This is a genomic window from Cronobacter sp. 153480017-3, assembly GCF_053627815.1.
Genome location: NZ_JBSEYN010000002.1, coordinates 55,141 through 285,826, shown reverse-complemented (window position 1 = coordinate 285,826; position 230,686 = coordinate 55,141). Strand labels below are relative to the sequence as shown.

General features: G+C 57.7%; 206 protein-coding genes, 12 tRNA genes, 2 pseudogenes and 1 riboswitch (2 of these 221 running past the window's edge). Of the genes and pseudogenes, 111 read left to right on the top strand and 109 right to left on the bottom strand.

Features of this window, described 5'->3' with window-relative positions; all coding sequences use genetic code 11:
- The 5 genes from ACUW6V_RS05840 to mntR all read right to left on the bottom strand — a co-directional run.
- Positions 1-844, bottom strand: partial view of an efflux transporter outer membrane subunit gene (locus tag ACUW6V_RS05840; RefSeq protein WP_063264866.1) — the 5' portion only. It extends 698 nt beyond the left edge of the window; 844 of the gene's 1,542 nt are visible here — the first part of the coding sequence; its start codon is at positions 842-844; its stop codon lies beyond the left edge, outside the window.
- A gap of 1 nt (position 845) precedes the next feature.
- A complete protein-coding gene (locus tag ACUW6V_RS05835; RefSeq protein ID WP_054624837.1) occupies positions 846-2,417 on the bottom strand; it encodes a DHA2 family efflux MFS transporter permease subunit in 1,572 nt (523 codons plus the stop codon).
- The gene (locus ACUW6V_RS05830; RefSeq protein WP_104672459.1) at positions 2,414-3,571 is read right to left on the bottom strand and encodes an HlyD family secretion protein; all 1,158 of its coding nucleotides are present in this window, start codon (positions 3,569-3,571) and stop codon (positions 2,414-2,416) included. The genes ACUW6V_RS05835 and ACUW6V_RS05830 overlap by 4 nt, the downstream gene beginning before the upstream one ends.
- A 100-nt stretch (positions 3,572-3,671) precedes the next feature.
- Positions 3,672-4,790, bottom strand: coding sequence for an anion transporter (locus tag ACUW6V_RS05825; RefSeq protein WP_454038118.1), 1,119 nt, complete (start codon positions 4,788-4,790; stop codon positions 3,672-3,674).
- A 2-nt stretch (positions 4,791-4,792) separates the two neighbouring features.
- Entirely contained in the window at positions 4,793-5,260 is a 468-nt protein-coding gene (gene mntR, locus ACUW6V_RS05820; RefSeq protein WP_004388452.1) for a manganese-binding transcriptional regulator MntR, read from the bottom strand.
- A gap of 183 nt (positions 5,261-5,443) precedes the next feature.
- On the opposite strand from mntR, the gene mntS reads away from it, so the two are divergent.
- Positions 5,444-5,578, top strand: coding sequence for a manganase accumulation protein MntS (mntS, locus tag ACUW6V_RS05815; RefSeq protein WP_097649007.1), 135 nt, complete (start codon positions 5,444-5,446; stop codon positions 5,576-5,578).
- Between the two features lie 292 nt (positions 5,579-5,870).
- The gene (locus tag ACUW6V_RS05810) at positions 5,871-7,454 is read left to right on the top strand and encodes a phosphoethanolamine transferase (RefSeq protein WP_454038117.1); all 1,584 of its coding nucleotides are present in this window, start codon (positions 5,871-5,873) and stop codon (positions 7,452-7,454) included.
- Between the two features lie 79 nt (positions 7,455-7,533).
- Here the strand turns inward: ACUW6V_RS05810 and ompX are convergent, their stop codons facing one another.
- The gene (gene ompX, locus ACUW6V_RS05805; protein WP_004388453.1) at positions 7,534-8,046 is read right to left on the bottom strand and encodes an outer membrane protein OmpX; all 513 of its coding nucleotides are present in this window, start codon (positions 8,044-8,046) and stop codon (positions 7,534-7,536) included.
- A gap of 349 nt (positions 8,047-8,395) precedes the next feature.
- Here ompX and rhtA point away from each other — a divergent pair, with 349 nt between their 5' ends.
- The 6 genes from rhtA to ybiO all read left to right on the top strand — a co-directional run bounded on the left by rhtA (position 8,396) and on the right by ybiO (position 15,489).
- Positions 8,396-9,283, top strand: coding sequence for a threonine/homoserine exporter RhtA (gene rhtA, locus ACUW6V_RS05800; RefSeq protein WP_004388454.1), 888 nt, complete (start codon positions 8,396-8,398; stop codon positions 9,281-9,283).
- Positions 9,284-9,598: 315 nt separating this feature from the next.
- Positions 9,599-10,102: a DNA starvation/stationary phase protection protein Dps gene (gene dps / locus ACUW6V_RS05795; RefSeq protein WP_007768605.1), complete on the top strand. Its 504-nt coding sequence runs from the start codon at positions 9,599-9,601 to the stop codon at positions 10,100-10,102.
- A gap of 375 nt (positions 10,103-10,477) precedes the next feature.
- Positions 10,478-11,221: a glutamine ABC transporter substrate-binding protein GlnH gene (gene glnH / locus ACUW6V_RS05790; protein ID WP_007782268.1), complete on the top strand. Its 744-nt coding sequence runs from the start codon at positions 10,478-10,480 to the stop codon at positions 11,219-11,221.
- 83 nt (positions 11,222-11,304) lie between these two features.
- A complete protein-coding gene (glnP, locus tag ACUW6V_RS05785; protein WP_004388457.1) occupies positions 11,305-11,964 on the top strand; it encodes a glutamine ABC transporter permease GlnP in 660 nt (219 codons plus the stop codon).
- Positions 11,961-12,683 (top strand): glutamine ABC transporter ATP-binding protein GlnQ, encoded by a 723-nt coding sequence (glnQ, locus tag ACUW6V_RS05780; protein WP_004388458.1) that lies wholly within the window; start codon positions 11,961-11,963, stop codon positions 12,681-12,683. Before glnP ends, glnQ begins: the two co-directional genes overlap by 4 nt.
- A 547-nt stretch (positions 12,684-13,230) precedes the next feature.
- On the top strand, positions 13,231-15,489 hold the full coding sequence (ybiO, locus tag ACUW6V_RS05775) for a mechanosensitive channel protein (protein ID WP_142970124.1): 2,259 nt from the start codon (positions 13,231-13,233) through the stop codon (positions 15,487-15,489).
- Here the strand turns inward: ybiO and rlmF are convergent, their stop codons facing one another.
- A complete protein-coding gene (rlmF, locus tag ACUW6V_RS05770; protein WP_142970123.1) occupies positions 15,490-16,419 on the bottom strand; it encodes a 23S rRNA (adenine(1618)-N(6))-methyltransferase RlmF in 930 nt (309 codons plus the stop codon). It abuts the gene before it with no gap.
- Between the two features lie 111 nt (positions 16,420-16,530).
- Here rlmF and ACUW6V_RS05765 point away from each other — a divergent pair, with 111 nt between their 5' ends.
- From ACUW6V_RS05765 to ybiJ, 3 genes are all read left to right on the top strand, one after another.
- Positions 16,531-17,148 (top strand): flavin reductase family protein, encoded by a 618-nt coding sequence (locus ACUW6V_RS05765; protein WP_454038116.1) that lies wholly within the window; start codon positions 16,531-16,533, stop codon positions 17,146-17,148.
- A 92-nt stretch (positions 17,149-17,240) separates the two neighbouring features.
- Positions 17,241-17,507 (top strand): DksA/TraR family C4-type zinc finger protein, encoded by a 267-nt coding sequence (locus tag ACUW6V_RS05760; protein ID WP_004385894.1) that lies wholly within the window; start codon positions 17,241-17,243, stop codon positions 17,505-17,507.
- A gap of 259 nt (positions 17,508-17,766) precedes the next feature.
- Positions 17,767-18,027, top strand: a complete 261-nt coding sequence (gene ybiJ / locus ACUW6V_RS05755) for a DUF1471 family protein YbiJ (protein WP_004385895.1) — start codon at positions 17,767-17,769, stop codon at positions 18,025-18,027.
- A gap of 88 nt (positions 18,028-18,115) precedes the next feature.
- Here ybiJ and ybiB read toward each other — a convergent pair whose 3' ends face one another.
- The gene (gene ybiB / locus ACUW6V_RS05750; RefSeq protein ID WP_454038115.1) at positions 18,116-19,084 is read right to left on the bottom strand and encodes a DNA-binding protein YbiB; all 969 of its coding nucleotides are present in this window, start codon (positions 19,082-19,084) and stop codon (positions 18,116-18,118) included.
- Positions 19,085-19,413: 329 nt separating this feature from the next.
- On the opposite strand from ybiB, the gene ACUW6V_RS05745 reads away from it, so the two are divergent.
- The 5 genes from ACUW6V_RS05745 (at position 19,414) to ACUW6V_RS05725 (ending at position 24,800) form a co-directional block, all read left to right on the top strand.
- A complete protein-coding gene (locus ACUW6V_RS05745) occupies positions 19,414-19,950 on the top strand; it encodes a fimbrial protein (RefSeq protein ID WP_007848514.1) in 537 nt (178 codons plus the stop codon).
- A 66-nt stretch (positions 19,951-20,016) separates the two neighbouring features.
- Positions 20,017-20,688: a fimbrial biogenesis chaperone gene (locus tag ACUW6V_RS05740; RefSeq protein WP_012125284.1), complete on the top strand. Its 672-nt coding sequence runs from the start codon at positions 20,017-20,019 to the stop codon at positions 20,686-20,688.
- Positions 20,689-20,729: 41 nt separating this feature from the next.
- Entirely contained in the window at positions 20,730-23,282 is a 2,553-nt protein-coding gene (locus ACUW6V_RS05735; protein ID WP_454038114.1) for a fimbria/pilus outer membrane usher protein, read from the top strand.
- 23 nt (positions 23,283-23,305) lie between these two features.
- Positions 23,306-24,280, top strand: a complete 975-nt coding sequence (locus ACUW6V_RS05730) for a fimbrial protein (protein WP_097564667.1) — start codon at positions 23,306-23,308, stop codon at positions 24,278-24,280.
- Between the two features lie 10 nt (positions 24,281-24,290).
- Positions 24,291-24,800 carry a fimbrial protein gene (locus tag ACUW6V_RS05725; RefSeq protein ID WP_004385900.1) on the top strand — a complete coding sequence of 170 codons (510 nt, stop codon included), beginning with the start codon at positions 24,291-24,293 and terminating at the stop codon, positions 24,798-24,800.
- On the opposite strand, the gene dinG is transcribed toward ACUW6V_RS05725, so the two are convergent.
- The gene (dinG, locus tag ACUW6V_RS05720) at positions 24,791-26,971 is read right to left on the bottom strand and encodes an ATP-dependent DNA helicase DinG (protein WP_007902022.1); all 2,181 of its coding nucleotides are present in this window, start codon (positions 26,969-26,971) and stop codon (positions 24,791-24,793) included. The two genes, ACUW6V_RS05725 and dinG, sit on opposite strands and share 10 nt — an antisense overlap.
- 292 nt (positions 26,972-27,263) lie before the next feature.
- Here dinG and licT point away from each other — a divergent pair, with 292 nt between their 5' ends.
- The 4 genes from licT (at position 27,264) to ACUW6V_RS05700 (ending at position 32,958) form a co-directional block, all read left to right on the top strand.
- Positions 27,264-28,109, top strand: coding sequence for a BglG family transcription antiterminator LicT (gene licT, locus ACUW6V_RS05715; RefSeq protein WP_007902020.1), 846 nt, complete (start codon positions 27,264-27,266; stop codon positions 28,107-28,109).
- A 107-nt stretch (positions 28,110-28,216) separates the two neighbouring features.
- The gene (locus tag ACUW6V_RS05710; RefSeq protein WP_080817887.1) at positions 28,217-30,073 is read left to right on the top strand and encodes a beta-glucoside-specific PTS transporter subunit IIABC; all 1,857 of its coding nucleotides are present in this window, start codon (positions 28,217-28,219) and stop codon (positions 30,071-30,073) included.
- Positions 30,074-30,084: 11 nt separating this feature from the next.
- Positions 30,085-31,557: a glycoside hydrolase family 1 protein gene (locus ACUW6V_RS05705; protein WP_142970119.1), complete on the top strand. Its 1,473-nt coding sequence runs from the start codon at positions 30,085-30,087 to the stop codon at positions 31,555-31,557.
- A 9-nt stretch (positions 31,558-31,566) separates the two neighbouring features.
- Complete coding sequence (locus ACUW6V_RS05700; RefSeq protein WP_097582044.1) at positions 31,567-32,958, top strand: glycoside hydrolase family 1 protein; 1,392 nt, start codon at positions 31,567-31,569, stop codon at positions 32,956-32,958.
- 421 nt (positions 32,959-33,379) lie between these two features.
- Here the strand turns inward: ACUW6V_RS05700 and rhlE are convergent, their stop codons facing one another.
- Positions 33,380-34,804, bottom strand: a complete 1,425-nt coding sequence (gene rhlE, locus ACUW6V_RS05695; RefSeq protein WP_097649000.1) for an ATP-dependent RNA helicase RhlE — start codon at positions 34,802-34,804, stop codon at positions 33,380-33,382.
- Between the two features lie 225 nt (positions 34,805-35,029).
- On the opposite strand from rhlE, the gene cecR reads away from it, so the two are divergent.
- From cecR to ACUW6V_RS05670, 5 genes are read left to right on the top strand one after another with little or no spacing between them, the layout of a single operon-like run.
- Positions 35,030-35,728 (top strand): transcriptional regulator CecR, encoded by a 699-nt coding sequence (gene cecR / locus ACUW6V_RS05690; protein WP_004387027.1) that lies wholly within the window; start codon positions 35,030-35,032, stop codon positions 35,726-35,728.
- Complete coding sequence (hlyD, locus tag ACUW6V_RS05685; protein WP_454038113.1) at positions 35,721-36,722, top strand: secretion protein HlyD; 1,002 nt, start codon at positions 35,721-35,723, stop codon at positions 36,720-36,722. Before cecR ends, hlyD begins: the two co-directional genes overlap by 8 nt.
- The gene (locus ACUW6V_RS05680) at positions 36,709-38,439 is read left to right on the top strand and encodes an ATP-binding cassette domain-containing protein (protein ID WP_454038112.1); all 1,731 of its coding nucleotides are present in this window, start codon (positions 36,709-36,711) and stop codon (positions 38,437-38,439) included. The genes hlyD and ACUW6V_RS05680 overlap by 14 nt, the downstream gene beginning before the upstream one ends.
- Complete coding sequence (locus tag ACUW6V_RS05675) at positions 38,436-39,557, top strand: ABC transporter permease (RefSeq protein WP_454038111.1); 1,122 nt, start codon at positions 38,436-38,438, stop codon at positions 39,555-39,557. The genes ACUW6V_RS05680 and ACUW6V_RS05675 overlap by 4 nt, the downstream gene beginning before the upstream one ends.
- Before the next feature lie 9 nt (positions 39,558-39,566).
- On the top strand, positions 39,567-40,673 hold the full coding sequence (locus tag ACUW6V_RS05670; RefSeq protein ID WP_104658670.1) for an ABC transporter permease: 1,107 nt from the start codon (positions 39,567-39,569) through the stop codon (positions 40,671-40,673).
- On the opposite strand, the gene ACUW6V_RS05665 is transcribed toward ACUW6V_RS05670, so the two are convergent.
- On the bottom strand, positions 40,635-41,051 hold the full coding sequence (locus tag ACUW6V_RS05665) for a YbhQ family protein (protein ID WP_109995630.1): 417 nt from the start codon (positions 41,049-41,051) through the stop codon (positions 40,635-40,637). The two genes, ACUW6V_RS05670 and ACUW6V_RS05665, sit on opposite strands and share 39 nt — an antisense overlap.
- 135 nt (positions 41,052-41,186) lie before the next feature.
- Between ACUW6V_RS05665 and ACUW6V_RS05660 the strand changes: the two genes are divergently transcribed.
- The 3 genes from ACUW6V_RS05660 to ACUW6V_RS05650 are packed head-to-tail and all read left to right on the top strand — an operon-like array spanning position 41,187 to position 44,214.
- Positions 41,187-41,948, top strand: a complete 762-nt coding sequence (locus tag ACUW6V_RS05660) for an endonuclease/exonuclease/phosphatase family protein (RefSeq protein WP_032990111.1) — start codon at positions 41,187-41,189, stop codon at positions 41,946-41,948.
- A complete protein-coding gene (clsB, locus tag ACUW6V_RS05655; protein ID WP_029038903.1) occupies positions 41,945-43,186 on the top strand; it encodes a cardiolipin synthase ClsB in 1,242 nt (413 codons plus the stop codon). Before ACUW6V_RS05660 ends, clsB begins: the two co-directional genes overlap by 4 nt.
- On the top strand, positions 43,186-44,214 hold the full coding sequence (locus tag ACUW6V_RS05650; protein WP_097648996.1) for a lysylphosphatidylglycerol synthase transmembrane domain-containing protein: 1,029 nt from the start codon (positions 43,186-43,188) through the stop codon (positions 44,212-44,214). Before clsB ends, ACUW6V_RS05650 begins: the two co-directional genes overlap by 1 nt.
- A 213-nt stretch (positions 44,215-44,427) precedes the next feature.
- On the opposite strand, the gene ACUW6V_RS05645 is transcribed toward ACUW6V_RS05650, so the two are convergent.
- The 6 genes from ACUW6V_RS05645 to moaA all read right to left on the bottom strand — a co-directional run bounded on the left by ACUW6V_RS05645 (position 44,428) and on the right by moaA (position 47,934).
- Entirely contained in the window at positions 44,428-45,135 is a 708-nt protein-coding gene (locus ACUW6V_RS05645) for a Bax inhibitor-1/YccA family protein (protein ID WP_004387501.1), read from the bottom strand.
- Between the two features lie 94 nt (positions 45,136-45,229).
- Positions 45,230-45,682 (bottom strand): molybdopterin synthase catalytic subunit MoaE, encoded by a 453-nt coding sequence (gene moaE, locus ACUW6V_RS05640; RefSeq protein ID WP_007896449.1) that lies wholly within the window; start codon positions 45,680-45,682, stop codon positions 45,230-45,232.
- Between the two features lies 1 nt (position 45,683).
- Positions 45,684-45,929: a molybdopterin synthase sulfur carrier subunit gene (moaD, locus tag ACUW6V_RS05635; RefSeq protein WP_004387503.1), complete on the bottom strand. Its 246-nt coding sequence runs from the start codon at positions 45,927-45,929 to the stop codon at positions 45,684-45,686.
- Positions 45,922-46,407 (bottom strand): cyclic pyranopterin monophosphate synthase MoaC, encoded by a 486-nt coding sequence (moaC, locus tag ACUW6V_RS05630; RefSeq protein WP_454038110.1) that lies wholly within the window; start codon positions 46,405-46,407, stop codon positions 45,922-45,924. Before moaC ends, moaD begins: the two co-directional genes overlap by 8 nt.
- A 3-nt stretch (positions 46,408-46,410) precedes the next feature.
- Positions 46,411-46,923 (bottom strand): molybdenum cofactor biosynthesis protein B, encoded by a 513-nt coding sequence (gene moaB / locus ACUW6V_RS05625; protein ID WP_004387505.1) that lies wholly within the window; start codon positions 46,921-46,923, stop codon positions 46,411-46,413.
- 21 nt (positions 46,924-46,944) lie between these two features.
- Positions 46,945-47,934 (bottom strand): GTP 3',8-cyclase MoaA, encoded by a 990-nt coding sequence (moaA, locus tag ACUW6V_RS05620; RefSeq protein ID WP_454038109.1) that lies wholly within the window; start codon positions 47,932-47,934, stop codon positions 46,945-46,947.
- Positions 47,922-48,058: riboswitch (molybdenum cofactor riboswitch) on the bottom strand. Its footprint overlaps the gene before it by 13 nt.
- Positions 48,059-48,279: 221 nt before the next feature.
- Here moaA and yvcK point away from each other — a divergent pair.
- Complete coding sequence (gene yvcK, locus ACUW6V_RS05615) at positions 48,280-49,188, top strand: uridine diphosphate-N-acetylglucosamine-binding protein YvcK (protein ID WP_454038108.1); 909 nt, start codon at positions 48,280-48,282, stop codon at positions 49,186-49,188.
- 140 nt (positions 49,189-49,328) lie between these two features.
- On the opposite strand, the gene uvrB is transcribed toward yvcK, so the two are convergent.
- Positions 49,329-51,350 (bottom strand): excinuclease ABC subunit UvrB, encoded by a 2,022-nt coding sequence (uvrB, locus tag ACUW6V_RS05610; RefSeq protein WP_004386467.1) that lies wholly within the window; start codon positions 51,348-51,350, stop codon positions 49,329-49,331.
- Positions 51,351-52,240: 890 nt separating this feature from the next.
- Between uvrB and ACUW6V_RS05605 the strand changes: the two genes are divergently transcribed.
- Positions 52,241-52,948 carry an ABC transporter ATP-binding protein gene (locus ACUW6V_RS05605; protein WP_076728860.1) on the top strand — a complete coding sequence of 236 codons (708 nt, stop codon included), beginning with the start codon at positions 52,241-52,243 and terminating at the stop codon, positions 52,946-52,948.
- On the opposite strand, the gene bioD is transcribed toward ACUW6V_RS05605, so the two are convergent.
- From bioD to bioB, 4 genes are read right to left on the bottom strand one after another with little or no spacing between them, the layout of a single operon-like run.
- Complete coding sequence (gene bioD / locus ACUW6V_RS05600; protein WP_105578232.1) at positions 52,945-53,628, bottom strand: dethiobiotin synthase; 684 nt, start codon at positions 53,626-53,628, stop codon at positions 52,945-52,947. The genes ACUW6V_RS05605 and bioD overlap by 4 nt on opposite strands.
- Positions 53,621-54,379: a malonyl-ACP O-methyltransferase BioC gene (gene bioC / locus ACUW6V_RS05595; RefSeq protein WP_454038107.1), complete on the bottom strand. Its 759-nt coding sequence runs from the start codon at positions 54,377-54,379 to the stop codon at positions 53,621-53,623. The genes bioD and bioC overlap by 8 nt, the downstream gene beginning before the upstream one ends.
- On the bottom strand, positions 54,363-55,514 hold the full coding sequence (gene bioF / locus ACUW6V_RS05590) for an 8-amino-7-oxononanoate synthase (protein ID WP_454038106.1): 1,152 nt from the start codon (positions 55,512-55,514) through the stop codon (positions 54,363-54,365). The genes bioC and bioF overlap by 17 nt, the downstream gene beginning before the upstream one ends.
- Entirely contained in the window at positions 55,511-56,551 is a 1,041-nt protein-coding gene (bioB, locus tag ACUW6V_RS05585; protein ID WP_004385710.1) for a biotin synthase BioB, read from the bottom strand. Before bioB ends, bioF begins: the two co-directional genes overlap by 4 nt.
- Positions 56,552-56,632: 81 nt before the next feature.
- Between bioB and bioA the strand changes: the two genes are divergently transcribed.
- The 4 genes from bioA to ACUW6V_RS05565 all read left to right on the top strand — a co-directional run bounded on the left by bioA (position 56,633) and on the right by ACUW6V_RS05565 (position 60,583).
- Positions 56,633-57,925 carry an adenosylmethionine--8-amino-7-oxononanoate transaminase gene (gene bioA, locus ACUW6V_RS05580; protein WP_454038105.1) on the top strand — a complete coding sequence of 431 codons (1,293 nt, stop codon included), beginning with the start codon at positions 56,633-56,635 and terminating at the stop codon, positions 57,923-57,925.
- 67 nt (positions 57,926-57,992) lie between these two features.
- Positions 57,993-58,673, top strand: coding sequence for a type 1 glutamine amidotransferase domain-containing protein (locus ACUW6V_RS05575; RefSeq protein WP_454038104.1), 681 nt, complete (start codon positions 57,993-57,995; stop codon positions 58,671-58,673).
- Between the two features lie 13 nt (positions 58,674-58,686).
- Positions 58,687-59,163: a kinase inhibitor gene (locus ACUW6V_RS05570; RefSeq protein WP_007896459.1), complete on the top strand. Its 477-nt coding sequence runs from the start codon at positions 58,687-58,689 to the stop codon at positions 59,161-59,163.
- Between the two features lie 112 nt (positions 59,164-59,275).
- The gene (locus ACUW6V_RS05565; RefSeq protein ID WP_109995619.1) at positions 59,276-60,583 is read left to right on the top strand and encodes a putative acyl-CoA thioester hydrolase; all 1,308 of its coding nucleotides are present in this window, start codon (positions 59,276-59,278) and stop codon (positions 60,581-60,583) included.
- A gap of 185 nt (positions 60,584-60,768) precedes the next feature.
- Here the strand turns inward: ACUW6V_RS05565 and pgl are convergent, their stop codons facing one another.
- Positions 60,769-61,770 (bottom strand): 6-phosphogluconolactonase, encoded by a 1,002-nt coding sequence (gene pgl / locus ACUW6V_RS05560; protein ID WP_076736504.1) that lies wholly within the window; start codon positions 61,768-61,770, stop codon positions 60,769-60,771.
- A gap of 151 nt (positions 61,771-61,921) precedes the next feature.
- Between pgl and ACUW6V_RS05555 the strand changes: the two genes are divergently transcribed.
- On the top strand, positions 61,922-62,740 hold the full coding sequence (locus ACUW6V_RS05555; protein ID WP_105546708.1) for a pyridoxal phosphatase: 819 nt from the start codon (positions 61,922-61,924) through the stop codon (positions 62,738-62,740).
- On the opposite strand, the gene modC is transcribed toward ACUW6V_RS05555, so the two are convergent.
- The 4 genes from modC to ACUW6V_RS05535 form a co-directional block, all read right to left on the bottom strand.
- Entirely contained in the window at positions 62,737-63,795 is a 1,059-nt protein-coding gene (gene modC / locus ACUW6V_RS05550; RefSeq protein ID WP_004386736.1) for a molybdenum ABC transporter ATP-binding protein ModC, read from the bottom strand. The genes ACUW6V_RS05555 and modC overlap by 4 nt on opposite strands.
- Entirely contained in the window at positions 63,795-64,487 is a 693-nt protein-coding gene (modB, locus tag ACUW6V_RS05545) for a molybdate ABC transporter permease subunit (protein WP_088275422.1), read from the bottom strand. The genes modC and modB overlap by 1 nt, the downstream gene beginning before the upstream one ends.
- Complete coding sequence (modA, locus tag ACUW6V_RS05540) at positions 64,484-65,260, bottom strand: molybdate ABC transporter substrate-binding protein (RefSeq protein ID WP_454038103.1); 777 nt, start codon at positions 65,258-65,260, stop codon at positions 64,484-64,486. The genes modB and modA overlap by 4 nt, the downstream gene beginning before the upstream one ends.
- A 143-nt stretch (positions 65,261-65,403) precedes the next feature.
- Entirely contained in the window at positions 65,404-65,553 is a 150-nt protein-coding gene (locus tag ACUW6V_RS05535) for an AcrZ family multidrug efflux pump-associated protein (protein WP_454038102.1), read from the bottom strand.
- A 128-nt stretch (positions 65,554-65,681) separates the two neighbouring features.
- Between ACUW6V_RS05535 and modE the strand changes: the two genes are divergently transcribed.
- From modE to gpmA, 7 genes are all read left to right on the top strand, one after another.
- The gene (gene modE, locus ACUW6V_RS05530) at positions 65,682-66,473 is read left to right on the top strand and encodes a molybdenum-dependent transcriptional regulator (protein WP_454038101.1); all 792 of its coding nucleotides are present in this window, start codon (positions 65,682-65,684) and stop codon (positions 66,471-66,473) included.
- A gap of 71 nt (positions 66,474-66,544) precedes the next feature.
- Positions 66,545-68,017: a molybdate ABC transporter ATP-binding protein ModF gene (gene modF, locus ACUW6V_RS05525; protein ID WP_454038100.1), complete on the top strand. Its 1,473-nt coding sequence runs from the start codon at positions 66,545-66,547 to the stop codon at positions 68,015-68,017.
- A gap of 224 nt (positions 68,018-68,241) precedes the next feature.
- The gene (gene galE, locus ACUW6V_RS05520; protein WP_004386741.1) at positions 68,242-69,258 is read left to right on the top strand and encodes a UDP-glucose 4-epimerase GalE; all 1,017 of its coding nucleotides are present in this window, start codon (positions 68,242-68,244) and stop codon (positions 69,256-69,258) included.
- A 10-nt stretch (positions 69,259-69,268) separates the two neighbouring features.
- Entirely contained in the window at positions 69,269-70,315 is a 1,047-nt protein-coding gene (galT, locus tag ACUW6V_RS05515; protein ID WP_105545705.1) for a galactose-1-phosphate uridylyltransferase, read from the top strand.
- A 2-nt stretch (positions 70,316-70,317) separates the two neighbouring features.
- A complete protein-coding gene (gene galK / locus ACUW6V_RS05510) occupies positions 70,318-71,466 on the top strand; it encodes a galactokinase (RefSeq protein WP_007888540.1) in 1,149 nt (382 codons plus the stop codon).
- Positions 71,460-72,500, top strand: a complete 1,041-nt coding sequence (gene galM / locus ACUW6V_RS05505) for a galactose-1-epimerase (RefSeq protein WP_105571751.1) — start codon at positions 71,460-71,462, stop codon at positions 72,498-72,500. The genes galK and galM overlap by 7 nt, the downstream gene beginning before the upstream one ends.
- Before the next feature lie 207 nt (positions 72,501-72,707).
- The gene (gpmA, locus tag ACUW6V_RS05500) at positions 72,708-73,460 is read left to right on the top strand and encodes a 2,3-diphosphoglycerate-dependent phosphoglycerate mutase (RefSeq protein ID WP_004386744.1); all 753 of its coding nucleotides are present in this window, start codon (positions 72,708-72,710) and stop codon (positions 73,458-73,460) included.
- 213 nt (positions 73,461-73,673) lie between these two features.
- On the opposite strand, the gene aroG is transcribed toward gpmA, so the two are convergent.
- Positions 73,674-74,726 carry a 3-deoxy-7-phosphoheptulonate synthase AroG gene (aroG, locus tag ACUW6V_RS05495; protein ID WP_454038099.1) on the bottom strand — a complete coding sequence of 351 codons (1,053 nt, stop codon included), beginning with the start codon at positions 74,724-74,726 and terminating at the stop codon, positions 73,674-73,676.
- 324 nt (positions 74,727-75,050) lie between these two features.
- Between aroG and ACUW6V_RS05490 the strand changes: the two genes are divergently transcribed.
- Together ACUW6V_RS05490 and zitB are read left to right on the top strand one after the other, a co-directional pair.
- Entirely contained in the window at positions 75,051-75,443 is a 393-nt protein-coding gene (locus ACUW6V_RS05490) for a protein YbgS (protein ID WP_014729294.1), read from the top strand.
- Between the two features lie 127 nt (positions 75,444-75,570).
- The gene (gene zitB, locus ACUW6V_RS05485) at positions 75,571-76,533 is read left to right on the top strand and encodes a CDF family zinc transporter ZitB (RefSeq protein ID WP_012125322.1); all 963 of its coding nucleotides are present in this window, start codon (positions 75,571-75,573) and stop codon (positions 76,531-76,533) included.
- Here zitB and pnuC read toward each other — a convergent pair.
- The 20 genes from pnuC to ACUW6V_RS05385 all read right to left on the bottom strand — a co-directional run bounded on the left by pnuC (position 76,530) and on the right by ACUW6V_RS05385 (position 92,574).
- A complete protein-coding gene (gene pnuC, locus ACUW6V_RS05480) occupies positions 76,530-77,249 on the bottom strand; it encodes a nicotinamide riboside transporter PnuC (RefSeq protein WP_454038098.1) in 720 nt (239 codons plus the stop codon). The two genes, zitB and pnuC, sit on opposite strands and share 4 nt — an antisense overlap.
- Before the next feature lie 21 nt (positions 77,250-77,270).
- Positions 77,271-78,332: a quinolinate synthase NadA gene (gene nadA / locus ACUW6V_RS05475; RefSeq protein ID WP_004386749.1), complete on the bottom strand. Its 1,062-nt coding sequence runs from the start codon at positions 78,330-78,332 to the stop codon at positions 77,271-77,273.
- A gap of 421 nt (positions 78,333-78,753) precedes the next feature.
- Positions 78,754-78,829 (bottom strand) — tRNA-Lys (locus ACUW6V_RS05470).
- Between the two features lie 96 nt (positions 78,830-78,925).
- A tRNA-Lys gene (locus ACUW6V_RS05465) sits at positions 78,926-79,001 on the bottom strand.
- A 78-nt stretch (positions 79,002-79,079) separates the two neighbouring features.
- Positions 79,080-79,155 (bottom strand) — tRNA-Lys (locus tag ACUW6V_RS05460).
- A 3-nt stretch (positions 79,156-79,158) separates the two neighbouring features.
- Positions 79,159-79,234 (bottom strand) — tRNA-Val (locus ACUW6V_RS05455).
- Between the two features lie 107 nt (positions 79,235-79,341).
- A tRNA-Lys gene (locus ACUW6V_RS05450) sits at positions 79,342-79,417 on the bottom strand.
- Between the two features lie 164 nt (positions 79,418-79,581).
- Entirely contained in the window at positions 79,582-80,379 is a 798-nt protein-coding gene (gene cpoB, locus ACUW6V_RS05445) for a cell division protein CpoB (RefSeq protein ID WP_014729296.1), read from the bottom strand.
- Positions 80,380-80,388: 9 nt separating this feature from the next.
- Positions 80,389-80,907: a peptidoglycan-associated lipoprotein Pal gene (pal, locus tag ACUW6V_RS05440; protein WP_004386751.1), complete on the bottom strand. Its 519-nt coding sequence runs from the start codon at positions 80,905-80,907 to the stop codon at positions 80,389-80,391.
- 34 nt (positions 80,908-80,941) lie between these two features.
- Positions 80,942-82,234: a Tol-Pal system beta propeller repeat protein TolB gene (gene tolB, locus ACUW6V_RS05435; RefSeq protein WP_004386752.1), complete on the bottom strand. Its 1,293-nt coding sequence runs from the start codon at positions 82,232-82,234 to the stop codon at positions 80,942-80,944.
- A gap of 123 nt (positions 82,235-82,357) precedes the next feature.
- Positions 82,358-83,626 (bottom strand): cell envelope integrity protein TolA, encoded by a 1,269-nt coding sequence (gene tolA, locus ACUW6V_RS05430; RefSeq protein WP_032990131.1) that lies wholly within the window; start codon positions 83,624-83,626, stop codon positions 82,358-82,360.
- A gap of 39 nt (positions 83,627-83,665) precedes the next feature.
- Positions 83,666-84,094, bottom strand: coding sequence for a colicin uptake protein TolR (tolR, locus tag ACUW6V_RS05425; RefSeq protein ID WP_004387901.1), 429 nt, complete (start codon positions 84,092-84,094; stop codon positions 83,666-83,668).
- Between the two features lie 3 nt (positions 84,095-84,097).
- Positions 84,098-84,796, bottom strand: a complete 699-nt coding sequence (gene tolQ / locus ACUW6V_RS05420) for a Tol-Pal system protein TolQ (protein WP_004387902.1) — start codon at positions 84,794-84,796, stop codon at positions 84,098-84,100.
- Positions 84,793-85,197 (bottom strand): tol-pal system-associated acyl-CoA thioesterase, encoded by a 405-nt coding sequence (gene ybgC, locus ACUW6V_RS05415; protein ID WP_004387903.1) that lies wholly within the window; start codon positions 85,195-85,197, stop codon positions 84,793-84,795. The genes tolQ and ybgC overlap by 4 nt, the downstream gene beginning before the upstream one ends.
- Positions 85,198-85,330: 133 nt before the next feature.
- Positions 85,331-85,624: a cyd operon protein YbgE gene (gene ybgE / locus ACUW6V_RS05410; protein WP_004387904.1), complete on the bottom strand. Its 294-nt coding sequence runs from the start codon at positions 85,622-85,624 to the stop codon at positions 85,331-85,333.
- Positions 85,624-85,737: a cytochrome bd-I oxidase subunit CydX gene (cydX, locus tag ACUW6V_RS05405; protein ID WP_004387905.1), complete on the bottom strand. Its 114-nt coding sequence runs from the start codon at positions 85,735-85,737 to the stop codon at positions 85,624-85,626. The genes ybgE and cydX overlap by 1 nt, the downstream gene beginning before the upstream one ends.
- Before the next feature lie 13 nt (positions 85,738-85,750).
- Positions 85,751-86,890: a cytochrome d ubiquinol oxidase subunit II gene (cydB, locus tag ACUW6V_RS05400; RefSeq protein WP_007848415.1), complete on the bottom strand. Its 1,140-nt coding sequence runs from the start codon at positions 86,888-86,890 to the stop codon at positions 85,751-85,753.
- Positions 86,891-86,905: 15 nt separating this feature from the next.
- A complete protein-coding gene (gene cydA, locus ACUW6V_RS05395; RefSeq protein ID WP_004387907.1) occupies positions 86,906-88,474 on the bottom strand; it encodes a cytochrome ubiquinol oxidase subunit I in 1,569 nt (522 codons plus the stop codon).
- Positions 88,475-89,157: 683 nt separating this feature from the next.
- A complete protein-coding gene (mngB, locus tag ACUW6V_RS05390; protein WP_454038097.1) occupies positions 89,158-91,800 on the bottom strand; it encodes a mannosylglycerate hydrolase in 2,643 nt (880 codons plus the stop codon).
- A gap of 24 nt (positions 91,801-91,824) precedes the next feature.
- Positions 91,825-92,574, bottom strand: coding sequence for a fructose PTS transporter subunit IIA (locus ACUW6V_RS05385; protein WP_454038215.1), 750 nt, complete (start codon positions 92,572-92,574; stop codon positions 91,825-91,827).
- Positions 92,575-92,755: 181 nt separating this feature from the next.
- Here ACUW6V_RS05385 and ACUW6V_RS05380 point away from each other — a divergent pair, with 181 nt between their 5' ends.
- Complete coding sequence (locus tag ACUW6V_RS05380; RefSeq protein WP_007865755.1) at positions 92,756-93,472, top strand: GntR family transcriptional regulator; 717 nt, start codon at positions 92,756-92,758, stop codon at positions 93,470-93,472.
- An 81-nt stretch (positions 93,473-93,553) separates the two neighbouring features.
- Here ACUW6V_RS05380 and sucD read toward each other — a convergent pair whose 3' ends face one another.
- The 8 genes and pseudogenes from sucD to sdhC all read right to left on the bottom strand — a co-directional run bounded on the left by sucD (position 93,554) and on the right by sdhC (position 103,358).
- Positions 93,554-94,423: a succinate--CoA ligase subunit alpha gene (gene sucD / locus ACUW6V_RS05375; RefSeq protein ID WP_004385340.1), complete on the bottom strand. Its 870-nt coding sequence runs from the start codon at positions 94,421-94,423 to the stop codon at positions 93,554-93,556.
- Entirely contained in the window at positions 94,423-95,589 is a 1,167-nt protein-coding gene (sucC, locus tag ACUW6V_RS05370) for an ADP-forming succinate--CoA ligase subunit beta (protein ID WP_454038096.1), read from the bottom strand. Before sucC ends, sucD begins: the two co-directional genes overlap by 1 nt.
- Positions 95,590-95,699: 110 nt before the next feature.
- Positions 95,700-96,923, bottom strand: a complete 1,224-nt coding sequence (gene odhB, locus ACUW6V_RS05365) for a 2-oxoglutarate dehydrogenase complex dihydrolipoyllysine-residue succinyltransferase (RefSeq protein WP_015386882.1) — start codon at positions 96,921-96,923, stop codon at positions 95,700-95,702.
- Positions 96,924-96,937: 14 nt separating this feature from the next.
- A complete protein-coding gene (sucA, locus tag ACUW6V_RS05360; protein ID WP_007848384.1) occupies positions 96,938-99,745 on the bottom strand; it encodes a 2-oxoglutarate dehydrogenase E1 component in 2,808 nt (935 codons plus the stop codon).
- 369 nt (positions 99,746-100,114) lie between these two features.
- A complete protein-coding gene (locus ACUW6V_RS05355) occupies positions 100,115-100,831 on the bottom strand; it encodes a succinate dehydrogenase iron-sulfur subunit (RefSeq protein ID WP_004387831.1) in 717 nt (238 codons plus the stop codon).
- Positions 100,832-100,846: 15 nt separating this feature from the next.
- Positions 100,847-102,613 (bottom strand): succinate dehydrogenase flavoprotein subunit, encoded by a 1,767-nt coding sequence (sdhA, locus tag ACUW6V_RS05350; protein WP_007781922.1) that lies wholly within the window; start codon positions 102,611-102,613, stop codon positions 100,847-100,849.
- On the bottom strand, positions 102,614-102,961 hold the full coding sequence (sdhD, locus tag ACUW6V_RS05345; RefSeq protein WP_012125336.1) for a succinate dehydrogenase membrane anchor subunit: 348 nt from the start codon (positions 102,959-102,961) through the stop codon (positions 102,614-102,616).
- Positions 102,955-103,358, bottom strand: a pseudogene (sdhC, locus tag ACUW6V_RS05340) (succinate dehydrogenase cytochrome b556 subunit). The gene sdhD and the pseudogene sdhC overlap by 7 nt, the downstream one beginning before the upstream one ends.
- Positions 103,359-103,675: 317 nt before the next feature.
- On the opposite strand from sdhC, the gene ACUW6V_RS05335 reads away from it, so the two are divergent.
- Together ACUW6V_RS05335 and ACUW6V_RS05330 are read left to right on the top strand one after the other, a co-directional pair.
- The gene (locus ACUW6V_RS05335; RefSeq protein ID WP_419715445.1) at positions 103,676-103,765 is read left to right on the top strand and encodes a hypothetical protein; all 90 of its coding nucleotides are present in this window, start codon (positions 103,676-103,678) and stop codon (positions 103,763-103,765) included.
- A gap of 232 nt (positions 103,766-103,997) precedes the next feature.
- Positions 103,998-105,284 (top strand): citrate synthase, encoded by a 1,287-nt coding sequence (locus tag ACUW6V_RS05330; protein WP_004387835.1) that lies wholly within the window; start codon positions 103,998-104,000, stop codon positions 105,282-105,284.
- 115 nt (positions 105,285-105,399) lie between these two features.
- Here the strand turns inward: ACUW6V_RS05330 and nei are convergent, their stop codons facing one another.
- The 4 genes from nei to ACUW6V_RS05310 all read right to left on the bottom strand — a co-directional run bounded on the left by nei (position 105,400) and on the right by ACUW6V_RS05310 (position 109,017).
- Positions 105,400-106,191, bottom strand: coding sequence for an endonuclease VIII (nei, locus tag ACUW6V_RS05325; RefSeq protein ID WP_097570222.1), 792 nt, complete (start codon positions 106,189-106,191; stop codon positions 105,400-105,402).
- Between the two features lie 105 nt (positions 106,192-106,296).
- Positions 106,297-107,292, bottom strand: coding sequence for a DUF2891 domain-containing protein (locus ACUW6V_RS05320; protein WP_097570221.1), 996 nt, complete (start codon positions 107,290-107,292; stop codon positions 106,297-106,299).
- A gap of 19 nt (positions 107,293-107,311) precedes the next feature.
- The gene (locus tag ACUW6V_RS05315) at positions 107,312-108,298 is read right to left on the bottom strand and encodes a DUF979 domain-containing protein (RefSeq protein WP_454038095.1); all 987 of its coding nucleotides are present in this window, start codon (positions 108,296-108,298) and stop codon (positions 107,312-107,314) included.
- Complete coding sequence (locus ACUW6V_RS05310) at positions 108,295-109,017, bottom strand: DUF969 domain-containing protein (protein WP_004386657.1); 723 nt, start codon at positions 109,015-109,017, stop codon at positions 108,295-108,297. Before ACUW6V_RS05310 ends, ACUW6V_RS05315 begins: the two co-directional genes overlap by 4 nt.
- Before the next feature lie 244 nt (positions 109,018-109,261).
- Between ACUW6V_RS05310 and ACUW6V_RS05305 the strand changes: the two genes are divergently transcribed.
- A complete protein-coding gene (locus tag ACUW6V_RS05305) occupies positions 109,262-109,810 on the top strand; it encodes a winged helix DNA-binding protein (RefSeq protein WP_004386658.1) in 549 nt (182 codons plus the stop codon).
- 1 nt (position 109,811) lies between these two features.
- On the opposite strand, the gene pxpA is transcribed toward ACUW6V_RS05305, so the two are convergent.
- The 7 genes from pxpA to ACUW6V_RS05270 form a co-directional block, all read right to left on the bottom strand.
- Positions 109,812-110,546, bottom strand: a complete 735-nt coding sequence (gene pxpA, locus ACUW6V_RS05300) for a 5-oxoprolinase subunit PxpA (protein WP_097641218.1) — start codon at positions 110,544-110,546, stop codon at positions 109,812-109,814.
- Entirely contained in the window at positions 110,536-111,468 is a 933-nt protein-coding gene (gene pxpC, locus ACUW6V_RS05295) for a 5-oxoprolinase subunit PxpC (protein WP_085661620.1), read from the bottom strand. Before pxpC ends, pxpA begins: the two co-directional genes overlap by 11 nt.
- Positions 111,462-112,118, bottom strand: a complete 657-nt coding sequence (gene pxpB / locus ACUW6V_RS05290) for a 5-oxoprolinase subunit PxpB (protein WP_007900468.1) — start codon at positions 112,116-112,118, stop codon at positions 111,462-111,464. Before pxpB ends, pxpC begins: the two co-directional genes overlap by 7 nt.
- 20 nt (positions 112,119-112,138) lie before the next feature.
- Positions 112,139-112,882 carry a type 2 GTP cyclohydrolase I gene (locus tag ACUW6V_RS05285; protein ID WP_454038094.1) on the bottom strand — a complete coding sequence of 248 codons (744 nt, stop codon included), beginning with the start codon at positions 112,880-112,882 and terminating at the stop codon, positions 112,139-112,141.
- A 10-nt stretch (positions 112,883-112,892) separates the two neighbouring features.
- Complete coding sequence (phrB, locus tag ACUW6V_RS05280) at positions 112,893-114,314, bottom strand: deoxyribodipyrimidine photo-lyase (RefSeq protein ID WP_454038093.1); 1,422 nt, start codon at positions 114,312-114,314, stop codon at positions 112,893-112,895.
- A 12-nt stretch (positions 114,315-114,326) separates the two neighbouring features.
- Entirely contained in the window at positions 114,327-115,280 is a 954-nt protein-coding gene (locus ACUW6V_RS05275) for a YbgA family protein (RefSeq protein ID WP_161582548.1), read from the bottom strand.
- 149 nt (positions 115,281-115,429) lie between these two features.
- Positions 115,430-115,636, bottom strand: a complete 207-nt coding sequence (locus ACUW6V_RS05270) for a YbfA family protein (RefSeq protein ID WP_004387164.1) — start codon at positions 115,634-115,636, stop codon at positions 115,430-115,432.
- Positions 115,637-115,951: 315 nt separating this feature from the next.
- Here ACUW6V_RS05270 and kdpF point away from each other — a divergent pair, with 315 nt between their 5' ends.
- The 9 genes from kdpF to potE all read left to right on the top strand — a co-directional run bounded on the left by kdpF (position 115,952) and on the right by potE (position 127,947).
- Complete coding sequence (gene kdpF, locus ACUW6V_RS05265) at positions 115,952-116,041, top strand: K(+)-transporting ATPase subunit F (RefSeq protein ID WP_015386886.1); 90 nt, start codon at positions 115,952-115,954, stop codon at positions 116,039-116,041.
- A complete protein-coding gene (gene kdpA, locus ACUW6V_RS05260; protein ID WP_171964073.1) occupies positions 116,041-117,723 on the top strand; it encodes a potassium-transporting ATPase subunit KdpA in 1,683 nt (560 codons plus the stop codon). The genes kdpF and kdpA overlap by 1 nt, the downstream gene beginning before the upstream one ends.
- Before the next feature lie 20 nt (positions 117,724-117,743).
- Positions 117,744-119,792 carry a potassium-transporting ATPase subunit KdpB gene (kdpB, locus tag ACUW6V_RS05255; protein WP_004387166.1) on the top strand — a complete coding sequence of 683 codons (2,049 nt, stop codon included), beginning with the start codon at positions 117,744-117,746 and terminating at the stop codon, positions 119,790-119,792.
- Between the two features lie 11 nt (positions 119,793-119,803).
- Positions 119,804-120,376: a potassium-transporting ATPase subunit KdpC gene (kdpC, locus tag ACUW6V_RS05250; protein WP_454038092.1), complete on the top strand. Its 573-nt coding sequence runs from the start codon at positions 119,804-119,806 to the stop codon at positions 120,374-120,376.
- Positions 120,377-120,385: 9 nt separating this feature from the next.
- Complete coding sequence (gene kdpD / locus ACUW6V_RS05245) at positions 120,386-123,070, top strand: two-component system sensor histidine kinase KdpD (protein ID WP_097570216.1); 2,685 nt, start codon at positions 120,386-120,388, stop codon at positions 123,068-123,070.
- Complete coding sequence (gene kdpE, locus ACUW6V_RS05240; protein ID WP_004387168.1) at positions 123,067-123,744, top strand: two-component system response regulator KdpE; 678 nt, start codon at positions 123,067-123,069, stop codon at positions 123,742-123,744. Before kdpD ends, kdpE begins: the two co-directional genes overlap by 4 nt.
- Before the next feature lie 322 nt (positions 123,745-124,066).
- Positions 124,067-124,171: a leader peptide SpeFL gene (gene speFL, locus ACUW6V_RS05235; protein ID WP_015386889.1), complete on the top strand. Its 105-nt coding sequence runs from the start codon at positions 124,067-124,069 to the stop codon at positions 124,169-124,171.
- Positions 124,172-124,438: 267 nt separating this feature from the next.
- Entirely contained in the window at positions 124,439-126,634 is a 2,196-nt protein-coding gene (gene speF, locus ACUW6V_RS05230) for an ornithine decarboxylase SpeF (RefSeq protein ID WP_454038091.1), read from the top strand.
- Entirely contained in the window at positions 126,634-127,947 is a 1,314-nt protein-coding gene (potE, locus tag ACUW6V_RS05225; protein WP_097570214.1) for a putrescine-ornithine antiporter, read from the top strand. Before speF ends, potE begins: the two co-directional genes overlap by 1 nt.
- Positions 127,948-128,022: 75 nt before the next feature.
- Here potE and pgm read toward each other — a convergent pair whose 3' ends face one another.
- Entirely contained in the window at positions 128,023-129,663 is a 1,641-nt protein-coding gene (gene pgm, locus ACUW6V_RS05220; RefSeq protein ID WP_004387171.1) for a phosphoglucomutase (alpha-D-glucose-1,6-bisphosphate-dependent), read from the bottom strand.
- A gap of 24 nt (positions 129,664-129,687) precedes the next feature.
- Positions 129,688-130,239, bottom strand: coding sequence for a replication initiation negative regulator SeqA (gene seqA, locus ACUW6V_RS05215; protein ID WP_054625008.1), 552 nt, complete (start codon positions 130,237-130,239; stop codon positions 129,688-129,690).
- A gap of 183 nt (positions 130,240-130,422) precedes the next feature.
- Between seqA and ybfF the strand changes: the two genes are divergently transcribed.
- The 5 genes from ybfF to ACUW6V_RS05190 all read left to right on the top strand — a co-directional run bounded on the left by ybfF (position 130,423) and on the right by ACUW6V_RS05190 (position 133,969).
- Positions 130,423-131,190 (top strand): esterase, encoded by a 768-nt coding sequence (gene ybfF, locus ACUW6V_RS05210; protein WP_454038090.1) that lies wholly within the window; start codon positions 130,423-130,425, stop codon positions 131,188-131,190.
- Between the two features lie 128 nt (positions 131,191-131,318).
- Positions 131,319-131,600 carry a LexA regulated protein gene (ybfE, locus tag ACUW6V_RS05205; RefSeq protein WP_004387174.1) on the top strand — a complete coding sequence of 94 codons (282 nt, stop codon included), beginning with the start codon at positions 131,319-131,321 and terminating at the stop codon, positions 131,598-131,600.
- 161 nt (positions 131,601-131,761) lie between these two features.
- The gene (gene fldA, locus ACUW6V_RS05200; RefSeq protein ID WP_004387175.1) at positions 131,762-132,292 is read left to right on the top strand and encodes a flavodoxin FldA; all 531 of its coding nucleotides are present in this window, start codon (positions 131,762-131,764) and stop codon (positions 132,290-132,292) included.
- A gap of 290 nt (positions 132,293-132,582) precedes the next feature.
- Positions 132,583-133,035, top strand: a complete 453-nt coding sequence (gene fur, locus ACUW6V_RS05195; protein ID WP_004387176.1) for a ferric iron uptake transcriptional regulator — start codon at positions 132,583-132,585, stop codon at positions 133,033-133,035.
- Positions 133,036-133,357: 322 nt separating this feature from the next.
- A complete protein-coding gene (locus ACUW6V_RS05190; RefSeq protein ID WP_007865711.1) occupies positions 133,358-133,969 on the top strand; it encodes a helix-turn-helix domain-containing protein in 612 nt (203 codons plus the stop codon).
- 52 nt (positions 133,970-134,021) lie between these two features.
- Here the strand turns inward: ACUW6V_RS05190 and ACUW6V_RS05185 are convergent, their stop codons facing one another.
- The 5 genes from ACUW6V_RS05185 to nagE form a co-directional block, all read right to left on the bottom strand.
- Positions 134,022-136,673: a beta-N-acetylhexosaminidase gene (locus ACUW6V_RS05185; protein WP_454038089.1), complete on the bottom strand. Its 2,652-nt coding sequence runs from the start codon at positions 136,671-136,673 to the stop codon at positions 134,022-134,024.
- Between the two features lie 56 nt (positions 136,674-136,729).
- A complete protein-coding gene (gene chiP / locus ACUW6V_RS05180; protein WP_007900502.1) occupies positions 136,730-138,124 on the bottom strand; it encodes a chitoporin ChiP in 1,395 nt (464 codons plus the stop codon).
- Positions 138,125-138,566: 442 nt separating this feature from the next.
- Entirely contained in the window at positions 138,567-140,234 is a 1,668-nt protein-coding gene (glnS, locus tag ACUW6V_RS05175) for a glutamine--tRNA ligase (protein ID WP_105578543.1), read from the bottom strand.
- Between the two features lie 106 nt (positions 140,235-140,340).
- Positions 140,341-140,757: a lipoprotein gene (locus tag ACUW6V_RS05170; RefSeq protein ID WP_012125360.1), complete on the bottom strand. Its 417-nt coding sequence runs from the start codon at positions 140,755-140,757 to the stop codon at positions 140,341-140,343.
- A 129-nt stretch (positions 140,758-140,886) separates the two neighbouring features.
- Positions 140,887-142,911: an N-acetylglucosamine-specific PTS transporter subunit IIBC gene (gene nagE, locus ACUW6V_RS05165; RefSeq protein WP_171964068.1), complete on the bottom strand. Its 2,025-nt coding sequence runs from the start codon at positions 142,909-142,911 to the stop codon at positions 140,887-140,889.
- Positions 142,912-143,228: 317 nt separating this feature from the next.
- On the opposite strand from nagE, the gene nagB reads away from it, so the two are divergent.
- The 12 genes from nagB to ACUW6V_RS05105 all read left to right on the top strand — a co-directional run bounded on the left by nagB (position 143,229) and on the right by ACUW6V_RS05105 (position 150,241).
- Complete coding sequence (gene nagB / locus ACUW6V_RS05160; RefSeq protein ID WP_007670385.1) at positions 143,229-144,029, top strand: glucosamine-6-phosphate deaminase; 801 nt, start codon at positions 143,229-143,231, stop codon at positions 144,027-144,029.
- A 21-nt stretch (positions 144,030-144,050) separates the two neighbouring features.
- Positions 144,051-145,199, top strand: coding sequence for an N-acetylglucosamine-6-phosphate deacetylase (gene nagA, locus ACUW6V_RS05155; protein WP_104671635.1), 1,149 nt, complete (start codon positions 144,051-144,053; stop codon positions 145,197-145,199).
- A gap of 8 nt (positions 145,200-145,207) precedes the next feature.
- Positions 145,208-146,428, top strand: coding sequence for a DNA-binding transcriptional regulator NagC (gene nagC / locus ACUW6V_RS05150; protein WP_097582132.1), 1,221 nt, complete (start codon positions 145,208-145,210; stop codon positions 146,426-146,428).
- Positions 146,429-146,490: 62 nt separating this feature from the next.
- Positions 146,491-147,243 carry an HAD-IIA family hydrolase gene (locus ACUW6V_RS05145; protein WP_004387185.1) on the top strand — a complete coding sequence of 251 codons (753 nt, stop codon included), beginning with the start codon at positions 146,491-146,493 and terminating at the stop codon, positions 147,241-147,243.
- Between the two features lie 298 nt (positions 147,244-147,541).
- On the top strand, positions 147,542-149,206 hold the full coding sequence (gene asnB, locus ACUW6V_RS05140; RefSeq protein WP_080320547.1) for an asparagine synthase B: 1,665 nt from the start codon (positions 147,542-147,544) through the stop codon (positions 149,204-149,206).
- A gap of 247 nt (positions 149,207-149,453) precedes the next feature.
- Positions 149,454-149,530 (top strand) — tRNA-Met (locus ACUW6V_RS05135).
- Between the two features lie 8 nt (positions 149,531-149,538).
- Positions 149,539-149,623, top strand: a tRNA-Leu gene (locus ACUW6V_RS05130).
- Between the two features lie 22 nt (positions 149,624-149,645).
- Positions 149,646-149,720 (top strand) — tRNA-Gln (locus ACUW6V_RS05125).
- A 36-nt stretch (positions 149,721-149,756) separates the two neighbouring features.
- Positions 149,757-149,831 (top strand) — tRNA-Gln (locus tag ACUW6V_RS05120).
- Positions 149,832-149,861: 30 nt separating this feature from the next.
- A tRNA-Met gene (locus ACUW6V_RS05115) sits at positions 149,862-149,938 on the top strand.
- A gap of 62 nt (positions 149,939-150,000) precedes the next feature.
- Positions 150,001-150,075 (top strand) — tRNA-Gln (locus tag ACUW6V_RS05110).
- Between the two features lie 91 nt (positions 150,076-150,166).
- Positions 150,167-150,241: transfer RNA gene (locus ACUW6V_RS05105), tRNA-Gln, on the top strand.
- A 224-nt stretch (positions 150,242-150,465) separates the two neighbouring features.
- Here the strand turns inward: ACUW6V_RS05105 and ubiF are convergent.
- Positions 150,466-151,641: a 3-demethoxyubiquinol 3-hydroxylase gene (ubiF, locus tag ACUW6V_RS05100; protein ID WP_454038088.1), complete on the bottom strand. Its 1,176-nt coding sequence runs from the start codon at positions 151,639-151,641 to the stop codon at positions 150,466-150,468.
- 145 nt (positions 151,642-151,786) lie between these two features.
- Between ubiF and miaB the strand changes: the two genes are divergently transcribed.
- The 9 genes from miaB to ACUW6V_RS05055 all read left to right on the top strand — a co-directional run bounded on the left by miaB (position 151,787) and on the right by ACUW6V_RS05055 (position 161,034).
- Entirely contained in the window at positions 151,787-153,211 is a 1,425-nt protein-coding gene (miaB, locus tag ACUW6V_RS05095; RefSeq protein WP_004387188.1) for a tRNA (N6-isopentenyl adenosine(37)-C2)-methylthiotransferase MiaB, read from the top strand.
- Between the two features lie 204 nt (positions 153,212-153,415).
- The gene (locus ACUW6V_RS05090; protein ID WP_004387189.1) at positions 153,416-154,477 is read left to right on the top strand and encodes a PhoH family protein; all 1,062 of its coding nucleotides are present in this window, start codon (positions 153,416-153,418) and stop codon (positions 154,475-154,477) included.
- Positions 154,474-154,941 (top strand): rRNA maturation RNase YbeY, encoded by a 468-nt coding sequence (gene ybeY, locus ACUW6V_RS05085; RefSeq protein ID WP_007900519.1) that lies wholly within the window; start codon positions 154,474-154,476, stop codon positions 154,939-154,941. Before ACUW6V_RS05090 ends, ybeY begins: the two co-directional genes overlap by 4 nt.
- A 102-nt stretch (positions 154,942-155,043) precedes the next feature.
- Entirely contained in the window at positions 155,044-155,919 is an 876-nt protein-coding gene (corC, locus tag ACUW6V_RS05080; RefSeq protein ID WP_004387191.1) for a CNNM family magnesium/cobalt transport protein CorC, read from the top strand.
- Between the two features lie 4 nt (positions 155,920-155,923).
- Positions 155,924-157,465, top strand: a complete 1,542-nt coding sequence (gene lnt, locus ACUW6V_RS05075) for an apolipoprotein N-acyltransferase (RefSeq protein ID WP_012125365.1) — start codon at positions 155,924-155,926, stop codon at positions 157,463-157,465.
- Between the two features lie 361 nt (positions 157,466-157,826).
- Positions 157,827-158,732: an amino acid ABC transporter substrate-binding protein gene (locus ACUW6V_RS05070; protein WP_004387194.1), complete on the top strand. Its 906-nt coding sequence runs from the start codon at positions 157,827-157,829 to the stop codon at positions 158,730-158,732.
- 162 nt (positions 158,733-158,894) lie between these two features.
- Positions 158,895-159,635, top strand: coding sequence for an amino acid ABC transporter permease (locus ACUW6V_RS05065; protein ID WP_007781806.1), 741 nt, complete (start codon positions 158,895-158,897; stop codon positions 159,633-159,635).
- The gene (gene gltK, locus ACUW6V_RS05060) at positions 159,635-160,309 is read left to right on the top strand and encodes a glutamate/aspartate ABC transporter permease GltK (protein WP_004387196.1); all 675 of its coding nucleotides are present in this window, start codon (positions 159,635-159,637) and stop codon (positions 160,307-160,309) included. Before ACUW6V_RS05065 ends, gltK begins: the two co-directional genes overlap by 1 nt.
- Positions 160,309-161,034 (top strand): amino acid ABC transporter ATP-binding protein, encoded by a 726-nt coding sequence (locus ACUW6V_RS05055; protein WP_454038087.1) that lies wholly within the window; start codon positions 160,309-160,311, stop codon positions 161,032-161,034. Before gltK ends, ACUW6V_RS05055 begins: the two co-directional genes overlap by 1 nt.
- A 44-nt stretch (positions 161,035-161,078) precedes the next feature.
- On the opposite strand, the gene ACUW6V_RS05050 is transcribed toward ACUW6V_RS05055, so the two are convergent.
- A complete protein-coding gene (locus ACUW6V_RS05050) occupies positions 161,079-161,561 on the bottom strand; it encodes a zinc ribbon-containing protein (RefSeq protein WP_004387200.1) in 483 nt (160 codons plus the stop codon).
- Between the two features lie 227 nt (positions 161,562-161,788).
- Between ACUW6V_RS05050 and leuS the strand changes: the two genes are divergently transcribed.
- The 14 genes from leuS (at position 161,789) to lipA (ending at position 176,910) form a co-directional block, all read left to right on the top strand.
- Positions 161,789-164,371 (top strand): leucine--tRNA ligase, encoded by a 2,583-nt coding sequence (gene leuS / locus ACUW6V_RS05045; RefSeq protein WP_007848251.1) that lies wholly within the window; start codon positions 161,789-161,791, stop codon positions 164,369-164,371.
- 14 nt (positions 164,372-164,385) lie between these two features.
- Positions 164,386-164,982: an LPS assembly lipoprotein LptE gene (lptE, locus tag ACUW6V_RS05040; protein ID WP_004387201.1), complete on the top strand. Its 597-nt coding sequence runs from the start codon at positions 164,386-164,388 to the stop codon at positions 164,980-164,982.
- A complete protein-coding gene (gene holA / locus ACUW6V_RS05035) occupies positions 164,982-166,013 on the top strand; it encodes a DNA polymerase III subunit delta (RefSeq protein WP_007900527.1) in 1,032 nt (343 codons plus the stop codon). The genes lptE and holA overlap by 1 nt, the downstream gene beginning before the upstream one ends.
- Positions 166,006-166,665, top strand: a complete 660-nt coding sequence (gene nadD / locus ACUW6V_RS05030; protein WP_454038086.1) for a nicotinate-nucleotide adenylyltransferase — start codon at positions 166,006-166,008, stop codon at positions 166,663-166,665. Before holA ends, nadD begins: the two co-directional genes overlap by 8 nt.
- A gap of 303 nt (positions 166,666-166,968) precedes the next feature.
- Complete coding sequence (rsfS, locus tag ACUW6V_RS05025) at positions 166,969-167,286, top strand: ribosome silencing factor (protein ID WP_004387204.1); 318 nt, start codon at positions 166,969-166,971, stop codon at positions 167,284-167,286.
- 3 nt (positions 167,287-167,289) lie between these two features.
- Positions 167,290-167,757 (top strand): 23S rRNA (pseudouridine(1915)-N(3))-methyltransferase RlmH, encoded by a 468-nt coding sequence (gene rlmH, locus ACUW6V_RS05020; RefSeq protein WP_012125372.1) that lies wholly within the window; start codon positions 167,290-167,292, stop codon positions 167,755-167,757.
- 25 nt (positions 167,758-167,782) lie between these two features.
- Complete coding sequence (gene mrdA / locus ACUW6V_RS05015) at positions 167,783-169,684, top strand: peptidoglycan DD-transpeptidase MrdA (RefSeq protein ID WP_004387206.1); 1,902 nt, start codon at positions 167,783-167,785, stop codon at positions 169,682-169,684.
- 1 nt (position 169,685) lies between these two features.
- Positions 169,686-170,798 (top strand): peptidoglycan glycosyltransferase MrdB, encoded by a 1,113-nt coding sequence (mrdB, locus tag ACUW6V_RS05010; protein WP_007848231.1) that lies wholly within the window; start codon positions 169,686-169,688, stop codon positions 170,796-170,798.
- Between the two features lie 10 nt (positions 170,799-170,808).
- Entirely contained in the window at positions 170,809-171,990 is a 1,182-nt protein-coding gene (rlpA, locus tag ACUW6V_RS05005; RefSeq protein WP_032990159.1) for an endolytic peptidoglycan transglycosylase RlpA, read from the top strand.
- A gap of 144 nt (positions 171,991-172,134) precedes the next feature.
- Positions 172,135-173,349, top strand: coding sequence for a D-alanyl-D-alanine carboxypeptidase DacA (gene dacA, locus ACUW6V_RS05000; protein ID WP_004387209.1), 1,215 nt, complete (start codon positions 172,135-172,137; stop codon positions 173,347-173,349).
- 105 nt (positions 173,350-173,454) lie between these two features.
- Positions 173,455-173,718: a DUF493 family protein YbeD gene (gene ybeD / locus ACUW6V_RS04995; protein WP_004387210.1), complete on the top strand. Its 264-nt coding sequence runs from the start codon at positions 173,455-173,457 to the stop codon at positions 173,716-173,718.
- Between the two features lie 78 nt (positions 173,719-173,796).
- Positions 173,797-174,438, top strand: a complete 642-nt coding sequence (gene lipB, locus ACUW6V_RS04990; protein ID WP_454038085.1) for a lipoyl(octanoyl) transferase LipB — start codon at positions 173,797-173,799, stop codon at positions 174,436-174,438.
- 320 nt (positions 174,439-174,758) lie between these two features.
- Positions 174,759-175,754: a YbeF family transcriptional regulator gene (locus ACUW6V_RS04985; RefSeq protein WP_007848219.1), complete on the top strand. Its 996-nt coding sequence runs from the start codon at positions 174,759-174,761 to the stop codon at positions 175,752-175,754.
- Between the two features lie 190 nt (positions 175,755-175,944).
- The gene (gene lipA / locus ACUW6V_RS04980) at positions 175,945-176,910 is read left to right on the top strand and encodes a lipoyl synthase (protein ID WP_004387213.1); all 966 of its coding nucleotides are present in this window, start codon (positions 175,945-175,947) and stop codon (positions 176,908-176,910) included.
- Between the two features lie 89 nt (positions 176,911-176,999).
- Here the strand turns inward: lipA and tatE are convergent, their stop codons facing one another.
- Positions 177,000-177,203: a twin-arginine translocase subunit TatE gene (gene tatE / locus ACUW6V_RS04975; RefSeq protein WP_007865585.1), complete on the bottom strand. Its 204-nt coding sequence runs from the start codon at positions 177,201-177,203 to the stop codon at positions 177,000-177,002.
- 126 nt (positions 177,204-177,329) lie between these two features.
- Positions 177,330-178,118: a deaminated glutathione amidase gene (locus tag ACUW6V_RS04970; protein ID WP_105578532.1), complete on the bottom strand. Its 789-nt coding sequence runs from the start codon at positions 178,116-178,118 to the stop codon at positions 177,330-177,332.
- Between the two features lie 82 nt (positions 178,119-178,200).
- Here ACUW6V_RS04970 and crcB point away from each other — a divergent pair, with 82 nt between their 5' ends.
- Positions 178,201-178,584 (top strand): fluoride efflux transporter CrcB, encoded by a 384-nt coding sequence (gene crcB / locus ACUW6V_RS04965; RefSeq protein ID WP_454038084.1) that lies wholly within the window; start codon positions 178,201-178,203, stop codon positions 178,582-178,584.
- A 229-nt stretch (positions 178,585-178,813) separates the two neighbouring features.
- On the opposite strand, the gene cspE is transcribed toward crcB, so the two are convergent.
- Both cspE and pagP read right to left on the bottom strand, forming a co-directional pair.
- Positions 178,814-179,023, bottom strand: a complete 210-nt coding sequence (cspE, locus tag ACUW6V_RS04960) for a transcription antiterminator/RNA stability regulator CspE (protein WP_002439184.1) — start codon at positions 179,021-179,023, stop codon at positions 178,814-178,816.
- Positions 179,024-179,213: 190 nt separating this feature from the next.
- Positions 179,214-179,792 carry a lipid IV(A) palmitoyltransferase PagP gene (gene pagP, locus ACUW6V_RS04955; RefSeq protein ID WP_004387216.1) on the bottom strand — a complete coding sequence of 193 codons (579 nt, stop codon included), beginning with the start codon at positions 179,790-179,792 and terminating at the stop codon, positions 179,214-179,216.
- A gap of 459 nt (positions 179,793-180,251) precedes the next feature.
- Between pagP and dcuC the strand changes: the two genes are divergently transcribed.
- Together dcuC and rna are read left to right on the top strand one after the other, a co-directional pair.
- A complete protein-coding gene (dcuC, locus tag ACUW6V_RS04950; protein ID WP_029039176.1) occupies positions 180,252-181,613 on the top strand; it encodes an anaerobic C4-dicarboxylate transporter DcuC in 1,362 nt (453 codons plus the stop codon).
- Between the two features lie 107 nt (positions 181,614-181,720).
- Positions 181,721-182,527 (top strand): ribonuclease I, encoded by an 807-nt coding sequence (rna, locus tag ACUW6V_RS04945; RefSeq protein WP_007897571.1) that lies wholly within the window; start codon positions 181,721-181,723, stop codon positions 182,525-182,527.
- An 18-nt stretch (positions 182,528-182,545) separates the two neighbouring features.
- On the opposite strand, the gene ACUW6V_RS04940 is transcribed toward rna, so the two are convergent.
- The 7 genes from ACUW6V_RS04940 to ACUW6V_RS04910 all read right to left on the bottom strand — a co-directional run bounded on the left by ACUW6V_RS04940 (position 182,546) and on the right by ACUW6V_RS04910 (position 190,654).
- Positions 182,546-182,830 carry a hypothetical protein gene (locus ACUW6V_RS04940; RefSeq protein ID WP_012125380.1) on the bottom strand — a complete coding sequence of 95 codons (285 nt, stop codon included), beginning with the start codon at positions 182,828-182,830 and terminating at the stop codon, positions 182,546-182,548.
- A gap of 82 nt (positions 182,831-182,912) precedes the next feature.
- Positions 182,913-184,589, bottom strand: a complete 1,677-nt coding sequence (locus tag ACUW6V_RS04935) for an alpha-glucosidase (protein ID WP_014729338.1) — start codon at positions 184,587-184,589, stop codon at positions 182,913-182,915.
- Positions 184,589-186,244 (bottom strand): glycoside hydrolase family 13 protein, encoded by a 1,656-nt coding sequence (locus ACUW6V_RS04930; protein WP_454038083.1) that lies wholly within the window; start codon positions 186,242-186,244, stop codon positions 184,589-184,591. Before ACUW6V_RS04930 ends, ACUW6V_RS04935 begins: the two co-directional genes overlap by 1 nt.
- A gap of 9 nt (positions 186,245-186,253) precedes the next feature.
- Positions 186,254-187,369: an ABC transporter ATP-binding protein gene (locus ACUW6V_RS04925; protein WP_105578530.1), complete on the bottom strand. Its 1,116-nt coding sequence runs from the start codon at positions 187,367-187,369 to the stop codon at positions 186,254-186,256.
- A 3-nt stretch (positions 187,370-187,372) separates the two neighbouring features.
- Entirely contained in the window at positions 187,373-188,218 is an 846-nt protein-coding gene (locus ACUW6V_RS04920; protein ID WP_007865552.1) for a carbohydrate ABC transporter permease, read from the bottom strand.
- Positions 188,218-189,171 (bottom strand): carbohydrate ABC transporter permease, encoded by a 954-nt coding sequence (locus ACUW6V_RS04915; protein WP_007897563.1) that lies wholly within the window; start codon positions 189,169-189,171, stop codon positions 188,218-188,220. The genes ACUW6V_RS04920 and ACUW6V_RS04915 overlap by 1 nt, the downstream gene beginning before the upstream one ends.
- Before the next feature lie 217 nt (positions 189,172-189,388).
- Positions 189,389-190,654 carry an ABC transporter substrate-binding protein gene (locus tag ACUW6V_RS04910; protein ID WP_007865550.1) on the bottom strand — a complete coding sequence of 422 codons (1,266 nt, stop codon included), beginning with the start codon at positions 190,652-190,654 and terminating at the stop codon, positions 189,389-189,391.
- Between the two features lie 398 nt (positions 190,655-191,052).
- On the opposite strand from ACUW6V_RS04910, the gene ACUW6V_RS04905 reads away from it, so the two are divergent.
- Positions 191,053-192,429: a GntP family permease gene (locus ACUW6V_RS04905; RefSeq protein ID WP_004387227.1), complete on the top strand. Its 1,377-nt coding sequence runs from the start codon at positions 191,053-191,055 to the stop codon at positions 192,427-192,429.
- Positions 192,430-192,580: 151 nt separating this feature from the next.
- On the top strand, positions 192,581-192,991 hold the full coding sequence (gene rnk, locus ACUW6V_RS04900) for a nucleoside diphosphate kinase regulator (RefSeq protein WP_004387228.1): 411 nt from the start codon (positions 192,581-192,583) through the stop codon (positions 192,989-192,991).
- A gap of 67 nt (positions 192,992-193,058) precedes the next feature.
- Here rnk and ACUW6V_RS04895 read toward each other — a convergent pair whose 3' ends face one another.
- Positions 193,059-194,300 (bottom strand): zinc-dependent alcohol dehydrogenase, encoded by a 1,242-nt coding sequence (locus tag ACUW6V_RS04895; protein ID WP_007897560.1) that lies wholly within the window; start codon positions 194,298-194,300, stop codon positions 193,059-193,061.
- A 242-nt stretch (positions 194,301-194,542) separates the two neighbouring features.
- On the opposite strand from ACUW6V_RS04895, the gene uspG reads away from it, so the two are divergent.
- Entirely contained in the window at positions 194,543-194,971 is a 429-nt protein-coding gene (uspG, locus tag ACUW6V_RS04890; RefSeq protein ID WP_004387229.1) for a universal stress protein UspG, read from the top strand.
- Positions 194,972-195,192: 221 nt separating this feature from the next.
- On the opposite strand, the gene ahpF is transcribed toward uspG, so the two are convergent.
- Positions 195,193-196,758 (bottom strand): alkyl hydroperoxide reductase subunit F, encoded by a 1,566-nt coding sequence (gene ahpF, locus ACUW6V_RS04885; RefSeq protein ID WP_004388194.1) that lies wholly within the window; start codon positions 196,756-196,758, stop codon positions 195,193-195,195.
- A 256-nt stretch (positions 196,759-197,014) separates the two neighbouring features.
- On the bottom strand, positions 197,015-197,578 hold the full coding sequence (ahpC, locus tag ACUW6V_RS04880) for an alkyl hydroperoxide reductase subunit C (RefSeq protein ID WP_004388195.1): 564 nt from the start codon (positions 197,576-197,578) through the stop codon (positions 197,015-197,017).
- A 491-nt stretch (positions 197,579-198,069) separates the two neighbouring features.
- Between ahpC and citR the strand changes: the two genes are divergently transcribed.
- Entirely contained in the window at positions 198,070-199,032 is a 963-nt protein-coding gene (gene citR / locus ACUW6V_RS04875; protein ID WP_004388196.1) for a DNA-binding transcriptional repressor CitR, read from the top strand.
- Here citR and ACUW6V_RS04870 read toward each other — a convergent pair.
- The gene (locus ACUW6V_RS04870) at positions 199,027-200,187 is read right to left on the bottom strand and encodes a pyridoxal phosphate-dependent aminotransferase (protein WP_454038082.1); all 1,161 of its coding nucleotides are present in this window, start codon (positions 200,185-200,187) and stop codon (positions 199,027-199,029) included. The two genes, citR and ACUW6V_RS04870, sit on opposite strands and share 6 nt — an antisense overlap.
- 136 nt (positions 200,188-200,323) lie before the next feature.
- Between ACUW6V_RS04870 and ACUW6V_RS04865 the strand changes: the two genes are divergently transcribed.
- The 3 genes from ACUW6V_RS04865 to ACUW6V_RS04855 are packed head-to-tail and all read left to right on the top strand — an operon-like array spanning position 200,324 to position 202,163.
- A complete protein-coding gene (locus tag ACUW6V_RS04865) occupies positions 200,324-200,938 on the top strand; it encodes a methylthioribulose 1-phosphate dehydratase (RefSeq protein WP_105545676.1) in 615 nt (204 codons plus the stop codon).
- Positions 200,935-201,624: an acireductone synthase gene (gene mtnC, locus ACUW6V_RS04860; RefSeq protein WP_004388199.1), complete on the top strand. Its 690-nt coding sequence runs from the start codon at positions 200,935-200,937 to the stop codon at positions 201,622-201,624. The genes ACUW6V_RS04865 and mtnC overlap by 4 nt, the downstream gene beginning before the upstream one ends.
- Positions 201,621-202,163 (top strand): 1,2-dihydroxy-3-keto-5-methylthiopentene dioxygenase, encoded by a 543-nt coding sequence (locus ACUW6V_RS04855; RefSeq protein ID WP_007706649.1) that lies wholly within the window; start codon positions 201,621-201,623, stop codon positions 202,161-202,163. Before mtnC ends, ACUW6V_RS04855 begins: the two co-directional genes overlap by 4 nt.
- A gap of 226 nt (positions 202,164-202,389) precedes the next feature.
- Here ACUW6V_RS04855 and ACUW6V_RS04850 read toward each other — a convergent pair whose 3' ends face one another.
- From ACUW6V_RS04850 to fes, 3 genes are read right to left on the bottom strand one after another with little or no spacing between them, the layout of a single operon-like run.
- On the bottom strand, positions 202,390-206,271 hold the full coding sequence (locus tag ACUW6V_RS04850) for an amino acid adenylation domain-containing protein (protein WP_454038214.1): 3,882 nt from the start codon (positions 206,269-206,271) through the stop codon (positions 202,390-202,392).
- 31 nt (positions 206,272-206,302) lie between these two features.
- A complete protein-coding gene (locus tag ACUW6V_RS04845) occupies positions 206,303-206,518 on the bottom strand; it encodes an MbtH family protein (protein ID WP_104671620.1) in 216 nt (71 codons plus the stop codon).
- Positions 206,519-206,521: 3 nt separating this feature from the next.
- Positions 206,522-207,766, bottom strand: coding sequence for an enterochelin esterase (gene fes / locus ACUW6V_RS04840; RefSeq protein WP_454038081.1), 1,245 nt, complete (start codon positions 207,764-207,766; stop codon positions 206,522-206,524).
- Between the two features lie 280 nt (positions 207,767-208,046).
- On the opposite strand from fes, the gene ACUW6V_RS04835 reads away from it, so the two are divergent.
- Both ACUW6V_RS04835 and entD read left to right on the top strand, forming a co-directional pair.
- A complete protein-coding gene (locus ACUW6V_RS04835; RefSeq protein WP_454038080.1) occupies positions 208,047-210,320 on the top strand; it encodes a TonB-dependent siderophore receptor in 2,274 nt (757 codons plus the stop codon).
- A 38-nt stretch (positions 210,321-210,358) separates the two neighbouring features.
- Entirely contained in the window at positions 210,359-211,027 is a 669-nt protein-coding gene (gene entD, locus ACUW6V_RS04830) for an enterobactin synthase subunit EntD (RefSeq protein WP_454038079.1), read from the top strand.
- Here the strand turns inward: entD and ACUW6V_RS04825 are convergent.
- Positions 210,996-211,709, bottom strand: a complete 714-nt coding sequence (locus tag ACUW6V_RS04825; protein ID WP_105572999.1) for a GNAT family N-acetyltransferase — start codon at positions 211,707-211,709, stop codon at positions 210,996-210,998. The genes entD and ACUW6V_RS04825 overlap by 32 nt on opposite strands.
- A 182-nt stretch (positions 211,710-211,891) precedes the next feature.
- Here ACUW6V_RS04825 and ACUW6V_RS04820 point away from each other — a divergent pair, with 182 nt between their 5' ends.
- Together ACUW6V_RS04820 and ACUW6V_RS04815 are read left to right on the top strand one after the other, a co-directional pair.
- Positions 211,892-213,007, top strand: a complete 1,116-nt coding sequence (locus ACUW6V_RS04820; RefSeq protein WP_004385544.1) for a YbdK family carboxylate-amine ligase — start codon at positions 211,892-211,894, stop codon at positions 213,005-213,007.
- A 264-nt stretch (positions 213,008-213,271) separates the two neighbouring features.
- Complete coding sequence (locus ACUW6V_RS04815; protein ID WP_032990175.1) at positions 213,272-215,179, top strand: methyl-accepting chemotaxis protein; 1,908 nt, start codon at positions 213,272-213,274, stop codon at positions 215,177-215,179.
- Between the two features lie 477 nt (positions 215,180-215,656).
- Here ACUW6V_RS04815 and ACUW6V_RS04810 read toward each other — a convergent pair whose 3' ends face one another.
- From ACUW6V_RS04810 to tssB, 14 genes and pseudogenes are all read right to left on the bottom strand, one after another.
- Positions 215,657-216,139 carry a type VI secretion system baseplate subunit TssE gene (locus ACUW6V_RS04810; protein WP_454038078.1) on the bottom strand — a complete coding sequence of 161 codons (483 nt, stop codon included), beginning with the start codon at positions 216,137-216,139 and terminating at the stop codon, positions 215,657-215,659.
- A gap of 9 nt (positions 216,140-216,148) precedes the next feature.
- Entirely contained in the window at positions 216,149-216,946 is a 798-nt protein-coding gene (locus tag ACUW6V_RS04805) for a type VI secretion system accessory protein TagJ (RefSeq protein WP_075199897.1), read from the bottom strand.
- 17 nt (positions 216,947-216,963) lie between these two features.
- The gene (locus tag ACUW6V_RS04800) at positions 216,964-217,752 is read right to left on the bottom strand and encodes a TagK domain-containing protein (RefSeq protein WP_076728455.1); all 789 of its coding nucleotides are present in this window, start codon (positions 217,750-217,752) and stop codon (positions 216,964-216,966) included.
- Between the two features lie 5 nt (positions 217,753-217,757).
- Positions 217,758-218,018: a PAAR domain-containing protein gene (locus tag ACUW6V_RS04795; protein WP_012125401.1), complete on the bottom strand. Its 261-nt coding sequence runs from the start codon at positions 218,016-218,018 to the stop codon at positions 217,758-217,760.
- Positions 218,019-218,073: 55 nt separating this feature from the next.
- Positions 218,074-220,389 carry a type VI secretion system Vgr family protein gene (locus ACUW6V_RS04790; protein ID WP_454038077.1) on the bottom strand — a complete coding sequence of 772 codons (2,316 nt, stop codon included), beginning with the start codon at positions 220,387-220,389 and terminating at the stop codon, positions 218,074-218,076.
- 39 nt (positions 220,390-220,428) lie between these two features.
- Positions 220,429-221,085, bottom strand: coding sequence for a hypothetical protein (locus ACUW6V_RS04785; RefSeq protein WP_236907257.1), 657 nt, complete (start codon positions 221,083-221,085; stop codon positions 220,429-220,431).
- A gap of 12 nt (positions 221,086-221,097) precedes the next feature.
- Positions 221,098-221,940: a type VI secretion IcmF C-terminal domain-containing protein gene (locus tag ACUW6V_RS04780; protein WP_454038213.1), complete on the bottom strand. Its 843-nt coding sequence runs from the start codon at positions 221,938-221,940 to the stop codon at positions 221,098-221,100.
- Between the two features lie 282 nt (positions 221,941-222,222).
- A pseudogene (gene tssM / locus ACUW6V_RS04775) lies at positions 222,223-224,811 on the bottom strand (type VI secretion system membrane subunit TssM); the annotation flags it as partial.
- A gap of 83 nt (positions 224,812-224,894) precedes the next feature.
- The gene (gene tssL, locus ACUW6V_RS04770) at positions 224,895-226,238 is read right to left on the bottom strand and encodes a type VI secretion system protein TssL, long form (RefSeq protein WP_454038076.1); all 1,344 of its coding nucleotides are present in this window, start codon (positions 226,236-226,238) and stop codon (positions 224,895-224,897) included.
- Positions 226,238-227,584, bottom strand: coding sequence for a type VI secretion system baseplate subunit TssK (gene tssK / locus ACUW6V_RS04765; protein ID WP_454038075.1), 1,347 nt, complete (start codon positions 227,582-227,584; stop codon positions 226,238-226,240). The genes tssL and tssK overlap by 1 nt, the downstream gene beginning before the upstream one ends.
- Complete coding sequence (gene tssJ, locus ACUW6V_RS04760) at positions 227,571-228,149, bottom strand: type VI secretion system lipoprotein TssJ (RefSeq protein WP_253907021.1); 579 nt, start codon at positions 228,147-228,149, stop codon at positions 227,571-227,573. Before tssJ ends, tssK begins: the two co-directional genes overlap by 14 nt.
- Before the next feature lie 134 nt (positions 228,150-228,283).
- Positions 228,284-228,769, bottom strand: coding sequence for an Hcp family type VI secretion system effector (locus ACUW6V_RS04755; RefSeq protein WP_007791657.1), 486 nt, complete (start codon positions 228,767-228,769; stop codon positions 228,284-228,286).
- A 158-nt stretch (positions 228,770-228,927) separates the two neighbouring features.
- Positions 228,928-230,424, bottom strand: coding sequence for a type VI secretion system contractile sheath large subunit (gene tssC / locus ACUW6V_RS04750; RefSeq protein ID WP_069682551.1), 1,497 nt, complete (start codon positions 230,422-230,424; stop codon positions 228,928-228,930).
- Positions 230,425-230,446: 22 nt separating this feature from the next.
- A protein-coding gene (tssB, locus tag ACUW6V_RS04745; protein WP_007848138.1) for a type VI secretion system contractile sheath small subunit crosses the window boundary here: on the bottom strand, positions 230,447-230,686 show its 3' end. The gene runs 291 nt beyond the window's last position; the window shows 240 of its 531 coding nt (coding positions 292-531); its start codon lies off the right edge, out of view; it ends in the stop codon at positions 230,447-230,449.

Sequence of the window (230,686 nt, the reverse complement as noted above, 5' to 3'; positions counted from 1 at the left end):
GTTTGCCAAGCAGCACCGCCAGCCCGTTCATCGCCTGACGCTCCTGCGCCTGATACTGCGGCAGTTGCGCCTGGAGCGAACCAAGCTGGGCGCGGGCGTTTTCCACATCCAGCTGCGGCGACAGCCCGCTTTGTTGGCGGCTTTCGGTCAGCTCCAGCGTCTGCTGCGCTGAGGCGATCTGCTGATTCATGGTGGCGAGAATGCTCTGCGCGCCGCGCAGTTGCAGCCAGGCGCGCGCCACTTCGGCTTCCAGCGAAACCAGCGCGTCGTTGCGCTGCTCAATCGCCGCCTTCTGCTGCGCGTCTGCGGCCTCTACCTGACGGCGCACTTTGCCCCACAGGTCAATTTCCCACTGCGCGTCAAAGCTACCCTGATAGAGGTTAATCGGCTGCGTCAGCGGCCCGAGCGCGGAACTGATTTGCGGATCGACCGCATCAAGCTGGCCATAGACGTCATGCGATTTCAGCTCGCCTTCCAGACCAAGCTGCTGGCGCGTGGCGCGCACGTTGCCGTTGACCGCCGGGAAAAACGCGCCGCCCGCCTGGTTTATCTGTTCACGGGCCCCGGCGATACGCAGCACCGTTTGCTGTAGCGATAAATTACCGGCGATGGCGCGCTCAATCAGGCTGTCGAGCTGCGGCGATTTAAACGTGCGCCACCAGCGCGGGTCCGGCGCGGTGCTGCGCGCCTTTGAGGCCACATCCGGCGCGTTCTGCCGGGCGGTTTCGCCGAAAGCGCCTGGCGTTACGGGCTCCGGCCGTTGGTAATCAGGGCCAACCGCGCAGCCTGCCAGCAGCAGCGCCAGCGCCGTCAGTGATAAGGGGAAGGTCACTCTCCCGGACATATTAATGTGCTCCTGCGGAGCCTTCGCTCTTGATGGGCGAAAGCAATAAACAAAACGGAATCAACAGGATCGCCACCACGCTCAGCATGGTGAACACGTCGACATACGCGAGAATGCGCGACTGGGCAATCATGGTTTTATAAAGCTGCCCGGTGGCGATGCCGGTCGGGTCGCCCAGTTGTGCGGTGAAATTGCGCACCGCCTCGGCGCCGCTGCGTATCGCCTGCTGGAACTGTTCGTCAAAAGGCGTCATGTGCGCGCTCAGATGGGCGCTCTGCACCTGCGAACGTTCGGTAATCGCGGCGGTGGAGAGCGAAATCCCTATCGAGCCTGCGACGTTTCGGAACATCGTAAACAGCGCCGCCGCGTCGGCGTTAAGCTTCTGTGGAATGGTGATAAACGCAATCGTGGTAAGCGGCACAAACAAAAAGCCTAGCCCGATCGACTGCGCGCTGCGCATCAGCATCAGCGTTTCGAAATCGACGTTCGGCACCAGATTGCGTGACCAGAAAAATGACACGCCAAGGCACAGGAAGCCGAACGCGATTATCCAGCGGGTCTGCACCAGCGGCATCAGCTTCAGCACAATCGGGATGGTAAAGACAATCAGCACCGCGCCGGGCGAGAGTATCAGCCCCGACCAGGTGGCGGTGTAGCCGAGATCCTGCTGCGCCAGCTGCGGAATAACCACCGAGCTGCCGTAGAGGATCAGCGCCATGCCCGCCATCAGCACGCTGGAAACGGCGAAGTTTTTATCCCGCACGCAGTGCAGATCCACCACCGGACGGCGGGTATAGATGAGCCAGTAAATCGCGCCGACAATCCCGATAAGCGTCAGCACCGCGAAGGTGCGGATAAAATCGGACGCGAACCAGTCTTCGTCTTCGCCGCGATCGAGCATCACCTGCAGGCAGCCGAGGCCCAGCGCAATCAGCCCGATGCCCGTCCAGTCGACGGGGATTTTCTCTTCAGACTTTTTCTCCCACGGCGGATCTTCCAGCAATTGATAGACCGCCAGCACGCAGACGATGCCGACCGGGATATTGATGAAAAAGACCCAGCGCCAGGAGTAGTTATCGGTTATCCAGCCGCCGAGCGTCGGGCCGAGAACAGGCGCGACGATAATCGCAATGGAAGAAAGCCCGAACGCCTTACCGCGATCTTCCGGCTTGAAGTAATCGAGCAGCACCGACTGCTGCGTCGGCTGGAGGCCGCCGCCGAAAAAGCCCTGCAAAATACGAAACAGAATAATTTGCCAGAGCTCAGTGGCGATGCCGCACAGAAACGAGCAGACGGTAAACATCACAATGCAAATCAGGAAAAACTGTTTGCGCCCGAACAGCCGGCTGAAAAACGCCGACAGCGGCAGCACGATGCCATTCGCCACCAGATACGAGGTCAGGACCCACGTCGATTCGGAATAGCTCGACGACAGCGACCCGGCGATATGCGGCAGCGCCACGTTAACGATAGTGGTGTCGAGAATTTCCATGAACACCGCGATCGTCACGACAATCGCGACGGACCAGGGGTTGCTGGCCGGACGCCAGCCGCTGTGGGCCTGCTCGCTCATTCCACCGTCACCTCAGGCTCGACGGACAGCCCCAGCGGCAGCGGCTGGTTCCAGTTCTCAAGTCCTTTGTCGATAACGATTTTCACCGGCACGCGCTGAACGATTTTCACAAAGTTGCCGGTGGCGTTTTCCGCCGGGAACGCCGAGAAGCGCGAGCCGCTGCCCTGCTGAATGCTCTCGACATGGCCCTCAAGTTCCAGGTCGGGGAACGCATCTACGGAGATCTCGACTTTATTACCCGGCCGCATCCGCTCAAGCTGCGACTCTTTAAAGTTCGCCACCACCCAGATATCCGGCGAGACAATCGAAAAGAGCGCGCTGCCTGCCTGCACCAGCGTACCATTCTGGACATTACGCTTCGTGACATAGCCGTCGAACGGCGCGCGCACTTCGGTATAAGAGAGATTCAGCTCGGCCGTTTGCAACTGCGCCCGGGCCTGTTCCACCTGGCTCTGGCGCGCTTCGACATTGGTTTCCTGCTGACGAATTTGCAGTTGCACCTGCTCGGCCACTTCCAGCTGCGCCTGCGCGTTAGCAAGGCCCGCTTCGGCGCTGCGCAGTTGGGCGTTGGCAGCGTCGATGTTTTGTTTCGAAGTGGCGCGCGGGTCAACACCGCGCTGGCGCTGATATTCGGCGCGGGCGTTGGCAAGCTCCGCCTGGGCGCGCAGCACCTGCGCTTTGGCCTGATCGCGCTGGGCCGGGTACTGCACTTTGGCGAGCGCCAGTTGCGCCTGCGCCTGATGGAGCTGCGACTCGGCAAGCGACAGCTGCGCCTGTGCCTGATCGCGCTGTGCGGTGGCGTCGCGCGGGTCGATGACCACCAGCAGATCGCCTTTTTTCACCCGCTGGTTATCTTTCACGCGCAGTTCCGTGACATACCCCGCCACTTTCGGCGCGACGGTCACGGCATCGCCTTCGATAAAGGCATCGTCGGTGGTTTCAAGGTTTCGGGTCATAAACCACCAGATGATAGCCCCGATAACCATAATGACAACAACAATACCGAGAATAATCAGCGGCTTTTTACCGGGGCGCTTGCGGTTTTCACCGTCGCCTTTCCCCTTGTCCTTACCGCCATCCTCAGTTTTGCTGTTATCGTCTTGTTGATCCTGACGTTTCTCTTCGTCAGCGTTGTTATTGTGATTTTCCGCCATAGTTCAGCAACAGTCCTGTAAGTTAACACCATCACAAAATACCGTTTACTAAACTTAGGAGCAGTCTATACATTTGCCAGGAAAAACTGACAAATTAGCATTATCTGAGAAACAGTCCCCACAGCAGTGCATACCCCACCAGCGCCGACCACAGTAAGAGCGGCAGCGAGTAGAGATGAAAGCGCCACCAGATGCGGCGGTCAGCCGCCATACGCAGCGCAATCAGGTTCGCGAGCGAGCCTGGCAGGAGCCCGAATCCACCGACGTTGACCGCCCAGGCGAGCAGCGTCGTCGGCGGTACATAGTTGAGCAGCAAAATGGTCGCGGGCACGTTGCTGATAAACTGCGACAGGCCGATGCCCAGCGCATACAGGCCTGCGGGCGGCAGTTGCGAAACATGATGCAAACTGGACGTAAGCGCAGGCAGTTTGGTCAGCAGATGCACATCGATAAACATCGCCACGAAGACCAGCAGCAGGCTCCAGTCAATGCTGATAAGCACCCGGCGCGCCACCAGCAGGAACCCCACCGCCACCAGCGCCAGCCCCCACAGGGCGATATTCAGCTCCAGCGCGGTTAAAAACACGATGTAGAACGCAAGGCAGCTCCAGACCAGGCGCGGCTGCCACTCGTGCTGTTTATCGTGCGACTGATAATGCAGCGCCTTACCCGGAAAGCAAAACCAGCAGAGCAGCAGCAGGCTCGCCATCAGCGCCAGCGCAAGCGGCGCCATGTGCAGAATAAATTCACCAAACGCGAGGCCGGAGCGGCCCCATAAGAGAATATTTTGCGGGTTGCCGATGGGCGTCAGCAGCGAACCGGCATTCACGGCCAGCGCTTCAAAAATAATGAGGCGGTTAACCGGAATGGCGCAGAGTTTTTTCAGCGTCAGCGTCAGCGGCACCACGATAAACAGCGCCACGTCATTAGTTAAAAAAGTGGAGAGCAGTGCGGCGGCGCAGACCAGAAAGAGCGCCAGGCTGCGCTCTGTCGAAAAGCGCCGCACCAGACGGCGGCCCAGCACGTCGAAATAGCCGCTCAGTTCAACGCCTTTGGTCAGCATCATCAGCCCGGCAAGGGTAATGATGGTGCGCCAGTCGACGGCCTGCGGCCACTCGCGCGGCGCGAAAGGCACAAAAAGGGAGAGGATCACGCCGGTAATTAATAAAAGCTGGAAAAACCGGTCATGCAGAAAAGAACGCGCGAGGCGAAGTAACATGATTATTCGAACCCGTTTTGCTGGCTGAAACGACGAAAGACCTCAAGCGTCTCTTCGCTGACATGGTGCTCCATTCCTTCGGCGTCGCGACGTGCAGTATCCGGGTTAACGCCGAGTGCCAGCAGGAAGTTCTCGACGATTTGATGTCGTTCACGGCTCTGCTGCGCCAGCGTTTCGCCTTCCGGCGTCAGAAACACGCCGCGCCACGGGATCTGCTCAATCAGCCCTACAGAGGCAAGACGCTTGAGCATTTTCGCAACGGTCGGTTGCGAAACACCAAGACGCGCCGCCATATCTACCTGACGCGCTTCGCCCACCTCCCGAATGAGATCGGAAATCAGCTCGACGTAATCGTCGATAAGTTCGCGGCGGTGGGCTTCACGTACCTGGCGAAAGCCTTCCACATGTTCTTCGACATTGACCAGCTGCGTCACTTTCATGCTGCTCTGCTTACCTGCCCGACGGCTCATTGATACTTCCTCATTACAGTGGCGCGATACGGTTAACGCTGTTTGCGGGCCATTGTAAACCACAGATTCACGAGCACAAAAAATTAACGCGTTAGCCATAGCTATATAACATAGCCTGTGCTATATCTGTATGTAATGCGAACAGTCGTGATGTTTACTGACTGTGAGACGCGGAGGTGTGGTATGAACGAATTAATGAGGTGTCTGAACGTGTTTACTCACTCCCCCTTTCAGGTGCGGCTGCGGCTGCTGAATATGCTGTGCGATATGTTTAATCCCAAACCCCAGCCAGGGCAGGATGATACCGGGCAACAATAACCCGCTCCCCTTTCCCACGCGCTTGCCATTTTTTTGTCATTTTTTTGCGTTATCCTGAGCCCTGGCGCTCCTCACGTTGGCTTTAACCTCTCTTTTGGCGAAATTTGCAGCCTTTCTCGCAAACTAGTTGGTTTCCCCCCGTTGCTATTCTTTTCGTGCGGCTCTATCTTCTTGCAGCCCTGCTCTTACGACGATACCGAATGCGGATCTCCCTCCCTTCTGGTCCAGCACTCTGACGGGCGAATACCCTTGACGCCAGGGTTTACGCATGGCGTTTCGTTGAATCCGTACTATGAATCTAACGCTAAAAAATACTCTTGCTGCGCGCGGCATCGCTCTCGATCCGTGGATTGGCTTCTATTTTCTGCAATCGTTATTAATTAATTTCGCTCTGGGTTATGAATTCAGCCTGCTGTACGCCATCGCGTTTTGCTGCGTGCTGCTGCTGCTGTGGAAAACCGCGCCACGCGCGCAGAAAGGCCTTTTAGCCGTCTGCTCTCTGGTGGCCGGGCTCTATTTCCCTTTCGGGCAGACCTACGGCGCGCCGAACTTCAATACGCTGCTGGCCCTGCACGCCACGAATATGGAAGAGTCGACGGAGCTGTTGACGATTTTCCCGTGGTACAGCTATCTGGTGTCGCTGTTTATTTTTACGCTCGGCATAATCGCGGTGCGCCGCACGCCGCAGGCACCCTCGCGCTGGCAGCCGTTCGACAGTCTCTGCCTTGCGGTCAGCGTGGTGAGTTTTTTCGTTACGCCAGTGCAAAACCAGCTTTACGGCGGCGTTTTCGCGCTGAAAGACAGCGGCTATCCGGTGTTTCGCTTTGTGAAAGATGTGGTGGTCAATAACCGCGAAGTGCTGGAGGAGCAGCAACGCATGGAGGCCCTCTCCAGAATGAAAGACTCCTGGAATGTGCTGGCGGTCGCACCGAAATATCACACCTATGTGGTGGTGATAGGCGAGAGCGTGCGACGCGACGCGGTAGGCGCCTTTGGCGGCCAGTGGGATAACAGCCCGTTTGCAAGCCACGTCAATGGCTACCTTTTTACCGATTACATCGCCGCCAGCGGGTCAACGCAGAAATCACTGGGGCTGACGCTTAACCGCGTCGTCGATAATAAACCGCAGTATCAGGATAACTTCGTCACGCTCGCTAACCGCGCCGGTTTTCAGACCTGGTGGTTCTCCAACCAGGGGCAGATTGGCGAATATGACACCGCCATCGCCAGCATCGCTAAGCGCGCCGATGAAGTGCATTTCTTAAAAAGCGGCGATTTCGAGGCGGATAAAAACACGCGCGATGAAGCGCTGCTGAAGATGACGGCTCAGGTGCTGGCAACGCAACGCCCGCAGCCCCAGCTTATCGTGCTGCACCTGATGGGCTCACACCCACAGGCCTGCGACCGCACCCAGGGCAAATATGACGAGTTTGTGCAGTCGAAAGAGACCTCCTGCTATCTTTACAGCATTCGCCAGACCGACGATCTGTTAAGCCAGCTTTACCAGCAGTTGCAAAACAGCGGGCAGAGCTTCTCAATGGTCTACTTTTCCGATCACGGGCTTGCCATCAAAGAGCGCGGCAAGGCGGTGCAGTACCTGGCGCATGACGATAAATTTCAGCAGAATTTCCAGGTGCCGTTTATGGTGTTGTCGAGCGATGACAAAGCCCACCGCATTATCAAAGCGCGGCGTTCAGCCAATGATTTCCTGAGCTTTTTTGTTCAGTGGACGGGAATCAAAGTGAAAGAGATTGCGCCGAAATATAAATTTATTTCCGGGCAAAAGGCGGGGCCGGTGTTTGTCACTAATTTTAAACTTAACAAGGTGAGCTATGATCACCTCGGTACGGATCTGTTTGACGCGCGTCCCCGTTAATACGGCAAATGCGATGCGCTGCATGATGCGCAGATAAAAAAAATCCGCCCGTGGGCGGATTTTTTCATCACCGAAGTGATTAGAAGCGGTAACCCACGCCTGCGATCCAGGTGCCGATGTCGGTGTTACGCACACGGCTCTGCTCGTAGGAGAAGTCCAGAGCTACGTCCTGAACCGGGTTGAACTGCAGACCTGCGCCATAGGAGAAGCCGTAGTCGCTGGTGTCTGCTTTATCAGTGCCGTTGGTAGCCTGTGCTTTATCGTAACCAACACCCACTACGCCGTAGATGCTTGCCCAGTCATTGATACGGTAAGCCGGACCCGCGGTGATGCCGTAGTACTGGTTTTTACCATATACGCCATCTTCAGTGCGGTCTTTTTCGGTGTAGGTGAAAGAACCGATCACGCCCAGCGGGTTGCTGTCGTCGAACTCATAACGGTATTTCAGGTTGAAACCGTTCATTTTGTTCATCACGCCCTGAGCGTCGCTCTGCGCGTAGCCACCGGTAACGGTAGCGGTGCCAGCAACAGCAGAACCTGCGGAAACGGCCAGAACACAAGCCAGTGCTGAAAGACATGCAATTTTTTTCATAACCACCTCAAATGTGCTTCAAGTAAGTCCTAAGATTTAAATATATCAAAACCCAGCAGGAAACTCTTTGTTGTTCGCGTTGTCTAATGCGCTCTTTCCTGTAACAGAACGTTTCCGCCCGCGTCTATCCTGCTAAAAACACTGGATTTTACCAGGCGGGAATCATTATCGTCTCAGGTTACGCACGACTGCATCCGGATTATTCCTAAACGCGACTGCGCATTTTTTGCGCTGACGGAAGTATGATACCGGTTATTTCGGGTGCGTTTATCAATGATTGCTCAACCACCAGAGAGTTAAATACAGTAAGCTATCGCATTTACTTATCTTTAACTTTTACAGGTGCAGGATGCCAACGTTACCCCGTAAAACGCCTCTCTGGCTGCCCGTTATTGTGCTCATCGTTGCGATGGCGTCGATTCAGAGCGGCGCTTCGCTTGCCAAATCGCTGTTCCCGGTAGTGGGCGCGCCTGGCGTCACCGCGCTGCGTCTGGCGCTCGGCACGCTGATTCTGGCCGTGGTGTTTAAACCCTGGCGGTTGCGCTTTACCCGCAGCCAGCGTATGCCGCTGCTGGTCTATGGTCTGGCGCTGGGCGCAATGAACTATCTCTTTTATCTGTCGATTCGTACCGTACCGCTGGGTATCGCCGTCGCGCTGGAGTTTACCGGCCCGCTGGCGGTGGCGCTGTTTGGCTCACGCCGTCCGGTGGATTTTCTGTGGGTAGCGCTTGCGGTGCTTGGGCTGTGGTTCCTGTTGCCGCTCGGACAGGACGTCACGCATGTCGATCCGCTCGGCGCCGCCTGTGCGCTGGGCGCGGGCGTATGCTGGGCCATCTATATTATCGCCGGGCAGAAAGCGGGCGCAGAGCACGGCCCGGCGACTGTCGCCCTCGGGTCGCTTATTGCCGCTATCGTTTTCGTGCCCATCGGCGCGGCGGCGGCGGGCGAGGCGCTCTGGCACTGGTCAGTGCTGCCCGCCGGTATTGGAATCGCCATTCTTTCTACCGCGCTACCCTACTCGCTGGAGATGACGGCGCTGACGCGTTTGCCCACGCGAACATTCGGTACGCTAATGAGTATGGAACCGGCACTGGCAGCCTTTACCGGCATGATTTTTCTGGGCGAGACGCTGACACTGGTGCAATGGCTGGCGCTGCTGTCGATTATTATCGCTTCTGTCGGTTCGACGCTGACGCTCAGACGTGAAACGCAGATAAAAAGCCTCGACATTGATTAAAAAAAATAATTATTTCCCGGCACGGTTGATGCTGTGCCGGAATAACCATTTATGACAGTTTTAAGATATTTCCGCGTTGCGATGCCTTCTCTTTTAAAATATCTACGCGCGCGCTTCGTCATTAATCACGCCCTGATTTTAGCGCTATAAAAATACTTACAAAATTACACAACCATATGTTCCTTAAGCAAAAATAAAGCAAACACACCCTTGCTATTTATTTGATAGGTACAGCCTCGCCAGCAAAACCAAAACACGGTGCTATACTTAATTCCGTAATTTCCTGGGACACAATCATCAAGAGGATATGAAATTATGGGTACCGCTAAACTGGTTAAAACAAAGGCTTCCGATCTGCTCTACACGCGTAACGATGTAGCTGACAGCGACAAAAAGGCCACCATCGAGCTGTTAAACCGCCAGGTGGTTAATTTCATTGACTTGTCGCTGATTACTAAACAGGCACACTGGAATATGCGCGGCGCTAACTTCATTGGCGTGCATGAAATGCTGGACGGCTTCCGTACCGCGCTGACCGGTCATATGGATACCATCGCTGAACGTGCTGTACAGCTGGGCGGCGTGGCGCTGGGCACCACACAGGTGATCAACAGCAAAACTCCGCTGAAAAGCTACCCGCTGGACATCCACAGCGTTCAGGATCACCTGAAAGAGCTGGCGGATCGTTACGCTATCGTCGCCAACGATGTGCGTAAAGCCATCAGCGAAGCGCAGGATGAAGACACGGCTGATATCTTTACCGCCGCGTCCCGCGACCTGGATAAATTCCTGTGGTTTATCGAATCGAACATCGAATAATTCGATAACCGACCAGACGCTTTACTTATCACGCCCTCTCCCTTGCGGAGGGGGTTTTGCACTATAAAGGGGCATGCTTTTGCCCGCTCCCACCGCAAACGTTATCTATTTGTAATAATCCCCTCACACAATCGTTAACCAGAGATTGTTTTATCACCGCTTTTCAGGCTAAAAAGGCTATCCACCCGATGGCTCGCCCTGACGCACTATTTTGGTGCGCCATTGTGGTGCATGACTGTTGAAAAAGCGCGCAATTTGTGCAAAAGGACTTTTTTCTTGCCTTTCAAAACAGCGGCTTGTAAAACTGGCATGATTTTTTCATGCAGCGCTATGTTCTTATCGGGGATCGCCCCGCGGATAAATAAAGGAAATGCTATGAAGTCTGTTTTTAAAGTTTCCCTGGCAGCCCTGACTCTGGCCTTTGCGGTCTCTTCTCAGGCGGCGGATAAGCTGGTTGTAGCAACCGACACCGCGTTTGTTCCCTTCGAATTTAAACAAGGCGATAAGTATGTCGGCTTTGATGTCGACCTGTGGGCCGCTATCGCTAAAGAGCTTAAGCTCGACTACACCTTAAAACCGATGGATTTCAGCGGCATCATTCCTGCGCTGCAAACCAAAAACGTTGACCTGGCGCTGGCCGGCATCACCATTACCGACGAACGTAAAAAAGCGATCGACTTCTCCGACGGCTACTACAACAGCGGCCTGCTGGTGATGGTAAAAGCAAATAACAACGACGTGAAAAGCGTGAAAGATCTCGACGGTAAAGTCGTTGCTGTGAAGAGCGGCACCGGCTCGGTGGATTACGCGAAAGCGAACATCAAAACGAAAGATCTGCGTCAGTTCCCGAACATCGACAACGCGTACATGGAGCTTGGCACCAACCGTGCTGACGCCGTGCTGCACGACACGCCAAACATCCTTTACTTCATCAAAACCGCAGGCAACGGCCAGTTCAAAGCGGTAGGTGATTCTCTGGCGGGCCAACAGTATGGCATCGCGTTCCCGAAAGGCAGCGACGAGCTGCGCACCAAAGTCAACGGCGCGCTGAAAACCCTGAAAGAGAACGGCACCTATAACGAAATCTACAAAAAATGGTTCGGCACTGAGCCAAAATAATAATTCTTATTAAGCAGTTATCATCAGTCAGGGGCGGCCTTCGCCCCTGCTATTTTTGAACCACGGTAACACAGGAAATCATCATGCAGTTTGACTGGAGCGCCATCTGGCCTGCCATTCCCCTCTTGCTTGAAGGCGCCAAAATGACCTTATGGATTTCGGTCCTCGGTCTGGTGGGCGGTCTGATAATCGGTCTGGTGGCCGGTTTCGCCCGCTCGTTTGGCGGCTGGATTGCAAATCATATCGCACTGGTCTTTATTGAAATCATCCGCGGCACCCCGATTGTGGTGCAGGTGATGTTTATCTACTTCGCCCTGCCGATGGCGTTTAACGACCTGCGTATCGACCCGTTCACCGCGGCAGTGGTCACTATCATGATCAACTCCGGCGCGTATATCGCGGAGATCACCCGCGGCGCGGTGCTTTCTATTCATAAAGGCTTTCGCGAAGCGGGCCTGGCGCTGGGGCTGTCGAAGCGCGAAACCATTCGTCACGTGATCCTGCCGCTGGCGCTGCGCCGTATGCTGCCGCCGCTTGGCAACCAGTGGATCATCAGCATTAAAGACACCTCGCTGTTTATCGTTATCGGCGTCGCCGAGCTGACCCGTCAGGGCCAGGAGATCATCGCGGGCAACTTCCGTGCGCTTGAGATCTGGAGCGCCGTTGCGGTGATTTACCTGATCATTACCCTCGTTCTGAGCTTTGTTCTGCGTCGTCTGGAAAGAAGGATGAAAATCCTGTGATTGAATTTAAAAATGTCTCCAAGCACTTTGGTCAAACCCAGGTGCTGCACAATATCGATTTAAAAATTAACCAGGGTGAAGTGGTGGTGATTATCGGGCCGTCCGGCTCCGGCAAATCCACGCTGCTGCGCTGCATTAACAAGCTCGAAGAGATTACCAGCGGCGATCTGATTGTCGATGGCCTGAAAGTCAACGACCCGAAAGTCGACGAGCGCCTGATTCGCCAGGAAGCGGGCATGGTGTTCCAGCAGTTCTACCTGTTCCCGCACCTGACGGCGCTGGAGAATGTGATGTTCGGGCCAATTCGCGTGCGCGGCGCCAGCAAAGCGGAAGCCGAGAAGCTGGCGAAAGAGCTGCTCGCGAAAGTGGGCCTTGCCGAGCGCGGTCACCATTATCCGTCCGAGCTCTCCGGCGGCCAGCAGCAGCGTGTGGCGATCGCCCGCGCGCTGGCAGTGAAGCCGAAGATGATGCTGTTTGATGAGCCGACCTCCGCGCTCGACCCGGAACTGCGCCACGAAGTGCTGAAAGTGATGCAGGATCTCGCCGAAGAAGGCATGACGATGGTGATCGTGACTCACGAAATCGGCTTTGCCGAGAAAGTGGCCTCGCGTCTGATCTTTATCGATAAAGGCCGCATCGCCGAGGACGGCAACCCGCAGGCGCTTATCGAGAACCCGCCAAGCCCGCGCCTGCAGGAGTTTTTGCAGCACGTGTCGTAAGGTTTTCATCATGACGAACCCTCTCCCCGGAGAGGGTTTTTTTATGGGCTTGCGGTGGGTATGGCGCTTTTAAGGCGGGTGCGCAAGCTTACCCGCCCTACATTGCTGTCCTGAGTTCTTTGTAGGGTGGGTAAGCGTGAGCGCATCCATCTTCGCCGCCCGGCGGGTGCGCAAGCTTACCCGCCCTACATTGCTGCCCTGAGTTCTTTGTAGGGTGGGTAAGCGCAAGCGCACCCACCTTTATCGCCACGGCGGGTGCGCAAGCTTACCCGCCCTACCTCGCTGCCCTGAGTTCTTTGTAGGGTGGGTAAGCGCAAGCGCACCCACCTTCATCGCCTCGGCGGGTGCGCAAGCCTACCCGCCCTACCTTGCTCCAGGCTGATTTGTCTGTTGTAAGGTGGGTAAGCGCAGCGCACCCACCTTTATCGTCAGTCGCTGTATCCAACGGTTACATTAAACCCGCTGCGGAATACTCCTCTTTTCCGGGCTTCGCTTATCCGGGCACTATACTTACCTCTTTGTGTCACTTTCTCAGCCGGAGGAGAGCGTGCCGTGGATTTTGCTGCTGCTTGTCAGCCTGTTTAGCGTCTCAGCCAACGCCGTAAGCCTGCCCGCCGCGGTGGTCGGCGCGTCGACCACCCAGAAAAGCGAGACGCCGCCCGCCGAGCCCGATGCCGATAAAAAGAAAGCCGCTTACGCGGCGCTCGCGGACGTGCTGGAAAACGAGGCCTCCCGCAAAGCGCTTATCGAGCAGCTGCGCCAGGCGGCGGCGACGCCCGCCGATCAGCCGACGCCGGTCATCAAGCCGCCGGTGAATAATGAAGAAGATAAAACGGTACTGGAGAACGTCACCGAGGTCACCCGCCACTACGGCGGCGAGTTTGCCGGACGCTTTGCACAGCTCCATCGCAATATCACTAATGCGCCGCATAAACCTTTCAACGAAAAAACGTTCTTCAACGCGCTGAGCCATTTCAGCCTGCTCGCGGTCTCGGTCTTCCTCTTTTATTTTGCAGTGCGCGCCTGCGCTATTCCGCTGTATCGCAAAATGGGCCAGTGGGGACGGCGTAAAAACATCCACCGGGCGAGCTGGGTTCAGCTGCCGCTGATGATTATCCTCGCGTTTCTTATCGACCTCGCGCTGCTGGCGCTGACGCTGTTCGTCGGCCAGCTCGCCATTGAGATGATGAACGCAGGCAGCCGCACTATCGCCCGCCAGCAAGGGCTGTTCCTCAACGCTTTCGCGCTTATTGAGTTCTTCAAAGCGATTTTGCGCCTGATGTTCTCCCCGCGTTTTCCGTCGCTGCGCCCGTTTGTCATCAGCGACGCCAGCGCGCGTTACTGGCACCTGCGCCTGAGCGGGCTGAGCAGTCTCATTGGCTACGGCCTGCTGGTAGCCGTGCCGATTATCTCAGCACAGGTTAACGTGCAGGTTGGCGCGCTGGCGAATGTCATCATCATGCTGACGATGACCGCCTGGGCGCTTTATCTTATCTTCCATAACAAGCGCGCCATTACCGCCGGGCTGACGCGCCTCGCGGACCGCTCGCTCGCGTTTTTCAGCCTGTTTATCCGCGCGTTCGCGCTCATCTGGCACTGGCTCGCCAGCGCCTATTTCATCGTGCTGTTTTTCTTTTCCCTCTTCGATCCGGGCAACAGCCTGAAAACGATGATGGGCGCGTCGCTGAAAACGCTGGCGATTGTGAGCGTCGCGGCGTTTATCTGCGGCGTATTCACCCGCTGGCTCAGCAAAACCATCACGCTCTCGCCGCCGGTGCAGCGCAACTATCCGGAGCTGCAAAAGCGCCTGAACGGCTGGCTGTCGGTTTCGCTGAAGCTCGCGCGCTTTCTTACCGTCTGCGTGGCGGTGATGCTGCTGCTGAACGCCTGGGGACTGTTTGATTTCTGGACGTGGCTCACCGTCGGCGCGGGCGAGAAAGCCGTCGATATTTTAATTCGCATCTCGCTGATAGTGTTCTTCTCCGCCGTCGGCTGGACGCTGCTGGCGAGCCTGATCGAGAGCCGCCTCGCCTCCGATATCCACGGCCGCCCGATGCCGAGCGCCCGCACCCGCACGCTGCTGACGCTGTTTCGCAACGCCCTCGCCGTAATTATCAGCACCATTACCATCATGATTGTGCTCTCGGAGATTGGCGTGAACATCGCCCCGCTGCTGGCGGGCGCAGGCGCGCTGGGTCTCGCCGTGTCGTTCGGCTCCCAGACGCTGGTGAAAGATATTATTACCGGCATCTTTATTCAGTTTGAAAATGGGATGAACACCGGCGATCTGGTGACGATCGGCCCGCTTACGGGAACGGTTGAGCGTATGTCGATCCGCTCGGTGGGCGTGCGCCAGGATACCGGCGCGTACCACATTATTCCGTGGTCATCGATCACCACTTTCGCGAATTTCGTGCGCGGTATCGGCTCGTTTGTAGCGAACTATGATGTCGACAGGTTTGAAGAGACCGAGAAAGCCAACCGCGCTCTGCGCGCCGCGGTGGATGAACTGATGGAGCAGGAAGATATCCGCATGCTGGTGATAGGCGAGCCAAACGTGGTAGGCATTGTGGGGCTGACCAATACGGCCTTTACGATCCGCGTGACTTTCACCACCCAGCCGCTTAAGCAGTGGACGGTGCGCTTCGCGCTCGACGGGATGGTGAAAAAACACTTCGATCTGGCAGGCATTCGCCCGCCGGTACAGATGGTGCAGGTAATGCAACCAATGCCCGATGCCGCGGCGGCGGCCGAAGCACAGGCCGCGGCAGGCGGCGCACTGCCGCCCGCCAACCCGACCGTCTGATTACCGCAAGCGGTTTTGTGCCCAGCGTTCGCGCTGGGCCGTATCGAGAAAGCTCCAGGCGATAAAGCGGCTCTGCTTCTGCCCCTGCGCCATCTCCTTTTTAACCACTTTTACCGCGCCCGCCTGCTCCAGCGCGCGGTAGAGCAGCGGCAGGTTATCGCCTTTCGATACCAGCGTGGTAAACCACAGCACCTGACGGGCGAACAGCTTGCTCTCCGCTATCATCTGCGTGATAAACCCGACCTCGCCGCCCTCGCACCACAGCTCCTGCTGCTGGCCGCCGAAGTTAAGCCCGCTGTCAGCGGCAAGCCCCAGGTTGCGGCGCTTGCGCGCGTTGCCCGCTTCTGCCGCGTCGGCGGAGTCATGGAACGGCGGGTTGCACAGCGTGGCGTCGTAACTCTCATTCTTGTGAATAATGCCGTTGAAAATCGCGCCGGGGGTTTTCTGGCGGCGCAGGCGGATCGCGCGGTTGAGCCCCGGATTGGCATCGATAATCGCGCTCGCGCTACGGATCGCCTCATCGCTGGTGTCGGTGCCGGTAAAACGCCAGCCATATTCATGCTGGCCGATCAACGGATAAATGCAGTTGGCACCAACGCCGATATCCAGCACGCTCGCCTGCGCGGGCAGTGCGCCGCCATTGCCTTCGGCAAGCAGATCGGCGAGATGATGAATATAATCCGCGCGGCCAGGGACTGGCGGGCAGAGGAATCCTTCAGGAATATCCCACTCCCGCACGCCGTAAAAGTGCGCCAGCAGCGCCTGATTAAGGGTTTTCACCGCCTGCGGATCGGCGAAATCAATTGTCGGCTCGCCTGCGGGCGACGGGCGGACAAAAGCGCCAAGCGCCGGACAGCTCTCTGTCAGCGCGTCAAAATCATAGCGGCTGTGGTGGCGGTTACGTGGGTGCAGGCCCGGTTTGCGGTTCATCGGCTTCCTCCTGTGTGGGCGCGTACAATACCCGCTGACCCGCCCCTGGTAAATAAGCGCGGCAAAATTTAGCGGGGCGGCTATGATAGTTTTTTTGCCCAGGGAAATGCTATGAGCTACTACTACGAACCGGCACGCGGCCACGGTTTGCCGCACGATCCGCTGAACGCCATCATCGGCCCGCGCCCGATTGGCTGGATAGCCTCACAGGATGCCGCAGGCCACCGTAACCTCGCGCCCTACAGCTTCTTCAACTGCTTTAACTATCGCCCGCCGATTATTGGCTTCTCCAGCAACGGCTGGAAAGACAGCGTGAAAAATATCGCTGAAACCAAAGAGTTCGTCTGGAATCTCGCGACGCGCGACCTGGCCGTGGCGATGAACGAAACCTCCGCCTCGCTGCCCCACGGTGAAGACGAGTTCGTGCGGGCGGGCCTGACCGCCGCGCCCTCGCGTCTGGTACGCGCCCCGCGCGTCGCTGAAAGCCAGGTGAATTTTGAGTGCCGCTTAAGCCAGTGCATTCAGCTCACTTCCGCGAGCGGCGAGCCCATCGATACCTGGCTTGTGCTGGGCGAAGTGGTGGCGGTGCATATCGCCGACACGCTGCTTGAAGACGGCATCTACCAGACCTCCAAAGCGCAGCCGATCCTGCGCGCGGGCGGCCCGAGCGCCTATTACGGTATCGATGACGCCCAGCGCTTCGATCTGATTCGCCCCGACGCCCGTTAACGCCGCCAGTGCCCGCCACGGCGGGCTCTTCCCGGCAGAGCACCCCCATTTTTGCTATAATAACTACTGTGTTTAACCACAGAGGAGGTCTTATGGCTTCAGGTTGGGCAAATGACGGCGCGGTGCAGGATCAAATCGACAGCACCGTGGAAGATGCCGTGGCGCGCGCGCGACGCGACCTGCCACGCGGCGAAAGCCTTGAATTTTGTGAGATGTGCGACGAGCCCATCCCCGAGGCGCGCCGCAAGGCGATTCCGGGTGTGCGTCTGTGCGTGAATTGTCAGCAAAAAGAGGATGAACACCGCCAGCGTTACTCCCTCTATAACCGCCGCGGCTCAAAAGACAGCCAGCTCCGCTAGGCCTTTCGGCGGTCCACATACACTCTTTTACCGTTTCGATGTGTCCATTTGTGCCCTCAAGCAGCGGGACGGTAAGAGCGTGTAAAGAAGCGTGGGAGAGGTGGAATATTTCCAACTCATTCAACTGGTTATATTACATTCAAATTTTTAGAATAAGCCTGTCAATTCTCTTCGGTTTTATATTCTGCTCATGAATGTGACAATCATCACATCAACGGAACAACCCGTTATTTACAGAATAAACTGCGAGAGAACCCCTATGAAAGCCATCAAATATGTTGTTGCTGCCCTGACCCTTTCCGCCTTTACCTTTGCGGCTGGCGCTGCTGAGCAGGTGAGCCCCGCTCAGGCGCAGAACCTGAACAAAATCGGCGTCGTATCCGCTCAGGGCGCACGCACGCTGGATGAACTGAACGATACGCTGGCGGCGAAGGCCGAAGCGGCGGGTGCGAAGGCCTACAGCATCACCTCTGCCCGTACCAACGATCTGGCGAGCGGCACCGCAGTTATCTACAACTGATTGCTACGCGCTGACCGATACCTTCATTACCCTTAATTGACCCTTTGTTACCCTTTTTGCCCGCGGCGGATGCTGCGGGTTTTTTTTATCAAAAGGTCTGTGCGATACGCGCCAGCGCCGACGGGATATCCTGCGCCTCACCGCTTGCCACCAGCACGCACGCCATCTGCGTTTTTAATGATTCCGGCACCGGCTCAAGCCCGGATAAGCAGCGCTCGGTCCAGCGGGCGGTCACTTCGGGGTCTTTCGCCTCTGGCAGCGCTATAGGGCTTGTTGCCGCCTCACTCTGGCGCTCCAGCAGAATACGCATCGCCTGATTCTCAATCAGCGCTATCTGCGGGCAGCGCTGCGGGTTGGCGTACACTTCGCCTTCGGTGCCGTGCATCAGCAGGCCGCGTCCGCCGATATCGATAAAAAACTGCCCGACTTTATTCACATATTCCGGGTGCGAGACGCTGGACAGACGCAGCGCGCCAGATTCGCCAAACGGCGTAGCGAGTTTCGCCAGCGTATGGGCGCTGTTGCGCACCCCAAGTCGCCAGCGCATCGCCAGCTGTTTTTCAAGCGGCGGGCAGAGCGCGCCAACCGGGATATAGACCGGGTCGCGCCCGTCCAGTTTCGCCTGCGCCTGGCCTGCATGCAGCGTCGGCGAAATGCCCATCAGCGTAAAAATCGTCTCTGTCAGCACGCGCGTCGGATCGTCGCTCACGCCATGTACAACAACCGGAAAGCCGAGACCGCTCAATAATAGCGCCAGCAGCGGCGTCAGGTTGGCCTGCTTACGCGCACCGTTATAGCTTGGGATAACCACAGGCAGCGGTTTTGCCACCGGCGGTGTCAGACGCAGCGTATGTTGCTGCATCGCATCGTAAAAGCCGCGCATCTCCTGTTCACCCTCGCCTTTAATACGCAGCGCAATGAGGATGGCACCCATCTCCAGATCCGGCACATCGCCATCCAGCATATGGTTGTAGAGCGCTCTGGCCGTTTCATGGTCCAGAGAGCGGGCGTGATTTTTGCCCCGGCCTATCTCTTTAACGATCGCACGATAATCCATCTTATCCTCCCGACAGGTGCTCTTAATCATAGCTCCGGTCAATCATACTCTGTGATGCGTTGCCGCGTGCTTACCGCCGACGACGCGCCGCCTTAGCGCACAATACAAGTTAAGCGTCTGATATGACAAGCGTCTGGCGCAATCATCGGGTCGTCAGACGCCTCTGCCGATAAGATAAATCCGCCCGAATTCAAATTGTATTTTTTTACTAAAAGAATCGTTAAGTGTTCATAACTGGAGCATTTACCTCACAGGAAGCATATTTTTCATCGAAATTATTCTCGTCTTAATTATTTAAGACTTTGTTCTCTCCTGATTCAGGATCCATGATGAAAAAGATATTGCTTATGACCACGATGGCCGCGCTGGCCTGCTCCTCCTCGCTCACATGGGCCGCCACAACCGGTGAAGGCCAGGTGAATTTTACCGGCGAAATCCTTGATGCCGCCTGTGAAGTCGTCAACAGCCAGAGTAGTCCGCTGGCCGTTGATTTGGGGAAAATCTCGAAAACGGCCTTTACCGGCATCGGCTCCACGACCAACATCACCAGTTTTGTCTTGCAGTTAAAAAACTGTCCGGAAACCGTGACCAAAGCCTCTATCAAATTCGGTGGCACCGCAGACACCGATAATGTCGATGTCCTGGCCCTGACGGGTGGCACGGGAGCCGCCAGCGGGGTCGGTATTCAACTGGTGGATGCCGACGGCACGCCGCTGAATCTCTATACCGCATCGGCCGATTACGCGCTGGAGACAGGAACCGCCACCAATAATCTGGAATTCGGCGCCCGTTATATTCAGACAGGCGCAACCGTTACAGCAGGGGTCGCCAATGGCTCCTCTACGTTTACAGTGACCTATAACTGATTCCCGATGGGCTATTTGCTACTTCTGTCGTGGCGAATAGCCCATATTTAAAGAGACGATATTATTATGCGTAAATTACTCGTTATTTCAGCTTTACTCATGGCGACAACAGCGGCACAGGCAGGCGTCATTATTGGCGGTACCCGTGTTATTTATCCTGGCGATAAAAAAGAAGCGTCTGTTCCCGTGACCAATAATGACGATATCAACTATCTTATTCAGTCCTGGGTTGATACCGATGCGCCCGGCGCGGCTAAAGCACCATTTATGGTGACTCCGCCCCTTTTTCGTATTAATGCACATCAGGATAATACACTACGCGTGGTACGCACTGGTGGCGATTTGCCAAAAGATCGTGAATCTCTCTACTGGTTAAATATTAAATCTATTCCTTCCTCAGTTAAAAAAGCAGGCGTTAATGATTTACAAATCGCCGTCAGAACACGCATTAAATTAATGTATCGCCCGGCATTGGTCACCGGCAGACCTGACGATGTCGCAGGCATGCTGAAATGGCATACCGAAGGAAACATGCTGGTGGTTGAAAACCCAACGCCGTTTTATATGAATTTTAACAGCGTCAAGGTTAACGGAAAAGAAGTTGAAAAAGTCAATATCGCGGCCCCGAAAAGCGAAAGCCGCTTTCAGCTTGCGAATATGACAAATGTTCACGCTGTCTCCTGGACAATAATTAATGATTTCGGTGCCATTTCGAAAAGCTGGTCTCAAAACTTCTGAAAATAATCTACGCCCGTTAATTTTATAATACGGTAATCATCATGTCCTTTAATAAAGCCAGACGGCCAAATGTATTTCGCGCTCGTCACTTAGCGCTGGCAATAGCCTGTCTGTGTGCAGGCCTGCCGCTGGTGCAAGCGAGGGCAGATGATTATTTCAACCCGGCATTGCTGGATATTGATAATCCTTCGCAGGGTAAAACCGATTTAACGCTTTATGAAAAAGGTCCAGGTGCGGCACCGGGGAAATACCGTGTCGATGTTTATATTAATAATGAACGCATCGATACCCGGGAGATAGAATTTACGCTTAAAACCGCGTCCGATGGTAGCAGCACGCTGCAACCCTGCTTCACTCTCGAAGACTTGAAAAGCCTGGGAGTGAAGACTGACGAGTTTGATGCGTTAGACGCAGATGCGAAATGCGTTGACCTTTCGGCCATCCCCTCTGCCAGCGCGCGTTTTGATGTTGGCCGCCAGCAACTCCAGCTTAGCATTGCGCAAAGCGCGCTGGGCCAGGTGCCGCAGGGGTATATACCGCCTGAGGAATTTAACGAAGGCATTAACGCGCTGTTGTTTAACTACAGCGTGAACGGCTCGCGCCAGAAAACGCTGACGCCGGATTCGCAGGACAGCCGCAATCTCTACGCCAACCTGCGTCCGGGCATTAATCTCGGCCCCTGGCGGCTGCGCAACTACTCTACCTGGAGCCGCAACGAAGACCACTCGGGCACTCAGGAGAAGTTCTCCAGCGTCTATACCTACGCAGAGCGCGACATTGTTGCTCTGAAAAGCGAGCTTACCCTGGGCCAGAGCAGCTCACCTGCGGATATCTTCGACAGCATTCCTTTTACCGGTGCGCAGCTTGCCTCTGACGACGACATGCTGCCTGACAGCCTGCGCGGTTACGCCCCTGTGGTACATGGCATCGCACGCAGTAACGCCCAGGTGATTATTCGCCAGAACGGGTATCTCATCTCCCAGACTAACGTCGCGCCTGGCGCATTTGAAATTAACGATCTCTACCCGAGCGGTAGCAGTGGCGATCTCAACGTAACGGTGAAAGAGAGCGACGGCAGCGAACAGCATTTTGTCGTGCCTTATGCTTCTGTTCCGGTTCTGCAACGCGAAGGACGGCTGAAATATAGCCTTACCGGCGGGCGCTACCGTTCGTATGACGAAAGCGTTTTACCCACTGCGTTTATGCAAGGCACGGCCGTTTATGGCCTGCCACACGGGTTTACGCTTTACGGCGGCATTCAGGCAAGCCAACCCTACCATTCGCTGGCGCTGGGCGTCGGAGAAAACGTGGGGGATTTTGGCGCGTTCTCGCTGGATGTCACTGAAGCGAAAGCCACCTTATCGTCAGGTGAGACACAGAAAGGCCGTTCGTGGCGTGCCCGCTACAGCAAGGATATCGCGCTGACGGGTGCCACGCTCTCGGTGGCGGGTTACCGCTTTAGCAGCGAGAACTATTACGCCATGCAGGATGTTTTTGACACGATGCGCCGCGATAACCAGTGGGCAGACACGCTGCATCGCCGTAGCCGTGAAGAGCTAACGCTTGAGCAGCCGCTGGGCGACGCGCTGGGTTCGCTGAACGCCAGCCTGATTCAGGAAAATTACTGGAACAGCAGCAAAACGATGTCTTCACTCAGCGTCGGTTACAACAATAGCTGGCACGATATCAGTTACGGGCTTAATTACAGCCTGAACCGTAATACCAGTGAAAATGGCTACGGCGAACCGGAGCATGAAAAGGACAGCGTCTTTTCTCTCACCCTCTCCATTCCGCTTGAACGCTGGTTGCCCAATACCTGGGCAAGCTACAACCAAAGCCACAGCAAGCAGGGCACCACGCAGAATATCGGCCTTAACGGAACGGCGCTTTCGGATAACAACCTCAACTGGAATATCCAGCAGAGCCAGGACAGTCAAGGCCAGACGCGTAACACCTCACTTAATGCCGATTACAAAGGCGCTTACGGCGAACTGAGCGCGGGTTACGGCCAGGATTTCAGCCAGCGGCAAATCCATTACGGCATTCAGGGCGGGCTTATCGCCCACGCTAACGGCATCACACTTGGCCAGCCGATGGGTGAAACGGTGGCGCTGGTCGAAGCGCCGGGCGCAAATGATACCGCTATTCACAACCAGACCGGCGTCAGAACCGATGGTCGTGGATACACCATTTTGCCGTTTATCAGTCCCTACCGGCGCAATACCGTCGCGCTGGATACCGAAACGCTGCCCGCCGACGCTGATGTGACGCAGGCGGTACAGACCGTAACGCCCACGCGCGGCGCGGTAGTACGGGCCCGTTTCGATACCCGAACCGGCGCGCGCGTACTGATGACGCTGCATCTGGCTGATGGTCGCCCGGTGCCGTTTGGCGCGACCGCAACCGCGGATGATACCGCAGAAGAATTTATCGTCGGCGAAGATGGCCAGGTTTATCTGACCGGTCTTCAGCCGAAAGGCACGCTGCAGGTGAGCTGGGGCGCTAACGCCAGCCAGCGCTGCACCGCCGCATGGCGTCTCCCCACCGGGAATGGCGACAGCCAGTTTATTAACCTCTCCGCGCAATGCCTTTAACGCGCGTTACCAGGACATTTGTTATGCGATTCATCAAATTATTAAGCGCGCTGCTGGTACTTGCCGGTAGCCTGTTCTTTATGCCTCATGCGAAGGCGTCCTGTACGGCCCCCATGATGCCGTATACGGTTTCAGTCGCGTATGTCGCCGTTTCCAGTACGTTACCGGTCGGCGCAACCATACCAGGCACTGACGAGCTCGTGAGTATTCACGGGTCCTGCAACGGCTATTCAGGCCAGCCGATCATCGCCTGCTACTATGGCAGCGGCAACGAAGTGTCCGGAATGCCGGGCGTTTACGAAACAGGCGTGGAAGGTATCGGCATTTCGCTGATGAATGATAAAGGCCAGCGCATCATCGGCGGCGGGGTCGGTTGCGACACGCGTAATACACCGCTGGGCTATGTCTCCACCGATGGCAACAATACGTTCGACTTCACCGTGACGCTTGCGCTCGTCAAAACGTCGACAACGATCTATAGCGGGTCGCTTGAACAGGCGCAAACGGTATTCGGCGTAGGGGTTTACAACCAGACCGGGATTGGCGCACCCAATACCATCGCTTACGCAGGCGACATAACCTATAAAACCGTCACCTGTTCCGTCGATCGTAACAATCTCAGCGTCACTCTCGGCAACGTGCCGGCCAGCGTGTTTACAGGCGTGGGCAGCAGCTCGGGCTGGAGCAGCTTTGAGGTCAACGCCACCTGCAACGATCCGGTACAAGTTGGAGTGAAAGTCTCCAGCGCCAATGGCTACGCATCCACCGAGCCATCCGTGATTAATCTCACTTCCGAACCCGGCGTCGCCAGCGGCATAGGCGTTCAGATGACGCTTTTTGGGCAAAACATCGATTTTGACCATTACACCTTTGTTGCCTCATTGAGGCCGAACTCAACGCTCAATATCCCGTTTGCTGTTCAGTACTATCAAACTGCCGACACCGTGACGCCGGGCGTTGCAAACGCCGTCGCGACCATTACCGTGTCTTACCGGTAGGAGCCCCGTGATGAAAAAGTTACTGCTGCTGATAATGTTTGCGCTTGGCGCACACCGGGCACTGGCCGACGATATCAACCTGCAGGTTAACGGGGCGATTATTGCCAGTGCCTGCGATGTGGAAAGTGCCAGCAAAAACAAAACGGTCGATATGGGGATCGCGACTGCTGACGCGTTTTCACAACCCTCTACTTATGGCCCCTGGGTACCGTTTGAACTAAGCGTGATGAACTGCCCCGTGGCCACCACGGCCGTTGATGCGACATTTTCCGGCGAACTGGATCCGACTAACAGTACGGCTTACAGGAGCACCGGAACCGGCAAAGGGCTGGCATTACAACTGGTTGACGGTAAAAACAATATGTACATGTTACCCGGTGGCGATAAATACACCGAAACGGTGGACGAGGCCACGCACAGCGCCACGTTTCAGCTGCGCGCACGCTATGTCCGTACCACAGAGCCGCTGGTACCCGGCACGTTTGAAAGCGCCGTACAGGTGACGTTTACTTACCGGTAAGCGTTGCGTCGACGGGCGGGCGCGCCCTTGCGGCCCGTTGCCGGACGTTTTGCAGGCGCCTTTTTGATTAACGCCTCTGGCGCTTCGGGCTGTTCAATCGCAAACACCGGCAGCGCGTCCAGCAGCCGCTTGCCGTAGGATTTAGTGAGCAGGCGGCGGTCATAAATCACCACTTCGCCCCAGCAGCTATGGCTGCGGATAAGCCGCCCCACCTGCTGTATGAGGTTGAACGACGCCGCGGGCAGGCTTTGCACTTCAAACGGATAGCGGTTGAGGCTTTTCAGCCATTCGCCCTCTGTGACCACCACCGGGCTGTCCACCGGCGGAAAGGCGATTTTATGAATGTGCACCTGGCTTAGCAGCTCGCCTTTGAGATCAAGCCCCTCGGCAAACGACTGCAACCCCACCAGCACGCTCGCCTCGCCCTGCTCGATTTTTTTGCGGTGTAGCTCGACAAGCCGGTAGCGCGGCTGATCGCCCTGCACCAGCAGGCCGAGGCGCAGGTCAGGCACAAAGGACAAAAAGGTCTGCATCGCGCGGTTACTGGCGAACAGCACCAGCATCCCTTTGTGCTCGCCCTTTTTATATTCCGCGCGGAAATAGGCCGCCATCTCGGCGAGGTGCGCCTCTTCATGCTCCATCAGCGGCTCATGGCGCAGGCGCGGGATCACAAGTTTGCCCTGCTCAATATGATTAAACGGCGAATCAAGCGTCACGAAGCGGTCGCCTGCTTTATCGCGCAGGCCGCTCATCTCCTGCAGCCGCGCGAAGCTGTTCAGCGATCGCAGCGTGGCGGAGGTCACCACCACGTGCGGCACCTGCCGCCAGATGAGTTTTTCCAGTTGATCGCTGACGCGAATGCCCACGCAGTGGAAGAAAATATGCGGCTGCCCTTCGCGGGTTTCGCGCGTCACCCATTTCGAGACCGGCGCGCCGGAGGCGTGCGCCAGCGAGGCGAGCCGCCAGAGCTTGCTTTGCGCTTCAAAGTGGCCGAGCGCGCGGTTCATCTGCAACAGCACCCGGTGCAGGCGCACAATGTCGTGGCTGCCGGTTTTTTCGCTGAGATCGTTTAAGAACAGTTCCGCCAGCCCGCGCAGGTTTTCGGTGAGCTTCGCCAGCCGCTCGCAGATTTCCATCACCTCCTGCGGCAGTTCGCCCATTGGGAAGCGAAACTCGCTCTCCTCGCCCGGCGGCAGCAGCAGCCCGACGATACGGTTCATGCTGGCGACCAGCTCGTAGACTTCTTCGCAGTGATTGTTAAGCCGCTCCGGCGTGGAGAGCGGCGGCACAGTTTTGGGCCGGAATTGCTCAAGGCAGGTGGCGACAAGCTTACAAAAGAGATCGAGCTGCAACCGCGTCCAGGGCGCGCTGATGTCGGCGCTCATCTCCAGCGCGTCGCGGGCGACGTCCGGCAGATGGTGGCCTTCATCAAGCACCAGCAGCAGATGTTTTGGCTCCGGCAGAACGGATTCGCTCTCCAGCGCCGCCATCACCAGCGCATGGTTGGCGACCACCACTTCCGCCTCCTGAATCTCACGGCGCGCCACAAAGAACGGGCATTCACGGTAGTAATGGCAGTTGCGGTTCAGGCAGCTCGCTTTATCGGTGCTGAGCCGCGACCAGAGGTTATCGTCAATCGCCTGGTCGGTGTGATCGCGAAGGCCATCCCACTTGTAGCTGTCGAGATCGGCTTTGAGCTTCGCGCAGCGCTGCTGCTCCTCTTTGCTGTTGGGCGTCAGCTCATCGTCAAGAAACGCCAGCAGATCGCCCTGCGAGGCGCTGTCGGTGGAGAGCGCCGCGAGGTTGCGCGGGCAGACGTAACGCCCGCGCCCGAAGGCGGCGGTGAAGCGCAGTTCAGGGATGATTTTGCGCAGCAACGGCAGATCTTTACTGAAGATCTGATCCTGCAACGCCACGTTGGCGGTGCTAACCACCAGCGTTTTTTGCTCTTCGCGGGCGATGGCGATACCGGGGATCAGATACGAGAGCGTTTTGCCAACGCCGGTCGGTGCCTCGATAGCCAGATGCCGCCCTTCATCGCCGCCGAGGGTTTTCGCCACTTCCGCAATCATCTGCCGCTGCGGGGCGCGGGGAATGAAGTCCGGAATTTGCTGCTGAAGCGCCTTATACCAGGCGGCGATTTGCGATTTCTGCGCGGCGGTTAATGCCATCTGAAGCCCTGAAATACTGTATAAACAGCCACTATTGTGGCACTTTTCCACCGCCAGCTGAACCTTTTTTTACCCGCGCGGCAGGAGCCGATTCGCAAGACAGATCACAAATTATCGTCACGCTAATCATAAATCGCGGGTCATTCATTGACCGAATACCAGGCGGGTGTTAGGTTTTTTAACATTGCATTGTGCTTGTTACCGTTCGGCGGGCAAAACCTGAATGCAGCCCCGGGAAATTCCCTGGCGTCTGTATTTATGTTTTGCCCGTTTTTGCTTTCAGGAGTCGGCGATGATCATTAAGCAAATCCTTAATAATAATGTCGTCAGCGCCGTCGACGAACGCGGCCAGGAAGTGATTGTCACCGGCCGTGGGCTCGGTTTTAACGCCCGCGTGGGCGAAACGGTCAATAGTAGTCACATTGAGAAAACGTTTCGTCTGCATGACGATACCGTCTCGGCGCGCTTTAAAGTTTTGCTGGATGAAATACCGGTAGAAATCGTTCAGCTCACTGATGATATTGTCGCACTGGCGCGCCAGACGCCCGGCATCAAATTAAGCGAAGGCATTTATGTCACGCTCGCCGATCATCTTTTTTACGCCATTGAGCGCCGCCAGAAAGGCATTGAAATCGCCAACCCGTTACAGTGGGAAGTGCGACATTTTTATCAGGAAGAATACGCCATCGGGCGTCAGGCGCTGGCGCTGATTGCCGCGCGCACCGGCGTGCTGATGCCGGACAGCGAGGCGTGCAGCATCGCGCTGCATATTGTGAACGCCGGGCTTAACGATCCGAAAGGCAAAATCAACGACATTACCCGGCTGATTTATCAGATCCAGAATATTGTAAAATACTGGTTCGCCGTCGGCCCCGATGAACAGTCGCTTAATTACCAGCGCTTTATTACCCACGTGAAATTTTTCGCTCAGCGGGTAATAGAGGGCCAGCGGCTGGAAAACGACGACAGCGAATTATTCGCGATGGTACAGCAGCGGTATAAAAATACCGTGGCGTGCGTGGAAGCCATTAGCGAATTTGTGGAAAAGAATTATCGCCACGCGATGACGCATTCGGAAAAACTCTATTTAACGGTGCATATCGATAATGTCGTACACCGTTTAGCGCATTCCCTTTAGGCTTGTTACTGTTCATTCAGGCAAACCCCAGAGGCAGCAACGTGCCGGTCATCATACCGGCGACTGTTTAATGAAACCGCAGGGTTTCATTCTGGAGAGGAATAGCCATGAACTACCCGCATACCGCCCGCCAGATAATTACCCTTCTCGGCGGCGAGGCGAATATTCTTTCGCTCTATCACTGTATTACCCGCCTGCGTTTTTCGCTGGTCTCGCTTGAAAAGGTCGACCGCACGGCGCTTGAACATCTCGACGGCGTCATGGGCGTCAATCTTTCAGGCGATCAGTTCCAGGTGATTATCGGCAGCGAGGTCGCGCCGCTCTGCCAGGCCATTCTCGCGCAGTTACCGGGGCTCGAGGCTAAAAAAGCAGCCGCGCCGCCAAAGCGCCGCAACCCGGTTTCCGTGGTGCTGGAAGGATTAGCGGGGATCTTCTCGCCGATTATTCCGGCCATCGCCGGCGCGGGGATTCTCAAGGGTGTGCTGTCGCTCTGCCTCGCGCTCGGCTGGGTGCAGGCCAGCAACCAGACGTATCAAATTTTGATGGCGATAAGCGACGGCGTTTTTTTCTTTATGCCACTGGTGCTCGCCTTCAGCGCCGGGAATAAATTCGGTGCCAACCCTTATGTGGCGGTGGCGCTCGCCGCCACGCTGTTTCACCCGACGCTCACCACGCTGCTGAAATCCGGCGCGCCGGTGGCGTTTCTCGGCCTGCCGGTCTCCAGCGTCTCTTACGCCTCGTCGGTGATTCCCATTCTGCTGGCGGTGCTGCTGCTCAGTTATGTCGAGCGGTTTATCGACCGCCTGATGCCCGCCGTGCTGAAAACGATGTTTGTGCCGCTGCTAAGCCTGGTGATTGTCGCGCCGGTTACCCTTATCGCCATTGGCCCGGCCGGTATTCTGCTTGGCAATGCGCTCTCCGGCGGCATCATCTGGCTGGTGGCGAACATGGGCTGGCTGGCGGGGGTTATCGTGGGCGGCACGCTGTCGCTGATGATTATTACCGGTATGCACTACGTGCTGGTGCCGATTGTTATCAACAATATCAGCAAGCTCGGCTACGACCCGTTCAAAATCCTCTTTTATGTCGCCAATATGGGCCAGGCGGGCGCGGCGTTCGGTGTCTTCCTGCGAGCCCGCAATAAAAAAATCAAAACGCTGGCGCTCTCCACGAGCTTCAGCGCCGCGATGGGCATCACCGAGCCTGCGATGTATGGCATCAACATTCGCTTTAAGCGCCCCTTCGCCGCGGCGCTCATCGGCGGTGCCTGCGGCGGCGCGTTTGCGATGGCGCTCGGCGTAAAAACGTACGCCTTCGCCTTAAGCGGCATTCCGGGTATTCCGGCGCTGGTCGGCCCCACGTTCCTGTGGGCGCTGGCGAGCCTGGCGATTGCCTTTTGTGCGGCGGCGGTCATCACCGTAATGCTGGGCTTTGAGGAACCCGCCGAAGCGCCGGCAGAGCCGGAGGTGGTGGCAGGCTTAAGCCCCGTGGCGCTCGCCCGCGAGGAGCAACTCTTCGCGCCGGTGAGTGGCCGTCTCACGCCCCTTTCTTCCCTCAGCGATCCGGTTTTCGCCGATGAAATCTTCGGTAAAGGCATCGCCATCGTGCCCGAGAGCGGCGAGCTGCTCTCGCCGGTGAACGGGCGCATCGAAGCGATTTTCGACAGCAACCATGCGCTGACGCTCAGAAGCGATTGCGGCGCTGAGGTTTTAATTCATATCGGCATCGACACCGTGAAACTTGGCGGTCAGCACTTTACCCGCCACGTGGAGAACGGGGCGTTCGTCGAGGCCGGACAGCCGTTGATTAGCTTTGATCTGGCGGCGCTCAACGCGCTCCACATCGATCCGAGCGTCATTGTTATCGTCACCAATACCGACTGCTACGGCGAGATAAGCCCGTTAAAACAGGGCGACGTGGCACCCCGTGAAGCCTTTTTGAAACTGACCGCCGCGGCGGCTTAAGGGAGAACAGCATGGCCTTTTCCAGAACATTTCCTGAGGATTTTTTGTGGGGCGGCGCGACCGCCGCTAACCAGCTTGAAGGCGCGTGGAACGTCGACGGCAAGGGGCTGTCGGTCTCTGATGTCTACACCTTTGACGTCAGCACGCCCAAAGATCGCTGGCTCGATCAGTGGCTCGGCATGACCCACCGCCAGGTGGCGGAGGCGCAGGACCCTGAGAGCACGAAATATTACCCCAAGCGCAAGGGCAACGATTTCTATCACCGCTACGAAGAAGATATCGCGCTGTTTGCCGAAATGGGCTTTAAATGCTTTCGCATGTCTGTCGCCTGGACGCGCATCTTCCCGCGCGGCGATGAGACCGAACCGAACGAAGCGGGCCTCGCCTTTTACGACCGCGTTTTCGACACGCTAAGAAAGCACAATATCGAGCCGATCGTGTCGCTTTCGCACTACGAAATGCCGCTCGCGCTGGTGACTGATTACGGCGGCTGGCCCAACCGCCAGCTGGTGGATTTTTATGTGCGCTTCGCCACCACCGTCTTCACTCGCTACCGCAAAAAGGTCAAATACTGGATGACCTTCAACGAGATCAACTGCGTGAAGCACCACCCGTACGTCAGCGTCGGCGTGATTGAAGAAGATCACCCGCATCTGGAGCAGGCGAAATATCAGGGCGCGCACCACCAGTTTGTGGCGAGCGCGCTCGCGACCAAAGCGTGTCACGAGATAATCCCCGGCTCGCAGGTGGGCTGCATGATTAGCTACCAGATGCTCTACCCGCACACCTGTCACCCGGACGATTTGCAGGCGTGCGAAGAGGAGCAGCGCGTCTCGCTGTTCTTCAGCGATGTGCAGGCGCGCGGCTACTACCCGGCCTGGACCGAACGCATGTTCGCGGAAAAAAACGTCCGGCTGGAAAAAGCGGTGGGCGACGACGAGATCCTGCGCCTTTATCCGGTCGATTACGTCTCGTTCAGCTATTACATGTCGAGCACCGTCAGCGCGCACCCGGAGCAGCTTGAGGGCGTGACCGGCAATCTCATCACCGGCGGCATTCGCAATCCGTATCTGGCGCAGAGCGACTGGGGCTGGCAGATAGACCCGCAAGGGCTGCGCCTGGCGCTCAACCAGCTTTATGACCGCTACCAGAAGCCGCTGTTTATCGCCGAAAACGGCCTCGGCGCGATAGATACGCCCGCCTCCGACGGCACCATCAACGACGACTACCGCATTGAGTATCTGCGCCAGCATATCGGGCAGATGCAGGAGGCGATTGCCGACGGCGTGAAGCTCTTTGGTTACACCTGGTGGGGGCCGATTGACGTGGTGAGCGCCGGTACCGCGCAGATCTCCAAACGCTACGGTTTTATCTACGTCGATCAGGACGACATGGGCAACGGCACCCAGGCGCGCTCGCGCAAGAAAAGCTTCTACTGGTACAAAAAAGTCATCGCCTCGAACGGCGCGGATCTCAGCGATTAAGGAGCAGACATGGCGATTTTCCCGGATAACTTTTTATGGGGCGGCGCGATTGCCGCCAATCAGGCCGAAGGCGCGTGGAATGCGGACGGCAAAGGGCCGTCCATCGCCGACGTGGTGCGCGGCGGCATCGCCTCCGGCAAACACGACGCGACCATTGACCCGGCGCTTTATTACGCGAGCCACGAGGCCATCGATTTTTATCATCGCTACAAAGAGGATGTGGCGCTGTTCGCCGAAATGGGCTTTAAATGCTTTCGCACGTCGATTGCCTGGTCGCGTATCTTCCCGCGCGGCGATGAGCAGACGCCGAACGAGGCGGGCCTCGCCTTTTACGACGCCCTGTTCGACGAGCTGCTGAAATATGGCATTGAGCCGGTGATTACGCTTTCCCACTACGAAACGCCGCTGGCGCTGTTTGAGGAATACGGCGGCTGGCAGAACCGCGCGCTTATCGATTTCTTCACCCGCTACTGCGAGACGGTGTTTCGCCGCTATCAGCATAAGGTCAAATACTGGATGACCTTTAACGAGCTGAACAACATGAACCGGATGCCGTTCGCCACCGGCGCGGTGGAGGCAGGCGCGTCGCCGCAGGCGATTTACCAGGCCAATCATCACCAGTTTGTCGCCAACGCCCTCGCCAATAAGCTGTGCCATGAGATTATCCCGCAGGCGAAAATCGGCTGCATGTTGTCGTTAAGCACGGTCTACCCGGCCACCTGCAACCCGGATGACGTGTTCGCCACGTATCAGTTGCGCCGCCGTTCGCTGTTTTACGCCGACGTGATGATGCGCGGGCATTATCCGGCCTACGCAACGCGGCTGTTTCGCGATAACGACATTCATCTGGATATTCACCCCGGCGATACCGAACTGCTGGCGCAATACCCTTCGGATTATCTCGGCTTTAGCTATTACCGCAGCGTGCTGCATAAAGCGGGTGCAAAGCTTCGCGTGGACACCGGCGGCGCGATGGGCGAGGACAATCCGTACCTTGAGAAAACCGCCTGGGGCTGGCCGATTGATCCGGTCGGGCTGCGGCTGGTGTGTAATGAGCTGGCCGACCGCTACGAGAAACCGCTGTTTATCGTGGAAAACGGCTACGGCGGTGAGGATATCGCCGATGAAAACGGCGAGTTTAACGACGAGGCGCGCATTCAGTATGGCCGCCAGCATATTCAGGAGATGGCCGAAGCCGTGGCGGACGGCTGCGACATCATGGGATACACCTGGTGGGGGCCGATTGATATCGTGAGCGCCGGCACCGGCGAGATGAAAAAACGTTACGGGTTTATTTATGTCGATAAAGACAACGAGGGCAACGGCACTCTCGCGCGGCGCAGGAAGCGCAGCTTCGCGTGGTATCAGCAGGTGATCGCAAGCAACGGCGAGCGGCTTTAGGGGGCAGGGTTTTCGTAGGGCGGGTAAGCGTAAGCGCACCCGCCGCCAGCGGTGTCATAAATGAAAGGCGTTATCTGCCCTACACGGGGGAACCGCTGGGGCCTCGAATATGCACGCCCGGCTACCCGTTCCGTTCGCCACGACGCTGATTCCCTCTGTCACGTTTACTCACGCGAACGTGTTAAGGGGGCTCGCCGCCGCCCCCTTAACAATCCCGGCTCGCGGCCAAAGGGCAGCCGCAAGGGAAAACCCCCGGCACCGGCGGTGGCTTTTAATTTCCCTGAGGTGGGTGCGCTGCGCTTACCCACCCTACACATGAGATTAACCGCCCGGTTCCGCCGCTTAACCATAAAAAAGGGTGCGCTTGCGCACACCCTTTTTACTCACCGGCCTTGTCAGGCGCTGCTAACACACCCGTGGATTAATCCCCGGCCGCTTTACGCGGCGCGCGACGGGTGCGCGGTTTGTTGCCTGCCGGGCGGTTGCCCTCGCCTGCCGGGCGACGTGAACGTTCACCCGACGGACGATTGCCTTCGCCATCCTGACGACGACCGCGCTCGCCGGACGGGCGGCTGCGTTCGCCGGATGAACGGTTGCCTTCGCCGTTCTGACGACGCGGCTGGCCCTGACCACGACCGCCGCCGCCCTGACCACCGCGTCCGCCGCGGCTCTGGCGACCGTTCACGATAGGCTCCGCCGGGATAGACGGATCCGGCTCGTAGCCCGGAATGGCCATGCGCGGGATCTCGCGCTTCAGCAGACGTTCGATATCGCGCAGCAGCTTATGCTCATCGACACACACCAGCGACAGCGCTTCGCCGGTCGCGGCGGCGCGCCCGGTACGGCCGATACGGTGAACGTAATCTTCCGGCACGTTCGGCAGCTCATAGTTCACCACGTGCGGCAGCTCTTCGATATCCAGACCACGCGCGGCGATATCGGTCGCCACCAGCACGCGAATGCCGCCGGTTTTGAAATCCGCCAGCGCGCGGGTACGGGCGCCCTGGCTCTTGTTACCGTGGATAGCCGCGGCGGTAATGCCATCTTTATTCAGCTGTTCCGCCAGATGGTTAGCGCCGTGTTTGGTACGCGTAAACACCAGCACCTGCTGCCAGTTGCCGTCGCCAATCAGATAAGAAAGCAGCTCCCGCTTGCGTTTTTTATCCACGAAATGCACATGCTGCGTCACCTGCTCAGAGGCGGTGTTGCGGCGCGCCACTTCCACTTCTTCCGGGTTGTGCAGCAATTTTTCCGCGAGCGATTTAATGTCGTCGGAGAAGGTCGCGGAGAACAGCAGGTTCTGACGCTTCGGCGGCAGTTTCGCCAGCACGCGGCGGATATCGTGAATAAAGCCCATGTCCAGCATACGGTCGGCTTCATCCAGCACCAGCACTTCCACCTGGTCAAGCTTCACCGCGTTCTGGTGTTCGAGATCGAGCAGACGGCCCGGCGTTGCGATAAGCACATCCACGCCGCCGCGCAGTTTCATCATCTGCGGGTTGATGCTCACGCCGCCAAACACGACCAGCGAGCGGATGTCGAGATATTTGCTGTATTCGCGCACGTTCTCGCCCACCTGGGCTGCGAGTTCACGCGTCGGGGTCAGGATCAGCGCACGCACCGGGCGACGGCCTTTCGGGTGCGGCTGGTTCGCCGTCAGGCGTTGCAGCAGCGGCAGCGTAAAGCCTGCGGTTTTGCCGGTGCCGGTCTGGGCGCTGGCCATCAAATCTTTGCCTGAAAGCACCACCGGAATGGCCTGGCGCTGGATCGGAGTCGGTTCGTTGTAACCCTGCTCGGCAATGGCGCGCAGGATCTCAGGGCTTAAGCCCAGTGAATCAAAAGACATAGTTATTCCTGACTCGTCCCGACCGCAAAGGGTGTAGTTTCAGGGAGTCTAATGGCCGTCTGGCCGGAGAAGGGACATAAACCACAATGTCGCAGAGGAACGGAGTGTAACAGTTTTTGTGAACTACCGCATAAATTCTCGCGTGTACCTGTGCATCGCGGCTTTTTTCATCTCGACACGCGCACTTTTTGGTCATAAAGTTAATCAATCGATTGATTAACTTTTATGGACCTCATCGATATGTCGCTCTCCGTCACGCCGCCCACTTCGCGCGGCGAACAGGCCAAAGAGAAGCTCATCAGCGCCGCCATTAATCAGTTCGGCGAGTACGGCCTGCACGCCACCACGCGGGATATCGCCGCCGCCGCCGGGCAGAATATTGCCGCCATTCCTTACTACTTTGGCTCAAAAGAAGATCTCTACATGGCCTCGGCGCAGTGGATAGCCGATTTCATCCGCACCCATTTTCAGCCCCACGCCGACGCTGCCGAAGCGCTGCTCCGCGAGCCCAAGCCGTCTCCCGCCGCGATGCGCGCGCTGATTGACGACGCCTGCCGCCAGATGATCCAGTTGATGACTGCCGACGAGACGCTGAGCGTGAGCAAATTTATCTCCCGCGAGCAGCTCTCCCCGTCGCCCGCGTATCAACTGATTCACGAGCAGGTCATCGCGCCGCTGCATCACCACTTTACGCGGCTTATCGCCCGACTGACGGGTGCCGATCCGGAGGCCACCGAAACGGTGCTGCACACCCACGCGCTGATTGGTGAAATCCTCGCATTCCGCCTCGGGCGTGAAACCATTCTGCTGCGCGCCGGCTGGCGCGGGTTCGACGACGACAAAGCCGCGCAGATCCACCGGGTGGTCACGCTGCATATCGACTGGATCCTCGCGGGTCTTTCAGGGAGCCTGAGTGATGAATAAAAAACGCGTCGCGCTACTGGCGCTGGTGGTGGTCATTATCGTTGCGGCTATTGCCGGGTGGCGCTGGTACGCCGCGCGCCACACGCCGCTGACGCTCTACGGCAATGTCGATATTCGTACCGTGAATTTAAGCTTTCGCGTCAGCGGTCGTCTGGCGTCGCTTGCCGTCGATGAAGGCGACGCGGTGCGCGCAGGCCAGCCGCTCGGCGATCTCGACCCGACGCCGCAGCAAAACGCGCTGCGCCAGGCGCAGGCGAACGTCGCCGCCGCGCGCGCCAAATATGATCTTACCGTCGCCGGTTTTCGCGATGAAGAGATAGCCCAGGCCGCCGCCGCGGTGCATCAGGCGCAGGCCGCCTATGACTACGCGCAGAATTTTTACCAGCGTCAGCAGGGGCTGTGGCGCACCAAAGTTATCTCCGCCAACGATCTGGAAAACGCCCGCTCGGCGCGCGATCAGGCGCAGGCGCAGCTGAAATCCGCGCAGGATAAGCTCAGTCAGTACCGCGCCGGTAACCGCCCGCAGGAAATCGCGCAGGCACAGGCGGCCCTTGAACAGGCGCAGGCGGAGCTGGCCCAGGCGCAGCTTAACGCGCAAGACACGCGCCTGGTTTCCCCGTCTGACGGCACCATCCTGACGCGCGCGGTGGAGCCCGGCTCGATGCTCAACGCGGGCAGTACGGTGTTCACGCTCTCGCTGACCCGCCCGGTCTGGGTACGCGCTTACATTGATGAGGTGAATCTGGGCCGCGCCGTACCGGGGAGCAACATTCTGATTTATACCGATGGCCGCCCCGACAAGCCGTACCACGGCCAGATTGGTTTTGTCTCGCCGACCGCCGAGTTCACGCCGAAAACGGTCGAAACCGAAGATCTGCGCACCGATCTGGTCTATCGCCTGCGTATTGTGGTGAACGACGCCGACGACGCGCTGCGCCAGGGAATGCCGGTCACGCTGCGTTTCCAGAATGAGGCGGCGGATGGCAACCGCTAACGACTGTATCGTGCTCGATAGCCTGGTCAAACGCTTTCCGGGCCTCGAGAAACCGGCGCTCGCGCCGCTCAGCGTGACGATCCGCGCAGGCAGCGTCACCGGGCTGGTGGGGCCGGATGGCGCGGGGAAAACCACGCTGATGCGCATCCTCGCGGGGCTGATGCGCCAGGACGACGGCCGCGTGCAGGTGCTCGGGCTGGACCCGATTGCCGAGGAAAACGCGCTGCACGCGGTGCTCGGCTATATGCCGCAAAAATTCGGCCTGTATGAAGATCTCACCGTTCAGGAAAACCTTAATCTGTATGCGGATCTGCGCAGCGTCACTGGCGCGGTGCGTGAGCAGACATTTGCCCGGCTGCTGGAATTTACCGCGCTCGGCCCGTTCACCGGGCGGCTCGCGGGCAAACTCTCCGGGGGCATGAAGCAAAAGCTCGGCCTCGCCTGCACGCTGGTGGGCCAGCCAAAGGTGCTGCTGCTGGATGAACCGGGCGTCGGCGTTGACCCTATATCCCGCCGCGAGCTCTGGCAGATGGTGCATGAGCTCGCGGGCGACGGGATGTTAATTCTCTGGAGTACCTCTTACCTCGATGAAGCCGAGCAGTGCCGCGAGGTGCTATTGATGAATGAAGGCGAGCTGCTGTATCAGGGCGCGCCGCAGGCACTCACCGAGCAAATGGCGGGCCGCAGTCTGCTGCTGCGCCCGGATGACGGTGATAACCGCGCGCTGCTGCGTGAGGTGATGCAGCGCCCGGACGTCGGCGACGCCACCATTCAGGGCGCGGCGGTGCGGGTGATTTTAAAAGAGGGTGCCGATGCAGACGCCCTGCGCGCCCTGCCCGGCGCGACGCTTCGTGAAACCGCGCCGCGCTTTGAGGATGCGTTTATCGATCTGGCGGGCGGCACCGCGCTGCGCGAATCGCCGCTCGGTGCCATTCTGCATGACATTCCCGGCAGCCGCGACGATGTGGTGATTGAGGCGCGCGAACTGACCAAAACCTTCGGCGATTTCACCGCGACCGACCATGTGAATTTTACCGTGCGGCGCGGCGAGATTTTCGGCCTGCTCGGGCCGAACGGCGCGGGCAAATCCACCACCTTTAAGATGATGTGCGGGCTGCTGAAACCAAGCGACGGCCAGGCGCTGGTGCTCGGGCTGGATTTAAAAACCGACTCCGGCAAGGCGCGCCAGCGGCTCGGCTATATGGCGCAGAAGTTTTCGCTATACGGCAATCTGACCGTCGAGCAGAACTTACGTTTCTTCTCCGGCGTCTACGGCTTGCGCGGCCGGGCGCAGCAGGAAAAAATGGCGCGCATGAGCGAGGCGTTCGGGCTTAAAAGCATCGCCAGCCAGCCGACGGACGCGCTCCCGCTCGGCTTTAAGCAGCGCCTGGCCTTAGCCTGCGCCCTGATGCACGAGCCGGATATTCTGTTCCTCGACGAGCCGACTTCCGGCGTCGACCCGCTGACCCGCCGCGAATTCTGGCGACACATCAATAGCATGCCAGAGAAAGGCGTGACGGTGATGGTCACGACCCACTTTATGGATGAGGCGGAGTATTGCGACCGCATCGGGCTTGTCTATCACGGCAAACTTATCGCCAGCGGCACGCCGGACGACTTAAAGCGCCAGGCGGCGCGCGAGGTAAACGACGAGCCGACGATGGAAGAAGCGTTTATTCGCCTTATCGAGGCCTGGGATAAGGAGCACAGCCAATGATGAAACTGCGGCGCGTGCGCGCGCTGTGCGTGAAAGAGACGCGTCAGATCCTGCGCGACCCGAGTAGCTGGCTTATCGCGGTGGTCATTCCCCTGCTGCTGCTGTTTATTTTTGGCTACGGCATTAACCTCGATTCCAGCCGCCTGCATGTCGGCGTCCTGCTGGAGCAGCGCAGCGAAGAGGCGCTCGACTTCACGCACGCCATTACCGCCTCGCCGTTTATCGCCCCGACGGTCAGCGACAACCGCCAGCACCTGATTTCGCTGATGCAGGCCGGGAAAATCCGCGGGCTGGTGGTCATTCCGGTCGATTTCGCGGCGCGGATGGCGCGCCCCGGCGACAGCGCGCCGATTCAGGTGATCACCGACGGCAGCGAACCCAACACCGCCAACTTTGTGCGCGGCTATCTGGAGGGCATCTGGCAGCTCTGGCAGGCCGAGCGCGCGGAGGATCGCGGCGAGACGTTTGAGCCGCTGATTGATGTGCAGCTCCGCTACTGGTTTAACCCAGCGGCGATAAGCCAGCACTTTATTATTCCCGGCGCGGTGACAATCATCATGACGGTTATCGGCGCGATCCTGACCTCACTGGTGGTCGCCCGCGAATGGGAGCGCGGCACTATGGAGGCGCTGCTCTCAACCGAAGTCACGCGCGGCGAACTGCTGCTCTGCAAGCTTATCCCCTACTATTTCCTCGGCATGCTGGCGATGCTGCTCTGTATGCTGGTGTCGGTGTTTATTCTCGGCGTGCCGTATCGCGGCTCGCTGCTGGCGCTCTTTTTCATCTCCAGCCTGTTTCTGCTGAGCACGCTCGGCATGGGGCTGCTTATCTCAACGCTCACCCGCAACCAGTTTAACGCCGCCCAGGTCGCGCTGAACGCGGCGTTTCTGCCCTCGGTCATGCTTTCAGGGTTTATTTTCCAGATAGACAGCATGCCCGCCGTGATCCGCGCGGTGACGTATATTATTCCGGCGCGCTATTTCGTCAGTACGCTGCAAAGCCTGTTTCTCGCGGGCACGCTGCCGGGCGTGCTGCTGATTAACGTGCTGTTTCTGCTGGCTTCCGCCGTGATGTTTATCGGGCTGACGTGGGTGAATACCCGACGCCGCCTCGATTAAGGAGACGCTATGTGGCACCGCTTATGGACGCTTATCCGCAAAGAGTTGCAGTCGCTGCTACGCGAGCCGCAGACGCGCGCGATTCTGATCCTGCCTGTCGTCTTGCAGGTGTTGCTGTTTCCGTTCGCGGCGACGCTTGAGGTGACCAACGCCACCATCGCCATCTATAACCAGGATAAGGGCGCGCACGCGGTGGAGTTGACCCAGCGCTTCGCCCGCGCCAGCGCATTCAGTCACGTGACGTTGCTTAACAGCGAACAGGCGATCCGCCCCACGATTGATGCGCAGAAGGCGTTGCTGGCGATCAACTTTCCACCCGATTTCTCCCGCAAGCTGGCGCGCGGCGAACCCGCACCGCTGCAAATTCTGCTCGACGGGCGCAACTCCAACAGCGCGCAAATCGCGGCTAATTACCTTCAGCAGATCGTCAAAGATTATCAGCAGGAGCTACTCGCAGGCCGCGCGAAGCCCAACAACAGCGAGCTGATTGTGCGTAACTGGTATAACCCGAATCTTGACTACAAATGGTTTGTGGTGCCGTCGCTGATTGCGATGATTACCACTATCGGCGTGATGATTGTGACGTCGCTGTCGGTGGCCCGCGAGCGCGAACAGGGCACGCTCGACCAGTTGTTAGTCTCCCCGCTCGCCACCTGGCAGATTTTCATCGGTAAAGCGGTGCCGGCGCTGATTGTTGCTACCTTTCAGGCCACGATTGTGCTGGCGATTGGTATCTGGGGCTATCAGATCCCGTTCGCCGGGTCGCTTGCGCTCTTTTATTTCACGATGGTGATTTACGGGCTGTCGCTGGTGGGATTCGGGCTTTTGATTTCGGCGCTCTGCTCGACCCAGCAGCAGGCGTTTATCGGGGTGTTTGTCTTTATGATGCCCGCGATTTTACTCTCGGGCTATGTCTCGCCGGTGGAGAATATGCCGGTCTGGCTGCAAAACCTGACGTGGATTAACCCGATCCGGCACTTTACCGATATTACGAAGGCGATTTATCTCAAGGATGCCAGCCTCGATATCATCTGGCATAGCGTGTGGCCGTTGATAGTGATTACGGCCACAACGGGCTTAGCGGCGTATGCCATGTTTCGACGAAAAATTGGCTGAATCGCGCTTGCGCTCTTTGGCGAGCAGTGAAAGCAGCGCCGGCCCGGCCAGGATCACCACACCCGCGAGCGCCAGCAGCAGGTTATTATGCAGGACGCGGGAGAGCAGCCAGAGCGCAATCAGCGCCGCGCCAAAATACCAGGTGGTGGTCAGCTCTTCGAGGAAATCCCCCACCTCGCGCCAGAGACCGTCGTGGTGGCGCTGGAACGCCAGCATCAGCACCACGGTAAGCGCATAAAGCGCGCATAATACCAGGCCGACTTTCACCAGCGACCCGCTCATCCAGCCCATCACCAGCAGGGCCACAACCACCAGATGCAGCATAATCTGCCAGCAGCTCAGGCCCGTCACCACGCGAATATATTGTTGCCACTTCATGGCCGCACTCCTGTGGAATTTTCAACGCATTCTTCAGAGTACCGCAGTTTACGGAAAATTCCGTATCCCCGCCGCTTTTTGTGACTGGGACTACACTTTAAACACATCAGGAGAATAAGAAGTGGCTGGGGAAACATGGCAGATAATACACAGCGATTTTCATTTAATGTTTTAACGATTAATACCCACAAAGGTTTTACCGCTTTTAATCGACGCTTTATTTTGCCGGAACTGCGCGACGCGGTGCGGACGGTGTCGGCGGATATTGTCTGCCTGCAGGAAGTGATGGGCGCGCACGAAGTCCACCCGCTGCATGTGGAGAACTGGCCGGACACCACGCATTACGAATTTCTGGCCGATACCATGTGGAGCGACTACGCCTACGGGCGCAACGCCGTTTACCCGGAAGGTCATCACGGCAACGCCGTGCTGTCGCGCTACCCGATTGAACATTACGAAAACCGCGATGTTTCGGTGCCCGGCACCGAAAAGCGCGGCGTGCTGCACTGCCGTATTACCCCGCCCGATTTTCCGAAAGCGATTCATGTGATTTGCGTTCATCTGGGGCTGAAAGAGGCGCACCGCCAGGCGCAGCTCACGATGCTGGCCGAACTGGTCAATAGCCTGCCGGAAGGCGAGCCAGTGGTGGTAGCGGGCGATTTTAACGACTGGCGTCAGCAGGCTAACCGTATTCTGCGCAATGAGGCCGGGCTTGATGAAGTGTTTACCCGCGCCCACGGCCGCCCGGCGCGCACGTTTCCGGTGAGCTTTCCGCTGCTGCGCCTTGACCGAATCTATGTGAAAAACGCCTCGGCGAGCGCGCCGACCGCGCTGCCGTTGCGTAACTGGCGCCATCTTTCCGACCATGCCCCGCTGGCAGTGGAGATCCATCTATGAAAACGACCTGGCGTGACGGAAACCATATTGAGCTGTTAGAGAACGGCGACGAGTTTTATCCCGCCGTGTTTGACGCCATCGATAAGGCGCGCAGCAAAGTCATTCTCGAAACCTTTATCTGGTTTGATGATAACGTGGGCCGCCAGTTGCATGACGTCATCCTGAATGCCGCCCGGCGCGGCGTCAGCATTGAAGTGCTGCTGGACGGCTACGGCTCGCCCGATCTCAGCGACGAGTTTGTCGGCACGCTGACCTCGGCGGGCGTGATGTTCCGTTATTACGATCCGCGCCCGCGCACGATGGGCATGCGCACCAACGTGTTCCGCCGCATGCACCGCAAAATCGTAGTGATTGACGGCGAAGTGGCGTTCGTCGGCGGTATTAACTACTCCGCCGAGCATATGAGCGATTACGGCCCGGAGGCGAAACAGGATTACGCGGTGCGCGTCGAAGGGCCGGTGGTGCAGGATATCTACCATTTTGTGCTCAGCAATCTCGGCGAAGAGCGCGTCAGCCGCTGGTGGCAACGCCACTATCAGCAGGCGGTGGAGAACACCACGCCGGGCGAGGCACAGGCGCTGTTTGTCTGGCGTGACAATAACGATCACCGCGACGATATTGAGCGTCACTACCTGAAGATGCTGGCGAACGCCAAAAAAGAGGTGATTATCGCCAACGCCTATTTCTTCCCCGGCTACCGCCTGCTGCATGCGATGCGCAACGCCGCCCGTCGCGGCGTGAAAGTGAAGCTGATTGTGCAGGGTGAGCCGGATATGCCTATCGTTAAGGTAGGCGCGCGCCTGCTTTATAACTATCTGGTGAAGGGCGGCGTCGAAGTCTACGAGTATCTGCGCCGCCCGCTGCATGGCAAGGTGGCGCTGATGGACGATCACTGGGCGACGGTGGGCTCCAGCAACCTCGACCCGCTGAGCCTGTCGCTTAACCTGGAGGCGAATCTGATTATTCACGACACGCAGTTTAACCAGACCCTGCGCGATAACCTGACGCGTCTGATTCGCGAAGACTGTAAACAGGTGGATGAGAGCATGATGCCAAAGCGCACCTGGTGGAATCTCGCCAAGAGCGTCATTGTGTTCCACTTCCTGCGCCACTTCCCGGCGATGGTGGGCTGGCTGCCCGCGCATACGCCGAAGCTCGCGCAGGTGCCGCCGCCGGTACAACCTGAAATCGAAACCCAGGACCGGGTGGAGACTGAAAATCCGGGAGTGAAACCGTAATGGCGAAATCGCATCCGAAGTGGCGCATCGCGAAGAAAATCCTCACGTGGGTGTTTTTTATCGCCGTCGTCGTGCTGATTGTGATGTATGCGCAAAAAGTCGACTGGGAAGAGGTCTGGAAGGTCATCAAAAATTACGACCGCACCGCCCTGCTTATCTCGGTGGCGCTGGTTATCCTGAGTTATCTGCTCTATGGCTGTTACGATCTACTGGGGCGCGCCTATTGCGGGCATAAGCTTGCCAAACGGCAGGTGATGCTGGTCTCGTTCGTCTGCTACGCGTTTAACCTGACGCTCAGCACCTGGGTGGGCGGCGTGGGAATGCGCTACCGGCTTTACTCACGCCTGGGGCTGCCGGGAAGTACCATCACGCGTATTTTCTCGCTGAGTATTACGACCAACTGGCTCGGGTATATCCTGCTCGGCGGCGTGATTTTCACCTTTGGCGTAGTGAAGCTGCCGGCGCACTGGTATATCGACGAGATGACGCTGCGCATTATCGGCATCGCGCTGCTCGCCGTGATCGCGGTCTATATGTGGTTTTGCGCGTTCGCGAAGCGCCGCCATGTGACGATCAAAGGCCAGAAGCTGGTGTTGCCGTCGTGGAAATTCGCGATAGCCCAGATGGTGATTTCCAGCGCCAACTGGATGGCGATGGGCGCGATTATCTGGCTGTTGCTGGGCCAGGAGATTAACTATTTCTTCGTGCTGGGCGTGCTGCTGGTGAGCAGTATCGCCGGGGTGATTATTCATATTCCGGCGGGCATCGGCGTGCTGGAGGCGGTGTTTATCGCGCTGCTTGGCGGCGAGCATGTGAGCCACGGCGCGATTATCGCGGCGCTGCTCGCCTACCGTATGCTCTATTTCTTCGCTCCGCTGCTGCTGGCTATCGTTATCTATCTGGTGCTTGAGAGCCGCGCGAAGAAGTTGCGCGCCAAAAACGAGCAGAAGCTCGCGAAAGCACAGGGCGCTGACAGCGTGCGTGAGGAGGATGGAGAGTCATCGCTCAGTCTCGCGAAGGAGAAGTGATGGGTGTGTGGGTTCTGGTGGGTGCGCTGCGCTTACCCACCCTACACAGGTCAAAATTAACCTCATCACCGTAGGGCGGGTAAGCGCCAGCGCACCCGCCATGCAAAACCGGACATTAGCCTCATCACCGTAGGGCGGGTAAGCGAAGCGCACCCGCCGTGCCCCCGCCCATAAAAAACCCTCCGCAGAGGGTTTTTATTGTTTCAAATCTGGTTAACGGCGGTTGCCGAAAATCCGCAGCAGCATCAGGAACAGGTTGATGAAATCGAGATACAGCGTCAGCGCGCCGAGAATCGAATATTTGCGCAGGTTTCCGTGGTCGTTCACATCAATCTGCTCGCCCAGCGCTTTCAGCTTCTGCGTGTCATACGCCGTCAGGCCCACAAACACGATAACGCCGATATACGTCACCGCCCACATCAGCGCAGTGCTTTTCAGCCAGAAGTTCACCAGTGACGCGATAATCAAACCAATCAGCGCCATAAACAGAATATTGCCCCAGCCGCTGAGATCGCGCTTAGTCGTGTAGCCATACAGGCTCATCACGCCGAACATCCCCGCCGTCACCACAAATGTGCTGGCGATAGACGCGTAGGTATAGACCAGAAAAATAGATGAGAGCGTAAGCCCCGTCAGCGCCGAATAGAGCATAAAGAGCGCGGTGGCGACCGCCGGGCTGAGCTTATGCACAAGTCCTGAGAGAACAAACACCAGCGCGAGCTGGGCGATGATAAGCCCGAAGAACACAAACCGGCTGGAGAAGATATACATCATCAGGTTTTCATTGTTGGCCGAATACCAGGCAACAAAGGCGGTCAGTAACAGACCGCAGGTCATCCAGCCATACACCTGAGCCATAAACGTTTGCAGCCCGGCGCGCGGCTGCACAATGCTTTCATTTGAGCGTGGGAATCGATCCATGACGCTGCCTCATTCAGTCAGTTAACTTCTGTCGAGGCGCAGGTAACATGCGCCTCCCCGCTGTTAATCCTGGAACAAATTTCCTGTGATGTCATTACCAGCGCTTCGCCGCCGCCTGATCGCTGTCGCGCGCTTCCACCCAGCGGTCGCCTTCCGGCGTGGCCTCGCGCTTCCAGAACGGCGCGCGGGTTTTCAGGTAATCCATAATAAACTGCGCCGCATCAAACGCCTGGCTGCGGTGCGCGCCGGTCACGCCGACAAAAACGATTTCATCGCCCGGCCACAGCTCGCCCACGCGGTGAATAACCGACACGCGTTGCAGCGGCCAGCGTTCACGCGCCTCGGCGACGATCTCCGCCAGCGCTTTCTCCGTCATGCCCGGATAGTGCTCAAGCGTCAGCGCGCTTACGGTATCGCCGAGATTATGGTTGCGCACTTTGCCGGTAAAGGTCACGACCGCGCCGTCTTCATCGCACTGCGCCAGCCACTGGTACTCATCGCCGACGCTGAAATTTTCATGGCCGACGCGGATGCGGGTTTCACTCATTTCAGCCTCCGGTCACCGGCGGGAAAAAGGCCACTTCATCGCCATCGGCGATCGGATGGTCAAACGGCACCAGCGTCTGGTTAACCGCCGCCAGCAGCTTGCCCGACTCCAGCGCCAGCGCGTAACGGCCGCCACGCGCCGCAAAATGTTCACGCAGCGCCTCAACGGTCGCAAATTCCGCCGCTACCCGCTCGGCGTCCACGCCGATAAGCTCGCGCACCTGCGCAAAGAAAAGCACGTTAATCATGAGCATTCACCTGAAAATCGCCCGACTTGCCGCCGCTCTTCGCAAGCAGCCGCACCGGGCCAATGACCATATCTTTCTGCACCGCTTTGCACATGTCGTAAATTGTGAGCGCCGCCACCGACGCCGCCGTGAGCGCTTCCATCTCGACGCCAGTTTTGCCGGTGAGACGGCACAGCGATTCAATCCGCACGCGGCTTCGCGCTTCGTCGGCGAAAAGCTGCACTTCGACTTTGCTCAGCAGCAGCGGATGACAGAGCGGGATCAGCTCCCAGGTGCGTTTGGCGGCCTGAATACCGGCGATACGCGCCGTAGCAAACACATCGCCTTTGTGATGGCTGCCGCTTACGATCATCGACAGCGTCTCGGGGCGCATTTCAACAAACGCTTCGGCGCGCGCCTCGCGCACCGTCTCCGCTTTACCGGAGACATCCACCATATGGGCTTCGCCTGCGGCGTTGATGTGGGTCAGTTGCGACATAACTTATTTCTTCAGATGGGGATGAAAATTACAGGGGCGCGTACGGGCGTCGAGCTGCGGCGCGATGATGTTTTCCCAGGCGGTGCGGCAGGCGCGCGTCGAGCCCGGCATCGCGAAAATCAGGGTGTCGTTAGCCATCCCCGCCACCGCGCGCGACTGCATCATCGCGGTGCCAATCTCTTCAAACGAGAGCATCCGGAACATTTCGCCAAAGCCCGCGATTTCGCGATCGAACAGCGGCTGTAGCGCCTCCGGCACCTGATCGCCCGCGGTAAAACCGGTACCGCCGTTAATCAACACCACCTGGACATCGTCGCTCGCAATCCAGCGGGAAACTTCCGCGCGAATGGCGTAACGGTTCTCTTTGACGATAGCTTTATCCACGACCTGATGGCCCGCTTCGTGAGCGGCGTCTCTCAAAAAATGGCCGGAGGTATCGTCCTCTTCCCCGCGACGGCTGGACACCGTAAGAATGGCGACGCGCGCCGGCACAAACTCTGCGCTAACCTGACTCATAGTGACTCCTTGTACGCGGCGTCAGCCGCCGATATAGGACAGATTCTGGGTGATGCCGGTGTTGCCCTGATGCAGGAAATGCGTCTGCTTTTTGCCGAGCAACGCCGTTTCGATACGCGCCATCAGCGCCGCCTGCTGCCCCTCTTCGGCCAGCAGATCGCGAAGATCCACGCCGCCGTCGCCAAACAGGCACAGGTGCAGCTTACCGACCGACGACACGCGCAGGCGGTTGCAGCTCGCGCAGAAATCTTTCTCATACGGCATGATAAGGCCGATTTCGCCCTGATAGTCGGGGTTGCAGAAGACCTGCGCCGGGCCGTCGGCGCGGCTGCGCAACTGATGGATCCAGCCGCGCTTAAGCAGTTCGTCGCGAATCGTCGCGCCAGAAATATGGTGCTTGCGAAAGAGATCGCTCCCCTCGCCGGTTTCCATCAGTTCAATAAAGCGTAGCTGGATGGGGCGGGACTGGATCCAGTTCAGGAAGGTGTCGAGCTGGTGATGGTTCACGTCGCGCATCAGCACGGTGTTAACCTTCACTTTTTCAAAGCCCGCGTCAAAGGCGGCGTCGATGCCCGCCATCACCTGGCGGAATTTGTCCTGGCCGGTGATGGCGTGAAACTGGCGGGCGTCGAGGCTGTCGACGCTGACATTAACCGCCGTCAGCCCGGCCTCGCGCCACTGCGCGACATCGCGCGCCAGGCGGTAGCCGTTGGTCGTCACCGCAATCTGGCGAATAGAGGGGTTTTCACGCACGGCGGCAATGATGTCGCAAAAATCGCGGCGCAGCGACGGTTCGCCGCCGGTCAGCCGCACTTTTTCGGTGCCGAGATTCGCGAACGCGCGCGTCACGCGACGAATTTCGTCGAGCGAGAGAAAGCCTTTGTTGGTGACGCCTGCGGGCTTGTAGCCATCCGGCAGGCAATAGGTGCAACGAAAGTTGCAGACGTCAGTCACTGACAGGCGCAAGTAATAGAACTTACGCGCAAACGCATCGGTAAGTTGAGAAGCCATGTACACCTTTCCAAATCGGGAGATGCAGTCATTTCTTCCTGCACCCTGGTGGCGTTTCGCCACGGCCAGAGCGCCCTATTTTTTTCAAAACGTAGGCGCAAAGGCTTGAGTGTCATTTTCAGGTTATTAAACCTGCCAGCGGCGATAGTAGCGCGTTATCGCGGTTTTCGCCACGCGCGATTTCGCTGTATAAATTGATACATAACGGCATTTTTCGCGTAACGGGCACCAGAATACGTAAAAATCACGGTTTCACTTTGATGTGTGTCATTTTCAGCGCCAGCAGATCGTTTTTCTCGCGCTTTTCAGCTAACGTAGGCGAGTTTTAAATAATAAGGATTAGGTATGCGCAATCGCACGTTTGCGGATCTCGACCGGGTGGTGGCGCTCGGCGGCGGTCACGGTTTAGGACGCGTTATGTCCTCGCTCTCTTCTCTGGGTTCGCGCCTCACAGGCATTGTCACGACGACCGATAACGGCGGCTCGACGGGCCGTATTCGTCGCTCGGAAGGCGGCATCGCCTGGGGCGATATGCGCAACTGTCTTAACCAGTTAATTACTGAACCGAGCGTCGCGTCGGCGATGTTTGAGTACCGTTTTGGGGGTAATGGGGAACTTTCGGGGCATAACCTCGGAAATCTCATGTTAAAGGCGCTGGATCACCTGAGCGTGAGGCCTTTAGAGGCGATTAATCTTATTCGTAATCTGCTTAAAGTGGACGCGTTCCTGATCCCGATGTCTGAGCAACCGGTCGATCTGATGGCTATCGATCGCGACGATAACGAAGTGTATGGCGAAGTGAATATCGATTTGCTGAGCCATCCGCCGAAAGAGCTGATGCTCTACCCTGCAGTACAGGCGACGCGCGAGGCCGTTGAGGCGATTGCCGAAGCGGATTTGATTGTGATTGGCCCCGGCAGTTTTTATACCAGCCTGATGCCGCTGCTGCTGCTTGACGATCTCGCCAAAGCGCTGCGCCGCACGCCTGCGCCGATGGTTTACATCGGCAATTTAGGCCGCGAGTTAAGCCCGGCCGCTGCTGCGCTCAGGCTCGAAGAGAAGCTCGCGCTGATGGAAGCGCATATCGGTAAACGTGTAGTGGATGCCGTGGTCGTTGGCCCGAAGGTGGATGTGAGCGGCGCGAAGGACAGAATTGTGATTCAGGAGCCGCTGGAAGCGAGCGATATTCCTTACCGCCACGACCGCCACCTGTTGCGCGCAGCGCTGGAAAAGGCGATTCAGGCGCTGGGGTAAGCGCTATGGGTGCGCTGGGGTTACGGCGGGTGCGCTGCGCTTACCCGCCCTACGGCTCCCGCAATGGGCTGTGATGATATGTAGGGTGGGTAAGCGAAGCGCACCCACCACACCACAAAACCCGTCACAACCAGAAGAACTTACGACGCGGCGATAAAGAGCTCGCGCAACTGATGAAGCTTATCGCGCAACTGCGCCGCCTCTTCAAACTCCAGGTTCTGCGCGTGTTGCACCATCTGCGCCTCAAGCTGATGAATTTTCTGCTGCAACGCTTTCGGCGTCAGCGCCAGTTCAGCGGCTTCGGCATCTGCCACGGTGCGCCCTTTTCCGCGTCCTTTCGGCTTGGTTTTCGCAATATTCTCGCCAAGCGCCAGAATATCGACCACTTTCTTGTTAAGCCCCTGCGGCACAATGCCGTGCTCTTCGTTATACGCCTGCTGTTTCTCACGACGGCGTTCGGTTTCGCCAATCGCCTTCGCCATCGACGGCGTGATTTTATCGCCGTAGAGAATCGCCTTGCCGTTCACGTTACGCGCCGCGCGGCCAATCGTCTGGATAAGCGAACGTTCGGAGCGCAGGAAGCCCTCTTTGTCGGCGTCGAGAATAGCCACCAGCGACACTTCCGGCATGTCCAGCCCCTCACGGAGCAGGTTGATACCCACCAGCACATCGAACTCGCCAAGACGCAGATCGCGGATAATCTCCATACGCTCCACGGTGTCGATATCCGAGTGCAGATAGCGCACTTTCTCGCCGTGCTCTTCCAGATATTCGGTTAAATCTTCCGCCATACGCTTGGTGAGCGTCGTCACCAGCACGCGCTCGTTGATGGCGACGCGCTTGCGGATTTCGGACAGCAAATCGTCCACCTGGGTCGCCACCGGGCGCACTTCGATAATCGGATCGAGCAGACCGGTCGGGCGCACCACCTGGTCGATAATCTCGCCGCCCGATTTTTCCAGCTCGTAGTTGCCGGGGGTCGCCGAGACATACACCGTCTGCGGTGCCAGCGCCTCGAACTCTTCAAACTTCAGCGGGCGGTTATCCAGCGCTGACGGCAGGCGGAAACCATATTCCACCAGCGTCTCTTTACGCGCGCGGTCGCCGCGATACATCCCGCCGATCTGCGGAATGGTGACGTGTGATTCATCAACCACCAGCAGGCCATCCGCCGGCAGATAGTCAAACAGCGTCGGCGGCGCTTCGCCAGGGCCACGGCCAGAGAGATAGCGCGAGTAGTTTTCAATGCCGGAGCAATACCCCAGCTCGTTCATCATTTCGAGATCGAACTGGGTACGCTGGGTCAGGCGCTGTTCTTCCAGCAGTTTGTTATTTTCCAGCAGCACTTTGCGGCGCTCCGCCAGCTCTACTTTGATCTCTTCCATCGCCTGCACAATGCGCTCACGCGGGGTGACGTAGTGCGTTTTCGGGTAGACGGTAAAACGCTGGATAATGGAATCGACGGTGCCGGTCAGTGGGTCGAACAGCGACAGCCGCTCCACCTCTTCGTCGAACAGCTCAACGCGCAGCGCCAGCTCGTCCGATTCTGCCGGGAAGATGTCAATCACCTCGCCGCGCACGCGAAAGGTGCCGCGCTGGAACGCCTGATCGTTGCGGGTGTATTGCAGCTCCGTCAGGCGACGCAAAATGGCCCGCTGGTCGATAATCATCCCTTTGGTGAGATGCAGCATCATCTTCAGGTAGAGATCCGGGTCGCCCAGACCATAGATAGCGGAGACCGACGCCACCACCACCACATCGCGCCGCTCCAGCAGCGCTTTGGTGGCCGACAGACGCATCTGCTCAATGTGCTCGTTTACCGACGCGTCCTTCTCGATAAAGGTATCGGAGCTCGGCACATAGGCTTCCGGCTGGTAGTAGTCGTAGTACGAGACGAAATATTCCACGGCGTTTTCCGGGAAGAACTCTTTCATCTCGCCATAGAGCTGCGCCGCCAGCGTTTTGTTCGGTGCCAGCACCATCGTCGGGCGCTGCAAATCGGCGATGACGTTCGCCATGGTGAACGTTTTCCCCGAGCCCGTCACACCCAGCAGCGTCTGGTGCGCCAGCCCGTCCTCCAGCCCTTCCTTGATGCGGCGGATAGCCTCAGGCTGGTCGCCGGAAGGTTTGAAAGCGGAATTGAGTTTGAACGGTTTGCTCATGAAGAAACACCTGATGAAGATTTGCGCGGACAGAGCGTTAATTTTACTCGCCACAGCGATTTTTGCCAGCGATAAATACTGGATATAAAATCAGTGGCAGGTTAGCGGATTTTGTTCACAGCGCATTTTTACCATCTGGTATGAAGTAAATTTGCTCCTGCGCCGGATAAAACACTATACGAGGGCGGTTATCCCCAAAATTTTTTATCCTTTAACATTTGTCAAGCGAGGCTGTGATACTTTTGTTGCAGCAGATGACACTTTTTCTTCAGTGCTTGATTTTAATTAAGCTATTAATTTTAAAGAATTTTCCTGAAAAGACGGCTTTCGCGCCAGATCGGGTGCAAGCCGCATCGGCTCTCGCTTACGGCGCGTTTTCTAACTCTAATACACAAGGTTATCCACAGGAATAGTGGATAACTGCGTCCAGCCCTGAAAGCGCGCCGTGTCGCCGCCTGGCTCGATGTGCCCGCGTCTGGCTCAGAAAAAAATTTTCCCGGCTGGTTTTGAAGAATTTCCCTTGCTTTCTGCGCGGCGCTTTGCGCGATCCTTTTCACACATTTTTGCTTTACTTTTGCGCAACGCTGCACCAAAACCACGCCCTGACCAGCACTCAAAATGTGCACGCCGCCCGGCTTTTTCCAGGATAACCCACTGCGCCTGACGCAGGCTTTCAGGTTTAGTCTCAATTTCAGGCGCGATCGAAGGGCATTTCACTGGCTGGCAAGAGAATTGCAGTATCCCGTTTACCGGAACTACACCCTCTTCCCGTCATTGGCGGGAAGCGACAGCAGGACGCGCGGGCAGGCCGGGGAAGTCACTGTATATGCGGGCGTCAGAGCGCATATACCCATGCTGTATTCCGATACCCTGTCTGAAGGAGAAGCGCCATGTTAAGTCTGCACGCGGTTAACCACTTTTACGGCACGCAGCACACGCTGTGGGATGTCAGCCTCGATCTTCTGCCCGGCGAGTGCACCTGCGTTATCGGCGCGCCGGGCATGGGAAAAACCACGCTGCTGAACTGCGTGGCAGGCTATCTGCCGGTTAAGAGCGGCAGCATGCTCTGGCACGAGACTGGCGCCGCGCCGCAGGAGTTAATGCGCGTCGGCCCGGACGCCCGCGCGGCGCTCGGCATCCGCTACGTGCCCCAGGAGCGGCGCTATTTTTCACAGCTGACGGTGGAAGAAAATCTGCATATCGCGCTGCGCGCGCAGCCTGAAAATGCGGCCAGCCCGGAGCCGGTGTTTGATCTGTTCCCGACGCTCTGGACACATCGCCACACCCAGGCCGCGGGGCTTGAGCCAGAGCTGGCGCTGCAGCTGACGCTCGCCCAGGCGCTGGTCACGCGGCCTCGTCTGCTGATCCTCGATGAACCGACGCGCGGCCTCGGGCAGGCGTTCATTCCGAGGCTTGCGGATCTGCTCACACGGCTTAGCCGCGAATGGGGAATGAGCCTGTTAGTAGTAGAGCGCCATCTGTCGTTTATCCGCCGGGTGGCGGATCGCTTCTGCCTGCTGCACCGCGGGCGCGCCGTGGCCCGCGGTAGCGCGGCGCAGTTAACCGATGCGCGTCTTATGCACTGGATAGCGCCCTAGCGCGCCAGTTTGCTGAGATCGATCCACTGCGCGGCAGGCGTCACGTCAGGTTCGGCCCCCAGCCACGGAATTTCGCCAAGCATCGGGGCCGGTAACAGCTGCTCAAGCGTGGCGAGATACTCCTGATGACGGCGGCCTGGCGGCTGCACGTCATTTGCCACCCAGCCCGCGAGGCGCAGGCCCGCGGCCTGTACCGCCTGCGCGGTCAGCAGCGCGTGATTGATGCAGCCAAGCTTAACGCCGACCACTAAAATCACTGGCAGGCGCTCCTGTTGCACCCAGTCGGCGAACGTCGCGTCGTCAGAGAGCGGCGTAAACCAGCCGCCCGCGCCTTCCACCTGCACCCAGTCGGCGAGCGGCTCCAGCGCGCGCAGGCCAGCGGACATCACCGTGAAATCAATCGGCAGCCCCTGCTCCTTGCTGACGATATGCGGCGAGGTGGGCTCTTCGAACGTCAGCGGGTTCACCTGTTCGTAGCGCAGCGCCACGCTGCTGTGTCGCTGCAGCGCCAGCGCATCGCTGTTGCGAAGCCCTTGCGGCGTGATATCGCTGCCGGAGGCGACCGGCTTATAGCCTGCGGTGCTAAAGCCCGCGGCTTTCGCGGCCTCCAGCAGCGCGCAGCTTGCGATAGTTTTACCGACTTCCGTGTCGGTTCCGGTGATAAACCAGCGTTCAGTCACGTTCAATTACTCCAGAAATCAGTTGGTAAGTCAGCGGAAAACGCCCGTCCTGACGCGGCCAGGCGTCTTCGAGCCTGCGAAGCTCGCGGCGCGTGAGCGTGCGGCTGTCGCGCCCGGCGTGCAGATGCGTGGCACCGATGCCCTTGAGCGACTGCATGGCGCTGAGCGCATCACCAAAGAGTAGCGTCACGGGGTGCTGGCGCAGCGTCATGCGCGCATCAGGAGCCGCTGCATGAACCGCGTCGGCGCTCGCGAAACGGTTAGCGTGCGGACGGTCGTCCACCGCCGCCCACGCCTGATGCAGCTCATCAAGCGAGCCGTGTGCCAGCGTGCTGAACGCCACGCGTCCGCCAGGGCGCGCCACGCGCAGCATCCCGGCGAGCGCATCTGACAGGCTCTGGCACCACTGCACCGCCAGATTGCTCCACACGAGATCAAAGCTCTCTTCGGCAAACGGCAGCGCCTCGATATCGCCCTGCACATAGCGATGCGCCGCGCCGCGCTCGCGGGCGCGCGCCAGCATGGCCGGGCTTAAATCAAAGGCCGTCACGTCGCAGCCGCGCGCGCGCCAGTCGAGACTGCCCGCGCCGGTGCCGCAGCCCGCGTCCAGCACCGTGTTAATGCCCTGCGCGCCGCAGTGTTTGGCAAGCAACTGCGCGCTCTGGCGCTGAAGCGCCGCGAAATCGTCATAGGTTTGCGCCGCGCGACCAAACGCCGCCGCCACCGCGCGTTTATCAACGGCAACCGTCATATAACGCCTCCAGCAGCGCGTCGATGTCGTCATCCTGATGCGCGGCGCTGAGCGTCAGGCGCAGGCGCGCCGTACCCGCAGGCACGGTCGGCGGGCGAATGGCCGTCACCCAGCAGCCGCGTTCGCGCAGTTTTTCCGCAAGCGTCAGCGCGGCACTGTTTTCACCCACAATCAGCGGCTGAATGGCGGTCTGCGAATCGGCAAGCGTCAGCGGCAGCGACGCCGCGCCCGCACGAAACCGCGCAATGTTGCGCGCAAGCCGCGCGCGTAACGCATCGCCCTCACGAATAACCGTTAAGGCCGCGTTCAGCGCACAGGCCTGGGCGGCGGGCATCGCGGTGCTGTAGATGAGATGGCGCGCGGTTTGTAGCAGATAGTCCGCCATCGGCGCGCTGCATAAGAGCGCTGCGCCGCTGAGCCCGAAGGCTTTGCCAAACGTCACCAGCAGCAGATCGGGCCGGATGCCCGCCACATCGCAACTGCCCCGCCCTTCGCGCCCCTGCACGCCGACGCCGTGGGCGTCATCCACCATCAGCAGCGTCTGCGCGCCCTGCGCGATGCCCGCGATATCCGCAAGCGGCGCGCTGTCGCCATCCATGCTGAACACCCCTTCGGTAAAGACGAGCGTCAGGCCGTCGCAGGGTTTATCCAGCAGGGCTGCGAGCGCGCCCGAATCGTTATGCGCGAAGCGGCGCAGCGTCGCCGGGCTGTGGCTTGCGGCTTCGAGCAGCGAGGCGTGACTTAAGCGGTCGGCGAGAATGCGGTCAGACTGCTGCATCAGCGCGGCGACCACCGCCTGATTGGCGGCGAAGCCGGAGATAAACAGTAGCGCGCGGTCAAAGCCGAGCCAGTGCGCCAGCGCGTTTTCCAGCGACTGATGCGCGTCGCTGTAGCCGCTGACGTGGCCGGACGCGCCGCTCCCTACGCCATACGTCTGTGCGCCCTGTTGCCAGGCCGCGATGAGCGCCGGGTGCTGGCTTAAGCCCAGATAGTCGTTGCCGGAAAAGTTACGGTAGCGCACGCCCTGATGCACCAGCGCGCCGCCGGGCGCGGACGTGCAGACGACGCGGCGGCGCAGGCTATGGCTGGCTTCGCGCGCGCGCAGCGCTGTATCGATTCTCGCCTGCCAGGTCATACCGCCGCCGCGTTGTAGTATTGCTGGTTATCCGCGTCGCGCAGCGCGTGCTCCAGGCGTTCCTGCTGCTCGTTATCGCCCGCCAGCACCGCTGTCTGCTGCGGGTTGAGACCCAGCTTGCGGAACAGTTGCAAATCTTTGTCCTCTTCCGGGTTCGGCGTGGTCAGCAGTTTGCAGCCGTAGAAAATTGAGTTAGCCCCGGCCATAAAGCACATCGCCTGGGTCTGCTCGTTCATCTGCTCGCGGCCAGCGGAGAGGCGCACGTAAGACGTCGGCATCATGATGCGCGCCACCGCGATAGTGCGGATAAAATCAAATGCGTCGACATCCTCGTTATCGGCAAGCGGCGTGCCCTTGACCTTCACCAGCATGTTAATTGGCACGCTTTCCGGCGGCGTCGGCAGATTGGCGAGTTGCAGCAGCAGCCCGGCGCGGTCGGTGACGGTTTCGCCAAGCCCCACGATGCCGCCGGAGCAGACCTTAATGCCCGCCTCGCGCACTTTCTCCAGCGTATCGAGACGCTCCTGATAGGTGCGCGTGGTAATGATGTTGCCGTAAAACTCCGGCGAGGTGTCGAGGTTGTGGTTGTAGTAATCAAGGCCCGCTTCGCCGAGGCGCTGCGCCTGATCGTCGCTCAGCGTGCCGAGCGTCATGCAGGTTTCGAGGCCCAGCGCTTTCACGCCCTGCACCATCTGCTCCAGATACGGCATATCGCGATCGTTCGGGTTTTTCCAGGCTGCACCCATGCAGAAGCGCGTCGAACCCGCTGCTTTGGCCTTGCGCGCGGAATCGAGCACCTGCTCCACTTCCATCAGGCGCTCGGCCTCAAGGCCGGTTTTGTAGCGCGCGCTCTGCGGGCAATATTTGCAGTCTTCCGGGCAGGCGCCGGTTTTGATCGACAGCAGCGTGCTGACCTGCACCTGGCGCGGATCGAAGTGCTGGCGATGCACCTGTTGCGCTTCAAACAGCAGATCCAGCAGCGGTTTTTCAAATAGTTCAGTGACTTGCGACAAAGTCCAGCGTGAAAGGTGAGCCATCGGGCGTCTCCAAAGGGTTTTATTTATCTGGGTTATGGATATACTCGTAAACCTAAATCTTTTTAAATTGGTTTACAAGTCATGATAACTCCTGCCGATCTCGCCTTCGATCGTGACCATATCTGGCACCCTTACACCTCCATGAGCGCGCCGCTGCCGGTCTACCCGGTGACGCACGCCGCCGGCTGCGAACTGCATCTGGCGAGCGGCGAACGGCTGGTGGATGGCATGTCGTCGTGGTGGGCGGCCATTCACGGCTATAACCATCCGCGCCTCAACGCGGCGATGAAAACCCAGATTGACGCGATGTCGCACGTCATGTTCGGCGGCATTACCCACCCCGCCGCGATAGCCCTGTGCCGCAAGCTGGTGGCGATGGCCCCGGAGAACCTCGAGTGCGTGTTTCTTGCCGACTCCGGCTCGGTGGCGGTGGAAGTGGCGATGAAGATGGCGTTGCAGTACTGGCACGCCCGCGGCGAGCCGCGTCAGCGCTTCCTGACCTTCCGCCACGGCTACCACGGCGACACCTTCGGCGCGATGTCGGTGTGCGATCCGGATAACTCAATGCACAGTCTCTGGAAGGGCTACCTGCCGGAAAACCTCTTTGCGCCCGCGCCGCAGAGCCGCTTTGACGGCGAGTGGGATGAGCGCGATCTCGCGCCGTTCGCCCGCCTGCTGGCCGCGCACCGCCAGGAGATAGCCGCCGTCATTCTTGAGCCGATTGTGCAGGGCGCAGGCGGGATGCGGATGTATCACCCGGAGTGGCTTAAGCGCATCCGCCGCATGTGCGATCGCGAAGGCATTTTGCTTATCGCCGATGAGATAGCGACCGGCTTTGGCCGCACCGGCAAGCTGTTCGCCTGCGAGCACGCGGGCGTGACGCCGGATATTCTCTGCCTCGGCAAGGCGCTGACCGGCGGCACGATGACGCTTTCCGCCACCCTCACCACGCGGCATGTGGCCGACACCATCAGCAACGGCGAGGCGGGCTGCTTTATGCATGGCCCGACGTTTATGGGCAATCCGCTTGCCTGCGCGGTGGCGGCCGAGAGCCTGGCGCTGCTGGAAACCGGCGAGTGGCGCGCGCAAGTCGCGGCCATTGAGCAGCAACTGCGTGATGAGCTGGCGCCGTGTCGTGAGCTGCCGCAGGTTGCCGATGTGCGCGTGCTCGGCGCTATCGGCGTGGTGGAAACCACCGCGCCGGTCGAGATGGCCGCGCTACAGCGCTTTTTCGTGGAACAGGGCGTCTGGGTGCGCCCGTTTGGCCGCCTGATCTACCTGATGCCGCCCTATATCATCACGCCAGAACAGCTCACGCGGCTCACCCGCGCGGTGTGTGAAGCGGTGAAAAACCCGTCGTTTTTCAGACAGTGAGCGCCCGGCAAGCCGTGAGGGATGCACTACACTTTCAGGATTTGCGATAAACAACCAGGAGAGCGCGATGAAGATTCTGATGGTACTGACCTCCCACGACACACTGGGTGATACCGGGAAAAAAACCGGCTTCTGGCTGGAAGAGTTTGCGGCGCCTTACTTTGTGTTTCGCGACGCAGGGATTGACGTGACGCTCGCCACGCCGCAGGGCGGCCAGCCGCCGCTCGATCCGAAAAGCGACGCGCCGGACGCGCAAACCGCCGACACCCGACGCTTTCGTGAAGATCATGAGGCTCAGGCCACGCTTGCGAATACCGCGCGGCTCGATGAAATCAACGCCGACGAGTATGACGCGCTGTTTTATCCGGGCGGCCACGGCCCGCTGTGGGATCTCGCCGATCACCCGATTTCCATCGCCCTTATCGAACACTACTGGGGCAGCGGCAAGCCCGTCGCGACGGTGTGCCACGCGCCGGGCGTGCTGCGCCATGTGAAAAAGCCCGACGGCAGCCCGCTGGTGGAAGGCAAACGCGTCACCGGCTTTACCAACAGCGAAGAAGAGGCGGTCGGGCTGGCCCATGTCGTGCCGTTCCTCGTGGAAGATGCGCTCAAAGAGGCGGGCGGCCAGTTTGAGCGCACCGATGACTGGGGCGTGCATGTGGTTGTTGACGGCCATCTGGTGACCGGCCAGAACCCGGCGTCTTCCGCGGCGACCGCCGAAGCGCTGTTAAAATTGCTTCATCTGTAAACGAGGAAACAGCATGAAGTTAATCAGTGTGAATTTTAACGACGGGGATAAGCTCCCCGCTCGCCACGTATTTAACGGCATGGGTTACGAGGGCGATAATATTTCGCCCCATCTCACCTGGGATGAGGTGCCGCCCGGCACCAAAAGTTTTGTGGTGACCTGTTACGATCCGGACGCGCCCACCGGCTCCGGCTGGTGGCACTGGGTCGTTGCGAATCTGCCCGCCGATACCCGCGTGCTGCCGCAGGGCGCGGGGTCTGGTCAGGCTGACCTGCCGGACGGTGCCATCCAGACGCGCACCGATTTTGGCACTGCAGGCTATGGCGGCGCGGCCCCGCCAAAAGGGGAAACACACCGTTATATTTTCACCGTGCACGCGCTGGATGTGGAGCGCATTGACGTTGATGAAAACGCCAGCGGCGCGATGGTCGGGTTTAATGTGCACTTCCACCGGCTCGCCAGCGCCTCGCTGACGGCGCACTACATCTGAATCATTTTGAAGCCGGTTATCACAATCGGCTTCCCGTTTCGCTCAACTTAGTATAAAAAAGCAGGCTCTTGTGCGTTCCCCCATTTTAAACAGGCTTAGCAAGGAGCAACCCTTGAACACATTTTCGGTTTCCCGTCTGGCGCTGGCGTTCGCTTTTGGCGTGACACTGACTGCATGCAGCTCAACGCCACCGGACCAACGTCCTTCTGAACAACGCGCGCCGGGTACGTCGGCTCGCCCGGTGCTGTCTGCGGATGAAGCGAAAAATTTCGTCCCGGCCCGCTATTTCTCCAATGTCGATCCGAATGCCGCGCCGTGGGCGCCCTCCCCGATTCGACTGCCTGAAAAAGCAGACTTCGTGGTCGGCCAGGCGGGCGAGCAGGGCGTGACCCACACCAGCATTCAGGCCGCCGTTGACGCCGCGATTGCGCGTCACGCGACGGCACGTCAGTACATCGCTGTACTCCCCGGCACTTACGAAGGCACCGTTTATGTGCCTGCGGCACCGGGCAGCGTGACGATTTACGGCACCGGCGAAAAACCGCTGGATGTGAAAATCAGCGCCGCGCTGGACAGCGAAATGGATGCCAACACCTGGCGTCGTACCGTGAACCCGTCCGGCAAATATATGCCTGGAAAACCGGCCTGGTATATGTTCGATAACTGCCAGAACCGCCGCAACGGCAGTGTCGGCCTGATGTGCTCCGCGGTCTTCTGGTCGCAGAATAATGGCCTGCAACTGCAAAACCTGACCATTGAAAACAGCCTCGGCGACGCCGCGGGCGAAGGTCAGCACCAGGCTGTCGCGCTGCGCACCGACGGCGACCGCGTGCAGATCAACAAAGTGAATGTTCTGGGCCGCCAGAATCCGTTCCTGGTGACCAACAGCGATATTCGCAACCGCTTCACGCCGGATCGTCTGACCCGCACGCAGGTGACGAACAGCTACGTGGAAGGCGATGTGGATCTGGTCGCGGGCCGCGGCGCGGTGGTGTTTGATAACACCGAATTCCGCGTAGTGAACACCCGTACCCAGAAAGAAGGTTATGTGTTTGCGCCAGCGACCATGCCGAACTTCTATTACGGCTTCCTCGCCGTGAACAGCCGTTTTGTCGCGGCCGGTGAAGGCGTGGCGCAGCTTGGCCGCGCATGGGATATGGACGCCGCCAATGGCTATACGCCTGGCCAGACGCCAAACGGTCAGGTTGTTATCCGCGACAGCGTGATTGACGCCGGCTTCAACACCGCGCAGCCGTGGGGCCCGGCGCTGGGCTCACAGCGTCCGTTCACCGGCAATACCGGCGCGCAGGACGATAAAGGCAATATCCAGCGCGATCTGAACGACGCGAACGCCAACCGTCTGTGGGAGTACAACAACCGCGGGCTGGGCAGCAAAGTGGTTGCCGAACCGAAAAAGTAATCGCACGGCATTAACGGGCGTCAGAAAAAAGGGGGAGCAATCCCCCTTTTTCTTTGCCCGTTTGTTGACGCAAGGCAATCGCCTGACGGCGGTGGCCCGTATGATAAAGGCGTTGAGAACAACAGACGTGCAGGGCGGCTCACCACCGCCCATAAAAAACCTCGCCGCGGCGAGGTTTTTTATTTTTACGCGTCGAAGGCGTTAATGACGACCCACATCGGCCCCTGGCCTACCGCGTAGCGGCCTTTCTCCGCCAGCAGCCCCTGTTCGCCTTCAATGCCGTAAACCGCAATGTGATGCGATTTCTGGCCGGCGGCAATCAGATACTGCCCGCTGTTGTCGATGTTAAAACCGCGCGGCTGGGTTTCGGTGGGCTGATGCCCCTGCACCGCCAGGACGCTGCCATCTTCGGAAACAGTAAAGACCGTCATCACGCTCGCGGTGCGATCGCAGGCGTAGAGATGACGGCCATCCGGCGTAATGTGAATATCCGCCGCCCAGCGGGTGTCGGAGAAATCGGCCGGCATCATATCCAGCGTTTGTACGCATTCGATATTGCCGTGCGGATCGCTCAGCGCCCAGACATCCACCGAGCTGTTCAGCTCATTCACACAGTAGGCGAACGGTTTGCTCGGGTGGAAGACCATATGGCGCGGCCCGGCACCCGCGACGGTGGTGACTTCCGCTGGCGTTTGCGGCTCAAGGTGGCCATCGTCTGTCAGCGTAAACAGGCAGATGCGATCCTGCTTCAGCGCAGGCACCCATAGCGTGCGGTTATCCGGGGAGATATTCGCGGAGTGGCAGCCTTCCAGCCCTTCTACCACCGTGACAGTCTCGCCCGGCAGGCCGTCGTTCAGGCGCACCACGCTTACGCTGCCCGCGTTATAGGAGCCGCTGAACAGGAAACGGCCGGTATGATCGGTCGAAATGTGCGTCGGGCTACCCGGCAGCGGCGCTTCGCCCGCCTCGCTGAGCGTGCCGTCATGGGCGGCGATGCGATACGCGATAACGCGAAACTCCGGGCGCACGCCAACGTACAGGAAACGCTTGTCAGGGCTGATGACCATCGGCTGAACCTGCCCTGGCGCATCCACCACCTGCAATAGCGTCAGCGTGCCCTGCGGCTCCAGACGCCAGACGTGGATCTGCTGGCTCTCCGGGCTTGCGGTATAAACGGTTTGTTTCATGAATACTCCTTGCTTCACTGAGCCTGAAAGACTGTTTCAAGGGTAGCGCGTTTTATCTTCCTGTGCCGACGCAGGCCTTGCGGGTTTCGCGCGATGTCTGTCGCGGTGTACCATCAACCGGATATTCTGACTGACGACTCTGGAAACCTGCATGACTTTTCGCGTAATCGCTCTCGACTTAGACGGCACATTGTTAACCGCTCAAAAAACCATCCTCCCGGAATCCCTCGATGCGCTGGCGCGCGCGAAATCCGCCGGGCTGAAACCGGTGATCGTCACCGGGCGCCACCATAATGCCATCCACCCTTTTTATCAGGCGCTGGCGCTTGATACACCTGCCATTTGTTGTAATGGCACTTATTTGTATGATTATCAAGCGGAAAAGGTCATTACGGCCAATCCGATGAGCCCGCAACAGGCTGAAGGGCTGCTGGAATTACTGAGCGACGCGGGAATACCGGCGCTGATGTATATGGATGACGCGATGCTGTATGAACACGCCTGCGGCCATATCGAGCGCACTCAGAACTGGGCGCTGCGCCTGCCCGAAGCCCAGCGCCCGGTGTTCCGTCAGGTCGATTCGCTGCGCGAAGCGGCCCGTTCGGTGGAGAATATCTGGAAATTCGCACTCACCGGAGAAGACATTCCGCGCCTGCAAAACCTCGCGCTGACCATTGAGCGCGAGCTGGGCCTCGCCTGCGAGTGGTCATGGCACGATCAGGTGGATGTGGCCGCCCCCGGCAACAGCAAAGGCAAACGCCTGGCACAGTGGGTGGAATCGCAGGGATTATCGATGGAGCAGGTGGTGGCGTTCGGGGATAACCATAACGACATTTCCATGCTGGAGCGCGCGGGGCTTGGCATCGCCATGGGCAACGCCGACGACATCGTGAAATCGCACGCCGACAAAGTCATCGGCCCCAATAGCGAGGCCAGCATTGCCGACGCGCTGCGTCAGTGGGTGCTTTAAGTCGTTATCGACACGCTTTTTATCTGGGCGTAGAGCCACAGGCCAGGCTTGATGGCCAGCTCGTCACGCGCCCAGGGGCTGATGCGCGCCCAGAGGGTGCGCGAGCCTACCTCCAGTTGCACTTCCACCTGCCCGTTGTCGTCGTAACACTGCGCCACACGGGCGCGCAGAATGTTGCGGATGCTGCTTTGCAGCGGCGGCTGTAGCACCAGCGACACGTCAGACGCCTGAATGCGAATGCGCAGCGCCGTCTGGAGCGGTTTTTCGATACGGTTAACCCACAGATGCTGATCGCCCAGCGCCAGCGCCGTCATGGCGTAGTGCGGATGATGCTCAAGCACTGTGACTTTCAGCACGCTGCTCTGCTGCTCGGGCGGCAGCCAGGGGTGCATCACGCTGCTACCCCAGATATCCTCCAGGCTGCCGAACGCTTTCACCTCGCCCTGCTCCAGCACCAGCACTTTATCGGCCAGATGCAGGATCTCCTCCAGCGAATGGCTGACGTAGAGCATCGGGATATTGATTTCGCGCGCCAGCCGTTGCAGATACGGCAACAGTTCGCGCTTGCGCGGCACGTCGAGCGAGGCGAGCGGTTCGTCAAGCAGCAGCAGCTCGGGCGCCGTCAGCAGTGCGCGGCCAATCGCCACGCGCTGTTTTTCACCGCCCGAGAGCGTCCCCGGCAAACGGTCGAGCAGCGGCTCAATGCCGAGCAGCGTCACCAGTTTGTCAAACTGCGACGCCATCTCTTTCGCCATGCCATATTTCAGGTTGCCGCGCACTTTATAGTGCGGAAAGAGGCGCGCATCCTGAAAGACATAGCCAACGCGGCGTTTTTCCGGCGGCAGAAAGGTGTCGGTTTCGGTGTCGCTCAGCACACGGTCGTTTAAGACGATGCGCCCGTGCTGCGGGCGGGTCAGCCCGCTTATCGCGTTAATCAGCGAGGTTTTGCCCGCGCCCGACACTCCAAACACGGCGGTAATGCCGCTCCCCGGCAGAGTTTCGTTAACCGTCAGGCGATGCTTGCCGAGCACCTGGGTGAAATTGAGTTCCAGCATCAGGACGCCCCCAGACGGCGGCGGCTCTGGCGCGCCAGCCATTCAGAAAACATCAGCGAACAGAGTGCCAGCACAATGGCGATAACGCACAGGCGCGCGGCGGCACCCTCGCCGCCCGGCGTCTGGATAAGCGTATACATCGCCGATGGCAGCGTGCGGGTTTCGCCCGGAATATTGGAAACAAAGGTAATGGTTGCGCCGAATTCGCCGAGCGAACGCGCAAAGGCCAGCACAGTGCCGACGATAATGCCCGGCAGCGTCAGCGGCAGCGTGATAGTGAAAAAAACACGCCAGCGGCTGGCTCCCAGCGTACGAGCCGCCGCCTCGAGACGAATATCGACCGCCTCCAGCGCCAGGCGAATGGCGCGCACCATCAACGGAAACGCCATCACCGCCGAGGCGAGCACCGCACCGCGCCAGGTGAACGCGAGCGTGATGCCAAAGAGATCGTAGAGCCATTCGCCTATCAGACCGCGGCGGCCAAACATCACCAGCAGCAGATAACCGACCACCACGGGCGGCAACACCAGCGGCAGATGAACCACGCCGTCCAGCAGCGTTTTGCCCGGGAAGGTGCAGCGCACCAGCACCCAGGCGAGAAGAACCCCGAAGGGCAAACTGATAAGTACCGCGAGTGTAGAGACTTTCAGGCTAAGCAGTACCGCCTGCCATTCGGGTTCCGTCAACATCATTGGCTGGTTGTAAATCCGTATCGTTTAAACACTGCGGCAGCTTCCGGGCCCTGCAGATAGCGGTAAAACGCGCTGACCGTCGGGTTGTTATGCCCGTCGATGATCGCCAGCGGGTATTCCACTTTCTGATGGGAATCCTCCGGGAAGGTGCCAACCACTTTCACACCGTGGCTCGCCACGGCGTCAGAACCATACACGATGCCCAGCGGCGCTTCGTCGCGCTCCACCAGCGCCAGCGCGCCGCGCACATCTTCCGCAGGCGCAAGCTGTGCGGAGAGCGTCTCCCACGCGCCGAGTTTTTGCAATGCCTCTTTGGCGTAAATCCCGGCAGGCACGTGCGCCGGATCGCCCACCGCCAGACGGCCGCCTTTCAGCAGGCTTTTCCAGTCGGTGCTGCGGTTGATCACGATATCGCCCTGCGTGCTTTTCGCCGGTGCCACCACCACAAGACTATTGCCGAGGAGCGTTTTACGGCTCGGCGCGTCAATCGCTTTTTTATCGGCGGCGTAATCCATCCACTTCTGATCGGCGGAGATAAAAATATCCGCCGGCGCCCCCGCTTCAATCTGGCGTGCGAGCGTGGAAGAGGACGCGAACGACGAAACCACTTTCACCTGATGCCCTTTGGCATAGTCTTTAGCGATATCCTGCAGCGCGTTGGTCAGCGACGCGGCGGCAAACACGGTGACCGTGTTGTCCTGCGCCAGAGAAGCGCCGACTGCGCCCGCGCTTAAGGTGACGCCGAGTGCCAGTTTTAACCACAATTTTGCCATGAGAGAGTCCTTACCGTTTCGTTATATATAAGACAATATAACGCTGCGGGCAGGGTTTTCCCAGCAATTATCTATCGGCAAAAAAAGCGGCGGCTTGAGGGTAGAGAAAGGAAAACGCCCGGCAAAGCCGGGCGCAGGGGGAATCAGCGGTGCTGTTTAGACTGGTCATTGTGACCGATGCCGGAGAAGATATTGAACACTTCACCGAGGCCCCAGATTAACCCCAGGATCACGGCCATCACCACCGGCACCATAATCACGGCAAATGCCAGACTTTTCAACAACTCGAACATGGTTGCCTCCTGAAAACAGTAAACCGTCATTCTAGCGGCATTGGCGCGAAACATCCTGCCCTTTTGTGCCATTTGCGCCGACCCGCCGCTTTCCTTCACAATAGCCTTTTGCCCGGCTGGAGGCCACCATGCAGGCCGATATTCTCCTTACGCTTAAACTGCACGACAAAATTTTTGCCGACCCACGGCGTATCAACCTGCTGAAACAGGTGGCGCTGACGGGCTCTATCAGCCAGGGCGCGAAGCTCGCGGGCATCAGCTATAAAAGCGCGTGGGACGCCATCAATGAGATGAATCAGCTTAGTGATAAACTGCTGGTGGAACGCGCCACTGGCGGCAAAGGTGGCGGCGGTGCGCAGGTGACGCCTTACGGCGAGCGGCTTATCGCGCTCTACGATCTGCTGGGGCAGATCCAGCAAAAGGCGTTTGACGCGCTTTCTGACGACGCGCTGCCGCTGGACAGCCTGCTGGCCGCCATCGCCCGCTTCTCGCTGCAAACCAGCGCCCGCAACCAGTGGTTCGGCGAAGTGGTCAGACGCGACGTCTGCCCGGTTCAGGAAACGATTGAGATTGCACTCGCCGGTAGCGGCACGCGAATCAACGCCGCGGTGACCGCGCAGAGCGCCGAGCGGCTGGCGCTTTCGCCGGGCAAAGAGGTGCTGGCGCTCGTGAAAGCGCCATGGGTGCATCTCGCCCGCGATCCGCAGGAGGCCGCTCACGCCGATAACCAGCTCGCCGGCACCATCAGCCATATCGCCCGTACCCCGCAGCACTGCGAAATTCTCCTGACGCTTAATGATGGCCAGACGCTCTGCGCCACGCTGACGCCAGAAGCCGCGCAGGCGTTAGACCCGCAGGAAGGCCTGGCGGTGACGGCCTGGTTTAACGCCGACAGCGTGATCGTCGCCACCCTCTGTTAACGCGCGTCGTTGACATTGCGCCGTGAAAAACGTATCCCTGTGGTTTTACGCTGCAAAAAATGGGATACGGGATGACAACGTTGCAAATTATGCAAGGCATGTTTCGCATTAGCGATACGCGCGCGCTTCATATTGAGGATCTGACTGTCCACGCAGGCGAAAGCTGGGCGTTTGTCGGTGCTAACGGCAGCGGCAAATCGTCCCTTGCGCGGGCGCTGGCGGGCGAGCTCACCACAGAGAAAGGCGAGCGCGTTTGTCACTTCTCCCGCATCGCCCTGCTCTCGTTTGAACAGTTGCAAAAGCTGGTCAGCGCCGAGTGGCAGCGCAATAACACCGATTTGCTGAGCCCGGATGAAGACGACACCGGACGCACCACCGCGCAGATTATTCAGGATGAAATCCATGATCCGGCGCGATGCGCGGCGCTGGCAGCGCGCTTCGGCATCGACGCGCTGCTGGCGCGGCGCTTTAAATATCTCTCCACCGGCGAAACCCGCAAAACGCTGCTTTGTCAGGCGCTGATGTCTCAGCCCGATTTGCTGATCCTCGATGAGCCATTCGATGGTCTCGACGTCGCCTCGCGCGAGCAGCTGGCGCGGCTGCTTGGCGAGCTGAGCGCGCAAGGCCTGACGCTGGTGCTCATTCTGAACCGCTTTGATGAAATTCCCGATTTTGTGCAGCACGCAGGTGTGGTGGCGGACTGCACGCTGGTAGAGACGGGCGATAAAGCCACACTGCTGAACCAGGCGCTGGTGGCGCAACTGGCCCACAGCGAGCGATTATCCGGCGTGAAACTGCCGGAGGCGGACGCCCCCGCGGCGCGCCACACGCTCAATGCCAGCGAGCCGCGCATTGTGCTGCGAAACGGCGTGGTTTCGTACAACGATCGCCCTGTCCTTAACAACCTGAGCTGGACGGTCAACCCCGGCGAACACTGGCAGATTGTCGGCCCCAACGGCGCGGGGAAATCGACGCTGTTGAGTCTGGTGACAGGCGATCATCCGCAGGGCTACAGCAATGACCTTACGCTCTTTGGCCGTCGTCGCGGCAGCGGCGAAACCATCTGGGATATCAAAAAGCATATCGGTTATGTGAGCAGCAGTTTGCATCTTGATTACCGCGTCAGTGCCTCGGTTCGCAGCGTGATCCTTTCCGGTTATTTCGACTCCATCGGGATTTATCAGGCCGTCTCGGACCGCCAGCAGCAGCTGACGCGCGAGTGGCTCGATATTCTCGGCATGGACGACGCCACCGCCGACGCGCCGTTTCACAGCCTCTCCTGGGGCCAGCAGCGGCTGGCGTTGATTGTACGCGCGCTGGTGAAACACCCGACGCTGCTTATCCTTGATGAGCCGTTGCAGGGGCTCGACCCACTGAACCGCCAGCTGGTACGCCGTTTTGTGGATGTGTTGATTAGCGAAGGCGAAACGCAGTTGCTGTTTGTCTCGCACCACGCCGAAGACGCGCCGCAGTGCATGACCCACCGTTTAACCTTCATTCCTGACGGCGACAGCTATCGTTATCAGTTCGATACGCTGCGTTAACACAGCGCATTCAGGCGGGCCGGGCGTTCCCTGCCCGCGCCCCGCTTTCACTTTCAGATTAGCTGCAAATGCGCGCTTCGCGTTTTGTTTTACAATGGCTTAGCGTTGTCAGCTAACGGAGTGAAAAGCAGTGTAAACGATTCCACTAATTTATCCCATGTCACACTTTTTAGCGCTCTGTTATGCTATGGTTAATACATACCATAAGCGTAATGGAGCCAAATATGCGAGTTCTGGTAACGGGTGGTAGCGGTTACATCGGAAGTCATACCTGTGTGCAACTGCTGCAAAACAATCATGATGTGGTCATCCTTGATAACCTCTGCAACAGTAAGCGCAGCGTTCTGCCGGTGATTGAGCGTCTGGGCGGTAAAGCCGCGACGTTTATCGATGGCGATATCCGCGATGAAGCGCTGCTGCGCGAGATTTTCCACGACTACGCCATCGACACGGTGATCCATTTCGCCGGTCTGAAGGCGGTCGGCGAATCCGTCGCGAAACCGCTTGAGTATTACGACAACAACGTCAACGGTACGCTGCGCCTGATCTCCGCGATGCGCGCCGCGGGCGTCACCAACTTTATTTTCAGCTCCTCCGCGACCGTTTACGGCGACCAGCCGAAAATCCCTTATGTCGAAAGTTTCCCGACCGGTACGCCGCAAAGCCCGTATGGCAAAAGCAAGCTGATGGTCGAGCAGATCCTGACCGACCTGCAAAAAGCCTGCCCGGAGTGGAGCATCGCGCTGCTGCGTTATTTCAACCCGGTGGGCGCGCATCCGTCGGGCGATATGGGCGAAGATCCGCAGGGCATCCCGAACAACCTGATGCCGTATATCGCGCAGGTGGCGGTCGGTCGTCGTGAGTCGCTGGCGGTTTTCGGTAATGATTACCCGACCAAAGACGGCACCGGCGTGCGCGACTATATCCATGTGATGGATCTCGCCGACGGCCACGTGGCCGCAATGCAACAACTGGCCGACAAGCCGGGCGTGCATATCTACAACCTCGGCGCGGGCGTCGGCAGCAGCGTGCTGGATGTCGTGAACGCGTTCAGCAAAGCCTGCGGCAAGCCTATCAATTATCACTTCGCGCCGCGCCGCGACGGCGACCTGCCCGCGTACTGGGCGGACGCCACCAAAGCAGACCAGGAGCTGAACTGGCGCGTGACGCGTTCATTACAGGAAATGGCGGACGACACCTGGCGCTGGCAGTCACGTCATCCCCAAGGTTATCCCGATTAAAGGAAGTCAGATGGAACAGTTTAACCCCGTGGATCATCCGCACCGTCGTTATAACCCGCTGACCGGACAATGGATTCTGGTTTCGCCGCATCGCGCCAAGCGCCCCTGGCAGGGGGCGCAGGAGACGCCTGCGAAACAGACGCTGCCGCAGCACGATCCCGATTGTTTTCTCTGCCCCGGCAACACCCGTGTTACCGGGGATAAAAACCCGCAGTACACCGGCACCTATGTGTTTACCAACGATTTCGCCGCGCTGATGACCGATACGCCGGACGCGCCGCAAAGCGCCGATCCGCTGATGCGTCTTGAAAGCGCCCGCGGCACCAGCCGCGTGATCTGCTTCTCGCCGGATCACAGCAAAACGCTGCCAGAGCTGACGCTGCCCGCGCTCGAAGAGGTGGTGAACACCTGGCAGACGCAGACAGCCGAGCTTGGCAAAACCTATCCGTGGGTACAGGTGTTTGAAAACAAAGGCGCGGCGATGGGCTGCTCCAACCCGCATCCGCACGGTCAGATCTGGGCTAACAGCTTTTTGCCGAATGAAGCCGAGCGTGAAGACCGGCTGCAGCGCGACTATTTCGAACAGCAAGGCTCGCCAATGCTGGTGGATTACGCACAGCGTGAACTGGCGGACGGCAGCCGCACGGTAGTTGAAACCGAACACTGGCTGGCGGTAGTGCCGTACTGGGCGGCGTGGCCGTTTGAAACGCTGCTGCTGCCGAAAACGCATATTCTGCGCATGACCGACCTGACTGACGCGCAGCGCAGCTGCCTCGCGCTGGCGCTGAAAAAACTCACCAGCCGCTACGACAACCTGTTCCAGACCTCATTCCCCTACTCGATGGGCTGGCACGGCGCGCCGTTCAATGGCGAAGAGAACACGCACTGGCAGCTTCACGCCCACTTCTACCCGCCGCTGCTGCGCAGCGCCACGGTCCGTAAATTTATGGTGGGGTATGAAATGCTGGCGGAAACCCAGCGCGATTTAACCGCCGAACAGGCGGCAGAGCGTCTGCGCGCCGTCAGCGACGTCCATTTTCGCGAATCCGGAGAATAACAATGAGCCTGAAAGAAAAGACACACGCCCTGTTTGCCGAAAAATTCGGCTACCCTGCGACCACCCACATTCAGGCACCGGGCCGCGTTAATCTTATCGGTGAGCACACCGACTATAACGACGGTTTCGTGCTGCCGTGCGCTATCGATTACCAGACGGTGATCAGCTGCGCGAAGCGTGACGACCGCCGCGTGCGCGTCGTTGCCGCCGATTACGATAACGAAACCGATGAGTTTTCTCTCGATGAGCCGATCCTGACGCACGACAGCCAGCAGTGGTCGAACTATGTGCGCGGCGTGGTGAAGCATCTGCAACAGCGCGATCCTGGCTTCGGCGGCGCCGATCTGGTGATCAGCGGCAATGTGCCGCAGGGCGCGGGCTTAAGCTCTTCGGCATCGCTGGAAGTCGCGGTCGGCACCGTGTTCCGCCATCTTTATCATCTCTCACTCGACGGCGCGCAGATTGCCCTGAACGGCCAGGAAGCGGAAAACCAGTTCGTCGGCTGCAACTGCGGGATCATGGATCAGCTTATCTCCGCGCTCGGTAAAAAAGACCATGCGTTGCTTATCGACTGCCGCAGCCTCGGCACCAAAGCGGTGCCGATGCCGCAGGGCGTCGCGGTCGTTATTATCAACAGTAATTTCAAACGTACGCTGGTCGGCAGCGAGTACAACACCCGCCGCGAGCAGTGCGAAACCGGCGCGCGTTTCTTCACGCAAAAAGCGCTGCGCGACGTGAGCCTGGATCAGTTTAACGCCGTGGCGCATGAGCTTGACCCGATCGTCGCTAAACGCGTGCGCCATGTGCTGACTGAAAACGCCCGCACCGTCGAAGCGGCTGATGCGCTGGCGAAAGGCGATCTGACCCGCATGGGCGAGCTGATGGCAGAATCTCACGCCTCCATGCGCGACGACTTTGAAATTACCGTTCCGCAGATCGATACTCTGGTAGAAATTGTGAAATCGGTTATCGGTGACAAAGGCGGCGTGCGCATGACGGGCGGCGGCTTCGGCGGCTGCGTCGTGGCGCTGGTGCCAGAAGCCCTCGTGCCGGAAGTGCAGGCTGCCGTGGAAGCGCAATATGAAGCGCGCACCGGTATTAAAGAAACGTTTTACGTGTGCAAACCTTCAGAAGGAGCAGGTCTGTGCTAAAAGAGACGCCACAACTGGCCCCGGATGGCCAGCCGTATCGTATCTCCACCCTGCGCAACGCCGCAGGGATGGTGGTCACCGTGATGGACTGGGGCGCGACGCTGCTGTCGGCCCGCGTCCCGATGAAAGACGCCAGCGTGCGCGAAACGCTGCTGGGCTGTCCGAGCCCGGAAATCTGGCTGGAGCAAACCGCGTTTCTCGGCGCGTCGGTGGGCCGTTACGCCAACCGCATCGCGCAGTCACGCTTTACGCTCGATGGCGAGACGTATTCACTGACGCCAAGCCAGGGCGAAAACCAGCTGCACGGCGGCCCGGAAGGGTTCGATAAACGCCGCTGGCGCATTGTGCGCCAGAACGGGCAGGAAGTGCTTTATACGCTGGATTCGCAGGATGGAGACCAGGGTTATCCCGGCGAGCTGCGTGCCACCGCGCATTTCCGCCTGACCGACGATAACCGCATCAGCATTGAATACCGCGCCCGCGTGGATAAACCGTGCCCGGTCAATCTCACGAACCATGCCTATTTCAACCTGGACGGCGAGCAGAACGACGTGCGCGATCATCGCCTGCAACTCTTCGCCGGACGCTATCTGCCGGTTGATGAGCAGGGCATTCCGCGCGAGGGGCTGGCGGATGTCGCGGGAACCGGTTTTGATTTCCGCGAGCCGAAAAAAATCGCGCAGGATTTCCTGAAAGACGAAGGTCAGCAGCGCGTAAAAGGCTATGACCACGCCTGGCTGCTGGACGCGAAAGGCGACGTGAATCAGCCGGCGGCGCATGTCTGGTCGAGCGATGAAAAGCTCAAGATGACGGTCTATACCACCGCCCCTGCGTTGCAGTTCTACTCTGGCAACTATCTGGAAGGCACGCCCGCCCGCGAACAGGGCACCTACAGCGCCTGGCAAGGGCTGGCGCTGGAGAGCGAATTCCTGCCGGACAGTCCTAACCACCCGGAATGGCCGCAGCCCGACTGCATTCTGCGCCCGGACCAGGAATACCAGAGCATCACGCAGTACCACTTTATTCCTCAGTAACGCAAAGCCCTCTTCAAAGAGGGCTTTTTTTCGCCATTTTGCTGTTATTACCGCCAGTTACTGACAAAAAAATCACGGCCCATTCACATGCGCCTTACACTGCACCGCTATTTTCGCTATGTTAAAGGTTTACGTTGCCGCTAACTTCAACACGGCAATATAATGATAACTGTTATCATTCAATCAGGCTTATGAAGGAGTAATACTATGGCTGTTACTAAGCTGGTTCTGGTTCGTCACGGCGAAAGCCAGTGGAACAACGAAAACCGCTTTACCGGTTGGTACGACGTTGACCTGTCTGAGAAAGGCGTCAGCGAAGCGAAAGCCGCAGGCAAGCTGCTGAAAGACGAAGGCTACAGCTTTGACTTTGCTTATACCTCCGTGCTGAAACGTGCCATCCACACGCTGTGGAACATCCTGGACGGGCTGGATCAGGCCTGGCTGCCGGTTGAAAAATCCTGGAAACTGAACGAGCGTCACTACGGCGCGCTGCAGGGTCTGAACAAAGCTGAAACCGCTGAAAAATACGGTGACGAGCAGGTGAAACAGTGGCGTCGCGGCTTCGCGGTGACTCCGCCGGCGCTGACCAAAGATGACGAGCGCTATCCGGGCCACGATCCGCGTTATGCGAAACTGAGCGAGCAGGAACTGCCGCTGACTGAGAGCCTGGCGCTGACCATCGATCGCGTTATCCCTTACTGGAATGAAACCATTCTGCCGCGCCTGAAAAGCGGTGAGCGCGTAATTATCGCCGCTCACGGTAACTCCCTGCGCGCGCTGGTGAAATACCTGGATAACATGAGCGAAGAAGAGATCCTTGAGCTGAATATCCCGACCGGCGTGCCGCTGGTGTATGAGTTCGACGAAAACTTCAAACCGATTAAGCACTACTATCTGGGTAACGCTGACGAGATCGCAGCGAAAGCGGCGGCTGTCGCAAACCAGGGTAAAGCGAAGTAATTCGCAACCGTAAGATGTGCAAAAGGCGTGGTGAAGACCACGCCTTTTTTATTGGCGGGTGCGTAAGACAGATATGGCGGGTGCGCTGCGCTTACCCGCCCTACGGCATACGGCATTTCACGTGGCATGGCGGGTGCGCTTTGCTTACCCGCCCTACTACGGTGCGAGAAGTATGTAGGGTGGGTAAGCATTAGCGCACCCACCAACACGAATTTAACCGCGACGCGCTTTCACGGCCTCGGCAAGCTGATGCAGGATGGCGTCGGTATCATCCCAGCCGATGCAGGCATCGGTCACGCTCTTGCCATACACCAGCGGCTCACCGCTCTCAAGGCTCTGATTGCCTTCCACCAGATGGCTTTCAATCATTACGCCCATAATGGCGCTTTCGCCACCGGCGATTTGCGCGCAGACATCCGTGCCGACCTCCATCTGCTTTTTAAACTGCTTGCTGGAGTTAGCATGGCTGAAATCGATCATCACCTGCGGCTTCAGGCCCGCTTTCTCAAGACCGGTTTTCACCTCAGCAACGTGCGCCGCGCTGTAGTTCGGCGTTTTACCGCCGCGCAGAATAATATGGCAATCGCTGTTACCGCTGGTGTTAACGATAGCCGAGTGGCCCCACTTGGTGACCGACAGGAAACAATGCGGCGCGCTGGCGGCGTTGATAGCGTCAATCGCTACTTTAATGGTGCCGTCGGTGCCGTTTTTAAAACCAACCGGACAGGAAAGCCCGGACGCCAGCTCGCGATGCACCTGGGATTCGGTAGTCCGCGCGCCGATAGCGCCCCAGCTCATTAAATCCGCCAGATACTGCGGCGTAATCATATCCAGGAACTCGCCCGCCGCCGGCAGGCCGGTGTCATTGATATCCAGCAGCAATTTACGCGCAATCTTCAGCCCATCGTTAATCTGGAAACTGTTATCCATATGCGGATCGTTGATAAGCCCCTTCCAGCCCACCGTGGTGCGCGGCTTCTCAAAATAGACGCGCATAACGATTTCCAGCTCATTCTTTAACGCCTTACGCAGCGGCAGTAGACGCGAGGCGTACTCCTTCGCCGCCATCGGATCGTGGATAGAACACGGGCCAATCACCACCAGCAGACGATCGTCGTCGCCATGCAGAATCTGATGAATCGCCTGGCGCGCCGCAGAAACCGTCTCGGCAGCCTTTTCAGTAGCGGGAAATTTTTCCAGGAGTGCGACAGGTGGGAGTAACTCATTGATGCCATTAATGCGTAAATCGTCGTTCTGATAAGTCATGATGGTTCCAGGAGGCCCTGCAGTTTTGTGGGAAAGCAATCCCCTCAATCTATCTTGTCGCGCCAGTAGTGTAAACACGCATTTACACTTCGCACGGAAAATTCCTGGAAGTTAACTTAAAAACGCCAGAAAGTAGCGTAAAGAGAGATCGAGTCTACACTTTTTAATTGTTAGCACTCTGTTTTATACATTTTACCGAATCACCTGCTGCCTTTGGGCGATGGTGTGGTTTATTCGACCGCAACACACGCGCTGATCAACTTTTTCACAGTGCACTGTTGGAAGAAGTTATCCAGCAATAACGACCAGAACAGGAGCATGACTATGAAACTGAATAAACTGACTTCACTCTTTCTGACCGCCACTCTGACTCTGGCCAGCGGCGCGGCGCTTGCCGCCGATTCCGGCTCATCGACTGGCGGTAGCGACACCGGCTCAGCAAACGCCGCCGCTAACGCAGGCCAGGTAGCGCCGGACGCTAAACAGAATGTCGCTCCGAACGGCGTGGATAACAACAATATCAACACTTCCGGCACTAACTCCGCAAACAGCGGCGTGAATACCGGCACCGGTACCGCCACGGGTACCTCTTCCGGCACCGCGCATAGCACCAGCGGTGAAGCGGGCGCGACCGGCAGCAGCACCTCCGGTTCTACCGGCAGCGTACAGTGTACTGGCGATGCCTGCCCGAGCACGTCTGGCAGCACCTCCCAGTAATCGTATTTAACGCCTGAATACAAAAGGAGAGCTTCGGCTCTCCTTTATTTTTGCTATTGTGGTAGCGCGCGGTGGCCGCGCAATTAACTGATATTGATAATCACAAAAATGTTGAGCGACACACGCTATGGCCCATTCCCATACCCATTCTCATTCACACGAGCCCCACGAGCATTCTCATAACAACTCCAACAGTAAACGCCTGCTGATTGCGTTTCTCATCACTGCCATTTTTATGGTGCTGGAGATTGCAGGCGGCCTGCTTTCCGGCTCGCTGGCGCTGCTCGCCGACGCGGGCCATATGTTTACCGACGCCGCTGCGCTGCTGGTAGCGCTCATGGCGGTGCGATTCGCCCGCCGCAGCCCGAATGCGCGTCACACCTTTGGGTTGCTGCGTTTAACCACCCTTGCCGCGTTTGTGAACGCACTGGCGCTGCTGGTAATTACGGTGATTATCGTCTGGGAGGCTATCGCGCGTTTTATTACGCCGGAGCCTGTCGCGGGCGCGCCGATGCTCGGTATCGCCATTGCAGGGCTGGTGGCGAACCTGCTCTCATTCTGGATTTTGCATCGCGGCAGCGATGAGAAAAACATGAACGTGCGCGCGGCAGCGTTGCATGTGCTGGGCGATCTTCTGGGCTCCGTCGGTGCGATTGTGGCGGCGGTGGTTATCCTCTGGACAGGCTGGACGCCAATCGACCCGATTCTTTCCATTCTGGTGTCGTGCCTGGTACTGCGCAGCGCCTGGCGGCTGCTTCAGGAGAGCATGAATGAATTGCTGGAAGGCGCGCCCCGCGCGGTAGATGTCGATCAACTGCGTCGCAGACTGGTACGTGAAATTCCGGAGGCGCGCGACGTACATCATGTGCACCTGTGGCTGGTAGGGGAAAAACCGGTGATGACGCTGCATGTACAGGTGATCCCGCCGCACGATCATGACGCCCTGATGGCGAGCATTCACGACTATCTGCGACACCACTACCAGATAGCCCATGCGACGGTACAGCTTGAGTACCAGTCATGCAGCGTTAAAGACTGTGATTTAAATGCCGGGGACGCGACACCGCACGCCCACGGCCATTCGCATTAATGAGACAGCGCGCGCGAGCCCCGCTCGTGCGCCGCTTTGATCCACATCCGGCTGCCGTTAAGCGCAATAAACGTCAGGATCAGATACTCAAGCGACATCGCATAAACGCCCTGGCGCGCGAAAATCACCACGCTGATGACGTTAATGATGACCCACAGCAGCCAGTTTTCGACATATTTACGGGTCATCAGGATCATTGCCACTACGGACAGAACCGTCATACAGGAATCCCAGAACGGGAAGGCGTCTGGCTGAAGCTGCGGCATAGCCACGTTAAGCCCAACCGCCTGCATGACCTGAACCGCGATACGCGTCAGGAACGCAAACGCCGGGTCAATCCAGACCGTCATCAGACCAATCGCCACCACGCAGACCGCCTGCCAGCCAAACGCTTTCGGGCGTGGCAGCCAGCGAATATGCAACGCCGCCTGGTTGTCGCTGCTCTGGCGCGACCATGCGTACCAGCCGTAAATATTCGCCGCAAAGAAAAAGACCTGTAGCAGCAGACTCGCATAGAGCTGGATCTGGAAGAAAATAATCGCAAACAGCGTGACGTTAATTAAACCGAACACATAGTTAACGATTTTCTCAAGGCTCGCCAGCCAGATACACAGCAGGCCCGCGAGCGTGCCGATGGCTTCAATCCATGATAATGAGTATCCGCCTTCGCCGAGCGGAATATGTACCAGAATGTTTTGTACGCTAAAAAAATCCATATCTCCCCGAAGCGTAAATTCTTACGCGTTTCCTTTAACCGAAAGACGAAGTGTAGCCGCAAAATCCAGCATGCGGTTAAGCGGCGTTAATGCGGCTTCTCGCAGGCGGGCGTCAACATGAATCTCATGAGCCGTACCGCCATGCTCAAGCGCCTCAGCGATGGCCTGAAGGCCATTCATCGCCATCCACGGACAGTGCGCGCAGCTACGGCAGGTTGCGCCCTCGCCTGCGGTCGGTGCTTCAAGCAGCGTTTTTTCCGGACACGCTTGCTGCATTTTGTAAAAAATGCCGCGATCGGTCGCCACAATCAGCTGCGGATGCGGCAGCGTTTTCGCGGCGTTAATCAACTGACTGGTGGAGCCTACGGCATCAGCCATATCGACAATCGCCTGCGGCGACTCCGGGTGTACCAGCACGGCGGCATCCGGATAAAGCGCTTTCATACGCGCCAGCGCCTGCGTTTTGAACTCATCATGCACGATGCAGGCACCCTGCCAGCAGAGCACATCGGCACCCGTCTGTTTCTGAACATAACGCCCCAGATGCCGGTCCGGCGCCCAGATAATTTTCTCGCCGAGACTATCAAGATGTTCAATCAGCTCTACGGCGATGCTGGAGGTCACGACCCAGTCGGCGCGGGCTTTCACCGCCGCCGAGGTATTGGCGTAAACCACGACGGTGCGATCCGGATGGCTGTCGCAAAACGCAGCGAATTCCTCTTCCGGGCAGCCGAGATCCAGCGAGCACTCTGCCTGTAGCGTCGGCATCAGAATGGTTTTTTCAGGGCTTAAGATTTTGGCGGTTTCACCCATAAAGCGCACGCCAGCGACCAGCAACGTAGTGGCAGGGTGATTCGCGCCGAAACGCGCCATCTCCAGTGAATCAGAAATACAGCCGCCCGTCTCTTCGGCCAGCGCCTGAATTTCCGGGTCGGTGTAGTAGTGCGCCACCATGACCGCGTTGCGCTCCTTAAGGAGACGCTTAATTTTTTCGCGGTAAATGGCTTTCTCATCCGCACTCAGCGGCACGGGCTTTGGCGGGAACGGATAAATTGCGGCCTCGGGATCGAACATTACACTCATTTGCACCATCTCGTTTTTTGCACTTAACTAAAGCCGCTTAACCGAGCCGTTGAAAGCCACCTGGCAGCTTCATTTGTTTTATATGCTAAACAAGATAGCGGATTGCACGGCAAAAGTCACAGGAAAAGGTGGCGTGGGGTGCGCGTGACGCATCATCGGATGAAAGAGATGAGCAAGCGTATGGCGGGAAGCATTTTGCAGCGTGGGATGAGGTTACGTCTGAAAAGCAAAAAGGCGCCTTTAGGGCACCTTTTTACACTGGTGGGTCGTGCGGGATGACTCGCTTCGCTCGCCCTTCGGGCCGTCGCCGCAAGCGGCTCCGTTGCCTCGCCATAAATGGCTCAGCCCGAACCTGCTGCAAGTTCGAATCTTTCTTACGTCCAGATAAGCAAAAAGGCGCCTTTAGGGCGCCTTTTTACACTGGTGGGTCGTGCAGGATTCGAACCTGCGACCAATTGATTAAAAGTCAACTGCTCTACCAACTGAGCTAACGACCCTTTCGGGAACTGCTTCTTTCAGAGGGAGGTAGTGGAAGATGTTTGCTGCTTTGCAGCATTATCCTTCACACCTGTCTTTAACACCCACGCTTTGAATGGTGGGTCGTGCAGGATTCGAACCTGCGACCAATTGATTAAAAGTCAACTGCTCTACCAACTGAGCTAACGACCCATTCGGGTGTTATCTGAAAGATTTACTGCTTTACCAACAAAAGCGTTGGCTGTTCGCGCATGTTTTCACATGAAGCGTTGGTGGGTCGTGCAGGATTCGAACCTGCGACCAATTGATTAAAAGTCAACTGCTCTACCAACTGAGCTAACGACCCGAGTGGTGGGTGATGACGGGATCGAACCGCCGACCCCCTCCTTGTAAGGGAGGTGCTCTCCCAGCTGAGCTAATCACCCGATACTACGCTGGTTTACTGCGTGTGGTCAGTCGTGGAGGGGATAACACTAACGAAGCGTTGCAACGTTGCCTTCACGATATCGCTCATTTAAACCACCTGAGCGAGTGGTGGGTCGTGCAGGATTCGAACCTGCGACCAATTGATTAAAAGTCAACTGCTCTACCAACTGAGCTAACGACCCACATTTTTGCCACCGCGGGTTTGTTTCGTATCCCGTGGCAACGGCGGCATATATTACTGATTTAAGATTCTGACGCAACAAAAATTTCGAGGCAGATCACTTAACTGCTTACGTTTCATGCGGCAAGACCAGAAATAATACGGTATCTGGTCAAGCCGCATGCATTACATCGCATTCAGGCGTTTTTGCGCCTGTTTTGCACCGTCGGTGCCAGGGTATTTGGAGATAACCTGCTGATAAACGGCCTTCGCTTTCGCGGTGTCGCCTTTATCCTGCATGATTACGCCGACCTTATACATCGCATCCGCCGCTTTCGGTGATTTAGGATAGTTCTTCACCACCGAGGCAAAGTAATACGCCGCGTCATCTTTCTTACCTTTGTTGTAATTCAACTGGCCGAGCCAGTAATGGGCGTTCGGCTGGTAAGTGGAATCCGGGTATTGCTTAATGAAATTGGAAAACGCGGTGATGGCTTCATCCTGACGGGATTTATCCTGCACCAGCGCGATAGCTGCGTTGTAATCGGTATTGGCATCCCCGCTTTGCGTCGGTGCGCTGGCTGCGGGCGCGGAGGCATTCGCATCCGGTGTGGCTTGCGCCGCGCCGTTTTGCGCCTGATCGCCGCCCTGCGCCGCTGCCGCTCCGCCATTGCCATTAGTCAGACTGTCCATCTGCAGCAAAATCTGCTTTTGACGTTCCACAATCTGGTTAAGCTGATACTGATTTTCCTGAATCTGACCGCGCAGGGAATCAATATCGGACTGGTTATCGGAGAGCTGCTGCTGAAGCTGGGTTAAAAGCTGACTGTGAGCGTTGGAAATACGCTCGAGTTGAACGACACGGTCTTCGACCGAGCCTGAGCCGACATCACTGATTGGCGCCTGGGCATTAGCGGCCCAGGGGGCCGCTACGCCAACCAGTAACGACAGACCCAACAGGTGATGTCTGAAGTTACTGATCATGCAATTCTCTTAGTAAACCAGTACGGCGCGACGGTTTTTGGCATATGCCGCTTCGTCGTGACCCAGTACTGCAGGTTTTTCTTTACCGTAAGAAACGATGGAGATCTGGTCAGCAGAAACGCCTTTACCCTGCAGGTACATCTTAACGGCGTTAGCACGACGCTCGCCCAGGGAGATGTTGTACTCCGGGGTGCCGCGCTCATCCGCGTGACCTTCAACAGTCACTTTGTAAGACGGGTTGCTACGCAGGAAGTTAGCGTGCGCATCCAGCATTGCAGCGAAGTCAGAACGGATGTCGTACTTGTCCAGATCGAAGTAAACGATGTTGTTCTGCTGCAGCTGCTGCATCTGCAGACGCGCCTGCTCTTCAGAAGACATGTTGCCGCCGTTGCCGTTCATACCAGTGCCGGCACCCAGCATGCCTTCGCCGCTCTGGTCATTGCTGGCGTTCTTGTTAGAAGAACACGCTGCGATTGCCATAACAGGCAGAGCGATCATCAGCCCTTTCAGCACTTTATTCAGTTGCATTTCTTTGATTCCTTTAGTAATCAATTAATTATTATTACAGATACGGCGACCAGGCAGGCGATTTTACCTGTCCATCAGTTGCCGGAAGACGCGCTTTGAAACGCCCATCTGTAGAAACCAGGTTCAGCACGGATCCCATCCCCTGAGAAGAGCTGTAGATAACCATAGTGCCGTTAGGTGCCAGACTTGGCGTTTCATCCAGGAACGTTGACGACAGCGTCTGTACGCCACCCGTTGCCAGATCCAGTTTAGCGATGTTCTGAGCGCCGCCATTGGAGCTCACCATCACCATAAATTTACCGTCGGAGCTGATGTCAGCGTCCTGGTTCTGAGAGCCTTCCCAGGTCACACGCTGCGGCGCACCGCCGTTAATGTTGACTTTATACACCTGCGGACGACCGGCCTGGTCAGAGGTATAGGCCAGCGTCTGGCTGTCCGGATACCAGGTCGGCTCGGTGTTGTTACTACGTCCGTCGGTCACCTGACGGATCTGGCCAGAGCCGATATCCATCACGTACAGGTTCAGACTGCCGGTTTTAGAGAGTGCGAAAGCCAGTTTGCTGCCATCCGGGGAGAACGCCGGCGCACCGTTGTGGCGCGGGAACGACGCAACCTGACGCACAGCGCCGTTTGCCAGCGTCTGGATAACCAGCGCAGAACGACCGCTTTCAAAGGTCACGTAAGCGAGTTTGCTGCCGTCCGGCGACCATGCCGGAGACATCAGCGGCTGCGGCGAACGGTGTACAACGAACTGGTTGTAACCGTCGTAGTCAGAGACGCGCAGTTCATACGGGAACTGACCGCCGTTGGTCTGAACCACATAAGCGATACGGGTGCGGAAAGCGCCTTTGATGCCGGTCAGCTTCTCAAACACTTCGTCGCTCGCAGTATGGCCTGCATAACGCAGCCACTGCTTGTTCACTTTGTAGGAGTTCTGAGCAAGCACGGTGCCCGGCGCGCCGCCGGTATCAACCAGCTGATACGCAACGGTATAGCTGCCGTCGCCGTTCGGCGTCACCTGCCCAACCACGACCGCGTCGATACCAAGCGCAGACCAGGCCGCTGGCTGAACTTCCTGTGCCGTCGCAGGCTGCTGCGGCAGACGAGAGCGATCGAGCGGATTGAATTTACCGCTGTTGCGCAGATCCGCCGCCACGATACCGCCGATATCTTCAGGCGCAGCACCCGGGCCTGCCCACTTGAACGGCACCACCCCAATCGGACGCGCCGAGTCAACCCCCTGGGTTATCTCGATGCGTACTTCTGCGTGCAGCACGGCTGCCCACAGCATCAGAAAACTAAATGCTAAACGTAATGCCTGCTTCATCATATCTCCCTTATCTGGACTCAGAGCCCACGATAATTTAGCAGAATGTTAACAAACTCAAAGATAGACAACCACATCACACACCGGCTTAAACCGGACAGTGAAGCCCGGTTTTACCGGAAATCACTGCGGTTTGAAAAGCAACGGCGCGTTTTTAAAGACTTCATAAACAGCCTGGCTCGGCGGTTTAGGAATCTTCGCCTGTCGGGCGGCGGAAATGGCTGCCTGGCAAAGCGCAGGATCGCCCCCTTCCGACTGGATATCCAGCAGTAAGCCATCCGGTGCAAGTTTAATACGCAGCGTACAGGTTTTGCCTGAATACGATGACGCATCGTAGAACTTGCTTTCAATGGCCGACTTTATCTGCGAGGCGTAGCCATTGATTTCAGCGCCGCTGGCACCGTTGTTCTTACTATTACCGCTTCCCGCCGGCGCTGCATTACTGCCTTTCGCCCCGCCGCCGGTTTTCGGCGCATTCTTACCTGAGCTGAGATCGCCAAGCAGATCGTCAACGCCTTCCGCCGCGGCCGCTTTCTCTGCAGCGGCTTTCGCAGCTGCGGCTTTCTTCGCCGCCGCTTTTTCGGCGGCCGCTTTCTTATCAGCAGCGGCTTTCTCAGCGGCAGCTTTTTCCGCGGCCGCTTTTTCAGCCGCCGCTTTCTTCTCAGCGGCGGCTTTCTCTGCCGCAGCGGCTTTTTCTGCTGCCGCTTTTTCGGCTGCCGCCTTCTTAGCAGCCTCAGCGGCCGCTTTCTTCTCGGCGTCCTGCTGGGCTTTTTTCGCCGCATCGGCAGCCGCTTTTTTCTCTGCCTCTTCCTGCGCTTTCTTCGCGGCAGCGGCGGCTTTAGCGGCCTCCTCCTGCGCTTTTTTCTGCGCGTCGGCAGCGGCTTTCTTCGCCGCTTCTTCCGCGGCTTTCGCCTGGGCGTCAGCTTTCGCTTTCGCGTCTGCTGCGGCTTTAGCTGCCGCCTCTTCCGCCTGCTTTTGCTGTTCCTGCGCGCGCTTCGCGGCTTCTTCAGCCTGTTTCTGCTGTTCCGCCTGCTGCTGCGCTTTCTCCTGCGCCTCAAGGCGCTCCTGCTCAAGCTTTTTCAGGCGTTCTTGTTCGGCGGCCTGTTTCTCGCGCAGTTCTTCCGCCTGCTGCTGCGCCTGTTTCTCACGCTGCTCGGCGGCTTGTTTAGCGCTTGCCTGCTGTTGCTGCTGGCGGTTGTACTGCTGCACTACCGCACCGGGATCGACCATCACGGCGTCGATAGCCGATCCGCCGCCGCCGCCCGCCGCGTCTTCATTGATATGCTCATCGAACGAACTCCAGATCAGCAGTGCAATGAGCAATACATGCAGCACTACGGAAATGATGATCGCGCGTTTCAGCTTATCGTTTTGTTCGGTTGCCTTTGCCACTCTCGGTTTCCAAAACTTATAGCCCTGTCAGGCGGTGGATCAGATAGGCTGCGTCATCAAGCCGACAGATTTCACGCCAGCCTGATGTAACAGGTTCAGCGCTTTAATAATCTCGTCGTAAGGAACCTCTTTGGCGCCACCGATTAAAAAGACCGTTTTTGGATTTTCCTGCAGGCGACGCTGCGCCTCGGCAACAATTTGCTCGGCAGGCAGTTGATCCATACGATCTTTTTCCACCACCACGCTGTACTGACCCACGCCGGAGACTTCAATAATCACCGGCGGGTTGTCATTGCTGCTGACGGTCTGGGAATCCGTGGCGTCCGGCAAATCCACTTCCACGCTCTGGGTGATGATGGGCGCTGTCGCCATAAAAATCAGCAGCAGCACCAGCAGCACGTCCAGCAGCGGGACGATGTTGATTTCAGATTTCAGATCACGACGACCACGTCCACGTGTTCTGGCCATGGCTTACCCCTTGTTGCTTTCGGTGCTGGTGCTGGTGAAAGCCTGGCGATGCAGGATAGCCGTGAACTCTTCCATAAAGTTGTCGTAATTCAGCTCCAGCTTGTTCACGCGCTGGTTCAGACGGTTGTAGGCCATCACCGCCGGGATTGCGGCGAACAGACCAATTGCCGTCGCGATAAGCGCTTCCGCGATACCCGGCGCCACCATTTGCAACGTCGCCTGCTTCACCGCGCCCAGCGCGATAAAGGCGTGCATGATCCCCCACACGGTGCCGAACAGACCGATGTACGGGCTGATGGAACCTACGGTGCCGAGGAACGGGATATGTGTTTCGAGGGTTTCAAGCTCGCGATTCATCGAAATACGCATCGCGCGCGACGCCCCTTCGACAATCGCTTCCGGCGCATGGCTGTTAGCGCGATGCAGACGAGCGAACTCTTTAAAACCTGCGTAGAAGATCTGCTCGGAGCCGGAGAGGTTTTCGCGACGCCCCTGGCTCTCCTGATACAGGCGAGAAAGTTCGATGCCCGACCAGAATTTATCTTCAAAGGCTTCCGCTTCACGCGACGCGGCATTGAGGATGCGCGTTCGCTGAATAATGATGGCCCAGGACGCGATTGAAAAACCAATCAAAATCAACATGATAAGTTTGACCAGAAGACTTGCCTTCAGGAACAAATCAAGGATATTCATGTCAGTCACTGCTTGAACTCCGCGACAATAGACTTGGGAAGCGCACGAGGCTTCATTAAGAGTGGATCAACGCAGACAATCAGCACCTCGGCTTCATTGAGGAGCTGGTTTTCCGCGTTAACAATCCGTTGCCTGAACACCATGGAGGTGCCACGCAGCGTTGTAATTTCGGTCTGGACTTCGAGCATATCGTCGAGTCGGGCAGGCGCAAGATATTCAAGCGACATCCTGCGAACCACAAAGGCTACTCGCTCCGCCAGTAAATCTTGCTGACTAAAGTGGTGGTGGCGCAGCATCTCTGTGCGTGCTCTTTCATAAAAGGCGACGTAACTGGCGTGATAAACCACACCACCGGCGTCGGTGTCTTCGTAATAGACACGAACCGGCCATCGAAACAGCGTTGTGCTCACTCTACATCCCGGTAATGCAAATAAACTCTGCTACTATACGCAAGTGAATGTGGGTTGGGAATGGGGAGAAGTAAACGGAGAGTAAATATTTATGGGCTCCTGAAAGCCCATAGAATCACTGATGTTGCCGCATTCAGGCGAAGAAAAAAATCAACCCGGCCAGCATCACCAGAAAGGCGATCAGCGGACAGAAAATGCCTTGCCAGTGGACAGCGCGAAGACGAAAGCCCACGCCGTGAATCACACCCGCGCAGACGGCCCACATCAGGAACAAGCCCTGCCAGATTTCAAGACCGCTGGTCTTCGCCGCGAAGCGCGACGGGTCCCAGAAGATGCAACCCGCCAGCACCAGCGCCATGATTAAGGAAAGAGCCCTTAACGGGCTCTTATCCATCAGCGCGTAAAGCGCGGTAATGAGGCGTTTCATCACGACTCGACTTTACCGGCTTTGGTCGCTTCAACGTGTTCCAGCGCCAGCGCGGTAATGATCCCGAAAGCACAGGCAAGAAGCGTTCCGAGAATCCAGGCGAAATACCACATAGTCAGCTCCTTATTAGTACAGAGAATGCGTGTTGCTTTCGATATGCTCTTTGGTGATACGACCAAACATTTTCCAGTAACACCAGGTGGTGTAGAGCAAAATAATCGGTACGAACACCGCGGCGACATAGGTCATCACGGTCAGCGTCAGCTGGCTGGAGGTCGCGTCCCACATCGTCAGGCTGGCGTTCAGCATAGTGCTGGACGGCATGATGAACGGGAACATCGCGATACCGGCAGTCAGGATAACGCAGGCGAGCGTCAGTGAAGAGAACACAAACGCCCACGCGCCTTTCTCCAGACGCGACGCCAGCACGGTCAGCAGCGGCAGCACGACGCCCAGCGCAGGGATCGCCCACAGAGCCGGCATGTTGTTAAAGTTAGCAAACCAGGCACCCGCCTGACGAACCACTTCTTTGTTCATCGGGTTAGACGCCGCACGCGGATCGATAGCGGAGGTCACCACATAACCATCAATACCGTACATCACCCAGACGCCCGCCAGCACGAAGCAGACCATCATCACCAGGGCTGAAATCTGCGCGGTGGTGCGGGAACGCAGGTGCAGCTCGCCGGTGGTACGCATTTGCAGATAAGTCGCGCCCTGCGTCAGGATCATCGCCACGCTCACAACACCTGCCAGCAAGCCAAACGGGTTCAGCAGCTGGAAGAAGTTACCGGTGTAGAACATGCCCTGATATTTATCAAAGTGGAACGGCACGCCCTGCAGCAGGTTACCGAACGCCACGCCAATCACCAGCGGCGGCACGAAGCTACCGGCGAACACGCCCCAGTCCCACATGTTACGCCAGCGCATATCTTCAATCTTCGAGCGGTAGTCAAAACCGACCGGACGGAAGAACAGCGAGGCGAGCACCAGGATCATCGCGACATAAAAACCAGAGAACGCGGCGGCATACACCAGCGGCCAGGCCGCGAACAGCGCGCCGCCTGCGGTAATAAGCCATACCTGGTTGCCGTCCCAGTGCGGCGCGATGGAGTTAATCATCACGCGGCGCTCGGTATCGGTGCGTCCCAGGATGCGGGTCAGCATGCCGACCCCCATATCAAAACCATCGGTAACCGCAAAACCAATCAGCAGAATGCCAACCAGCAGCCACCAGACCAAACGTAGTACTTCATAATCGATCATTTTACGTCTCCTCGCTTAGCGTGCCGGCTGAGAAGCCACAGTGGACTGCTCGAAGTGGTAGCGACCCGTTTTCAGGCTGCTCGGCCCCAGGCGGGCGAATTTGAACATCAGGAACAGTTCTGCCACCAGGAAGAGCGTATACAAGCCGCAGATAAGCACCATCGAGAAGAGGATGTCGCCTGCAGACAGGTTAGAGTGCGCCACCGCGGTCGGCAGGACTTCACCGATAGCCCACGGCTGACGGCCATACTCCGCCACAAACCAGCCCGATTCCACCGCGATCCACGGCAGCGGAATACCGTAAAACGCCGCGCGCAGGAGCCATTTTTTATCGCCGATACGGTTGCGAATAACCGACCAGAACGACGCGCCGATAATCAGCAGCATCAGAATGCCGCACAGCACCATGATACGGAACGAGAAGTACAGCGGCGCCACGCTCGGAATAGAATCCTGCGTCGCTTTCTGGATCTGCGCTTCGGTCGCTTCAGCCACGTTATCGGTATAACGCTTCAGCAGCAGGCCATAACCGAGGTCTTTCTTCACGCTGTTAAACTCATCGCGAAGCGCCTGGTCGTTCGAGCCGGAACGCAGTTGTTCCAGCAGCGCGTACGCTTTCATCCCGTTACGGATGCGCGCTTCGTGCTGCACCAGCAGATCTTTAAGACCAATCACCGGCGTATCCACAGAGCGGGTGGCGATAATGCCAAGCGCATAAGGGATTTGAATCGCGAAGCGGTTTTCCTGGGTTTTCTGATCCGGAATACCAAACAACGTAAACGCGGCCGGTGCCGGCTGGGTTTCCCACTCGGCTTCGATAGCGGCCAGTTTGGTTTTCTGCACGTCGCCCATTTCGTAACCGGATTCGTCACCCAGCACGATAACGGAAAGCACCGCCGCCATGCCGAAGCTCGCCGCGATAGCGAAAGAGCGTTTAGCGAAGGCGAAATCGCGGCCTTTCAGCATGTACCACGCGCTGATACCCAGAATGAACATCGCGCCGGTGCAGTAGCCTGCGGCCACCGTGTGAACGAATTTCACCTGCGCAACCGGGTTCAGCACCAGCTCGGAGAAGCTCACCATCTCCATACGCATGGTTTCGAAGTTGAAATCAGACGCGATCGGGTTCTGCATCCAGCCGTTCGCCACCAGAATCCACAATGCGGAGAGGTTGGAGCCCAGCGCCACCAGCCAGGTAACGGCCATGTGCTGCACTTTGCTCAGACGATCCCAGCCGAAGAAGAACAGTCCGACGAAGGTCGATTCAAGGAAGAATGCCATCAGGCCTTCGATAGCCAGCGGGGCACCGAAGATATCGCCTACATAGTGTGAATAGTAAGACCAGTTAGTCCCGAACTGGAACTCCATGGTCAAGCCGGTCGCCACGCCCAGTGCGAAGTTGATACCAAACAACTTGCCCCAGAACTTGGTCATGTCTTTATAGATTTGTTTACCAGAGAGGACGTAGACCGTTTCCATAATGGCCAGCAGGAACGCCATACCGAGCGTCAGCGGCACAAAAAGGAAGTGGTACATCGCGGTCAAGGCAAACTGTAAGCGCGACAGTTCGACTATATCTAACATCTTGACTCCTTGCTCCTCGCATGAAGACTTCGAGCGTGACACTTTTTAAAGCGCCACAACGCATGCCCCAATACCAATGACATTTGCTCCCGTCAGCCTTGCTTAAATCACTGCGTGTATTTGTGAAAAAGTAATGGCGAAAGGTTACAAATAAGTTAAAAGAATTCCAAATTGATTCGGCGAATATTTTACGCTGCAATCCAGGGATAATAAATAGATTTACCTATCCCTTTATTTGCGTTTTACGACGGCGATCAATTTATACCCAAAACGCCGTGTAAACACCAGATTGATCGACCGCAATTTAGCGCCTTCTCCAGATTTTTTTCAAGCTAAAAACTTTGATTAAAATCAGTTTTTGTACCTATTGTTAATTATGTTTCACCCCGAATGGGTTAAGTGAAAATAATGTTAACGATAAGTATTTTTTTAACGTAGCGCGGGTTATAAAAGCGCTACCAATAATAAACCCACGTTATTTTAGTCAATCCTGACATGAGATATTAATCACACTTCCTTGTTAATATCGGCAGCCAAAAAGAATTCATGAGATCAGGATTGATAATTTTATTTCACAACTTATTTACCATTTCCCCTTTAGCCGCATAAAAACGGCACTGTTTTTTTTGAAAATAAAAAAACCGCCGCCCGTAAAGTACAGGCGGCGGCGTCAAGAAAATGGCTTAAACAGGGCGACAGACTGTGGCGCTGAAGGTCCGGGATTCGCAAGGTTTCAGCGCGCCGGTGTAGCCATTCGGGAGAATGTTATCCGCGCGCGGCGCTTCATCCATACCCGTTTGCTGCCAGGCCTGAAGCGAGGCGCTGAACGTTACCTGCGCCTCGCTCGTTGTCACACAGAACGGGTTATAAACGCGCACGATCAGCGCCTCGCGATCTTCTGCTTTTTTCAGCACGCTGAGTTGCGCACCACCCGTTGTCATCTGCAGGAGGCTATACCGGCACGGCGTGGTTATTCCGGACGGATTCAGCTTCATCGCATCCCAGGGAATTTTGTTATAGCACTGTACGGGGGTAAGCCAGGTGCGCGCCTGCTGCGCCACGCCTGCCGTGAGCGCATCGCCCTGATACGGCCACAGGCTCAGCCGGCAAGAAAACTCGCCCCGCATTTGTGAATCCGGCGTCGGCAGATGAATGCCGGAAGGACGGCCAGGACGGAGCGCCAAATCGGCTTTGCCGAGCGCACCGACGCCACGCAAAAGCGTCAGCGCGAAAGTGTCGTGCCGCTCGCCAACCACCTCCACCTCGCGCAATCCTTCGGTAAAGAGCGCTATCCCCTGCCCCTGCTGTTCGAGCGCGGCGTAGTTCAGGAAATTCCATACCGGCACCGGCGCTTCTTCCCACCCCTCTTCTTCCCAGCGCGTCATCGCCTCGTCCATAACCGGGCGATACAGGCTGCCGAAGGGAATGTCAGTAAGCACCTGCTCGCAGGCGAACGGCGTCGGGATAAGCAGCCGCACGCGGTGGTCATCCGCCTGGTTGTTCAGCGTCACCGCTACATCAATCCGCGGGCTGTCATGCGAAAGCGTGATACGCAACTGTGCGTCAAGCCGCCCGTCACACTTACGGGCAGCGCGCGCCGCCAGATTTACCGGCACGGGCATGGACAGATTGATAATGGCGTGGCTTTGCCAGGCTTCGTGGATGATTTGGTGCGTCGCCACCTGTGCGCCGGAACGCAGCACCCACTCCTCGCGGGCAGGTGAATAGTCATACTCGTCGCCATCATCAGAACTCTCTTCCAGCTCAAACACCCGGTCATAGGTCAGGCCGCGCTGCTTATCCTCAAGCTGCACGGTGCCGCTGGCATTAACGCTAATCCGCCAGAAAGGGTTTTCGAGCAGCGAGGCGTGCTGCGGCGGCGACTGGCACAGCAGCCCCGCCACGCCAGATTCAAGGCGTAGCCGGGTGTAGCCCATCGCGGGCAGCGACTGGCAGAGCTGAATGTCATACTCCATAAACGGCTCATCATGACCGTAATGCACCAGCTGCCGGTCCACCAGGCCCGGATCGAGCGCGCGAGCCGCGCGGATGAAATACGCCACCGGCTCGCCCCGATCGTCCCACAGAGCAAAGCGCTGGCCGCGCAACCGCACGGTGGTGTTAATCACCTCATGACGCGGGTGCGGCATCAGATTAAACAGCGTCAGTGTGTCGCCGTCACAGGCAGGCATGCTGTCGGCGATTTTGCGCATATAAAACGTCAGCAGGTTATCCGCCATATCCTGGGCGAGGTTAAAACGGCTCATGATTTCACGGTGTACCGCATCGCTACAGCAGCAGCCGATGCTGTCGTGCGCGTGGTTTTTTAAAATCTCCTTCCACATCTTTTCAAACAGCCCGTGGTGGTATTCAAACCCGAGCGACCAGGCGATAGCGGCGAGCGGCTCCAGCAGATTGACGATACTGTTTTCGATGCGCGCATGGGCGATTTTAATGTCCATCCGCGTGGAGCCAATGGTGCGATGAACGCGCATCGTCTTACCATCGATGAACTCGCCTTTCAGCGTCGGCAACTGTTCGCGCGCAGCCTCAATATGCTCAAACACCGTTTCGAACCGGCTCATCACAAATTCGCGCTGCGGGTAGATTTGCCGTAGTTTTTCCATCACCGCGAAAATGTTCTGCTGAAGCGGCATCTGGTCATGGCCGTTCGGCAGCAGGATTTCTTTCGTCAGCGAGGCCTTTTCCAGTACCGCAAAGCACGGGTCGAGACGCTTACGCAGCGCCGTTTCATCCTCGGGTAAGTACTTACCAATGGCATAGCCCAGCGGCAGCACCTGCGCCGTCACTACGCTGCCGTCCGCACTCTGCCAGAGAAACTCCGTTTTATCGCTGCCGTGACGAGGCGAGCAGCCGCGCCAGAACATAGCGCGCGTAATGCCGAACTGGTTATAAATATGCGGCAACTGGCCGGACATGCCGAACGAATCGGGCAGATAGCCGATTTTCATCGGCTCGCCGAACGGGCGGCAGTCGCGCAATCCGTAAAGGAGATTGCGGGCAATCGACTCCCCCGCGACGATTGTCGTATCGGTCTGGGTATACCAGGGGCCGATAATCAGTTTTCCCGCCGCGACCAGCGCGCGGACGCGTTCACGGTACTGCGGCTTCACGGCGAAATAATCCTCCAGCACTGCCGTCTGGCCGTCGAGCACGTAAAAGAGATAGTCCGCGTCCTGTTCGAGGCGCGTCAGGATCTCTTCCATGTTGTTGACCAGCAAAATCCGTGAGGCTTCCGTGGTGAAATACCATTCGCGGTCCCAGTGCATGTGGGGCGTGATATGGACTCGTGATACAGCGTTCATAAGGTCATCCTTGAAAGTGAATGCTTACGGCAACGTGCCGTCGGGGAGATAGCGGCCTGCCTTAACGGCATGGCGACGCCAGAGGATTAAAACGAGTGTCGAGATGGCGCTACCGATAAGCGCCGCGCCAAACCAGCCAGCAGCGGCTATAAACCGTCCCAGCCCGCCGTCGCTGAGCAAAAACAGCGAGAAAATCCCCGCGCCCGGCGTGGCAAGCCCGATGTGCAGGCTACCGACGATGGCCCCCGTCACCATGGAGCCCGTGACAAACGCGCCAATCACCCGCAGCGGATCTTCAATCGCCATCGGGATAGCGCCTTCAGTAATGCCCGCCAGGCCCAGCAGCCAGGTGGATTTGCCGAGATCTTTTTCAAAGGTTTTAAAGAGGCCAGGTGCCAGCAGCGTGGTGAGCTCCGTCAGCAGTTGAATATGCGTGGTGCCCGCTTGCGCCGCGGGGATAGCCAGCAGGAAAATGAGCCGTACCGGTTCATCGCCCTCCACGCCCTGCCAGGCGACGGGTTCGCGCAGCGTCGCTACGGCAAACGCGGCCTCCCTGACCGCCGCGCATTTCCCGTGCGGCACCGCCAGCCCTTCGCCGAGCGCCGTCGGCCCCAGCGCTTCGCGCTGCATAACCTCGTTTACAAACGCGGTGTGGTCATGCAGCTTGCCCTGCGCCGCCAGCAGACCGGCGAGTGCGGCGATCGCCTCATCGCGCGTGGAAAACGGCGCGTGGATCTGGATAAGCCCCGGATCCGTTAATGCCCTGAGATTCATCATTACCTCCATGAAATGACGCCAGCCTTCGCCAGCAAGGCGTTCGATCCTGCCAGCGATAACCACTCCTTTATGGGATCATTTTCATATTACCGATAATTTGTATTTAATTTGTTTTATTTACAGATAATACATTACGGGCATAATCAGAAAATACCAGGACGACGAATCAGGAGACGCTGTGGCTGCCAAACCCAAATACCGCCAGATAGCCGATACTCTGCGCGAGCAGATTCGCGAAGGTGTGCTGAAACCCGGCGACGCGCTGCCGACGGAATCGGCGCTGCAGGCACAGTTCGGCGTCAGCCGTGTGACGGTGCGCCAGGCACTGAAACAGCTCATCAGCGAGCAGATCGTGGAGAGCGTTCAGGGCAGCGGCACCTATGTGAAAGAAGAGCGCGTGCGCTATGACATCTACCAGCTCACCGGCTTTCAGGAAAAGCTGACGGACAGACAAGCAGAGACCCGCAGCGAAGTGCTGCTGTTTGAGGTGATCCGCCCCGATGAGACGCTGGCGACGCGGCTTCAGCTCACCACCGCCGATAAAGTGTGGCACGTGAAACGGGTGCGCTTTATCAAGCAAAAGCCGGTGATTCTGGAGGAGACGTGGATGCCGGTGCGGCTTTTTACCGATCTCACCTGGGAGGTGATGGAGCAGTCGAAATATCACTATATCGAGCAGGTGAAAAAGCTCGTTATTGACCGCAGCGAACAGGAGATCCTGCCGGTCATGCCCGATGCCGAAGTGGTGCAGGCGCTTGGCATCGACCCGGCGCAGCCGACGCTTGAGAAGCGCTCACGGGGTTACCTGCGCGACGGCCAGGTATTTGAATACAGCCGTAACGTCTTTAAAAGCGACGACTACCAGTTCACGCTGGTGGCGCGCCGCCGGCAATAAAAAAGGCTACCCTTACGAGTAGCCAACCATGTCGAATCTTATTATCGGGTGGTTTAGCCTCCCACCCACGAGGTAAGACATTTACTTCAGAATGGTTTTCAGCGCGTCGCCGATGTCCGCCAGGCTGCGCACGGTTTTCACGCCTGCCGCTTCCAGCGCCGCGAATTTCTCATCCGCCGTGCCTTTGCCGCCCGCGATAATCGCGCCCGCGTGGCCCATACGCTTGCCTTTCGGCGCGGTCACGCCTGCGATGTAGCCCACTACCGGTTTGGTAACGTGATCTTTAATATACGCCGCCGCTTCTTCTTCCGCGCTGCCGCCGATCTCGCCGATCATCACGATCGCTTCGGTCTGCGGATCTTCCTGGAACAGCTTCAGGATATCGATGAAGTTAGAGCCCGGGATCGGGTCGCCGCCGATACCCACGCAGGTCGACTGACCAAAACCGTAATCGGTGGTCTGTTTAACCGCTTCGTAGGTCAGGGTGCCGGAGCGGGAAACGATGCCCACACGGCCTGGCTGGTGGATATGGCCTGGCATGATGCCGATTTTGCACTCGCCTGGGGTGATAACGCCCGGGCAGTTCGGCCCGATCATACGCACGCCCGCTTCATCCAGCTTCACTTTCACGGTCAGCATATCCAGCGTCGGGATGCCTTCAGTAATAGTGATGATGAGCTTAATGCCTGCGTCGATGGCTTCCAGAATGGAGTCTTTGCAGAACGGTGCCGGAACGTAGATAACGGACGCGGTCGCGCCGGTCGCTTCTACCGCTTCGCGCACGGTGTTAAACACCGGCAGGCCGAGGTGCGTGGTGCCGCCTTTACCTGGCGTTACGCCGCCAACCATCTGGGTGCCGTAAGCGATAGCCTGTTCGGAGTGGAATGTCCCCTGGCTGCCGGTAAAGCCCTGGCAGATAACTTTGGTGTTTTTATCGATCAGAATGGACATTATTTCCCCTCCACAGCAGCAACAACCTGCTGAGCTGCATCCGTCAGACTTTTCGCTGCAATAATATTCAGGCCGCTGTCGGCCAGTTTCTTCGCGCCCAGCTCGGCGTTGTTGCCTTCAAGACGCACGACAACCGGAACGTTTACGCCTACTTCTGCCACCGCGCCGATGATGCCGTCGGCAATCAGGTCGCAGCGCACAATGCCGCCGAAGATGTTAACCAGTACGGCTTTCACTTTGTCGTCAGACAGAATGATTTTGAACGCTTCGGTCACGCGCTCTTTGGTCGCGCCGCCGCCCACGTCCAGGAAGTTCGCCGGTTCGCCGCCGTGCAGCTTCACGATGTCCATCGTGCCCATCGCGAGGCCCGCGCCGTTCACCATGCAACCGATGTTGCCGTCGAGCGCCACGTAGTTCAGCTCCCACTGCGCGGCCTGCGCTTCGCGCGGATCTTCCTGAGACTGGTCGCGCATTTCACGCAGATCCGGCTGGCGGAACAGCGCGTTGCCGTCAGCGCCCAGTTTGCCGTCGAGGCAGATCAGGTCGCCCTGAGAGGTGATAACCAGCGGGTTGATTTCGATAAGCGCCAGATCGCGCTCCAGGAAAATGTTAGCCAGCCCCATAAACACTTTGGTGAACTGCTGAACCAGTTTCCCTTCGAGGCCCAGTTTAAAGGCCAGCTCGCGTCCCTGATACGGCATCGGGCCGGTCAGCGGATCGATAGCGACTTTGTGGATCAGGTGCGGGGTCTCTTCCGCCACTTTTTCGATTTCCACGCCGCCTTCGGTAGAGGCCATGAACACCACGCGACGGGAGCCACGGTCAACCACCGCGCCGAGGTAGAGTTCTTTCGCGATATCGGTCGCCGCTTCCACCAGGATCTGGTTAACCGACTGGCCGTTCGCGTCCGTTTGATAGGTCACCAGGCGTTTGCCCAGCCAGTGCTCGGCAAAGGCGCGAATCTCTTCTTTGCTCTTAACGACTTTTACACCGCCCGCTTTACCGCGGCCGCCTGCGTGTACCTGGCATTTCACCACCCACGGGCCGGAGCCGATTTTAGAGGCGGCTTCTTCTGCTTCACGCGGAGTCGAGCAGGCATAACCTACCGGCGTCGGCAGGCCTGATCTGGCAAACAGCTGTTTCGCCTGATATTCGTGTAAGTTCATCTCTTCAGTCCATCAAGAAAAAGCGCATTCACGCTCGGAGTTCGAAATTGCCGCGCCTCGCGGCGCGACCATAAACACTACCTGAGGGCGGTCGGGCCGCCCTTGTGAAACTACACGTCCAGCAGCAGACGAGTCGGATCTTCCAGCAACTCTTTAATGGTCACCAGGAAACCTACCGATTCACGGCCGTCGATCAGACGGTGATCGTAGGAGAGTGCCAGGTACATCATCGGCAGGATCTCAACCTTGCCGTCCACCGCCATCGGGCGATCTTTAATGGCGTGCATGCCGAGGATCGCGCTCTGCGGCGGGTTGATGATAGGCGTGGACATCAGCGAGCCGAAAACGCCGCCGTTGGTAATGGTGAAGTTACCGCCGGTCAGGTCTTCTACGGTCAGTTTGCCGTCACGGCCTTTAACCGCCAGCTCTTTGATTTTCTTCTCGATGTCCGCCATGCCCAGCACGTCCACATCACGCAGAACCGGGGTCACCAGGCCGCGCGGCGTGGAGACCGCCATGCTGACGTCGAAATAGTTGTGGTACACCACGTCGTCGCCATCGATGGAGGCGTTCACTTCCGGGAAGCGTTTGAGCGCTTCAACGACCGCTTTCACGTAGAAGGACATAAAGCCCAGACGGATACCGTGACGTTTTTCGAAGGCGTCGCCGTACTGCTTACGCAGATCCATAATCGGCTTCATATTCACTTCGTTGAACGTGGTCAGCATCGCGGTGGAGTTTTTCGCTTCCAGCAGACGCTCGGCCACGCGTTTGCGCAGGCGGGTCATCGGTACGCGTTTTTCGCTGCGGGAACCGAGCTGCGGCTGCGGCGCGGCGGCGGCTTGTTCCGGCGCTTTGGCAGATTCGCTGCCGTTCGCTTTCGCCAGATGTTTTTCCACATCTTCACGGGTCAGACGGCCACCAACGCCGGTGCCTTTGATGGCGGCCGCGTCCAGGTTGTGCTCGGCGAGCAGACGGCGAATAGCCGGGCTCAGCGCGTCGTTATTTTGTTCTTCGAGAGACGCCTGCTGGCGCTGCGCCGGGGTAGATTCGTTCGCTTCCGGTTTAGCGCTGCTCTCTTTGCCCGCGCTATTGCCTTCGCGCAGGCGGCCCAAGATCTGGCGAGAGGTCACGGTGCTGCCTTCGTCTTCCAGTACCGCATCCAGAACGCCGTCAGCCGACGCCGGTACTTCCAGTACCACTTTGTCAGTTTCGATTTCTACCAGCACTTCATCGCGTTTCACCGCGTCGCCCGGCTTTTTATGCCAGGTGGCGACGGTTGCGTCAGCAACGGATTCAGGCAGGTCGGGAACAAGAATATCTACGCTACTCATTATTTATCCTTTAATTAATTGACGTTCAGCGCGTCATTAACCAGATCTTGTTGCTGTTTCTGGTGAACGGACATATACCCTACCGCCGGCGAGGCGGAGGCCGGGCGGCCTGCATAACGTAATGCAGAGCCAAACGGAATCACTTCACGAAGGTGGTGCTGGCTGCAATACCAGGCGCCCTGGTTGAGCGGCTCTTCCTGGCACCAGACGAAATCATGCACGTGCGCGAACGGCTTCAGCGCTTCCTGCACGGCGTGGTGCGGGAACGGGTAGAGCTGTTCGATACGGACAATCGCCACATCCTTCTGATCATTCTTACGACGCTGTTCCAGCAGGTCGTAATAAACCTTACCAGAACAGAGCACGACGCGTTTCACGCCCTGCGGATCAAGCTCGTCTACCTCACCGATAGCCGGCAGGAAGGCGCCGTTGGCCAGCTCTTCAAGGCTTGATACCGCCAGCGGGTGACGCAGCAGCGATTTCGGCGACATCACTACCAGCGGACGGCGCATACCGCGCAGCGCCTGACGACGCAGCATGTGGTAAACCTGCGCCGGGGTCGACGGCACGCACACCTGCATGTTCTGCTCGGCGCAGAGCTGCAGATAACGCTCCAGACGCGCGGAGGAGTGCTCCGGGCCCTGGCCTTCGTAGCCGTGCGGCAGCAGCATCACCAGACCGCACATACGGCCCCATTTCTGCTCGCCGGAGCTGATGAACTGGTCGATGACTACCTGCGCGCCGTTGGCGAAGTCGCCGAACTGCGCTTCCCAGATGGTCAGCGTGCGCGGCTCTGCGGTCGCATAGCCATATTCAAACGCCAGTACCGCTTCTTCAGACAGCACAGAGTCCCAGACTTTGAACTGGCCCTGGCCGTTATGGATGTGTTGCAGCGGCACCCAAGTAGAACCGTTAGCCTGGTTATGCACCACGGCGTGACGGTGGAAGAAGGTGCCACGGCCGGAGTCTTCACCGGACAGGCGCACCGGAATGCCTTCATCGACCAGCGTCGCATAGGCCAGCGTTTCCGCGCCGCCCCAGTCGAACGGTTTCTCGCCGTTCGCCATCAGCTGACGGTCGCCGTAGATTTTCGCCACGCGCGACTGCATCTCGATGCCGTCCGGCACGGTGCTGATGCGCTTCGCCAGTTCCTGCAGACGCTTCATCTCCACTTTGTTCGGGTAGCTTTCGTCCCATTCGTGGTTGAGATACGGCGACCAGGTAAAGGAGTGCATATTCATCGGACGCCACTCTTTCACCACGCACTCGCCGGCATCCAGCGCGTCGCGGTAGAGATTGACCATTTCGGTCGCGTCTTCGAGTTTCGCCACGCCTTCCTGCTCCAGCTTGTCGGCGTAGATTTTGCGCGGGGTCGGGTGTTTTTTGATTTTCTGATACATCAGCGGCTGGGTGGCGCTCGGCTCATCGGCTTCGTTATGGCCGTGACGGCGGTAGCACACCAGATCAATAAACACGTCGCGCTTAAAGGTGTTACGGAAATCCAGCGCCAGGCGGGTCACAAACGCGACCGCTTCCGGGTCGTCTGCGTTGACGTGGAAAATCGGTGCCATGACCATTTTGCCGATGTCGGTGCAGTACGGGGTGGAACGGGCGTCAAGCGGGTTAGAGGTGGTGAAGCCCACCTGGTTGTTGATAACGATACGGACCGTACCGCCCACTTCGTAGCCGCGCGCTTTGGACATGTTCAGGGTTTCCTGAACCACGCCCTGCCCGGCAACCGCCGCGTCGCCGTGAATGGTGATCGGCAGCACTTTGTTGCTGCTCGGCTCGTCCAGACGGTCGAGACGCGCGCGCACTGAACCCATCACCACCGGGCTGACAATCTCCAGGTGCGACGGGTTAAACGCCAGCGCCAGGTGGACCAGACCGCCTTCGGTTTCGATATCCGACGAGAAGCCCATGTGATATTTCACATCGCCGGTGCCGAGGTGTTCTTTATGTTTACCGGCGAATTCGTCAAACAGATCCTGCGGTTTTTTACCGAGCACGTTGATGAGCACGTTCAGACGACCGCGGTGCGCCATACCCAGCACTACTTCGCGCGTGCCGCTTTTACCGGCGTGGCGGATCATCTCTTTGAGCATCGGGATTAACGCATCGCCGCCTTCCAGCGAGAAGCGTTTCGCGCCGGGGAATTTCGCGCCCAGATAACGTTCCAGGCCTTCGGCGGCGGTCAGTTCGCTTAAGAAGCGTTTTTTCTCGTCCGCGCTAAAGCCCGCGTGGCCCGCGACCGATTCGATACGCTGCTGGATCCAGCGCTTCTCTTCCGTCGAGGTGATATGCATGTATTCCGCGCCGATGGAGCCGCAGTAAGTCTGCTTAAGCGCCTCGATGAGGTCGCCGAGCTTCATGGTCTCTTTGCCGAGCGCAAAAGAGCCTACGTTAAAGGTTTCCTGGAAATCGGCTTCAGTCAGATCGTGGAACGCTGGGTCCAGATCCGCGACGCGCTCCTGCTGCCACAGGCCCAGCGGATCGAGATTCGCGTGCTGGTGGCCACGGAAGCGATAGGCGTTAATAAGCTGCAGGACTTTAACCTGCTTCGCATTCGTGTCAGGGTCGGAAATCGAGGAAGAGTAACGTGAGGCATCCTTCGCCAGACGACGGAAATAATCACGCGTTTTTGAATGGAATTGATCCGGTTTCGCGCCGGTGCCAGGCAGTTGCTGGAACATAGAGCGCCAGTGGGCGTCCACTGAATCAGGATCGGTTAAGAAGTCTTCATAGAGCTGTTCTATCCAGCTCTGGTTAGAGCCAGAGAGGTAAGAAGAGTCCAGCCAGGCTTTCATTGCGCCGTTCTGCATCGTGATCCCTTAAGCATGTCTGCTTATTTCGCCGTAGAAACTACCACGTACAGTGTTGTACGTGCCGGGGTTCACCTGCGAGCTCTTGTTAGTGGGGCCCGCGAAGGAACCTTTAAAAACTGCCATTAATCTTCTTCGTTCAGGCTGCGACGTCGTTGGCTGCCTTCGCTTACCCCAGTCGCATAGTTCACTATGCTCCTGGGGATGCGCTCAGTTGCCGCCTTGTCTCGCTCTGAACGCCTCGATTACTGGTACTACTCTGTAGCGGTTTTTAAAGGTTTCCTGCTTTTCCCTCTCCCCTCAGGGAGAGGGACACTTATATGTAGGGCGGGTAAGCGTAAGCGCACCCGCCACTACCGCAACGCTTACTTACGCGCTGCGCTGCAACAACATCGACTTAATATGGCCGATGGCGCGCGTCGGGTTTAACCCTTTCGGACAGACGCTCACGCAGTTCATGATGCTATGGCAACGGAACACGCTGAACGCATCGCTCAGGCCATCCAGGCGCGCGTTGGTTTCGGTATCGCGGCTGTCGATAAGGAAACGGTACGCGGCCAGCAGGCCTGCCGGGCCGATGAACTTGTCCGGGTTCCACCAGAACGACGGGCACGACGTGGAGCAACAGGCGCACAGAATGCACTCGTACAGCCCGTCGAGCTTCTCGCGCTGCTCCGGCATCTGCAAATGTTCACGCGCTGGCGGATTCTGCCCATTATTCAACAAGTAAGGCTTAATCTTCTCATATTGGGCGTAGAACTGTCCCATGTCCACTACCAGGTCGCGGATAACCGGCAGGCCAGGCAACGGACGGATAACGATTTTCTGCTTGCCCGCGCCCAGGCTTGAGACCGGCGTAATACAGGCGAGGCCGTTTTTGCCGTTCATGTTCAGGCCATCGGAGCCGCAGACGCCTTCGCGGCAGGAGCGGCGGAAAGAGAGGCTCGGGTCCTTCTCTTTCAGCAGCATCAGGGCGTCGAGCAGCATCATGTCGCGCCCTTCTTCCTGCTCCAGGGTGTAATCCTGCATGCGCGGCGCGTCGTCGACATCCGGGTTATAGCGATAAATGGAAAACTCGAGTTTCATCACATTGCTCCGCTCTTAATAAGTACGCACTTTCGGCGGGAAAGCCGGGCGCAGCTTAGGCTGCATATTCACTTCGCGACGCGTCATGCTCTCGGTTTGCGGCAAATAGAGGCTGTGGCACAGCCAGTTTTCGTCGTCGCGGTCCGGGTAGTCGAAGCGGCTGTGCGCGCCACGGCTCTCGGTACGGAAGTTCGCCGATACGGCGGTGGCGTAAGCGGTTTCCATCAGGTTGTCCAGCTCCAGGCACTCGACGCGCTGGGTGTTGAACTCGCTGGAGGTGTCGTCCAGACGGGCGTTTTTTAGTCGCTCGCGGATAGCTTTCAGCTGCTCAAGCCCTTTGGCCATCGCGTCGCCTTCGCGGAATACCGAGAAGTTATGCTGCATACATTCCTGCAGCGCTTTGCGGATTTCGACCGGATCTTCGCCGCTGCGGTTGTTGTTCCAGCGGTTGAGGCGCTCCAGCGAGAACTCGACGTCGGAGTCGCTGGCGTCGCGGAGCTGGCCCTGCTCGGCGATGGATTCCTGCAAATGCAGGCCCGCCGCGCGGCCAAACACCACCAGGTCAAGCAGCGAGTTGCCGCCCAGACGGTTGGCGCCGTGTACCGATACGCAGGCGATTTCGCCAACGGCGAACAGGCCCGGGATCACCACGTCTTCGCCCTTCTCGTTCACGGTCAGCGCCTGGCCGGTCACTTTGGTCGGAATACCGCCCATCATGTAGTGACAGGTCGGGATAACCGGGATCGGCTCTTTAACCGGGTCAACGTGAGCAAAGGTACGGGAGAGTTCCAGAATGCCCGGCAGGCGGGATTCCAGGACTTCTTTACCGAGATGGTCGAGCTTCAGCTTGGCGTGCGGGCCCCACGGGCCGTCGCAGCCGCGGCCTTCGCGGATTTCGATCATGATAGAGCGCGCAACAACGTCGCGGCCCGCCAGATCTTTCGCATTCGGCGCGTAACGCTCCATAAAGCGCTCGCCATGTTTGTTCAGCAGGTAACCGCCTTCGCCGCGGCACCCTTCGGTGACGAGTACGCCCGCGCCGGCGATGCCGGTCGGGTGGAACTGCCACATTTCCATGTCCTGCACCGGCACGCCAGCGCGCAGCGCCATGCCGACACCGTCGCCGGTGTTGATGTGGGCGTTGGTGGTAGACTGATAAATACGGCCTGCGCCGCCGGTCGCCAGCACGGTCGCGCGGGCTTTGAAGTAGACCACTTCGCCGGTTTCGATGCACAGTGCGGTGCAACCCACGACCGCGCCATCCTGGTTTTTCACCAGATCCAGCGCATACCACTCAGAGAAAATGGTGGTGTGGTTTTTGAGGTTCTGCTGATAGAGCGTATGCAGCAGCGCGTGGCCGGTACGGTCCGCCGCCGCCGCGGTGCGCGCGGCCTGCTCGCCGCCGAAGTTTTTCGACTGGCCGCCGAACGGGCGCTGATAAATACGGCCGTCATCAAGACGGGAGAACGGCAGCCCCATGTGCTCAAGCTCCAGAATCGCTTCCGGGCCGGTTTTACACATATATTCAATCGCGTCCTGGTCGCCGATATAGTCGGAACCTTTTACCGTGTCATACATGTGCCATTCCCAGTTATCTTCATGGGAATTGCCAAGCGCAACGGTAATACCGCCCTGGGCGGATACGGTGTGAGAACGGGTCGGGAACACCTTGGAGAGCAGCGCACAGGTCTGGCCGCTCTGGGAAATCTGCAGCGCCGCGCGCATACCTGCGCCGCCTGCGCCAATAACAACGGCATCAAATTCTCTGACTGGCAAATTCATTTACACACCCCACACCACAACAAATCCATAAATCACGTAAACCACCAGCGCGACAACAATCGCGAGCTGCAAAAACAGACGCAGCGCCAGATGTTTTACGTAGTCGGTCAGCACCTGCCACATCCCAATCCAGGTATGGACGAGAATCGAAATCAGCGTCAGCAGGGTGAACACTTTGGTGAAGGTGGATGAGAAGAAACCAGTCCAGACTTCATATGTCAGGTCGCCGTTCATCGCGAAGAAACCGATCATATAAATGATATACAGCGTCATTACGATGGAGGTGGCGCGAACCAGGATGAAGTCATGTACGCCGTTGCGTCCTAATGCGGAGGCGTTGCTTACCATACGAGGACTCCTGCGAGAATTGAAAGCACGACAGTGATAATAAAAGCGAACTTAGCGGAGCGTTGGCCTGCTGCGAAGGTTTCTTCAAGATAGCCGAAATCCATCAGCATGTGGCGAACGCCGCCAACAACGTGGTAAGCCAGCGCTGTCAGAATGCCCCACAGGATGAATTTAACGAAGAAGCTGTCCATAATGCTGGACGCAGTCAGAAAGCCTTCTTGAGACGAGAGTGAGAGTCCTAACAACCACAGCAGAATGCCGACGGCGACAAAGGTAATCACGCCGGAAACGCGGTGGAGGATAGAAGCAATCGCGGTGACAGGAAACCGGATCGTTGTCAGATCCAGGTTGACAGGTCGTTGTTTATTCACCTTTTTTATCATGAATGCGCCCACATGCTGTTCTTATTGTGTCCTTCCTCCGGTCTGCAGGCGGGTCAAGCAGCGTCATTTTTCTATAACTCCGCGTCATGCAAAATCACCGCTTCCAAAGGCTGCATGACGCGTTACTACGCTGGGTGGCTCGCGGTTGCAAGGTGTTCCGGAGACCTGGCGGCAGTATAGGATGTTCACAATATCATTACAATTAACCTACAAATTCTTTGGCCGCTTTTGGTCGGAACAGTGACCAGGATCACGATAACAACATTATTTTAAATTTTAATCATCTGATTTGACAAATGTTAAACAAATTAGTTACAAACATCACCAGGAAATGCATATAATTCGCAAAAGTTATGGGGTCATGCTTTCACCTGACAATAAGTTATGTAACAGTGTGCCAGTATTGACCGCAGTAATTTAGCCCGGTATTAGTGATAAACAGGTTTGACAAATACTGACGGCTAACACCCTGATTTACTGTTGTTTCACCCAGGTTTGAATGGTTGCCTGCAAGCCGCCCATCGCTCTGTACCCTGGTTTCCCCTCTGAAACAGAGCTGCGCGCCACACAACAAACTGGCAACTGTCCCCCTGCTGGCTGGAGGTAAATCGGCGGTTAACCGTCGCAAGCAACAGGCGCTAAGGAGACCGTAAATGGCTGATAAAAAAGCAAACCTAACCTATAACGGTGATGGTGCTATCGAACTGGATGTGCTAAAAGGCACGCTCGGTCAGGATGTAATCGATATCCGTAGTCTTGGTTCTAAAGGTGTTTTCACGTTCGACCCCGGCTTTACTTCCACCGCATCCTGCGAGTCCAAAATCACCTTTATCGATGGTGACGAAGGTATCCTGCTGCACCGCGGTTTCCCTATCGATCAGTTAGCCACCGAATCTAACTATCTCGAAGTATGTTACATCCTGCTCTACGGCGAGAAGCCGACCCAGGAGCAATACGACGAATTCAGAACCACCGTCACCCGCCACACCATGATCCATGAGCAGATCACGCGCCTTTTCCACGGCTTCCGTCGCGACTCGCATCCGATGGCCGTACTGTGCGGTGTGACCGGCGCGCTGGCGGCGTTCTACCACGACTCGCTGGACGTCAATAACCCGCGTCACCGCGAGATCGCGGCATTCCGTCTGCTCTCTAAAATGCCGACCGTGGCGGCGATGTGTTACAAATATTCGATCGGCCAGCCGTTTGTTTATCCGCGTAACGATCTCTCCTACTCCGGCAACTTCCTGAATATGATGTTCTCCACCCCGTGCGAGCCTTACGAGGTCAACCCGGTGCTGGAGCGCGCCATGGATCGCATTCTGATCCTGCACGCGGATCATGAGCAGAACGCGTCAACCTCTACCGTACGTACCGCAGGCTCCTCCGGCGCGAACCCGTTCGCATGTATCGCTGCGGGCATCGCCTCCCTGTGGGGACCGGCACACGGTGGCGCTAACGAAGCCGCGCTCAAGATGCTGGAAGAGATCAGCACCGTTGAGCACATTCCGGAATTCGTGCGTCGCGCGAAAGACAAAAACGACTCTTTCCGCCTGATGGGCTTTGGTCATCGCGTTTATAAAAACTATGACCCGCGCGCTACCGTCATGCGCGAAACCTGTCACGAAGTGCTGAAAGAGCTGGGCACCAAAGACGATCTGCTGGAAGTGGCGATGGAGCTGGAAAACATCGCGCTGAACGACCCGTATTTCATCGAGAAGAAACTCTACCCGAACGTGGATTTCTACTCCGGCATCATCCTGAAAGCGATGGGCATTCCGTCTTCCATGTTTACCGTTATTTTCGCGATGGCGCGTACCGTGGGCTGGATTGCGCACTGGAACGAGATGCACAGCGAAGGCATGAAGATCGCGCGTCCGCGTCAGCTGTACACCGGCTACGAGCAGCGTGATTTCAAATCTGACCTGACCAAACGTTAATTTGACGCTGCGGTTAATCTGAAAAACGCGCCTCCGGGCGCGTTTTTTTATGGGCATTTTGGCGGCGCGGCGGGTAAGCAACGCGCACCCGCCATTTCCCTGGTCCACGCATCCCCTACGCCTGGCACCCCGGACACCAGTAAAACGGCCGCGACGACAGCGTCGTCTTCTCGATAATCCCCCCGCAGCGGCGGCATTTTTTCCCGGCGCGGTGAAACACCTCGAAGCGAAACAGCGCGCCGTGATGCTTATTCTCATCCACCGTCCCGCGCGTTTCATAAGACAGCCGCGGGATCTCAAGACACGCGCGGGCGAGCGCATCCAGCTGCGTATTATTCAGCTCCATTGCCTTGTGGCGCGGCGCAAGCCGCGCCTGCCAGAGGATCTCCACACGCAAATAATTGCCAAGCCCCGCGAGAAATGCCTGGTCCAGCAGCAGCCCGCTGAACTGACGGCGGTGAAAGCGCGGGCTCAGGAGCCGTTCTTTCACCTGCTCCACCGTCAGCGACATATCCAGCACATCCGGCCCGACGCGCTGCAAAAACGCGTGCGCCGCCACGCCGTCGGCATCCAGCATCTCAATTTCCGAGGCGCTGTAAAGCAGCACCGCGGCATCTTCGGTTTCGAGCCGCACGCGCAGGCTTCGCGTCGTTTGCGGCGTTTCCCCCGCTTTCACCACGCGCCAGACGCCATACAGCTGGTTGTGGCTGTAGAGCGTCAGCCCACAGGAAAAATGCGTCAGCAGCGCCTTGCCGCGGGTTTCAAAACGCTCGACCCGCGCGCCGGTCAGTTGCGCTTCAAACGCTTTCAATTCAGGAAACGCAAACCAGACGTGGGTCAGCGGTTTGCCCGCGACTGCCGCTTCAAGCTTGTCCGCCGCGCGGCGGATCTCCGGTCCTTCCGGCATCGTTCATCCTTTCAGGTTACTTAAGCATTAAAACGTAAGGATAAACTGTAGCAGCACGGGCGAAGAGAAACAGGCCACCGCCGCAAAAAAGCGGCGGTTAACGGCTTACTCCAGCGCCAGCAGCGCAAAGCTTGCCAGCCAGTGGCCGCCGCTGTAGTGGCTGCCGACCACATGCTCAACGCTTGCCGCGAGATGGCGCTGCACCGCCTCCTGCAGCGCTGTCTGCGCAGGGTGATCTTCCGGGAGCGCCGCGGCGATATGCTTCATACACCAGGCGCGGCTTAAGTTAAGCCCGTCGAGGTGGGCGATTTTCGGGTCGGCGCGATCGCTCACCACCGCCGGGTGCATCAGCGCCGCCACGTTGCCGATATCCGGCAGATACGCGTCAAACCAGGCCGGGAAATTGTCCGCCGTTTTACTCATCAGCAGCGCTTCGGTGAGCGCGCCGGAGAGATATTCATCGCCGCCCGGCTCGTAGTGTGCCGGGTAGTCGGTGTCGGCCTGATAAAAGCGTGTCGTCGCGTCAGTAATGGCGCGCTCAAGCGTCTCATCATCAAGCGCACGGGCGTAATCCAGCCCGAGGGCGAGCGCAAATGCCGTGTTGTAATGGGTGCCGACGCGAATCGGGTACGTCAGCTTGCTGAGGTAATCGATAAGGCGCGTGCGGATATCCTGGGTCAGCGGCTCCAGTATTTCATGCCAGCGCGCGGCCTGCGGCAGATCGGATTCGTGCAGCTCCTGGGCGAGCGCCAGCAGCCAGCCGTAACCATACGGGCGCTCAAACGAGGCGCGGAACGGCGCGGTGAAATACGCCACTTCGCGCGCCACATTCGCAGGCGTGATGTGTTCATCGAACAGCGCGATAATCTCTTCGCGGCACGACAGCGTCGGATAGCGGCGCAGACAGCGCAGCAGCAGCCAGTAGCCATGCACCGCCGAATGCCAGTCAAAGCAGCCGTAGAAAATCGGGTGCAGCTCGCGCGGCGGCAGCGCGTCGGCGTCATCATTCATCAGATGCATGATGTGGTTCGGATACTCCTGGCGCAGATAGGTCAGAGGCATCCGGGCAAAGGCGTCGGCCTGGGGTTGTGTCAGTGTCATAACAGCTCCTTAGTGGGCCTTAGCGAAATACGATGAAATACATCAGGAAAACGTTGACCACCAGCAGCGTCAGCGCCGTCGGGATCTGAATTTTTATCACCTGATATTTGTCTTTCAGCTCCAGCAGCGCGGCGGGAACGATATTGAAATTCGCCGCCATCGGCGTCATCAGCGTGCCGCAGTAGCCCGCGTACATACCGATAGCCAGGAGCGGTGCCGGGTCGCCGTGGTGATGGTTAATCAACAGCGGCAGCGCGATGCCCGCGCTCAGCACCGGGAACGCCGCAAACGCGTTGCCCATAATCATCGTGAAAAGCGCCATGCCGATGCAGTAGATAACCACCAGCATGAAGCGGTTTTCCGGGTCGACGAACAGGCTCACCACGCGCTGCACCGCCGTGCCGGTATCGGCGGCGACAAACACCCCGCCGAGCATCGCCAGCATCTGCGGCAAAATTACCGCCCAGCCGATGGTATCCACCAGACGGCGCGACTGGCGAATCGCATGTAGCGGCGTGCCGCGCGTGAGCCACCAGCCCACCAGCAGCGCCGCGACACACGCCACGCACAGCGCGGCGAGCGTCAGCTGTTTTTGATCCAGCAGGAACACGCCGCCCACCGAGACGCCTTTTAAAAACAGCGTACCAATCACCGTCACCACCGGGATCAGCAGCGCCGGCAGAAACAGCCAGTTACCCAGACGCCGGGACGACACCTCGCGCTCCTCCTCGGTGGAAATTTTATAGTGCCCCTTCCCGACCAGCCCAAAGCCCGCCAGCAGCGCGATAACAATCACCGCGCCGCCGATAATGCGGTAGGCCAGCGAGCGGCCCAGCTCCTGCACCAGCAGATCGCCGAAGAGAAAAATCCCGCCGAACAGGAACCAGAACAGCGCGGTGGTAAAGCGTTTCGGATTACCGCGATCGCGAAGCGTCATCACCACCAGCAGCATGACGATAAAGCCTATCAGGTAGTAGACGCGGTTAATGGTCAGCAACGTACTCATTGCGCGGCCTCCTGATTGCCCTGCTCTGCGCGCCAGGCCAACACCTCGCGGCGAATGCTGGCGTCTAAGCGTAGCAGGCGCGCCATGTGAATAATCAGCGCCGCAATCGCGGTCGGAATGGCCCACAGGCCGATGTGCAGCGGCTCGATACCGGGAATGCCGTTCTCTTTCAGGAACGCGTCAATCAGCAGCACCGCGCCGAAGGCGATGAAAATATCTTCACCGAAAAACACCGCGATATTGTCGCAGGCGGCGGCGTGGGCTTTGATTTTGTCGCGAATATGCGCAGGCAACTCGCCATATTCATTGAGCGCCGCCCCTTCGGCCATCGGTGCCAGCAGCGGGCGCACGGTCTGGGCGTGGCCGCCAAGCGACATCAGCCCGAGCGCCGCGGTGCCTTCACGCACCACGAAATAGAGCATCAGAATACGCGCTGAAGTGGCGCTGGCGATTTTCGCCACCCACGCCTGGGCGCGCTCTTTCAGGCCGTAATACTCCAGCAGGCCAATCACCGGCAGGATCAGAATGAAAGTCGCGAGCGAGCGGCTGTTGACGAACTTTTCACCGAAGGTTTCCAGCAGCATGCCGAAATCCATGCCGACCGTGAGCCCGGTTGTCAGCCCGGCGACCACCACCACCAGCAGCGGGTTAAAACGCAGCGCGAAACCGATAACCACCACCGGAATACCGATGAGCGGCAACAGAGAGGAACCGTCCATACATTGTTACCCTTTCCAAAGTGAGCGTTGCACGCCGAAGGCTATTCTGCTCCTTCGCCAGTGGCGAAGCGTGGGCATTGCGGCGAACGTTGTTGTGTGAGAGGCGCTGTGAACGTGCAGAACCTGACCAAAAAGCTATATCTGAACGGTGAAATTATGTAAACAATTTATCAATAAAATGTTTTTATTTTGTCGGTGACGTTTTATAGTTTTTGCCAATACCCCCAAAAGCGTAAGGGATGCCATGAGCCGGAAAAAAGCGGTTGTATCAACTGATAACGACGATATTGCTGACGGGCGCATTGTGTCGTCCCGCCATCTGGTGTCGGAGCGTTGCGCGGAATTATCGGAGCTGGAGTACGCGCTGATCATGACCAGCAACGCCTTTAACAAATGGATGGTGCGCTGCATGACGGCAGCGGGCGAGCCGGATATGGGCGCGTTTGATGTCTCGCTGTTGCATCACGTCAACCACCGCAACCGCAAGAAAAAGCTCGCGGATATCTGCTTTGTGCTCAACGTGGAAGACACGCACATCGTGACCTACGCGCTGAAAAAGCTGGTTAAAGCCGGGTATGTCACCAGTGAAAAGGTAGGCAAAGAGCTCTATTTTTCGACGACAGAGGAAGGTAAAGCGCTGTGTATGAAATACCGCGACGTGCGCGAGGCGTGTCTTATCGCGATTCAGGTCGAGAGCGGCATACCGGGCGCGGCGATTGGCGAAACGGCGCAATTGCTGCGCACGATTGCCTCGCTTTACGACACCGCCGCGCGGGCGGCGGCATCGCTCTGAGTTACGCGCTGACCTGAATCTGGCGCGCGTCGAACGCCTCGCGTAACCGGCGCGCGAACGCCAGCGCGTGCGCGCCGTCACCATGCAGGCAGACCGTCTGGGCATTGACTGTCGCCCACGCGCCGTCGCGGCTGCGCACCCGCCCTTCCTGCACCATCATCAGCGTGCGCGACACCGCCTCGTCGTCATCCTCAATCAACGCGCCCGGCTCGCTGCGCGGCACCAGCGCACCGTCGGCCAGATAACCGCGATCGGCGAAGACTTCTTCGCGCGTGGCGAGCCGATAACGCGCGCCCGCGCGGATAAGCTCGCTGCCCGCCAGCCCCACCAGAATCAGCGACGCATCGAAATCCTTCACCGCCTGCGCGATGGCGTCGGCAAGCGCGGCGTCTTTCGCCGCCTGGTTATAGAGCATGCCGTGCGGCTTCACGTGCGCCAGCCTGCCGCCTTCGGCGCGGGCGATAGCGGCGAGCGCGCCGACCTGATAGAGCGTCTCGGCGTAAATCGTCTCCGGCGGCAGCTGCATCGCCGTGCGCCCAAAGTTTTCACGATCCGCGAAGCCCGGATGCGCGCCCATCGCCACGCCGTGCGCCAGCGCCAGCCGCACGCTCTCGCGCATGGTCTGCGCATCGCCCGCGTGGAAGCCGCAGGCGATATTGGCCGAGCTAATGAGCGGCATCAGCAGCGCGTCGTTGCCGCAGCCCTCGCCGAGATCGGCGTTAAGATCAATCTTCATCGTTAAGCCGCCATGCCAGTTGTTGCAGATAACGCGCCCGGTCGCTGCGCGCTTCCAGCGCCTCTTCGATGGAGCATTGCACGAAGTGAACCGGCTCGCCGAGGCGCAGCTGCGCGAGGTTATAGCGATCGGCGTCGATGACGCACGCGATGCGCGGATAGCCGCCGGTGGTCTGGGCGTCATTCATCAGCACGATGGGCTGGCCACCGTGCGGCACCTGCACCACGCCCGGCAGCAGACCGTGAGACACCAGGTCGCGTCTGGTGGTGCGCTCCAGCACGTGGCCGTGCAGGCGATAACCCATGCGGTTACTCTGCGGGCTTAGCTGCCACGGCGTGCGCCAGAAGGCTTCTTTCGACGCCTCGCTGAATTCGTGATACTCCGGCCCCGGCAGCGCGCGAATGCGGTTGCCCCACAGCAGTTGCTTCACGCCGCGCGCCTCGCGGAAATGGCGCGTCGGCGGATTCACGGGCAGGACATCGCCGTCGCGCAGAGGACGTCCTTCAAAACCACCGAGGCCCGCTTTCACATCGGTACTGCGCGAGCCCATGACTTCCGGCACGTCGAAACCGCCCGCCAGCGCCAGATAGCTGCGCATACCGCGGCGCGGCAGTTTGAGGCTCAGGCGCTCGCCCGCGCGGGCAAGCAGCCGCCAGCCGGTCCAGACGGCGCGTTCGTTAAGCGTCGCGTCGCAGCCCGCGCCGGTGAGCGCAAACCAGGTATCTTCGGTGAACTCCACCACGCACTGACCGAGTGTTATCTCCAGCGCCGCCGCATCAGGATCGTTGCCCACCAGCAGGTTGGCGATGTGCAGCGACGGGCCATCCAGCGCGCCGCACTGGCTCACGCCGTACTGGCGCAGCCCAAAACGGCCGCCATCCTGAATAGTTGCGTGAATGCCCGCGCGAATAATCTTCAGCATACGCCCTCCTTTTGCGGCACAAAGCGCACGGTGTCGCCGGGCGCGAGCAGGCCCGGCGGGTTACTGTGCGGATCAAACAGCGCGCGCGAGGTGTGGCCGATAATCTGCCAGCCGCCAGGCGTAGGCAGCGGATAGATGCCCGTCTGGCTGCCGCCGATGCCGACCGAGCCTGCGGGTACCTGAAGGCGTGGCTCCGCGCGGCGCGGCGTGGCAAGCTCCGGTGCCAGCCCGCCGAGGTATGGAAAGCCTGGCTGAAAGCCGATGAAATAGACCACGTAGTCGACCTGCGCATGCATCTCCACTACCTGCTTTTCACTGAGCCCGGCGTGGTGTGCGACCACCGACAGATCCGGCCCGGCGTCTTTGCCGTACACTACCGGGATTTCAATGCGCCGCGCTTCGGGAATGATCGCCTCGCTCTCCTCCCACCAGCGTTGCAGCCGCTCGATAGCGTCCAGCGCCATCGTGCCGGGCTCGCGCAGCATCACGGTAATGTTATTCATGCCGGGAATGACTTCCACCACGGCGGGCACGTCCGCGAGGCGCTGCACCAGCCCCCAGATGCGCTGCTGGCTGGCAAGCGTGACGGGCGGCTCCAGCTCCAGTACCACGGCGCTTTCGCCTAACAGATAACAACGGGCTCGCTGCACGTTTTCCTCTCTTGTGTTGATTAAGCCGGGTTAGGGATGTCGATAAAGGTCACATCCAGATCGGTGGTTTCATTCAGCCATTCGCTGAGCGCGCGAATGCCGCCGCGCTCGGTGGCGTGGTGGCCTGCCGCGTAGAAGTGCAGCGACTGCTCGCGCGCCGAGTGGATGGTCTGCTCAGACACTTCGCCGGTGATGAAGGCGTCCACGCCGAAACGCGCCGCGCTGTCGATAAAGCTCTGCCCGCCGCCGGTACACCAGGCGACGCGCTTAATCAGATCCGGCCCGGTATCGCCGCACCACAGCGGGCGGCGGCCCAGACGCGCTTCAAGCCAGGAGGCGAACTCCGGGCCTGACACCGCTATCGACAGTTCGCCCCACGGCACCAGCGGCTCGATTTCGCCCTTCACGTCAATGCCGAGCAACTGCGCGAGCTGGACGTTATTGCCAAGCTGCGGATGCGCATCGAGCGGCAGATGCCAGCCATAGAGATTGATATCGTTAGTGAGCAGCGTTTTCAGGCGGTTGCGCTTCATGCCGCGCACCACCGGCGATTCGCCTTTCCAGAAATAGCCGTGGTGGACGATCACCGCGTCGGCCTCCAGGCGCACCGCTTCGTCGAGCAGCGCCTGGCTTGCGGTGACGCCGGTGACGATTTTGCGCACCTCGTCGCGGCCCTCAACCTGCAAGCCGTTCGGAGCGTAGTCGCTGAACGTCGCGCTGTTGAGTTTGTCGTTGATCAGTTGTTCCAGTTCGCTGTTTTTCATGGTCTCTCTCTTATTCCTTGCGGGCCGCTTCATACGCCGCGAGCGTCGCGACGCGCGCCTGTTTATGATCGACAATCGGCTGCGGATAACGCAGCGCCTTGCCGTTTTTCTTCGCCCACAGATGCGGCTCATGCACCGCCTTGCCGGGAATATGGCTCAGTTCCGGCACCCAGCGGCGGATAAACTCGCCCTCAGCGTCAAACCGCTGCCCCTGCGTGGTGGGGTTGAAGATGCGGAAATAGGGCGCGGCGTCGGTGCCGGTGGAGGCCGCCCACTGCCAGCCGCCGTTATTGGCGGCAAAGTCGCCGTCGATTAACTGCGACATAAAATAGCGTTCGCCGCGCCGCCAGTCGACCAGTAAGTCTTTGACCAGAAAGCTCGCGGTGATCATCCGCAGCCGGTTGTGCATCCAGCCCGTGGCGTTCATCTGGCGCATGGCGGCATCGACAATGGGATACCCCGTGTTGCCTTCGCACCACGCCTGAAAATGGGCGTCGTTCTGCTGCCACGCCACCCGCGCCGTCCAGTCGATAAACGGCTGATGGCGGCACAGGCGCGGCCAGGCGACGATAAGATGTCGGTAGAATTCGCGCCAGATAAGCTCGTTCAGCCACACCGCCCCGCTGCCGCCTTCCAGCGCGCGCGGGTGTTCGGTTAACAGACGATGCAGGCACTGGCGCGGCGACATCACGCCGATGGCGAGATACGCCGACAATAAACTGGTGCCGCGAATCGCCGGGAAATCACGCTTTTCCGGGTAGTCGTCCGCGGGCGTCTGGCAAAACTCGCGCAGGCGTTTAAGCGCAGCCTCTTCGCCCGCCGGGAACAGCAGCGCGTCCGGCGTCTCACAGGGGTAATCAAACGGCGCAAGCGCAGGCACATCGGTTATCGCGCCGCCGTTACGCGGCTTCGGCGCGCTGACGCAGGCCGGTAAGCCTTCGCCGAGACGGCGTAAAAACGCCCGGCTGTAAGGCGTGAACACTTTATACATCTCGCCGTTGCCGGTGACGACGCTTCCGGGCGGCAGCATCACGCTGTCGTCAAAGCCCTGGCAGGCAACGTGGCCCTCCAGCCTGCGCTCAACGGCGGCGTCGCGCCGGGCTTCGTTCAGCTCATACTGATAGTTGTAAAAGAGCGCCGAGACCTGCTGCTCATCGCAAAACGCGGCCAGCGCGTCCACGGCGGCGGCGAAATCGGGCACCTCGCGCGTAAACAGCGCAATGCCACGCTTTGCCAGCGCCTGCTGTAGGGCTTGCAGATTTTGGTGAATAAACGCCGCCTGACGCGGCGCGAGGGTGTGATCGCGCCATTGCTGCGGGGTCGCGATAAACAGGCCGATGACCCGCGCGTCGGGGTCACGGCAGGCGGCGGCGAGCGCCAGATTGTCGTTGAGGCGCAGATCCGCGCGAAACCAGACCAGATGCGTGGTCATAACATTCCTTGTTTAACGGCCATAGCGCAGGCGCAGCGCTTCCGGGTACGGCTCGAAGTAGCGTTGTTGATCAAGATAAGCGTCAGGGTATTCCGCCATGTAGTGCTTAAGCAGTGTCACCGGTGCCAGCAGCGGCTGCGTGCCCTGGCGGTAGCGGTCAATAAGCGTTGAAAGCTCCTGGCGCTGACGTCCGTTGAGCTGGTTGCGAAAATACCCCTGCACGTGCATCAGCACGTTGGTGTGGTTGCGGCGGGTCGCATGAATGGAGAGCAGCGTCATCAGGCGCAGACGGTATTCCTCAAAAAACGCCTCCAGCGAATCCCACTGGTCGATAGCGGCCACAAAACGCCCCAGCTCGCGGTAGAGCGGCTGCGAGTGCGCCAGCAGCAGCAGTTTGTAGCGGCTGTGAAAGGCGATGAGATTGCCGCGCGTCAGCCCTTCGGCGCGCAGCGCGTGAAGTTCATGCAGCGTATAGATGCGCTCAACGAAGTTTTCGCGAATGGCCGGATCGTGCAGACGCCCGTCCTCTTCCACCGGCAGCCACGGCAGCGCGTTCATCAGGATTTCGGTATAAATGCCGCGGCCGGCTTTACGGTTGTTTTTACCGTCAGCATCGTAGACGCGCACGCGCTCCATACCGCAGCTTGGCGATTTGGCGCAGACGATATAACCGCACAGGTGATCGAGACGGCTGACGCGCTCGCGCGAAAAGGTTTGCATCTCGGCGGTTAAATCCCCTTCGCGCTTATCGCTAAAGCGCAGCGCCAGGCCGTCGTCGGTTTTCACCAGGCGCAGCGCCGGGCGCGGCACCGGCAGGCCGACCGCCATCTCCGGGCAGACAGGCTCATATTTCACCCAGGGGGCCAGCTCTTCCACTGCAAAGGCAAGCCGTTTATGGCCGCCGTCAAAACGCACATTTTCCCCTAAAAGACAGGCGCTAATGCCAACAGGGATTTTTATACTCATTCGGCCATCCTCATTTTTATACACTCTCAGTGTAGCCAGAGGCGGCCTGTTAACACCAGTCTGATGACAGCGAAAAACGCAGCGGCGCGGCGTATCGCAGGCATAAAAAAACCGCTCTTTATGAGCGGTTTTTCAGGGAGTCGCGCGAATCAGTAGAAATAGCTGGCAGTTTGTTCCGCCTGCGCCATCCAGACCGGCTGATCGCTGGTTTTCGACCACACGCGATGCAGATAGCTGTAAAAACGCGAACGGTCTTTCCAGAACAGCATCACCGGCAGGGCCGCAATGCCGACCAGGAGCACTAACGCGCGACGCAGGAAGACCTGATGCGCAGGATATTTTTTATATAAAGACATAGGTTTTTCCCCCTTACATAACATGCCCGGCAATCAAGGCCGGAAACCGGATTTTGTGAGCTGGTTAAAATTGTATCGCTTTGCCTGTAATTTTACTACTCATCCGACCAGCTTTTAGGGTGAATTCTTACCATCTTTACAATTGATATCGTAAATAAGTTACAAAATGGTTAAATAAATACTAACCCGCAGTTAAATCATGGCTTTTGCCATTTTTATATTTTTTTTACACCCCGCTTCGCGATTTTTGCGAAACCTTTACGCCCGAATCCCTACCCTCTGCACATATTCCAAAAACCCCACTGGAGGTGGATTGTGAGTGCAGGCCTGATAACCGGCATCGTGCTGGTTTTCCTGTTACTGGGCTATCTGGTGTATGCCCTGATTAATGCGGAGGCGTTCTGATGGCGGCGTCCGCATTTTTACTTATCGCCAGTTTCCTGCTGGTGCTGATGGCGCTGGCGAAACCGCTGGGCAGCCTGCTGGCCCGGCTGATTAACGGCGAAGCCCTGCCGGGCGTGGGCGGCGTGGAGCGCGCGCTCTGGGCCGTGCTCGGCATTCGTCAGGAAGAGATGGACTGGAAGCGCTACCTGCTGGCTATCCTGCTGTTTAACACGCTTGGTCTGGTACTGCTGTTCGCCATCCTGATGTGCCAGGGCGTGCTGCCGCTGAATCCGCAACACCTGCCGGGAATGTCCTGGCATCTGGCGCTCAATACCGCGGTGAGTTTCGTCGCCAATACCAACTGGCAGTCGTACGCGGGTGAAAGCACCGTCAGCTATTTCAGCCAGATGGCGGGCCTCGCGGTGCAGAATTTCCTCTCGGCGGCGACCGGTATCGCGGTGGCGTTTGCGCTTATCCGCGCCTTTGCCCGCCAGTCGGCGACCACGCTTGGCAACGCCTGGCAGGATCTCACTCGCGTCACGCTGTGGGTGCTGATGCCCATTTCGCTGATTATCGCCCTGTTTTTTATTCAGCAAGGCGCGATTCAGAACTTCTCAGCCTACCAGCCGTTCACCTCGCTGGAAGGCGCGCGGCAGATGCTGCCGATGGGGCCGGTGGCGTCGCAGGAGGCGATCAAGATGCTTGGCACCAACGGCGGCGGCTTCTTTAACGCCAACTCCTCGCACCCCTTTGAGAACCCGACTGCGCTCACCAATGTCGTGCAGATGCTGGCTATTTTCCTGATCCCGGCGGCGCTCTGCTTCGCCTTTGGCGATGCGGTGGGCGACGCACGTCAGGGCCGCGCCATTCTCTGGACCATGACGGTGATTTTCGTGGTCTGCGTGGCGCTGGTGATGTGGGCTGAAACCACCGGCAACCCGCACTTCCTGACGCTTGGTGCCGACAGCGCCGCCAATATGGAAGGCAAAGAGAGCCGCTTTGGCATTCTCGCGAGCAGCCTGTTTGCGGTCGTCACCACGGCGGCTTCCTGCGGCGCGGTAAACGCCATGCATGACTCCTTTACCGCGCTCGGCGGCATGATCCCGATGTGGCTGATGCAGATTGGCGAAGTGGTTTTCGGCGGCGTCGGCTCCGGGCTGTACGGGATGCTGCTGTTCGTGCTGCTGGGCGTGTTTATCGCGGGCCTGATGATTGGCCGCACGCCGGAATACCTCGGCAAGAAAATCGACGTGCGCGAGATGAAAATGACCGCGCTGGCGATTCTGGTGACGCCTGCGCTGGTGCTGCTCGGCACCGCGCTCGCCATGATGACCGACGCGGGCCGGGCGGGCATGTTCAACCCCGGCATTCACGGCTTCAGCGAAGTGCTCTACGCGGTGTCGTCCGCCGCCAATAACAACGGCAGCGCCTTCGGCGGCCTTAGCGCCAACACGCCGTTCTGGAACCTGCTGCTGGCGTTCTGCATGTGGTTTGGCCGCTTCCTGGTGATTATCCCGGTGATGGCGATAGCCGGCTCGCTCGCCGCCAAAAAAGCGCAGCCCGCAAGCCCCGGCACGCTGCCCACTCACGGCGCGCTGTTTATCGGCCTGCTGACGGGCACGGTGCTGCTGGTGGGCGCCCTGACGTTTATCCCCGCCCTCGCCTTAGGCCCGGTCGCGGAACATCTTTCTCTTGTGAAATGACCATTGCGGAGTCGCTATCCATGAGTCGCAAGCAACTGGCCCTGTTTGAATCCTCGCTGGTTCGTCAGGCGCTTTTCGATGCTCTTAAAAAACTGAGTCCGCGCGCCCAGTGGCGCAACCCGGTCATGTTTATCGTCTGGGTCGGCAGCCTGCTGACAACGCTGATTGCCCTGGCGATTGCCGCCGGAAAACTGCCTGGCGAGGCGCTGTTTACCGCTGCCATCAGCCTGTGGCTGTGGTTTACGGTGCTGTTCGCGAATTTCGCCGAAGCGCTGGCCGAAGGCCGCAGCAAAGCCCAGGCCAACAGCCTCAAGGGTGTGAAAAAGACCGCGTTCGCCCGCAAACTGCGTGCGCCGCATCACGACGCCCAGATGGATCACATCCCCGCCGCTGACCTGCGCAAAGGCGATATCGTGCTGGTCGAAGCAGGCGATATTATCCCGTGCGACGGCGAAGTTATCGAAGGCGGCGCGTCGGTGGATGAGAGCGCCATTACCGGCGAATCCGCGCCGGTTATCCGTGAATCGGGCGGCGATTTCGCTTCGGTGACCGGCGGCACGCGTATTCTCTCCGACTGGCTGGTTATCCAGTGCAGCGTCAACCCCGGCGAGACGTTCCTCGACCGTATGATTGCGATGGTCGAGAGCGCAGAGCGCCGCAAAACGCCGAACGAAATCGCGCTGACCATTCTGCTGGTGGCGCTGACGATTGTCTTTCTGCTGGCGACCGCCACACTCTACCCGTTCTCGCAATACGGCGGGACGGCAGTCAGCGTGACGGTGCTGGTGGCGCTGCTGGTGTGCCTGATCCCGACCACTATCGGCGGGCTGCTCTCCGCCATCGGCGTGGCGGGCATGAGCCGGATGCTTGGCGCGAACGTTATCGCCACCAGCGGCCGCGCGGTGGAAGCGGCGGGCGATGTGGACGTGCTGCTGCTGGATAAAACCGGCACCATCACGCTCGGCAACCGCCAGGCGTCTGACTTCCTGCCCGCCCCCGGCGTGGATGAAAAAACGCTGGCCGACGCCGCTCAGTTAGCCTCGCTTGCTGATGAAACCCCGGAAGGCCGCAGCATCGTGGTGCTGGCGAAGCAGCGCTTTAACCTGCGCGAGCGCGACGTTCAGCATTTGCAGGCTACCTTTGTGCCCTTCACCGCCCAGACGCGCATGAGCGGCATCAACGTGCAGGACCGGATGATCCGTAAAGGCTCGGTGGACGCCATTCGCCGCCACGTGGAAGCCAACGGCGGCCAGTTCCCGGCGCAGGTCGACACGCTTGTGGAAGGCGTGGCGCGCACCGGCGGTACGCCGCTGGTCGTGGCCGAAGGCGCGCAGGTGCTCGGCGTTATCGCGCTGAAAGATATCGTCAAAGGCGGCATCAAAGAGCGCTTCGCGCAGCTGCGCAAAATGGGCATCAAGACGGTGATGATCACCGGCGATAACCGGCTGACGGCGGCCGCCATCGCCGCCGAAGCGGGCGTGGACGATTTTCTCTCCGAAGCGACGCCCGAGGCGAAACTGGCGCTGATCCGCCAGTACCAGGCCGAAGGACGGCTGGTGGCAATGACCGGCGACGGCACCAACGACGCCCCGGCGCTGGCGCAGGCCGATGTGGCGGTGGCGATGAACTCCGGCACCCAGGCGGCGAAAGAAGCGGGCAACATGGTGGATCTCGACTCTAACCCCACCAAGCTCATCGAAGTGGTGCACATCGGCAAACAGATGCTGATGACGCGCGGCTCGCTGACCACGTTCAGCATCGCCAACGACGTGGCGAAATATTTCGCCATTATCCCGGCGGCGTTCGCGGCGACGTACCCACAGCTTAACGCGCTGAACGTAATGCATCTGCACTCCCCTGCCTCGGCTATTCTCAGCGCCGTTATTTTTAACGCGCTGATCATCGTCTTTCTGATCCCGCTGGCGCTGAAAGGCGTGAGCTACAAGCCGCTCGCGGCGGCGGCGATGCTGCGCCGCAACCTGTGGATTTACGGTCTGGGCGGGCTGGTGGTGCCGTTTATCGGCATCAAGCTCATCGACCTGCTGTTAACGCTGTTTGGTCTGGTTTAAAAGGAATCATTATGGCTATGTTACGTCCCGCACTCACCCTGCTGGTTTTCCTGACGATACTCACCGGCGGCGTCTATCCGCTGGCGACCACGGTGCTCGGCCAGTGGTGGTTTAAGGACCAGGCGGAAGGCTCGCTTATCCGCCAGAATGACGAGGTGCGCGGCTCGCGCCTGATTGGCCAGGCGTTCAGCGAGGCGAAATATTTCCAGGGCCGCCCTTCCGCGACGGCCGAAGCCCCTTATAATCCAATGGCTTCCGGCGGCAGTAACCTTGCCGCCAGCAACCCGGAGCTGGATAAAGAGGTTCAGGCGCGCGTACAGGCGCTGCGCGCCGCCAACCCGGACGCCCGCGCGGCAGTGCCGGTGGAGCTGGTCACCGCCTCCGCGAGCGGTCTCGATTACGGCATTTCGCCGCAGGCCGCCTTCTGGCAGGCCCCGCGCGTGGCGCAGGCCCGCGGCATTTCTGAAGCGGAAGTGGGACGCCTTATCCGTGAAAACACCGACGCCCCTCTCGCGGGCTTTCTCGGCCAGCCGGTGGTTAACGTGCTGAAACTGAATATGGCGCTGGACGCCCTGCAACCGTAAGGAACCCTCATGACCGAAGAGCCGATGCGCCCCGACCCGGACCGCCTGCTGATACAGACGCAGGGCCGGACGCGCGGAAAACTCAAAATCTTCTTCGGGGCCTGCGCAGGCGTAGGGAAAACCTACGCCATGTTGCAGGAGGCTCAGCGCCTGCGGGCGCAGGGGCTCGATATCCTGGTGGGCGTGGTGGAAACCCACGGCCGCCAGGAGACCGCGGCGTTACTTGAGGGGCTGGCTATCCAGCCCCTTAAGCGTATTCATCACCGGGGCCGCGTGGTGCAGGAGTTCGATCTCGACGCGGCGCTTGCCCGTAACCCGGCGCTGATCCTGATGGACGAGCTGGCGCACAGCAACGCGCCTGGCTCACGCCACCCGAAGCGCTGGCAGGATGTCGATGAGCTGCTCGACGCGGGCATCGACGTCTTTACCACCGTTAACGTACAGCACCTGGAGAGCCTCAACGACGTGGTGGGCGGCGTCACCGGCATTCAGGTGCGCGAAACCGTGCCCGACCCGATTTTCGATGCGGCGGATGAAATCGTGCTGGTGGATCTGCCGCCGGACGATCTGCGCCAGCGGTTGCATGAAGGCAAAGTGTATATCGCAGGCCAGGCGGAGCGCGCCATCGAACATTTCTTTCGCAAAGGCAATCTTATCGCGCTGCGCGAGCTGGCGCTGCGCCGTACCGCCGACCGCGTGGACGACCAGATGCGCGCCTGGCGCGACCGCCAGGGCCAGGAGAAAGTCTGGCACACGCGCGACGCCATCCTGCTGTGCATCGGCCAGGGCGCGGGCAACGAAAAACTGGTGCGCACCGCCGCGCGTCTGGCGGCGCGGCTCGGCAGCGTCTGGCATGCGGTGTATGTGGAGACGCCGCGCCTGCACCAGCTACCGGAAACATCACGCCGCGCCATTCTGAGCGCCCTGCATCTCGCCCAGGAGCTGGGCGCGGAGACTGCCACCCTCGCCGACCCGGTCGAGGAGAAAGCCGTGCTGCGCTACGCCCGCGAGCATAACCTCGGCAAAATCGTCATCGGGCGGCGCAATAAACGCCGCTGGTGGAGCCAGGATACGTTCGCCGAGCGGCTCGCGCGCCACGCGCCGGATCTCGATTTATTGATTGTCGCGCTGGACGACAAGCCGACGCCTGCCACCGCCAAAGCCGCCGATAACCGCCCGTTTATGGAGAAGTGGCGGGTACAGTTGCGTGGCTGCGCGGTGGCGGTGGCGCTCTGCGCGCTGATTACGCTGGTGGCGCACCAGTGGCTTATCGCGTTTGACGCCGCCAACCTGGTGATGGTCTATCTGCTGGGCGTGGTGCTGGTGGCGCTGTTTTATGGCCGCTGGCCGTCGGTGGTGGCAACCATTATCAACGTGGTGAGCTTTGATCTCTTTTTTATCGCGCCGCGCGGCACGCTGGCGGTCTCTGACGTCCAGTATCTGCTTACCTTCGCGGTGATGCTGAGCGTTGGGCTGATTATCGGCAACCTGACCGCGGGCGTGCGTTACCAGGCGCGCATCGCACGCTATCGCGAGCAGCGCACCCGCCATCTTTACGAAATGTCCAAAGCGCTGGCGGTGGGCCGCAGCGCGCGCGATATCGCAGCCACCAGCCAGCAGTTTATCGCCTCCACCTTTCACGCCCGCGGCCTGCTGCTGCTGCCGGATGAACACGGCAAACTGCAAGCGCCGCAGCCGCTCGCGGAAATCACCCCGTGGGATGAAGCCATTGCCCGCTGGAGCTTCGATAAAGGCTTGCCTGCCGGCGCGGGCACCGACACCCTGCCCGGCGTGCCGTATCAAATTTTGCCGCTGCGCACCGCCGGGAAAACGCTCGGGCTGGTCATTGTCGAGCCCGGAAATCTGCGCCAGTTGATGATCCCCGAGCAGCAGCGGCTGCTGGAAACCTTCACGTTACTGGTGGCAAGCGCTCTTGAGCGGCTCTTTCTGACCGAGAGCGAAGAGCAGGCGCGGCTCGCCAGCGAGCGCGAACAGCTGCGCAATTCATTGCTGGCGGCGCTCTCCCATGATCTGCGCACGCCGCTGACGGTGCTGTTCGGCCAGGCGGAGATCCTGACGCTCGATCTGGCAGCCGAAGGCTCAAAACACGCGCCCCAGGCGAGCGAAATCCGCCAACATGTACTGAACACCACAAGGCTTGTGAATAATTTGCTGGATATGGCGCGCATTCAGTCGGGCGGCTTTAACCTGCGCAAAGAGTGGCTGACGGTGGAAGAAGTGGTGGGCAGCGCGCTCAAGATGCTGGAGCCGGGTCTCGGTGGGCGGCATATCGAACTCAGCCTTAGCGATCCGCTCACCCTCATCCATGTTGACGGGCCGCTGTTTGAGCGCGTGCTGATTAACCTTCTGGAGAACGCCGCCAAATACGCAGGGCCACGGGCGCAGACAGGCGTGCGCACGAGCTGGCGCGACGACCGGCTCGATCTGGAAGTCTGGGATAATGGGCCTGGTATTCCGGCTGGTCAGGAACAGGCTATCTTTGCTAAATTCGCTCGCGGCAATAAAGAATCCGCTATCCCCGGCGTCGGTCTGGGGCTTGCCATTTGTCAGGCGATTGTCGAGGTGCACGGCGGCGAGATTTACGCGCGTAACCGCCCGGAAGGCGGCGCGAGTTTTCATGTGCTGCTGCCTAACGAAACGCCCCCGGAACTGGATATCCACGAGGTCATGTGATTAGCGTTCTGATAGTCGAAGATGAAAAAGAGATCCGCCGCTTTCTGCGCACCGCGCTTGAGAGCGAAGGGCTGCGCGTCTATGACGCCGAAACCCTCCAGCGCGGGCTGATTGAAGCCGCCACCCGCAAGCCCGATCTGGTGATCCTCGATCTCGGGCTGCCGGACGGCGACGGCATCGATTTTATCCGCGACTATCGGCAGTGGAGCCAGACGCCAGTGATTGTCCTGTCGGCGCGCAGCGACGAGCAGGACAAAATCGCGGCGCTCGATGCCGGTGCGGATGATTTTCTCGCGAAGCCGTTCGGCATTGGCGAGCTTCAGGCGCGGCTGCGCGTAGCCCTGCGCCGCCACGGGAGTGCAAGCCAGAGCGATCCGGTGGTGCGCTTTTCCGACATTACAGTCGATCTGGCCGCAAGACGCATCACGCGCGGCACGGAGGAGATCCACCTGACGCCAATTGAGTTTCGCCTGCTGGGTGTGCTGCTGAATAACCCTGGCAAGGTACTGACCCAGCGACAGCTGTTAAGCCAGGTGTGGGGGCCGAACGCGGTCGAGCACAGCCATTATCTGCGTATCTATATGGGCCATCTGCGCCAGAAGCTCGAAAGCGATCCGGCGCGCCCGCGCCATCTGTTGACTGAAACCGGCATCGGCTACCGGTTTATGCTTTAACGCTGACGCCGCGTCACGCCTGGCGCGGTTTTAAATATCCCCGCTTTTTATTCTGAATAGCTTTGCACTCCTTCCTTATTTTTATTCATTTATTATTTTCTCTTTAGTCTAAATAAGAAGGGTTTTCGGCCCAAATAAAATGAACACCGTTTATTAACCAGAGACCTACATCTTTACAACCGACAGCGATCTACTCTACATTATGCATAAATGACGACTATTTATTTCTGGTTCAGCGCGTTTTTGTTGATCCTTTTCACAGATTAACCTCTCATCCTGGATAAAATGACCACGCTTTCAATTACTGAAAGGTAATAATCACATGGAAAATAATAATCGGTTTATGCCACATATCAGGCGGACGACCCATATTATGATGTTCGCCCACCGCAACTGCTTTGACTTCCACCTTTTTAACGCCCGCTAGCGTATTGCGCTGCTGCGCGCCGCTTATTCCTGAGAAAGAGCCTAACGCTGTTCATTAACAGGTAACTGCCTGGGAATGCGCGCGCGCTTTTGCCACAACCCTTTGTAATACCGGCATAACGCCGGGTGGGGGTTGTCTGGCCTAAAAAGAGCAAATCTTCTCTACTGCCTTTTAGAGGCAGCGGGAATATGTTGCCCGACATTTATCTTGAGCAATTTTCCGCGAGGAAAAGTGGCGGGATTGCTTTGCCTGAAATAAGGAAACATCATGCAAGCATTAAAAATTGGCGTCAGTCGTTTATGCCCGGACTGTTTTTCAACAGACCGCACGACGATAAATATTCACGAATCTGACTATATTGATATCGCCGCGGCGGTGATGACCGTCAGCGATATTTACCTGGGTCTTATCGATGAAATAGAAATGACCGGATTTGGTATTCCGGTGTTTGTGGTGTGCCAGCCTGAAGAGCGGGTGCCGGCGGAGTATTTGCCACGCGTTGCGGGCGTCTTCGAAGACAGTGAAACGTACCGCGAACACTATGGCCGCCAGCTTGAGGCCGCCGCACAGAAATATGAAACCGCGCTGCGCCCGCCGTTCTTTCGCGCGCTGGTGGATTACGTCAGCCAGGGCAACAGCGCGTTTGACTGCCCAGGCCATCAGGGCGGTGATTTTTTCCGCCGCCACCCCGCGGGGAATCAGTTCGTCAGTTTCTTCGGCGATACGCTATTTCGCGCCGATCTGTGCAACGCTGACGTGGCGATGGGGGATTTGTTAATCCACGAAGGCGCGCCCTGCCTCGCGCAGCAGCACGCCGCAGCGGTGTTTAACGCCGATAAAACCTACTTTGTGCTGAACGGCACCTCTTCGGCCAATAAAGTGGTGCTTAATGCGCTGCTGGCACCGGGCGATCTGGTGCTGTTTGACCGTAATAACCATAAATCGAACCATCACGGCGCGCTGTTGCAGGCGGGCGCGACGCCGGTTTATCTGGAAACCGCGCGTAACCCGTACGGGTTTATCGGCGGGATCGACGCGCATTGTTTCGACGAGCGCTACCTGCGCGAGCGGGTGCGGGAAGTGGCTCCTGCGCGGGCCGCAGAAAAGCGCCCGTTCCGCCTGGCGGTTATTCAGCTCGGCACCTATGACGGCACGATTTATAACGCCCGTCAGGTTGTGGATACGCTCGGGCCGCTGTGCGATTACCTGCTTTTTGATTCCGCGTGGGTCGGCTATGAGCAGTTTATTCCGATGATGGCGCCCTGCTCGCCGCTGCTGCTGACGCTTAATGAAAACGATCCGGGCATTCTCGTCACGCAGTCGGTGCATAAACAGCAGGCCGGGTTTTCGCAGACCTCGCAAATCCATAAAAAAGACAGCCATATCAAAGGCCAGCCGCGTTATGTGTCGCATAAGCGCATGAATAACGCCTTCATGATGCACGCCTCCACCAGCCCGTTTTACCCGCTCTTCGCGGCCCTGGACATTAACGCGCGGATGCACGAGGGCGAGGCCGGACGCCGGATGTGGATGCGCTGCGTGGAACAGGGCATTGACGCCCGCAAGATGATTTTTGAAAACTGCCGCGCCATTCGCCCGTTTGTTCCGACGACCGTCGATGGCCGCCCGTGGCAGAGATATGAGACGCAGGAGATAGCGGCTGATTTGCGCTTTTTCCACTTCGAGCCCGGCGAGCGCTGGCACGCCTTTGAAGGCTATGCGCCGCACCAGTACTTCGTCGACCCGTGCAAGCTGCTGCTCACCACGCCGGGGATTAACACCGACACCGGCGAGTATGAGGCTTTCGGCGTGCCCGCCGCCGTGCTCGCAAGCTACCTGCGTGAAAACCACATCATCCCGGAGAAATGCGATCTCAACTCGATTCTGTTCCTGCTGACGCCCGCCGAGGAGATGAGCAAGCTGCAACAGCTGGTGGCGCAACTGGCGCGCTTTGAAGCGCTGCTGGAGCGCGACGCGCCGCTCGTCGACGTGCTGCCCTCGCTCTTTAAACAGCACCAGGCGCGCTACGAAGGCTATACGCTGCGCCAGCTCTGCCAGGAGATGCACGACTTTTACGCCAGCCGTAACGTTAAACAGCTGCAAAAAAAGATGTTCCGTAAAGCGCATTTCCCGCGCGTCGCCATGAGTCCGCAGGCGGCCCACCAGGCGTTTATTCGCGGCAATATTGAACTGGTACGGCTTGAACAGGCCGAAGGCCGTATCGCGGCGGAGGGCGCGCTCCCCTACCCGCCCGGCGTGCTGTGCGTGGTGCCCGGCGAAATCTGGGGCGGCGCGGCGCTGCATTACTTTCAGGCGCTGGAAGACGGGATCAACCTGCTGCCGGGCTTCGCGCCGGAGTTGCAGGGCGTCTATGTCGAAACCTGCGATGGTCGCCGTCAGGTCTGGTGTTACGTGGTCAGTGAAAACCCTGCCTCGCAACCCCGTACAGAAGGAGCGTTATGATGAGCAAATCCAACAAAATGGGCGTTGTGCCGCTGACTATCCTGACCATGGTCAACATGATGGGCTCCGGTATTATCATGCTGCCGACCAAACTCGCCGAAGTGGGCACCATTTCCATTATCTCGTGGCTTGTGACCGCCGTTGGCTCGACAGCGCTCGCCTGGGCGTTTGCCAAATGCGGGATGTACAGCCGTAAATCGGGCGGCATGGGCGGCTATGCGGAATACGCCTTCGGCAAATCCGGCAATTTTATGGCGAACTACACCTACGGGGTGTCGCTGCTTATCGCGAATGTGGCCATCGCTATTTCAGCGGTCGGCTACGGCAGCGAGCTGTTCGGCGCGGCCTTAACGCCGGTGCAAACCGGGATCGCCACCATCGGCGTGCTGTGGATCTGCACCGTCGCTAATTTCGGCGGCGCGCGTATTACCGGCAAGCTCAGCAGCGTGACCGTCTGGGGGGTGATCATTCCGGTGGTCGGGCTGTCGGTCATCGGCTGGTTCTGGTTCAGCCCGACACTGTATGCCGCCTCGTGGAACCCGCATCACGTGCCGTTTTTCGATGCGGTCGGATCGTCAATCGCCATGACGCTGTGGGCCTTTCTGGGGCTGGAATCGGCCTGCGCCAATACGGAAGTGGTGGAAAATCCGGAGCGCAACGTGCCGATTGCGGTGCTCGGCGGCACGCTGGGCGCGGCGGTGATTTATATCGTCTCGACCAATGTGATTGCAGGCATTGTGCCAAACCTGGATCTGGCCCACTCCACCGCGCCGTTCGGGCTGGCGTTCGCACAGATGTTTACGCCGGGCGTCGGGAAAATCATTATGGCGCTGATGGTGATGTCCTGCTGCGGCTCGCTGCTCGGCTGGCAGTTCACCATCGCCCAGGTGTTCCGCTCCTCCGCCGATGAGGGCTATTTCCCGAAAATCTTTTCCCACCTGAGCCGCGCGGAAGCGCCGGTCAAAGGGATGCTGACGATTGTGATTATCCAGAGCGGGCTGTCGCTGATGACCATCAGCCCTTCGCTTAACAAGCAGTTTAACGTGCTGGTAAACCTGGCGGTGGTGACCAATATCATCCCCTATATTCTGTCGATGGCGGCGCTGGTGATTATTCAGCAGGTGGCGAAAGTGCCGCCGCGCAAGGCGAAACCGGCGAATCTGGTGGCGCTGCTCGGGGCGATTTACAGCTTCTACGCGCTCTACTCGTCCGGCGAGGAGGCGATGCTGTATGGCGCGATAGTCACCTTTATGGGCTGGACGCTGTACGGGCTGGTGTCGCCGCGCTTTGAGCTGACCAATAAACACAGTTAATGAGCGGCATCACGATGAAAACAAAACGGCAACCCGAAGGTTGCCGTTTTTCGCGTCTCCTGTTCAGGAGCGCATTCAGGCGTTTTTCAGCACTTCACTGACGATTTCCACCGCTTCTTTCTCGATCTGCTTGCGGTGTTCTTCACCGAGGAAGCTTTCGCAGTAGATCTTGTACGCGTCTTCGGTGCCGGAAGGACGCGCCGCGAACCAGCCGTTCTCGGTCATCACTTTCAGGCCGCCGATAGCCGCACCGTTGCCCGGAGCGGCAGTCAGACGCGCGGTGATGGGGTCGCCCGCCAGCGTACTGGCGCTGACCATTTCCGGAGAGAGCTTCGAGAGCGCCGCTTTCTGCGCGGAGGTCGCGGAAGCCTGGAGACGGTTGTAGCTCGGCGCGCCGAAACGCGCGGCCAGTTCGTCATAGTGCTGCTGCGGGTTTTTACCGGTTACGGCGGTGATTTCCGCCGCCAGCAGGCACATGATGATGCCGTCTTTATCGGTGGACCACGGCGTACCGTCAAAGCGCAGGAAAGACGCGCCCGCGCTCTCTTCGCCGCCAAAGCCGAAGCTGCCGTCGTAGAGACCGTCAACAAACCACTTAAAGCCAACCGGCACTTCCACCAGCTTACGACCCAGCGCATCCACCACGCGGTCGATCATCGCGGAGGAGACCAGCGTTTTGCCAACGGCCACATCCTGGCCCCACTGCGGACGATGCTGGAACAGGTAGTTGATCGCCACCGCCAGATAGTGGTTCGGGTTCATCAGGCCCGCAGGCGTGACGATGCCGTGACGGTCGTAATCCGGGTCGTTCGCGAACGCCAGGTCGAACTTATCACGCAGCGCCAGCAGACCGGCCATCGCCGATTCCGACGAGCAGTCCATGCGGATTGCGCCGTCTTTATCGAGGTGCATAAAGCGGAAAGTCTGATCCACCTGATCGTTAACGATGGTGAGATTGAGCTTGTAGTGCTCCGCGATGCGCTTCCAGTATTCGATACCGGAGCCGCCGAGCGGGTCGACGCCAAGCTTCAGGCCCGCTTTCTGGATAGCGGCCATATCGACGATTTCTGCAAGCCCCTCGATAAACGGCTGCACCAGGTCTTTTTCCTGAATGCGGCCGCTCGCCCAGGCCTCGTCCAGAGAGATGCGCTTCACCTCTTTCAGGCCGTTCGCCAGCAGCTCATTGGCACGGTTTTCGACCACTTTGGTGACGTTGGTGTCTGCCGGGCCGCCGTTAGGCGGGTTGTATTTGATGCCGCCATCGTCCGGTGGGTTGTGCGACGGGGTGATCACGATGCCATCGGCCTGCGCGCCGCCGCGTTTGTTATGCTCAAGAATGGCATTCGAAACCGCAGGCGTCGGCGTATAACCGTTGTTCTCCTGCACGATGATATCGACGCCGTTGGCGGCCAGCACTTCCAGCACGGAAATAATCGCAGGCTCGGAGAGCGCGTGCGTATCTTTACCGACATAGCACGGCCCGGTGATGCCGTTTTTCGCACGCTCTTCGGCGATCGCCTGGGCTATCGCCAGAATGTGCGGTTCGTTAAAGCTGTGGCGCGCGGCGCTCCCACGGTGGCCGGACGTACCGAATTTCACCGCGTGTTCCGCATTACCCACTTCCGGCTTCAGCACGTAGTACTGCGCGGTGAGCTGGGCGACGTTGATTAAATCACTCTGTTGTGCAGGCTGTCCCGCACGGTTATTGACTGCCATGGCCTGGTCCTTCTGACGCAAGAGTTAAATGGTGCCGCAAACCTTCTCAATCAATTCCGCCGGGAACTGCATGGTCTGCATGATGTGTTCGATCATGCTGCATTTGCGGCCTGTATTCGTATTCGTAATCACCCAGTACGGTGTGCCCGGCACGTGGCGGGGTTTCGTCTGGTTGCCACTTTGCAGCAGCGTTTGCTCGTCACCGGCGAAATAGACGCGGGTACGGCCGTGTAACGACTCGGTCGCTTCGGCAAAAGCATTTGCATCCAGTGAATAGAGTGTAGACAGCACCAGCATAAAACGATTGACCGCGCGTTTTTGTTCGGCGTATTCATCCGATAACAGTAGCTCACGCATGGCTCGCACGCGGTCGCGCGCCGGGTTCACTGGCTTTTCAGGCTCAGCGGCGGGCGCAACAGGGGCGGGAGTCTCTGCTTTGGCGGGTGTAGCGGCTAACTGCGAGGAGGCGGAAAATTTCAACATGCGCCGTAAAATGTCGGACGCGCTTTCGCCAATATGCAGGGTGTGGCTGGCAATGTAGCGATACAGCTCGTCATCAACTTCAATCGTTTTCATCTTAATCCAGTGCGATATCTTTTCTGAATACAAGTCGTTGGGAGTATAAAGTTAAAACCCAACAGCGGATAGCGTCAAACCAGGAAGGCCGCAAAAGTCGGAATTAACTGGAACCTTGCAGCCGGGCGGCAGAATGGTCAACATGATAACCTAACCTGTCAGTCGCCAAAAAAGAACTTTGCCATGAAATTAAATACCCGCACGCAATCTGCGCAACAACCGACTCAAAATACACCGATTGTGTTAATTCACGGGCTGTTTGGCAGCCTGGATAACCTAGGCGTGCTGGCTCGCGATCTGGTGGCCGATCATGACGTTGTGCAGGTTGATTTGCGAAACCACGGGCTTTCCGGGCGCAGCGAGACGATGGATTATCCGGCGATGGCGCAGGATATTCTCGAAACGCTGGATGCGCTGGGGCTGAATAAGGTGATTCTTATCGGTCATTCAATGGGCGGCAAAGCGGCAATGGCGGTGACCGCCCTCGCGCCGGCGCGCATTGAAAAGCTGGTGGCGATTGATATCGCGCCGGTGGATTATCAGGTGCGCCGTCACGATGAAATATTCAATGCGGTGAACGCGGTGAGCGACGCGGGCGTTACCTCACGCCAGCAGGCGGCGGAGATTATGCGCCAGCATATCCGCGAGGAAGGCGTGGTGCAGTTTCTGCTGAAATCGTTTATCGATGGCGAGTGGCGCTTTAATGTGCCGGTGCTGTGGAATCAGTATTCGCATATCGTCGGCTGGGAAACGGTGCCTGCCTGGCACGGCCCGGCGCTGTTCATTCGCGGCGGCGCGTCGCCTTATGTGGAAGAAGCGCACCGCGAAGCGCTGCTCTCACAGTTCCCCAAAGCCCGCGCGCATGTGATTGCGGGTGCAGGCCACTGGGTGCATGCCGAAAAACCGCAGGCGGTGCTGCGCGCGATTCGTCGTTTTCTGGAAACTGATTAAAAACAGACCGACCGGCGCCGTCGCGCGCTGGATGCGTTGGCGCGCTTCGCTCCCTGATGTATGATGGCGCGCTGAAATACCGCCGGGCTCCGCCACGGCAGCCTGTTTCCCCTGTCTATACTCATACCATGGCAAAAGAACAAACGGACCGCACAACGCTCGATCTCTTCGCGGATGAACGCCGTCCGGGCAGACCGAAAACCAATCCGCTGTCGCGCGACGAACAGCTGCGCATCAATAAGCGCAACCAGCTTAAGCGTGACAAAGTTCGCGGGCTTAAGCGCGTGGAGCTGAAGCTGAACGCCGACGCGGTAGACGCGCTGAACCATCTCGCGCAGGCGCGCAATATTAGCCGCAGCGAGCTGATAGAAGCGATGCTGCTTGCGCAGCTGAAAGCCTTGCAGGAGTAAGGTCTGGTCTGAATTTTACCCAAAAGGACCGGGCAATGTAGCAGAGAGTGCACCCGGCGCCTGATAGCGTTTCCGCACCTTCTTCTGTTCTGCTATGATTGCCCTATCTGTGGGCGTTATGCCAGCACCATCACATTTAGATTCAAGAGGTTATTCTTCTTATGGCAATCGTAGGCATCTTTTTCGGCAGCGACACCGGCAATACCGAAAATATCGCAAAAATTATCCAGAAACAGCTCGGGACTGACGTTGCTGAAGTGCATGACATTGCTAAAAGCAGCAAAGAGGATCTGGAAGCATTCGATATTCTTCTGCTTGGCATCCCGACCTGGTACTACGGCGAAGCGCAGTGCGACTGGGACGATTTCTTCCCGACGCTCGAAGAAATTGACTTTAACGGCAAGCTGGTGGCGCTTTTCGGCTGCGGCGACCAGGAAGATTACGCAGAATATTTCTGCGACGCGCTGGGCACCATTCGCGACATCATCGAGCCGCGCGGTGCGACCATTGTTGGCCACTGGCCGACCGAAGGTTACCACTTTGAAGCTTCTAAAGGCCTCGCTGATGACGACCACTTCGTTGGTCTCGCGATTGACGAAGACCGCCAGCCGGAACTGACCGCGGAACGCGTTGAAAAATGGGTCAAACAGGTGTCCGAAGAGCTGCATCTGCAGGAAATCATCAACGCCTGATGATAAGCGGCGCGGGCACCGTTCCGCGCCGTTTGATAGATAAAAGCAATGAAAATAATTGCTACAAATTTTTAACTTTCCCTCACTACGCTGTACAATGGCTTTCTTAATTATCAGGCTCTCCACGTGAAAAACGCTGGCTGGCCCACGATTTTTAAGCCCTTTTTTGCCGGACGCTTGCGGTTTTCATTTAGGCATGTCAGTTCTATAATGAGACGCATTCATCTTCGGCGTATCCGATGTATCGCTCCCTTCCGGAGCGAGTCGTTAAGCAACAGGACAGATTCCGCATGACTGACAACAATACCGCATTAAAGAAGGCCGGCCTGAAAGTCACGCTTCCTCGATTAAAAATCCTCGAAGTGCTGCAGGAACCGGTCAATCATCATGTCAGTGCGGAAGACCTCTATAAGCGTCTGATTGACATGGGTGAAGAGATTGGCCTTGCCACGGTCTATCGCGTACTTAACCAGTTCGACGATGCCGGCATCGTCACTCGTCACAACTTTGAAGGCGGTAAATCCGTTTTCGAGCTGACGCAACAGCATCATCACGATCACCTGATTTGCCTCGATTGCGGCAAAGTGATCGAATTCAGTGATGATTCTATTGAAGCGCGTCAGCGTGAAATCGCCACGCGCCACGGCATCCGCCTGACCAACCACAGCCTCTATCTGTACGGTCACTGCGCCGATGGCGACTGCCGCGAAAATGAACACGCCCACGAGGCTGGCGGGAAATAACGCTCGCTATACTGCATTATCCCAGGCCGACATTTGTCGGCCTTTTTATTGCCTGAAACCCCTTTAACAAAAATATAGATGTATTTTTTTAGATAAAATTTGAAAACTAGAGTGTTTTAATACAGCGCACAATGCTTAATTAAACCACATATATTTTTTTAAATCGAAATTCAGAAAAGATAAATATCTTTATCACTCAATCGGTTAGAGATGAGATTATCCCTGTTTTTCCTTTTCTGTTCTCTGCCCCTTATTGCAGCCATAAAAAAGCATCCATTAAGATACAGCAACGATTTAATTTTATTTTATTAAGGTAACCAACATGGTCTTACCCCCTAAACCGCTTGCTGAGATTTACCGTATTGCGGATATTTTTAATAGCTACGGCAACTGGTCTCGTGCAGAGAAAAATACGCTGATCCCGCTTCGGGACGGGGAGATCTGCATCATTCGTGGCGGTCAGTTCTCTCTGATGCGCCAGAGTGACAGGCTGTTGCTGGAAAAAAGCAGCGCACCCTCTGTGCTGGGACTGGCGAGGAATTTAGGCAAAACTCAATTCGCCAAATTACAGGCTGATTCCGAATGCCATTACCAGTTAATTCCTTTTGATTATTTCATTCAGGAAATTGAGAAAAATCACTGCCAGTTACATCTGCTTATTTTGTCCTCATGGTTTATTAATATGCTTTGCTATCGCGAAGAAATTATGATGGGACGAAACAGCTACAGCATGATTAAAGCGAATATCGATTGTCTCGCGACAATGGATGAGTTCATGCGTAACCGGATTAACGTGGCCGACTATATCGTTAAAAAAACCAATCTTTCCCGCAGCATGGTGATGAAAACCCTTTCTCAGTTGCGCGGTGCGAAAAATATTGAGATAAGCAAAGGCAAACTGGTTGCGGTTCACCATCTGCCTGAATCGCTGTAGAGAGAGCGCCCGCTCATAAGAAAGCCAGCCCGGAGGCTGGCTTTTTATTGCGTTAGGGCTGTACGTTATCCACGCGGCTGTAACGTTTACCGTCGCTGCTCACGCTTCGTACCTGTACGGCACCCGTCACGCGTGGCGGCTTCGCATCATCGTAGCGCTGCCAGTGCGCGCCGCCATCAGTCGAGTATTCCATGCCGACACCTGGCAGACTGACGTTCATCTGCAACACGCCGTCGTGAATGCGCGCGCCCGGCACCGGCAGGCGGAATTGCACGCCCGCTTTTTCAAGCTTCGGCAGCTCACGGCTGCCCGCCAGGTTCGCAAAGCGCGTCCAGTCATCATGCAGCGCTTTTACATCCACCTGATGGGTTTCGCCGCCTTTATATTCGCGACCAGCCTGATAATCCTGCTCCCAGGCCGCGCGATGCCAGGCGCGTTCAGCTACAGCCAACAGACGCGGGTACATCATGTACTCCATTTGCTTATCGGTACGCACCACTTCGCTCCAGAGCTGCGCCGAGAGACCATACGCGCCTGGCCAGGGTTTGTCCGACTTAGCGCTGAACGCGTTGCCATCGCGATCGACCGATGTCTCGGCGTTTTGCGGGAGGTTATCCGGCGCGAAGCTGAAAATCTTACGTTCGTCGCTAAAGCGAGTGCCCCAGTAGTAGCCGCTCTCCGCCGGATTCACTTCGTTCGGGAAATCGAGGTAGACGTAATCGGGGTTAGAAACCACCACGCGGAAACCTTTATTCGCCCAGTCGTTCGCTGTATCAAAGCCTCCCCAGTAGAGCGTATCCCAGAAGTTGACGTTGACGTGCGAGGTGGCGAAAGCGCTCGCGTCTTTCGCGTCCTTAAGCCCGTCCTGCCACGCCTGCATGGTGTCGATGCCATGCGCTTTGACCAGTTTGCTCACTTCCACGCCAAAATAGCTGGAGAGGTGCTCGACATCAGCGACGACACCGTCCTGCACCATTTTCTGACACACCGGCGAGCGCGCCCAGGGCTTATCCTGACGGCTCTGATCGATAATCCCCTTCCCGGCTTCCGGTTTCGCTTTATCGGTATAACCCGCGCCGAGGTAGATATTTTTTGCCTCATCGCCGCCAAAATGCCAGGTGGTGAGCGGCTGTCCGGCCTCTTTGTGCATCTGCTGGATCTCGCCAATCACTTTATCGACAAAGCGGCGCGAGGAGTCGAGGCACGGATTGAGATAGCCGGTGCGGTTGTAGTACTGCACGCCAGTGGTAATGGACGTATCTTTCGGGTCGAGCAGGCGATACTGGTTCGCCTCTTCGGTTTTACCCGCTTTCTGCAGCCTGTCGTAGCGCGCTTCCATCGCAATCACCGCCGCGCGGGCATGTGCGGGCATGTCGACTTCCGGGATCACTTCTATCTGGCGGGCGGCGGCATATTTCACAATCTCGATATAATCCGCGCGGGTGAAGTAGCCGCTGCCGTTGTTGTTCGTATCTGGCCCGGAGCCGAGCTGCGGCAGCAGGCAGGTTTTTTCGCTGAGATCGTGACAGCGCTTCGCCCCTACATCGGTCAGTTCCGGCAAGCCCGGTATTTCAATACGCCAGCCTTCGTCATCGCTCAAATGAAAGTGGAATTTATTGAGCTTATAGGCCGCCATCTGGTCAAGCAGGCGCAGCACAACGGCTTTAGTGTGGAAGTTGCGTCCCACATCAAGTTGAATGCCGCGATAATCAAAACGCGGCGCGTCCTGCGCATCGAGCGTGGCGATTTGCTTCGCGCCCTCAGCCGGGATCAGCGACAGCAGCGATTGCAGCCCGTAAAAGACGCCCGCGCGGTCATAACCGGTAATCGTCGTCTCTTTTTGGCCAATATGCAGTTGATATGCGCCGGATACCGCCTCTTTACCACTAAAGGCGTGGCTGGCAATGGCTGTGCGTACCGGGTAGCCTGCATCAGTTTTTATACCGAGCAGCGCGAAACGGGCGAAAATCGCCTCCTGTGCGGGTTTCTCCAGCGCGGCAATATCGAGCTGAACGCCTTTTTCGAGAGAAACATTTTGCCCGTGTACTTTGACGTGCCGCGGCGTGGGCACGATCTGCCCGCGCAGGCGCTCTGCGTTCAGCGTTTTGACATCGCTGTTTTTATCAAACCGCGCTTCGGCGGTCATCAGGATATTTTTATCATCCGGCGTGCGCTTCCACTGATCGTTCAGCGGGCTGACAAAATCCGTCAGCGTTTCGGTATCGGTACTGGTGATTACCTTCGGCGCGCCGTCATCCGCCGTGACATACCAGCGCGGTAGTACATCGGTGATAAAGAGTTGCCAGTATTCATTGATAATCGGGATCTCCACCGACGATTTCGCCGGGAAGCCGGTGAATTTGTCCGTCGGCTCAAGCTTGTGGAGATCGCCCATCACGTGGGTCACTTTAAACTGATCGTTATCGATTTTCAGGATCTGGCGAATGCTGTGAAACCAGATAGTCCAGTTTTTGTCGGTCACCGCGTCGCCCGGGTTGGTCAGCGTGATGACGGCTTTATTACATGACGCCCAGTCAGCGCCAAGCGCGGCGCAGTCTGTACCGTGCTGCGCGGCCTGGTTGTCAGTAATGGTGTAATTAATCCCAAACTGGCTGATGCTATCTGTCGTTGACGCCTGTGCGCCGGCACCGGTGAAAAGCCCCATCACCGCTCCCGCTAACATACTGACCTGTAACTTTTTCATCGACTTCTCCTTTTCACTGCCCTTGATGAAAGGCGCATCTGCGCGCCCCTGCGCAATCAGAAAATCGTGAACGGCGCCGTGACGATAAATTTCACGTCGCGTTCGTCCTGGAAGATGTTGCCGTAACCGCCGCCGTAGCTCGGGATGTCGGAATGGTTGTCGTATTGGGTGAAATGCAGCTTAAACATCGTGCCTTTGGCACGGCCGTCCTGCAGGGTGTAAACCGCATCGAGGCTGTAAGCGGATTCTTTGAGGCGGTAGTTGGGATCGTAATAGCCGTCAGTGGTCGGCAGCGTGGAGGGTTTCGCATCCCAGGCATAAACGTATGACGCGCCCAGCGCAAACCCGGGCAGGTTCCAGTTTTTCAGGTCATACATCGCGCCGAAGAACACAGCTTTTTCGCCATCGGCGTTAAAATCAGAGCGGTTATCCCACCAGATATCCAGCCGTCCGTTGGAAGACGCATAAGTGGGCGTCATGCGCTGCAGAAAATAGCCCTGCTGCCCTTCAGCGCTCACCCAGGTGCCTTCCAGACGCAGATCGACCTGGCCAATTTTATAGCCAAATGTCAGCGCCTGGAGCCACGCGGTGCCGTCATAAATATCATTGACGCTGCCGTTACTGGCTTTGTCACGCGCGCCATAGAACTGATAACTGGTTGAAAGAGGATTGCCCGCAAGCGGGAAGTTGTAGCTCGCTTTGGCAAAGTATTGATCGATGTACCCTTCCGCCTGGCCAAAAGCCGCTTCGAGCACCAGCGAATTTTTAAAATCGTATTTCGCGCCGATCGAGTGGAGATAATCGACCCGCGTGGTTCTGTCGTTCTGGTAGAACTTGTCCATCTCCAGATGCCACGGCGATTTATATTCGTTGGTCCACATGTACGAGAAGCTCAGCGCGCCCGCCTCGCCGTAGTCAAAATTCGCGCCCGCTTCAGCCCCTTGATACGTACCGGGCATAAAGCTCCAGTGCGGCGCCAGCAGCGTCTGACCGGTGGGCTGCAACCAGCCAGCCCTCGCCCAGAGCGGGCCATATTTAAATTTACCGGCAGCTTTATAAAGGCTGATGCCGCTTTTATCGCCGGACCAGTCTTCGTCGTAGGCTTTGTTACTTGCGGAGAACGCGATTTCATTCGGGTGACCGCTGTCGCCGTTTTCCGCCATTTCGATGGCCGTGAATGCGGCGATGTCGAGCCCGAACATATCGGCGGCAAATCCTGACTGGAAATCCAGGTTCGCGTTCCAGGTGGAGTGTGAGAGGTTGGTTTTATATTTGTCTTCCACGACATCTTTACGGTCGCGCTCGCGCTGCCAGTAATAGATGCCGCCGGTTAATGTAGAGTCATCAATAAAGCCTGCGGCGTGAACGGGCGGGCTACACAGGCCACCCAGTGCGGTAACGCTGGCGACAGCCAGCGCGACGCCACTACGTTTGTATCTCAACGAACGCATGTGAAATTCCTCTTTGACGTAAAAAAATTCGCAGCGCATATGGCGCATAAAACGAATGAAATAAAAAAATAAAAGTGCTGAAGGAGAACCCCCGAAACAGCCCCTCAAGACTATTTTTCGCGACGCGAATTATCAATCTAAATCCCCTGAATTTTCGTGGCTTTATGACACAGTGCACAAAATAATTTTCATTTTGAAACATTTTCAGAAGACAGATTTTAATGCGGATAAAAGAAGAGGAATTAGTTAAAGCTATAAAATGAAAGCGATTTCATGCGTATCAGCAGATTAAAATAGCAACATGAGGTTTTATGACGGGTTTGCGTTTAACGGGGAACATGTAGATTAATTCGCGTCGCGAATATTTAAATCCTGTTAACGCATTGAATAGAAAGGCAAAAAAAACGCCGCGCAGAGGCGGCGTCTTGTAACAGGCAAGGTATTACTCGCCGATTTTAGCCCAGGTATCGCGCAGGCCAACGGTGCGGTTGAACACCAGTTTGTCACCGTTTGCATGGCGGCTGTCGAGGCAGAAATAACCTTCACGCTCAAACTGCCAGGCTTTACCCGCTTCAGCATTTTTCAGGCCCGGCTCAGCGTAACCCTGCTTGATGACCAGCGAGTCTTTGTTGATGGTCGTGAGGAAATCTTCCGCCGCACCCGGGTTTGGCACGCTGAACAGACGGTCATAGAGACGAATTTCAACCGGCAGCGCATGCGCCGCGCTGACCCAGTGGATCACGCCTTTAACCTTGCGGCCGTCAGCCGGATCTTTGCTCAGCGTTTCGGCATCGTAGGTGCAGTAAATGGTAGTGATTTCACCCGCGTCGTCTTTCTCCACGCGCTCGGCTTTAATCACATACGCGTTGCGCAGACGCACTTCTTTACCGAGCACCAGACGCTTGTACTGCTTGTTGGCTTCTTCACGGAAATCCGCGCGATCGATCCAGATTTCGCCGCTAAACGGTACGTCGCGGTTGCCCATTTCCGGTTTGTTCGGATGGTTAGGCATCGACACCATTTCGCTGTGGCCCTGCGGGTAGTTTTCGATAACCAGTTTCACCGGATCGATAACCGCCATCGCGCGCGGCGCGTTCTCGTTGAGATCTTCGCGAATGCAGGCTTCCAGCGCCGCCATTTCCACGGTGTTATCCTGCTTGGTCACACCGATACGCTTGCAGAATTCACGGATGGACGCGGCGGTATAACCGCGGCGGCGCAGGCCGGAAATCGTCGGCATACGCGGGTCGTCCCAGCCTTCGACGTGCTTATCGGTGACCAGCAGATTCAGCTTACGCTTGGACATCACCGTATATTCCAGATTCAGGCGCGAGAATTCATACTGGCGCGGGTGAACCGGAATGGTGATGTTATCCAGTACCCAGTCATACAGACGGCGGTTGTCCTGGAACTCCAGCGTACAGAGCGAATGGGTGATGCCTTCCAGCGCATCGGAGATGCAGTGGGTAAAGTCGTACATCGGGTAGATGCACCACTTGTTGCCGGTCTGGTGATGCTCGGCGAACTTAATGCGGTACAGCACCGGGTCACGCATCACGATAAACGGCGAGGCCATATCGATTTTCGCGCGCAGGCACGCTTTGCCTTCTTCAAACCCACCGGCACGCATTTTCTCGAACAGCGCCAGGTTTTCTTCCACGCTTCGATCGCGGAACGGGCTGTTTTTGCCAGGCGCGGTCAGCGTGCCGCGGTATTCGCGGATCTGCTCCGGCGACAGTTCGTCAACGTAGGCCAGGCCTTGGTTGATAAGCTCAACTGCATAGTTATAAAGCTGATCGAAATAGTCAGAGGAGTAGCGCACGTCGCCAGACCAGTGGAAACCCAGCCATTGCACGTCATTTTTAATCGACTCGACAAATTCCAGATCTTCTTTGACCGGGTTGGTGTCGTCAAAGCGGAGGTTGCACTGGCCGTGGTAGTCCTGCGCGATGCCGAAGTTCAGGCAGATAGATTTCGCGTGGCCAATGTGCAGATAGCCATTCGGCTCCGGCGGAAAGCGGGTGCAAATCGTGGTGTGTTTTCCAGACGCCAGATCTTCATCGATAATCTGGCGAATAAAGTTAGTCGGGCGGGCTTCTGCCTCACTCATCGCATATTCCTCAAAGCGTCAACATCGTTTAACGGCGTATGATCTTATAAGCAGAGGCGGGAAACAACCTTTAGTTACAGAAAATCCCGCCGCGCAGCACCGCATGTTACTGGCGGGCTTCAGCATACTGCGCCAGCCGACAACGCTCGGGCGTTCTGGCTTTGAGTAATTTGACTTGTGGCCTTAAGGACTCGACATCCCCTTCACGCGGCAGGTAGCCTGGCGCCTCAACGCACCAGCTCCAGGAATAGATCATCGTGCCGTGAAGAAAGAAGATCATGTTTTCCCACTCCGAAACGCGCGAGACGGAAACATGGCCGTTATTATCTGCGGTGAATTTCTCCGGCGGCGGGTAATAGCCCGGCGGCATGCGGTGCGTTTGCAGCCAGAACGTGGCATGAGGAATGGGCTCGCCCTGCTCGTTCTGTATATCGACGTCAAGCGCGGGCCGGTGGGTCGCGTAGCGCGGGATGCAGCCACTTAACAGCACGGCGGCGAAAAGGACAAAAATAACCTGACGCATGTGATTCTCCTTAATCTCAGTGACCGCTACCCTACATGGCGTTACGCGGTGCGCGCCAGCCCCAAAAAAAGGCAAAAAAAAACGGCGGGGGTGTTTCCCCGCCGTTCAGGCATAACGACTCAGAAGCGATTACTTGCCTTTAATTTCATACAGCGCGCTCTGGCCTGCGACCACCGCGCCCTGCGCCTGAATAACCAGACCGCCGAAATCGTCGATGTTGCTGCACACCACCGGGCTGACCATTGAGCGCGCATTGGCGTTCAGATAATCCAGATCAAGCTCCAGCACCGGCTGGCCCGCCGTCACCTGCGCGCCCTCTTCCACCAGGCGTTTAAAGCCCTGGCCGTTCAGCGCGACGGTATCAATCCCCATATGCACCACGATCTCTGCGCCGTTCTCGGTTTCCAGGCAGAAGGCATGGTTAGTGTTGAAGATTTTCACGATAGTCCCGGCCGCTGGTGCCACCACCAGCTTATCGGTGGGCTTGATGGCGACGCCATCACCGACCGCTTTGCTGGCGAAGGCTTCATCCGGCACCGCATCGAGCGCGACCACTTCGCCCGTCACCGGCGATACCAGCGCGGCGATGGTTTTTACGTTAGCGACCGCCTGCGGCTTCACGGCCGGTGCGACAGGCGCTGCGGTCTGCGCTTTTGGCGCAGAGGCATCGACATGACCGGTGGTTTTCATCGCGTTAGCGATTTTTTCTGCCACGAAGCCGACGATGATTTGCACGCTGGTTTTGTTAAGGCGAATCACGCCCGTCGCGCCAAGGCGCTTAGCCATCGCTTCATCCACCAGCGCGGAATCTTTCACATTCAGACGCAGACGCGTGATGCAGGCATCGATACCCGTCAGGTTATCGGAGCCGCCCACCGCCGCGATGTACTGACGCGCAAGGCCTGCTGCGTCGAGATCTTTCTCATCGCTGACGTTAACGTCCACACCGTCTGCTTCGCTGCCCGCAACGGCCAGCTCACGGCCAGGCGTCATCAGGTTGAATTTAGTGATAGTAAAGCGGAACACCACGTAATAGATGACGAAGAAGACCAGCCCCTGAGGAATCAGCATGTACCAGTGCGTCGCCAGCGGGTTACGGGACGACAGCACCATATCCACCAGCCCCGCGCTGAAGCCGAAACCGGCAATCCAGTGCATCGTCGCCGCGATAAATACGGAGATACCCGTCAATACCGCGTGAATGACATACAGCACCGGCGCCACGAACATAAAGGAGAATTCCAGCGGCTCGGTAATGCCGGTAAAGAATGCGGCGAAAGCGCCCGCCATCATAATCCCCAGCACTTTGGCTTTATTTTCAGGACGCGCGCAGTGGTAAATCGCCAGCGCCGCGCCCGGCAGGCCGAACATCATAATCGGGAAGAAGCCCGCCTGATAACGGCCAGTGATACCGACCACGGCTTTACCGGATTCGATAGACTGCGCGCCGCCCAGGAAATTCGGGATATCGTTAATGCCTGCCACATCGAACCAGAACACGGAGTTCAGGGCGTGATGCAGGCCCACCGGGATCAGCAGACGGTTAAAGAATGCGTAAACGCCCGCGCCGACTGAACCGAGCTTCTGGATCTGCTCGCCAAAGTCAACGAGACCGCCAAACACCACCGGCCAGATGTACATCATGATGAATGCCACAACAATCATCACGAAAGACGTCAGAATCGGGACCAGACGGCGGCCGCTGAAGAAGGACAGCGCTTTCGGCAGCTCAACGGCGCTAAAGCGGTTGTACAGTTCGGCGGCAATAATCCCCACCATAATGCCCACGAACTGGTTTTTGATTTTACCGAAGGCGGCAGGCACCTGATCGGCCGGGATCTTCATAATCATGGCGACAGCCGCTGGCGAGCAGAGCGTCGTCAGCACCAGGAACCCGACAAACCCCGCCAGCGCCGCAGCGCCGTCTTTATCTTTTGACATACCGTATGCGACGCCGACCGCAAACAGCACGCCCATGTTGTCGATGATTGCGGAACCGGACTGAATGAAGAAAGCCGCAAGCGCATTGCTGCCGCCCCAGCCGGTCGGGTCAAGCCAGTAACCGACCCCCATCAGAATGGCTGCCGCAGGCAGCGTAGCCACAGGCACCATCAGCGCCCGGCCTACTCGTTGTAAATAACCTAAAATACTCACTTTTTCCCCCTATGAGACCCCGATGAGGCTCCAGCTAAGCAGTGTTTTTATTGTGCTACTAACTCTGAAACGCGGCGACACTTTGCATCAACCCAGAGTGTCTGCAAAATTAATTCGCCTCGCAAATTAAACGCGTCTTTTCTGTGATTTTTATCACCAAATATTGTTATTGCGCTTCCTTTCCTATGGCCTGAGTCGAAAACTTATTTTATCATTCAAAAAATCGAGACGGATTTCTCCCGCTTTCAGCGAACGGGTATACCCTTACACTGTGCGTCGTTTAATCCGCTCCTGTTTTCTAACTTCCGAGGTGAACAATGAGACTGATTCCGCTGGCTACGCCGCAGCAGGTAGGCAAATGGGCTGCCCGCCATATTGTTAAGCGCATTAACGATTTCAACCCCACCGCTGACCGCCCTTTCGTTCTTGGTCTGCCGACTGGCGGCACGCCGCTTGAAGCGTACAAGGCGTTGATTGAGATGCATAAAGCAGGCCAGGTCAGTTTCAAACATGTTGTGACCTTTAACATGGATGAATATGTTGGCCTGCCAAAAGATCATCCGGAAAGCTATCACAGCTTCATGTACCGCAATTTCTTCGACCACGTTGATATTCCCGAAGAAAATATCAACCTGCTGGATGGCAACGCGCCGGATATTGACGCAGAATGCCGCCGCTATGAAGAAAAAATTCGCGCTTACGGCAAAATTCATCTCTTTATGGGCGGCGTCGGTAACGATGGTCATATCGCCTTTAACGAGCCCGCGTCTTCTCTGGCTTCCCGCACGCGTATCAAAACCCTGACGCACGACACCCGTGTGGCGAATTCGCGTTTCTTTGGCGGCGATGTGAATCAGGTGCCAAAATACGCGCTCACTGTGGGCGTCGGCACACTGCTGGACGCGCAGGAAGTGATGATTCTGGTGCTGGGCCACGTTAAGGCGCAGGCGCTGCAGGCGGCGGTTGAAGGCAACGTCAACCATATGTGGACGATTAGCTGTCTGCAGCTGCACCCGAAAGCGGTTATCGTATGCGATGAGCCTTCCACAATGGAACTGAAAGTGAAGACGCTGAAGTACTTCACCGAGCTCGAAGCTGAAAATATCAAAGATCTTTAAGGACTGGTTACCGGGGGCATTATGTACGCATTAACCCACGGCCGGATTTACACCGGCCACGACATTCTGGATGACCACGCGATTATCATCGCCGATGGCCTGATTGAGCGCCTCTGCCCGCTGGCTGAATTGCCGGCAGGTATCGAGCAGCGCGACATGGGCGGCGCCATTATCGCCCCCGGTTTTATCGACGTGCAGCTCAACGGCTGCGGCGGCGTGCAGTTTAACGACACCGCTGAAGCGGTATCGATTGAAACGCTGGAAATCATGCAAAAAGCCAACGAGAAATCGGGCTGCACCAGCTATCTGCCAACACTCATTACCTGTAGCGACGCGCTGATGAAACAGGGCGTGCGCGTGATGCGCGAATACCTGTCGCGTCACCAGAACCAGGCGCTGGGCCTGCATCTTGAAGGCCCGTGGCTGAATATCGTTAAAAAAGGCACGCATAACCCGGATTTCGTGCGCCAGCCGGACGCAGAGCTGGTCGATTTCCTGTGCGAAAACGCCGACGTCATTACTAAAATCACCCTCGCGCCGGAACGCGTCGCGCCGGACGTTATCGAAAAACTGACCGCTGCCGGCATTGTGGTTTCCGCCGGGCACTCCAACGCGACGCTTAAAGAAGCGAAAAAAGGCTTCCGCGCGGGTATTAGCTTCGCCACACATCTTTTCAACGCCATGCCTTATATTACTGGTCGCGAACCGGGGCTGACGGGCGCTATTTTTGACGAGCCGGATGTCTGGTGCGGCATTATCGCCGACGGCCTGCATGTCGATTTCGCCAACGTGCGTCTGGCGAAAAAAGTCAAAGGCGACAAGCTGTGTCTGGTGACGGACGCGACGGCGCCTGCAGGTGCCAATATTGATGAGTTCATTTTTGCTGGCAAAACAATATACTACCGCAACGGCCTGTGCGTGGATGAAAACGGCACCCTGAGCGGCTCGGCGCTGACCATGATCGAAGGCGTGCGTAACCTGGTGGAGCATGTCAATATCGCGCTGGACGAAGCGCTGCGTATGGCGACGCTTTATCCGGCTCGCGCCATGGGCGTAGCGCACCGGCTTGGCAGCATTGAAGCGGGCAAAGTAGCGAACCTTACTGCCTTTACCCGCGACTATAAAATCATCAAGACCATCGTTAATGGTAACGAGGTCGTTACTGAGTAAATAAAGGCATGACGACTGGCGGACAGGCTCAAATTGGCAACGTTGATCTCGTAAAACAGCTTAACAGCGCGGCGGTTTACCGTCTTATCGACCAGCAGGGGCCGATATCGCGCATTCAGATAGCCGAACAGAGCCAGCTTGCGCCCGCCAGCGTCACCAAAATTACCCGCCAGCTTATTGAGCGCGGTCTGATTAAAGAAGTCGATCAACAGGCCTCGACAGGAGGCCGCCGCGCAATCTCCATCGTTACCGAAACCCGGCATTTTCAGGCCGTTGGCGTGCGCCTTGGCCGCCATGACGCCACGCTGACGCTGTTCGATCTCAGCAGTAAAGTGCTGGCCGAAGAACATTTTCCGCTGCCCGAACGCACCCAGGAAACGCTGGAACATGCGCTGCTGAACATCATTGCGCAGTTTATCGACACCTGGCAGCGTAAAATCCGCGAGCTTATCGCCGTGTCGGTGATCCTGCCGGGTCTGGTCGATCCGGAAAGCGGCGTTATTCGCTATATGCCGCACATTAATGTGGAAAACTGGCCGCTGGTGGACGCGCTGCAAAAGCGCTTTAACGTCGCCTGTTTTGTCGGTCACGATATCCGCAGCCTGGCGCTGGCGGAGCACTATTTCGGTGCAACGCGCGACTGTGAAGATTCCATTCTGGTGCGCGTTCACCGCGGCACCGGCGCGGGCATTATCTCGAACGGCCGCATATTCATTGGCCGTAACGGCAACGTCGGCGAGATTGGCCATATTCAGGTCGATCCGCTTGGCGAGCGCTGTCACTGCGGCAATTTCGGGTGCCTTGAAACTGTCGCCGCTAACGCCGCGATTGAACAGCGCGTGCGCCAGCTGCTTGAACAGGGCTATCAGAGCCGCCTGACGCCCGATGAGTGCAATATCAAAGCGATTTGCAAAGCCGCGAACCGGGGCGATGCGCTGGCCTGCGAAGTTATCGAGCGCGTCGGTCGTCAGCTCGGTAAAACTATCGCTATCGCCATCAACCTGTTTAACCCACAAAAAGTGGTGATCGCCGGTGAAATCGTTGAAGCGCAGAAAGTGCTGCTGCCCGCTATCGAAAGCTGTATCAACACGCAATCGCTGAAAGCATTTCGTAAAAACCTGCCGGTCGTGCCTTCGCAACTCGATCACCGCTCGGCTATCGGCGCGTTTGCCCTGGTAAAACGCGCCATGCTTAACGGATTGTTATTACAGCGTTTGCTGGAAAGTTAACGAGTGACCGTAGCGATTTGCGCTATAGTTACGCCTTTCTGTTCCCTGAGCCAGAGTAGTCCATGACCATTCAGAACGTAATTTGCGATATCGATGGCGTGCTGATGCACGATAACGTTGCGGTGCCCGGCGCCAGCGAATTCCTGACCCGCATTCTTGAAAAAGGGTTTCCGCTGGTTCTGCTCACTAACTACCCGTCCCAGACCGGCCAGGATCTGGCTAACCGCTTTGCTTCCGCCGGGATCGACGTGCCGGACAGCGTGTTTTACACCTCTGCGATGGCGACCGCCGATTTCCTGCGTCGTCAGGAAGGAAAAAAAGCGTATGTTGTCGGCGAAGGGGCATTAATTCACGAGCTTTATAAAGCGGGCTTTACGATTACCGACATCAATCCCGACTTCGTTATCGTGGGCGAAACCCGCTCCTATAACTGGGAAATGATGCATAAAGCCGCCTTTTTCGTCGCCAATGGCGCGCGCTTTATCGCCACTAACCCGGACACCCACGGGCGCGGTTTTTATCCGGCCTGCGGCGCGCTGTGCGCGGGCATTGAGAAAATTTCCGGGCGTAAGCCGTTTTATGTCGGCAAGCCAAGCCCCTGGATAATCCGCGCAGCGCTCAACAAAATGCAGGCCCACTCCGAACATACCGTGATCGTGGGAGATAATCTGCGCACCGATATTCTGGCCGGTTTCCAGGCAGGCCTGGAGACGATTCTGGTGCTGTCGGGCGTATCGACGATAAATGACATCGACGCCATGCCGTTCCGGCCAAGCTGGATCTACCCCTCCGTCGCCGAAATCGACGTAATCTGAACCTGACGGCCATTAACGATGGCCGTTTTTTTTGCCCTTCAGACAAACCCCTCGTTTAACAAAAGTGCTCTTTTTTTGCCGATTCGCTAAAAACAGCCCTGCTTTACTGACCATTTTTAAATTATCGCTAACGCTCATTGAACTATTTATGGTCTGAACGCTAAAACGCTTGCACAACCTGCACGCTTTGCGGCATTTTCTTAAACAACGACAGAGGCGGAAGCGAAAAAATTGCATAAAACGCAACGCCTCGTAGACAGACAACACAATATTACCGCCAGGGTTAACGGAGTTCTCTATGTGTTCTATTTTTGGTGTGCTGGATATCAAAACCGACGCGGTCGAACTGCGTAAAAAAGCGCTTGAGCTGTCGCGCCTGATGCGCCACCGCGGCCCGGACTGGTCCGGCGTGTTCGCCAGCGACAAAGCCATTCTCGCGCATGAGCGTCTTTCTATCGTTGACGTCAACGCAGGCGCGCAGCCGCTCTACAACACTGAAAAAACGCACGTGCTGGCCGTTAACGGTGAAATCTACAACCACCAGGCGCTGCGCGCGGAATATGGCGATCGTTTCCAGTTCCAGACCGGCTCTGACTGCGAAGTCATCCTGGCGCTGTATAAAGAAAAAGGGCCGGAATTTCTGGACGAACTGCAGGGCATGTTCGCTTTTGTGCTCTATGACAGCGAAAAAGACGCATACCTGATTGGCCGTGACCATATTGGCATCATTCCGCTCTATATGGGTCACGATGAGCACGGCAACTTTTATGTCGCTTCAGAAATGAAATCGCTGGTGCCGGTATGTCGCACCATTAAAGAGTTCCCGGCGGGCAGCTATCTCTGGAGCCAGGACGGCGAAATTCGCCAGTACTATCAGCGCGACTGGTTTGAGTATGACGCGGTGAAAGCTAACGTGACGGACAAAGCTGAGCTGCGCCAGGCGCTGGAAGATGCGGTCAAAAGCCACCTGATGTCTGACGTGCCTTACGGCGTGCTGCTCTCTGGCGGTCTCGATTCTTCCATTATTTCCGCCATCACCAAGAAATTCGCGGCGCGCCGCGTGGAAGATCAGGAACGCTCCGAAGCCTGGTGGCCGCAGCTGCACTCGTTTGCCGTGGGCCTTGAAGGTTCGCCGGATCTGAAAGCCGCGCAGGAAGTCGCCAACCATCTCGGCACAGTACATCATGAAATTCACTTTACCGTGCAGGAAGGCCTGGATGCGATCCGCGATGTGATTTACCACATCGAAACCTATGACGTGACCACGATTCGCGCGTCAACGCCGATGTATTTGATGTCTCGTAAAATCAAAGCGATGGGCATTAAAATGGTGCTTTCCGGCGAAGGTTCAGACGAAGTGTTCGGCGGCTATCTCTACTTCCACAAAGCGCCGAACGCGAAAGAGCTGCACGAAGAGACCGTTCGCAAGCTGCAGGCGCTGCATATGTTTGACTGCGCGCGTGCCAACAAAGCGATGTCGGCCTGGGGCGTTGAGGCGCGTGTGCCGTTCCTCGATAAGAAATTCCTTGATGTGGCGATGCGCATTAACCCGCAGGATAAAATGTGCGGCAACGGCAAGATGGAGAAACATATCCTGCGTGAATGTTTCGAGTCTTATCTGCCGGCGAGCGTGGCGTGGCGTCAGAAAGAACAGTTCTCCGACGGCGTGGGCTACAGCTGGATTGATACGCTGAAAGAAGTGGCGGCAAAACAGGTTTCCGATCAGCAACTGGAAACTGCGCGCTTCCGCTTCCCGTACAACACACCAGCCTCAAAAGAAGCCTATCTCTACCGCGAAATCTTCGAAGAGCTGTTCCCGGTGCCGAGTGCGGCGGAGTGCGTGCCTGGCGGCCCGTCTGTCGCCTGCTCTTCTGCGAAAGCCATCGAATGGGACGAAGCGTTTAAAACCATGAACGATCCGTCAGGCCGCGCGGTAGGCGTACACCAGTCTGCTTACAAGTAAGCGCTGCCAAACGAATAACGGGCCTTCGGGCCCGTTTTTTATGGGTGTAAAGATGCGCGGCCAGGGACGCTGTTTCTATTGAATTAGTGGATAATTCGCCTGGAATCGCCGAATATTGCATCAAGCTGTTCGCAAGCTAGTCAAACAGTCACTTTACGTCGATTTTCGCCAAAAAAGGTGTTGACGCTTCCAGGCCCAATACGCATAATGCGCCCCGCAACGCCGATAAGGTAACGCGAAAAAAGATGGCTACGTAGCTCAGCTGGTTAGAGCACATCACTCATAATGATGGGGTCACAGGTTCGATTCCCGTCGTAGCCACCATCTTTTTTGCGGGAGTGGCGAAATTGGTAGACGCACCAGATTTAGGTTCTGGCGCCGCAAGGTGTGCGAGTTCAAGTCTCGCCTCCCGCACCACTTCGTAATTGCGTTGCACGGATGGGGTATCGCCAAGCGGTAAGGCACCGGTTTTTGATACCGGCATTCCCTGGTTCGAATCCAGGTACCCCAGCCATATTTCTTCGACTTTTGCGTTTTACGCAGCAGTCGTTGGGGTATCGCCAAGCGGTAAGGCACCGGTTTTTGATACCGGCATCCCCTGGTTCGAATCCAGGTACCCCAGCCAGTCGTTATGTCTGGTAAAGCAGTACACTTTGGCTACGTAGCTCAGCTGGTTAGAGCACAGCACTCATAATGCTGGGGTCACAGGTTCGATTCCCGTCGTAGCCACCATATTTACAGCGTCTTGCATTTTTTATGCGGGATAGCGCGAAGTAAAATTCGCAAGAGTTTCTTGGGGTGTCGCCAAGCGGTAAGGCAGCGGATTCTGATTCCGCCATTCCGGGGTTCGAATCCCTGCACCCCAGCCACTTTGAAGAAGCGGTTGGCAAGAAGCTAAACGCGCTGGTTAAAGGTTCTTTATTTCTTCCTTTAACTGACAATTCAGCACCAACATTTTGTTGGGGTGTCGCCAAGCGGTAAGGCAGCGGATTCTGATTCCGCCATTCCGGGGTTCGAATCCCTGCACCCCAGCCACTCTTTAAAAGCCTGCTCTCGCAGGCTTTTTTTCTTTTCGGCGTTTCCTCTTTCTGTCTATACGTGCAACAAAGTCACGTTGCCATTCAGACACGCAATCCCCATAAAAAAGCCTGCACAGGCAGGCTTCTTAAATAAGCAAATTTTCACTGTAAGGCGACAACGACGACAACGCCCCGGTTATCAACCCTTAATGCACCTTAAAGCATGTTGTAACTAAGGCGTCATAAACCGAGCGCATACCGCAGCGCCTGGCGTTTCAGCACGCCTGAGCGCTGGGCGGCGATAAGCCCAAGATTGCGCAGCACGCGCAGCGGTTTCAGTTTCGCAGTAAACCCGGCATGGAACAGATCCATACCGCTTTGCATCAGCAGGTTATCCGGCATACGACGACGCTGATAGCGCTTAAGCACCGCGCCGGAAGCCCAGTCTTCCGCCGCATTGCGGGCATCAATCACCACTTTCAGCAGCGCGTCCACATCGCGATAACCGAGATTCACCCCCTGCCCCGCCAGCGGATGAATGGTATGCGCGGCGTCGCCAATCAGCGCGACGCCCGGTAGCACATAACGCAGCGCATGGCGACGCACCAGCGGAAACGCGCCGCAGGCGACCGGCGTCACGCGACCAAGCCGGGCAGGAAATGCGGCGGCAATCTCTCGACCAAGCTGTGTCATGGTCATCGCCTGAAGCTGACGAACACGTGCCGGGCGGTCATACCAGACGAGCGACGCACGGTTATCAAACAGCGGTAAAAACGCATGCGGCCCACTCGGGGTAAAGTGCTGCCAGGTGCTGTCGCCGGGCGACTGCTCGCATTCCACGCTAATCAACAGGCATGACTGCTGATACTGCCAGGCGTTAACACCGATACCTGCCCATTTACGTACCTGCGAGCTGGCACCGTCCGCACCGATCACCAGGCGCGCCTGCAATGTGTCGCCATTAGTAAGCGAGAGCTGATACCCGTTTTGCACTGGCGTCATCTGCGTGAGCGTCGCCGGGCACAGCAGTTGCACCGCCGGATGCGCCTCCAGCGCCTCCCACAGCGCGCGTTGCAGCACGCTGTTTTCTACCATATAGCCCAGCTCCGGCAGTTGCAGTTCATCGGCGCTGAATTCAACCCGCGCCTCGTTCCACTCCCAGGTTTCGAGGCGGCGATAAGGATGCGCGCGCATCTCAAGCACGCGCTGCCAGACGCCCAGCCCGCGCAGCAGATCCACCGACGCGCAACTGATCGACGAGATCCGCACGTCCGGCGGGTTTTGCGGTGAAAACGGCGGCGGCGCGGCATGTTCCACGACGGCGACCTGAAAGCCATTTTGCGCAAGCCCAAGCGCGGCGGCGGCACCCACCATGCCCCCGCCGACAACGACGACTTCAATTGGTTGATTTGTCATGGTCATTTCATCCTTAAGCAATCTCCCTTCAGTTTACCGGATTTTTCGCCGTCTGCCGTCTTTGCCTCGCCACTGGTCACGAACCCGTCAAAGCATTACAATACGCGGCCAAAATGAGTGGCTTTAACTGAGCAATGGCAAGTCAATGACAAAAAAACTCCATATCAAAACCTGGGGCTGTCAGATGAATGAATACGATTCATCGAAGATGGCCGATCTGCTGGAAACCACGCACGGCTTTACGCTGACCGACGTGGCGGAAGAAGCAGATATTCTGCTGCTGAATACCTGCTCAATCCGTGAGAAGGCACAGGAGAAGGTTTTCCATCAGTTAGGTCGCTGGAAAACGTTAAAGGAAAAGAACCCGGATGTGATTATCGGCGTGGGCGGCTGTGTAGCGTCTCAGGAAGGTGACCATATTCGCGATCGCGCCCGCTACGTTGACATCATTTTCGGGCCTCAGACCCTGCACCGCCTGCCGGAAATGATCAACCAGGTGAAAGGCACGCGCAGCCCGGTTGTGGACATCAGCTTCCCGGAAATCGAAAAGTTCGATCGCCTGCCTGAGCCGCGCGCGGAAGGCCCGACGGCGTTCGTTTCCATCATGGAAGGCTGCAACAAATACTGCACCTACTGCGTGGTTCCGTATACCCGCGGTGAAGAAGTGAGCCGTCCGAGCGACGACATCGTGCTGGAAATCGCCCAGCTCGCCGCCCAGGGTGTGCGTGAAGTTAATCTGCTCGGCCAGAACGTAAACGCCTGGCGCGGCGAAAACTACGACGGCACTACCGGCACGTTTGCCGACTTGCTGCGTCTGGTCGCGGCGATTGACGGCATTGACCGCATCCGCTTCACCACCAGCCACCCGATTGAATTCACCGATGACATCATCGAAGTCTATCGCGACACGCCGGAGCTGGTGAGCTTCCTGCATCTGCCGGTACAGAGCGGCTCCGACCGCGTGCTGAACATGATGGGACGCACCCACACGGCGCTGGAATATAAAGCCATTATCCGCAAGCTGCGCGCCGCGCGTCCGGATATTCAGATTAGCTCCGACTTCATCGTCGGCTTCCCTGGCGAAACCCAGCAGGATTTCGAACAGACCATGAAGCTGATTGCCGAGGTGAATTTCGACATGAGCTACAGCTTTATTTTCTCCGCGCGTCCGGGTACGCCTGCCGCCGACATGGTGGATGACGTGCCGGAAGAGGAGAAAAAACAGCGTCTGTACATCCTTCAGGAGCGCATCAACCAGCAGGCGATGGCGTGGAGCCGCCGTATGCTCGGCACGACACAGCGCATTCTGGTGGAAGGCACGTCGCGTAAGAGCATCATGGAGCTTTCCGGGCGTACCGAAAACAACCGCGTGGTGAACTTCGAGGGCTCGCCGGATATGGTGGGTAAATTCGTCGATGTGGAAATCACGGAAGTGTTCCCGAATTCGCTGCGTGGCAAGGTTATCCGCACCGAAGACGAGATGGGCCTGCGCGTGGTGGAATCGCCGGAATCGATCATCGCCCGCACCCGCAAAGAAAACGAACTCGGCGTCGGGATTTTCCAGCCATAATCCGTTCTCTCACGTATGCCGCCCTGGCGCGGCATACGCTTATTTTTACACCATCCGTGCTTGTATTCTGAAGGCGTCACCCAAATATCCGGGTTGTCGCTTGCGCCTTTTTCCCTCGCCGTGAATAATTTCTCTCAGGCCCTGAGAAAATCAGCAGGCATTTTTACTCACCTTAACTGGCCCTGAGTGACCAAGAGGACAAGTTTGAATATCGAAACTCGTGAATTTACGCTGGAACCGGCAGACAATGCCCGTCTGCTTAGCCTCTGTGGACCCTTTGATGACAACATCAAACAGCTTGAACGCCGCCTCGGCATCGAAATCGCCCGTCGCGACAACCACTTTAAACTGACCGGCCGCACGATTTGCGTCAGCGCGGCGGCGGATATTCTGCGCCATCTGTACGTTGATACCGCCCCGATGCGCGGCGAAATCAAAGAGATCGAGCCGGAGCAAATTCATCTGGCCATTAAAGAATTTCGCGTGCTGGAGCAGAGCGCCGAAAGCGTGCCGGAGTACGGCAAAGCGGTCAATATTAAGACCAAACGCGGCGTGATTAAACCGCGCACGCCAAACCAGGCGCAGTACATCGCGAATATTCTCGACCACGACATCACCTTCGGTATCGGCCCTGCCGGTACGGGTAAAACGTATCTTGCCGTTGCGGCCGCCGTGGACGCGCTGGAGCGCCAGGAGATTCGCCGTATTCTGCTGACGCGCCCGGCGGTGGAAGCCGGTGAAAAACTCGGCTTCCTGCCAGGCGATCTCAGCCAGAAAGTGGACCCGTACCTGCGTCCACTCTATGACGCGCTGTTCGAGATGCTCGGCTTTGAGCGTGTGGAAAAGCTGATGGAGCGCAACGTCATTGAAGTCGCACCGCTGGCTTACATGCGCGGCCGTACGCTTAACGACGCGTTCATTATTCTCGATGAGAGCCAGAACACCACCATCGAACAGATGAAAATGTTCCTGACCCGTATCGGCTTTAACTCCAAAGCGGTGATCACCGGCGACGTCACGCAGATTGACCTGCCGCGAAACCTGAAGTCCGGCCTGCGTCACGCTATCGAAGTGCTTTCGGAAGTCGAAGAGATCAGCTTTAACTTCTTCCACAGCGAAGACGTGGTGCGCCATCCGGTTGTCGCGCGCATCGTCACCGCCTATGAAGCGTGGGAAGAGGCTGACCAGAAACGCAAAGCCGAACAGGCCGCGGAACGTAAACGTGAAGCCCAGGCGCTGGCCGCCGGCGCGCAGGAGAGTAAATGAGTCAGGTGATCCTTGATTTGCAGGTGGCCTGCGAAGACACCACCGGTTTACCGGACGAGGCGCAGTTTCAGACATGGCTGAATGCCGTTGTGCCGCAGTTTCAGGAAGAATCAGAAGTCACGGTGCGTCTGGTGGATGAAGCGGAAAGCCATGATTTAAACCTGACTTATCGCGGTATGGACAAACCCACCAACGTGCTGTCGTTCCCGTTCGAAGCGCCGCCCGGCATCGACATGCCGTTGCTTGGCGATCTGATTATCTGTCGTCAGGTGGTCGAGCGCGAAGCGCGCGAACAGGAAAAGCCGCTGGAAGCCCACTGGGCGCATATGGTGGTGCACGGCAGTCTGCATCTTCTGGGCTATGACCATATCGAGGATGACGAAGCCGAAGAGATGGAAGGCATCGAAACCGAGATAATGCTTGCCCTGGGCTTTGACGATCCGTACATTGCCGAGAAAGCGTAATCTGTGCGGCAGCCCGCTGCCGCCAGTGATTTCTACCGCCGTGGCGTGAGTTTTCCGCCACGAGCGAGACATAAACCAACATGAGAACCCTGAATTAACGCCATGAGCGACGACAACTCACACAGTAGCGACTCACTTAACAAAAAGGGATTTTTCTCCCTCCTCTTAAGCCAGCTGTTCCACGGTGAACCCAAAAATCGTGACGAACTGCTAGAGCTTATCCGTGATTCCGAGCAGAACGAGCTTATCGACCAGGATACGCGCGACATGCTTGAAGGGGTAATGGATATCGCCGACCAGCGCGTGCGCGACATCATGATCCCCCGCTCTCAAATGGTCACCCTGAAACGCAACCAGAGCCTTGATGAATGTCTTGACGTCATTATCGAATCGGCGCATTCACGTTTCCCGGTGATTAGCGAAGATAAAGATCACATTGAAGGGATCCTGATGGCCAAGGATCTGCTGCCGTTTATGCGCAGCGATGCCGAAGCCTTCAGCATGGATAAAGTGCTGCGCCCGGCAGTTGTCGTGCCGGAAAGCAAACGGGTTGACCGGATGCTGAAAGAGTTCCGCTCCCAGCGTTATCACATGGCTATCGTGATTGATGAATTCGGCGGCGTATCGGGGCTTGTGACTATCGAAGATATTCTTGAGCTCATCGTCGGCGAAATCGAAGATGAATACGACGACGAAGAAGATATCGATTTCCGTCAGCTCAGCCGCCACACCTGGACCGTGCGCGCGCTGGCGTCCATTGAAGATTTTAACGATACCTTCGGCACCCAGTTCAGCGATGAAGAAGTCGACACTATCGGCGGTCTGGTGATGCAGGCGTTCGGTCATCTGCCTGCGCGCGGAGAAACCATCGACATCGATGGTTACCAGTTTAAAGTTGCCATGGCGGACAGCCGTCGTATTATCCAGGTCCACGTCAGAATGCCGGAAAACTCGCCGCAGCCTAAACTGGAAGACTAATGGAATGGCTCTTGCCTCAATGATTGAACGCCAGCGCGTGCGTCTGCTGCTGGCGCTGCTTTTTGGTGCCAGCGGAACGCTGGCCTTTTCCCCTTACGATTTCTGGCCCGCCGCCCTTATTTCGCTGATGGGCTTACAGGGGCTTACGCTTAACCGTCGCCCGATGCAAAGCGCCTGGATTGGTTTCTTCTGGGGGCTTGGCCTGTTTGGCAGCGGCGTGAACTGGGTCTATGTCAGCATCGCCCAGTTCGGCGGCATGCCGGGGCCCGTCAACGTGGCGCTGGTCGTCCTGCTTGCCGCGTATCTGTCGCTCTATACCGGTCTTTTCGCAGGCGTCCTCTCGCGCCTGTGGCCGAAAACCAGCTGGCTGCGCCTGGCGATTGCCGCGCCGGTCGTCTGGCATCTCACCGAGTTTTTACGCGGCTGGGTGCTGACCGGCTTCCCGTGGCTGCAGTTTGGCTACAGCCAGATAGACGGCCCGCTGAAAGGCCTGGCGCCAGTGATGGGCGTTGAAGCCATCACCTTTTTACTGATGGCAGTGAGCGGCCTGCTGGTGCTGGCGATCGTGCATCGCGCCTGGAAGCCTGCCGTCTGCGCGCTCGTGTTGTTCGCGCTGCCCTTCCCGCTGCGCTATATCCAGTGGTATCAGCCGCATGCCGAACGCGCGATAAACGTCGCGCTGGTGCAGGGCAATATTCCACAGTCGATGAAATGGGATGAGCGCGAGCTGATGAACACGCTGCGGATTTACTTTAACGCCACGCGCGAGCAGCTCGGTAAAGCCGGGTTGATTATCTGGCCGGAATCCGCCATTCCCGATTTAGAGAGCAACCAGCAGCCGTTCCTGCACGATCTCGACACCGTGCTGCGCGATAACGACGCGACGCTGATTACCGGCGTGGTGGATGCGCGTCTTAACGAGAAAAACCGTTACGACACGTACAATACCATCATTACCCTCGGTGCCAGTACGCCGTACAGCTATAACTCCGCCAACCGCTACCATAAAAACCATCTGGTGCCGTTTGGCGAGTTCGTGCCGCTGGAATCGATTCTGCGCCCACTCGCGCCGTTCTTCGATCTGCCGATGTCCTCGTTCAGCCGCGGCCCGTATATGCAGCCGCAGTTACAGGCACACGGCATGAAGCTCACGGCGGCGATCTGCTACGAAATTATTCTCGGCGAACAGGTTCGTGATAACTTCCGCCCGGATACTGACTTCCTGCTGACTATCTCGAACGACGCGTGGTTTGGCCACTCTATCGGCCCGTGGCAGCACTTCCAGATGGCGCGTATGCGTGCGCTGGAGCTGGCGCGTCCGCTGCTGCGCAGCACCAATAACGGCGTCACGGCGGTCATTGACGCTAACGGTAATGTTCAGTCGATCATCCCGCAGTTCACCCGTGAGGTCTTAAACGCCTCCGTTACGCCCACCAGCGGGCTGACGCCGTATGCCCGTTTTGGCAATGCCACTATCTGGATTATCGTCGCGCTGGGCGGTTTCATCTCTGTGCTGATGAGCCTCGGCAGACTCAGACGTTCGTAAATTACCGCTCCATTTCCCCTAAAAAGGTCAGCTATGCTGGCCTTTTCCTTTTCTGGCACACCCTTTGCTTTAGTTAACCCAATGATTTAGCTGAAACGCCTAATCGGGCGGCGCAGGCGTGTTAGATGCACCAGCAGCGATCTTTTGCGGCACCACTTTAGTGCAACACCGCATTTTTGCCTCTCATTGGTGCGGCGCGCTTCGCAAAAATAAACAAATTCACAGCAAATTATTTACATCCAGCCAGGCTAAATGGTACCAACACGGTACTAACGCTGCTGGCGGGACGGCAGGATATAACAACACACATTCACAATTGGGTATCAATGGCGTTTCTGACGCCGCGATAAAGGAGTTGGATATGCAGTTACGTAAACTGACCGCAGCAATGCTGGTAATGGGTCTGAGCGCAGGTCTGGCCCATGCGGAAGACGCAAGCAGCGGTCAAAGCACGCTGGATAAAATCAAAGCGAACGGCGTTATTGTTGTCGGCCATCGCGAATCCTCAGTTCCTTTCTCCTATTACGACAACCAGCAAAAAGTGGTCGGCTATTCGCAGGATTATTCCAACGCTATCGTTGAAGCCGTGAAGAAACAGCTCAACAAGCCGGATCTGCAGGTCAAAATGATCCCGATTACCTCGCAGAACCGTATCCCGCTGCTGCAAAACGGCACCTTTGATTTCGAATGCGGCTCCACCACCAACAACCTGGAGCGCCAGAAACAGGCGGCTTTCTCTGACACCATTTTCGTCGTGGGCACCCGCCTGCTGGTGAAAAAAGGCGGCCCGATTAAAGACTTCCCGGATCTGAAAGGCAAAGCGGTCGTTGTGACTTCCGGCACGACGTCAGAAGTGCTGCTGCATAAGCTGAACGACGAGAAGAAAATGGACATGCGCATCATCAGCGCCAAAGATCACGGCGACTCCTTCCGTACCCTGGAAAGCGGCCGCGCGGTGGCGTTTATGATGGATGACGCCCTGCTGGCTGGCGAGCGCGCGAAGGCGAAGAAACCGGACAACTGGGAAATCGTCGGCACGCCGCAGTCCAAAGAAGCCTATGGCTGCATGCTGCGTAAAGGCGACGAGTCTTTCAAAAAGCTGGTAGACGAGACCATCGCCAAAGCACAGACCTCAGGCGACGCAGAGAAGTGGTTTGATAAATGGTTTAAAAACCCGATCCCACCGAAAAACCTTAACCTGAACTTTGAGCTTTCTGACGACATGAAAGCCCTGTTCAAAGAGCCTAACGATAAAGCGCTTAACTAATTACAACCATTAAGGGGCGGGTCACCCTGCCCTCATGATTGAAGAAGCAAGCCCGGACAGACTATACGTCGGTTGGCCGTTCCCCAACCGGCGCGAACAAAGAGGCTTCTCATCAATCTTAGGGGGTAGCGCTGCTACCCTTCTTTTTTTTCGGAGTACGTTATGTCTATAGACTGGAACTGGGGCATCTTTTTGCAGGATGCGCCGTTCGGCAACACCACCTATTTAGGCTGGCTATGGAGTGGCTTCCAGGTGACCGTCGCGCTGTCGATAAGCGCCTGGATAATCGCCTTCCTCGTTGGCTCCCTGTTCGGCATTCTGCGCACCGTACCGAACCGTTTTCTCTCCGGCATCGGCACCTGCTATGTCGAGCTTTTCCGTAACGTTCCGCTGATCGTCCAGTTCTTTACCTGGTATCTGGTCGTGCCGGAACTGCTGCCGGAAAATCTCGGCATGTGGTTTAAAGCGGAGCTCGATCCGAATGTGCAGTTTTTCCTCTCCTCGATGATTTGCCTCGGGCTTTTTACGGCCGCCCGCGTCTGCGAGCAGGTGCGCGCCGCTATCCAGTCGCTGCCGCGCGGCCAGAAAAACGCCGGTCTCGCGATGGGGCTGACGCTGCCGCAAACCTACCGGTATGTGCTGTTGCCGAACGCCTACCGCGTGATTGTGCCGCCAATGACCTCAGAGATGATGAACCTGGTGAAAAACTCGGCCATCGCCTCCACCATCGGTCTGGTGGATATGGCGGCGCAGGCTGGCAAACTGCTCGACTACTCCGCGCACGCCTGGGAGTCTTTTACGGCCATCACCCTCGCTTATGTCTTTATCAATGCGGTCATTATGCTGGTGATGAATCTGGTGGAACGTAAGGTTCGCCTGCCGGGCAACATGGGGAGCAAATAATGTACGAATTTGACTGGAGCTCCATCGTTCCCTCCATGCCTTATCTGCTGGCGGGCCTGGTCATTACCTTAAAAATCACCGTCACTGCCGTTATCTTCGGTATCGTCTGGGGCACGCTGCTGGCTGTGATGCGGCTTTCCGCATTTAAGCCGCTGGCCTGGTTTGCCACCGCCTACGTGAACGTGTTTCGCTCTATCCCGCTGGTCATGGTGCTGCTGTGGTTTTACCTGATTGTGCCGGGGCTGTTACAGGACGTGCTGGGGATTTCGCCGAAAACCGATATCCGTCTGATCTCCGCGATGGTGGCGTTCTCGATGTTTGAAGCCGCCTATTATTCGGAGATTATCCGCGCCGGTATTCAGAGCATATCCCGCGGCCAGTCGAGTGCCGCGCTGGCGCTCGGGATGACGCACTGGCAATCCATGAAGCTAATTATCCTGCCGCAGGCGTTTCGCGCCATGGTGCCCCTGCTGCTCACTCAGGGCATCGTGCTCTTTCAGGATACCTCGCTCGTTTATGTGCTGAGCCTTGCGGATTTCTTCCGCACCGCGTCCACCATCGGCGAGCGCGACGGCACCCAGGTGGAGATGATCCTGTTTGCAGGCGCCGTTTATTTTGTCATTAGTTTAAGCGCATCGCTGTTGGTCAGCTGGCTGAAGAAAAGGACTGTATAATGATTACCCTGAAAAACGTTTCAAAATGGTATGGTCACTTTCAGGTGCTTACCGACTGCTCCACGGCGGTGAAAAAAGGCGAAGTCGTGGTGGTGTGCGGCCCTTCCGGCTCCGGCAAATCGACGCTGATTAAAACCGTCAACGGCCTTGAACCCGTTCAGCAGGGCGAAATCGTCGTCAACGGCACGAAAGTCAACGGCAGAAAAACTAATCTGGCGCAGCTTCGCTCACACGTCGGCATGGTGTTCCAGCACTTCGAGCTGTTCCCGCATCTCTCTATTATCGAAAACCTGACGCTCGCGCAGGTCAAAGTGCTCAAGCGCGACAAAGCCGCCGCCCGTGAAAAAGGGCTGAAACTGCTGGAGCGCGTCGGGTTATCCGCGCACGCCAATAAATATCCGGCGCAGCTTTCCGGCGGCCAGCAGCAGCGTGTGGCGATTGCCCGCGCGCTCTGCATGGACCCGGTCGCGATGCTGTTTGACGAACCCACCTCCGCGCTCGATCCGGAAATGATCAACGAAGTGCTGGACGTGATGGTAGAGCTGGCGCAGGAAGGGATGACGATGATGGTGGTGACGCATGAGATGGGCTTTGCGCGTAAAGTGGCGCACCGCGTTATCTTTATGGATGAAGGCAAGATTGTGGAAGATTCGCCAAAAGAAGAGTTCTTCGCGAACCCGAAATCGGAACGTGCGAAAGACTTTCTCGCGAAAATCCTTCACTAAAACAGCACGACAACAGCGCGGGCTTCGGCCCGCGCGTTGTTTTATTAAGGCTCAAACGGCCGACGCTGGAACTGGTTATGGCCGCATTTCGGGCAAACCGGCAGCACTTCCGGCGTGTAAAAGGCCAGATGGTGATGGCAGTTTTCGCACACCAGGTTGCCAAGGCCCACTACCTCGCCGCTGTGATAAACACCGTGATGGTTGAGATCCTGGAACACTTCGCGCCACTCCAGCTGGGTTTTATCGGTAATATCCGCCAGCTCCTGCCAGACACTCTCTTTGATTACCCGGAAAAAGACGCTGTCTGTCAGTTCTTCCTGGCTTTCCTTATAGCTGCGGGCGAACTCTTCCAGATCGCGTCGCACCGCGCGGGTGACTTCCTCTTCTTCCGTGCGGGTAAGTTCGCCGGTGCGGGCAATATGCCGTCTTGCACTCTCCACCAGCGCATCGATATCCCGCTCCCCGTTGCGGACGCGTTCGGTGAGCGAGGCCACCAGTTCACGGTAATATTGCGCAACCTTGTTCATCGCCTTTTCCTCCCGAATGGGTAACCTCTTCTTATTGTAGACGTTAATCCCGCAGCGCTTTGTCAGCCAGCGCACAGCGCCGTGTAAAAGCCTGTATTTCCTTATTCGCGCCCCCTCCGCTGAAAGGCTGTTGTGCGGCGGTCTAATCGGCTATGCTATGCGGATCTGAAATAACACACGTTAAGGCTACATTTGTAGCTGTATTGAAAACAGGACTACTGGCTGCCATGCAAGAGCAATATCGCCCGGAAGAGATAGAATCCAAAGTACAGCTTCACTGGGAAGAGAAGCGCACATTTGAAGTGACCGAAGACGAGAGCAAAGAGAAGTATTACTGCCTGTCGATGCTTCCCTATCCTTCTGGCCGACTACACATGGGCCACGTTCGTAACTACACCATCGGCGATGTGATTGCGCGCTACCAGCGTATGCTCGGTAAAAACGTGCTGCAGCCCATCGGCTGGGACGCCTTCGGCCTGCCGGCGGAAGGTGCGGCGGTGAAAAACAACACCGCGCCGGCCCCGTGGACCTACGACAACATCAACTACATGAAGAACCAGCTCAAAATGCTGGGCTTCGGCTATGACTGGAGCCGCGAGCTGGCGACCTGTACGCCGGAATATTACCGCTGGGAACAGCAGTTCTTCACCGAGCTCTACAAAAAGGGCCTGGTGTATAAGAAAACCTCTGCGGTGAACTGGTGCCCGAACGACCAGACCGTGCTTGCCAACGAACAGGTTATCGACGGCTGCTGCTGGCGCTGCGACACCAAAGTCGAGCGTAAAGAGATCCCGCAGTGGTTTATTAAAATCACCGCCTATGCCGACGAGCTGTTAAACGATCTCGATAAGCTCGATCACTGGCCGGATACCGTTAAAACCATGCAGCGCAACTGGATTGGCCGCTCTGAAGGTGTAGAAATCACCTTTGACGTCCAGAACAGCGACGAAAAGCTGACGGTTTATACCACCCGTCCGGACACCTTTATGGGCGTCACCTATCTGGCCGTGGCGGCGGGTCATCCGCTGGCGCAGGCCGCGGCAGCCGCTAACCCGGCGCTGGGCGATTTCATTGCCGAATGCCGCAACACCAAAGTTGCTGAAGCCGATATGGCGACGATGGAGAAAAAAGGCGTCGATACGGGCCTGAAAGCGATTCACCCGCTGACCGGCGAAGCTATCCCGGTATGGGCGGCGAACTTCGTGCTGATGGAATATGGCACCGGTGCCGTCATGGCCGTTCCGGGTCACGATCAGCGCGACTATGAATTCGCGACCAAATACAGCCTGCCGATTAAGCCAGTTATCCTGACCGCAGAAGGCACCGCGCCGGATCTGAGCGAACAAGCGCTCACTGAAAAAGGCGTGCTGTTCAACTCCGGTGAGTTTGACGGTCTTGATTTTGAAGCCGCCTTTAACGCCATTGCCGACAAACTCGCCGCGAAAGGCGTGGGCGAGCGCAAAGTGAACTATCGTCTGCGCGACTGGGGGGTTTCCCGCCAGCGTTACTGGGGCGCGCCAATCCCGATGGTGACCCTGGAAGACGGCACCGTTATGCCGACGCCTGCCGATCAACTGCCGGTTATCCTGCCGGAGGATGTGGTCATGGACGGCATCACCAGCCCGATTAAAGCAGACCCGGAATGGGCGAAAACCACCGTTAACGGTCAGCCTGCGCTGCGTGAAACCGACACCTTCGACACCTTCATGGAATCCTCCTGGTACTACGCGCGCTACACCTGCCCGCAGTACAAAGAAGGCATGCTGGACGAAAAAGCCGCCAACTACTGGCTGCCGGTCGATATTTATATCGGCGGCATCGAACACGCCATCATGCACCTGCTCTACTTCCGCTTCTTCCACAAGCTGATGCGCGATGCGGGCATGGTGAACTCTGACGAACCGGCGAAACAGCTGCTGTGTCAGGGCATGGTGCTGGCGGACGCGTTCTACTACGTGGGCGCGAATGGCGAACGTAACTGGGTTTCCCCGAAAGACGCCATCGTCGAGCGCGACGAAAAAGGCCGCATCGTGAAAGCGAGCGACGCCGCGGGCCATGAGCTGGTGTATACCGGCATGAGCAAAATGTCGAAGTCCAAAAACAACGGCATCGACCCGCAGGAGATGGTTGAGCGTTACGGTGCGGATACCGTGCGTCTGTTCATGATGTTCGCCTCTCCGGCGGATATGACGCTCGAATGGCAGGAGTCCGGCGTAGAAGGCGCAAACCGCTTCCTGAAACGCGTCTGGCGTCTGGTGTACGAGCACACGTCGCTCGGTGACGCGCCAGCGCTGAATGTCGATGCGCTGAACGACGATCAGAAAGCGCTGCGTCGCGACGTTCATAAAACCATCGCGAAAGTATCCGATGATATCGGCCGCCGTCAGACCTTTAACACCGCTATCGCCGCCATCATGGAACTGATGAACAAACTGGCGAAAGCGCCGCAGGAAGGCGAGCAGGATCGTGCCTTAATGCGTGAAGCGCTGCTGGCCGTGGTGCGTATGCTCAACCCGTTCACCCCGCACGTCAGCTTTACGCTCTGGCAGGAGCTGAAAGGCGAAGGCGATATCGACAACGCGCCGTGGCCGCAGGCTGACGACAGCGCGATGGTGGAAGATACGACGCTGGTCGTCGTTCAGGTCAACGGTAAAGTGCGCGGTAAAATCACCGTGGCGGCTGACGCGACCGAAGAGCAGGTGCGCGAGCGCGCCGCTCAGGAACATCTGGTGGCGAAATACCTCGCCGGCGTGACCGTGCGTAAAGTGATTTACGTACCGGGTAAACTGCTTAACCTGGTTGTGGGCTAAGCGCAGGAGGAAGCGTGCGACATCTGATTACTCTGTTTGTAGGCCTGGCGGTGATGCTCACCGCCGGTTGCGGCTGGCATCTGCGCAATACCACGCAGGTGCCGGAGCAAATGCATACATTAATCCTTAATTCCGGCGATCCGAACGGCCCACTGACGCGCGCGGTGCGTAACCAGCTGCGTCTGAACGGCGTGGAGATTGTCGAGGCGAGCTCGGTTCGTCAGGATATTCCGTCGCTGCGTATCGGCAGCTCGAGTATTTCTCAGGATACCGCCTCGGTCTTCCAGAACGGTCGTACCGCGGAGTATCAGATGGTGATGACAGTTAACGCCACCGTGCTGATCCCGGGCCATGATATCTATCCGATCAACGCCCGCGTGTATCGCTCGTTCTTTGATAACCCGCTGACGGCGCTGGCGAAGTCGGCTGAACGCAGTATCATCGTTCAGGAGATGTATGACAAAGCCGCTGAACAGTTGATCCGCAAACTGGTGGCGGTTCACGCACGCGATGAGTCGCAAACCCGCGATGCATCACAGGCGACCAGCGCGCCCTCCAGTGCAGCGACGCCAGACAGCGGTCGCGTTTCCACCACGCTCCCCGTTCAGTAATGCTACGGCTTTACCCTGAACAACTCCGCGCGCAGCTCAACGAAGGGCTGCGCGCGGCCTATTTAGTGCTCGGCAACGATCCGTTGCTGCTCCAGGAAAGCCAGGACGCCATTCATCAGCAGGCGCAGGCCCACGGATTTGAAGAGCATCACCGCTTTATTATTGATGTCAGCACCGACTGGCAGGCGATTTTCTCGCTCTGTCAGGCGATGAGTCTGTTCGCAAGTCGCCAGACGCTTTTACTGGCGCTGCCGGAGAACGGCCCTAACGCGGCCATTAACGAACAGCTCGCCACGCTGGTCAGCCTGCTGCATGACGATCTGCTGCTGATTGTACGCGGCAACAAACTCACGAAAGCCCAAGAAAACGCTGCCTGGATAACGGCCCTCTCCGACCGCGCCGTGCAGATAACCTGCCAGACGCCGGAGCAGGCGCAACTGCCGCGCTGGGTCGCAAACCGGGCCAAGCAGATGAATCTGCAACTCGATGACGCCGCCTGTCAGCTGCTCTGCTACTGCTACGAAGGCAACCTGCTGGCGCTTGCCCAGGCGCTGGAGCGACTGTCGCTTATCTGGCCGGATGGCAAACTGACGCTGCCGCGCGTTGAACAGGCGGTTAACGACGCCGCGCACTTTACACCATTCCACTGGGTTGATGCCCTGCTGGCGGGGAAAAGCAAACGCGCGCTGCATATTCTTCAGCAGTTACGGCAGGAAGGTGCCGAGCCGGTGATTCTGCTGCGCACTTTACAGCGCGAGCTGTTGACGCTGGTCACGCTCAAACGCCAGTCGGCAAACACACCGCTGCGCGCGCTCTTCGATCAACATCGCGTCTGGCAGAACCGTCGCGCGCTTATCAGCGAGGCGCTCTCGCGCCTGAGCGACGACAGGCTCTGGCAGGCGGTGCGCCTGCTGACACAGTGCGAGATCACGCTCAAACAGGATTACGGTCAGAACGTCTGGCCGGAGCTGGAAAGCCTCTCGCTGGTGCTGTGCCACAAAGCGCTGGCCGGAGTGTTTATCGATGACTGACCGCACCCCTGCACTTCAGGCCTGGTATGGCGGTACGTTCGACCCCATTCATTACGGCCATCTGCGCGCCGTAGAAGCGCTCGCCAGAGAAGTGAAACTGACGCAGGTGACGATACTGCCAAACAATGTGCCGCCGCATCGCCCGCAGCCTGGCGCCAGCAGCCTTCAGCGTAAAGCGATGGTGGAGCTGGCGATTGCCGGTCATCCGCTGTTTCGCCTGGATACCCGTGAGCTGCAGCGCGCCACGCCCTCCTGGACCAGCGAAACGATGGCGCAGTTGCGCCTTGAGGCAGGCACGGACGCGCCGCTGGCGTTTATCATCGGCCAGGATTCTCTGCTGACGCTGCGCACATGGCATAACTACGAGGCGCTGCTGGCGTGCTGCCACCTGCTGGTCTGTCGTCGTCCTGGTTATCCGGTTGAGATGAAAACCGACGAAGACCAGCGCTGGTTAGCGCCTCGTCTTGCTCGCCATGTCGATGAGCTTCACCGCGAGCCCGCCGGGAAAATCTATCTTGCAGACACCCCGCTCTACCCGATTTCCGCGACGGACATCCGCGCGCGTCTTGCCAGTCATCAATCGTGCGACGACCTGCTGCCGCCTGCGGTATTGGCGTACATCCAGCGGCACGCGCTTTATCGTCCGGCGTAATATAAAGAAAGATCATGAACTCATGCGTCCCGTGGCGCGCTTCTGCTGACGCATGCTGAACCGATTGTGGCACAGGCATTGACACAACGGGCGATACTGTTATCCTCCGCTGCCAGATATTTCCCGCCGCAAGCCGCCTTTCTGAAATTGTTTTACAAAAATGGCGATGCAAACTCTTGCCTGCGGTGGGATGATAGCCCACTTCTGAGCGCAGCCCGCCCGCATTACGCGGCGCTGTACTCGTATCGATTATCCGATGGCGCATACGGCGTCATCTGTGGTTCACATTCCCAGGGGGAAAACTTGCAGGGTAAAGCACTCCAGGATTTTGTCATTGATAAAATCGACGATCTTAAAGGCCAGGATATCATCGCCATTGATGTTAAAGGCAAATCCAGCATTACAGATTGTATGATTATCTGCACCGGCACCTCCAGCCGTCACGTGATGTCTATCGCCGATCATGTCGTTCAGGAATCCCGTAAAGCGGGCATGATGCCGCTCGGCGTTGAAGGCGAAAACGCCGCCGACTGGATCGTCGTCGATCTCGGCGATGTGATTGTGCACGTCATGCAGGAAGAGAGCCGTCACCTGTATGAGCTGGAAAAGCTCTGGGGTTAAGGCGTGAAGCTTCAGTTGGTCGCCGTTGGCACAAAAATGCCCGACTGGGTGCAGACAGGTTTCAGCGAATATCTGCGCCGCTTCCCTAAAGATATGCCGTTCGAGCTCATTGAGATCCCGGCGGGGAAGCGTGGCAAAAACGCTGACATCAAACGCATTCTGGATAAAGAAGGCGAAATGATGCTGGCAGCGGCGGGGAAAAACCGCATCGTAACGCTCGATATTCCGGGGCGCCCGTGGGATACGCCGCAGCTGGCCCGCGAGCTTGAGCGCTGGAAGCAAGACGGCCGCGATGTGAGCCTGCTTATCGGCGGGCCGGAAGGGCTTTCCGATGCCTGCAAAGCGGCGGCGGAACAGAGCTGGTCGCTTTCCGCGCTCACCCTGCCCCATCCGCTGGTACGTGTGATTGTCGCGGAGAGTCTCTACCGCGCCTGGAGTATTACCACTAATCACCCGTATCATCGTGAATAACCACCACAGGTAAGTTAAGCAGCGGATGAAACTCAAGGATTCCTTTCGCGATTATACGGCTGAGTCCGCGCTCTTTGTGCGTCGGGCGCTGGTCGCTTTTGCCGGCATCCTGGTGCTGACCGGGATTCTGATCGTCAACCTCTATCACTTACAGATCCTGCGTTTTAACGACTATCAGACCCGCTCCAACGAAAACCGCATCAAACTGGTGCCGATCCCGCCAAGCCGCGGGATTATCTACGATCGTAACGGTACGCCGCTCGCCCTGAACCGCACTATCTACCAGATAGAGATGATGCCTGAAAAGGTAGACAGTGTGCAGGATACGCTGGAGGCGCTGCGCTCGGTGGTCGATCTCAACGATGACGACATCGCGAACTTCAAAAAAGAGCGCGCGCGCTCGCACCGCTTTACATCGATTCCCGTGAAAACTAACCTGACGGAAGTGCAGGTGGCGCGCTTTGCGGTGAACCAGTACCGCTTCCCCGGCGTGGAAGTCAAAGGCTATAAGCGCCGCTACTACCCGTACGGCGCGGCGCTGACGCACGTTATCGGCTACGTCTCGAAGATTAACGATAAAGATGTCGAACGCCTTGATAAAGACGGCAAGCTCGCCAACTATGCCGCCACGCACGATATCGGCAAGCTCGGCATTGAGCGCTATTACGAAGATGTCCTGCATGGCCAGACCGGTTATGAAGAGGTTGAAGTTAACAACCGCGGGCGCGTCATTCGCCAGCTGAAAGAAGTGCCGCCGCAGGCGGGCCACGACATCTACCTGACGCTCGATCTCAAGCTTCAAACCTATATCGAAACGCTGCTGCAGGGCAGCCGCGCCGCGGTGGTTGTCACCGATCCGCGTACCGGCGGTATTCTGGCGATGGTGTCGATGCCAAGCTACAACCCGAACCTGTTCGTGGATGGTATCTCCAGCAAAGATTACTCCGGCCTGCTTAACGACCCGAACACGCCGCTGATTAACCGCGCCACGCAGGGCGTCTACCCTCCGGCATCTACCGTGAAGCCGTATGTGGCGGTTTCCGCGTTGAGCGCGGGCGTCATTAACCGCAACACGTCGCTGTTCGACCCCGGCTGGTGGCAACTGCCTGGCTCTGAGAAGCGCTACCGCGACTGGAAAAAATGGGGCCACGGGCGGCTTAACGTCACGAAATCACTGGAAGAATCTGCAGATACCTTCTTCTATCAGGTCGCTTACGACATGGGCATCGACCGGCTTTCTGAGTGGATGCGCAAGTTCGGCTACGGCAGCCTGACGGGTATCGATCTCTCCGAGGAGCGCTCCGGCAACATGCCGACGCGCGAATGGAAGATGAAACGCTTTAAAAAACCGTGGTATCAGGGCGACACTATTCCGGTCGGGATCGGCCAGGGCTACTGGACCGCCACGCCGGTACAGATGAACAAAGCCATGATGATCCTGATAAACGACGGTGTGGTCAAAGTGCCGCACCTGCTGATGACGACGGTGGTGAACGGTCAGAAAGTGCCGTGGAAACAGCCGGAACAGCCGCCGGTCGGCGATATTCATTCAGGCTACTGGGAAATCGCCAAAGACGGCATGTATGGCGTCGCCAACCGCGCCAACGGCACCGGCCACAAATATTTTGCTGGCGCGCCCTATAAAATCGCCGCGAAATCCGGTACTGCGCAGGTCTTCGGGCTTAAAGCCAACGAAACCTATAATGCGCACCGCATTGCTGAACGTCTGCGCGACCACAAGCTGATGACCGCGTTCGCGCCTTACGATAACCCGCAGGTGGCGGTGGCGATGATCCTGGAAAACGGCGGCGCGGGCCCGGCAGTGGGGACCATCATGCGTCAAATCCTCGACCACATTATGCTCGGGGACAATAACACCGAACTGCCGACGGAAAACCCCGCCACGGCGGCGGCGGAGGATCGATAAGATGACCGACAATCCGAATAAAAAGTCGCTGTGGGATAAAATCCACCTCGACCCAACCTTGATGCTGATAATCCTGGCGCTCTGTTTCTACAGCGCGATGGTAATCTGGAGCGCCAGCGGGCAGGATATCGGCATGATGGAGCGCAAAATCGGCCAAATTATGATGGGCCTGGTGATTATGATCGTGCTGGCGCAGATCCCGCCGCGCGTCTACGAAGGCTGGGCGCCCTATCTGTACATCGTCTGTATTATTTTGCTGGTCGCGGTGGACGCCTTCGGGGCGATATCCAAAGGGGCGCAGCGCTGGCTCGATCTCGGCGTGGTGCGTTTCCAGCCCTCGGAAATCGCCAAAATCGCCGTGCCGCTGATGGTGGCGCGCTTTATTAACCGCGACGTCTGCCCGCCAACGCTTAAAAATACCGGCATCGCCCTGGTGCTGATTTTCATGCCGACGCTGCTGGTGGCCGCGCAGCCTGACCTCGGCACCTCGATTCTTATCGCCGCCTCCGGCCTGTTTGTGCTGTTCCTCTCCGGCTTAAGCTGGCGTGTGATCGGCATCGCGGTGGTGCTTATCGCGGCGTTTATACCCATTCTCTGGTTCTTCCTGATGCATGACTATCAGCGTCAGCGCGTGATGATGCTGCTGGATCCGGAGAGCGATCCGCTGGGCGCGGGCTATCATATTATTCAGTCGAAAATCGCCATTGGCTCAGGCGGCCTGCGCGGCAAGGGCTGGCTGCATGGCACACAGTCCCAGCTGGAGTTTCTGCCGGAACGCCATACCGACTTTATCTTCGCGGTTCTTGCTGAAGAACTGGGGCTTGTTGGCGTACTGGTGCTGCTGGCGCTCTATGTCCTGCTGATTATGCGCGGGCTGTGGATTGCCGCGCGCGCCCAGACGACCTTCGGGCGCGTCATGGCCGGCGGCCTGATGCTGATTCTGTTCGTTTATGTGTTTGTGAATATTGGTATGGTGAGTGGTATCTTACCGGTGGTGGGCGTTCCGCTGCCGCTGGTCAGCTACGGGGGCTCCGCCCTCATTGTACTCATGGCAGGGTTTGGCATCGTCATGTCGATCCATACCCACAGGAAAATGTTGTCGAAGAGCGTATAAGAGGTTCGCAATGCGTAAGCAGTGGATTGGCGTCTGCATCGCCGCAGGGTTATTAACCGCCTGCGGCGTCAATAACGAAGGGCAACAACAGGCGAGCGTAGCGCCACAGCAGCCGGTCTGCAACGGCCCCGTCGTTGAGATAAGCGGCGCGGAGCCTCGCTACGAACAGCTGAATCCCTCCGTAAACAGCGATTATGAGCGCGACGGTAAGCGCTACACCATCGTTCAGGATCTCTCGCGCTTCAGCCAGGCGGGCCTTGCCGCTATCTATGACGCGGAGCCAGACAGCAATCTGACCGCCTCGGGCGAGCCGTTCGACCCGATGCAACTCACCGCCGCGCACCCTACCCTGCCGGTGCCGAGCTACGCGCGCATTACTAACCTCGCCAATGGTCGCATGATTGTCGTGCGCATTAACGACCGCGGCCCTTACGGCAACGACCGCGTGATTTCGCTCTCCCGCGCGGCGGCGGATCGTCTGAATACCTCAAACAACACCAAAGTACGTATCGACCCGATTATTGTCGCGCCGGACGGCTCGCTCTCAGGGCCAGGCATGGCCTGTACAACGGTCGCGAAACAGACGTATGCGCTGCCGGCGCGTCCGGATTTAAGCGGCGGCCTCGGCAGCGTCTCTTCTGCCCCCCAGCCTGCCGCGCCGCAGGGCGATATTCGCCCGGTGAGCAACGATACGCTGCAAAGCGATGACGCCACCGGCGCGCCGGTGAAAAGCGGCGGCTTTTTAGGCGCGCCGACGACGCTGGCCTCGGGCGTGCTGGAAAGCGCAACGCCGGAAGCTACACCGCCTGCCGCCACGGCACAGCCGACCACTGACAGTACCGCCGCGCAACCCGCATCTGAACCCGCACAGCTTGCCGCGCCTGCCACCCGTAACGCGCCGGTAACCGCGCCAGGCTCCGTGCAGGGTAGCGTTGCACCTGCCGCCAGCGTCCCTGCGAGTGCGGCTGGTAATTACGTCGTCCAGGTTGGAGCCGTCAGCGACAGCGCGCGCGCCGCGCAGTGGCAGCAAAAGCTGAGCCAGCAGTTTTCCGTGCCAGGACGCGTCAGCCAGAACGGCGCGGTCTATCGCGTTCAGTTAGGGCCGTTCGCCAGCAAAACGCAGGCGGCCTCGCTCCAGCAGCGTTTGCAGAGCGAAGCCCAGGTACAATCGTTCATTACTGTCGCCCAATAATTGCAGGCCGGGCTGGCCTGCCGCTTTGTCAGTTACGGTAAAGACCGTTAACAAAGTCATGCGCAAAGTCGGATGCCAGCCCATAAGGCATTTGCTATAGTAAGGCACTTTTTTTCACTCATCACGGATGTCGTTGTTCAGACCATGAAGACCACTTTCTCCGTTCGTTTTATGCAGCGTCTCGCCGTTACCACGGCGCTTTCTGTCGCAGCCCTTTCCACCGCCGCCCATGCCGACGACCTCAATATCAAAACGATGATCCCAGGCGTGCCGCAGATCGACGCGGAAGCTTACATCCTCATCGATTACAACTCAGGGAAAGTGCTGGCGGAGCAGAACGCTGACGCGCGCCGCGATCCGGCGAGCCTGACCAAAATGATGACCAGCTACGTCATCGGTCAGGCGATGAAAGCAGGTAAATTTAAAGAGTCCGATCTGGTGACTATCGGCAACGACGCCTGGGCCACCGGCAACCCGGTCTTCAAAGGCTCATCCCTGATGTTCCTGAAGCCAGGTATGCAGGTGCCGGTCTCCCAGTTGATCCGCGGCATTAACCTGCAGTCCGGTAACGACGCCTGCGTGGCGATGGCCGATTACGTAGCGGGCAGCCAGGACGCGTTTGTGGGCCTGATGAACAGCTACGTCACCGCGCTTGGTCTGAAAAACACCCATTTCCAGACCGTACACGGTCTTGATGCGGATGGCCAGTACAGCTCGGCGCGCGACATGGCGCTGATTGGCCAGGCGCTGATCCGCGACGTGCCGAACGAATACTCTATTTATAAAGAGAAAGAGTTCACTTTTAACGGCATCCGCCAGACCAACCGTAACGGCCTGCTGTGGGATAACAGCCTGAACGTGGACGGCATTAAAACCGGCCACACCGATAAAGCGGGCTATAACCTGGTCGCGTCCGCCACCGAAGGCCAGATGCGCCTTATCTCCGCCGTGATGGGCGGTCGCACGTTCAAAGGCCGCGAAGCCGAAAGTAAAAAATTGCTCACCTGGGGCTTCCGCTTCTTCGAAACTGTGAACCCACTGAAAGCCGGGAAAGAGTTTGCGTCTGAGCCGGCGTGGTTTGGCGATAACGACCGCGCCTCGTTGGGCGTGGATAAAGATATCTATCTGACCATCCCGCGCGGTCGCATGAAAGATCTGAAAGCGAGCTACGTGCTGAACACTTCCGAGCTGCACGCGCCGCTCGCGAAAAACCAGGTGGTCGGCACCATTAACTTCCAGCTGGACGGGAAAACCATCGAGCAGCGCCCGCTGGTCGTGCTGGAAGAGATTCAGGAAGGCAATTTCTTTGGTCGCATCATCGATTACATCAAGCTGATGTTCCACCACTGGTTTGGTTAATTAATGACCACTTGAAAGCCTGACTTTCATCCCCATATACTAAGCATCAATGCAACTCCCGCTTCGGCGGGAGTTATTATTTTTTGACGTAACGCTGGAGCTGACATGAAAACCAAACTTAACGAACTGCTTGAGTTCCCGACCCCCTTTACTTACAAAGTGATGGGCCTGGCGAAGCCTGAGTTGGTCGATCTGGTCGTCGAGGTAGTGCAGCGCCACGCTCCTGGCGACTACACGCCGCAGGTCAAACCGAGCAGCAAAGGTAATTACCACTCCGTTTCTATCACCATCAACGCGACGCATATTGAGCAAGTGGAAACGCTCTATGAAGAACTCGGTGATATCGACATCGTGCGTATGGTACTGTGATCCCCGTTACCCGGCCGCGTCCGGGTAACGTCTCTTCGTGATATACTCCCCGCACCTTCTCTCTTCGGAGACGCCGTTTTGCTTCAGGAAAAAATCATCGTTCGCCAGCTCGGGCTTCAACCTTATGAACCCGTTTCGCAGGCAATGCATCAGTTTACCGACGAACGCGTTGAAACCACCCCGGATGAGATCTGGCTGGTCGAGCATACCCCGGTTTTTACACAGGGGCAGGCCGGCAAGGCAGAGCATGTGCTGATGCCGGGCGACATTCCCGTCATCCAGAGCGATCGCGGTGGTCAGGTGACGTATCACGGGCCCGGACAGCAGGTCATGTATATAATGCTGGATCTCAGACGCCGTAAGCTCGGCGTGCGTGAACTGGTAACACTGCTGGAACAGACCGTGGTTAATACGCTTGCAGAGTGGGATATTAACGCCTACCCTCGGCCAGACGCGCCTGGCGTTTATGTCGACGGTAAAAAAATCTGTTCGCTGGGGCTGCGTATTCGTAAAGGCTGCTCGTTTCACGGGCTTGCACTTAATATTAATATGGATTTACGCCCGTTTTTACGAATTAATCCTTGCGGGTACGCCGGAATGGAAATGACGCAGGTTAGCGCCCTTTCTGCTGGCGCAAACCTCGAAGCGGTACAACCCCGACTGGTGCATCACTTTTTAGCGCTACTTAATAATCCCCCGGCGGAATATATCAGCGCTTAAGACTTTCCTTGTTCGCCGCCCTTCTTGTGGCGGCCTTTAATCGTTATGCAATTTGCCGCTTTACATTCCATAACGGATTATTTATTTTCTCTGCGCCTGAATAGATTTTCCTTAATCTCATCAATGGATTAACGGCACGAGAAGATAAGCGGGATTTATCTGAAAACGCCACCCGCCCCTATGCCGTCCATGTAAAGTCCTGTTCACTTTATGCGGGTAAGATCCCCGGAGCGTTTTATTGTCGGCTAAGGGACCTGTTCACAGTTATTATAAATAGAACCTCTCTATTATTTGATTTATCTATACAGTTGGAGCGTAGCGTGGAATTGAACCATCCCCCTGAAAAACCTTCAGCCAAACAGGAAGATGACAGTAGACCGCAAATATTCCAGACTCTGCGAAATATCGATCTAAATCTACTGACGATTTTCGAAGCCGTATACGTGCATAAAGGCATTGTAAACGCGGCAAGAGTACTGAACCTGACGCCATCGGCTATCAGCCAGTCTATTCAGAAACTGCGCCTGATATTTCCCGATCCGTTGTTTATTCGCAAAGGACAAGGAGTAACGCCGACTGCTTATGCGACTCATATGCATGAATATATCAGTCAGGGACTGGAATCTATTCTCGGCGCGCTGGATTTACAGGGCGAGCACGAAAAGCAGCGCACGATTACCATCGCTACGTCCGCCTCGCTGGGCGCCCTGGTGATCCCGCAGATTTATCAGCAGATTCGCGCAGTAAACCCGCACCTGCAAATTCGCAATGTCCCGCTGCAGGACACCGAAACCCAGCTGAGCCAGTTCCAGACCGATCTGGTGGTCGACAGTGGCTCGTGGTCCTCACGAACCCTTAGCACTCACCTGCTCTTCAAAGATCGCGTCGCGGTCGTGTGTCGTCGCGGGCATCCGTGCTCACGTACCGGCAAGCCGGTCACGTCTGACGATTTACAACAATGGGAGCACACTTTCATTATGCTGCCGGGCGGAATGGTGAACGGCGTACGCAAGCAAATTAATACGCTACTGCCAGATCGAAACGTTTCGTTTAGTAGTTACAATATGGTGACGATTGCGTCTATCATCGGCAGCAGCGATTTAATCGGCTTTATGCCCGCACGAATATTCACGTTATTTAAAGACAGCTTTGGACTTATTGAAGTGGAAAGCGATGTCGTTATAAAAGAAACCATCGATATTTCATTACATTACAATAAATTCAGCCTGCGTGATCCCGTCGTGCAAAATGTGATTGAAGCGATAGTGGAGGGATTTAATCACCACGCCGTATCGGCTGGTGCGTCGCCTTCATAAGAGCAGCGGCTTAAGGGCACCAAATAACAACTATTTTACAAATTCTTTGTCGTTTCGGGTGCCCTCAGGCTGATTCTGTGTGTCAGTAATGTTATACTGCGTGCCGTTAATTCAAAAATAGTTGATAAATACAACACAAGCTTGAATTTAAACGCTTTCCTTCGTTATCCGCAACTGGAACACGCACGCTATGAGTAAACCCATTGTGATGGAACGCGGTGTGAAATACCGCGATGCCGATAAAATGGCCCTTATCCCGGTTAAGAATGTGGCGACAGAGCGGGAGGCTTTGTTAAGAAAGCCGGAGTGGATGAAAATCAAACTCCCTGCCGACTCTACCCGCATCCAGGGTATCAAAGCGGCGATGCGCAAAAATGGCCTCCACTCTGTCTGTGAAGAGGCCTCCTGCCCGAACCTTGCGGAGTGTTTCAACCACGGCACCGCGACCTTTATGATCCTCGGCGCTATCTGTACCCGTCGCTGCCCGTTCTGCGACGTGGCCCATGGTCGCCCGGTTGCCCCGGACGCCAACGAGCCGCAGAAGCTGGCGCAAACCATCGCCGATATGGCGCTGCGCTACGTGGTTATCACCTCGGTGGATCGCGACGACCTGCGTGATGGCGGTGCTCAGCATTTTGCTGACTGCATTACGGCTATTCGCGAAAAGAGCCCGTCCATTAAAATCGAGACGCTGGTACCTGATTTCCGTGGTCGTATGGACAGAGCGCTGGAGATCCTGACCGCCACGCCGCCGGATGTGTTCAACCACAACCTGGAAAACGTGCCGCGTCTTTATCGTCAGGTACGTCCGGGCGCGGATTATAACTGGTCGCTGAAGCTGCTGGAGCGCTTTAAAGAAGCGCACCCGGAGATCCCGACTAAATCCGGTCTGATGGTTGGCCTGGGCGAGACCAACGCGGAAATCATCGAGGTAATGCGCGATCTGCGTGCGCACGGCGTGACCATGCTGACGCTCGGCCAGTACCTGCAACCGAGCCGTCACCACCTGCCGGTGCAGCGCTACGTAAGCCCGGACGAGTTTGAAGAGATGAAAGCGGAAGCGATGGCGATGGGCTTTACCCACGCCGCCTGCGGCCCGTTCGTTCGCTCTTCTTATCATGCCGATCTCCAGGCGAAAGGCGAAGAAGTCAAATAAAGACGTAACAGCTTGTTACGATCGCAGCGTCGCCCACAAAAAAACCGGCCTCTGATGAGCCGGTTTTTTTATGCCGCAAGGGCCGGAAATTATTCTTTATGAGAAAGGCGTTCTGCCGGCGCTTCGGACGCCGCAGGCGTTTTCGCGCCAGTGTCGTCGTCGTTCATCGCTTTCTTGAAGCCTTTAATCGCAGCACCCAGGTCTCCCCCAAGCGTACGCAGTTTTTTGGTACCAAACAGCAGAACAACCAGTGCGGCGATCACGAGCAGTTTGGTAATACTAATTTCACCCATACTTACCTTCTTAGAAAATCTGGCGCCAGACGGCGATGTCAAAGACCGCACTTATTAACGGTCATTTAAGCCCGACACACAATAGCAATCTGTAACGAGATGAATCAAGCGCTGGATAAAAAAACATCAAAATAATTCTGGCGCAGCGAAACGGCGATTTTTGAGCACCGGCAACTGTTCGCGAACCTGCGCCACGCGATGCGCTGAAATCTCCGCAAAAATGAGATCCGGGCATTCGCCGGCCGCCGCAATCGTCACGCCAAGCGGATCCACGACGCGGCTCTGACCAATATTACGGTTGCCGCACTCGCCGCTCGCCACCATATAGCAGGTGGTGTCCAGCGCGCGAGCTGCGAGCAGCGTGGCCCAGTGATGCTCTTTGAGCGGCCCGCGCACCCACGCGGCCGGGAGCGCCAGAACGTCCGCGCCCGCGAGCGCCAGGCTCAGCGCCATCTCCGGGAAGCGTAAGTCATAGCACGTCATCAGCCCAACCTTCATGCCTTCCACCTCAATCAACGGCGGCAGCGCGCTGCCCGCGTCCACCAGCCGCGACTCCTGCATCGCGAAAGCGTCATACAGATGGATCTTCTGATACTGCGCGATAATCTCGCCGCCGCGCAGAGCGATGAGCGTATTCGCCGCCCGGCCCTCACGGGTGGGAGTATGAATCGTCAGAAGCGTTGTCAGACGGTTTCTGGCGCTCTCCTCGCGCAACCGCTGCACGTAATCGCCATTGAGCGGCTGGGCCGATTTTACCGACATATCCGGGTCGCTGTCGCAGCGCGCCAGCAGCGCCTCCGGAAGTACCAGCAATGCGGCATTCTGACTGGCGGCATTCGCCATCAGCTTCACGCAGGTTTGCGCGTTCTGTTGCGCGTCAGGCGTCACTGCAAACTGTCCAACTGCTACTTTCATGTCACATCCCCCTTACGGTAGCCAGCGTGCCTGTGCTGACGGTAAACTATTCGCCTTGCAAATAACATTATGACAAACGCCCATGTTGAAAATCATGCTCGCAGTATTTCTCGGCGGCGGCACCGGCAGCGTATTGCGCTGGTGGCTTGGTCTGCGTCTGAACCCCATGCACCACGCAGTTCCCGTTGGTACGCTGACTGCCAACCTTGCCGGGGCCTTTATCATCGGCGCGGGGCTGGCGTGGTTTAACCGTATGACGCATCTGGACCCGATGTGGAAACTGCTTATCACCACCGGCCTGTGCGGCGGCCTGACGACTTTCTCGACCTTCTCCGCAGAAGTGGTGTTTTTACTGCAGGAAGGGCGCATCGGCTGGGCGGGGCTGAACGTGGCGCTAAATCTGTTTGGCTCGTTTGTGATGACGGCGCTCGCATTCTGGCTTTTTTCTTCCCTCAGCGTGCGCTAAGCGACGCCTCGTTAATGTTAGCTTAATTTTTCTCTGCCACTATCGGCCTGTCGTCTGTGTCGGGAGGGGCTTATGAAAGCGCAAATGATGAGCGGTCTGGCCGTGTTGTTCAGTATTCTGGTCGTCGCCTTTTTTCTGAAAAGCTTTCTGTTTTACTGAGAAAATGTAAAACGACAGGCATAAAAAAACCCGCTGAATCAGCGGGTTTTGAAATTCTTGCTGTGCGTAATTACAGAGCGATTACGTTAGCAGCAGAAGGGCCTTTGGCACCGTTAGTGATTTCGAACTCTACACGCTGACCTTCAGCCAGAGTTTTGAAACCATTGCTCTGGATCGCAGAGAAGTGTACGAACACGTCTTTGCTGCCATCTTCCGGAGTAATGAAACCGAATCCTTTGGATTCATTAAACCACTTAACGTTACCTTTAATCTTAGACATCAAAATTACCTTTACATGAAAAATCGACACAAATGCTGTGTCGGATATCAGTACATCAATTGTGGTGGCTTTTGTCCAGTCGAACTTTTAGAAAAAGTGATAAAAGTCGCGAACTTTTTTTGCCGTTGGGCTTGCGAGCCTTGTTTTCTCTGGCTTAGCGCATTTTCTTATGACTGAAAATATTTTGCGCTTAAAATTGCAAGCGCAGCCAGGCGAAGTAAACGTTTCCGTTGTTGTAGGTGCCGGGGATGTACGTCATCTGGAATGTCGCCGGTCCGTAACCCACCGACGCCAGCGGCAGCACCAGCGGAATCGGGATGTAATCCCAGTTATCACGCGCCGTTACGCCCACGGTATAACCCAGCCCCACATGGAACGCGTCGTCAGGCAGCGGGCGCCACGTCGCTTCCCAGCCGTAACCGGCGATAGGCTCCCATTTGTTGTAGGAGTCTTTAAACGCCATCACATACAGGCCATGCCAGTTGCCTTTTTCATCCCAGCGCGATTTACCCATACCCGCGCCCCACGGACGTTCGTTATAGCGATCGGTTTTCTCTTTGTCATACGCGAACCGCGCATGCCAGGTGATGGCCGGCACATACAGATCGACATGCTGCGGCTCGTTCCAGGTTTCGGCGATATTATCGCCAAGCACAGAAGCCCACGCTTTTACGGTGCGTGGCGCTTCCAGCGCCGAGGCATTCAGGGGAAATAATATCTGGCAGAAAAAGATAAGGATTGTCAGAAAGGATTTGTTAACTACGGTCACGTCTTAATTACCACTGTTAGTATGAAGTCATATTCTGGGCGATCCTGCCTCAATGAAGACTTAACCGACTGCCAGTTAATTCCTAAAGCGCGCCCGCACGCCTCTGTCAGGCGTTTTTTTCAGACGCTTCTCCCCTGTCCCACCGCGCTGAAAACGTATTAACCCCTCTTGCGAAATAATGCGCGTCAATAACCATGCCCTGCGCCGCACCCTAACGTAAATTCCGTCCATCCAGCGCTTTCACGCCATTCTCTTTGCACTAACAGTATCGCGCTTCCATGCAAACCATTAATTTAAAATAGATTTATTTATCTGAATTTCATCTTTCTGGTAAGCAGAAGGTTTATTGATGTGTATCAGATAACGCTCAGAGTAATTCAGGCACATTCCCCCACAGCTTGCCTGCGCCACGCGCCTGACGTCGCAGGTTATTTTTGCAGTCGCTTAACAGAGGCAATTATGGGAACAATTCTGGAACTCCTCACGGGAGCCGTGGTTATTGTGGGGGTCGCGCGTTATATCATTAAAGGTTATTCCGCCACGGGCGTACTCTTTGTTGGCGGTATTACCCTGTTAATAATTAGCGCGCTAATGGGTCACGCCATATTGCCCGCGAAAGAAACGAGTACCGGTTACGCTATCAGCGATATTTTTGAATATATTAAAATTCTGCTGATGAGCCGCGGCGGCGATCTCGGCATGATGATTATGATGTTGTGTGGTTTCGCGGCGTATATGACGCATACCGGTGCTAACGATATGGTGGTCAAGCTCGCCTCCCGCCCGCTGCGTTATATCAATTCACCTTATTTACTGATGATTGCCGCCTATTTCGTCGCCTGCCTGATGTCGCTTGCCGTCTCGTCCGCGACCGGCCTTGGTGTCTTGCTGATGGCGACGCTGTTCCCGGTCATGGTCAACGTCGGTATCAGCCGCGGCGCGGCGGCGGCCATCTGCGCCTCTCCGGCGGCGATTATTCTCTCCCCAACCTCTGGTGATGTGGTGCTGGCCGCACAGGCCTCTGAAATGCCGCTCATCAATTTTGCGTTTAAAACCACACTGCCGATTTCCATCGCGGCCATTATCTGCATGGCTGTCGCCCACTTCTTCTGGCAGCGCTTTCTGGATAAAAAAGAGCACATCTATCACGAAACGCTGGAAGTAAAAGAAATCACCACCAGCGCGCCCGCTTTTTACGCGATTCTGCCGTTCAGTCCGATCATTGGCGTGCTGATTTTCGACGGCAAATGGGGGCCGCAACTGCATATCATCACCATTCTGGTGATCTGCATGGTGCTGACCGCCGTGATTGAATTTCTCCGCAGCTTTAACAGTAAAACGGTGTTTGCCGGGCTGGAAGTGGCGTACCGCGGCATGGCGGACGCGTTTGCAGGCGTGGTGATCCTGCTGGTGGCCGCCGGCGTTTTCGCCCAGGGGCTCAGCGCGATAGGCTTTATCCAGAGCCTTATCTCTATCGCCACCTCGTTTGGCTCGGCCAGCATTATCCTGATGCTGGTGCTGGTCACGCTCACTATGCTTGCAGCGATGACGACCGGCTCCGGCAACGCGCCGTTTTACGCCTTCGTAGAGATGATCCCAAAACTCGCGCACAGCGCCGGGGTGAATCCGGCTTATCTGACGATCCCGATGCTGCAGGCGTCCAACCTGGGACGCACCATTTCACCGGTTTCCGGTGTGGTGGTGGCGGTCGCGGGGATGGCGAAAATCTCACCGTTTGAAGTCGTTAAACGCACCTCGGTGCCGGTGCTGGTTGGATTAATCGTCGTGATCCTGGCGACGCAACTGCTGGTTGCGGCATAATCTGCTGTCCTTAAGCGGAATCTGTCCGAAAAGCGCCCTCGTGGCGCTTTTTTTATGGTTAAATGACACACCCTTGTGATTTATCCCGTCGATTTCGGACCCATACTATGGTTAACAGGAAAGTTTTACTCGCCGCAGGCGCGCTGCTGGCGATGGCGGCGACAACGGCGAGCGCGCAGCCGCTGGAAGCGAAGCAGTATGGCGATTTCGATCGCTACGTGCTGGCGCTCTCATGGCAAACCGGCTTTTGCCAGAGCATGCATGAGCGGCAGCGCGATGAGCCTGCCGAGTGCGCGCTGCAAAAAGAAGAAGACGATAAACGCAATTACCTGACGGTGCATGGTCTGTGGCCGGGGCTGCCGAAATCCATCGCTTTACGCGGCGTCGATGAAAAACGCTGGATGCGTTTTGGCTGCGCCACCCGCCCCATCCCGAATATGCCGCTCGCCCGCGCGGATAAAAAATGCCAGGCGGCGGAAACCGGCCTGTCGCTGGAAACGGCTGAGAAGCTCAGCGAGACCATGCCGGGCGCTGGCGGCGACTCCTGCCTTGAACGTTATGAGTACGCCAAGCACGGCGTCTGCTTCGGGTTCGACCCGGACGCCTATTTTGGCACGATGGTGCGTATGAACAACGAAGTGAAGCAGAGCCCAGTCGGCGCGTTCCTTGCCGCCAACTACGGTAAAGCGGTCAGCCGCCAGGCGTTTGATACCGCCGTCGCTAAAGCGTTTGGCCGCCAGAACGTGCGGGCGGTGAAACTCACCTGTAACGGCAATCCGGCTTACCTCACCGAGATGCAGATTTCACTGAATGCCGCGAAGATCAACGAGCCGCTCACCGCCGATTCTTTTGCGCCGCAGCCGCATCCGGGTAACTGCGGTAAAAATTTTATTCTCGATAACGTCGGATACTGATCAACTACGCGGGCGCAATCACTCGTTGCGCTCGCGCCATTCGCGGATCATCTCCGCCGTCACCTCACGTTTATAGCAGATGGGTGAATACCCTCCGGCCCGGCTCCAGGCGCTGCGCCCGCCGCAGGCACGGCCATTACGCATCGCGTTATAGGGACACGGACAGTTGCCGGAATAATTGTCTATCGATTCCTGGATAATTTGTTCTTTAACTTGATCGTCGCTGAGCGCCGCCATGGCGGGTGCCGCATACCACACGGCGAGCAGCGCCAGCGCTGCTATACCTGTTTTACGAATCATCATTTGCGTCCATGTAAAAAAAATCGCGCCATTGTGGCGCGATCTGTCTCGCAAAAAAGACTGTTACGTCACAGGTTTTGATACCTCACGACGTCAGTTTATAAACCCGTGTCTCCCAGGCGCGTAACCGGTGCGGCTCCTGCGTCTCGTCAAGGTTCGCCAGCACGCAGAACGCACCGTTGAGCGACAACGCCCTGGCGTCCCACTCCGCCGCCTTGCCGGAGAAGTTACACAACACCACCAGTTGTTCATCGCCCAGCACGCGGCGGTAGGCGTAGATCTGCTCGTGATCGTGAAGCACCGTCTCGTAGCGCCCGTAAATCAGCGCCGGCTCGCGTTTTCGCAGGTGGATCATCCGCCGGTAAAAATTGAGCACCGAATGCGGATCGTGCTGCTGGCTTTCGACGTTGATCATCTCGTAATTCGGATTCACCTTCAGCCAGGGCTCATGGGTGCTGAAGCCTGCATACGGCGACGCGTCCCACTGCATCGGCGTGCGGGAGTTATCGCGCCCGGTGCGCGTCAGGAATTCGACAATCTCCTCCTCGCGCATTCCCTGATCCCGCAAATCGCGCGCTTTGTTATGGGCCGAGACGTCGTCAAAATCGTCCAGGCTCGCAAAGCGCGTATTGGTCATGCCGATCTCCTGGCCCTGATAGATAAACGGCGTGCCCTGCATGAGAAAATACATCGCCGCGATGCAGGTCGCGCTTTCGCGCCAGTGATGCTCGGTATCGCCCCAGCGCGAAACCACGCGCGTCACGTCATGGTTTTCCACATAGAGCGCATTCCAGCCTTTGCCCTCCAGCGCCTGCTGCCAGGCGGTGAAAATATTGCGCAGGACGGCGGGCGTCGGGCGCAGGCCCGCCTGCGGCTCCCAGAGCCGGACATGCTCAAACTGAAACACCATATTCAGCCGCCCGCGGTTTTCGCCCACCCACTCTTCCGCGTGGGCGGCGTCCAGCCCGTTCATCTCACCCACCGTGACGATGTCGTAATGGTTAAAGACGTTGCGGCAGATGTCGTCCACATAGTCGAGCAGACCGTCGTAATTAAGGTGCGACACCATTGACGGCGCATAGGGCAGTTTTTCGGGGTTCGGCACGTCGCTTAACGTCGGCTCCTTTTTCATGTGCGCGATGGCGTCAATGCGAAAGCCGTCGATGCCTTTATCCAGCCACCAGCGCATCATGTCGTAGACGGCGGCGCGCATCTCATGGTTTTCCCAGTTGAGATCGGGCTGACGGCTGCTGAACAGGTGCATGAAATACTGACCGGTCACGTCATCCCGCTTCCAGGCCGAGCCGCTGAAAATCGATTCCCAGTTATTCGGCTCCGCCCCGTTCTTGCCGTCGCGCCAGATATACCAGTCGCGTTTGGGGTTATCCTTTGAGGCGCGCGATTCAAGAAACCACGGATGTTCGTCGGACGTGTGGTTCACCACCAGGTCCAGGATCAGCCGCATGCCGCGCTGATGCACGCCCTCCAGCAGCCGGTCGAAATCGGCCATCGTGCCAAATTCCGCCATGATCCCCTGATAGTCGCTGATGTCATAACCGTTATCGTCGTTGGGCGACGGGTACATCGGGCAGATCCAGATAAGATCGATGCCTAAATCTTTCAGGTAATCGAGCTTTTCGATAATCCCGTTGAGATCGCCAATGCCGTCGCCGTTGCTGTCTTTAAAGCTGCGCGGATAAATCTGGTAGGCCGTTGCCTCTTTCCACCAGCGGCCTTTTACCTGCGTCGGTGCTTCACTCATTACCCCTCCTGATGAATTAACAGCGCAAAAGATTCATAAGGTTGCAGCTCCAGGCTCACCGCCAGCTGATCACGCGGCGCATAGTTACTGATAAGGCATTCGCCGTGCCACGCCTGCATCGCTTCCGGAATGGGCAACGTAATGGCGTTGCCAAAAAAGTTATTTATCACCAGCAGCGTGTCGCCCTCGTAGCGGCGCACCCAGGCGAACACTTCCGGGTGCTCGGCAAAGAGCATCTGATAATCGCCATACACCAGAATCGGATACTGTTTACGCAGCGCCACCAGCTTTTGATAGTGCCAGAGAATGGAATCAGGCTCGGCCAGCGCCTGCGCCACGTTAATCTCGCGGTAATTGGGGTTAACGCCGAGCCACGGCGTGCCGGTGGTAAATCCGCCATTCGGGCTGTCATCCCACTGCATCGGCGTGCGGGCGTTGTCGCGGCCGTTGGCGTAGATACCGGTCATCATCTCGTCATGCGTCAGGCCGCCTGCAATCAGTTCCCGGTAAAAATTGAGGCTCTCGATGTCGCGATACTCTTCAATCGTGGAGTAACGCACATTGGTCATACCGATCTCCTCGCCCTGATAGATATAGGGCGTGCCGCGCAGGCAGTGGAGCGCGGTGGCGAGCATTTTCGCCGAGACCTCACGAAACTCGCCGTCATTACCAAATTTCGACACCGCGCGCGGCAGGTCATGATTACTCCAGAACAGCGAGTTCCAGCCGCGGTCGGCCAGCGCCGTCTGCCACTTATCAATCACTGCTTTAAAGCGCGACAGCTCGAACGGCCTGCTGCGCCACTTACCGGCTTTTTCATCCCAGGTCTGTTTAATATGTTCAAACTGAAATACCATCGAGAGTTCCCGGCGTTCCGGGTCGCTGTAGAGCAGCGCATCTTCCGGCGTGGCGCTCCAGGCTTCGCCCACGGTCAGCGAATCGCGCGGGCCGAACGTCGCCTCGTTCATCTGACGCAGCAGCACGTGCAGATGCTTGCCGTTCGCCATGATCTGCCGGTCAACCTCTTTGCCGATTAAATCGATAACGTCCATGCGGAAACCGCCGATGCCTTTATCCAGCCAGCGGTTCATCATCGCGTGGATCTCCTCCTGCACGCGCGGGTTTTCCCAGTTGAGATCCGGCTGGCGCACCGAAAACTGGTGCAGATAATATTCACCGCTCGCCGCGTCATACGCCCAGCCGCTGCCGCCAAAATGCGAGCGGTAATCATTCGGCGGGCCGCCGTCCGGCGCCGGTTTGCGCCAGATATAGAAATCGCGGTACGGGTTATCTTTGCCCTTTTTCGCCTCGATAAACCACGGATGCTCGTCAGAGGTATGGTTCACCACCAGATCCATCAGGATATAGATATCGCGCGCCTTCGCTTCCTGGATCAGCTGTTCCATTTCCGCCATCGTGCCGAACTCCGCGGCGATATCGTCGTAGTCGGAGATATCGTAGCCATTGTCGTCCATTGGCGATTTGTAGACCGGCGAGAGCCAGATAAGGTTGATGCCAAGCTGTTGCAGATAGTCGAGCTTGCTGATAATGCCTGCCAGATCGCCCACGCCGTCGCCGTTGGCGTCCATAAAACTGCGCGGGTAGATCTGATAGACCACCGCGTTGTGCCACCACTTCTTGTCGATTGCTTTCATCACGCTCCCTTAATGCTGGGTTTTCGGGCCGCTTAAGCGCGCAAACGCGTTGCCCGCGCTGTCAAAAAGGTAACAGTGTTCCACTGGCAGTTTCAGCCCCAGATGATGCTCCGGCCGGACTTCCAGCCTCTCAGTATGGCGCATGACCAGCGGTTCTGCGCCATAACCGCCGTTCACATAAACCAGGGTTTCATTGCCCATATGCTCAACGAATAACACTTCGCCCTCCACGTCTGCTTTCGCAAGCGCCATGACCTCCACATGCTCCGGGCGAATGCCAAGCTGCACCGTGTCGCCCTCCTGCCCGGCGGCGGCGTGTACCGGCAGCGTCAGGCGCAGGCCGTTTTCCAGCTCCACCTCGCAGGCGTGCTCCATCACGCGCAGCATTTTGCCGGGAATGAGGTTCATCTTCGGCGAGCCGATAAACTGCGCGACAAACACGTTGGCCGGGGTGTCGTAAAGCTCAAGCGGTGTACCGACCTGTTCAATCTGGCCCTGGTTTAACACAACGATGCGGTCGGCGAGCGTCATCGCCTCCACCTGATCGTGGGTGACATACAGAATGGTGGCGTGAATGCGCCTGTGCAGCGCCGCTATCTCCATGCGCATCTGCACGCGCAGCGAGGCGTCGAGGTTAGAGAGCGGTTCGTCGAAGAGAAACAGGCTCGGCTCGCGCACAATCGCGCGGCCTATGGCCACGCGCTGGCGCTGGCCGCCGGAGAGATCTTTCGGGCGGCGATCCAGCAGATGCTCCAGCTGTAAAATCCGCGCGCTTTCGCGCACCCGCTCGTCAATCTCCTTCTCGGGCACCTTCGCCATTTCAAGCGCAAACGCCATATTCTGGTAGACCGTCATATGCGGATAGAGCGCATAGGACTGAAACACCATGCCGATGCCGCGCTCGGATGGCGAATCGTCGTTAACCCGCAGGTCATCGATATACATATCGCCGTCGGTTATCTCCTCAAGCCCCGCCACCAGGCGCAGCAGCGTCGATTTGCCGCAGCCGGACGGGCCAACCACCACCACAAATTCGCCGCTGTTGATCTGTAAATCGAGCGGCTTAATCACTTCGGCATGGGTGCCGTAGCGTTTCTGGACTTTCTCTAAACGAAGTTGCGCCATGATTTACCCCTTAATCGCCCCGCTGGTCAGCCCGCTGACGATGCGTTTCTGGAAGATAAGCACCAGAACAATAATGGGCAGCGTCACCACCACCGACGCGGCCATAATGCTGCCCCAGGGCAGCTCGTAGCTCGACGCGCCGCTGAACATGCTGATGGCGACCGGCACGGTGCGTTTGTCGCCGGAAATAATAAACGTCAGCGCGAACATGAATTCATTCCAGGCCCCGATAAACGCCAGCAGTCCGGTGGTCACCAGCGCAGGTGCCAGCACCGGCGCAAAGACGCGGCGAATAATGGTGCCCGTTTTCGCGCCATCAACGATCGCCGCCTCTTCCAGCTCCACCGGAATCGACTTCATAAACGTCGTCAGCACCCAGACGGTGAACGGCAGCGAAAACGTGGTGTAGGAGATAACCAGCGCACCGAGCGAATCGTAAAGCCCGAGAAAGCGTACCAGTTCAAACATGCCCGTCAGCACCGCCACCTGAGGAAACATCGAGACGCAGAGAATGGTAAAAAGCAGTACGCGACGCCCGCGAAACGGCACGCGCGCCAGCGCAAAGGCGGCCGTCACCGACACCAGCAGACACAGCCCCACTGTCACCACCGCCACCAGCACGGAGTTCAGCAAACTGCGGGCGATGCCGTTATCTACCAGCGCCACCACATAGTTATCCCAGTGCCAGCTGTCCGGGAAATAGGCGGGCGTAAACAGCTCCTGGCCCGCGCGCAGCGAGCTGATAATGGCGTAATAGAAAGGAAAAACGCAGAACAGACAGGCCATCAGCGCGCCGATATAAATCACCGCTTTATGCCCCATCCTGCGTTGCCAGCGCGTGGTTTTCATCAGCTTTTCTCCTTGTCGTTTAAGCGCGCGACGCGGATAAAGCAGGCCGCGATGCCCGCCACCATCATAAAGACCAGCACCGAGGCCGCGGAGCCCATGCCCATGTCCTGATAAGAGACGATCTGTTCGCGGGCGTAGCCGGAAATCGACATCGTCGCTTCGCTGTTGGAGGTCAGCACATAGATGAGATCGAAGATACGCATCGAATCCATCACACGGAAAATCAGCGCCACCACCAGCGCGGGCATAATCAGCGGCAGCGTGATGCGCTTAAAGCGCTGCCAGGGGCTGGCACCGTCCACTTTCGCGGCCTCGTAAAGATCTGCCGGAATCAGCTGTAGCGCCGCCAGCAGCATCAGCGCCATAAACGGCGTGGTTTTCCAGACGTCGGCGATCACCACCGCCCACATGGAAAGCGACGGCTCGGCAATCCACGCGAGATGCGACGGCAGGCCGATTTTGCCGAGCAGATCGTTCACCACGCCGTATTGGTCATGGAACATCCAGCCCCACATTTTGGCGCTGACGATCGTCGGGATCGCCCACGGGATGAGAATGGCGGTGCGCACCAGCCCCTGCCCGCGGAATTTCTCGTTCATCAGCAGCGCCAGCAGCATGCCGAGCAGCAGCTCCAGCGCCACCGAGGTGAACGTGAACCAGAGCGTGTTGCCGACCGCCTGCCACCAGAGCGGGTCGCTCAGCACGCCGATGCTCACACCATCCTTGCGCGCAAAGTAGTTCGCGATACCCACCATCTGGTAATCCTGGGGCGCGTCGAGCATGGCGTTGGTGAAGCTAAACCAGATGGTGCGAACCAGCGGCCAGCCCGCTGCCAGCGCCAGCAGGAGCAGCGAGGGTAATACCAGCCCCCACGCCACGCGCCGACGGCGCTGATGCCAGGAGGCGTTATGCCGCCGGGGAGACGGCGGCGACGTAAGGCTATCGGATTTCATAGGCGCTCCGTTGAGTATGTTGACGGACACGATGATGTTGCCCTTCCCCCCGACGAGCGAGTCTCGGGGTTAACGCCGCACGGCGGGTGCGCTCCGCTTACCCGCCCTACAAAAACCTGTTTCGAGTTCGTAGGGCGGGTAAGCGGAGCGCACCCGCCATAGGGGCCAGGTTTGTTATTGCCAGGAGGCACCCGCCAGCCACAACGTCATCCAGCGCTTACCGCCAGCCGGCCCCCTTCGCGCGGGTCAAACGCTTTTGCAAATCTTCCGTTGCTTTCTTGCCATCCTCTTTGCCGTTCAGCACGCTAAACGTCACGTTGAAAATGGCATTCGACACGCGCGGATACTGCGCTTTGGTCACCGTCGCCGGGCGTGGCACCGCCTGGGCGAAAATATCGCGGAACTGCGTCAGCTCCGGCGCAACGGCCAGCACATCTTTGTTCTCATAGAGCGCAACGCGGGTCGGCGCGTGGCCGAGCATTTTCAGGCGTGTGATTTGCGAATCGTCATCGCTTAAGATTTTCAGCAGCGCGATGGCGGCCTCCGGGTTTTTGGTGTTAGCGTTTATCGACCACTGCCAGCCGCCGAGCGTCGTCGCCTGACGCCCTTCCGGCCCGGCGGGAAGCTGTATCACGCCCACTTTGCCTTTGAGCGGGCTGTCATCGGCCTGTGACAGCTGCCAGACATAAGGCCAGTTGCGCATAAACAGCGCGTCGCCGTTCTGGAATACGGTGCGCGACTCTTCCTCTTTGTAGCCCAGCACGCCCTTCGGCGTAATCTTGCCCATCCAGCCGCGCGCCATATCCAGCGCCTGCGCCGCTTTCGGGTTATTAATGGTCACGTTCCCTTTTTCATCGACAAACGTGCCGCCGCCGTATGAGTCGATCCACTCCAGCGCGTTACAGGTCAGCCCTTCATAAGATTTGCCCTGGAAGATGTACCCCCAGAAGTTTTTATGCCCCGCCTTGCGCTCTTCGGCCTGAATTTTCGTGGCGATGCGCGTCATTTCGTCCCACGTTTTTGGCGGCTGCTCTTTATATTTCTCCAGTAAATCTTTGCGATAGAACAGCACGCCGGTGTCGATATACGACGGCACCGCTTTCAGGCGTCCGTTGACGGTGTTGTTCTTCCAGGGGCCGGGGAAAAAGTCTTTTTCCATGCCGCCCATCGCGTCGGTGAGATCGAGCGTCTGCTTGTCCAGCAGGCCTATCCAGATGGTGTCGGACTGAAACACATCCACCGCTTTTTCATCTTTAGCGGCGAAGAGTTGTTGCAGCAGCGCCAGCTTTTCATCGGAGGCCGCCGGGAACTCGATAAACTCCAACTGATTGCCGGTCTGCTTCTCGAAGCGTTCTTTGATGTACTGGCAATACTGTTTGCCACCGGGCGACACGGGGCACTCCATGCGCAGAGTATCGGCAAACGCCAGTGAGCTTGCGCCCGCCAGCGCGACGGTCAGAAAAGTGAAGGTGAGCTTTTTCATGATGTCCTCTTATGCACTGAACAGGGTGCGGAGGCGTTGCGCCGCCGCCCACAGCGCGATGTACGGCAAATCATCACGATCCTAAGCTAGTTAACGTTATGGTATAGCGGCAACTTTGCGGCGACTTCACAACAAAAAAGCTGGATATCGCCAACAAATCTGGTGATTTTGTGAAAAAAACGCATCGGAAAATTTGACAGATCCGCGAGGCGATATATGCAACCGCAGGCGAGAAGCCCGCGTCGCGCGGGAGTTTGACGGTGATCTCAAAATGTTAATAAATATGACAGACCCTGTTTACAAGGCGCTACATGTTATCGGTATCATGTTACCGGTATCAGTGAGAAAACCGCCGACCAGGCTACGGTTTCACTGTACCCATGTTGAGGATAATAACGATGACAGAAACCACTTTCGCTTATAGCGCCGGTACGCTGCTTGGCATTGCTGCCGGTGCCGTCGTACTGCTGCTGGTACTTATCATGCGCTTTAAAGTGCATGCTTTTCTTGCGCTTACCCTGGTCAGTATCGTGGTGGCGCTGTTGACCAAAGTGCCGTTTGATAAAGTCGTGCCTACGCTACTGACCGGTTTTGGCAGTACGCTTGCGGGCGTTGCGCTGCTGGTGGGCATCGGCGCGATGATTGGTCGTCTGCTGGAAGTGTCCGGCGGCGCGAAAGTGCTGGCTGATACGCTGATTAACAAATTCGGTGAACACCGCGCGCCCTTCGCGCTCGGCGTCGCCTCGCTGCTGTTTGGCTTCCCTATCTTCTTTGACGCGGGTCTTGTCGTCATGCTGCCGATTATCTTCAGCGTGGCGAAACGCTTTGGCGGCTCGACGCTGAAATACGCCTTCCCGGCGGCGGGCGCGTTTGCGGCCATGCATGCGCTGGTGCCGCCGCATCCGGGCCCGGTTGCCGCGAGCGAACTGCTGGGGGCGAATATCGGTCTGCTGGTGATTGTCGGGCTGATTATCGCGATCCCGACCTGGTATTTCGGCGGCTATCTGTATGGTCAGTACGCCGGTAAAAAATTCGATATTAAGCTGCCCTCTTCTTTCCTTGGCGAAGTGGACGCCGATCCGACGCACCGCCCGCCGTCATTCGGCATGGTGATCACCATCCTGCTGCTGCCGCTGCTGCTGATTTTCCTTGATACCGGCCTCAATACCGCCAAAGTGCTGGGCTGGGTCAGCGCCGATAACAGCGTGGCGAACTTCCTGCGTATGCTCGGTAAAACCCCGGTCGCGCTGCTGATCACCGTCTTCTTCGCGCTGATGGTGTTCAGCCGCAACCACAGCCGCCAGCATCTGGAGAAAATTTGCGACGGCGCGCTTGGCCCTATCTGCGGGATTATTCTGGTGACCGGCGCAGGCGGCATGTTCGGCGGCGTGCTGCGCGCCAGCGGCATCGGCGACGCGCTGGCGGGTGTGCTCTCAGACACCGGCATGCCGGTGATTCTCGCGGCGTTTGTTATCTCCACCGCGCTGCGCGTGGCGCAGGGCTCGGCGACGGTCGCGCTGACGACCACCGCCGCGCTGGTCGCGCCGATGGTGCAGGCGACGCCGGGCTTAAGCCAGTTTGACCTTTGCTTTATTGTTATCGCCATCGCGGGCGGCGCGACGGTGCTCTCACACGTCAACGACTCCGGTTTCTGGCTGGTGGGCCGTTTCCTTGAAATGGACGAGAAAACCACGCTGAAAACCTGGACCGTGATGGAAACCCTGCTGGGCACCATCGCCTTCCTGCTGGCAGCCGTGGGGAGCATTCTGCTTTAAGCCCCGTTTCGTGAGCTGGCTCACTTCAAACGGCGCGCAAGGCTGAGTATCATCCCCTGACGCGGACCCTCATCGTTTTGACGGTGAGGGTTTTTCTTTGGACGCTTGTTAGCGGCGAAACGCCGCCTGATTCAATGACATGGAGTAAGAAATGTCCCGACCTGCCCTTATCATCAACGAACTCGATGCTGAACGTCTCGACAGCCTGCTGGAGCAGCCGGCGTTCGCGCGTCTGCCGGTGGCTGACGCGCTGAACGATGAGCTGGATCGCGCCCGGATGGTTAGCCCGCAGGCGATGCCGGAAGATGTGGTGACAATGAACAGCCGGGTGAAATTCCGCGATCTGGCGAGCGGCGAAACTTACGAGCGCCTGCTGGTCTATCCGCAAAACGCGGGCAGCAGCCCGGAAGCGCTGTCAGTCATGGCACCGGTGGGCGCGGCGCTGCTTGGTCTGCGCGTGGGCGATGCTATTCGGTGGCCGCTGCCGGACGGCAGCGAAACGCATATCGAAGTGCTTGAGTTGCTCTACCAGCCGGAAGCGGCGGGCGAATACCGCCTTTAAACGCCCGTCTGCAGCAAAAAATAAGAGGATGCCAGGGCATCCTCTTTCTGTTTTTATTTGCTGAAAATTACGGCTGCAACGGCTGTAACGGCGCGTTCATCAGTGCGGTGACTTTCTCCCGCGCGGCTTCAGGCGTCGCGGCACCCGGCACCAGAATCACCTTGCGGCACTCCTCTTCGCGCTTCTCGAAAATCTTGTAGCCGCGCGCGGCATCTTCCAGCGGAAGATAGTGCGTGACTATCTCTTCCGGCGTCAGCAAACCCTGCTCGATAAGCGGCAGCAGCTCCGGCAGGAACGCATGCACGTGCGTCTGGCCCATCTTAAAGCTGATGCCTTTATCGAACGCATCGCCAAAGAGAAAGCCGTGGATAAAGCCCGCATAGACGCCCGGCACGCTCACCACGCCACCGCGACGCACCGCCGCGATGCACTGGCGCAGCGCTTTGCCGCTGCTGCCTTCGATTTTAAGATTAGACAGCACGGTTTCCGTCAGGCTGCCTTTGGCCTCAAAACCGACCGCATCGATAACAGCATCCACGCCGCGGTTGCCCGGCGTGTTTTCGATAATAAACGCCGCCGGATCGTCGTTTTCATCAAAGTTGATCGGGATAACCCCATAACGCTCTTTCGCAAACGCGAGACGATAATCGTTGTGGTCGACCATAAAGATCTGTTCTGCGCCGAGCAGTCGTGCGCAGGCGGCGCTGAGCAGCCCCACCGGGCCTGCGCCGTAAATCGCTACCTGAGAGCCTTTCTGTACCTGGCCGTTTTTCACCGCCTGCCACGCCGTCGGCAGGATATCGGAGAGGAACAGCGCTTTATCGTCAGAAAGCACCGGCGGCACTTTAAACGGCCCGACATTGCCCTTCGGCACGCGCACATACTCCGCCTGGCCGCCAGGAATGCCGCCATAGAGATGGCTGTAGCCAAACAGCGCCGCGGGGGCCGGGATCTGCTTTTTATTCAGCGCCGCGCCGGTGCCTTTATTGGTGTTTTCGCAGGCGGAATATTGCTGAAGTTTGCAGAAAAAGCAGTCGCCGCAGGCGATAACGAACGGGATCACCACGCGGTCGCCTTTACGGATATCCTTCACCGCGCTGCCGGTTTCCACCACTTCCCCCATAAACTCATGGCCGAAAATATCGCCGTGATGAACCTGCGGAATTTTGCCGCGATAGAGGTGTAAATCGGAGCCGCAAATCGCGGTCGCGGTGACGCGCAGAATAATATCGTCCTGCGCCTCGATAATCGGATCCGGAACATTTTCGACCTTAACGTTATGCGGCCCGTGGTAGGTTAACGCCTTCATTACGACCTCCTGGCAGACGGTAAAAAGAGACAGGTTCCAGTGCGAAAGTCTATCTGGACTACACCAAGGGTAGTCGGGATGGGCCGCGAGCCGCGGGATCCGCCGCCAGTGTGGCGGCTTTGAGAGTTTTCCTGGCGAAAGCGGCTGCGTAAAAAAACACAAATTTGTCGGATGTATAAAAGTATCCATGACAAAAACAGGGTTTAATAAGTGCGTTGATAACCGCTAAAGGAGGAGTGACGATGTACAACACCATTCTGATGCCTGTAGATGTGTTTGAAATGGAGCTGAGCGACAAGGCGATCCGCCACGCGGAGTTTCTGGCGCAGGAGGAGGGAATTATTCATCTGCTGCATGTGTTGCCAGGATCTGCCAACCTGAGCCTGCACCGCTTCGCCGCCGATATCCGCCGTTTCGAAGAACATTTAGAGGCCGAGGCGAACCAGCGTCTGCAAACCCTGAAGCAGCATTTCACCCTGCCGGAATCGCGCCTGCGCAGTCACGTCCGTTTTGGCAGCGTGCGTGATGAAGTTAACGCGATGGCCAAAGAGTTACACGCCGACGTGGTGGTGATTGGTTCGCGCGATCCGTCGATCACCACGCACCTGCTGGGCTCGAACGCATCAAGCGTGGTACGCCACGCGCATGTGCCGGTGTTTGTGGTGCGTTAAGTTTCGGGAGTATTGGCGGGTGCGCTGCGCTTACCCGCCCTACAACTACTGAATGCCGGGGCGGCGGGTGCGCGTTGCTTACCCGCCGTACCTGTCTGTGACGTTAAACGTAGGGCGGGTAAGCAACGCGCACCCGCCAGTTACAACAGATCATCCACCCACTCCGCCAATAAAAAAGCCGCCCCTGAGGGCGGCTTTTACGCAGGTATCTTACTTTCTTCTTATGCGGTTTTGGTACGAATCAGATAATCAAACGCGCTCAGTGAGGCTTTCGCGCCTTCGCCGGTGGCGATAATGATCTGTTTGTACGGCACAGTGGTGCAGTCGCCCGCGGCGAATACGCCTTTCACGCTGGTCTCGCATTTGGCGTCGATGATAATCTCGCCCATACGGTTACGCTCAACAGCGCCTTCAAGCCAGGTCGTGTTCGGCAGCAGACCGATCTGAACGAAAATCCCCGCCACTTCCAGGTGCTTCACCGAGCCCGTTACGCGATCCTGATAATCAAGACCGGTCAGCTTCGTGCCGTCGCCTTTCACTTCGGTGGTCATGGCGTTCAGGATGATGTCGACATTTTTCAGGCTACGCAGTTTATCCTGCAGCACCTGGTCCGCTTTCATTTCTGGCGCGAATTCCAGCAGCGTTACGTGCTCAACGATCCCCGCAAGGTCGATAGCCGCTTCCACGCCGGAGTTACCGCCGCCGATAACCGCCACGCGTTTGCCTTTAAACAGCGGGCCGTCGCAGTGCGGGCAGTAGGTCACGCCTTTGGTGCGATACTGATCTTCACCCGGTACGCCCATGTTGCGCCATTTCGCGCCGGTCGCCACGATCACGCTGCGCGCTTTCAGCACCGCGCCGGAGGCGGTTTCAATCTGATGCAGACCGCCTTCGCTCGCCGCCGGGATAAGCTTCGTCGCGCTCTGGGTGTCGATAACGTCAACGTCGTAATCATCCACGTGCGCCTTCAGCGCGCCTGCCAGTTTCTGGCCTTCAGTTTTCGGCACAGAAATGTAGTTTTCGATATCAACGGTGTCCAGCACCTGACCACCGAAACGCTCGCCCATCAGGCCGGTACGGATGCCTTTACGTGCGGAGTAAATCGCCGCCGCCGCGCCCGCCGGGCCGGAGCCGACAATCAGTACATCGTAAGCGTCGCGCTGGTTCAGCTCTTCCGCCGCGCGTTTTTCCGCGCCGGTATCCACTTTCGCAACGATTTCGGCAAGGGTCATACGGCCAGAACCAAATTCCACACCGTTCATGAAGACCGCCGGCACGCCCATCACGTTGCGCTCGGTGATTTCATTCTGGAACACCGCACCGTCAATCGCCGTGTGTTTGATGCGCGGGTTCAGCACGGCCATCAGGTTCAGCGCCTGTACCACGTCCGGGCAGTTGTGGCAGGAGAGCGAATAGTAGGTTTCAAACTCGAAATCGCCGTCCAGGTCACGGATCTGCTCAAGCAGCGCCTGCGCTTCTTTCGACGGATGACCGCCGGTCCACAGCAGCGCCAGCACCAGCGAGGTAAATTCGTGGCCCAGCGGCGAGCCCGCAAAGCGCGGCCCCTGCGTGGAACCCGGGTTAGTAATCAAAAATGAAGGTTTGCGTGCCGCGAGCGTGTTGTCTTCCCTGAAGGAGACTTTGTCAGACAGCTCGGCGATTTCCAGCAGCAGTTCTTTAATCTCTGCCGATTTCGCGCTGTCATCCAGCGTGGCCACTAACTCAACAGGCTTTGTCAGACGCTCAAGATAGGCCTTGAGCTGGGTTTTCATGTTTGTGTCGAGCATAATTTTCTCCTGAGCTTACGCTTCCTCATTTAAGCCGCCTCAGTGCAGCGCCGCCGCGATGCAACTTAAATGAGAGTGCGTAATAGCGTTTTCAAAAAAACGGGTGCAAGACTGCACCCGTGATAATGCCTTTTTCCGAGTATTTCGCGTTACAGGAAGGCGGCAAGCTTAGGAATCCCCGGGAGCTTACCTCAGTAAGTGACCGGGGTGAGTCAGCGCAGCCAACGCACCTGTGGCGTGAAAGACGACAGAAAAATTAGATTTTGCCAACCAGGTCCAGAGACGGCGCTAAGGTCGCTTCGCCTTCTTTCCACTTAGCCGGGCACACTTCGCCTGGGTGAGAGGCTACATACTGAGCCGCTTTGATTTTACGCAGCAGGTCAGATGCGTCACGGCCGATGCCTTCAGCAGTAATTTCGATAGCCTGGATAACACCCTGCGGGTCAACGATGAACGTACCGCGGTCAGCCAGACCTTCGTCTTCACGCATGATTTCGAAGTTACGGGTCAGGGCGCCAGTCGGGTCGCCGATCATCGCGTATTTGATTTTCGCGATGGTGTCGGAGCTGCTGTGCCACGCTTTGTGGGTGAAGTGGGTATCGGTAGAAACGGAGTAAACGTCTACGCCCAGTTTCTGCAGTTCTTCGTAGTGGTCAGCCACGTCGCCCAGTTCGGTCGGGCATACGAAGGTAAAGTCAGCAGGATAGAAGAAGAATACGCTCCAGCGGCCTTCCGTGTTTTTCTCGGTAACTTCGATGAACTCACCGTTTTTGAACGCCATGTTTTTGAAAGGTTTGATTTTGGTATTAATCAAGGACATCTATACTTCCTCCGTGTTTTCGATGGGATGTAAGGTATCGAATTTTCGTAACCCAGGCCAATGCGTTTGCGTTATCAAATCAATAAGCAATAGCTAACAACTGATCCGGGCCAACCTTAGTGAACGTTTCTCGCCGTCTCGCGAAAAAATAAAAAAGCCACCTCAACGGGCGGCCTGAGCGCTGAGATACCCGCAGGCCACAGCAGAGCCAGCGTGCTGGCGAAAGCGTTGCGTGCGGTGTTTTGCGACGCAGACGTACCTTCGATTAGAACACTCCCCTGCCTAAAGGGCAACGCACGTGAAGATTATTCGTGCCTATGGCTGTGATAGGGAGAGCTTTGCAAAATTCATCGCCTCTCTGATGTGTGAGGCTGCGCCATTTTTTCGGATTATGCCCCGTCTCGCCTGCGCAAAAACATATTCCTTATCTATCATTTACTGAGAACAGATAAACCATAAAAATCCCCTTTTCGTCTCGTTGCGAGGCTGTCATGGCAAATTTGCAGGATTTGAAAAAGTTTGACCTCAATCTTCTGGTGATTTTCGAGTGCATTTATTTGTATCGCAGCGTCAGCAAGGCGGCGGAAGCCCTGTTCCTGACGCCGTCAGCGATAAGCCAGTCGTTACAGCGGCTGCGCAACCAGCTCAATGACCCACTCTTCGTGCGCTCCGGCAAAGGCATTACGCCGACAACCGTAGGCACTAATCTGCATCACTATCTGGAAGACAACCTGAACCAGCTTGAGCAGACCATTAACATCATGCAGGGCGCGCCGCTGCGCAAAAACTTCGTGCTCTACTGCCCGCCCGCTCTCGCCGCCGATCATCTGCCGGCGTTAGTCAGCGCGTTTCGCGAGCATTACGATTTTGAACTGGAGCATTACGACACCACGCTTGCCAGCGAGACCGTGGAAGATCTGCTGGCCTATCGCAAGGCGGATCTGATTATCGGTATGGCACCGGTTGCCAGTCACTCGCTGATTTGCAAACACTGCTTTAGCGAAGAGACCGTGCTGGTATGCAGTGAGAACCATCCGCGGCTTGGCGAGCACGCCGATGAAGCCGCGCTCGCACAGGAGAAATTCACGCTGTTTAACGGCACAGCGGAAGGCCAGAAACAGTTTCACGTGAAGTCGGCGGAGCTTTTCGGTGAGCGGCAGATAGCCTTTACCAGTAACTCGATCTCCTCGATCATGGCGGTGATTGGCAGCACCGATTTTGTCGGCATTCTGCCTGCCCCCGTGCTGCGCCGTTATCGTCAGCTCTTTGGACTACGCCCCGTCAAGCTGAACTTCAGCCTGCCGCAGTATGATTACTACCTTATTTATAACCGCTCATCGTTAACGAATGCGTCGTTCGTGAGCTTTGTGTCGCTCATCGAACAGCACTTCCTGCGCGATGTGCCACAGGCGCAGAGCCGCAGCACGGCTTCACCCGATCAGCCCACCTTATAACCGCGCCAGACGCTCCGCGGCGGCGAGCAGCGTCGCCTCCTGCTTGGCGAAGCATAAGCGAATCAGCTTGTGCGGGAACGGGGCGTCGCAAAATACCGACAGCGGAATGGCGGCGACGCCCGCTTCCGTGGTCAGCCATTCGCAGAAACTCACGTCATCACGCGTTGAGATAGCGCTGTAATCCGCCAGCAGAAAATAGGTGCCTTCACAGGGCAGGATTTTAAAGCGGCTGTCACCGAGCGCCTGGATAAAGCGATCGCGGCGCGCGCGGTAAAAATCCGGCAAATCGAGATAGTGCGCAGGCTCGGCGCGCAGCATATCCGCCAGCGCCAGCTGTGCAGGCGTGTTGACGGAGAACGTCAGATACTGATGCACTTTGCGCAGTTCCGCGCTGAGCGCGGCGGGAGCCACGCAGTAGCCCACTTTCCAGCCGGTCATGTGATAGGTCTTGCCGAATGACGACACCGCAATCGCCCGTTCGCGCAGCTGCGGATGCCCCAGCACGCTGGCGTGGCCCTCTTCGGCAAAACAGATGTGCTCATAAACTTCATCGCTCAACACGTAAATTTCACGCTCCTCAATGGCCTGCCAGAGCGCGGCGAAATCCGCGTTGCGCCAGACGGTGGCGGACGGGTTATGCGGCGTGTTGAGGATAACCAGCCGGGTGCGCTCAGAGAGCAGCGCGGCGAATTGCGCCCAGTCCACGCGAAAATGCGGCGGCGTCAGCGCGATGCGCTTGAGCACACCACCCGAAAGCGCCACGGCGGGCGCGTAACTGTCGTAGCTCGGGTCGAAGCAGATCACTTCATCGCCGGGGCGCACCAGCGCGGTAATCGCCGCGTAGAGCGCCTCGGTAGCTCCCGCCGTGACGGTAATATCGCTGTTGGCATCCGGACGGTGGCCGTAGAGCGCCTCGGTTTTATCGGCGATCGCCTCGCGCAGCGCCTGCACGCCGGTCATGGGCGCGTACTGGTTTGCGCCCGCCGCCACGTGGTGCGCCAGTCGCTCCTGTAAATAGCGCGGGCCGTCGAAATCCGGGAATCCTTGCGACAGGTTAATCGCCTGATGCTGCTGCGCCAGCGCGCTCATGCGGGTAAAGATGGTCGTGCCCAGCGCGGGCAATTTGCTTTCTGGCGTCAACGGGGTATGGCTCATAACGGCTGATCCTTTCGCGCGGTGTCGTGTTGTTTTGATGTTATCTGTCTGTTGCCGACACTATAACACGATGCTACTCTCTGGCAATCAAGACGCTTAGACGTCTAAACGCTAACGATATGCCTGCGGGGATGCGATGAGTAAAGAGAGCCAACTGGAAGCGCTGGTGGCCGCCTGTCACTGGATTGGCGCGAAGGGCTGGGCGCCTGCTACCGGCGGCAATATGTCGCTGCGCGAAGACGCGCGCTGGTGCTGGCTAAGCGAATCGGGCAAGGATAAAGGCAGCCTGACGACAGACGATTTTCTGCAGGTGGAAATTGCCACTAACCTCGCGCCGTCCGGCCGTAAGCCCTCCGCCGAAACCGGGCTGCATACCCTGATTTATCGCCTGTTCCCGGAGGCGAACTGCGTGCTGCACGTGCATACCGTTAACGCGACGGTGCTGTCACGCGTGGAGAAAAGCGACGCGCTGCATTTGTGCGGCTACGAGATGCAGAAATCGCTGGCGGGACAAATTACGCATCTTGATGATGTGCCTGTTGCCATTTTCGATAACGATCAGGATATTGATGCTCTGGCGGAGCGCATTGCGCGTCACCACCGCCAGTTCCCGCTGCGCTACGGATTTCTGCTGCGCGGCCACGGGCTGACCTGCTGGGGGAGCGATGTCGCCGTCGCGCGTCGCCATCTGGAGGGGCTCGAATTTCTGTTTGAATGTGAAATGCAGCGACGCCTGCTGGAGAGAGCATGATCCGCGCCATAGTTACCGATATTGAAGGCACCACGACCGATATCCGCTTCGTTCATAACGTCCTTTTCCCCTATGCGCGCGAGCGTCTGGAGCGTTTTATCCGCTCGGGCGAGCAGCGCGAACCGGTGAATCTGCTGCTTAACGAGCTGCGCGGTGAGATCCACGCGCCCGCCGCGTCGGTGGATCAACTGATTGAAACGCTCTTCAAATTTATGGATGAAGACCGCAAATCCCCGGCGCTGAAATCGATTCAGGGCTATATCTGGCGCGAAGGCTACGTGAACGGCGATTTTACCGGCCATCTCTACCCGGATGTTGTGCCCGCGCTGCGCCGCTGGAGCGCTCAGGATATCGATATTTACATCTACTCCTCCGGCTCCGTACCGGCGCAGAAGCTGCTCTTTAGCCACAGCGATGAGGGCGACGTCACGGAGCTTCTGAGCGGCTTTTTCGATACCCATGTCGGCGCCAAACGCCAGGTGTCGTCGTACCGCAATATCTCGATGAAAACCGGCGTGCCGGTGCATCAGATGCTGTTTCTCTCAGACATCCGCGAAGAGCTGGACGCCGCGCGTGAAGCGGGCTGGAAAACTGTCCAGCTCATCCGCGGCGAGCCAGATACGCAAAGCACCCACCGCCAGGTGTCCAGTTTCGATGACATTCACCCGGAGCAGATCCCGACATGAGCGCACTGACGATTTTTGCCGATAACGGTGCCAGCGAACCGCTGTGGCAGAGCACCGATGCCGACGCTATCCGCGAACAGCTTAACGCGCAGGGCGTGCGTTTCGAACGCTGGCAGGCCGACCGCGACCTCGGCGATAACCCAACGCCGGAGGCGGTGTTGACCGCCTATCAGCACGCGATCGACCAGCTGGTGGCGGAAAAAGGCTACCAGAGCTGGGATGTCATCAGCATGCGCGCCGATAATCCGCAGAAAGAGGCGCTGCGCGGCAAGTTTCTCAATGAGCATACCCACGGCGAAGATGAAGTGCGGTTTTTCGTGGAAGGCGCCGGGCTGTTCTGTCTGCATATCGGCGACAAGGTGTATCAGGTGTTGTGCGAGAAGAATGATTTGATTTCGGTGCCCGCCGGGACGCCGCACTGGTTCGATATGGGCTCGCAGCCGCATTTCACGGCGATCCGCATTTTCGATAACCCGGAAGGCTGGATTGCGAATTTCACCGGCAGCCCGATAGCCGAAGCGTACCCGCGTCTGGCGTAGCGCATATATGGCGGGTGCGCGTGTGAGGTAACGTGGCGGGTGCACGTGTGAAGTAACGTGGCGGGTGCGCTGCGCTTACCCGCCCTACATCCCTTCAGGCACCCGTCTTGGCCGTTTGTAGGGTGGGTAAGCGAAGCGCACCCACCTTTTTACAACACTCACAACATGTACGTAGGGTGGGTAAGCGAAGCGCACCCACCGATGTACCCACCCAATTACACAAAACCTACCCGAGAATCTCCCGCAACACCGGGCCAATCACCTCGAATGCCTGCGGGGAGATAATCTCCACATGCGCGCAATCGACACTGTACACATCAAGCGCCCGCGTCCACGGTGCCCACGCCTCGTAAGGGTTAAGGCCCGGTGTTACGGTGCGTTCGGCGACAAACAGCGTCGCGTCACCTTCAAAGCGCGTACTGCGCGCGGTAGAAAGCAGCCGCACCGCGTCGGCGTAATTGCCTTCGATGGTTTCAAAAAGCCTCGTCGACCCCTGCCCCTGCTGCGCGCTCACAAACGCCGCCCGCTCGCGCTCGATCTCCGCCAGCACTTCCGGGTCGAGCTCGCGTCCGCCCTTCTCCTGCCAGTTTTGCGTTTCCGGCGGCCAGGTGTCGAGCAATCCGAGGAACGCCACCTCCTCGCCCGCCGCCTGTAACCGTGCGGCGACGCCGTGTGCAATCGTTCCGCCGAGCGAATAGCCAAACAGCCAGTACGGCCCGTGCGGCTGCTGCTCGCGAAGCGTCGCATAATGGCGGTCGCACAGTTCATCCACCGACGCGCACTGCTGCATCGGCCCGTCCGGGCGCGGCGACTGAATGCCCGTTATCGCCCAGCGCGGCGACAGCCAGCGTTGCAGAACGCTGAACTGCCAGGCGAAGCCCGACGCCGGATGGAAGCAGAACAGCGTCGGCCCGTTGCCTTCACGCAGCGGCAAAATAGCGCCAAATCCCGCCTGCGCGTCGCGTTGTTCCGCCACGGCCGCCGCGAGTTTTTCCACCGTCGAGGCCACCATCACCTGCCCGACCGTAACAGTCCGCTCCAGCTCACGCGTGAGCCTTGCCGCCAGGCGCATCGCCAGCAGCGAGTGGCCGCCGAGCGCAAAGAAATCCGCCTGCGCGTCGGTCACTTCCACACCTAAAAGTTCCGAAAAAGCGCGGGCGATTGCCGTCTCGCTGCCCGGCGCTACGGCTCTGCCCGGCTCACGCACCGCAAGCTGCGGCAACGGCAGCGCTTTGCGATCCAGCTTGCCGTTGGCGCTGAGCGGCAGCGCAGGCAACTGAACAAGCGTCACCGGCACCATATGCGCGGGCAGCCATTCGCTTAAGCGCGCGCGCAGTGCGGCCACATCCAGCGTCGCGCCGGAGGCGGAAACCAGATAACCCACCAGCTGGCGCGCATCGCCGCCCGTTTCGGCATGGCTATTCAGCACGCAGGCGTGCGTCACCGCCTGCGCCACATCCGGCAGGCGCTGCATCACGCGGTCTATCTCGCCAGGCTCAATACGCTGGCCGCGGATTTTCAGCTGATCGTCGCTGCGCCCGAGATATTCCACCGCGCCGTCCGGCAGCCAGCGCGCCACGTCGCCGGTGCGGTACATCCGCTCGCCGGGTACAAACGGATCGGCGATAAAGCGGCTGGCGGTCAGATCCGGGCGGCCAAGGTAGCCCTGAGCCAGCTGAACGCCCGTGAGATAGAGATCGCCCGCCATGCCCGGCGGCACCGGGCGCATCCGGCCATCGAGAATGCGCAGGCCGGTATTCCAGACCGGGAAACCAATCGGCACGCTGGCCCCCTTCACCTGCGAAAGCGCCGCGCCGAAGGCCGGATACCCGCTCACATCCACTGCCGCCTCCGTCGGGCCGTAGAGATTATGCAGCGGCACGGCGGTGAGCCGCTCCCAGTCGCGACACAGTGCCGTCGGCAGCGCCTCGCCGCTACAGAACACCTGGCGCAGCGACGCGCAGGCACCGATCGCCGCTTCAGAAGTGAGCGCGCCGACAAACGCCGCCAGCATCGACGGTACAAAGTGCGTCGTCGTCACCCGCCAGCGCGCAAACAGCGCCTGAAGCGCCTGCGGATCGCGGTGCGCCTGCGGCGGGGCCATCACCAGTCGCGCGCCGACGATAAGCGGCCAGAAAAACTCCCATACCGACACATCAAAACTGCACGGCGTTTTTTGCAGCACCACGTCATCCGCGCCGAGCGGATACTGGCTTTGCATCCACAGCAGCCTGTTGACGATGGCGGTCTGGCCGACCATGACGCCCTTCGGCCGCCCGGTGGAGCCGGAGGTGAAAATCACATAGGCGGTGTGCGACGGGCGCGAGCGCAAAAGCGGCTGCGGATCGCTTGCCGGCAGCGGCGCTTCGTAGCAGAACACAGGCAGGCTCGGGATATGCGTGAACCGCGCCTGCTCTGAGGCAGCGGTGATCAGCAGCGCCGGGCGGGCGTCCTCCAGCATCATTTGCAGGCGATCGTCCGGGTAGCCGGTATCGAGCGGCAGCCAGGCCGCGCCCGCTTCCACAATGGCCTGTAGCGCCAGCGAGAGAAACACCGAACGCGGCAGCGCGACAGCCACCACATCGCCCGGCTTAACGCCGCGGCGCACCAGCTCCGCCGCAAGCGTAAGCACTTGCTCACGCATTTCACGGTAGGTAAAGGCATGGCGCGCGTCGGCAAGCGCCGGGGCCTGCGGTGTCGCCTGCGCCTGTTTCGCCAGCAGGCTGCTGAGCGTCTCCTGCGGCAGTGGCACGGCGGTCTGGTTCACACGCGCAATCAGTGCGTAGTCGTTATCATCCAGCAGATCCGCCTGCGCGCACACAAGCTCAGGTTCAGCGGCAAACTGTGTGAGCAGATGCGGCAGACGGGCAAGATGGCGCTCAATCTGCGCGGCATCATAGCGCTGCTGATTGGCCAGCAGTTCCAGCGTCACGCCGCCCTGTTCGTCGATATAGAGCGCGATTTCGAGATCTTTCACCGGCCCCGAGGCGAGCTGGTGGGTTATCCCCTCCACGCCATCGAAATCGAGCCGGTAATCAAACATTTTCAGGTTCAGCACCGGGCCATAGAGCGGCGTCTGCTGCGCCACTCTGCCCGCGTCGCGCAGCACCTGCTCGGCGTCATAGCGCTGATGACGGCGCAGCGTTTTGAGCGTCTTCGCAAAGGCGGCGGCGAACTGCGCCAGCGTCTGTCCTGGCTCAATGCGCACCGGGCAAGGCAGCACGTTCAGCACCGGGCCGGTGGCGCACAGCGCGGCCGAGCCGATGCGGCGCATAAAGATGAAACCGGCGCTGTAGGCGTCACGCCCGCTCAGGCGGCCAAGCCAGAGCGCCACCAGCGCCAGCGCCATATCCGGCGCGGTCAGCCCGCCGCTGTTTGCCATAAGCGCAGCGAAATGCGCATCATCAAAGCGCAGCGAACGGCGAATCAGCGAGGTGGTGGAAGATTGCCCGGTAAGCGGCTGGTCAGAGAGCGTCGCCGGCGGCGGCAGGTCGCGCACCTGCTGCGCCCAGAAGGCGGCGTCGCGTGCGCAGGCATCCGATGCCTGATAGCGCGCGTATTCATCGACCACCTCGTTAAACGGGACGAACGGCGAGGCGGCGGGCTGTTCGCCCCGGCGCAGGCTGCCGTAAATATCGGCGATACGGCGGGTAATCGCTGTGAAACTGAAGCCATCGACCACCAGATGATGATAACGCTGATACCAGAACCAGCGCGTCTCACCGACGCGCAGCAGCGCATGGTGCACCGGCGGTGTGCCACGAGTGACGCGCAGATCCTGCTCCAGATCGGCGTGCATCAGGCGCTGCGCGGCAGTCTGCGGGCTGGCGTCGTGGCGCAGATCGAAGATTTCAGGCGTGGCAAAAGTGAGCGACGCGTCAAACCGCTGCGCGACGATACCGTCGCGCTCCTCAAAACGCATTCGCAGCGTGTCGGCTTCCATCATGCCCGCCACGATGGCGCGCGCCAGCAGCGGCGCGTCAAGCGTGCCGTTCAGCTCGACGTAATGCGCCACGCTCCAGGCGTTGGCCTGGCGGGAGAGTTTTTCAGCCATCCAGATACCCGGCTGCGCCGCCACCAGCGGCAGCGCGGCGGTGGCCTGCTCCACAGGGGAAAGAGTTATATCCGTCACATTAACCTCAGGTCTCGTTGCGGTGGGCGAAATCGGCAGGCTGCAACGCCTGACCGTGCTCATTAAGCCACGCCTCACACCTCTCCGGAGGCTGTGGCGCGGCCACCACACGCCAGCCCGGCGGCAGCGCGCACGGCTCCGGCCAGAGGCTTATCTGTTTTTCGTGATTTTCGAGCAGCCAGAAACGGCCCTGCGGATTATCGAAGGGATTGCTGAATTCCATACGTCACTCCTGTCCTGAAAAAGGCATCGGGGCGGGTGTAGCGGCCCAGAGTGCGGCGAGACCGTCGGTCAGGCCGCCGCGCCAGCAAAGCGCGTCGTGGCCGCCCTCCACCTGACGCCAGAAAAGCGGCGGCTGTGTGCGTTGCAGTAAAGAGACCAGGCGCTGATTGGCCTGCAAAATGAGCGGCTCATGAAGGCCCGCTTCAAGATAAATGCGCAACCCGCGCGGATCGAAGCGGCCTGCGGCCAGCTCTTCAACCAGCCAGCCGCCCTCACCGCTCGCCTCGCGCGTTGGCCACCAGAAAGAGCCGGACTGGCTCAGTACGCAACCGAAGCGCTGCGGCCAGCGCAGCCCCGCATAGAGCGCGGCGAGCCCGCCAAAGCTCTGCCCGGCAATCACGGTGGTGTCCGGCGCGTCACGCCATCTCGTGTAATGACGCGCCTGCGGCAGTAATTCCTCCCACAGCGCCTCCCAAAACACGCCGTTACAGGGCAACTCCCGGCTGCGGTGCGCGGTGTCAATCACATCCACCAGCAAATAGACGGCAGGCGGCAGAACGCCGCGATTGGTGAGCGTCTGGAGCGCGGGCCACACCGGCTGGCTGTGCGCCCAGAACTGGCCATCCAGCAGAATAGCGAGCGGGCGCGTCAGGGGCGCGTCATCACCGCCGGTGGTAAAGAGCCATACGCGACGCGCGTTGCCGAGCTTTTCGCTGTGCCAGAGAAATTCCTGCGCGGGCGTGTACGCCACGTCTTTTTCTTCCCAGCCTGGCTGCGCGGGCGCGTCTGGCAGATGCAGCGCGCTCATCGGATGGCCGCGGCCACCGCGCCAGTGGTGCGGGTTGAATGGGTCGGGAATGGCCTGCGGCAGCAGTGCGCGCCAGCCTTCGCGCAGCGCGTGGCGCGCCGGAACGTCTGCAAAGGCGTCGGGGGCGAAATCATCGGTCTTTGTGGAAGGGATAAAACAGTAGCTGCCGCGCCAGGCGGCGTCTAATTCGGTGCGCCAGTACCAGGCGTCGGTGCCCGGCAGACGCATGAGCGACTGCGGCGCGGAGGGCTTGTGGTGATCGGTGATACCGGTGAGGTAAATCCACACGCGCTTTGTATCAGACGTGCTTTCATCCCCTGCCGGATCGCGCCACCAGAACGTCACGCAGCAGGTGCCCGACGCCGTGCCGGAAATCTCCGGAATGCCCTGCGCCTGCTTCGCCTGCCACCAGGCATCACTTCCCGCCTCGTGCTCCGCCACTGCCCAACTCCTTGTTAGTGTTGATAAATATCATGGAATGACGTCAATCCTGATAATTTGATGATAATACTATTGATAATTATTTGCATTTGCAATAGCGTATTGGCGCGCTGTGGGAAGCGCGTCTTTCACTCAAAAAACATTAACCCAGCCAGACGTTTGCGCGCTGCCGCTCCAGGACGAGCGGGGTTTGCGTATAGCGGCTCTGGCCTATTCCCTGCTGCGCCCTGCCCCACTGGGGATGGACTTCCGGGCCGCAGCACAGACAGCAGGATACAAAATGAATAAAAAGCTCCCTCTTTCTCTGGCGATGCTGATTAATCTTGGGATGTATGGCGCCGCGCTGCCCGCCTGGGCGCAGGAGAGCACCGCTCCCGTGGATGGCAACGCAACGGATGGCGATGACACGATAGTCGTCACCGCCGCACAGCAAAACCTTCAGGCACCCGGTGTCTCGGCCATTACCGCCGATGAAATCCGCAAAAACCCGCCCGCGCGCGATGTGTCGGAAATCATCCGCACCATGCCAGGCGTCAACCTGACCGGCAATTCCACCAGCGGCCAGCGCGGCAACAACCGCCAGATCGATATCCGCGGGATGGGCCCGGAAAACACGCTGATCCTGATTGATGGCAAACCGGTCAGCAGCCGTAATTCAGTGCGTCAGGGCTGGCGCGGCGAGCGCGACAGCCGCGGCGATACCGCCTGGGTGCCGCCGGAAATGATCGAGCGTATCGAGGTGCTGCGCGGCCCTGCCGCCGCACGCTACGGCAACGGCGCGGCGGGCGGCGTGGTGAATATCATCACCAAACGCAGCAGCAACGACTGGCACGGCAGCTGGAACAGCTACTTCGATGTGCCGGAACACAAAGCCGAAGGCGCCACCAAACGCACCAACTTCAGCCTCACCGGGCCGCTTGGCGACAGCGTCAGTTTCCGCCTGTACGGTAACCTGGCGAAAACCCAGCCGGACGCGCAGGACATCAACGCCGGGCATGAATCGCTGCGCACCGGCAGCTACGCCGATACCCTGCCCGCAGGGCGCGAAGGGGTGGTGAATAAAGATATTAATGGCCAGGTACGCTGGGAATTCGCGCCGATGCAGGCGCTGGAGTTTGAAGCGGGCTATAGCCGCCAGGGCAATCTCTACGCGGGCGACACTCAGAACACCAACAACGACAACAGCACCAACGGACTGGTGAAAAAATACTACGGCAAGGAGACCAACCGTCTCTATCGCCAGAACTATGCGGTCACCTGGACCGGCGGCTGGGATAACGGCGTAACCACCAACACTTACGCCCAGTATGAACACACGCGCAACTCGCGTCTTGGCGAAGGGCTGACGGGCGGCCTGGAGGGGCTGTTCAACAGCGAGAAATTCTCCGATATCAACCTGAGCGACGTGCTGCTGCACAGCGAAGTGAGCATTCCCTTCGACTGGCTGGTGAACCAGAACCTGACGCTCGGCACCGAGTGGAATCAGCAGCGTATGAAGGATGGCACCTCTACCGCGCAGGCGCTGACCGGCTCCACCAGCGGCGGCGCTATCCCTGGCGTCGATTCCACCAACCGTAGCCCATATGCCAAAGCGGAGATCTTCTCGCTGTTCGCGGAAGACAACATGCAGCTCACCGACAGCACCACGCTGACCCCGTCGCTGCGCTTCGATCACCATACTATCGTTGGCAATAACTGGAGCCCGGCGCTGAACCTGACGCAGGCGCTGACCGACGCGGTAACGCTGAAAATGGGCATCGCGCGCGCCTACAAAGCGCCGAGCCTCTATCAGACCAACGAAAATTATATTCTCTACAGCCGTGGCCAGGGCTGCTACGCCAGCGCCACCAATACCGGCTGCTACCTGATGGGTAATGAAGATCTCAAAGCGGAAACCAGCGTCAACAAAGAGATTGGTCTTGAGTATAAGCAGGATGGCTATCAGGCGGGCCTGACCTGGTTCCGTAACGATTACCACGACAAGATCGAAGCCGGTTATACCCGCGTCACGGCCATCAGCAATAAAACGGATCTCTACCAATGGGAGAACGTGCCGAAAGCCGTGGTGGAAGGGCTTGAGGGCACGCTAAACCTGCCGGTGACCGATACCATTCAGTGGAGCAATAACCTGACCTGGATGTTGCAAAGTAAGAACAAAACCACCGGTGATCGGTTGTCGATCATCCCGGAATTTACGCTGAACTCAACGCTGAGCTGGCAGGTGCGAGACGATCTGTCGCTGCAAAGCACGCTCACCTGGTATGGCCGTCAGAAGCCGAAGATGTACAACTATAAGGGCGAACGCGTGACCGACAGCGGCACCAATGAAGTCAGCCCTTACAGCATCGTCGGGCTGAGCGGCACCTGGGATGTGACCAAAAATGTGAGCCTGACGGCGGGCGTTGATAATGTCTTCGACAAGCGTCACTGGCGCGCGGGCAACGCCCAGACCACCGGTAACGCCAAAACCAACGCCTGGATGTATGGCGCGGGGGCGGAAACCTATAACGAATCGGGCCGGACCTGGTTTATGGGCATTAACACTCATTTCTGATAATGACGACGGCGGGCAGCGATGCCCGCCTTTTTCCGATGCAAACTACTCTCACTTCACTGACCTTCGCCGGACACCCGCTCTGGCGCGTTGATTTCGCTCCCGACACTTTCACACCTGCCGATCTGCTGTGGCTGCCGCACCACGCCATGCTGGCGAATGCCGTTGCGCGGCGTCAGGCCGAGCATCTGGCAGGCCGTTTCGCCGCCGTCGCCGCACTGAAGGCGGCGGGCGCGCCATTCTCACCGCCCGGCATCGGCGCGCACCGCGAACCGCGCTGGCCTGCGGGTTTTACCGGCAGCATTACGCACACCGGCCACCGCGCCTGGGCTGCGGTTATCACCACGCCGGGCGGCATCGGGATCGACGTTGAAAGCCTGATGGACGCGCAGACGGCGCGCGAGCTGGCGTCCGGTATTATCGACACACAAGAACGCGCGCTACTGGCCCGCACGCCGCTGCCCTTCGCCAGCGCCCTGACGCTCGCGTTTTCCGCCAAAGAGAGCCTCTTTAAAGCGCTGTTTCCGCAGGTGAGCGACTGGTTCGGTTTCGAATGCGCGAAAGTCGTCGCGCTGGACGACCATCAGTTAACGCTGCGCCTCGCCTGCCCGCTCGGGCCGTTCATGCAGGGGCGTTGCTTTACGCTGCACTGGCGTCAGGAGGCGCAGCAGATCCTCACGCTGGTGAACGCGCCCGGAAGTGGCTGAGCGGCTGTTTCTGTATACCGTCGGCGGTGAAATTCTCCGGCGACAGCCAGGCGCGCAGCGCGGCATCGGCCTGTGGCCATTCGCTGTCGAGCAGCGAAAACCATTCGGAATCGCGGTTGCGCCCTTTACGCACCATCATCTGACGCAGTCGCCCTTCATACGTGAAGCCAAGCCGTTCAGCGGCGCGGCGCGAAGCGGTATTCATCGAATCGCATTTCCACTCCACGCGGCGGAAACCGTGCTCAAAGGCATCGCGCATCAACAGCCACAACGCCTCGGTGCCGGTGACGCGGTTTTTCATGCGCGGCGACCAGGTTACGTGGCCTATTTCCAGCACGCCGTTAGCCTTATCAATGCGCATAAAACAGACCAGCCCGACCGCCTCGCCGCGCGCGTTATCCATCACCGCGAAAGGCACCAGCGACGGATCCATCACTTTTTGCGCCACCCATTCATGGCACTGCGCGAGCGTATCGGGGCGATCGCTTGCAAGCCATGTCCAGTCGCGATCGTCCGGCGCGTCCTGATAGGCCGCCAGCAGCGCGGCGGCGTGCGCGTCGGCATTCAGCGGTTCCAGCGTGCAGTAGCGCCCTGCAAGCGTTATGCGCTCAGGCATCCGTGCGCCTTTCCAGCCCGGCACTGGCGCGCCGACCTGCTGATCGTAATGGTTGAAATAAGCCACAAGCACTCCTCCTGATGGTTGTTAATAAAAAGTTATATCAGGAGTGAAACCAGGAAGATAGCGATAACGCAGCGGGAAAACCGCGCACAGGAACTCGGTTTTATCTGAGCGTTTTCACCGCAACTGGATGATTTTGCATGACTATACTTGGAGCAAACCCTTTACTGATAAGCGAGCTGCCCATGCCCCTTAAACCGTTTGCCCCTTCCGAACCCTACACCCTGGGCGTTGAACTGGAGCTCCAGGTGGTCAGCCCGCCCGGCTTTAACTTAAGCCAGGATTCCTCAACGCTGATTAGCGCGCTGGAGAGCCGCGTCACGGCGGGTGAAGTGAAGCACGATATCACCGAAAGCATGCTGGAAATCGCAACCGGCGTCTGTCGCGATATCAACCAGGTAGCCGCGGAATTCGCTGCCATGCAGCGTGAAATTCTCGCCTGCGCCCAGCAATATCACCTGATGATAAGCGGCGGCGGCACGCATCCGTTTCAGAAATGGCAGCGCCAGGAAGTATGTTCCAGCGAGCGTTACGCCCGCACGCTGGAGCTGTTCGGTTATCTCATCAAGCAGGCCACCGTCTTCGGCCAGCATGTGCATGTGGGCTGTCGCAACGGAGAAGAAGCGATGTATCTGCTGCACGGGCTGTCGCGTTTCGTGCCGCATTTTGTCGCGCTGTCGGCGTCTTCGCCGTATATGCAGGGCGCAGATACCGGCTTTGCCTCCTCAAGACTCAATATTTTCTCGGCCTTCCCGGATAACGGCCCGGCTCCATTTGCCGCCGACTGGACGCAGTTCGAGAACATGTATGCGCGTCTCGAAGGCACGAAGGTAGTGGAGTCGATTAAAGATTTGCACTGGGATATTCGCCCGAGCCCCGGCTTTGGCACCGTGGAAGTGCGCGTGATGGATACGCCATTAACGCTGGAACGCGCCATTAATATCGCCGGATTTATTCAGGCGATTTCCCACTGGCTGCTGGATGAGCGCCCTTATAAACATAAGGCTGAGGATTACCTGATTTACCGGTTTAACCGTTTCCAGGCCTGCCGCTATGGGCTGGAGGGGACGCTGACGGATGTTAGCACTGGCGAGCAACGCACCATCGGGGAGGATATTTTGCGCCTGCTCGACAAGCTTGAGCGCTATGCCCGCCCGCTGAACGCCAGCAGCGCGCTGGAGGCGATCCACCGCTATGTGAAGAATAATGACAGCGACGTACATCGCATTCGTGAATTTACCGCCGATGGCGGCTCGCTCTCTGAACTGGTGCGCCTGAATGGAGAAATCTGGGCCGCCTGAAAACCGCGTTACGCCTGACCGGCTCCTGACTGATTAAGGGAATTTACCTTAAACAAGGAACCCCCTGCCTGTAAAAGCCAGCCATTTATCGCTGGCTTTTATCTTTTCTGAAAACAATAACTCGCCTTTTTTTATTCTGGATCATCAGAATAACTCTTTTGAGTTATTTTTTGGCCTCAAACGCAGCGACAGCGATTAAAGCATCTAATTTGTCTTACCGATAGGAAATATAACGATTTCTATCGCAACACAGGAATGACGCTAATGTCATGGATATATCGCCTCTCTATGAAAACCAAATTAGCCATCGCGCTTTTACCGTTATTAATTGCGCTGCTCTGGCTGGCGGGTGCCGGGATGCTGTCGCGCATCGATACCGAACGGCAGATGCGCAACGTCGAAGAAGTGACGCGCCTTGCGAAAAGCGCCGGTGATGTGGTGCATGAGCTGCAAAAAGAACGCGGCCTGAGCGCCGGTTATCTGGGCAGCCGCGGCGCGCAGTTCAGCCGTGAGCTCACCGCACAGCGCGCCCGGACGGACAGCGCGCTCGCGGCCTTTAACGCCGCCATGAAAAACACCGATGAAGAGAGCCTGAAAGGCAGCGTGGGCGAAGCCATTCGCGCCTTCCGCCAGCGGGTGTCGATGCTCGACGACACGCGCCAGCAGATCACCGCCCTTTCCGTTCCCGCGCCGCAGGGTGTTGCGTTTTATACCGACACCATCAGCACCGTACTGGAGCTGGTGGGCCGCAGTACGCGCTTAAGCCACGCCGGAGTGATTGTGAATCAGATGGTGGTTTACTACAGCCTGCTCAGTATGAAAGAACAGGCGGGCGTTGAGCGCGCGCTCCTTTCCGGCATTTTCTTCGCCGATCGTTTTGCAGACGGCCAGCTGGCGCGCCTGAGCGAAGTGGTGGGCAAACAGCAGGCGTGGCTCGCCGCCTCGCGCCAGCTTTCCGACGCTGAGGGCGTGAAGCGGATTGACGCCGCACTCGCGCTGCCGTCAGCGACCCGCGCGCTGGCGCTGCGTCAGATAGCGTTCGGGAAAGCCGCGAGCGGCGGGTTTGGCGTGTCACCGGCGAGCTGGTTTACCGCACAGACGCAGCGTATCGATACCCTGCGCACGCTGGAGAACGCCGCTTCCGCGCAGCTTCTCGCCACAGCAGGCCAGCTTGCAAGCGACGCCCGTGCAGGCTGGCAGCGCTTTCTCGCCATCACTCTGCTGGCGCTTATCGTGGCGGTGAGTTTCGCCGTCGTGGTGGCGCGCAGCATCCATCGTCAGCTGCATGCGACGCTCACCGCCATTGACGGCATGGAGGGCGATCTCACGCGCCGTCTGGACGTGCCGGGCAGCGATGAACTCTCCGCCCTGAACCGCGCCTATAACCGCGCCATTGAAGATATTCAGCGGATCGTCGCTGAAATAAAAACCGGTGCGGTCGTGTTGCGTCACGCCAGCGCCGATATCGCCGCGGGCAATCAGGATCTGGCGCAGCGCACGGATGAACAGGCGGCATCGCTGGTGGAAACCGCCGCCAGCATGGAGCAGATAACGACGGTTATTACCCAGACGGCCGATAACGCCCATGAGGCGGAGCGCCTGACGCGACTGATGGAAGAAGAGATGCAGAGCGCGAGCGCGGTGGCGCACGCTGCCCGCCAGAGCATGGCGGATATTCAGGCCTCCAGCGAGCAGATCTCGCGGATTGTCGGCTCGATTGACGACATTTCCTTCCAGACTAACCTGCTCGCGCTCAATGCCGCGGTGGAAGCGGCGCGTGCCGGAGAACTGGGGCGCGGCTTTGCGGTGGTGGCTTCCGAAGTGCGCACGCTGTCGCAGCGCTGCGCCCGCGAGGCGGGGCTTATCCGCGAGCTGGTGGCGAACAACATGGCGAAAATCGGCGAAGGCGTGGAACATGTCGATGCTTCCGGCAAGGCGCTGGATGGCGCAGTCGCCAATACCGCCCGGATGCGAACGTTTATCAGCGATATCGCCCGCGCAGCGGCGGAACAGTCGCTTGGCGTATCTCAGGTGCACGAGGCGCTAAACCAGCTGGAACAGGTGACGCAGCAGAACGCCGCGCTGGTTTCCGAGGCCGCGACGGCCAGCCAGACGCTGGATAATCAGTCTGAAACCATGTCGCAGTTGGTTAACCGGTTCGTGGTGGCGTAAAAACCATAACGTCGCCGCAGGAGTACGGCTACAAAATATAGTGGTTTTTCAGGGAATATTGATCCATCGCTTGATTAAGGTTGGGTTATTTCCTACTATCCCCAGCCACCTGAATACAGGTTTTAAGCCGCACTCACCCCGCGGCTTTTTTATTATTTGCATTGCAGTCATCGTTGACGGGATATCGCGCCATTAAGGCACTGTAATTATAACGTTCCGCAACTAATGACATTCTGACGAAATACAGCCTCTGACCTGCTCCGGGAGAGCAAAACATGGAATATAGTTTCGGTGCGAAATTTTTTATCCTTTCGCAAATCAGCGTGTTTGTTATTTCCGTTTGCGCATTAATTAATGGCGCGCTGTAAATAACAGCATTGACCGTAACGGATTATTACCCTCGCCAGATGGATTTGGCACCTTTATTCTCCACCGTTGTTATACGGTAATGAAAAAGAGGCGCGACGCCTCTTTTTTCTATAACGCCGTCAGCGTCGTTTTTTCCGTTTCGGTATCATAACTGCCGCTGACCGCAAACCCGACGGGTTCCGGTTGCCAGTAAAGCAACGCCGCTATTTCAAACCACAGCGTTGTACCCGGCGCGGACTGCCGCTTCGGACTTACCACCAGCGACGACGGGATAATACGCGGCTCAAAGCGCAATAATACGTTGCGGATAGCCTGCTCCACCATCGTCCAGCTTTGCGGCGTCGCATATTTCCCGGAGAGCGGCGCGAGGCCGTGATTAATCACCGAATTAACCACCGCCGGATGTCGCACCGGGTCGATGAGCGCTTCAATATTGGTGTTGTTGAGCAACACATCAATATCGCGCAGCACTAACTGCCGGTAGCGACGCGCATTAATAAAACTCGCGTCATGCGCCTCGTGGCGGGCTTTTGGCTCCTCGTCCAGCAGCCGGTCAAGTAGCGTCGGCGCGAACTGTTTTTTTCTCTCCATCGCCCAGCCTTAATAAAACCGAAGCTCACGCAGATCCGGCAGCGCATAGTCCGCGTTATCGGTAATCAGCATCTTTCTGCCAAGCCCGATACAGAGCGACTCGCTGACCGGCTGCCAGTCGGTCAGGCTGCCGAGGCGGGTTTCCTGCGTCGCTTGCGGCGTCAGCGGGTAGCGAGCCGGGATATAGCCCTGAAACTGCCCGTCAGCGAGAGTCACTTGCGCAGGCAGCCAGAGCAGATCCAGCAGGTCAACGGGACGGTGGATCTTCAGCGCACGCAGCGCGGAAAACGGCACCCAGCGGTACCCTCCCGCACAGATAAATTCGCACACGGGCCCGAGCCGCCCGTCGCTGTCGGCTATCCAGCTAAACGGGGTTATCTCCTCGCCTTCGCCCGCCGTAAGCGGTGCCAGGTCGAATGCCTGCTGACGAAGGCGTTCGGCGTCCTCGTCATGACCGGAAGCGAACTGCCGGTTCGCCTCATGAAGCAGCGCGACCCATTCCGGCAGCGGCTCCGTAAGCCCCGCAGGCGTAATGTCACCGGCCAGCACGCGGGCGCGTAATATTTCGCTCATAACGAGATTTTTATAAAGCTCCACCCGCTTTGTATATTCCGCATCGAGCGCTTTCAGTATCTCCAGGTGCGTCAGAGCGTTATGCCAGTCGCCTTCGAGACAATAAAATTTAAACAGCAATTCGCGCGCCGCGCTGTTATCAGGCTGCGCTTTTAAGCGGCTCGTCGTTGCGTTGAAATGGGCGTCAAACGCCGCGCGATTAAGTAAGTCCTTAAACGTGATTTCTGTCGTCATGGTCATCCCTGTGAGTCTCAGAGCAAACTATCCAGATCGGGTTGATGGAATTCCCGCACCGTCAGGGCGGGAAGCCGTGTGGGCGCTTTTATGTGCTGCGCGTCCGGCGATAGCATTTTCAGGATGTCATAGCGCGGCGCGCTAAACAGTTCGGGATCCGCCTCAAGGCCTGATAACGCCTCCAGCGCCTGCGCTATCAGTGCCGACGATCCCAGAATGCACTCAGTAAGTGTTTTCTCTTTCATCTGTTCGCGAAGCTGCGCAATGTCTGACGCGGCCTCTTTCAGGCGCAGTCGCGAAGGGGCAGGCGAATACGTGGCATCGCGCCGCTGCGCGCCCCAGGCCAGAAAGCGTTTATATTCGTTTTCCAGTCTTTTCAGGATGTCGTCGTCAGCGCGTGTCTCCTGCGGGCCTTGCCAGTCGACATAGCGCACGCTGCGGGAGAGAAGCGCGTCGACCTCGCGCACCGCCCATTCATCGGCATTTTCCGGCAATCCTGCGGCATCCGTTTCCTGCGCCATCGCCACCTGCAGCGCATATCGCCCGGCCTGCACCGTCAGGCCGTAGCGCAGAGGGTAAGGCTGCCCGGGCGCAAGGCGTTCATGACCGGCGAAACAGACATAATCCGTTGCCGCGAGCGTCATGTAAGGCTGCGTTCCGCGCAGTGAAAAGCACAGCACGTTAGTTCTCTCTCTGGCCCCGGCAGGGATAAACTCGCCGCTGTCGATATCAAGCCAGGCCGCGTCATGCTGCTCATTCAGGGTGATTGCCCCGCCATTGGCGGGCCAGATGAAACGTATCTGCATAATGGTTAGCCGATGAAGACATCGCCGGAGCCGCTGGCGATAGCCGCGCCACAGCCCGTGGCGTCGCCTGTCCTGGCGGCGGGATTATTGTTGATAAAGACCGATCCTGAGCCTGATGAAACGGCTGACGCGCCGTGAATGGAACAGCTCGCGCTGCTGGCTCCCTGCATGGCCGCTGGCGCGCCATTGATGGACACATTCCCGGAACCGTTGGAAATGGCACCGCCGTGGCTGATGGCATCGCCTGCCCGTGCTGCATTTTGCATATTTCCTCCTTTATGGAATTAACGCTGGCGGTCGCTCCGCCAGCGTGGATAGCGCTTACCAGATTTTGGGCGGCGCCGTCTGCGTCTCTGTTGGCGTCTCCGTCGGCGTTTCGGTCGGCGTATCCGTCGGCGTATCGGTTGGCGTATCGGTTGGCGTATCGGTCGGCGTATCCGTTGGCGTATCGGTTGGCGTATCCGTCGGACAGTGCGTCGGGATGGGAACAGGAATGGGAATAGGAATAGGCAGTGGCGGCAGAGGCAGCGGTAAAACCATAATCCCCATCAGCGGCATCAGCCCCGCAAGGCTTGCCAGTGCGCCCATACCGCCACCGCTGCTGTTACCGCAGGAACACCCGCCATCGCCAGGGTTGAGCTGCACCTGGCCCCCCTGTATCACCACCTTACTGCTGCCAATAATTTTGATCGTATCGGCTGAAATAATCAGCTCCCCGCCGGAGCTCAGCGACATGGCACCGCCTGCTGCCACTGTCGCCGCGCCGCCCGCGGCCACCTGCCACGCGCCGCCCACGGAGGTGCCGCTATAGCCGCCAACGTTTGTGAGATCCGCTCCCCCAACGTTAAGGGAATTCGCACCGCCGATATGGTGCGCCTGCGCGCCGCCGACCATCACCTCGCGCGTCAGCCCGACCTGCATAAAAGCGCCAAGCCCAATCAGTTTGCGGCAGCCACCGAGGATTTTTTTAACGTAATTCGCACCGACAAAGACATCCCGGTTGAGACCCACAGAAAGTTTTGAATTTTCGCCAATCGTCTGGGTTTCATCTTTTTTCGTCAGGCGCTCCATATTGCGCTCGGCCTGCTCCCAGTACTGCTCAAGACCGGGTTTATCCTCAAAGCGGATCCCGTTGAAATTGGTGCGCCCGCCGCCGATAGTGCGGCTTATCATGCCGCTTTGCGTGGCATTACCCGGCAGATCCCACGGCGGCATCGTAATGTTGTTATACAGGCTGCCAATAATCAGCGGCCGGTCCGGGTCACCGTTGATGAAATCGACAATCACTTCATGCCCGATGCGGGGAATATAAATGCCGCCAAAGTTATTGCCTGCCCATGACTGACTGACGCGCAGCCAACAGGAATCTGATTCACGGTTTTTACCGTAACGATCCCAGACAAACCGCACTTTCACGCGGCCATATTTGTCCGTCCAGACCTCTTCGCCAGGCGGTCCGACGACAATCGCCGTCTGCGGCCCGCGCGTGCGTGGCCGTGGCGTGTGCAGGGGATGACGGTAAATTTTATTGGTCGGCTGAACGACAAAATGGCAGTGCCAACGATAATCTTCAAAACCGCTTACCTGAGCGTTGTCCTCGATATCAAGCCTGCTGGAAATAACCAGATATTCCCGGTTGGCTTTCGCAACGGGATAGCCGCTTAATACAAAATTACAGCCGCAGACGACGCCCCGAAGCTCGCCGTCGCCTGTCGCGCGTGAGCCCAGAGCGCCACGCTCTTCCATGCGCACCCGCGCCAGCTGTTCGCCAATATTTGGCTGTGCATAATCGCCAGGCCAGTGATACATCTCCATCAGGTTAAAGCTGGTGTTACGCGGCTTGCTGTCGAGCGCAAGGATATCGGCACGGGATTTCGTAAAATCGTAATCGTTAGTCACCCAGCGGCCGGTGGTAATGGTTTCCTGCGCCGCGAAGTGGGCAATATACTCTTCACCCGCTTTTGGCGTTTCGGGTAAATAATGCAGAACATGGTAGGCGGCGCTGTCGACGCGTTTATGCGCGCCCACATGATCGACAAGAATTAACTTATGCTTCTCGTCTTTATGCTCAAAGAACCAGTAAATCCCCCACTCCTCCATTAAGCGCTGAATAAAACTGAAATCCGTTTCGCCATATTGCACCTGAAAATCGAGAGACGGATAAGTACCCGTCAGACGTTTCTCACAAGGGAAAAAATATTCGGCGAGCACCTCATCAATGATTTCCACCACATTTTTATTCTGGAAAATTTTGAAATCGCTGGTAAGCGTCGCGAGATACAGCCACGGGCGAATCTCTATTTCAAACATCGCCTGATTCGCGTCTCGCCCGATATAACGCGCGCGCTCCACCAGGCCCGATATTTCGCGCCGCCCGCGCCCGAGACCTGCCGTTTCATCAAGCCCGTTACCGTCGATTTCCATCGCGACCGTCATTTCTTTACCCACGAGGGCTTTGAAATCGATATTCGACGCCGCCTGCCAGGAAATAGCAGCATTCGCGGGCGTTTTCGCGGTAAGGGTGTAGGTATATAACGTGGAGAGCGCTTCTTCTCCGGTTAATTTAGAAAGCACTAAAGCCGGCTCACCGGCAAGATAAGGCATTGCCGGGCTGAGTAATTGCGTTGTACGCGACATAATGGCACCTGATATTGACTGAACCCCACAACGGCGTTGTCACCGTTGCCTCCCTGTTTGTGTAATAGCTATCCGCTGCGCATCGATATATTTACCGTGTCGGCTTTGCCTCCAGATCCAGACCATATTTTCCTCAGCGATACAGGCAGGCCATGCCCGCCACGGCATGACATCCACACCTGCATCATCCTCAAGGCGATAATCCGCCGCGCAGAGCGGAGCGAGCAGCGCTGAAGAACGCGCCCCGAATCGCCAGGCTTTATTGACCCACCAGCGCACCCATCCGGGCGCGAGCGATAACCGTAACGCTTTAACCCACTGCCGAACCGCTGCACTCTCACCGGCGCGCGGGCGCTCATCCGCCCGCAGGCACAGGATCCGCGCCTGCCAGAACGCGAGGCTTTGCTTTTGCGCCGCATGGTGTAACACACGTGGCCGACGGAGCCGGGAAACAAGCGCAACGCACGTGTTATCGGGGCCGTTAAGAAACGCGCCCAGGTAGTAATGGCCTCTGAAAACCAGCGCGAAACACCACGGATAGTCATTGATCGCCGGCGTGCCAGCGAGCGGCGTCAGCACCGGCACCACCTCGGTTTTCAGCCGTAAAACCAGCGCGCGTTGCGCCCGGCTGTAAACACTTTTATATGCTTTCTGTCCACATCCGATATGAACGGGAACTATCGTCCTTGCGAACATACTTATCCCCCGTTATGCCGCCGCCGGGCAGGCAAAGTCTTTCAGCAAATCGGGGATAAATCGCCCGGACCAGTTCAACCCTGTCACTTCAAAATCGACGCGGCGTTTATTAAAAAAGTACGTCACGATCGTTTTTCCGTCGGCCGTCTGGCGCACGTCGCTCGCGTTATCCACCCAGTGCAGCAGCGACCAGGAACCTTCCACCACCAGTTCAGAGGTGGATTCTCTCTGCGCGGGACGTGCGGAGAGTCGGATCTCGTTTGCCGAATGCCCGCCCGGCCAGTGGAAAAACAGCGGCCTCACCGGACCGTGAGAATAGTCAGCAATCGCGTCGTCAAACTGCATCTGTAGCCGGGTAATGGTCGGGTCCATGTAAACCACCGCCACCGAGAGATCGAGCGCGACTTTTCTGCCGTCTTCCCCCTGGAATAAGGCGCTGCGAACCGCGGCACCTTGCTCAAACACGCCAAGCCCTTCCCCCTGCGCACGTCCTTTGTAACGCCACGGGGTGGAGGCGGTATCCACGTTCTCAGCAAGATGCGTCTGGAACCAGCTATCCAGCTCGCCGCCTGCGCCGAAAAACCGCTCAAACTGATTGAGGCTGATTTCCTGGTTGCTGTCGCTTAGCGGGTAGCGCCCCTCAATGGCGCGGCGACACGCCTCACCAGGCCCGGCGTCGATCGCATTTTGTTGCTGCGTGGCCACTTCACCTTCGACTTTCTGAAAGGAGTGATTCAGTAGCGGCGCGATAATATTTTTAAGCGGCGCAGGCCAGGTCTCGGATTCCACCGCGAGCCGTCTGGCGGCATCAGATAACGCTGGCGGATCGCCGGTTTGCAGGGCGTTGTCATACATGACAAACAGCGTGTATTGATCGTTAAGCAGACCAATAACGCGGTTAAACGACGAACCGGGCACGGCAGATATCATTCCTGTTTTGGCATCCGGCAGCGCGCTGCCGCTGTAAAATTCACGCAGGGCCGCAAAACGGTTGTCGACTCGTTCCTGAAGCAAACGTCGTTCCTGAAAAGCCACCCGATCGTTCAGCCTTTTCGCGTTGCTCAACAACGCGCTGCGGTTGGTAAGATTAAGCGTTTCGGTGATGTCCGGCACTTTGGCCGTCAGTGTGGTTTGCTTCACCGCTTCGCGTACCAGATTCACCAGCGGTGAGTTAGCCGCCACCAGCGTGCGCAGCATAAAAATGTTGGGAGCCATACCCGCCGTTTGCGCCGTATCGACAGGCAACAGCGCGACCCCGTTCAGCAGACGCTCCCAGTAACCAGCGTATTCATCGAGATAGCGCGCCAGCACGTCGTTTCGCAGCATCATCGGGTTAATCATGCCGCCTTTGTCATTACCCATGACCCAGCGATCCTCCTGAAAGGCGCTGGTCAGCAGCAGCGGCAGTTTTTTTTTAACGAGCTGGTGATATCCCTCAACGGTGTATAGCCCAGGAATGCCGCTCGCCAGCAGCGCTGTATCTTCCAGCGTGAAAATATGGGCCGACGATTCGCCCGCCAGTTGCTCAAGCGTGAGATCCTGCGGCGCGTCGGTTTCAAGCTGGTCACGCACGCGGCTCCAGAGCCGCGTGGTCAGCGTGGTTTGCGCAAGACGTTTTCGCGCTTCTCTGACGAGACTCTCATCGCGCGGCTCGCCGAAGCGCCGCCATTCCGGCTGCTAGAACAATGCATTCAGGTGGTCGGTAAAGACCGCTTTCTCTTCAAAAGCGGTAATTTTTCCGCTCTCGCTCCAGAGCCGCGTAATGCTGTCAACGAGATACGCAAGATCGAAACGCTCCTCCCCGGTCAGCATCAGATAACGCTTCAGCGCGTCGAAAAGGTCAGCCTGATTTCCCTCCTGCAGCGCCTTTTTCAGTGCCTGCGTCGCGTCACGCTCAATCAGCGGAAACAGCAGACGCTGCAGGAAGTAGTGATACAGCGTATCGGCCTGTTGCGAGACAGCATCACCGGTATACAGCCCGTAGCGCCAGTCGTGACCGGGAGCGTCGGGGGACAGCCCCGGAAACGCCGCCAGCTCACGGGTTGTTTTTAATAGCGCGGGCAGCAGCGGAAGGTCATGCGTTTTGATAAACGTATGTACTTCGTGCTGTAGCTCATTCGCGTGATGGCCGACAGCCTGCAGATAATCGCGGTTGTGCGCATAGCTGGTGAAGAGGCCTTTGATGAGAAAAAGCGACAGCGCTATACCGGCGAGGTGGCCGGCGAGATTGCGAAAGCGCCAGGTTGTCTGCGCGCGCAGGTTATAACGCACAAGCCCTGCGTCTTTGATAATGATATCGGCGAAAAGCCGCTGTAAAAAATAGCGTTTGCCCCAGACCATCTCTGCACCTGGACGCTCGTCTTCTGGGGTCGCTTCCGGCAGGCAGCCCCCGCTTTCAACCGGTGCCTGATCTGCCGCGTGCCGCCACTGTTGCACAAGCGTAGCGCTGTTGCGAAGCGTCACGCTCTCCGGCTGACAACAACTGGTGAAGTACACGCCGCGAAGCGTGCCGTTAAACTGCGTTTCGTCATAACGAGAAGCAAAGAATATAGGGCGCAGGAGCGCTGAAAGACGCTGTGCGAGCAGCCGAAAATCCTGCGGAACGGCATACATTTTCTTCCTGTCCGCCACGGCGTACTCTTCCTGATGACGAAGCGTGACGGCACTGCTCAGGCGGTTTTCCAGCAGCAACAGCTCATCTTCAATATCACTTTCTGGCGTCGGGCGGCGGCTGATGTCTCCCCAGGGGAAGGTCACGCCCCAGATTTGCTCACGCTCCTGGGCGGTCAGATGGCGAAACCAGGCGTCAAAACCGGTCAGCTCATCGACTTTCGTCACGATGAGATAAACCGGGAAGCAGGCTCCGAGCGTGGTGCGAAGCTCGTCCAGACGCGCGCGCAGCGTGGCGGCAAACGCCAGCTGTTGCGTTGTCGGAAGCCCGAGAATTTCTCGCGCGGAAAACGCCAGCAGCGCGCCGTTAATGCCCGTCGCAGGGCGATACTTGTGGATAGCCTGTAGCAGCGCCTGCCACTCCTGGCGACTGTCGTTCCCCTGGCTTACATATTTTCCCGACGTATCAATAAAAAGCGCGTCATTAGCGAAAAAGCATTCGCAACTGGCGGTCGGCGGGTTTTCTTTACCGGTACGATTGAGCTGTTCGGGAAGCGGAAATTCCTGCCCTGATGCAAGCACCAGTGAGGTTTTACCCGCGCTTTGCGGGCCAAGGACGAGATAACAGGGCTGTGAGTCACTGACATGACGCCCCACAAAAAAGCGACGCCAGCCCGTTTCCTGCCGATAAATGCGGCGGCTGAATGCCTGCGCATCGCGAATGATGCGCGTCACCTCGGATATTGCAGGATCCGGCACGCTGGCAGTGCGGCGAAAGCGTATTTTTTCAGTCCATGCAGGATTGTTGAGCGTGAACAGCAACAGCCGCCAGGCCGCATAGAGAAGGATCAGCGTCATCACAACGACAATAATTGCGAGGCGGACTGCAGTGCTGTGTAATGGATAACGTTCCCCAATCAGCACATATGGCCCGGCGACCCAGACCGCGGCGCAGAGGGTTAACGCGCCAGGCAGACACAGCGCGAAGTCATACCAGATGGCCACAAGCCACAGCAACGCAAGCAGGATAAACAGGAGACGCGCGCCCGCCGGGGCAAAAGGCCGCGCCTCACCAAAACCGATATACGGCCCGAGATACCCGATAGCGCACGCCATAAGCACAAACCAGGCCGCCATCAGGAGAAATTTTAAAGACCGTCCGGAAAATAACCGATTCAAAAAAGCCATTGTCGTTCCCGTTAATAAGTCACAAAAATTTCAACGCGTCGGTTTTGCGAACGTCCCTGCGCATCGTGATTACTGGCGATCGGCTGTGTATCTCCGGCCCCTTTTGATGTGATTTTCTCAGGCGCGATGCCTTGCTCCCGGAAATACGCGGCTACCGCCTGCGCCCGTTTTTCTGAAAGCGCCTGGTTGCTGGCAAACGCCCCGCTACGAATAGGCGTCGAATCGGTATGGCCGATAATCACCACCTCACCATTCACCCGCTGCACTTCAGCAGCGACGCGACGAATGATGTCAATCCGCTCCGGCCTGACGCTGGCATCGCCGACAGCAAACATAGAATCGCCATGAAAGATGACCCGGCTTTCCCGCTGTGACTCATCCACGCTGACCCAGTGGCGGGCAATTTCCGCTTTCAGCAGAACCGCAAGGCGTAAACGCTCCGGCGGACGCGGCTCAGTGATATGCAAACGCTGCATCGCCAGTAACTGCTGGCGGAATAACTCCTGCGGCAGGGACAGGTAATATTTGCAACCAAGAAAAAGCGCGGCGACCAGCAAAGCGCAGAGCGTCAGCGATACCTTCACCGGAATGAAAAAAAACGATTTTCGGGCTGCCTGCCCCTCACAATATGCATGAGGGGAAAGCACCGGAGGCAGCGTCTCGCGAGTGCTCTGGAGAAGCGTTAGCAGCCGCTGGCGAATGCGGGTCAGCTGGCGTTCGCCATCGTCAATGATGCTGTAACGCCCTTCAAAGCCCAGCCCCAGAATATGCAGCATGATTTCCAGCACATCCGGGAATTCATGAGGACTGGCGGAGAGCCTGCCCACCAGCAGAAAGAATTTATTGCCGCCGTCGTTGTCCCCTTCAAAATGATTGAGCAGGTTGCTTTGCGACCAGCCAGACTGAAGCCCCCAGCTCGTTCCATGCGCGGCCTCATCCAGCGCGGTGCAGAGGCAATAACGCACGATGGCCATCTTTTTCCAAGGGATATCGGCTTCATCGCACACCACGCTAAATAGCGTGATTTCGTGCCTGAGGATATCTTTCAGCAACTCCACATCAGCGATTACCGGAATGGTTTCCGGCATCTCACTGAGCGCGCGCAACAGCGGCAGCGCGGCCTCCAGCAAGGGGATCTGCGCAGCGCGCACTTTCGCGACGCGCTGTTGAATGCTCTCGGTTTTGATACGCGCGTGATAACGCCGCCCTGAGACAGGGGCTTTCTCATTGCTGAAAGGATCAGAAAACGAAGGTGGCGTCCCGAATGCATCGCCTTGTTCATCTACCAGAAATTTCCCTAATGCCTGGAGGTTAAGCGCTTCATCACCAGACGTGAACGCATCCATTGTGCTCATCAGTCACGGATCCCCCACAGTTCCATCTTGAGGCCAGGAAACTCACCGGCAACGTGCATCGCCAGTGCTCCGGCGACGGTGATGGCATCCCAGAATGTGCCGCTTTTCTGAAGCTCAAAATAGACATGACCGGCGTTATAGGGGATCTGTCGCGGCGGCACCGGTAGCGCCAGCAATTCCAGACCCGGCAAGTGTGAACGCACCAGTTCATGCAACTGCTGAGGCGCACTGATTTTCGCCTGCGCGGAAAAATGCTGCTGAAGAACATCTGCCGGCAGTTGCGCATTCACGGCCAGTACCAGGCTTGCGAAGGTGCGCAACTCGCCAGGCAACACCACCGCGCTCCAGACACCGTTACCTTTCGCATGCAGAGGAATAACCTGCCCGGCGCGGATAAGAATCTGGTTCAGCAGTTCATGCACATCGTCCACCAGCGGCCGGATGCTGGTATACAGTCGCGCATGGTCGTAACCCGGCGCTGGCTGGGGCCGACGCGTTTTAGTACGAATGAAGGTAGATAATTCACCGGCAAACTTCGCGAGCTCCTGATACAGGTCAATCGGCGGCAGCTCAGGCACATGGCGCAGATGATCCAGCACCGGTTCGTATTTATTGAATATTTGCAGCAAAAGGTAATCGACGATTTCAGCGCTGGCGCTGGCTTTGCCATCGCTGTTTGACAACCGACCCGCCAGCATTTCGGCGCGCAATTTAACGAGTCCGTTGAGATGCGTTACCCACTCATTGAGCAATGTGTTGGCCGCACAGCAGGTCACCGGGGGAATATAATCATTCTCATGCAACAGCACGCTGCCATCAGGCTGAATGGCGCGTATGCGCGCCAGTGGTAAACCGATCCACGACTCCGTCATTTCGCTTTCAGGCACCAGCATGAGGCGCAGCCGCCCAAGCTGAACGGGTTTCGGTCCCTGGCGAATGGCGTTGGCATCGTTCAGGGGCGTTTCAAAAGCGCAAAAGCGCGCAAGCGAACTGGCATCATGTGCATCAAAAATAGTTTCATCACTGTTTTCGAGCCGCAGCGGCACGGCCAGAAAAATCAGCTGGCCTAAGTGTTCAGGGCGAACCGTTAACGGCTCGGGCGAAGCCGCATGCTCCGGGATATCGAAAGGAGTGCCATCAGGAAAGACGCCGCTGCCGGAATGCAGAACAAACTTACCGTAGGCGAGCGCTTCTTTATCAATACTGTAGCGTGAAAATCCCCAGAAAAAGGGAGTGATGGTGGCAGCTCGCTTATGCGAGAAATATTCCAGATACCGCTCCTGCTGCTGAAACAGCTGTGGGCGTAAAAACAGGCCTTCACTCCAGATAACTTTATTCGTTCTCACGATTCAATCCCTTGATTGTGATGTTTAATTTATCGAAAGTTATTTCAACAGGTTGCACAGGCGCTTCGGTGTGCCACGGCCAGAGCGCCTGATACCAGCTCACAGACAGCTTTTCAGGCAGTGGTGAGGTGGCACTCCACTGCGCCTTTTGAATATCGCGATAGGCAGCGACAATCCCAAGCGCATGGGCTGTATCGTCCGTCACGACGGTGACCTGTTTCTTCTCCCCCGGTCGCAATATGCCTTCCCAGAGACGCTGCATCTCTTTTTTCAATTCGGGATCGGGCGATTCGGTGATCGTCAGGAAACCGGCATCCAGAAACGCCTCATCATCATTGAGCGCATATACCGTTACTTTTAGCGGGCTCGCAACGCCCCGACGATTCGGGTTCATATTCAGGCCCGCTATCAGTGTGAGTTCGACCGTATTCTTTTTCTCCGGTGGCGGCGCAGACTGGCAGGCCGTCATCATGCTTAGCACGATTAAAAAACTAACCTGCGCGCAAGATACTGTGTAATTGCGCGTCCGTGCCGCCCGGAGAGTAATACTCCAGCCAGTCATCATTCGAAATAACCCATTAAATCAGGCATCGTTATCAAGCCATGTTTTATTACGCAATGAATACTGTTAATACGTTCTGCCAGAAGACTTAAAAACTTGCCGTCATATAACGGCAAGTTTTGGGCTTCAGGCCGTTATTAGCCGTGCAGGTTAGCTTTAACGTCATAGCTGGCAGAAATAACGCCTGCTTTTTGACCTTCCGCATTCTGCATTACATAATCTTCGGTCATTTTGGTAAATGAGAAGCGCACTGATTCACGCGGACGTGTTTCATCTTCCAGCGATCCCATTACATCCACGCCGGTAATAATGACATCCGTGAATTTAATCAGCAGATATTCGAGCGGATCTCCACCCGCTTTACGAATAACAAACTGGATGTTTTTAATATGTTTACCGGTCAGACAGTAGCTCACCAGATTCGGTGTCGCCTTATCGACATAATGTTCAAAGCAGAAATCAGCGACAGTCGCCTTACCGGAACCACCACCAGAGCCGCTGTGCATATTGGAGTGCTGTGACACACTCCAGTGCCATGCCAAAACCTGAATTTCGTTTTTATGAGTGGCATCTAATGACTCCCCTTCGATGCCATCAATTTTAATAAACATATCCTGTGCCATATCATTCCTCTTGAGCACGGTTAACTATAAATGGCGAATAACGCCACCTTAAAACAAGCGATGAAAGCCATCACAGGCGCTCATCAGCCTGTTTTTATTCCTGCAATATTCACTATTAAATTAGCATTCAGCGGAGCCGCTAATTTGCCCTCTGAATATTATGCAACATGTTTTAAAGAAGGCAGTTTCGCGACCATTCTTAACGACACCGTTAATCCTTCCAGCTGAAAATGCGGGCGCAAAAAGAATTTCGCCTGATAATAACCAGGATTCCCTTCCACATCTTCCACAATGACCTCGGCAGCCGCGAGCGGGCGGCGAGACTTGGTTTCTAATGACGAGTTAGTAGGATCGGCATCGACATAATTCATGATCCAGTCATTCAGCCAGCGCTGCATATCGTCGCGCTCTTTAAAGGTGCCGATTTTATCGCGAACAATGCATTTCAAATAATGCGCGAAACGCGAACACGCAAACATATACGGTAAACGCGCTGATAAGTTCGCATTCGCGGTAGCGTCCGCATCATAATATTCAGCAGGCTTCTGTAAAGACTGTGCGCCGATAAAGGCGGCATAGTCGGTGTTTTTACGATGCACCAGCGGTATAAAGCCATTTTTCGCGAGTTCGGCTTCGCGGCGATCAGAAATAGCGATTTCTGTCGGGCATTTCATATCAATGCCACCATCATCGGTAGGGAAAGTATGACACGGCAGCCCTTCCACCACGCCTCCGCTTTCAACACCGCGGATTAATGTGCACCAGCCATATTCTTTGAATGAGCGATTGATGTTAACGGCCATCGCGTAAGCAGCATTAGCCCAGACATACTTAGAATGATCCGCCCCGTCGGTCGTTTCTTCAAAGTGAAACTCATCTACCGGATTAGTACGAATACCATAGGGCAAACGCGCCAGGAAGCGCGGCATGGCAAGCCCAATATAGCGAGAATCTTCCGCCAGCCTCAGTGAATTCCAGGCGGCGTATTCGAGATTCTGCGTAAAGATTTTGGTCAGGTCGCGAGGGTTTGAGAGCTCCTGCCAGGATTCCATCTGCAGAACAGATGGCGACGCACCGCTAATAAAAGGAACGTGCGCAGAGGCCGCGACTTTACCTAGTGAAGCCAGCAAATCCACATCAGGTGCGCTGTGATCAAAATAATAATCGGCAACCAGGCAACCATAAGGCTCGCCCCCAAGTTGCCCATACTCTTCTTCGTAGATTTTTTTAAACAGCGGACTTTGATCCCAGGCGACACCTTTATAGCGTTTCATGGTACGACGCAGGTCACTCTTGGAAATATCCAGGAAGCGTAATTTTAACTTTTCGTCCGTTTCGGTATGAGTGACCAGATAATGCAGACCGCGCCAGGCGCTTTCCAGCGTCTGAAACTCCTCATGATGTAAAATCAGGTTGATTTGCTCTGAAAGCTTTCTGTCAATTTCAGCAATGATGGATGCAATGCATTTATAAGCATCATCCGAGAGCGTAACAGCATTAACCAGTGCCTGCTCCGCAAGGGTTTTGACCGCGCCTTCTACCGCAGCACGAGTTTGATCCGAACGCGGTTTAAACTCCTTAGCGAGTAACGCATTGAAGTCATCAAGTTCAATGGCAGACGCCGCGGCGCGCTGTGATTGCTCTGTGTGAGTCATGGACATATTCCGTTATCTCCGCTTACTCTTCCCGCTCGACTTCCGCTGAAGCCTGCTGCGGTTTCGGCGAGGAAGCTAATGTTTTTAATAAGGATTTATCGTTAAGTAACTGCATGACCAGTCCTTCTGCGCCAGCTTTACCATCCATATAAGTTTGCAGCGTCGCCAATTGCGTGCGGGCCTCCAGCAATTGCGCTAACGGCTCCACTTTCTTCGCAATAGCGTCTGGCGAAAAGTCATCCATACTTTCAAAGGAAATATC

Coding starts and splice junctions, on each gene's coding strand:
- ACUW6V_RS05835 (WP_054624837.1), bottom strand. CDS start 2,417: ATGAGCGAGCAGGCCCACAGCGGCTGGCGTCCGGCCAGCAACCCCTGG.
- ACUW6V_RS05830 (WP_104672459.1), bottom strand. CDS start 3,571: ATGGCGGAAAATCACAATAACAACGCTGACGAAGAGAAACGTCAGGAT.
- ACUW6V_RS05825 (WP_454038118.1), bottom strand. CDS start 4,790: ATGTTACTTCGCCTCGCGCGTTCTTTTCTGCATGACCGGTTTTTCCAG.
- mntR (WP_004388452.1), bottom strand. CDS start 5,260: ATGAGCCGTCGGGCAGGTAAGCAGAGCAGCATGAAAGTGACGCAGCTG.
- mntS (WP_097649007.1), top strand. CDS start 5,444: ATGAACGAATTAATGAGGTGTCTGAACGTGTTTACTCACTCCCCCTTT.
- ACUW6V_RS05810 (WP_454038117.1), top strand. CDS start 5,871: ATGAATCTAACGCTAAAAAATACTCTTGCTGCGCGCGGCATCGCTCTC.
- ompX (WP_004388453.1), bottom strand. CDS start 8,046: ATGAAAAAAATTGCATGTCTTTCAGCACTGGCTTGTGTTCTGGCCGTT.
- rhtA (WP_004388454.1), top strand. CDS start 8,396: ATGCCAACGTTACCCCGTAAAACGCCTCTCTGGCTGCCCGTTATTGTG.
- dps (WP_007768605.1), top strand. CDS start 9,599: ATGGGTACCGCTAAACTGGTTAAAACAAAGGCTTCCGATCTGCTCTAC.
- glnH (WP_007782268.1), top strand. CDS start 10,478: ATGAAGTCTGTTTTTAAAGTTTCCCTGGCAGCCCTGACTCTGGCCTTT.
- glnP (WP_004388457.1), top strand. CDS start 11,305: ATGCAGTTTGACTGGAGCGCCATCTGGCCTGCCATTCCCCTCTTGCTT.
- rlmF (WP_142970123.1), bottom strand. CDS start 16,419: ATGAACCGCAAACCGGGCCTGCACCCACGTAACCGCCACCACAGCCGC.
- ACUW6V_RS05765 (WP_454038116.1), top strand. CDS start 16,531: ATGAGCTACTACTACGAACCGGCACGCGGCCACGGTTTGCCGCACGAT.
- ACUW6V_RS05760 (WP_004385894.1), top strand. CDS start 17,241: ATGGCTTCAGGTTGGGCAAATGACGGCGCGGTGCAGGATCAAATCGAC.
- ybiJ (WP_004385895.1), top strand. CDS start 17,767: ATGAAAGCCATCAAATATGTTGTTGCTGCCCTGACCCTTTCCGCCTTT.
- ybiB (WP_454038115.1), bottom strand. CDS start 19,084: ATGGATTATCGTGCGATCGTTAAAGAGATAGGCCGGGGCAAAAATCAC.
- ACUW6V_RS05745 (WP_007848514.1), top strand. CDS start 19,414: ATGAAAAAGATATTGCTTATGACCACGATGGCCGCGCTGGCCTGCTCC.
- ACUW6V_RS05740 (WP_012125284.1), top strand. CDS start 20,017: ATGCGTAAATTACTCGTTATTTCAGCTTTACTCATGGCGACAACAGCG.
- ACUW6V_RS05735 (WP_454038114.1), top strand. CDS start 20,730: ATGTCCTTTAATAAAGCCAGACGGCCAAATGTATTTCGCGCTCGTCAC.
- ACUW6V_RS05730 (WP_097564667.1), top strand. CDS start 23,306: ATGCGATTCATCAAATTATTAAGCGCGCTGCTGGTACTTGCCGGTAGC.
- ACUW6V_RS05725 (WP_004385900.1), top strand. CDS start 24,291: ATGAAAAAGTTACTGCTGCTGATAATGTTTGCGCTTGGCGCACACCGG.
- dinG (WP_007902022.1), bottom strand. CDS start 26,971: ATGGCATTAACCGCCGCGCAGAAATCGCAAATCGCCGCCTGGTATAAG.
- licT (WP_007902020.1), top strand. CDS start 27,264: ATGATCATTAAGCAAATCCTTAATAATAATGTCGTCAGCGCCGTCGAC.
- ACUW6V_RS05710 (WP_080817887.1), top strand. CDS start 28,217: ATGAACTACCCGCATACCGCCCGCCAGATAATTACCCTTCTCGGCGGC.
- ACUW6V_RS05705 (WP_142970119.1), top strand. CDS start 30,085: ATGGCCTTTTCCAGAACATTTCCTGAGGATTTTTTGTGGGGCGGCGCG.
- ACUW6V_RS05700 (WP_097582044.1), top strand. CDS start 31,567: ATGGCGATTTTCCCGGATAACTTTTTATGGGGCGGCGCGATTGCCGCC.
- rhlE (WP_097649000.1), bottom strand. CDS start 34,804: ATGTCTTTTGATTCACTGGGCTTAAGCCCTGAGATCCTGCGCGCCATT.
- cecR (WP_004387027.1), top strand. CDS start 35,030: ATGGACCTCATCGATATGTCGCTCTCCGTCACGCCGCCCACTTCGCGC.
- hlyD (WP_454038113.1), top strand. CDS start 35,721: ATGAATAAAAAACGCGTCGCGCTACTGGCGCTGGTGGTGGTCATTATC.
- ACUW6V_RS05680 (WP_454038112.1), top strand. CDS start 36,709: ATGGCAACCGCTAACGACTGTATCGTGCTCGATAGCCTGGTCAAACGC.
- ACUW6V_RS05675 (WP_454038111.1), top strand. CDS start 38,436: ATGATGAAACTGCGGCGCGTGCGCGCGCTGTGCGTGAAAGAGACGCGT.
- ACUW6V_RS05670 (WP_104658670.1), top strand. CDS start 39,567: ATGTGGCACCGCTTATGGACGCTTATCCGCAAAGAGTTGCAGTCGCTG.
- ACUW6V_RS05665 (WP_109995630.1), bottom strand. CDS start 41,051: ATGAAGTGGCAACAATATATTCGCGTGGTGACGGGCCTGAGCTGCTGG.
- ACUW6V_RS05660 (WP_032990111.1), top strand. CDS start 41,187: ATGGCAGATAATACACAGCGATTTTCATTTAATGTTTTAACGATTAAT.
- clsB (WP_029038903.1), top strand. CDS start 41,945: ATGAAAACGACCTGGCGTGACGGAAACCATATTGAGCTGTTAGAGAAC.
- ACUW6V_RS05650 (WP_097648996.1), top strand. CDS start 43,186: ATGGCGAAATCGCATCCGAAGTGGCGCATCGCGAAGAAAATCCTCACG.
- ACUW6V_RS05645 (WP_004387501.1), bottom strand. CDS start 45,135: ATGGATCGATTCCCACGCTCAAATGAAAGCATTGTGCAGCCGCGCGCC.
- moaE (WP_007896449.1), bottom strand. CDS start 45,682: ATGAGTGAAACCCGCATCCGCGTCGGCCATGAAAATTTCAGCGTCGGC.
- moaD (WP_004387503.1), bottom strand. CDS start 45,929: ATGATTAACGTGCTTTTCTTTGCGCAGGTGCGCGAGCTTATCGGCGTG.
- moaC (WP_454038110.1), bottom strand. CDS start 46,407: ATGTCGCAACTGACCCACATCAACGCCGCAGGCGAAGCCCATATGGTG.
- moaB (WP_004387505.1), bottom strand. CDS start 46,923: ATGAGTCAGGTTAGCGCAGAGTTTGTGCCGGCGCGCGTCGCCATTCTT.
- moaA (WP_454038109.1), bottom strand. CDS start 47,934: ATGGCTTCTCAACTTACCGATGCGTTTGCGCGTAAGTTCTATTACTTG.
- yvcK (WP_454038108.1), top strand. CDS start 48,280: ATGCGCAATCGCACGTTTGCGGATCTCGACCGGGTGGTGGCGCTCGGC.
- uvrB (WP_004386467.1), bottom strand. CDS start 51,350: ATGAGCAAACCGTTCAAACTCAATTCCGCTTTCAAACCTTCCGGCGAC.
- ACUW6V_RS05605 (WP_076728860.1), top strand. CDS start 52,241: ATGTTAAGTCTGCACGCGGTTAACCACTTTTACGGCACGCAGCACACG.
- bioC (WP_454038107.1), bottom strand. CDS start 54,379: ATGACGGTTGCCGTTGATAAACGCGCGGTGGCGGCGGCGTTTGGTCGC.
- bioF (WP_454038106.1), bottom strand. CDS start 55,514: ATGACCTGGCAGGCGAGAATCGATACAGCGCTGCGCGCGCGCGAAGCC.
- bioB (WP_004385710.1), bottom strand. CDS start 56,551: ATGGCTCACCTTTCACGCTGGACTTTGTCGCAAGTCACTGAACTATTT.
- bioA (WP_454038105.1), top strand. CDS start 56,633: ATGATAACTCCTGCCGATCTCGCCTTCGATCGTGACCATATCTGGCAC.
- ACUW6V_RS05575 (WP_454038104.1), top strand. CDS start 57,993: ATGAAGATTCTGATGGTACTGACCTCCCACGACACACTGGGTGATACC.
- ACUW6V_RS05570 (WP_007896459.1), top strand. CDS start 58,687: ATGAAGTTAATCAGTGTGAATTTTAACGACGGGGATAAGCTCCCCGCT.
- pgl (WP_076736504.1), bottom strand. CDS start 61,770: ATGAAACAAACCGTTTATACCGCAAGCCCGGAGAGCCAGCAGATCCAC.
- ACUW6V_RS05555 (WP_105546708.1), top strand. CDS start 61,922: ATGACTTTTCGCGTAATCGCTCTCGACTTAGACGGCACATTGTTAACC.
- modC (WP_004386736.1), bottom strand. CDS start 63,795: ATGCTGGAACTCAATTTCACCCAGGTGCTCGGCAAGCATCGCCTGACG.
- modB (WP_088275422.1), bottom strand. CDS start 64,487: ATGATGTTGACGGAACCCGAATGGCAGGCGGTACTGCTTAGCCTGAAA.
- modA (WP_454038103.1), bottom strand. CDS start 65,260: ATGGCAAAATTGTGGTTAAAACTGGCACTCGGCGTCACCTTAAGCGCG.
- ACUW6V_RS05535 (WP_454038102.1), bottom strand. CDS start 65,553: ATGTTCGAGTTGTTGAAAAGTCTGGCATTTGCCGTGATTATGGTGCCG.
- modE (WP_454038101.1), top strand. CDS start 65,682: ATGCAGGCCGATATTCTCCTTACGCTTAAACTGCACGACAAAATTTTT.
- modF (WP_454038100.1), top strand. CDS start 66,545: ATGACAACGTTGCAAATTATGCAAGGCATGTTTCGCATTAGCGATACG.
- galE (WP_004386741.1), top strand. CDS start 68,242: ATGCGAGTTCTGGTAACGGGTGGTAGCGGTTACATCGGAAGTCATACC.
- galT (WP_105545705.1), top strand. CDS start 69,269: ATGGAACAGTTTAACCCCGTGGATCATCCGCACCGTCGTTATAACCCG.
- galK (WP_007888540.1), top strand. CDS start 70,318: ATGAGCCTGAAAGAAAAGACACACGCCCTGTTTGCCGAAAAATTCGGC.
- gpmA (WP_004386744.1), top strand. CDS start 72,708: ATGGCTGTTACTAAGCTGGTTCTGGTTCGTCACGGCGAAAGCCAGTGG.
- aroG (WP_454038099.1), bottom strand. CDS start 74,726: ATGACTTATCAGAACGACGATTTACGCATTAATGGCATCAATGAGTTA.
- ACUW6V_RS05490 (WP_014729294.1), top strand. CDS start 75,051: ATGAAACTGAATAAACTGACTTCACTCTTTCTGACCGCCACTCTGACT.
- zitB (WP_012125322.1), top strand. CDS start 75,571: ATGGCCCATTCCCATACCCATTCTCATTCACACGAGCCCCACGAGCAT.
- pnuC (WP_454038098.1), bottom strand. CDS start 77,249: ATGGATTTTTTTAGCGTACAAAACATTCTGGTACATATTCCGCTCGGC.
- nadA (WP_004386749.1), bottom strand. CDS start 78,332: ATGAGTGTAATGTTCGATCCCGAGGCCGCAATTTATCCGTTCCCGCCA.
- cpoB (WP_014729296.1), bottom strand. CDS start 80,379: ATGATCAGTAACTTCAGACATCACCTGTTGGGTCTGTCGTTACTGGTT.
- pal (WP_004386751.1), bottom strand. CDS start 80,907: ATGCAACTGAATAAAGTGCTGAAAGGGCTGATGATCGCTCTGCCTGTT.
- tolB (WP_004386752.1), bottom strand. CDS start 82,234: ATGAAGCAGGCATTACGTTTAGCATTTAGTTTTCTGATGCTGTGGGCA.
- tolR (WP_004387901.1), bottom strand. CDS start 84,094: ATGGCCAGAACACGTGGACGTGGTCGTCGTGATCTGAAATCTGAAATC.
- ybgE (WP_004387904.1), bottom strand. CDS start 85,624: ATGAAACGCCTCATTACCGCGCTTTACGCGCTGATGGATAAGAGCCCG.
- cydX (WP_004387905.1), bottom strand. CDS start 85,737: ATGTGGTATTTCGCCTGGATTCTCGGAACGCTTCTTGCCTGTGCTTTC.
- cydB (WP_007848415.1), bottom strand. CDS start 86,890: ATGATCGATTATGAAGTACTACGTTTGGTCTGGTGGCTGCTGGTTGGC.
- cydA (WP_004387907.1), bottom strand. CDS start 88,474: ATGTTAGATATAGTCGAACTGTCGCGCTTACAGTTTGCCTTGACCGCG.
- mngB (WP_454038097.1), bottom strand. CDS start 91,800: ATGAACGCTGTATCACGAGTCCATATCACGCCCCACATGCACTGGGAC.
- ACUW6V_RS05385 (WP_454038215.1), bottom strand. CDS start 92,574: ATGAATCTCAGGGCATTAACGGATCCGGGGCTTATCCAGATCCACGCG.
- sucD (WP_004385340.1), bottom strand. CDS start 94,423: ATGTCCATTCTGATCGATAAAAACACCAAAGTTATCTGCCAGGGCTTT.
- sucC (WP_454038096.1), bottom strand. CDS start 95,589: ATGAACTTACACGAATATCAGGCGAAACAGCTGTTTGCCAGATCAGGC.
- odhB (WP_015386882.1), bottom strand. CDS start 96,923: ATGAGTAGCGTAGATATTCTTGTTCCCGACCTGCCTGAATCCGTTGCT.
- sucA (WP_007848384.1), bottom strand. CDS start 99,745: ATGCAGAACGGCGCAATGAAAGCCTGGCTGGACTCTTCTTACCTCTCT.
- ACUW6V_RS05355 (WP_004387831.1), bottom strand. CDS start 100,831: ATGAAACTCGAGTTTTCCATTTATCGCTATAACCCGGATGTCGACGAC.
- sdhA (WP_007781922.1), bottom strand. CDS start 102,613: ATGAATTTGCCAGTCAGAGAATTTGATGCCGTTGTTATTGGCGCAGGC.
- sdhD (WP_012125336.1), bottom strand. CDS start 102,961: ATGGTAAGCAACGCCTCCGCATTAGGACGCAACGGCGTACATGACTTC.
- ACUW6V_RS05335 (WP_419715445.1), top strand. CDS start 103,676: ATGCATATAATTCGCAAAAGTTATGGGGTCATGCTTTCACCTGACAAT.
- ACUW6V_RS05330 (WP_004387835.1), top strand. CDS start 103,998: ATGGCTGATAAAAAAGCAAACCTAACCTATAACGGTGATGGTGCTATC.
- nei (WP_097570222.1), bottom strand. CDS start 106,191: ATGCCGGAAGGACCGGAGATCCGCCGCGCGGCGGACAAGCTTGAAGCG.
- ACUW6V_RS05320 (WP_097570221.1), bottom strand. CDS start 107,292: ATGACACTGACACAACCCCAGGCCGACGCCTTTGCCCGGATGCCTCTG.
- ACUW6V_RS05315 (WP_454038095.1), bottom strand. CDS start 108,298: ATGAGTACGTTGCTGACCATTAACCGCGTCTACTACCTGATAGGCTTT.
- ACUW6V_RS05310 (WP_004386657.1), bottom strand. CDS start 109,017: ATGGACGGTTCCTCTCTGTTGCCGCTCATCGGTATTCCGGTGGTGGTT.
- ACUW6V_RS05305 (WP_004386658.1), top strand. CDS start 109,262: ATGAGCCGGAAAAAAGCGGTTGTATCAACTGATAACGACGATATTGCT.
- pxpA (WP_097641218.1), bottom strand. CDS start 110,546: ATGAAGATTGATCTTAACGCCGATCTCGGCGAGGGCTGCGGCAACGAC.
- pxpC (WP_085661620.1), bottom strand. CDS start 111,468: ATGCTGAAGATTATTCGCGCGGGCATTCACGCAACTATTCAGGATGGC.
- ACUW6V_RS05285 (WP_454038094.1), bottom strand. CDS start 112,882: ATGAAAAACAGCGAACTGGAACAACTGATCAACGACAAACTCAACAGC.
- phrB (WP_454038093.1), bottom strand. CDS start 114,314: ATGACCACGCATCTGGTCTGGTTTCGCGCGGATCTGCGCCTCAACGAC.
- ACUW6V_RS05275 (WP_161582548.1), bottom strand. CDS start 115,280: ATGAGTATAAAAATCCCTGTTGGCATTAGCGCCTGTCTTTTAGGGGAA.
- ACUW6V_RS05270 (WP_004387164.1), bottom strand. CDS start 115,636: ATGTCTTTATATAAAAAATATCCTGCGCATCAGGTCTTCCTGCGTCGC.
- kdpA (WP_171964073.1), top strand. CDS start 116,041: ATGGCGGCGTCCGCATTTTTACTTATCGCCAGTTTCCTGCTGGTGCTG.
- kdpB (WP_004387166.1), top strand. CDS start 117,744: ATGAGTCGCAAGCAACTGGCCCTGTTTGAATCCTCGCTGGTTCGTCAG.
- kdpC (WP_454038092.1), top strand. CDS start 119,804: ATGGCTATGTTACGTCCCGCACTCACCCTGCTGGTTTTCCTGACGATA.
- kdpD (WP_097570216.1), top strand. CDS start 120,386: ATGACCGAAGAGCCGATGCGCCCCGACCCGGACCGCCTGCTGATACAG.
- speFL (WP_015386889.1), top strand. CDS start 124,067: ATGGAAAATAATAATCGGTTTATGCCACATATCAGGCGGACGACCCAT.
- speF (WP_454038091.1), top strand. CDS start 124,439: ATGCAAGCATTAAAAATTGGCGTCAGTCGTTTATGCCCGGACTGTTTT.
- potE (WP_097570214.1), top strand. CDS start 126,634: ATGAGCAAATCCAACAAAATGGGCGTTGTGCCGCTGACTATCCTGACC.
- pgm (WP_004387171.1), bottom strand. CDS start 129,663: ATGGCAGTCAATAACCGTGCGGGACAGCCTGCACAACAGAGTGATTTA.
- seqA (WP_054625008.1), bottom strand. CDS start 130,239: ATGAAAACGATTGAAGTTGATGACGAGCTGTATCGCTACATTGCCAGC.
- ybfF (WP_454038090.1), top strand. CDS start 130,423: ATGAAATTAAATACCCGCACGCAATCTGCGCAACAACCGACTCAAAAT.
- ybfE (WP_004387174.1), top strand. CDS start 131,319: ATGGCAAAAGAACAAACGGACCGCACAACGCTCGATCTCTTCGCGGAT.
- fldA (WP_004387175.1), top strand. CDS start 131,762: ATGGCAATCGTAGGCATCTTTTTCGGCAGCGACACCGGCAATACCGAA.
- fur (WP_004387176.1), top strand. CDS start 132,583: ATGACTGACAACAATACCGCATTAAAGAAGGCCGGCCTGAAAGTCACG.
- ACUW6V_RS05190 (WP_007865711.1), top strand. CDS start 133,358: ATGGTCTTACCCCCTAAACCGCTTGCTGAGATTTACCGTATTGCGGAT.
- ACUW6V_RS05185 (WP_454038089.1), bottom strand. CDS start 136,673: ATGAAAAAGTTACAGGTCAGTATGTTAGCGGGAGCGGTGATGGGGCTT.
- chiP (WP_007900502.1), bottom strand. CDS start 138,124: ATGCGTTCGTTGAGATACAAACGTAGTGGCGTCGCGCTGGCTGTCGCC.
- glnS (WP_105578543.1), bottom strand. CDS start 140,234: ATGAGTGAGGCAGAAGCCCGCCCGACTAACTTTATTCGCCAGATTATC.
- ACUW6V_RS05170 (WP_012125360.1), bottom strand. CDS start 140,757: ATGCGTCAGGTTATTTTTGTCCTTTTCGCCGCCGTGCTGTTAAGTGGC.
- nagB (WP_007670385.1), top strand. CDS start 143,229: ATGAGACTGATTCCGCTGGCTACGCCGCAGCAGGTAGGCAAATGGGCT.
- nagA (WP_104671635.1), top strand. CDS start 144,051: ATGTACGCATTAACCCACGGCCGGATTTACACCGGCCACGACATTCTG.
- nagC (WP_097582132.1), top strand. CDS start 145,208: ATGACGACTGGCGGACAGGCTCAAATTGGCAACGTTGATCTCGTAAAA.
- ACUW6V_RS05145 (WP_004387185.1), top strand. CDS start 146,491: ATGACCATTCAGAACGTAATTTGCGATATCGATGGCGTGCTGATGCAC.
- asnB (WP_080320547.1), top strand. CDS start 147,542: ATGTGTTCTATTTTTGGTGTGCTGGATATCAAAACCGACGCGGTCGAA.
- ubiF (WP_454038088.1), bottom strand. CDS start 151,641: ATGACAAATCAACCAATTGAAGTCGTCGTTGTCGGCGGGGGCATGGTG.
- miaB (WP_004387188.1), top strand. CDS start 151,787: ATGACAAAAAAACTCCATATCAAAACCTGGGGCTGTCAGATGAATGAA.
- ybeY (WP_007900519.1), top strand. CDS start 154,474: ATGAGTCAGGTGATCCTTGATTTGCAGGTGGCCTGCGAAGACACCACC.
- corC (WP_004387191.1), top strand. CDS start 155,044: ATGAGCGACGACAACTCACACAGTAGCGACTCACTTAACAAAAAGGGA.
- lnt (WP_012125365.1), top strand. CDS start 155,924: ATGGCTCTTGCCTCAATGATTGAACGCCAGCGCGTGCGTCTGCTGCTG.
- ACUW6V_RS05070 (WP_004387194.1), top strand. CDS start 157,827: ATGCAGTTACGTAAACTGACCGCAGCAATGCTGGTAATGGGTCTGAGC.
- ACUW6V_RS05065 (WP_007781806.1), top strand. CDS start 158,895: ATGTCTATAGACTGGAACTGGGGCATCTTTTTGCAGGATGCGCCGTTC.
- gltK (WP_004387196.1), top strand. CDS start 159,635: ATGTACGAATTTGACTGGAGCTCCATCGTTCCCTCCATGCCTTATCTG.
- ACUW6V_RS05055 (WP_454038087.1), top strand. CDS start 160,309: ATGATTACCCTGAAAAACGTTTCAAAATGGTATGGTCACTTTCAGGTG.
- ACUW6V_RS05050 (WP_004387200.1), bottom strand. CDS start 161,561: ATGAACAAGGTTGCGCAATATTACCGTGAACTGGTGGCCTCGCTCACC.
- leuS (WP_007848251.1), top strand. CDS start 161,789: ATGCAAGAGCAATATCGCCCGGAAGAGATAGAATCCAAAGTACAGCTT.
- holA (WP_007900527.1), top strand. CDS start 164,982: ATGCTACGGCTTTACCCTGAACAACTCCGCGCGCAGCTCAACGAAGGG.
- nadD (WP_454038086.1), top strand. CDS start 166,006: ATGACTGACCGCACCCCTGCACTTCAGGCCTGGTATGGCGGTACGTTC.
- mrdA (WP_004387206.1), top strand. CDS start 167,783: ATGAAACTCAAGGATTCCTTTCGCGATTATACGGCTGAGTCCGCGCTC.
- mrdB (WP_007848231.1), top strand. CDS start 169,686: ATGACCGACAATCCGAATAAAAAGTCGCTGTGGGATAAAATCCACCTC.
- rlpA (WP_032990159.1), top strand. CDS start 170,809: ATGCGTAAGCAGTGGATTGGCGTCTGCATCGCCGCAGGGTTATTAACC.
- dacA (WP_004387209.1), top strand. CDS start 172,135: ATGAAGACCACTTTCTCCGTTCGTTTTATGCAGCGTCTCGCCGTTACC.
- ybeD (WP_004387210.1), top strand. CDS start 173,455: ATGAAAACCAAACTTAACGAACTGCTTGAGTTCCCGACCCCCTTTACT.
- lipA (WP_004387213.1), top strand. CDS start 175,945: ATGAGTAAACCCATTGTGATGGAACGCGGTGTGAAATACCGCGATGCC.
- tatE (WP_007865585.1), bottom strand. CDS start 177,203: ATGGGTGAAATTAGTATTACCAAACTGCTCGTGATCGCCGCACTGGTT.
- ACUW6V_RS04970 (WP_105578532.1), bottom strand. CDS start 178,118: ATGAAAGTAGCAGTTGGACAGTTTGCAGTGACGCCTGACGCGCAACAG.
- crcB (WP_454038084.1), top strand. CDS start 178,201: ATGTTGAAAATCATGCTCGCAGTATTTCTCGGCGGCGGCACCGGCAGC.
- cspE (WP_002439184.1), bottom strand. CDS start 179,023: ATGTCTAAGATTAAAGGTAACGTTAAGTGGTTTAATGAATCCAAAGGA.
- dcuC (WP_029039176.1), top strand. CDS start 180,252: ATGGGAACAATTCTGGAACTCCTCACGGGAGCCGTGGTTATTGTGGGG.
- rna (WP_007897571.1), top strand. CDS start 181,721: ATGGTTAACAGGAAAGTTTTACTCGCCGCAGGCGCGCTGCTGGCGATG.
- ACUW6V_RS04940 (WP_012125380.1), bottom strand. CDS start 182,830: ATGATGATTCGTAAAACAGGTATAGCAGCGCTGGCGCTGCTCGCCGTG.
- ACUW6V_RS04935 (WP_014729338.1), bottom strand. CDS start 184,589: ATGAGTGAAGCACCGACGCAGGTAAAAGGCCGCTGGTGGAAAGAGGCA.
- ACUW6V_RS04930 (WP_454038083.1), bottom strand. CDS start 186,244: ATGAAAGCAATCGACAAGAAGTGGTGGCACAACGCGGTGGTCTATCAG.
- ACUW6V_RS04925 (WP_105578530.1), bottom strand. CDS start 187,369: ATGGCGCAACTTCGTTTAGAGAAAGTCCAGAAACGCTACGGCACCCAT.
- ACUW6V_RS04920 (WP_007865552.1), bottom strand. CDS start 188,218: ATGAAAACCACGCGCTGGCAACGCAGGATGGGGCATAAAGCGGTGATT.
- ACUW6V_RS04915 (WP_007897563.1), bottom strand. CDS start 189,171: ATGAAATCCGATAGCCTTACGTCGCCGCCGTCTCCCCGGCGGCATAAC.
- ACUW6V_RS04910 (WP_007865550.1), bottom strand. CDS start 190,654: ATGAAAAAGCTCACCTTCACTTTTCTGACCGTCGCGCTGGCGGGCGCA.
- ACUW6V_RS04905 (WP_004387227.1), top strand. CDS start 191,053: ATGACAGAAACCACTTTCGCTTATAGCGCCGGTACGCTGCTTGGCATT.
- rnk (WP_004387228.1), top strand. CDS start 192,581: ATGTCCCGACCTGCCCTTATCATCAACGAACTCGATGCTGAACGTCTC.
- ACUW6V_RS04895 (WP_007897560.1), bottom strand. CDS start 194,300: ATGAAGGCGTTAACCTACCACGGGCCGCATAACGTTAAGGTCGAAAAT.
- uspG (WP_004387229.1), top strand. CDS start 194,543: ATGTACAACACCATTCTGATGCCTGTAGATGTGTTTGAAATGGAGCTG.
- ahpF (WP_004388194.1), bottom strand. CDS start 196,758: ATGCTCGACACAAACATGAAAACCCAGCTCAAGGCCTATCTTGAGCGT.
- ahpC (WP_004388195.1), bottom strand. CDS start 197,578: ATGTCCTTGATTAATACCAAAATCAAACCTTTCAAAAACATGGCGTTC.
- citR (WP_004388196.1), top strand. CDS start 198,070: ATGGCAAATTTGCAGGATTTGAAAAAGTTTGACCTCAATCTTCTGGTG.
- ACUW6V_RS04870 (WP_454038082.1), bottom strand. CDS start 200,187: ATGAGCCATACCCCGTTGACGCCAGAAAGCAAATTGCCCGCGCTGGGC.
- ACUW6V_RS04865 (WP_105545676.1), top strand. CDS start 200,324: ATGAGTAAAGAGAGCCAACTGGAAGCGCTGGTGGCCGCCTGTCACTGG.
- mtnC (WP_004388199.1), top strand. CDS start 200,935: ATGATCCGCGCCATAGTTACCGATATTGAAGGCACCACGACCGATATC.
- ACUW6V_RS04855 (WP_007706649.1), top strand. CDS start 201,621: ATGAGCGCACTGACGATTTTTGCCGATAACGGTGCCAGCGAACCGCTG.
- ACUW6V_RS04845 (WP_104671620.1), bottom strand. CDS start 206,518: ATGGAATTCAGCAATCCCTTCGATAATCCGCAGGGCCGTTTCTGGCTG.
- ACUW6V_RS04835 (WP_454038080.1), top strand. CDS start 208,047: ATGAATAAAAAGCTCCCTCTTTCTCTGGCGATGCTGATTAATCTTGGG.
- entD (WP_454038079.1), top strand. CDS start 210,359: ATGCAAACTACTCTCACTTCACTGACCTTCGCCGGACACCCGCTCTGG.
- ACUW6V_RS04820 (WP_004385544.1), top strand. CDS start 211,892: ATGCCCCTTAAACCGTTTGCCCCTTCCGAACCCTACACCCTGGGCGTT.
- ACUW6V_RS04815 (WP_032990175.1), top strand. CDS start 213,272: ATGTCATGGATATATCGCCTCTCTATGAAAACCAAATTAGCCATCGCG.
- ACUW6V_RS04810 (WP_454038078.1), bottom strand. CDS start 216,139: ATGGAGAGAAAAAAACAGTTCGCGCCGACGCTACTTGACCGGCTGCTG.
- ACUW6V_RS04805 (WP_075199897.1), bottom strand. CDS start 216,946: ATGACGACAGAAATCACGTTTAAGGACTTACTTAATCGCGCGGCGTTT.
- ACUW6V_RS04800 (WP_076728455.1), bottom strand. CDS start 217,752: ATGCAGATACGTTTCATCTGGCCCGCCAATGGCGGGGCAATCACCCTG.
- ACUW6V_RS04795 (WP_012125401.1), bottom strand. CDS start 218,018: ATGCAAAATGCAGCACGGGCAGGCGATGCCATCAGCCACGGCGGTGCC.
- ACUW6V_RS04790 (WP_454038077.1), bottom strand. CDS start 220,389: ATGTCGCGTACAACGCAATTACTCAGCCCGGCAATGCCTTATCTTGCC.
- ACUW6V_RS04785 (WP_236907257.1), bottom strand. CDS start 221,085: ATGTTCGCAAGGACGATAGTTCCCGTTCATATCGGATGTGGACAGAAA.
- ACUW6V_RS04780 (WP_454038213.1), bottom strand. CDS start 221,940: ATGTATGACAACGCCCTGCAAACCGGCGATCCGCCAGCGTTATCTGAT.
- tssL (WP_454038076.1), bottom strand. CDS start 226,238: ATGAGCACAATGGATGCGTTCACGTCTGGTGATGAAGCGCTTAACCTC.
- tssJ (WP_253907021.1), bottom strand. CDS start 228,149: ATGATGACTGGCTGGAGTATTACTCTCCGGGCGGCACGGACGCGCAAT.
- ACUW6V_RS04755 (WP_007791657.1), bottom strand. CDS start 228,769: ATGGCACAGGATATGTTTATTAAAATTGATGGCATCGAAGGGGAGTCA.
- tssC (WP_069682551.1), bottom strand. CDS start 230,424: ATGACTCACACAGAGCAATCACAGCGCGCCGCGGCGTCTGCCATTGAA.